Annotated in this window: 205 protein-coding genes, 1 pseudogene and 2 riboswitches (2 of these 208 running past the window's edge); of the genes and pseudogenes, 110 read left to right on the top strand and 96 right to left on the bottom strand. The window is 70.0% G+C overall.

Features of this window, described 5'->3' with window-relative positions; translation table 11 throughout:
* Positions 1-325: the 5' portion of a GNAT family N-acetyltransferase gene (locus ABWV53_RS06895; RefSeq protein WP_353364294.1), read on the bottom strand. 56 nt of this gene lie to the left of the window's left edge; 325 of the gene's 381 nt are visible here — the first part of the coding sequence; its start codon is at positions 323-325; its stop codon lies off the left edge, out of view.
* 279 nt (positions 326-604) lie between these two features.
* On the opposite strand from ABWV53_RS06895, the gene ABWV53_RS06890 reads away from it, so the two are divergent.
* The 15 genes from ABWV53_RS06890 to ABWV53_RS06820 all read left to right on the top strand — a co-directional run bounded on the left by ABWV53_RS06890 (position 605) and on the right by ABWV53_RS06820 (position 18,806).
* Positions 605-1,864 (top strand): SfnB family sulfur acquisition oxidoreductase, encoded by a 1,260-nt coding sequence (locus tag ABWV53_RS06890; RefSeq protein ID WP_353364292.1) that lies wholly within the window; start codon positions 605-607, stop codon positions 1,862-1,864.
* Positions 1,865-1,920: 56 nt separating this feature from the next.
* Complete coding sequence (locus tag ABWV53_RS06885; protein WP_353364290.1) at positions 1,921-3,204, top strand: SfnB family sulfur acquisition oxidoreductase; 1,284 nt, start codon at positions 1,921-1,923, stop codon at positions 3,202-3,204.
* Between the two features lie 42 nt (positions 3,205-3,246).
* Positions 3,247-4,062, top strand: a complete 816-nt coding sequence (locus ABWV53_RS06880; RefSeq protein ID WP_353364288.1) for a MetQ/NlpA family ABC transporter substrate-binding protein — start codon at positions 3,247-3,249, stop codon at positions 4,060-4,062.
* Between the two features lie 14 nt (positions 4,063-4,076).
* The gene (locus ABWV53_RS06875; protein ID WP_353364286.1) at positions 4,077-5,498 is read left to right on the top strand and encodes an LLM class flavin-dependent oxidoreductase; all 1,422 of its coding nucleotides are present in this window, start codon (positions 4,077-4,079) and stop codon (positions 5,496-5,498) included.
* Entirely contained in the window at positions 5,495-6,352 is an 858-nt protein-coding gene (locus ABWV53_RS06870) for a MetQ/NlpA family ABC transporter substrate-binding protein (protein WP_353364284.1), read from the top strand. The genes ABWV53_RS06875 and ABWV53_RS06870 overlap by 4 nt, the downstream gene beginning before the upstream one ends.
* 64 nt (positions 6,353-6,416) lie before the next feature.
* A complete protein-coding gene (locus ABWV53_RS06865) occupies positions 6,417-7,235 on the top strand; it encodes a MetQ/NlpA family ABC transporter substrate-binding protein (protein ID WP_353364282.1) in 819 nt (272 codons plus the stop codon).
* Complete coding sequence (locus ABWV53_RS06860) at positions 7,232-8,428, top strand: methionine ABC transporter ATP-binding protein (protein ID WP_353364280.1); 1,197 nt, start codon at positions 7,232-7,234, stop codon at positions 8,426-8,428. The genes ABWV53_RS06865 and ABWV53_RS06860 overlap by 4 nt, the downstream gene beginning before the upstream one ends.
* Positions 8,400-9,062, top strand: coding sequence for a methionine ABC transporter permease (locus ABWV53_RS06855; RefSeq protein WP_353364278.1), 663 nt, complete (start codon positions 8,400-8,402; stop codon positions 9,060-9,062). The genes ABWV53_RS06860 and ABWV53_RS06855 overlap by 29 nt, the downstream gene beginning before the upstream one ends.
* Positions 9,063-9,270: 208 nt before the next feature.
* A complete protein-coding gene (locus tag ABWV53_RS06850; protein WP_353364276.1) occupies positions 9,271-9,987 on the top strand; it encodes a TetR/AcrR family transcriptional regulator in 717 nt (238 codons plus the stop codon).
* Positions 9,988-10,019: 32 nt separating this feature from the next.
* A complete protein-coding gene (locus ABWV53_RS06845) occupies positions 10,020-11,423 on the top strand; it encodes an efflux transporter outer membrane subunit (RefSeq protein ID WP_353364274.1) in 1,404 nt (467 codons plus the stop codon).
* Between the two features lie 59 nt (positions 11,424-11,482).
* Entirely contained in the window at positions 11,483-12,685 is a 1,203-nt protein-coding gene (locus ABWV53_RS06840) for an efflux RND transporter periplasmic adaptor subunit (RefSeq protein WP_353364272.1), read from the top strand.
* Between the two features lie 51 nt (positions 12,686-12,736).
* Positions 12,737-15,814 (top strand): efflux RND transporter permease subunit, encoded by a 3,078-nt coding sequence (locus ABWV53_RS06835; RefSeq protein WP_353364270.1) that lies wholly within the window; start codon positions 12,737-12,739, stop codon positions 15,812-15,814.
* Between the two features lie 199 nt (positions 15,815-16,013).
* Positions 16,014-16,586: a Uma2 family endonuclease gene (locus ABWV53_RS06830; RefSeq protein WP_353364268.1), complete on the top strand. Its 573-nt coding sequence runs from the start codon at positions 16,014-16,016 to the stop codon at positions 16,584-16,586.
* 160 nt (positions 16,587-16,746) lie between these two features.
* Entirely contained in the window at positions 16,747-17,970 is a 1,224-nt protein-coding gene (locus tag ABWV53_RS06825; protein WP_353364266.1) for an HD-GYP domain-containing protein, read from the top strand.
* A gap of 194 nt (positions 17,971-18,164) precedes the next feature.
* Positions 18,165-18,806 (top strand): glutathione peroxidase, encoded by a 642-nt coding sequence (locus ABWV53_RS06820; protein ID WP_353364264.1) that lies wholly within the window; start codon positions 18,165-18,167, stop codon positions 18,804-18,806.
* 336 nt (positions 18,807-19,142) lie between these two features.
* Here ABWV53_RS06820 and ABWV53_RS06815 read toward each other — a convergent pair whose 3' ends face one another.
* A complete protein-coding gene (locus ABWV53_RS06815; protein ID WP_353364262.1) occupies positions 19,143-19,757 on the bottom strand; it encodes a glutathione S-transferase N-terminal domain-containing protein in 615 nt (204 codons plus the stop codon).
* A 152-nt stretch (positions 19,758-19,909) separates the two neighbouring features.
* Between ABWV53_RS06815 and purB the strand changes: the two genes are divergently transcribed.
* Complete coding sequence (gene purB / locus ABWV53_RS06810) at positions 19,910-21,289, top strand: adenylosuccinate lyase (protein WP_353364260.1); 1,380 nt, start codon at positions 19,910-19,912, stop codon at positions 21,287-21,289.
* Positions 21,290-21,405: 116 nt separating this feature from the next.
* Entirely contained in the window at positions 21,406-21,966 is a 561-nt protein-coding gene (locus ABWV53_RS06805) for a YaeQ family protein (protein WP_353364258.1), read from the top strand.
* Between the two features lie 105 nt (positions 21,967-22,071).
* On the opposite strand, the gene ABWV53_RS06800 is transcribed toward ABWV53_RS06805, so the two are convergent.
* Together ABWV53_RS06800 and ABWV53_RS06795 are read right to left on the bottom strand one after the other, a co-directional pair.
* A complete protein-coding gene (locus ABWV53_RS06800; RefSeq protein WP_353364256.1) occupies positions 22,072-22,374 on the bottom strand; it encodes a putative signal transducing protein in 303 nt (100 codons plus the stop codon).
* Between the two features lie 133 nt (positions 22,375-22,507).
* Positions 22,508-22,945, bottom strand: coding sequence for a DUF3717 domain-containing protein (locus ABWV53_RS06795; protein WP_353364318.1), 438 nt, complete (start codon positions 22,943-22,945; stop codon positions 22,508-22,510).
* 613 nt (positions 22,946-23,558) lie between these two features.
* Between ABWV53_RS06795 and ABWV53_RS06790 the strand changes: the two genes are divergently transcribed.
* The 3 genes from ABWV53_RS06790 to ABWV53_RS06780 all read left to right on the top strand — a co-directional run bounded on the left by ABWV53_RS06790 (position 23,559) and on the right by ABWV53_RS06780 (position 25,502).
* Entirely contained in the window at positions 23,559-24,317 is a 759-nt protein-coding gene (locus tag ABWV53_RS06790) for a TerC family protein (RefSeq protein ID WP_353364254.1), read from the top strand.
* Positions 24,318-24,524: 207 nt separating this feature from the next.
* Entirely contained in the window at positions 24,525-25,010 is a 486-nt protein-coding gene (locus tag ABWV53_RS06785) for a hypothetical protein (RefSeq protein WP_353364252.1), read from the top strand.
* Positions 25,011-25,145: 135 nt separating this feature from the next.
* Entirely contained in the window at positions 25,146-25,502 is a 357-nt protein-coding gene (locus tag ABWV53_RS06780) for a phage holin family protein (RefSeq protein WP_353364250.1), read from the top strand.
* Positions 25,503-25,643: 141 nt separating this feature from the next.
* Here the strand turns inward: ABWV53_RS06780 and ABWV53_RS06775 are convergent, their stop codons facing one another.
* Entirely contained in the window at positions 25,644-27,233 is a 1,590-nt protein-coding gene (locus ABWV53_RS06775) for a M48 family metalloprotease (protein WP_353364248.1), read from the bottom strand.
* A 176-nt stretch (positions 27,234-27,409) separates the two neighbouring features.
* Here ABWV53_RS06775 and moaC point away from each other — a divergent pair, with 176 nt between their 5' ends.
* Positions 27,410-27,922 carry a cyclic pyranopterin monophosphate synthase MoaC gene (gene moaC / locus ABWV53_RS06770; RefSeq protein ID WP_353364246.1) on the top strand — a complete coding sequence of 171 codons (513 nt, stop codon included), beginning with the start codon at positions 27,410-27,412 and terminating at the stop codon, positions 27,920-27,922.
* Here moaC and ABWV53_RS06765 read toward each other — a convergent pair.
* From ABWV53_RS06765 to sucC, 7 genes are all read right to left on the bottom strand, one after another.
* Positions 27,919-28,701, bottom strand: a complete 783-nt coding sequence (locus ABWV53_RS06765) for a hypothetical protein (protein ID WP_353364244.1) — start codon at positions 28,699-28,701, stop codon at positions 27,919-27,921. The two genes, moaC and ABWV53_RS06765, sit on opposite strands and share 4 nt — an antisense overlap.
* 60 nt (positions 28,702-28,761) lie before the next feature.
* On the bottom strand, positions 28,762-29,331 hold the full coding sequence (locus tag ABWV53_RS06760; RefSeq protein WP_353364242.1) for a pilin: 570 nt from the start codon (positions 29,329-29,331) through the stop codon (positions 28,762-28,764).
* A gap of 211 nt (positions 29,332-29,542) precedes the next feature.
* A complete protein-coding gene (locus ABWV53_RS06755; protein ID WP_353364240.1) occupies positions 29,543-30,217 on the bottom strand; it encodes an FHA domain-containing protein in 675 nt (224 codons plus the stop codon).
* 73 nt (positions 30,218-30,290) lie between these two features.
* Positions 30,291-31,130, bottom strand: a complete 840-nt coding sequence (locus ABWV53_RS06750; protein ID WP_353364238.1) for a Stp1/IreP family PP2C-type Ser/Thr phosphatase — start codon at positions 31,128-31,130, stop codon at positions 30,291-30,293.
* A 422-nt stretch (positions 31,131-31,552) separates the two neighbouring features.
* Entirely contained in the window at positions 31,553-32,245 is a 693-nt protein-coding gene (locus ABWV53_RS06745) for a TerC family protein (RefSeq protein WP_353364236.1), read from the bottom strand.
* A gap of 200 nt (positions 32,246-32,445) precedes the next feature.
* The gene (gene sucD / locus ABWV53_RS06740) at positions 32,446-33,342 is read right to left on the bottom strand and encodes a succinate--CoA ligase subunit alpha (protein WP_056669228.1); all 897 of its coding nucleotides are present in this window, start codon (positions 33,340-33,342) and stop codon (positions 32,446-32,448) included.
* Positions 33,343-33,396: 54 nt separating this feature from the next.
* Positions 33,397-34,557 carry an ADP-forming succinate--CoA ligase subunit beta gene (gene sucC / locus ABWV53_RS06735; protein WP_353364233.1) on the bottom strand — a complete coding sequence of 387 codons (1,161 nt, stop codon included), beginning with the start codon at positions 34,555-34,557 and terminating at the stop codon, positions 33,397-33,399.
* A 177-nt stretch (positions 34,558-34,734) separates the two neighbouring features.
* On the opposite strand from sucC, the gene argC reads away from it, so the two are divergent.
* The 3 genes from argC to ABWV53_RS06720 all read left to right on the top strand — a co-directional run bounded on the left by argC (position 34,735) and on the right by ABWV53_RS06720 (position 40,607).
* A complete protein-coding gene (argC, locus tag ABWV53_RS06730) occupies positions 34,735-35,667 on the top strand; it encodes an N-acetyl-gamma-glutamyl-phosphate reductase (protein ID WP_353364231.1) in 933 nt (310 codons plus the stop codon).
* 96 nt (positions 35,668-35,763) lie between these two features.
* Positions 35,764-37,938 (top strand): TonB-dependent receptor plug domain-containing protein, encoded by a 2,175-nt coding sequence (locus tag ABWV53_RS06725; RefSeq protein WP_353364229.1) that lies wholly within the window; start codon positions 35,764-35,766, stop codon positions 37,936-37,938.
* Between the two features lie 2 nt (positions 37,939-37,940).
* Positions 37,941-40,607 carry a CHAT domain-containing protein gene (locus tag ABWV53_RS06720; RefSeq protein WP_353364227.1) on the top strand — a complete coding sequence of 889 codons (2,667 nt, stop codon included), beginning with the start codon at positions 37,941-37,943 and terminating at the stop codon, positions 40,605-40,607.
* A gap of 228 nt (positions 40,608-40,835) precedes the next feature.
* Here the strand turns inward: ABWV53_RS06720 and ABWV53_RS06715 are convergent, their stop codons facing one another.
* Genes ABWV53_RS06715 through ABWV53_RS06705 form a run of 3 tightly spaced genes read right to left on the bottom strand, consistent with a single transcriptional unit; the run spans position 40,836 to position 43,732 of the window.
* On the bottom strand, positions 40,836-42,374 hold the full coding sequence (locus ABWV53_RS06715; protein ID WP_353364225.1) for a caspase family protein: 1,539 nt from the start codon (positions 42,372-42,374) through the stop codon (positions 40,836-40,838).
* A gap of 54 nt (positions 42,375-42,428) precedes the next feature.
* On the bottom strand, positions 42,429-43,130 hold the full coding sequence (locus ABWV53_RS06710; RefSeq protein WP_353364223.1) for an anti-sigma factor family protein: 702 nt from the start codon (positions 43,128-43,130) through the stop codon (positions 42,429-42,431).
* Complete coding sequence (locus ABWV53_RS06705) at positions 43,127-43,732, bottom strand: RNA polymerase sigma factor (RefSeq protein ID WP_353364221.1); 606 nt, start codon at positions 43,730-43,732, stop codon at positions 43,127-43,129. Before ABWV53_RS06705 ends, ABWV53_RS06710 begins: the two co-directional genes overlap by 4 nt.
* Positions 43,733-43,972: 240 nt before the next feature.
* On the opposite strand from ABWV53_RS06705, the gene ABWV53_RS06700 reads away from it, so the two are divergent.
* From ABWV53_RS06700 to ABWV53_RS06685, 4 genes are all read left to right on the top strand, one after another.
* A complete protein-coding gene (locus ABWV53_RS06700) occupies positions 43,973-44,734 on the top strand; it encodes a hypothetical protein (protein WP_353364219.1) in 762 nt (253 codons plus the stop codon).
* Positions 44,735-44,801: 67 nt separating this feature from the next.
* Positions 44,802-45,098, top strand: a complete 297-nt coding sequence (locus ABWV53_RS06695; protein WP_353364217.1) for a hypothetical protein — start codon at positions 44,802-44,804, stop codon at positions 45,096-45,098.
* Positions 45,095-46,420, top strand: a complete 1,326-nt coding sequence (locus tag ABWV53_RS06690) for an SEL1-like repeat protein (RefSeq protein WP_353364215.1) — start codon at positions 45,095-45,097, stop codon at positions 46,418-46,420. The genes ABWV53_RS06695 and ABWV53_RS06690 overlap by 4 nt, the downstream gene beginning before the upstream one ends.
* Positions 46,417-47,310 carry a hypothetical protein gene (locus ABWV53_RS06685; protein ID WP_353364213.1) on the top strand — a complete coding sequence of 298 codons (894 nt, stop codon included), beginning with the start codon at positions 46,417-46,419 and terminating at the stop codon, positions 47,308-47,310. Before ABWV53_RS06690 ends, ABWV53_RS06685 begins: the two co-directional genes overlap by 4 nt.
* A gap of 57 nt (positions 47,311-47,367) precedes the next feature.
* On the opposite strand, the gene dprA is transcribed toward ABWV53_RS06685, so the two are convergent.
* Both dprA and ABWV53_RS06675 read right to left on the bottom strand, forming a co-directional pair.
* The gene (gene dprA / locus ABWV53_RS06680; protein ID WP_353364211.1) at positions 47,368-48,591 is read right to left on the bottom strand and encodes a DNA-processing protein DprA; all 1,224 of its coding nucleotides are present in this window, start codon (positions 48,589-48,591) and stop codon (positions 47,368-47,370) included.
* A 102-nt stretch (positions 48,592-48,693) separates the two neighbouring features.
* Positions 48,694-49,908: a LysM peptidoglycan-binding domain-containing protein gene (locus ABWV53_RS06675; protein ID WP_353364209.1), complete on the bottom strand. Its 1,215-nt coding sequence runs from the start codon at positions 49,906-49,908 to the stop codon at positions 48,694-48,696.
* Between the two features lie 209 nt (positions 49,909-50,117).
* Between ABWV53_RS06675 and def the strand changes: the two genes are divergently transcribed.
* From def to ABWV53_RS06645, 6 genes are all read left to right on the top strand, one after another.
* On the top strand, positions 50,118-50,630 hold the full coding sequence (def, locus tag ABWV53_RS06670; RefSeq protein ID WP_353364207.1) for a peptide deformylase: 513 nt from the start codon (positions 50,118-50,120) through the stop codon (positions 50,628-50,630).
* Positions 50,627-51,178, top strand: a complete 552-nt coding sequence (locus ABWV53_RS06665) for a hypothetical protein (RefSeq protein ID WP_353364205.1) — start codon at positions 50,627-50,629, stop codon at positions 51,176-51,178. The genes def and ABWV53_RS06665 overlap by 4 nt, the downstream gene beginning before the upstream one ends.
* Positions 51,179-51,260: 82 nt before the next feature.
* A complete protein-coding gene (fmt, locus tag ABWV53_RS06660; protein ID WP_353364203.1) occupies positions 51,261-52,241 on the top strand; it encodes a methionyl-tRNA formyltransferase in 981 nt (326 codons plus the stop codon).
* Positions 52,238-53,071 (top strand): AzlC family ABC transporter permease, encoded by an 834-nt coding sequence (locus ABWV53_RS06655; protein ID WP_353364201.1) that lies wholly within the window; start codon positions 52,238-52,240, stop codon positions 53,069-53,071. Before fmt ends, ABWV53_RS06655 begins: the two co-directional genes overlap by 4 nt.
* On the top strand, positions 53,068-53,415 hold the full coding sequence (locus ABWV53_RS06650; RefSeq protein WP_353364199.1) for an AzlD domain-containing protein: 348 nt from the start codon (positions 53,068-53,070) through the stop codon (positions 53,413-53,415). The genes ABWV53_RS06655 and ABWV53_RS06650 overlap by 4 nt, the downstream gene beginning before the upstream one ends.
* Before the next feature lie 114 nt (positions 53,416-53,529).
* The gene (locus ABWV53_RS06645; RefSeq protein WP_353364197.1) at positions 53,530-54,723 is read left to right on the top strand and encodes a phosphoglycerate kinase; all 1,194 of its coding nucleotides are present in this window, start codon (positions 53,530-53,532) and stop codon (positions 54,721-54,723) included.
* Positions 54,724-54,851: 128 nt separating this feature from the next.
* Here the strand turns inward: ABWV53_RS06645 and ABWV53_RS06640 are convergent, their stop codons facing one another.
* Complete coding sequence (locus tag ABWV53_RS06640) at positions 54,852-55,454, bottom strand: exopolysaccharide biosynthesis protein (RefSeq protein WP_353364195.1); 603 nt, start codon at positions 55,452-55,454, stop codon at positions 54,852-54,854.
* 181 nt (positions 55,455-55,635) lie between these two features.
* Here ABWV53_RS06640 and pyrF point away from each other — a divergent pair, with 181 nt between their 5' ends.
* The 4 genes from pyrF (at position 55,636) to ABWV53_RS06620 (ending at position 59,701) form a co-directional block, all read left to right on the top strand.
* Positions 55,636-56,460, top strand: a complete 825-nt coding sequence (gene pyrF, locus ABWV53_RS06635) for an orotidine-5'-phosphate decarboxylase (protein ID WP_353364193.1) — start codon at positions 55,636-55,638, stop codon at positions 56,458-56,460.
* Positions 56,461-56,487: 27 nt separating this feature from the next.
* The gene (locus tag ABWV53_RS06630) at positions 56,488-57,402 is read left to right on the top strand and encodes a LysR family transcriptional regulator (RefSeq protein WP_353364191.1); all 915 of its coding nucleotides are present in this window, start codon (positions 56,488-56,490) and stop codon (positions 57,400-57,402) included.
* Positions 57,403-57,632: 230 nt separating this feature from the next.
* The gene (locus ABWV53_RS06625; RefSeq protein ID WP_353364189.1) at positions 57,633-58,664 is read left to right on the top strand and encodes a Bug family tripartite tricarboxylate transporter substrate binding protein; all 1,032 of its coding nucleotides are present in this window, start codon (positions 57,633-57,635) and stop codon (positions 58,662-58,664) included.
* Between the two features lie 5 nt (positions 58,665-58,669).
* Positions 58,670-59,701 (top strand): M14 family metallopeptidase, encoded by a 1,032-nt coding sequence (locus ABWV53_RS06620; protein WP_353364187.1) that lies wholly within the window; start codon positions 58,670-58,672, stop codon positions 59,699-59,701.
* An 86-nt stretch (positions 59,702-59,787) separates the two neighbouring features.
* On the opposite strand, the gene ABWV53_RS06615 is transcribed toward ABWV53_RS06620, so the two are convergent.
* Complete coding sequence (locus tag ABWV53_RS06615) at positions 59,788-60,732, bottom strand: EamA family transporter (RefSeq protein ID WP_353364185.1); 945 nt, start codon at positions 60,730-60,732, stop codon at positions 59,788-59,790.
* Between the two features lie 535 nt (positions 60,733-61,267).
* On the opposite strand from ABWV53_RS06615, the gene ABWV53_RS06610 reads away from it, so the two are divergent.
* Together ABWV53_RS06610 and ABWV53_RS06605 are read left to right on the top strand one after the other, a co-directional pair.
* Positions 61,268-63,289, top strand: a complete 2,022-nt coding sequence (locus ABWV53_RS06610; RefSeq protein ID WP_353364183.1) for a DUF1800 domain-containing protein — start codon at positions 61,268-61,270, stop codon at positions 63,287-63,289.
* Positions 63,290-63,311: 22 nt separating this feature from the next.
* Positions 63,312-64,757, top strand: coding sequence for a DUF1501 domain-containing protein (locus tag ABWV53_RS06605; RefSeq protein WP_353364181.1), 1,446 nt, complete (start codon positions 63,312-63,314; stop codon positions 64,755-64,757).
* Here the strand turns inward: ABWV53_RS06605 and ABWV53_RS06600 are convergent.
* Complete coding sequence (locus ABWV53_RS06600; RefSeq protein ID WP_353364179.1) at positions 64,727-66,187, bottom strand: ATP-binding protein; 1,461 nt, start codon at positions 66,185-66,187, stop codon at positions 64,727-64,729. The genes ABWV53_RS06605 and ABWV53_RS06600 overlap by 31 nt on opposite strands.
* A complete protein-coding gene (locus ABWV53_RS06595; RefSeq protein ID WP_353364177.1) occupies positions 66,184-66,954 on the bottom strand; it encodes a response regulator in 771 nt (256 codons plus the stop codon). Before ABWV53_RS06595 ends, ABWV53_RS06600 begins: the two co-directional genes overlap by 4 nt.
* Positions 66,955-67,108: 154 nt before the next feature.
* Here ABWV53_RS06595 and ABWV53_RS06590 point away from each other — a divergent pair, with 154 nt between their 5' ends.
* A complete protein-coding gene (locus ABWV53_RS06590; RefSeq protein WP_353364175.1) occupies positions 67,109-68,089 on the top strand; it encodes an alpha/beta hydrolase in 981 nt (326 codons plus the stop codon).
* A gap of 31 nt (positions 68,090-68,120) precedes the next feature.
* On the opposite strand, the gene ABWV53_RS06585 is transcribed toward ABWV53_RS06590, so the two are convergent.
* Complete coding sequence (locus tag ABWV53_RS06585) at positions 68,121-71,300, bottom strand: excinuclease ABC subunit UvrA (RefSeq protein WP_502903844.1); 3,180 nt, start codon at positions 71,298-71,300, stop codon at positions 68,121-68,123.
* 293 nt (positions 71,301-71,593) lie between these two features.
* Between ABWV53_RS06585 and ABWV53_RS06580 the strand changes: the two genes are divergently transcribed.
* Complete coding sequence (locus tag ABWV53_RS06580; protein WP_353364316.1) at positions 71,594-72,784, top strand: MFS transporter; 1,191 nt, start codon at positions 71,594-71,596, stop codon at positions 72,782-72,784.
* A 13-nt stretch (positions 72,785-72,797) separates the two neighbouring features.
* Here ABWV53_RS06580 and ABWV53_RS06575 read toward each other — a convergent pair whose 3' ends face one another.
* Entirely contained in the window at positions 72,798-74,207 is a 1,410-nt protein-coding gene (locus tag ABWV53_RS06575) for a chloride channel protein (RefSeq protein ID WP_353364171.1), read from the bottom strand.
* Positions 74,208-74,435: 228 nt separating this feature from the next.
* On the opposite strand from ABWV53_RS06575, the gene ssb reads away from it, so the two are divergent.
* Complete coding sequence (gene ssb / locus ABWV53_RS06570) at positions 74,436-75,005, top strand: single-stranded DNA-binding protein (RefSeq protein WP_353364169.1); 570 nt, start codon at positions 74,436-74,438, stop codon at positions 75,003-75,005.
* Positions 75,006-75,197: 192 nt separating this feature from the next.
* Here ssb and ABWV53_RS06565 read toward each other — a convergent pair whose 3' ends face one another.
* The 3 genes from ABWV53_RS06565 to ABWV53_RS06555 all read right to left on the bottom strand — a co-directional run bounded on the left by ABWV53_RS06565 (position 75,198) and on the right by ABWV53_RS06555 (position 78,979).
* Complete coding sequence (locus tag ABWV53_RS06565; RefSeq protein WP_353364167.1) at positions 75,198-76,280, bottom strand: Fic family protein; 1,083 nt, start codon at positions 76,278-76,280, stop codon at positions 75,198-75,200.
* A gap of 233 nt (positions 76,281-76,513) precedes the next feature.
* Complete coding sequence (locus ABWV53_RS06560; RefSeq protein ID WP_353364165.1) at positions 76,514-77,752, bottom strand: sensor domain-containing phosphodiesterase; 1,239 nt, start codon at positions 77,750-77,752, stop codon at positions 76,514-76,516.
* Between the two features lie 294 nt (positions 77,753-78,046).
* Positions 78,047-78,979: a LysR family transcriptional regulator gene (locus ABWV53_RS06555; RefSeq protein WP_353364163.1), complete on the bottom strand. Its 933-nt coding sequence runs from the start codon at positions 78,977-78,979 to the stop codon at positions 78,047-78,049.
* 395 nt (positions 78,980-79,374) lie between these two features.
* Here ABWV53_RS06555 and ABWV53_RS06550 point away from each other — a divergent pair, with 395 nt between their 5' ends.
* On the top strand, positions 79,375-79,716 hold the full coding sequence (locus ABWV53_RS06550) for a serine/threonine protein kinase (RefSeq protein ID WP_353364161.1): 342 nt from the start codon (positions 79,375-79,377) through the stop codon (positions 79,714-79,716).
* 55 nt (positions 79,717-79,771) lie between these two features.
* On the opposite strand, the gene ABWV53_RS06545 is transcribed toward ABWV53_RS06550, so the two are convergent.
* From ABWV53_RS06545 to ABWV53_RS06530, 4 genes are all read right to left on the bottom strand, one after another.
* Positions 79,772-80,599: an SDR family NAD(P)-dependent oxidoreductase gene (locus ABWV53_RS06545; protein ID WP_353364159.1), complete on the bottom strand. Its 828-nt coding sequence runs from the start codon at positions 80,597-80,599 to the stop codon at positions 79,772-79,774.
* On the bottom strand, positions 80,596-81,396 hold the full coding sequence (locus ABWV53_RS06540; protein WP_353364157.1) for a citryl-CoA lyase: 801 nt from the start codon (positions 81,394-81,396) through the stop codon (positions 80,596-80,598). The genes ABWV53_RS06545 and ABWV53_RS06540 overlap by 4 nt, the downstream gene beginning before the upstream one ends.
* A gap of 163 nt (positions 81,397-81,559) precedes the next feature.
* A complete protein-coding gene (locus tag ABWV53_RS06535; RefSeq protein WP_353364155.1) occupies positions 81,560-83,065 on the bottom strand; it encodes a class I adenylate-forming enzyme family protein in 1,506 nt (501 codons plus the stop codon).
* A 63-nt stretch (positions 83,066-83,128) separates the two neighbouring features.
* Complete coding sequence (locus ABWV53_RS06530) at positions 83,129-84,181, bottom strand: tripartite tricarboxylate transporter substrate binding protein (protein WP_353364152.1); 1,053 nt, start codon at positions 84,179-84,181, stop codon at positions 83,129-83,131.
* A gap of 98 nt (positions 84,182-84,279) precedes the next feature.
* Between ABWV53_RS06530 and ABWV53_RS06525 the strand changes: the two genes are divergently transcribed.
* A complete protein-coding gene (locus ABWV53_RS06525) occupies positions 84,280-85,122 on the top strand; it encodes an IclR family transcriptional regulator (protein ID WP_353364150.1) in 843 nt (280 codons plus the stop codon).
* 386 nt (positions 85,123-85,508) lie between these two features.
* Here ABWV53_RS06525 and ABWV53_RS06520 read toward each other — a convergent pair whose 3' ends face one another.
* Complete coding sequence (locus ABWV53_RS06520) at positions 85,509-87,170, bottom strand: L-lactate permease (protein WP_353364148.1); 1,662 nt, start codon at positions 87,168-87,170, stop codon at positions 85,509-85,511.
* Between the two features lie 330 nt (positions 87,171-87,500).
* Positions 87,501-88,625 (bottom strand): tRNA 2-thiouridine(34) synthase MnmA, encoded by a 1,125-nt coding sequence (mnmA, locus tag ABWV53_RS06515; RefSeq protein ID WP_353364146.1) that lies wholly within the window; start codon positions 88,623-88,625, stop codon positions 87,501-87,503.
* A 220-nt stretch (positions 88,626-88,845) separates the two neighbouring features.
* Here mnmA and ABWV53_RS06510 point away from each other — a divergent pair, with 220 nt between their 5' ends.
* The 3 genes from ABWV53_RS06510 (at position 88,846) to ABWV53_RS06500 (ending at position 91,112) form a co-directional block, all read left to right on the top strand.
* Complete coding sequence (locus ABWV53_RS06510; RefSeq protein WP_353364144.1) at positions 88,846-89,253, top strand: VOC family protein; 408 nt, start codon at positions 88,846-88,848, stop codon at positions 89,251-89,253.
* A gap of 183 nt (positions 89,254-89,436) precedes the next feature.
* A complete protein-coding gene (locus ABWV53_RS06505) occupies positions 89,437-90,495 on the top strand; it encodes a pirin family protein (RefSeq protein ID WP_353364142.1) in 1,059 nt (352 codons plus the stop codon).
* Between the two features lie 143 nt (positions 90,496-90,638).
* Complete coding sequence (locus ABWV53_RS06500; RefSeq protein ID WP_353364140.1) at positions 90,639-91,112, top strand: FKBP-type peptidyl-prolyl cis-trans isomerase; 474 nt, start codon at positions 90,639-90,641, stop codon at positions 91,110-91,112.
* A gap of 117 nt (positions 91,113-91,229) precedes the next feature.
* On the opposite strand, the gene ABWV53_RS06495 is transcribed toward ABWV53_RS06500, so the two are convergent.
* Positions 91,230-92,324 (bottom strand): serine hydrolase, encoded by a 1,095-nt coding sequence (locus tag ABWV53_RS06495; RefSeq protein ID WP_353364138.1) that lies wholly within the window; start codon positions 92,322-92,324, stop codon positions 91,230-91,232.
* Complete coding sequence (locus ABWV53_RS06490; protein WP_353364136.1) at positions 92,296-93,615, bottom strand: serine hydrolase; 1,320 nt, start codon at positions 93,613-93,615, stop codon at positions 92,296-92,298. The genes ABWV53_RS06495 and ABWV53_RS06490 overlap by 29 nt, the downstream gene beginning before the upstream one ends.
* 169 nt (positions 93,616-93,784) lie before the next feature.
* Between ABWV53_RS06490 and ABWV53_RS06485 the strand changes: the two genes are divergently transcribed.
* The 5 genes from ABWV53_RS06485 (at position 93,785) to ABWV53_RS06465 (ending at position 100,235) form a co-directional block, all read left to right on the top strand.
* Entirely contained in the window at positions 93,785-94,753 is a 969-nt protein-coding gene (locus ABWV53_RS06485; protein WP_353364134.1) for a hypothetical protein, read from the top strand.
* Positions 94,750-97,119: an ATP-dependent DNA helicase gene (locus tag ABWV53_RS06480; protein WP_353364132.1), complete on the top strand. Its 2,370-nt coding sequence runs from the start codon at positions 94,750-94,752 to the stop codon at positions 97,117-97,119. Before ABWV53_RS06485 ends, ABWV53_RS06480 begins: the two co-directional genes overlap by 4 nt.
* A 145-nt stretch (positions 97,120-97,264) precedes the next feature.
* Positions 97,265-97,981, top strand: a complete 717-nt coding sequence (locus ABWV53_RS06475) for a hypothetical protein (protein ID WP_353364130.1) — start codon at positions 97,265-97,267, stop codon at positions 97,979-97,981.
* On the top strand, positions 97,900-99,021 hold the full coding sequence (locus ABWV53_RS06470; protein WP_353364128.1) for a S8 family serine peptidase: 1,122 nt from the start codon (positions 97,900-97,902) through the stop codon (positions 99,019-99,021). Before ABWV53_RS06475 ends, ABWV53_RS06470 begins: the two co-directional genes overlap by 82 nt.
* A gap of 128 nt (positions 99,022-99,149) precedes the next feature.
* A complete protein-coding gene (locus ABWV53_RS06465; RefSeq protein WP_353364126.1) occupies positions 99,150-100,235 on the top strand; it encodes a hypothetical protein in 1,086 nt (361 codons plus the stop codon).
* Positions 100,236-100,432: 197 nt separating this feature from the next.
* Here ABWV53_RS06465 and ABWV53_RS06460 read toward each other — a convergent pair whose 3' ends face one another.
* The 4 genes from ABWV53_RS06460 to ABWV53_RS06445 all read right to left on the bottom strand — a co-directional run bounded on the left by ABWV53_RS06460 (position 100,433) and on the right by ABWV53_RS06445 (position 104,726).
* A complete protein-coding gene (locus ABWV53_RS06460; RefSeq protein ID WP_353364124.1) occupies positions 100,433-101,734 on the bottom strand; it encodes a Glu/Leu/Phe/Val family dehydrogenase in 1,302 nt (433 codons plus the stop codon).
* Positions 101,735-101,947: 213 nt separating this feature from the next.
* Positions 101,948-102,676: an RraA family protein gene (locus ABWV53_RS06455; RefSeq protein WP_353364122.1), complete on the bottom strand. Its 729-nt coding sequence runs from the start codon at positions 102,674-102,676 to the stop codon at positions 101,948-101,950.
* Positions 102,673-103,707 carry a hydroxyacid dehydrogenase gene (locus tag ABWV53_RS06450; RefSeq protein WP_353364120.1) on the bottom strand — a complete coding sequence of 345 codons (1,035 nt, stop codon included), beginning with the start codon at positions 103,705-103,707 and terminating at the stop codon, positions 102,673-102,675. The genes ABWV53_RS06455 and ABWV53_RS06450 overlap by 4 nt, the downstream gene beginning before the upstream one ends.
* Complete coding sequence (locus ABWV53_RS06445; protein WP_353364118.1) at positions 103,704-104,726, bottom strand: Bug family tripartite tricarboxylate transporter substrate binding protein; 1,023 nt, start codon at positions 104,724-104,726, stop codon at positions 103,704-103,706. The genes ABWV53_RS06450 and ABWV53_RS06445 overlap by 4 nt, the downstream gene beginning before the upstream one ends.
* 107 nt (positions 104,727-104,833) lie before the next feature.
* Here ABWV53_RS06445 and ABWV53_RS06440 point away from each other — a divergent pair, with 107 nt between their 5' ends.
* Positions 104,834-105,748 carry a LysR family transcriptional regulator gene (locus ABWV53_RS06440; protein ID WP_353364116.1) on the top strand — a complete coding sequence of 305 codons (915 nt, stop codon included), beginning with the start codon at positions 104,834-104,836 and terminating at the stop codon, positions 105,746-105,748.
* Positions 105,749-105,782: 34 nt separating this feature from the next.
* Here ABWV53_RS06440 and ABWV53_RS06435 read toward each other — a convergent pair whose 3' ends face one another.
* From ABWV53_RS06435 to ABWV53_RS06425, 3 genes are all read right to left on the bottom strand, one after another.
* Positions 105,783-106,433 carry a DUF4197 domain-containing protein gene (locus ABWV53_RS06435; protein WP_353364114.1) on the bottom strand — a complete coding sequence of 217 codons (651 nt, stop codon included), beginning with the start codon at positions 106,431-106,433 and terminating at the stop codon, positions 105,783-105,785.
* A 60-nt stretch (positions 106,434-106,493) separates the two neighbouring features.
* Entirely contained in the window at positions 106,494-107,393 is a 900-nt protein-coding gene (locus tag ABWV53_RS06430) for a PPK2 family polyphosphate kinase (RefSeq protein WP_353364112.1), read from the bottom strand.
* 208 nt (positions 107,394-107,601) lie between these two features.
* Positions 107,602-108,498 carry a LysR family transcriptional regulator gene (locus tag ABWV53_RS06425; RefSeq protein ID WP_353364110.1) on the bottom strand — a complete coding sequence of 299 codons (897 nt, stop codon included), beginning with the start codon at positions 108,496-108,498 and terminating at the stop codon, positions 107,602-107,604.
* 72 nt (positions 108,499-108,570) lie between these two features.
* Here ABWV53_RS06425 and ABWV53_RS06420 point away from each other — a divergent pair, with 72 nt between their 5' ends.
* Positions 108,571-109,077, top strand: coding sequence for a PACE efflux transporter (locus ABWV53_RS06420; protein WP_353364108.1), 507 nt, complete (start codon positions 108,571-108,573; stop codon positions 109,075-109,077).
* A gap of 47 nt (positions 109,078-109,124) precedes the next feature.
* Here the strand turns inward: ABWV53_RS06420 and ABWV53_RS06415 are convergent, their stop codons facing one another.
* Positions 109,125-109,970: a DODA-type extradiol aromatic ring-opening family dioxygenase gene (locus ABWV53_RS06415; RefSeq protein WP_353364106.1), complete on the bottom strand. Its 846-nt coding sequence runs from the start codon at positions 109,968-109,970 to the stop codon at positions 109,125-109,127.
* A gap of 135 nt (positions 109,971-110,105) precedes the next feature.
* Between ABWV53_RS06415 and ABWV53_RS06410 the strand changes: the two genes are divergently transcribed.
* Entirely contained in the window at positions 110,106-110,996 is an 891-nt protein-coding gene (locus ABWV53_RS06410; protein ID WP_353364104.1) for a LysR family transcriptional regulator, read from the top strand.
* 58 nt (positions 110,997-111,054) lie between these two features.
* Here the strand turns inward: ABWV53_RS06410 and ABWV53_RS06405 are convergent, their stop codons facing one another.
* The 3 genes from ABWV53_RS06405 to ABWV53_RS06395 form a co-directional block, all read right to left on the bottom strand.
* Positions 111,055-112,206, bottom strand: coding sequence for a GGDEF domain-containing protein (locus ABWV53_RS06405; protein ID WP_353364102.1), 1,152 nt, complete (start codon positions 112,204-112,206; stop codon positions 111,055-111,057).
* Between the two features lie 287 nt (positions 112,207-112,493).
* Positions 112,494-113,414: a response regulator gene (locus ABWV53_RS06400; protein WP_353364100.1), complete on the bottom strand. Its 921-nt coding sequence runs from the start codon at positions 113,412-113,414 to the stop codon at positions 112,494-112,496.
* Positions 113,401-116,874 carry a hybrid sensor histidine kinase/response regulator gene (locus tag ABWV53_RS06395; protein ID WP_353364098.1) on the bottom strand — a complete coding sequence of 1,158 codons (3,474 nt, stop codon included), beginning with the start codon at positions 116,872-116,874 and terminating at the stop codon, positions 113,401-113,403. Before ABWV53_RS06395 ends, ABWV53_RS06400 begins: the two co-directional genes overlap by 14 nt.
* A 206-nt stretch (positions 116,875-117,080) precedes the next feature.
* Between ABWV53_RS06395 and urtA the strand changes: the two genes are divergently transcribed.
* The 8 genes from urtA to ABWV53_RS06355 all read left to right on the top strand — a co-directional run bounded on the left by urtA (position 117,081) and on the right by ABWV53_RS06355 (position 125,070).
* Positions 117,081-118,352, top strand: a complete 1,272-nt coding sequence (gene urtA / locus ABWV53_RS06390) for an urea ABC transporter substrate-binding protein (protein WP_353364097.1) — start codon at positions 117,081-117,083, stop codon at positions 118,350-118,352.
* 111 nt (positions 118,353-118,463) lie between these two features.
* The gene (urtB, locus tag ABWV53_RS06385; RefSeq protein WP_056661921.1) at positions 118,464-119,378 is read left to right on the top strand and encodes an urea ABC transporter permease subunit UrtB; all 915 of its coding nucleotides are present in this window, start codon (positions 118,464-118,466) and stop codon (positions 119,376-119,378) included.
* 43 nt (positions 119,379-119,421) lie between these two features.
* Positions 119,422-120,639 carry an urea ABC transporter permease subunit UrtC gene (gene urtC, locus ABWV53_RS06380; RefSeq protein ID WP_353364094.1) on the top strand — a complete coding sequence of 406 codons (1,218 nt, stop codon included), beginning with the start codon at positions 119,422-119,424 and terminating at the stop codon, positions 120,637-120,639.
* A gap of 27 nt (positions 120,640-120,666) precedes the next feature.
* On the top strand, positions 120,667-121,410 hold the full coding sequence (urtD, locus tag ABWV53_RS06375; RefSeq protein WP_353364092.1) for an urea ABC transporter ATP-binding protein UrtD: 744 nt from the start codon (positions 120,667-120,669) through the stop codon (positions 121,408-121,410).
* Positions 121,411-121,671: 261 nt separating this feature from the next.
* On the top strand, positions 121,672-122,361 hold the full coding sequence (gene urtE, locus ABWV53_RS06370; protein WP_353364090.1) for an urea ABC transporter ATP-binding subunit UrtE: 690 nt from the start codon (positions 121,672-121,674) through the stop codon (positions 122,359-122,361).
* 22 nt (positions 122,362-122,383) lie between these two features.
* Positions 122,384-123,610 carry a formamidase gene (gene fmdA / locus ABWV53_RS06365; RefSeq protein ID WP_353364088.1) on the top strand — a complete coding sequence of 409 codons (1,227 nt, stop codon included), beginning with the start codon at positions 122,384-122,386 and terminating at the stop codon, positions 123,608-123,610.
* A gap of 13 nt (positions 123,611-123,623) precedes the next feature.
* Positions 123,624-123,986, top strand: coding sequence for an FmdB family zinc ribbon protein (locus ABWV53_RS06360; protein ID WP_353364086.1), 363 nt, complete (start codon positions 123,624-123,626; stop codon positions 123,984-123,986).
* 55 nt (positions 123,987-124,041) lie between these two features.
* On the top strand, positions 124,042-125,070 hold the full coding sequence (locus ABWV53_RS06355; RefSeq protein ID WP_353364084.1) for an aliphatic amidase: 1,029 nt from the start codon (positions 124,042-124,044) through the stop codon (positions 125,068-125,070).
* 20 nt (positions 125,071-125,090) lie between these two features.
* Here the strand turns inward: ABWV53_RS06355 and ABWV53_RS06350 are convergent, their stop codons facing one another.
* On the bottom strand, positions 125,091-125,609 hold the full coding sequence (locus ABWV53_RS06350; RefSeq protein WP_353364082.1) for a hypothetical protein: 519 nt from the start codon (positions 125,607-125,609) through the stop codon (positions 125,091-125,093).
* 40 nt (positions 125,610-125,649) lie between these two features.
* Positions 125,650-126,654, bottom strand: a complete 1,005-nt coding sequence (locus ABWV53_RS06345; protein WP_502903836.1) for a DMT family transporter — start codon at positions 126,652-126,654, stop codon at positions 125,650-125,652.
* A 272-nt stretch (positions 126,655-126,926) separates the two neighbouring features.
* Here ABWV53_RS06345 and chrA point away from each other — a divergent pair, with 272 nt between their 5' ends.
* Positions 126,927-128,339, top strand: coding sequence for a chromate efflux transporter (gene chrA, locus ABWV53_RS06340; protein WP_353364080.1), 1,413 nt, complete (start codon positions 126,927-126,929; stop codon positions 128,337-128,339).
* Here the strand turns inward: chrA and cynR are convergent.
* On the bottom strand, positions 128,221-129,237 hold the full coding sequence (cynR, locus tag ABWV53_RS06335) for a transcriptional regulator CynR (RefSeq protein ID WP_353364078.1): 1,017 nt from the start codon (positions 129,235-129,237) through the stop codon (positions 128,221-128,223). The two genes, chrA and cynR, sit on opposite strands and share 119 nt — an antisense overlap.
* Positions 129,238-129,359: 122 nt before the next feature.
* Here cynR and ABWV53_RS06330 point away from each other — a divergent pair, with 122 nt between their 5' ends.
* From ABWV53_RS06330 to ABWV53_RS06320, 3 genes are all read left to right on the top strand, one after another.
* Entirely contained in the window at positions 129,360-130,574 is a 1,215-nt protein-coding gene (locus tag ABWV53_RS06330) for a muconate/chloromuconate family cycloisomerase (protein ID WP_353364076.1), read from the top strand.
* A gap of 86 nt (positions 130,575-130,660) precedes the next feature.
* A complete protein-coding gene (locus ABWV53_RS06325) occupies positions 130,661-131,695 on the top strand; it encodes a tripartite tricarboxylate transporter substrate binding protein (RefSeq protein ID WP_353364074.1) in 1,035 nt (344 codons plus the stop codon).
* 136 nt (positions 131,696-131,831) lie between these two features.
* The gene (locus ABWV53_RS06320; RefSeq protein ID WP_353364072.1) at positions 131,832-132,617 is read left to right on the top strand and encodes a transglutaminase domain-containing protein; all 786 of its coding nucleotides are present in this window, start codon (positions 131,832-131,834) and stop codon (positions 132,615-132,617) included.
* Positions 132,618-132,885: 268 nt separating this feature from the next.
* On the opposite strand, the gene ABWV53_RS06315 is transcribed toward ABWV53_RS06320, so the two are convergent.
* Positions 132,886-133,467, bottom strand: coding sequence for a TetR/AcrR family transcriptional regulator (locus ABWV53_RS06315; protein WP_353364070.1), 582 nt, complete (start codon positions 133,465-133,467; stop codon positions 132,886-132,888).
* A 149-nt stretch (positions 133,468-133,616) separates the two neighbouring features.
* On the opposite strand from ABWV53_RS06315, the gene ABWV53_RS06310 reads away from it, so the two are divergent.
* Together ABWV53_RS06310 and ABWV53_RS06305 are read left to right on the top strand one after the other, a co-directional pair.
* Positions 133,617-134,576, top strand: a complete 960-nt coding sequence (locus ABWV53_RS06310; RefSeq protein ID WP_353364068.1) for an amidase — start codon at positions 133,617-133,619, stop codon at positions 134,574-134,576.
* Positions 134,540-135,025 (top strand): amidase family protein, encoded by a 486-nt coding sequence (locus tag ABWV53_RS06305; RefSeq protein WP_353364066.1) that lies wholly within the window; start codon positions 134,540-134,542, stop codon positions 135,023-135,025. Before ABWV53_RS06310 ends, ABWV53_RS06305 begins: the two co-directional genes overlap by 37 nt.
* A gap of 98 nt (positions 135,026-135,123) precedes the next feature.
* On the opposite strand, the gene ABWV53_RS06300 is transcribed toward ABWV53_RS06305, so the two are convergent.
* Positions 135,124-135,357 (bottom strand): BPTI domain-containing protein, encoded by a 234-nt coding sequence (locus ABWV53_RS06300; RefSeq protein WP_353364064.1) that lies wholly within the window; start codon positions 135,355-135,357, stop codon positions 135,124-135,126.
* A gap of 167 nt (positions 135,358-135,524) precedes the next feature.
* Here ABWV53_RS06300 and ABWV53_RS06295 point away from each other — a divergent pair, with 167 nt between their 5' ends.
* Entirely contained in the window at positions 135,525-136,916 is a 1,392-nt protein-coding gene (locus ABWV53_RS06295; protein WP_353364062.1) for an aminotransferase-like domain-containing protein, read from the top strand.
* On the opposite strand, the gene ABWV53_RS06290 is transcribed toward ABWV53_RS06295, so the two are convergent.
* On the bottom strand, positions 136,911-137,837 hold the full coding sequence (locus ABWV53_RS06290; RefSeq protein ID WP_353364312.1) for a LysR family transcriptional regulator: 927 nt from the start codon (positions 137,835-137,837) through the stop codon (positions 136,911-136,913). The two genes, ABWV53_RS06295 and ABWV53_RS06290, sit on opposite strands and share 6 nt — an antisense overlap.
* A gap of 195 nt (positions 137,838-138,032) precedes the next feature.
* Here ABWV53_RS06290 and ABWV53_RS06285 point away from each other — a divergent pair, with 195 nt between their 5' ends.
* Together ABWV53_RS06285 and ABWV53_RS06280 are read left to right on the top strand one after the other, a co-directional pair.
* Positions 138,033-138,944: an amino acid ABC transporter substrate-binding protein gene (locus ABWV53_RS06285; RefSeq protein ID WP_353364060.1), complete on the top strand. Its 912-nt coding sequence runs from the start codon at positions 138,033-138,035 to the stop codon at positions 138,942-138,944.
* A gap of 14 nt (positions 138,945-138,958) precedes the next feature.
* Positions 138,959-140,329: an aminotransferase class V-fold PLP-dependent enzyme gene (locus ABWV53_RS06280; protein WP_353364058.1), complete on the top strand. Its 1,371-nt coding sequence runs from the start codon at positions 138,959-138,961 to the stop codon at positions 140,327-140,329.
* Positions 140,330-140,550: 221 nt separating this feature from the next.
* On the opposite strand, the pseudogene ABWV53_RS06275 reads toward ABWV53_RS06280, so the two are convergent.
* Positions 140,551-141,213: pseudogene (locus tag ABWV53_RS06275) on the bottom strand (cysteine dioxygenase family protein).
* Positions 141,214-141,390: 177 nt separating this feature from the next.
* Here ABWV53_RS06275 and ABWV53_RS06270 point away from each other — a divergent pair.
* On the top strand, positions 141,391-142,161 hold the full coding sequence (locus ABWV53_RS06270; protein WP_353364054.1) for a hypothetical protein: 771 nt from the start codon (positions 141,391-141,393) through the stop codon (positions 142,159-142,161).
* A 24-nt stretch (positions 142,162-142,185) separates the two neighbouring features.
* On the opposite strand, the gene ABWV53_RS06265 is transcribed toward ABWV53_RS06270, so the two are convergent.
* On the bottom strand, positions 142,186-142,935 hold the full coding sequence (locus ABWV53_RS06265; protein WP_353364052.1) for a hypothetical protein: 750 nt from the start codon (positions 142,933-142,935) through the stop codon (positions 142,186-142,188).
* Positions 142,936-143,051: 116 nt separating this feature from the next.
* Here ABWV53_RS06265 and ABWV53_RS06260 point away from each other — a divergent pair, with 116 nt between their 5' ends.
* The 4 genes from ABWV53_RS06260 (at position 143,052) to ABWV53_RS06245 (ending at position 147,660) form a co-directional block, all read left to right on the top strand.
* Complete coding sequence (locus tag ABWV53_RS06260; RefSeq protein WP_353364050.1) at positions 143,052-143,291, top strand: helix-turn-helix domain-containing protein; 240 nt, start codon at positions 143,052-143,054, stop codon at positions 143,289-143,291.
* Between the two features lie 18 nt (positions 143,292-143,309).
* A riboswitch (S-adenosyl-L-homocysteine riboswitch) is annotated at positions 143,310-143,391 on the top strand.
* A gap of 36 nt (positions 143,392-143,427) precedes the next feature.
* Positions 143,428-146,166: a methionine synthase gene (metH, locus tag ABWV53_RS06255; protein ID WP_353364047.1), complete on the top strand. Its 2,739-nt coding sequence runs from the start codon at positions 143,428-143,430 to the stop codon at positions 146,164-146,166.
* Positions 146,167-146,327: 161 nt separating this feature from the next.
* Positions 146,328-147,017, top strand: a complete 690-nt coding sequence (locus ABWV53_RS06250) for an NYN domain-containing protein (RefSeq protein ID WP_353364045.1) — start codon at positions 146,328-146,330, stop codon at positions 147,015-147,017.
* A gap of 394 nt (positions 147,018-147,411) precedes the next feature.
* Entirely contained in the window at positions 147,412-147,660 is a 249-nt protein-coding gene (locus ABWV53_RS06245) for a DUF3297 family protein (protein WP_056661873.1), read from the top strand.
* Positions 147,661-147,795: 135 nt separating this feature from the next.
* Here ABWV53_RS06245 and ABWV53_RS06240 read toward each other — a convergent pair whose 3' ends face one another.
* From ABWV53_RS06240 to ABWV53_RS06205, 8 genes are all read right to left on the bottom strand, one after another.
* Complete coding sequence (locus ABWV53_RS06240; protein WP_353364042.1) at positions 147,796-148,986, bottom strand: acetyl-CoA C-acyltransferase family protein; 1,191 nt, start codon at positions 148,984-148,986, stop codon at positions 147,796-147,798.
* Positions 148,987-149,099: 113 nt separating this feature from the next.
* Positions 149,100-149,906 carry an enoyl-CoA hydratase/isomerase family protein gene (locus tag ABWV53_RS06235; RefSeq protein ID WP_353364040.1) on the bottom strand — a complete coding sequence of 269 codons (807 nt, stop codon included), beginning with the start codon at positions 149,904-149,906 and terminating at the stop codon, positions 149,100-149,102.
* A 126-nt stretch (positions 149,907-150,032) separates the two neighbouring features.
* A complete protein-coding gene (locus tag ABWV53_RS06230) occupies positions 150,033-151,832 on the bottom strand; it encodes an AMP-dependent synthetase/ligase (protein WP_353364038.1) in 1,800 nt (599 codons plus the stop codon).
* Positions 151,833-152,006: 174 nt separating this feature from the next.
* Positions 152,007-152,825, bottom strand: a complete 819-nt coding sequence (locus ABWV53_RS06225; RefSeq protein ID WP_353364036.1) for an ABC transporter ATP-binding protein — start codon at positions 152,823-152,825, stop codon at positions 152,007-152,009.
* A gap of 14 nt (positions 152,826-152,839) precedes the next feature.
* The gene (locus tag ABWV53_RS06220) at positions 152,840-154,039 is read right to left on the bottom strand and encodes an ABC transporter substrate-binding protein (protein WP_353364034.1); all 1,200 of its coding nucleotides are present in this window, start codon (positions 154,037-154,039) and stop codon (positions 152,840-152,842) included.
* Between the two features lie 24 nt (positions 154,040-154,063).
* On the bottom strand, positions 154,064-155,101 hold the full coding sequence (locus tag ABWV53_RS06215; RefSeq protein ID WP_353364032.1) for a branched-chain amino acid ABC transporter permease: 1,038 nt from the start codon (positions 155,099-155,101) through the stop codon (positions 154,064-154,066).
* A gap of 90 nt (positions 155,102-155,191) precedes the next feature.
* Positions 155,192-156,070 carry a branched-chain amino acid ABC transporter permease gene (locus ABWV53_RS06210; protein WP_353364310.1) on the bottom strand — a complete coding sequence of 293 codons (879 nt, stop codon included), beginning with the start codon at positions 156,068-156,070 and terminating at the stop codon, positions 155,192-155,194.
* On the bottom strand, positions 156,070-156,954 hold the full coding sequence (locus tag ABWV53_RS06205) for an ABC transporter ATP-binding protein (protein ID WP_353364030.1): 885 nt from the start codon (positions 156,952-156,954) through the stop codon (positions 156,070-156,072). The genes ABWV53_RS06210 and ABWV53_RS06205 overlap by 1 nt, the downstream gene beginning before the upstream one ends.
* Before the next feature lie 126 nt (positions 156,955-157,080).
* Between ABWV53_RS06205 and ABWV53_RS06200 the strand changes: the two genes are divergently transcribed.
* Entirely contained in the window at positions 157,081-157,755 is a 675-nt protein-coding gene (locus ABWV53_RS06200; RefSeq protein WP_353364028.1) for a TetR/AcrR family transcriptional regulator, read from the top strand.
* A gap of 110 nt (positions 157,756-157,865) precedes the next feature.
* Here the strand turns inward: ABWV53_RS06200 and cueR are convergent, their stop codons facing one another.
* Together cueR and ABWV53_RS06190 are read right to left on the bottom strand one after the other, a co-directional pair.
* Entirely contained in the window at positions 157,866-158,348 is a 483-nt protein-coding gene (gene cueR, locus ABWV53_RS06195) for a Cu(I)-responsive transcriptional regulator (RefSeq protein WP_353364026.1), read from the bottom strand.
* On the bottom strand, positions 158,345-158,542 hold the full coding sequence (locus tag ABWV53_RS06190) for a heavy-metal-associated domain-containing protein (protein WP_353364024.1): 198 nt from the start codon (positions 158,540-158,542) through the stop codon (positions 158,345-158,347). The genes cueR and ABWV53_RS06190 overlap by 4 nt, the downstream gene beginning before the upstream one ends.
* A 123-nt stretch (positions 158,543-158,665) precedes the next feature.
* On the opposite strand from ABWV53_RS06190, the gene ABWV53_RS06185 reads away from it, so the two are divergent.
* Positions 158,666-161,005, top strand: a complete 2,340-nt coding sequence (locus tag ABWV53_RS06185; RefSeq protein ID WP_353364022.1) for a heavy metal translocating P-type ATPase — start codon at positions 158,666-158,668, stop codon at positions 161,003-161,005.
* A 129-nt stretch (positions 161,006-161,134) separates the two neighbouring features.
* Complete coding sequence (locus ABWV53_RS06180) at positions 161,135-162,784, top strand: methyl-accepting chemotaxis protein (protein WP_353364020.1); 1,650 nt, start codon at positions 161,135-161,137, stop codon at positions 162,782-162,784.
* Positions 162,785-162,946: 162 nt separating this feature from the next.
* Here ABWV53_RS06180 and ABWV53_RS06175 read toward each other — a convergent pair whose 3' ends face one another.
* Positions 162,947-163,891 carry a dihydrodipicolinate synthase family protein gene (locus tag ABWV53_RS06175; protein WP_353364018.1) on the bottom strand — a complete coding sequence of 315 codons (945 nt, stop codon included), beginning with the start codon at positions 163,889-163,891 and terminating at the stop codon, positions 162,947-162,949.
* A 236-nt stretch (positions 163,892-164,127) separates the two neighbouring features.
* Here ABWV53_RS06175 and ABWV53_RS06170 point away from each other — a divergent pair, with 236 nt between their 5' ends.
* A complete protein-coding gene (locus ABWV53_RS06170; protein ID WP_353364016.1) occupies positions 164,128-164,802 on the top strand; it encodes a GntR family transcriptional regulator in 675 nt (224 codons plus the stop codon).
* A 102-nt stretch (positions 164,803-164,904) separates the two neighbouring features.
* On the opposite strand, the gene ABWV53_RS06165 is transcribed toward ABWV53_RS06170, so the two are convergent.
* From ABWV53_RS06165 to ABWV53_RS06140, 6 genes are all read right to left on the bottom strand, one after another.
* Entirely contained in the window at positions 164,905-165,897 is a 993-nt protein-coding gene (locus ABWV53_RS06165) for a TRAP transporter substrate-binding protein (RefSeq protein ID WP_353364014.1), read from the bottom strand.
* 77 nt (positions 165,898-165,974) lie between these two features.
* Positions 165,975-167,240, bottom strand: a complete 1,266-nt coding sequence (locus ABWV53_RS06160; RefSeq protein WP_353364012.1) for a TRAP transporter large permease — start codon at positions 167,238-167,240, stop codon at positions 165,975-165,977.
* A 1-nt stretch (position 167,241) separates the two neighbouring features.
* Positions 167,242-167,871: a TRAP transporter small permease gene (locus ABWV53_RS06155; protein WP_353364010.1), complete on the bottom strand. Its 630-nt coding sequence runs from the start codon at positions 167,869-167,871 to the stop codon at positions 167,242-167,244.
* Between the two features lie 444 nt (positions 167,872-168,315).
* A complete protein-coding gene (locus tag ABWV53_RS06150) occupies positions 168,316-171,417 on the bottom strand; it encodes an efflux RND transporter permease subunit (protein WP_353364008.1) in 3,102 nt (1,033 codons plus the stop codon).
* Positions 171,414-172,622, bottom strand: coding sequence for an efflux RND transporter periplasmic adaptor subunit (locus ABWV53_RS06145; RefSeq protein WP_353364006.1), 1,209 nt, complete (start codon positions 172,620-172,622; stop codon positions 171,414-171,416). Before ABWV53_RS06145 ends, ABWV53_RS06150 begins: the two co-directional genes overlap by 4 nt.
* Positions 172,623-172,692: 70 nt before the next feature.
* A complete protein-coding gene (locus ABWV53_RS06140; protein WP_353364004.1) occupies positions 172,693-174,075 on the bottom strand; it encodes a TolC family protein in 1,383 nt (460 codons plus the stop codon).
* Between the two features lie 154 nt (positions 174,076-174,229).
* Between ABWV53_RS06140 and ABWV53_RS06135 the strand changes: the two genes are divergently transcribed.
* Positions 174,230-174,955: a response regulator transcription factor gene (locus ABWV53_RS06135; protein ID WP_353364002.1), complete on the top strand. Its 726-nt coding sequence runs from the start codon at positions 174,230-174,232 to the stop codon at positions 174,953-174,955.
* On the top strand, positions 174,952-176,376 hold the full coding sequence (locus ABWV53_RS06130) for a sensor histidine kinase (protein WP_353364000.1): 1,425 nt from the start codon (positions 174,952-174,954) through the stop codon (positions 176,374-176,376). The genes ABWV53_RS06135 and ABWV53_RS06130 overlap by 4 nt, the downstream gene beginning before the upstream one ends.
* Before the next feature lie 74 nt (positions 176,377-176,450).
* Here ABWV53_RS06130 and ABWV53_RS06125 read toward each other — a convergent pair whose 3' ends face one another.
* From ABWV53_RS06125 to ABWV53_RS06115, 3 genes are all read right to left on the bottom strand, one after another.
* Entirely contained in the window at positions 176,451-177,566 is a 1,116-nt protein-coding gene (locus tag ABWV53_RS06125) for an alkene reductase (RefSeq protein WP_353363998.1), read from the bottom strand.
* Positions 177,567-177,821: 255 nt separating this feature from the next.
* A complete protein-coding gene (gene gstA, locus ABWV53_RS06120) occupies positions 177,822-178,430 on the bottom strand; it encodes a glutathione transferase GstA (RefSeq protein ID WP_353363996.1) in 609 nt (202 codons plus the stop codon).
* Between the two features lie 177 nt (positions 178,431-178,607).
* The gene (locus tag ABWV53_RS06115) at positions 178,608-179,198 is read right to left on the bottom strand and encodes an NADPH-dependent FMN reductase (RefSeq protein WP_353363994.1); all 591 of its coding nucleotides are present in this window, start codon (positions 179,196-179,198) and stop codon (positions 178,608-178,610) included.
* A 186-nt stretch (positions 179,199-179,384) separates the two neighbouring features.
* Between ABWV53_RS06115 and mnmG the strand changes: the two genes are divergently transcribed.
* The 6 genes from mnmG to ABWV53_RS06085 are packed head-to-tail and all read left to right on the top strand — an operon-like array spanning position 179,385 to position 185,169.
* On the top strand, positions 179,385-181,382 hold the full coding sequence (mnmG, locus tag ABWV53_RS06110) for a tRNA uridine-5-carboxymethylaminomethyl(34) synthesis enzyme MnmG (protein ID WP_353363992.1): 1,998 nt from the start codon (positions 179,385-179,387) through the stop codon (positions 181,380-181,382).
* Positions 181,379-182,062, top strand: coding sequence for a 16S rRNA (guanine(527)-N(7))-methyltransferase RsmG (gene rsmG / locus ABWV53_RS06105; RefSeq protein ID WP_353363990.1), 684 nt, complete (start codon positions 181,379-181,381; stop codon positions 182,060-182,062). The genes mnmG and rsmG overlap by 4 nt, the downstream gene beginning before the upstream one ends.
* Before the next feature lie 59 nt (positions 182,063-182,121).
* Positions 182,122-182,736 (top strand): LysE family translocator, encoded by a 615-nt coding sequence (locus ABWV53_RS06100; RefSeq protein ID WP_353363988.1) that lies wholly within the window; start codon positions 182,122-182,124, stop codon positions 182,734-182,736.
* 50 nt (positions 182,737-182,786) lie between these two features.
* Positions 182,787-183,584 (top strand): ParA family protein, encoded by a 798-nt coding sequence (locus ABWV53_RS06095; protein ID WP_353363986.1) that lies wholly within the window; start codon positions 182,787-182,789, stop codon positions 183,582-183,584.
* Between the two features lie 44 nt (positions 183,585-183,628).
* The gene (locus tag ABWV53_RS06090; protein WP_353363984.1) at positions 183,629-184,189 is read left to right on the top strand and encodes an RBBP9/YdeN family alpha/beta hydrolase; all 561 of its coding nucleotides are present in this window, start codon (positions 183,629-183,631) and stop codon (positions 184,187-184,189) included.
* 17 nt (positions 184,190-184,206) lie between these two features.
* Positions 184,207-185,169, top strand: coding sequence for a ParB/RepB/Spo0J family partition protein (locus ABWV53_RS06085; RefSeq protein ID WP_353363982.1), 963 nt, complete (start codon positions 184,207-184,209; stop codon positions 185,167-185,169).
* On the opposite strand, the gene ABWV53_RS06080 is transcribed toward ABWV53_RS06085, so the two are convergent.
* From ABWV53_RS06080 to ABWV53_RS06070, 3 genes are all read right to left on the bottom strand, one after another.
* On the bottom strand, positions 185,166-185,522 hold the full coding sequence (locus ABWV53_RS06080) for a chaperone modulator CbpM (protein WP_353363980.1): 357 nt from the start codon (positions 185,520-185,522) through the stop codon (positions 185,166-185,168). The genes ABWV53_RS06085 and ABWV53_RS06080 overlap by 4 nt on opposite strands.
* Positions 185,519-186,520, bottom strand: coding sequence for a DnaJ C-terminal domain-containing protein (locus ABWV53_RS06075; RefSeq protein WP_353363978.1), 1,002 nt, complete (start codon positions 186,518-186,520; stop codon positions 185,519-185,521). Before ABWV53_RS06075 ends, ABWV53_RS06080 begins: the two co-directional genes overlap by 4 nt.
* A gap of 102 nt (positions 186,521-186,622) precedes the next feature.
* The gene (locus ABWV53_RS06070) at positions 186,623-187,390 is read right to left on the bottom strand and encodes an extensin-like domain-containing protein (RefSeq protein ID WP_353363976.1); all 768 of its coding nucleotides are present in this window, start codon (positions 187,388-187,390) and stop codon (positions 186,623-186,625) included.
* Between the two features lie 566 nt (positions 187,391-187,956).
* On the opposite strand from ABWV53_RS06070, the gene ABWV53_RS06065 reads away from it, so the two are divergent.
* From ABWV53_RS06065 to ABWV53_RS06000, 14 genes are all read left to right on the top strand, one after another.
* On the top strand, positions 187,957-188,322 hold the full coding sequence (locus tag ABWV53_RS06065; protein ID WP_353363974.1) for a hypothetical protein: 366 nt from the start codon (positions 187,957-187,959) through the stop codon (positions 188,320-188,322).
* Between the two features lie 227 nt (positions 188,323-188,549).
* On the top strand, positions 188,550-189,290 hold the full coding sequence (locus tag ABWV53_RS06060) for a class I SAM-dependent methyltransferase (RefSeq protein ID WP_353363972.1): 741 nt from the start codon (positions 188,550-188,552) through the stop codon (positions 189,288-189,290).
* 130 nt (positions 189,291-189,420) lie between these two features.
* On the top strand, positions 189,421-190,470 hold the full coding sequence (locus tag ABWV53_RS06055; protein WP_353363970.1) for a peptidoglycan-binding protein: 1,050 nt from the start codon (positions 189,421-189,423) through the stop codon (positions 190,468-190,470).
* A 180-nt stretch (positions 190,471-190,650) separates the two neighbouring features.
* Positions 190,651-190,898: riboswitch (cobalamin riboswitch) on the top strand.
* Between the two features lie 163 nt (positions 190,899-191,061).
* On the top strand, positions 191,062-191,907 hold the full coding sequence (gene cobM, locus ABWV53_RS06050; protein WP_353363968.1) for a precorrin-4 C(11)-methyltransferase: 846 nt from the start codon (positions 191,062-191,064) through the stop codon (positions 191,905-191,907).
* A complete protein-coding gene (locus ABWV53_RS06045; RefSeq protein ID WP_353363966.1) occupies positions 191,904-192,917 on the top strand; it encodes a sirohydrochlorin chelatase in 1,014 nt (337 codons plus the stop codon). The genes cobM and ABWV53_RS06045 overlap by 4 nt, the downstream gene beginning before the upstream one ends.
* A complete protein-coding gene (locus tag ABWV53_RS06040) occupies positions 192,914-193,618 on the top strand; it encodes a precorrin-8X methylmutase (protein WP_353363964.1) in 705 nt (234 codons plus the stop codon). The genes ABWV53_RS06045 and ABWV53_RS06040 overlap by 4 nt, the downstream gene beginning before the upstream one ends.
* A 7-nt stretch (positions 193,619-193,625) precedes the next feature.
* Entirely contained in the window at positions 193,626-194,765 is a 1,140-nt protein-coding gene (locus ABWV53_RS06035; protein ID WP_353363962.1) for a cobalt-precorrin-5B (C(1))-methyltransferase, read from the top strand.
* A 10-nt stretch (positions 194,766-194,775) separates the two neighbouring features.
* Entirely contained in the window at positions 194,776-196,119 is a 1,344-nt protein-coding gene (cbiE, locus tag ABWV53_RS06030; RefSeq protein WP_353363960.1) for a precorrin-6y C5,15-methyltransferase (decarboxylating) subunit CbiE, read from the top strand.
* Positions 196,116-196,955, top strand: coding sequence for a precorrin-2 C(20)-methyltransferase (gene cobI, locus ABWV53_RS06025; RefSeq protein ID WP_353363958.1), 840 nt, complete (start codon positions 196,116-196,118; stop codon positions 196,953-196,955). Before cbiE ends, cobI begins: the two co-directional genes overlap by 4 nt.
* Positions 196,952-197,752, top strand: coding sequence for a cobalamin biosynthesis central domain-containing protein (locus tag ABWV53_RS06020; protein WP_353363956.1), 801 nt, complete (start codon positions 196,952-196,954; stop codon positions 197,750-197,752). Before cobI ends, ABWV53_RS06020 begins: the two co-directional genes overlap by 4 nt.
* 14 nt (positions 197,753-197,766) lie before the next feature.
* Positions 197,767-198,195, top strand: a complete 429-nt coding sequence (locus ABWV53_RS06015; RefSeq protein WP_353364308.1) for a cobalamin biosynthesis protein — start codon at positions 197,767-197,769, stop codon at positions 198,193-198,195.
* A 72-nt stretch (positions 198,196-198,267) separates the two neighbouring features.
* Entirely contained in the window at positions 198,268-198,924 is a 657-nt protein-coding gene (locus ABWV53_RS06010; RefSeq protein WP_353363954.1) for an energy-coupling factor ABC transporter permease, read from the top strand.
* A gap of 30 nt (positions 198,925-198,954) precedes the next feature.
* Positions 198,955-199,959 (top strand): precorrin-3B C(17)-methyltransferase, encoded by a 1,005-nt coding sequence (gene cobJ / locus ABWV53_RS06005; RefSeq protein ID WP_353363952.1) that lies wholly within the window; start codon positions 198,955-198,957, stop codon positions 199,957-199,959.
* Positions 199,956-200,342 carry a (2Fe-2S) ferredoxin domain-containing protein gene (locus ABWV53_RS06000; RefSeq protein ID WP_353363950.1) on the top strand — a complete coding sequence of 129 codons (387 nt, stop codon included), beginning with the start codon at positions 199,956-199,958 and terminating at the stop codon, positions 200,340-200,342. Before cobJ ends, ABWV53_RS06000 begins: the two co-directional genes overlap by 4 nt.
* 16 nt (positions 200,343-200,358) lie before the next feature.
* On the opposite strand, the gene ABWV53_RS05995 is transcribed toward ABWV53_RS06000, so the two are convergent.
* Complete coding sequence (locus ABWV53_RS05995) at positions 200,359-201,345, bottom strand: bifunctional helix-turn-helix transcriptional regulator/GNAT family N-acetyltransferase (RefSeq protein WP_353363948.1); 987 nt, start codon at positions 201,343-201,345, stop codon at positions 200,359-200,361.
* A gap of 66 nt (positions 201,346-201,411) precedes the next feature.
* The gene (locus ABWV53_RS05990) at positions 201,412-202,320 is read right to left on the bottom strand and encodes a LysR family transcriptional regulator (protein WP_353363946.1); all 909 of its coding nucleotides are present in this window, start codon (positions 202,318-202,320) and stop codon (positions 201,412-201,414) included.
* 93 nt (positions 202,321-202,413) lie between these two features.
* Between ABWV53_RS05990 and ABWV53_RS05985 the strand changes: the two genes are divergently transcribed.
* Positions 202,414-202,908 carry a carboxymuconolactone decarboxylase family protein gene (locus ABWV53_RS05985; RefSeq protein ID WP_353363944.1) on the top strand — a complete coding sequence of 165 codons (495 nt, stop codon included), beginning with the start codon at positions 202,414-202,416 and terminating at the stop codon, positions 202,906-202,908.
* Here the strand turns inward: ABWV53_RS05985 and ABWV53_RS05980 are convergent.
* The 3 genes from ABWV53_RS05980 to ABWV53_RS05970 form a co-directional block, all read right to left on the bottom strand.
* Positions 202,869-203,180, bottom strand: coding sequence for an antibiotic biosynthesis monooxygenase family protein (locus ABWV53_RS05980; RefSeq protein WP_353363942.1), 312 nt, complete (start codon positions 203,178-203,180; stop codon positions 202,869-202,871). The two genes, ABWV53_RS05985 and ABWV53_RS05980, sit on opposite strands and share 40 nt — an antisense overlap.
* Before the next feature lie 5 nt (positions 203,181-203,185).
* On the bottom strand, positions 203,186-203,404 hold the full coding sequence (locus ABWV53_RS05975; RefSeq protein WP_353363940.1) for a hypothetical protein: 219 nt from the start codon (positions 203,402-203,404) through the stop codon (positions 203,186-203,188).
* Between the two features lie 162 nt (positions 203,405-203,566).
* Entirely contained in the window at positions 203,567-204,475 is a 909-nt protein-coding gene (locus ABWV53_RS05970; protein WP_353363938.1) for a LysR family transcriptional regulator, read from the bottom strand.
* A gap of 159 nt (positions 204,476-204,634) precedes the next feature.
* On the opposite strand from ABWV53_RS05970, the gene ABWV53_RS05965 reads away from it, so the two are divergent.
* The gene (locus ABWV53_RS05965; RefSeq protein ID WP_353363936.1) at positions 204,635-205,870 is read left to right on the top strand and encodes an MFS transporter; all 1,236 of its coding nucleotides are present in this window, start codon (positions 204,635-204,637) and stop codon (positions 205,868-205,870) included.
* On the opposite strand, the gene ABWV53_RS05960 is transcribed toward ABWV53_RS05965, so the two are convergent.
* Together ABWV53_RS05960 and pobA are read right to left on the bottom strand one after the other, a co-directional pair.
* On the bottom strand, positions 205,848-206,501 hold the full coding sequence (locus tag ABWV53_RS05960; protein ID WP_353363934.1) for a flavin reductase family protein: 654 nt from the start codon (positions 206,499-206,501) through the stop codon (positions 205,848-205,850). The genes ABWV53_RS05965 and ABWV53_RS05960 overlap by 23 nt on opposite strands.
* Positions 206,502-206,622: 121 nt before the next feature.
* Positions 206,623-207,861 carry a 4-hydroxybenzoate 3-monooxygenase gene (pobA, locus tag ABWV53_RS05955; RefSeq protein WP_353363932.1) on the bottom strand — a complete coding sequence of 413 codons (1,239 nt, stop codon included), beginning with the start codon at positions 207,859-207,861 and terminating at the stop codon, positions 206,623-206,625.
* A 351-nt stretch (positions 207,862-208,212) separates the two neighbouring features.
* Here pobA and ABWV53_RS05950 point away from each other — a divergent pair, with 351 nt between their 5' ends.
* Positions 208,213-208,971 carry an IclR family transcriptional regulator domain-containing protein gene (locus ABWV53_RS05950; RefSeq protein ID WP_353364306.1) on the top strand — a complete coding sequence of 253 codons (759 nt, stop codon included), beginning with the start codon at positions 208,213-208,215 and terminating at the stop codon, positions 208,969-208,971.
* A gap of 114 nt (positions 208,972-209,085) precedes the next feature.
* Here the strand turns inward: ABWV53_RS05950 and ABWV53_RS05945 are convergent, their stop codons facing one another.
* The 10 genes from ABWV53_RS05945 to ABWV53_RS05900 all read right to left on the bottom strand — a co-directional run bounded on the left by ABWV53_RS05945 (position 209,086) and on the right by ABWV53_RS05900 (position 218,163).
* Complete coding sequence (locus ABWV53_RS05945) at positions 209,086-210,087, bottom strand: aldo/keto reductase (RefSeq protein WP_353363930.1); 1,002 nt, start codon at positions 210,085-210,087, stop codon at positions 209,086-209,088.
* A gap of 100 nt (positions 210,088-210,187) precedes the next feature.
* Entirely contained in the window at positions 210,188-211,159 is a 972-nt protein-coding gene (locus tag ABWV53_RS05940) for a Gfo/Idh/MocA family oxidoreductase (RefSeq protein WP_353363928.1), read from the bottom strand.
* A 51-nt stretch (positions 211,160-211,210) separates the two neighbouring features.
* A complete protein-coding gene (locus ABWV53_RS05935; protein ID WP_353363926.1) occupies positions 211,211-212,086 on the bottom strand; it encodes a class III extradiol dioxygenase subunit beta in 876 nt (291 codons plus the stop codon).
* A gap of 2 nt (positions 212,087-212,088) precedes the next feature.
* Positions 212,089-212,562 carry a protocatechuate 4,5-dioxygenase subunit alpha gene (gene ligA / locus ABWV53_RS05930; RefSeq protein ID WP_353363924.1) on the bottom strand — a complete coding sequence of 158 codons (474 nt, stop codon included), beginning with the start codon at positions 212,560-212,562 and terminating at the stop codon, positions 212,089-212,091.
* Position 212,563: 1 nt separating this feature from the next.
* Complete coding sequence (locus ABWV53_RS05925) at positions 212,564-213,496, bottom strand: amidohydrolase family protein (protein ID WP_353363922.1); 933 nt, start codon at positions 213,494-213,496, stop codon at positions 212,564-212,566.
* Between the two features lie 69 nt (positions 213,497-213,565).
* Positions 213,566-214,570 carry a tripartite tricarboxylate transporter substrate binding protein gene (locus tag ABWV53_RS05920; RefSeq protein WP_353363917.1) on the bottom strand — a complete coding sequence of 335 codons (1,005 nt, stop codon included), beginning with the start codon at positions 214,568-214,570 and terminating at the stop codon, positions 213,566-213,568.
* 14 nt (positions 214,571-214,584) lie between these two features.
* Positions 214,585-215,595 (bottom strand): Bug family tripartite tricarboxylate transporter substrate binding protein, encoded by a 1,011-nt coding sequence (locus ABWV53_RS05915; protein ID WP_353363915.1) that lies wholly within the window; start codon positions 215,593-215,595, stop codon positions 214,585-214,587.
* A 62-nt stretch (positions 215,596-215,657) separates the two neighbouring features.
* The gene (gene ligK / locus ABWV53_RS05910) at positions 215,658-216,341 is read right to left on the bottom strand and encodes a 4-carboxy-4-hydroxy-2-oxoadipate aldolase/oxaloacetate decarboxylase (protein WP_353363913.1); all 684 of its coding nucleotides are present in this window, start codon (positions 216,339-216,341) and stop codon (positions 215,658-215,660) included.
* Between the two features lie 35 nt (positions 216,342-216,376).
* Positions 216,377-217,405 carry an amidohydrolase family protein gene (locus ABWV53_RS05905; RefSeq protein WP_353363911.1) on the bottom strand — a complete coding sequence of 343 codons (1,029 nt, stop codon included), beginning with the start codon at positions 217,403-217,405 and terminating at the stop codon, positions 216,377-216,379.
* A 62-nt stretch (positions 217,406-217,467) separates the two neighbouring features.
* Positions 217,468-218,163, bottom strand: coding sequence for a substrate-binding domain-containing protein (locus ABWV53_RS05900; RefSeq protein WP_353363909.1), 696 nt, complete (start codon positions 218,161-218,163; stop codon positions 217,468-217,470).
* Positions 218,164-218,422: 259 nt separating this feature from the next.
* Here ABWV53_RS05900 and ABWV53_RS05895 point away from each other — a divergent pair, with 259 nt between their 5' ends.
* Complete coding sequence (locus tag ABWV53_RS05895; RefSeq protein ID WP_353363907.1) at positions 218,423-219,340, top strand: LysR family transcriptional regulator; 918 nt, start codon at positions 218,423-218,425, stop codon at positions 219,338-219,340.
* 160 nt (positions 219,341-219,500) lie between these two features.
* On the opposite strand, the gene ABWV53_RS05890 is transcribed toward ABWV53_RS05895, so the two are convergent.
* Positions 219,501-220,406, bottom strand: a complete 906-nt coding sequence (locus ABWV53_RS05890; RefSeq protein WP_353363905.1) for an AraC family transcriptional regulator — start codon at positions 220,404-220,406, stop codon at positions 219,501-219,503.
* Positions 220,407-220,471: 65 nt separating this feature from the next.
* On the opposite strand from ABWV53_RS05890, the gene ABWV53_RS05885 reads away from it, so the two are divergent.
* Both ABWV53_RS05885 and ABWV53_RS05880 read left to right on the top strand, forming a co-directional pair.
* The gene (locus tag ABWV53_RS05885; RefSeq protein ID WP_353363903.1) at positions 220,472-221,761 is read left to right on the top strand and encodes an MFS transporter; all 1,290 of its coding nucleotides are present in this window, start codon (positions 220,472-220,474) and stop codon (positions 221,759-221,761) included.
* 92 nt (positions 221,762-221,853) lie between these two features.
* Complete coding sequence (locus ABWV53_RS05880; protein WP_353363901.1) at positions 221,854-222,189, top strand: hypothetical protein; 336 nt, start codon at positions 221,854-221,856, stop codon at positions 222,187-222,189.
* A gap of 71 nt (positions 222,190-222,260) precedes the next feature.
* Here the strand turns inward: ABWV53_RS05880 and ABWV53_RS05875 are convergent, their stop codons facing one another.
* Positions 222,261-223,517, bottom strand: a complete 1,257-nt coding sequence (locus ABWV53_RS05875) for a spore maturation protein (protein WP_353363899.1) — start codon at positions 223,515-223,517, stop codon at positions 222,261-222,263.
* Positions 223,518-223,570: 53 nt separating this feature from the next.
* Positions 223,571-224,121, bottom strand: the 3' portion of a protein-coding gene (locus ABWV53_RS05870) for a recombination-associated protein RdgC (protein ID WP_353363897.1). The gene runs 430 nt beyond the window's last position; only the last 551 of its 981 coding nucleotides appear in the window; its start codon lies beyond the right edge, outside the window — the gene reads right to left on this strand; it ends in the stop codon at positions 223,571-223,573.

Raw genomic sequence — 224,121 nt, 5'->3', positions numbered from 1 at the left:
AACCGCGCGACTCGAATAATCGGTGGGCACCGGCTCGTTCCCTGGAGCTGAGGATCATGATTTTCGAGCACTGCCTCTGGCGACAGAACGCTTCTGCTTCTGTCAGGAGTGCAGCGCCGACCCCAGCCTTGCGGAACGCGAGGTCGACCACCAGGTTTTCCAGCACAGCGAATGGCTGCATGCCGTACATCACATCTGCGCAGAGCGATACCAAGACCGTTCCGCAAACCACTCCGTTTGCGTCTGCCACCAGCAACGCTCCATTCGCACCGCCCTGCAAATCCAGAATCCGTTCCGGCAGGACTTGGTGATGGGAACTGTCCAACAGCTGGGAGTAGAGGGAACCCAGGCGCCCCGCGTCAGTGGGCCGCGCAAGACGGACGTGAAGGTTGGGGACAAACATCGTGGCGCCATTCTGGGCCAGTCCAAGCACCAGCCTTGCCGTCAGCGGCAGTGGCACTGGCTCTTCAGTTCAGGCTGAAGTTGTCCCCAAAGGGCGCATCTGCGATGCCGTAGGCATCCACGGCGCTCCACGACGAATCCCGCATATCGATCTACCAATTCCTTCGCACCACGCCGCCGCGTCCCGGTCTCCAATCCATGCATGACCGCAAGACCCGCACTCCTGCAGCAACGCCTGCCCGACACCCCCACCCACGTGGCGCGCATCGCCACCGACGCCGACGCCATCGACGCCGCGCACCGGCTGGCGGCTGAATTCGCGCCCGGTGCCGCCGAGCGCGACCGCGAGCGGCGCCTGCCCTGGGACGAGCTGACGCGCTGGTCGGCCAGCGGCCTGGGCGGCATCACCGTGCCGCGCAGCCATGGCGGGGCACAGGTGGCCTACGCCACGCTGGCCGAGGTGTTCGTGATCCTCAATGCGGCGGATTCCTCGCTGGGGCAGATTCCGCAGAACCATTTCGGCGTGCTGGGCGTGCTGCACGAACTGGGCACGCCCGAGCAGAAGTCGCGCTTCTATGCCGAGGTGCTGGCCGGCCGGCGGCTGGGCAATGCGGGGCCGGAGCGCAAGGCCGATGGGGCCGCCACCGTGCTGCAGGGCGCCACGCGGCTGCGCACCACGCCGCAGGGGCAGCTGGTGCTGACGGGCAAGCGCTTCTATTCCACGGGCGCGCTCTTTGCCCACCGCATTCCCGTGCGCGCCACCGACGACGCCGGCCGCAGCGTGCAGGTGTGGGTGCCGCGCGAGGCGCCGGGCCTGGCCGTGGTGGACGACTGGGACGCCTTCGGCCAGCGCACCACCGCCAGCGGCACCGTCGTGTTCGACGAGGTGCCGGTCGATGCGGCCGACGTGCTGCCCCTGTGGCAGCTGGCCGACCGGCCGGGGCTCTACGGGCCGACTTCGCAGCTGATGCAGGCCGCCATCGACCAGGGCATTGCCGAGGCGGCGGTAGCCGATGCGCAGCGCTTCGTGCGCGAGCGCGCCCGGCCCTGGGTGGATTCGGGCGTGCAGCACGCGCACGACGACCCGTACCTGATCGCCGATGTCGGCCGCCTTCAGATCGACCTGCACGCCGCACGCGAGGTGCTGCGGGAAACGGGGGCGCTGTTCGACGCCCTGGCGGCGCGCGCCGCGGCCGCTGGCGGCTTCACCGCCGAAGACAGCGCACGGGCGTCGGTGGCCGTGGCCGAGGCCAAGGTGCTCACCACCCGCATCGCGCTGGAGGCCAGCGAAAAGCTGTTCGAGCTGGCGGGCTCATCCGCCACCCGCGCCGCCCACCACCTGGACCGCCACTGGCGCAACGCCCGCGTGCACACGCTGCACGACCCGGTGCGCTGGAAGCTGCACCTCATCGGCAACCACCTGCTGAACGGCGCGCTGCCCCGCCGGCATTCGTGGAACTGACTTCACGCACACCCCGGCCGATACCGAATTCCACACCGATGAGAGAACCGACAGCCATGTCCCTGCTGCTCCCCGAACCGCCCGCCAGCGCCCTGTTCACCCCGGCCCCGGTGCCGCCGCCGCAAGCCTCGCCCGCCCCTGCCCCGGCCGGCACGCCGCAGCGCATCGCCAGCGACGCCCAGGCGCTGGCCGCCGCGCAGCGCTTTGCCGACCGCGTGGCGCCCGGCGCGGCCCGGCGCGACCGCGAACGCCTGCTGCCCTGGGCCGAGCTGGACGAATTCGTCGCCAGCGGGCTCTGGTCCATCACCGTGCCGCCCGAGTACGGCGGCCCGGGCGTTTCGGCCGGCACGCTGGCCGAGGTGATCGCCCGCGTGAGCGCGGCCGACGGCTCGCTGGGGCAGATTCCGCAGAACCATTTCTATGCGCTGGAGGTGCTGCGCGTGGGCGGCAGCGATGCGCAAAAGCGCTTCTTCTATGGCCGCGTGCTGGCGGGCGAGCGCTTCGGCAACGCGCTGGCCGAGATCGGCCACAAGGACTTCCAGCGCCGCACGCGGCTGGTGCCCGATGGGGACGGCTTCCGTGTCATCGGCCGCAAGTTCTATTGCACCGGCGCGCTGTATGCGCACTGGATTCCCACACTGGTGGTCGCCCAGGAGGCCGACGGGCGCGAGGTGACCTGGCTGGCCTTCGTGCCCCGCACCGCGCCGGGCGTGCGCATCACCGACGACTGGGACGGCTTCGGCCAGCGGGTGACGGGCAGTGGCTCGGTGGAGTTCGACGACGTGCGCGTCGAGGCCGAGTGGGTCGTGCCCTTCCTGGCGTCATTCCAGCGGCCCACCACCATCGGCCCGCTGGCGCAGCTGCTGCACGCGGCCATCGACCTGGGCCTGGCGCGGGGCGCGCTGGCCGCCACGCTGCCCTTCGTGCGCGACCACGCCCGGCCCTGGATCGACGCCGGGGTGGACCGTGCCGCAGACGACCCGCTGCTCATCCAGCAGCTGGGCGACACCGCAGTGCGCGTGCGCGCCGCCGAGGCCCTGGTGCGCCGCGCCGCCCGCTTCGTGGCTGCGGCGCAGGCCGACCCCACCGAGCAGAGCGTGGCGCAGGCATCCGTCGCCGTGGCCGAGGCGCGTGCGCTCACCACCACCGCGTCGCTGGATGCGGGCACGCGGCTCTTCGAGCTGGGCGGCACCTCGGCCACCACCGGCCGGCAGGGGCTGGACCGCTTCTGGCGCAACGCCCGCACGCACACGCTGCACGACCCGGTGCGCTGGAAGTACCACGCCATCGGCAACTACCACCTCAACGGCCGCATTCCGCCGCGCCACGGGGCGCTCTGAAGCCCGCTCCTCCCCAGCCATCGCAACGACATCGCATAGACCATGAAGCCACTTAGCCTGTTCCGCACACTCGTTACCCTCGCTGGCGCCGCCGTGCTCGCCGGCAGCGCCCTGGCCGCGCCGCTCAAGATCGGCGTGGTGCCGGGCATCTTCGCCGACTCGGTCGAGCTGGCCGCCAAGGAGGCCAAGGCCCAGGGCCTCGATGTGCAGGTGGTCGAGTTCACCGACTGGACCACGCCCAACGTGGCGCTGGACGCGGGCGACATCGACCTGAACTACTACCAGAACAGCAACTACCTGGCCAACGCCGTGCGCAGCAAGGGCTTCGACTTCGTGAGCGTGCAGCCGGGCATCCTGTCGTACCTGGGCCTGTATTCCACCCGCCACAAGACGCTGGCGGACCTGCCCGACGGCGCCCGCGTGGCCATCGCCAGCGACCCGGTGAACATCGGCCGCGCCCTGCGCCTGCTGCAGCACGCCGGGCTGATCACGCTGCGGCCGGACACGGGCCTGCTGGGCACGCAGGCCGACATCGTGGCCAACCCCAGGCGGCTGCGCTTCATCGAGGTGGAAGGCCCGCAGCTGGTGCGCGCCACGCAGGACGTGGACCTGGCGCTGGGCTACCCCTACTTCATCATCCCGGCCAAGGCGTTCGATGCCAGCAAAGGCCTGGCCTACACCCGCTACGAAGACGATTCCTGGGCCATCCAGTTCGTCGCCCGCAAGGACCGCGCGGCCGACCCGCGCATCGCGCAGTTCCTGGCCGTCTACAAGACCTCACCCTCGGTGCGCCAGGCGATCCAGCGCTTCTACCTGAACGACGCCGGGCTCTACCGCCTGGCCTGGCTGCCGCGCTGAAGGAGGGCACCGCCATGACACAGCAGCGCCCCCACATCCTGCTCAACGCGTTCAACATGAACTGCGTGGGCCACATCAACCACGGCCTGTGGACGCACCCGCGCGACCGCAGCACGGACTACCGCACGCTCGCCTACTGGACCGACCTGGCGCGCACGCTGGAGCGGGGCCTGTTCGACGGCCTGTTCCTGGCCGACATCGTGGGCACCTACGACGTCTATCGCGGCAATGTCGAGGTGCCGCTGCGCGAGTCCATCCAGCTGCCGGTGAACGACCCGCTGCTGCTGGTGCCGGCCATGGCCGCCGCCACCCGGCACCTGGGCTTCGGCGTGACGGTGAACCTGTCTTACGAAGCACCCTACCTGCTGGCGCGGCGCTTTTCCACGCTGGACCACCTGACGAACGGCCGCATCGGCTGGAACATCGTCACCGGTTACCTGGACAGCGCCGCCCGCGCCATGGGCCAGCCCGCGCAGCTGCCGCACGACGAGCGCTACGAGCGCGCCGACGAGTACCTGGACGTGCTCTACCAGCTGTGGGAAGGCAGCTGGGAGGACGGCGCCGTGCGCCGCGACAAGGCCGCGCGCGTGTTCGCCGACCCGGCCCGCGTGCACAAGGTGGTGCACCACGGCCGCTACTTCGACGTGGAGGGCCACCACCTCAGCGAACCCTCGCCGCAGCGCACGCCGGTGCTGTTCCAGGCCGGCAGCTCGGGCCGGGGCCAGCGGTTCGCGGCGCGCCATGCCGAATGCGTGTTCATCTCGCCGCCGAACAAGGCGGCCGCGCGCCAGACCGTGCAGGCCCTGCGCGAGCAGCTGGTGCGCGCCGGCCGCCGGCCCGGCGACGTGAAGGTCTTCGTGGGCGCGGCGGTGGTGACGGGCCGCACCGAGACCCAGGCGCGCGAAAAGCACGCCGACTACCTGCGCCACGCGAGCCGCGAGGCGGGCCTGGCCCACTTCGCCGCCAGCACCGGCATCGACTTCGCGCAGTACGACCTGGACGCGCCGGTCGACTACTCGCCTGGCAACGCCATCGAATCGGCCAGCCGCACCGCGCAGCAGCAGGGCTGGACGCGGCGCAAGCTGCTGGAGCTGTTCGCGCTCGGCGGCCGCTACCCGGCCATCGTGGGCGACGCGCAGCAGGTGGCCGACGAACTGCAGTCCTGGGTGGCCGAGACCGGCGTGGACGGCTTCAACCTGAGCCGCACCGTGGTGCCCGAGAGCTACGAGGACTTCATCGACCTGGTGGTGCCCGAGCTGCAGAGCCGCGGCGTCTACAAGACCGCGTATGCGGACGGCACGCTGCGCAGCCGGCTCTTCGGCGAGGGCGACCGGCTGCCGGCGCGGCATGCGGCCGAGGCGTTCCGGCGCCGCGCCGCAGCCCCGGCCCACGCCGTGGCGGCCCCCGTCCAGCCCGCGCTGGAGGCCCAGCCATGAAGCCATCTCTCGTTGCGGCCCGCCGCTCCTTCCTCGCAACCGCCGTGGGCTGGCTGGCGACGGCGGCCCTGGCGCAGGCGCCCGCCGCGCCGCTGCGCATCGGCGTCACGCCCGGCTCGCTGGCCGACTCCGTGCAGGTCGCGGCGCAGGAGGCCCGCCGGCAGGGTCTGGACGTGAAAGTCATCGAATTCACCGACTGGACCGCCCCCAACACCGCGCTCGCGGCCGGCGACATCGACCTGAACTACTTCCAGCACCAGGCCTTCCTGGACAACGCCATCCGCGAGCGCGGCTACGCCTTTACCAGCGTGGCTGTCGGCCTGCTGCCCAACATCGGCCTCTATTCGCTCAAGGTGCAGCGCTTCGCCGACCTGAAGGAAGGCGCCCGGGTGGGCGTGGCCAACGACCCGGTCAACCAGGGGCGCGGCCTGCTGCTGCTGGAAAAGGCGGGGCTGATCCAGCTCAAGCCCGGTGTGGGCGCGCGCGGCAGCGTGAACGACATCGTGGCCAACCCCAGGAAGCTGCGCTTTTCCGAGATCGAAGGCCCGCAGCTGGTGCGCGCCATCGACGACCTGGACCTGGCCCAGGGCTACCCCGCGCACTACGTCAACGCCGGCAAGCCGCAGGTGGCCGGCAGCGCGCTGCTGTATTCGGGCATCGACGACCTGGCCTACGCCATCCGCTTCGTGGCGCGCAAAGACAACGCGCAAGACCCGCGCATCCAGCGCTTCGTGCAGATCTACCAGGACTCGCCCGCCGTGCGCACGCAGATCCGCCAGTCGTTCGCGGGCAACGAGCGGCTCTACAGCCTGCCGTGGCTGGCCCACGCAGTGCCACCACCCCGTTCGCCCTGAGCCTGCCGACCGGCCTGCACCGCTGTGCTCACCCCTCCCCCATTCCTCCACTTCTTTCCGCACCATGACCTTGCACCGCCTGCTTCTCACCCCCCTCATCGCCCTCGCCGCGTGGGCCGCCCTGCCCGCCCACGCCGCCGACAGGCTGCGCATCGGCGTGCTGCCGGGCGTCTATGCCGACGCCATTGCCGCCGCCATTCCCGACGCCAAGGCGCAGGGCATCGACGTCACCGCCGTCGAATTCACCGACTGGACCACGCCCAACGTGGCGGTGAACGCGGGCGACCTGGACCTGAACTTCTTCCAGCACCAGCCCTTCCTGGACAACGCCATCCAGAAGAACGGCTTCAAGCTGGCCAGCGCCGGCACGAGCTTTCTGGCCAACATCGGCCTCTATTCGCTCCGGCACAAGGCGGCCGCCGACGTACCCGTGGGCGGCAAGGTGGCGCTGGCCAACGACCCGGTGAACCAGGGGCGCGGCCTGCTGCTGCTGCAAAAAGCCGGGCTGATCACGCTGAAACCCGGCGTGGGCTTTCTCGGCACGGTGGACGACATCGCGCAGAACCCGAAGAAGCTGAAGTTCGTCGAGGTGGAGGGCCCGCAGCTGGTGCGCGTGACCGGCGACGTGGACATCGCCCAGGGCTACCCGCATTTCATCGTGGCCTCCAAGGCGTTCGACCCGTCCAGCGGGCTGGCGTATTCGGGCATCGAGGACGCGCGCTTCGCGATCCAGTTCGTGTCCAAGGCCGACCGCGCCAAGGACCCGGTGATCCAGAAGTTCGTGAAGGTGTTCCAGAACTCCGCCGCCGTGAAGGCCGCCATCGACCGCGCCTTCGCGGGCGACAAGCGGCTCTACGTGCTGACCTGGACGCAGCAGCCATGAGCGGCGGCGTCCACACCCTTTCGCCGGCCGCCCTGTGGCGCAGCGGCGCCGGCCAGGCGCCGCAACGGACGGTGGCGCAGGCCGGCCCCGCGGCACCGGTCGCCGTGCAGGGCCCGCCGGCACGCACCGGCTCGGTGGTGTTCGACGGGCTGGGCAAGGTGTATGCCTCGTCCGCCGGGCCGGTGGCGGCGCTGGAAGGCATCAGCCTGGAGATTCCCGCCGGCAGCGTCTTCGGCATCATCGGGCGCAGCGGCGCGGGCAAGTCGAGCCTGCTGCGCACCATCAACCGGCTGGAGTCGCCCACCGCGGGCCGGGTGCTGGTCGACGGGGCCGACATCGCCGCGCTGGACGACGATGGCCTGGTGGCGCTGCGCCGGCGCATCGGCATGATCTTCCAGCACTTCAACCTGCTGGCCGCCAAGACGGTATACGACAACGTGGCGCTGCCGCTGCGCGTGGCCGGCTGGCGGCCCGCCGCCGTGCACCAGCGGGTGGAGGAACTGCTGGCGCTGGTGGGCCTCGCGGACAAGCACCGCACCTACCCGGCGCGCCTCTCGGGCGGGCAGAAGCAGCGGGTGGGCATCGCCCGGGCGCTGGCGACGGGGCCGGAGATCCTGCTGTGCGACGAGGCGACATCGGCGCTGGACCCGGAGACCACGCATGCCATCCTGCAGCTGCTGCGGGACATCAACCAGCGCCTGGGCATCACCATCGTGCTCATCACGCACGAGATGAGCGTGATCCGCGAGATCGCCGACCAGGTGCTGGTGCTGGAGCAGGGCCGCATCGCCGAGCTGGGCGAGGTCTGGCAGGTGTTCGGCGCGCCCCGCCATGCCGCCACCCGCGCCCTGCTGGCGCCGCTGCAGCACGGCCTGCCGGGCGACCTGCAGGCGCGGCTGCGGCCGGAGCCGCCGGCGCACGGGAGCTTTCAGCGCATCCTGCGGCTGGACTACACCGGCGCGGGCGGGCTGGAACCCGACTTCGCCCGCATCGCGCAGGCCCTGCACAGCCCCGTGCGGCTGCTGCAGGGCGGCGTGGACCCCATCGCCGGCCACCCGCTGGGGCGCCTGATCGTCGCGCTGCCCGGTTCCGTGCCGCTGCCGGCGCTGTCTTCCCTGGTGCAAGGGCCTGGCGCCATTGCCCATTCCATCGAGGTGATCGGCCATGTCGCTGACGTTGAGCATTCCCTTTGAGCGCTACACCCAGGCCCTGGCCGACACGCTGGCGATGGTGGGCGCCTCCGCCGCCATCGCCTTCGTGGCGGGCATTCCGCTGGCGGTGCTGCTGATCGTGACCGCGCCGGGCGGCTTCCTGGCCTCGCCGCGCCTCCACCGGGTGGTGGGCAGCGTGGTCAACGGCTTCCGGGCCACGCCCTTCATCGTGCTGCTGGTGGCGCTGATTCCGTTCACCCGGCTGGTCGCCGGCACCACCATCGGGGTGTGGGCGGCCATCGTGCCGCTGGCCATCAGCGCCACGCCGTTCTTCGCGCGCATCGCCGAGGTGAGCCTGCGCGAGGTGGACCCGGGCCTGATCGAAGCCGCCCAGGCCATGGGCTGCCGCAAGTGGCACATCGTGCGCCACGTGTACCTGCCCGAGGCGCTGCCCGGCATCGTGGGCGGCTTCACCATCACGCTGGTGGCGCTCATCAGCTCGTCGGCCATGGCCGGCGCCGTGGGCGCGGGCGGCCTGGGCGACCTGGCCATCCGCTACGGCTACCAGCGCTTCGACACGCAGGTGATGCTGATCGTCATCGCCGTGCTGGTCGCGCTGGTGTCGCTGGTGCAGTTCGGCGGGGACCGGTGGGTGCGCTGGCTGCGCAGCCGGTGAGCCCGGGCGCCTGGGGGCGCAGGTCGGGATGCAAAGGAGAAGGGGCCGCCACTGCGGCCCTTTCGTCGTCAGGGTGGCAAATTGTGGGCCAAAACAGACGGCAGCGCCCATTCCACCTGCGCATGCAGCTATGTTTTTCATAGCAAAACACTGACCGGAGCGAGATGTCAAACAAACGTTTGATTTGTTGTGCTCTAATCACGCCGCCATGGCCCGAGCCCCCTCCCCCGACGACACCGCCCCCACCGACGCTACCGACGCCCTGCCGCCCGCCCGCGAGCGCCTGCTGCGGGCCGCGCTGCGGCTGTTCGCCGAGCACGGCTACGCCAAGACGTCCATCCGCGCCATCGCCCAGGCCGCGCAGGCCAACGTGGCGGCCGTCAGCTATTACTTCGGCGACAAGGCGGCGCTGTATGCGGCGCTGTTCTCCGAATCGTTCGGCCAGATGCAGCCGCTGATCGAGGCCTTCACCCGCGAGGGCCTCAGCCTGCGCGAGGCGCTGCAGGTGTACTTCGAGGGCGTGCTGGAGCCGCTGCAGCATGGCGAGATGGCCCGGCAGTACGTGCGCCTGCACATCCGCGAGGCGCTGGAGCCCACCAGCCAGTGGGAGGTGGAACTGGAGCGCGACGTGCGCCGCCCGCACGAGGCGCTGGCCCGGCTGCTGGCCGCCCACCTGGGCGCACCGGTGGACGACGACGACGTGCACCGGCTCGTTTTTTCCATCACCGGCCTGGCCTTCCAGGTCTGGTGCCAGCAGGAAGTGGTGGGCGCGCTGCGCCCGCAGCTGCTGACGGCCCCGGGCGCCGTGCCGGCCTGGACGGCGCGACTGACCGAATACGCCCTGGCCCTGGTGGCCGCCGAAGCGGCGCTGCGCCGCGCACCGGGCCCCCTTTCCGGCGCTGACGGCGCCGCCCCCGCACCATGAACGCACGCTGCTTCACCCGATCCACCCGATCCATGCGATCCACCACCCGCGCCCTGCTGGCGCTGGCCCTGCCGCTCTGGCTGGGCGCCTGCACGCTGCCCCGCCCCGCCGCCGAGGTGCCGGCCCCCGTGCCGGCCGGCTGGCAGGCGCCGCTGCCCCATCAGGGCCACGTGGCCGACCTGGCCCGCTGGTGGGAACGGGCCGGCGACCCGCTGCTGGTCGAGCTGATCGGCGCGGCGCAAGACGCGAGCCCCACCCTGGCCCAGGCCCGCTCGCGCATCGTGCAGGCCCGCGCCACGCAGACGGCCGCCCGCGCCGCGCTGCTGCCCACGCTGGACGGTCAGGCCAACGCCAGCCGGGGCGCCAATGAAAACGTGGGCGGCCTGGCCACCACCGCGCAGGCCAACCTGCAGGCGGGCTGGGAGATCGACCTCTTCGGCGGCAACGCCGCGGCCAGCGACGCGGCACGCGAGCGCCTGTCGGGCGCGGGTGCGCGCTGGCACGAGGCGCGTGTCTCCGTCGCGGCCGAGGTGGCGCAGCAGCTCAGCAGCTGGCGCCAGTGCACGCGCCAGCTGGCCGTGGCCGAATCGGACGCCCGCTCGCGCGGCGAGACGGCGCGCCTGTCGGCCGAGAGCCAGCGCGCCGGCTTCACCGCCCCGGCCACCGCCGCCCTGGCCGACGCGAGCTTTGCCGATGCCCGCGTGCGCGCCGCGCAGCAGCGCATGCAGTGCGAGATCGACGTGAAGACGCTGGTGGCGCTGACCGGCCGGCCCGAGCCCGAGCTGCGCGCCCGGCTGGCCGCCGCGCCCGCGCCGAGCACGCCCGATGCGCTGTTCGCCATTCCCGACCTGCCCGCGCAGACCATCGCCCAGCGGCCCGACGTGTACGTGGCCGAGCGCGAGGTGGCCGCCGCCAGCGCCGAGGTGGGCAATGCCCGCGCCCAGCGCTATCCGCGCCTGACGCTGGGCGGCTCGATCGGCCGCGGCATGGTGCGCACCGGCGGCGTCGAGGTGTCGAGCAACACCTGGTCGATCGGCCCGGTGGCGCTGTCGGTGCCACTCTTCGACGGCGGCCGGCGTGCCGCGCAGGTGGACGCCGCCAGCGCCCGCTACGACGAGGCCGTCGCCAATCACCGGGCCACCGTGCGCCAGGCGGTGAGTGAGGTGGAGCAGGCCCTGGTGCGGCTGGACAGCACCGCCGCCCGCAGCACCGACGCCCGCCGCGCCGCCGAGGGCTACCGCCGCTCGTTCGAGGGCACGCAGGCGCGCTGGCAGGCGGGCCTGGCCAGCCTGGTGGAGCTGGAGGACGCCCGCCGCACCGCCCTGGCCTCCGAAACCGCCCTGGTGGCGCTGGAGCAGGAGCGCATGGCCGCGTGGATCGCGCTCTACCGCGCCGCCGGCGGCGGCTGGGACGGCGTGCCGGACGCGCCGCGCTGAGCCGACGCGCATTTCTTTTCTGATTTTTTCGATCTGACCGCACGAACGGAGCCGCCTTCATGCCGCGCAAGACCTTCAAACCTTCCGTGATCGTTCTCGCCCTGGTGGGCATCGTGGGCGTGCTGGCCGTGGCCGGCGCCCTCTTGGCCAACCGCCCCGCCGACGCCGCCAAACCCGAAGCCGCCGCCGAGCACGCCCCGCGTCCGGCGCTCGCCGTCACCGTGACGCAGCCAGTGCGCTCGGCCATCGAGCTGCGGCTGCCGGCCAACGGCAACATCGCCGCCTGGCAGGAAGCCGTGGTGGGGGCCGAGAGCAACGGCCTGCGGCTGACCGAGGTGCGCGTGAACGTGGGCGACGCCGTCAAGAAGGGCCAGGTGCTGGCCACCTTCGCGGCCGAGACGGTGCAGGCCGACGTGGCCCAGGCCCGCGCCAGCCTGCTGGAAGCGCGTGCCAGCGCGGCCGAAGCGGCCGCCAACGCCGAGCGGGCGCGCACGCTCACGCAGTCGGGCGCCCTGAGCGGCCAGCAGATCCAGCAGTACGCCACCGCCAGCGAAACCGCGCAGGCGCGGGTGGAGGCGGCGCAGGCCGCGCTGAACGCGCAGCAGGTGCGGCTGCGCAATGCCCAGGTGCTGGCGCCCGACAGCGGCGTGATCTCGTCGCGCACGGCCACCGTGGGCGCGGTGGTGAACGGCGGCGCGGAGCTCTTTCGCATGGTCACGCGCGGGCGGCTGGAGTGGCGCGCCGAGGTCACCTCGTCCGACCTGCCGCGCATCCGCCCCGGGCAGAAGGCCACCGTCACGGCGGCCAGCGGCGCGCAGGTGCAGGGCACCGTGCGCATGGTGGCGCCCACGGTCGATCCGCAGACGCGCAACGGGCTGGTCTATGTGGACCTGCCCAGCCATCCGGACATCCGCGCCGGCACCTATGCGCGGGGCGACTTCCAGCTGGGCGCAAGGGACGCCCTCACCGTGCCCCAATCGGCCGTGGTGGTGCGCGACGGCTTCAGCAGCGTGTTCGAGGTGGCGCAGGACGGCCGCGTGGCCATGCGCCGCGTGCAGACCGGCCAGCGCGTGGGCGACCGGGTGGAGGTGGCCTCGGGCCTGGCCGAGGGCGTGCGCATCGTGGAGCGCGGCGGCGCCTTCCTGAACGACGGGGACCTGGTGCGCGTCGAGGCGGCGCCCGCCGTGCCGGCTTCGGCACCCGATTCAGCATCGAAACAGGCTCCAGCGCCCGTTCCACCAGCGCAACCAGCTATCAAATAAGGAGCAAACGATGCTTTCGTTCGCCCACCGCACCGCCCGGAGGCCGCAGCCATGAACCTCTCTGCCTGGTCGATCCGCAACCCCATTCCCGCGGCGATGCTGTTCGTGCTGCTCACGCTGGCCGGGCTGCTCGCCTTCCGGTCGATGAAGGTGCAGAACTTTCCCGACATGGACCTGCCGGTGGTGATGGTCACCGCCGCGCTGCCGGGCGCCGCGCCCGGCCAGCTCGAATCCGACGTGGCGCGCAAGATCGAGAACGCCATCGCCACCACGCAGGGCCTGAAGCACATCACCACCACGCTGGTCGATGGCACGGCCACCATCGCGGCCGAATTCCAGCTGGAAAAGCCCGTGCAGGAGGCGGTGGACGACGTGCGCTCGGCCGTCAGCCGCGTGCGCGCCGACCTGCCGGCCGACCTGCGCGACCCGATCGTCGCCAAGCTGGAGCTGTCGTCGCAGCCCATCCTCGCTTTCGCCATCGCGTCCGATCGCATGGATGCGGAGGCGCTGTCGTGGTTCGTGGACGACACGCTCACCCGCCAGCTGCTGGCCGTGCCGGGCGTGGGCGCGGTGGGCCGCGTGGGCGGGGTGACCCGCGAGGTGCGCGTGGCGCTGGACGCGCTCAAGCTGCAGGCGCTGGGCGCCACCGCGGCCGACGTGTCGCGCCAGCTGCGTGCGGTGCAGGTGGAAAGCGCGGGCGGCCGTGCCGACCTGGGGAGCTCCGAGCAGCCCCTGCGCACCATCGCCACGGTGCAGACGGCCGCGGAGATCGCCGCGCTGCAGATCCCGCTCTCGCGTGGCGGGCACGTGCGCCTGGACCAGGTGGCGACGGTGAGCGACACGGTGGCCGAGCAACGCTCCGCCGCGCTGCTGAACGGCCAGCCGGTGATCGGCTTCGAGGTCTCGCGCAGCCGGGGCGCGAGCGAGGTGGACGTGGGCGCGGGCGTGCAGCGAGCGCTCGACAAATTGCTGGCCGAGCACCCCGACCTGAAGCTCACCCGCACCTTCGACTTCGTGCGCATCGCGCAGGACGAGTACGACAGCTCCATGCGCCTCCTGTACGAGGGCGCCATCCTGGCAGTGGTGGTGGTGTGGCTGTTCCTGCGCAACTGGCGGGCCACCATCGTGTCGGCGGTGGCGCTGCCGCTGTCGGTCATTCCGGCCTTCATCGGCATGCAGATGCTGGGCTTTTCGATCAACATCATCACGCTGCTGGCGCTGTCGCTGGTGGTGGGCATCCTGGTGGACGACGCCATCGTGGAGGTGGAGAACATCGTGCGCCACCTGCGCATGGGCAAGAGCCCGTACCAGGCGGCGATGGAGGCGGCCGACGAGATCGGCCTGGCGGTGATCGCCACCACCTTCACGCTGATCGCCGTGTTCCTGCCGACCGCGTTCATGAGCGGCGTGGCCGGGCGCTTCTTCAAGCAGTTCGGCTGGACGGCGGCGCTGGCAGTGTTCGCCTCGCTGGTGGTGGCGCGGCTGCTCACGCCCATGATGGCCGCCTACCTCATGAAGCCGCTTGTGGGCCAGGAAAAGGAGCCGCGCTGGCTGGCCGCGTACATGCGAGCCTCGGCCTGGTGCCTCAAGCACCGCATCGTCACGCTGGCCGGCGCGCTGGTGTTCTTCGTCGCTTCGCTGGCTCTGATCCCGCTGCTGCCCTCGGGCTTCATCCCGGCGGACGACAACGAGCAGACGCAGGTCACGCTGGAACTGCCGCCCGGCACCAAGCTGCCCGAGACGCAGGCGGTGGTGGCGCAGGCGGCCGAGCGGCTGCGCGGCGTGGGCCACATCGAGAGCATCTACACGGCGATCGGCGGCGGCTCCTCGGGCGCCGACCCGTTCGCGGGCTCGGGTGCGAGCGACCCGCGCAAGGCCACCATGACGCTGCGGCTGGCGCCGCGCGGCGAGCGCCCGCGCAAGCAGGCCATCGAGCAGCAGCTGCGCACCGCGCTGGAGGGCCTGCCCGGCGTGCGCGTGAAGATCGGCCTGGGCGGATCGAACGACAAGTACGTGCTGGCGCTGGCCAGCGAAGACCCGCAGGCGCTGGCGACGGCCGCCCGTGCGGTGGAGCGCGACATCCGCACCATCCCCGGCATCGGCGGGGTGAGCTCCACCGCCAGCCTGGTGCGCCCCGAGATCGCCGTGCGCCCGGACTTCGCCCGCGCCGCCGACCTGGGCGTGACCAGCAACGCGATCGCCGAGACGCTGCGCGTGGCCACCGTGGGCGACTACGACCAGTACCTGCCCAAGCTCAACCTGGCGCAGCGGCAGGTACCCATCGTCGTGCGCCTGAACGACGCCGCCCGCCAGGACCTGTCGGTGCTGGAGCGCCTGACGGTGCCCGGCGCGCGCGGCCCGGTGCGGCTGGGCGAGGTCGCCACGCTGGAGGTGGCGGGCGGCCCGGCCGTCATCAGCCGCTACGACCGCTCGCGCAACGTCAATTTCGAGATCGAGCTGGGTGCGCGCGGCCTGGGCGAGGTGACCGACGCCGTCAAGCAGCTGCCCGCCGTGCGCGGCCTGCCGGCCAGCGTGCGCCTGATCGACGTGGGCGACGCGGAGATGATGGGCGAGCTGTTCGCCAGCTTCGGCCTGGCGATGCTGACCGGCGTGGTCTGCATCTACATCGTGCTGGTGCTGCTGTTCAAGGACTTTTTGCAGCCGGTCACCATCCTGATGGCGCTGCCGCTGTCGCTGGGCGGCGCCTTCGTGGGCCTCTTGATCGCGGGCAAGAGCTTCTCCATGCCCTCGCTGATCGGGCTGATCATGCTGATGGGCATCGCCACCAAGAACTCCATCCTGCTGGTGGAATACGCCATCGTCGCCCGCCGCGAAGGCATGAGCCGGCTGGACGCGCTGCTGGACGCCTGCCACAAGCGCGCCCGCCCCATCATCATGACCACGCTGGCCATGGGCGCCGGCATGATGCCCATCGCCCTGGCGCTGGGCGAGGCGGACATGAGCTTCCGCTCGCCCATGGCGGTGGCGGTGATCGGCGGGCTGATCACCTCCACCATCCTGAGCCTGCTGGTGGTGCCGGCCGTGTTCACCTACATCGACGACTTCGAGCAATGGTTGCTGCGCACCGTGCTGCGGCGCAAGGGGCATGGCGAGGGAAGCTCTGCATGAATCGAGCGGCAAGTGGGCGCTGCGGATCGGGAGGGGCTGCAAGGCGCCAACCGCAGCTTTTAGCGAAGCTTTGGCGAGGATTGGCAACGCCGCAGACTGCCCGAATCCGCAGATGCACACGGCGCGATGATTCGTGCAGAGGTTCCCCAGGGTGCGCGGGGATAATGCAGGTCTCTTCCCCCACCGCACGAGGCACGCCATGGCACGACCGCAGCACCAGCCGCACCTGACGGCGGACGACTACCTGGCTTGGGAAGCGACCCAGGAAGAACGCCATGAATACCTGGACGGCGAGGTGTTCGCCATGGCGGGGGCGGAAGACCGGCACGTGATGGTGGCCGGTAACCTCTACATGGCCTTGCGCAATCATCTGCGCGGCAGCCCCTGCAAGACCTACATGAGCGACATGCGGCTGCACGTGGCCGCCTCCAACGCCTACTTCTACCCCGACGTGCTGGTCACCTGCGACGCGGGCGACCATGCGAGCCGGCTGTCCAAGTCCCAGCCGACGCTGATCGCCGAGGTGCTCTCGGCCGGCACTGGCGGCTACGACCGGGGCGCCAAGTTCGCCCATTACCGCCGCATCGCCCGGCTGGCCGAATACGTGCTGGTCGACATCGACCGCCGCGCCACCGACGTCTACCGCAAGGGCGCGGACGGCCTCTGGATGCTGCACCCGTTCGCGGGCGAGGACACCGTGGAGCTGGCGAGCGTGGCGCTGCGGCTGCCGGCGGCCGAGCTGTTTGCCGACCTGGACCCCGAAGCGGCCTGACGTTCGGGATCAAAATCGGCCCACGCGCCCATCGATCAAGGGTTTTGCGCTATATATTGAATAGCATCTCCCGCACGCACCGAAAGTTCGAATTGACGGGGTTTGCCCGCAGTTTGCAGTCCATCGGGCGGCCCGCCGGCGCGGGATAATGCAGCGCTCCATGAACCTCGTTCCCCTGAACATCGACAGCATCCAGCTCGGCCAGCCGCTGCCCTTCGTGCTGCGTGACTCGGAGGGCTTGCTGCTGGCCCAGAAGGGCTATGTCGTCCGCACCCGCGCCGAGCTGGACGCGATGCTGGCCCGCGGCCTGCAGCTGTGCGTGGACACCACCGAATCCGGCGACAGCCACCGGGCCTACGTGGCGCAGCTGCACCGCATGCTCAACACCGACCAGGCGCTGGGGCAGATCGCGGCGGTGAAGCTCAGCGCCGGTGCCGCGCCGGCCAAGCCCGAACGCCCGCCCGAGCCGTCCGGCCGCATCGACTGGGGCGAAACCCAGCTGCGCGCCACGCAGCTGCTGCGCTCGCCCTCGGCGGCGCCGGACTTTCCCGCCCGCCTACAGGCGCTGCACGCCGACCTGGCCCGCCAGGTGGAGACCCTGCCCGACCCGACGCTGCTGGCGCTCATGCACCTGGCGGCCCGCGAGATCCGCATGTACAGCGCCACCCACGCCATGCTGGTGTCGTGCATCGTCATGCTGGTGGCGCGGGACACCCTGCGCTGGCCGCCCGAACGCGTGCAGACGCTGGGGCTGGCCGCGCTGTCGATGAACATTTCCATGACCGCCCTGCAGGACCAGCTGGCGCTGCAGACGCAACCCCTGACGACGGAGCAGATGAACGCCATCGACTCCCACGTCGACCGCTCGGTGGCCCAGCTGCGCGCCCTGGGCGTGACCGATGCCGTCTGGCTGGAAGCCGTGGCCGAGCACCACCGCCGCGCCCCGGGCCCGCTGGCCGGCCGCACCGAGGGCCAGCAGATGGCGCGGCTGATCCAGCGAGCGGACACGTTCAGCGCCCGCATGTCGCCCCGCTCCACCCGCAACCCCATGCCGGTGACCGCGGCCCTGCAGGCCAGCTACCACGACGAAAACCAGAAAGTGGACGAAGCCGGCGCCGCCATGGTGCGCACCCTGGGCATCTACCCGCCGGGCGCCTACGTGCGGCTGGCGTCGCAGGAGGTGGCCGTGGTGCTGCGGCGCGGCACCACCGCCACCACCCCCCGCGTGGCCGTGGTGCTGAACCAGAGCGGCATGCCGACCGGCGAGCTGATTCCCCGCGACACCCGGCAGCCCGCCTCGAAGGTGGTGGCGCCGGTGGCGCGGCACGACGTGCGGGTGCAGGTGCGGCTGGAACGGCTGCTGGCGCTGGCCGAGCGGGTCTGACCCCCGGCCGACCCGGCCCGCAGGCTGCGGCCCGGGCCACGCGGGCTCGTTCCTGCCTGCGGAACCGTTGCGGCCGCCGGGGCGCCATGCCACGATCGGCACCCGGGCCGGACGATCCAGCGCCCGGCTGGCAACGTAGAAGTTGCCAGGCTTTCCGGTCCTCCGCCGATCGTCGATCACCCAGGAACACCGCCATGCGCCGCAATCGCCCGACCGCCGCTCCGTCCTTCGCCCGCCGCCTGGCCCTGTCGGCCATCGCCGCCACCGCCCTGGCCTCGGGCACCGCGGCGCGGGCGGCCGATGCCGTCGCCCCGGCACGCGGCGCTGCCGTGCCGGCACCGGCCGCCGCTGCCTGCCCGGCGCTGCTCAACCACCGCTTCGACCGCCTGCAGGACGAGGTGCCGCAGTCGCTCTGCCAGTACGCCGGCAAGGTGGTGGTCGTCGTCAACACCGCCAGCTACTGCGGTTTCACCGGCCAGTACAAGGGGCTGGAGGCGCTCCACGCCAAGTACCGCGACCGGGGATTGGTGGTGCTGGGGTTTCCATCGAACGACTTCGCGCAGGAAGGCGGCAGCAACGCGCAGATCGCCGAGTTCTGCGAGAACACGTTCGGGGTCAAATTCCCGATGTTCGCCAAGAGCGCGGTGCGCGGCAGCGATGCGTCGCCCTTCTACCGGCAGCTGGCGGAGCAGGCGGGGCAGGCGCCCCGGTGGAACTTCCACAAGTACGTGGTGGGCCGTTCGGGCACGGTGGTGGGCAGCTTCGGCAGCTCGGTGGATCCGATGAGCAAATCGGTGGTGGATCTGGTAGAGCAGCAACTGTTGGTAAAGCCGTGAGTGAAGGCGGTGGTCCGGGCGGCTCGGCCGGTCATTTCGCCTTATCATTCCTACCTGACGCCAGGTTTACAAAGATTGTGAATTTCGCCCTGTTTTTGCGGAACTTCGCAATCCGAACCGGAGTCGATGGAGTAAGTAACGCGCACTTCATGGTCACCACATTGATTACTGTTGCGAAGCCTTTCCGGCCTGCGGCCTGACTGAAACCCCGGAGCGCTTCTCCTCCCTCCCTCTCTTTATTCGTTTCGGGACGCTTCGCAACTTTTTTATGCCGAAAAAAACGCCGCCTGGTTCGCGCCAGGCGGCGTTTTTGTTGGCGGGTGCCGCTGAAGGCGTTCAGCGTGGCGCGGTGTCGGCGAAGCTCGGGCGCAGTGCGAGCTTGTCGTACAGGCGGGCCAGGGCCGGATGGTCGCCGCGCCAGTCGATCTGCGGAAAGCGGAAGTCCAGCCAGCCGAGCGCACAGCCCACGGCGATGTCGGACAGGCTCAGGTGGATGCCGCTGCAAAACGGCTTGTCGCCCAGTCCCTGGGCCATGGCCTGCAGGCCGGAGCGCACCTTGCCCAGCTGGTAGTCGATCCAGGCGGTGCTGCGCTCGCCCTCGGCGCGGCCGTCCCAGATGGATTCGAGCCGCGCCAGGATGGCCGCGTCCATGACGCCGTCGGCCAGGGCCTCCCAGGTCTTGACCTCGGCACGCTCGCGGCCCTGGGTGGGGATCAGCCGGCCCACCGGCGAGAGGGTGTCGAGGTACTCGACGATCACGCGCGAATCGAACACGGCCTCGCCACCGTCCATGACCAGGCAGGGCACCTTGCCGAGCGGGTTGGACTGGCCGATGTTCGTGCCGGCGGCCCACACGTTCTCCTCGATGAAGCGGTAGTCGAGCTTCTTTTCGGCCATCACCACGCGCACCTTGCGCACGTAGGGACTGGAGTGGGATCCGATGAGTTTCATGGGGTGCGGGCGAGGGCCCGAGGTGATGGCCGGACAGGCGAAAAGAGGGGCGGCGAAGGCCGGCCGCTGATTCTAGGGGCTGCGGCCCGTGGAGTCTGTCGCTTGTCCGCAGCACCGCGCCGCTTGTCGGACGGCCCCTACAATTGCGCGCCATGAGCCTGTCCACCATCACCGCCCTTTCGCCGCTCGACGGCCGTTACGCCGCCAAACTCAGCCTGCTGCGCCCGATCATGAGCGAGCACGGCTACATGCACCGCCGGGTGCAGGTGGAGGTGGCCTGGTTCATCGCGCTGTCCGATGCCGGCTTCGAGCAGTTCAAGCCGCTGACCACCGGCGCCCGCGCCTATCTGCTGGGCCTGGTGAAGAACTTCTCCGAGGCCGATTCGCAGGCCATCAAGGACATCGAGAAGACCACCAACCACGACGTGAAGGCGGTCGAGTACTGGATCAAGTCGAAGTTCGAGGCCCGGCCCGAGCTGGAAAAAGCCGCCGAGTTCGTGCACTTCGCCTGCACCAGCGAGGACATCAACAACACCAGCCACGGCCTGCAGCTGCGCTCGGGCCGCGACCAGGTGATCCTGCCGGGGCTGGACCGCGTGGTGCTGAAGCTGCGCGAGATGGCGCATGCCCATGCCGACGTGCCCATGCTGAGCCGCACGCACGGCCAGACGGCCAGCCCCACCACGGTGGGCAAGGAGCTGGCCAACGTGGTGGTGCGCCTGCAGGCCGCCGTGGACCGCATCGCGGGCGTGAAGATCCTGGCCAAGATGAATGGCGCCGTGGGCAACTACAACGCCCACCTCTCGGCCTGGCCCGACTTCGACTGGGAAGCCTTCAGCAAGAAGGTCGTCGAGACGCCCGAGCCGCTGGGCCTGGGGCTCACCTTCCAGCCCTATTCCATCCAGATCGAGCCGCACGACTACATGGCCGAGCTGTTCGATGCCATCGCCCGCGCGAACACCATCCTGGTCGACCTGTCGCGCGACATCTGGGGTTACGTGAGCCTGGGCTACTTCAAGCAGCGCCTGAAGGCGGGCGAGATCGGCTCGTCGACCATGCCGCACAAGGTCAACCCGATCGACTTCGAGAACGCCGAAGGCAACCTGGGCCTGGCCAACGCGCTGCTGCGCCACCTGTCCGAGAAGCTGCCCGTGAGCCGCTGGCAGCGCGACCTGACGGACAGCACGGTGCTGCGCAACATCGGCGTGGCCATGGGCTACGCCGCGCTGGCCTACACGTCGCTGCTGACCGGCCTGAACAAGCTGGAGCTGAACCAGGAAGCGCTGGCCGCCGACCTGGACGCCAGCTGGGAAGTGCTGGCCGAGCCGATCCAGACCGTCATGCGCCGCTACGGCGTGCAGGGCGCCTACGAAAAGCTGAAGGAAGTCACGCGCGGCCAGGTGGTGACGGCCGAGGCGCTGCACGCGCTGATCGACGGCCTGGAGATTCCCCAGGCCGACAAGGACCGGCTGCTGGCCATGACGCCCGGCAGCTACACCGGCAAGGCGGCGGAGCTGGCGCGCCGGGTCTGACCCGCACTCCCTGCCGCCGCGCCTGGCGCTCGGCGCCGCTCTTTTGAAGTCAAATCGGCTGCCAGCGCTTGAACCGCAAGCGCTGGCAGCTATCATTTTGTGAGTGATTCGCCCCCATGGCCATCAAGTCCACCATCTTCAAGGCGAACCTCGCGATCGCCGACATCGACCACGGCTACTACGCCGACCACGCGCTGACGCTGGCGCGCCACCCCAGCGAGACCGACGAACGCATGATGGTGCGCCTGGCGGCCCTGGCGCTGAACGCCTGGCAGCTGCAGGCCGTGTGCCAGGGCGACGGCACGCTGGCCTTCGGCGCCGGCCTGTCGGACCCGGAAGACCCGGACGTGTCGATCACCGACTTCACCGGCCGCAAGCGGCTCTGGATCGAGGTCGGCCAGCCGGAGGACAAGCCGCTGGCCAAGGCGTCGTCCAAGGCCGACGCGGTGCTGGTGTACTGCTTCCACCACGCGGCCGAGGTCTGGTGGAAGGGCATACAGAACAAGCTGACGCGGCAGGACAAGCTGCAGGTCTGGCGCATTCCCGCCGAAGCCTCGCAGGAACTGGCCGCGCTGGCCGAGCGCAGCATGCAGCTGCAGGCGACGGTGCAGGAAGGCGCGCTCACGCTCAGCAGCACGCAGGGCAGCGTGCACGTGGAGCCGGTGCGCTGGAAGTGAGCGGCACCTGCCCGGCCGGCACTGAAATTTCATGCCAAATGAGCCTGTAGCGCTTGATTCATCAGCGCCGGCAGCTATTAATTCAATAGCAAATCGCCGGCCCCGTCAGTTCGGCATCGGCCTGCCGCATTGCCAGCACTGCTCGAACCCGCCTTCCACCTCTTCGCCGCAAACGCAGCGCCAGTGGCGCTGGGGCAGGTCTTGCAGGGCCTGCAGCAGCTGGCGGGCGCGTTCGGCATGCTCGGCATGTTCCAGCCAGATCTCGGGCAGGCATTCGCTGGGCGGCAGGTGCCCGGCCGCGGCGCCCAGGTACTGCCGCTGGACGGACGCGGGCATGCCGGCCTCGCGCAGCAGGTCGCTCCACAGCGTGGCGATGGCGATGTTCGGTGCCGTGGTCAGGCGCTGCATGGTGGGCGGTCTTCGGGGGTGGGCGGAGCGGTTCGCTTCACCATAGCCGCAGGCCGCTGCCGAGTAAAGGGAAAGCGGAGGAAAGCGGCGGGGCCGGCCTCGGCCGCCGGCCGCCCCGCTGGAGGGGTGGGGGTCAAGTCCCCGCCGTGGCGCCCGACCGGCCCTCCGCCGCCCGCTCGGCATAGCGGTTGAATCGCCAGGCCGCGCCTTCGAGGGTGATGCGTCGCCATACGACGCGCTTTTCCAGCGGCGTCATGCCCAGCCAGTGCTGCACCTCGGCGAAGCTGCGCCCGCAGCCCTTGCATTGCTCGTCGCCCTGGCTGGTTGAGCAGATGGCGATGCAGGGCGTATCGGGCGTGGTGTCGTACCAGGCCAGCCAGGCCTGCAGCGCGGCCGGGGGCAGTGCGGTGCCGTCCACCTCGTCCTCGTGCCGGTAGACCATGAGCGCGTAGACCTCGGCCAGCGCGAGCAGCTCCGGGCACAGCGCCGCGCCCTCGGCATGCGCGGGCGGCCGGCGGGCGCGCCAGTAGTTGATGGCGGCCTCGATGTCGGTGATGTGCAGGCGCGCCAAAGCAGCGGGCGGGGAAGAAGAAGAAAAAGCCATGGGTGCGCGAAGGGGGGCCGATCATACCGTCGGCCCGGCACGGCCGGCGCGTTGCGTGCCAAGCGCCCATGCAGGCGCGAATGCTTTCTTTTCGATAGCAGCCCGCTCAGGCGGGACAAGCGCCGGACGGCTTTTTCATCGCATCTCAGGGCAATCCCGGGCCCGTGCGTCTTGCCGCTGTGTAAAAGGCTGTGTTCCAATGCGGGCTTCGAAGGGGAGTAGCTCCCCACCATCCGGTTTCTGGCCTGCACGGGCCGCCACTGGCCTGGTGATCGGTCCTGTCGTCAGTACGAAGCGCTTCGCTTCCGGCAGTCCGGGTGGGGTGTGCCGCCGTCCTGGTTTTTTCCAGATGCGCGCATGCCTGGCCGAGCAAGACCTTTGATGGGCCCCATGGGGGCTGATCAAGGCCGACCTCCCTTTTCGACGCACCGCGCCACCGCGGGCGGCCTGCCTGATCGAAGTCCCCGTTGCCCACGGAGTGCCGCAAGGCGTTCCTGATCTTCGGCAGGGCTCGACGCCGCAGGGGCGGCGAGTCCTTCCTTTTCGTTTCGGTTTTCGTACACGACGTTTGAGGGAATTTATGGACTTCTTGACATCGCCCGAGTTCTGGGTGGCGCTCGGCCAGATCATCATCATCGACATCCTGCTGGGTGGCGACAACGCGGTGGTGATCGCACTGGCCTGCCGCAAGCTGCCGGCCGCGCAGCGCACCAAGGGCATCATCTGGGGCACCGCCGGTGCCATCATCCTGCGGGTGGTGCTGATCGCCTTCGCGATGACGCTGCTGAACCTGCCGTTCCTGAAGTTCGTCGGCGCCATCCTGCTGGTCTGGATCGGAGTGAAGCTCCTGGCGCCGGACGAGGAGGGCCACGGGGACGTGGCGGGCAGCGACAAGCTCTTCGCCGCCATCAAGACCATCATCGTCGCCGACTTGGTGATGAGCGTGGACAACGTGATCGCCATCGCCGGCGCGGCCCAGAACGCGGGCGAGCACTCGCTGCTGCTGGTGGTGCTGGGCCTCTTGATCTCCATCCCGATCATCGTCTGGGGCAGCCAGCTGGTCATCAAGCTGATGGAGAAGTTCCCGATGATCATCACCATCGGCGGCATGCTGCTGGGGTGGATCGCCGGGGGCATGCTGGTCACCGACCCGGCCTTCACCAACCCCGACCGCTGGACCTGGGCGCCCAAGTGGGGCACGCTGGATGCGCAAGGCATGGCCGTGATCTCCGACACGCTCTACTGGACGGCCCACATTGCCGGCGCCCTGCTGGTGCTGATCGTCGGCAAGCTGCTCGTCGCGCGCCGCCTGAAGGCCGGCGTGGCCGGCGGCCACTGATACGGCTTGGCCTTCCACCGGCTGACGTGACGGCGTTGGCCGGTGGGAGGCGAATCGGTATGAGAACGCGCCACCGTGCGGCCGGCCGGGAACCCTGGCGCCGCACCGCGCTCCCATAGGCTGGCTGGGGCGGTCCGGGTACCGCCCCTTTTTTCCCACATCGCCCCCGGCCCTGCCTTGCACGGCCCGCTGACGGAGGACCTTCCCATGAACAAGATCATCGTGTACGTGGACGACGCAGCGCATGCGCAGCAGATCCTCGGGCCCTTCACGGGCCGGCAGGCGGGCGGCGCCGGCACCCACTGGATCCTGGTGGCCTGCGCGCCGCGCATGACGCACCGCATCAGCAAGTGGGTGAGCCACAGCGCCCGCGAGAACTGGCGCGCCAAGTGGGCCGACAAGCTGTTCGCACAGGTCGTTCCGTGGCTGCGCTCCGGTGACGGCCAGCAGGTCGTCTCGACCGTGCTGGCCAAGGGCCCGCTGCCCGAGCTGCTGGCCCACCTGCAGGCCGAGCACGGCGCCGGCACCCAGGTGGTTGACGCACGCCGGCCCAAGCAGGAGGCCGTGGCACCGGTCGCGGCCCCCGCCGCCACGCCCGTATCCGTCCTCGTCACCAAGAAGCCTTCGCGCAACTGGTCGCTGCCCGGCTCGCTGGCCAGCCTGGCAGCCATGTTCTTCCTCGTGGCGGAGTGATTCGCAGGCATCCTGCCTGATTGCCGCACCGGCACCCCTCATCGGCCGCCCCACCCCTTCGCGGGTCTGGCGGCCTTTTTCTTGCCCGCCACGGGGCCCGCCTGCACGGCGCGGCCTGCTGCTATCCTTTGGCGCATGAAACTGCTTCTCAAATGGCTGCTGAGCGCAGTCGCCCTGCTGTGCGTTGCCTACGTCTACAGCGGCGTGGAAGTGCGCAGCTTCCCCGCCGCGCTGGGGGCGGCCTTCGTCATCGGCCTGTTCAACGTGGTGCTGCGGCCGATCCTGGTCGTGCTGACCCTGCCGGTCACCATCCTGACCGTGGGGCTCTTTCTCTTCGTCATCAATGCACTGATGTTCTGGGCCGCCGCCAGCGTGCTGGGCGACGGCTTCCAGGTGCGGGGTTTCACGGCGGCGCTGATCGGCTCGCTGATCTACTCGGCCCTGGGGCTGGTGATCGAAGCCGCGCTCGGCGGGCTGTTCGTCAGGAAGTGATGCTCGGCTGACGAGCCCATTGGCTCGTCGACCGGCCGGCGGGCGAACGCGGCGCCGGGCCCACTCTGGCAGATCGGCCGATCCACCAGGCGCCTTCCGCTTGCGCCGCGCTCGGAAGGCTCCGCAGGGTCGTCTGCTTCGTCAACGCTCCGCCGCCTGCTCCTTGAGCTTGGCCTGCATGTCCCGCAGACGGGTATCGATGATGGACGCCTCGATGTAGTCCGCCGCGGCGGCGCTCTTGCGCGACAGATCCTGGCCGGCCTTGAACCGGTCCACCGCCGCCGCATAGTCGTAGCGCGCCGCCTGGGCCTCTGCCTCGGCACGCACGGCGCGCAGCGGCTGGCCCTGCTGTTGCCACACACCGGCCAGCAATTGCCATACGCCCGCGTCGCGCGGGTGGGATGCCAGCCAGTTCTGCAGCGGCCCGGTCATGTCGGCGGAGGCGCCCCTTCGCAGCAGCGCCTGCGTGCGCAGCACCAGCTCCGGCCGGCTCGTGCCGCCTGGCGCCGTGGCCGCAGCCGATGGTTGGCGGGCACTGGCCGCGGGCGCATCGTCGCCCAGGCCCAGATCGGCCGCCGTCAGCGTGGTGCGTGACGCCGCCGCGGCCGATTGCACGGGCGCCAGCCGCGCCGCCGCCGCACGCGGGTCGCCCGCGGCCATGTCCACCTCGGCCGCCAGCAGCCGGGCCTGGCGCATGGCGGGCGCATCGCCCTGCACGGCCTCGTCCAGGCCCTTCAACCCTTCCCGGGCCTGGGCCACGTCCTGCAACTGCACGGCGCTGAGCACCGCCGCATACCAGCCGGCGGCCTGCTGCGCGGCGGGGCGGGCGGCGAAACCTGTGCTGCGCGGCTCCAGCTCCCACTGCCGCCAGGCGTCCACGCCAGGGCGCATGAGCACCCGGGCGCGGGCGGCCATCATCGCGTGCTCCAGCGTGGGCGGCGGCGCCGGCGCGGCGCCCTGCGGAATGCGGGAATGCATGTCGGCCATGCGCTGGCTCGTCAGCGGGTGGCTGCGCAAGTAGGGCCAGCTGCCGTTGTCGTTGATGCGGTTGGCCTGCTGGAGCTTGTCGAACATGCTGACGAACCCCTGCGGCGCAAAACCCGCCGGCGCCATCAGCCCGTAACCGACCCGGTCGGCCTCGCGCTCCATGTCGCGCGAAAAATTGAGCTGGTTCTGCACCGCCAGCGCCTGCCCGCCCACCATCATGGCCTGCGCCGCCTCGGGGTTCTTGCTGGCCGCCAGCGCACCCAGCACCAGGGCACCCAGCATCAAGGGCGTCTGCCGGTTCTGCTGCGCGATCAGGCGGGAAATGTGGCGCTGGGTGACGTGGCTGAGTTCGTGCGCCAGCACCGAGGCCAGCTCGTCCCGCGTGCTGACCACCCCCACCAAACCCAGGTGCACGCCGAAGTAGCCACCCGGCAAGGCGAACGCATTCACCGTGCGGTCCCGCCCGAGCAATACCTCCCAGGCAAAGCGCTCCTCCAGCTCCTGCGACAGCTCACCCCGCTCACGTGCGGCCTTCAGCAGCTGCTGGAACAGCGTCTGCACATACTCGTTCAGGATGGGGTCGTCGATGTAGTCCGGATCACGGTACAGCTCACGGATGATCCGGTCGCCAAGGCGCCGCTCCTCGCTGGTGGTCATGTCGGCACCATCGCCCATGGAGGGCAGGCCGCGTTGGGCATGGGAGATGGCGGGTGACAACAGCCACCCCGACGCTACCAATACCATAGCTACCAGCGACCGCCACACCACGGATGCAGGCCGTTTTCTATCCAGACTCACAGGGCATCTCCTTCCGACGGAACCCCACGCGAGCATGCCGGGGCGCCGGTACATCGCCGTATGATGCCCTGATCCCCGATTTGTTTCGTGCACGACCTTCACCCGCGTGCCGCACCCGACTTATGAGCGAAAACCCTGTTTCTTCCGCCTCCCCTTTGACCCATTTCGACGCCCAAGGTCAGGCACATATGGTGGATGTTGGTGGTAAGCCACACACACACCGCCTAGCCGTGGCAACTGGACGAATTGAATTGAAGGCGGAGACCTTGAAGCTTATTCAGGCAGGAACGAATAAAAAAGGAGATGTACTCGGGATCGCCAGGATTGCAGGAATTATGGCAGCCAAGAAAACTAGTGATTTGATTCCTTTGTGTCATCCTTTGTCCTTGACAAGAATTACGCTGGAATTTGACATTCACTCGGAAGGAATATGTGCAATTCAATGTCGTGCTCGCGTCGAAACCGTCGGCATGACAGGTGTAGAAATGGAAGCGCTGACCGCCGTACAAGTCGCATTACTAACCGTCTACGATATGTGCAAAGCTGTAGATAGAGATATGTCCATAACTTCAGTGTACATTTTAGAAAAATACGGCGGCAAGACAGACTTTATCCACAAAGGTTTGCAAGACTAAAATCCGTCCACCGGTGCATAATCAACAATCTCGCCGTCTGACCTAGTAATTGCTATCCAATCGAGATTTTTTTCCGAAACCAATGGGATATAAAAAAACTCTGATTTTACCGGTTGTTTCTTTACTATTTTACTGATTTCGCGTCGGTGCTGTTCATCCTTGACCCCTAACTTGTCCAGCGGCTTAAGTTTGGCAACAAGTTCACTTTTTGATCTCTCATCAAAGCTTTGCCACCACCCCGGTCGCAAGGATGTTGGCAATCCCTGGAGAGACAAATTAAGACTGTCCAAATATTCTTTTTGATTTGCAGGCTTACGAATGTCGAATACTGGAAGATCTGCTAGCCGAGCGATATTATCTGGCTTGAAATTGCTAGTCGAAAAATTAACCGGCAATTGATTAGCTGTAATTAGCACCAATCGATCTACCTCAAAAACCACAGCCACAGGCCGAGCGCTATAAATAACCCAAACGCCATAAACCAAACTCGCAAATTGAATCAGTCCGACAAGTGCAAGATCAATAATCAACGTCTTTTTTTGCTTTTTGGGACTGACTAGAACCAACGTTAGAAATGGTCCGCAAAGTAGATCCACAAATGCGAGCACCCACACTATTTTAGTAACGTTAAGCATCCTTGCCCACGGCATTGGATACCAATCAAGATAAATCAACGTCGCCACCAAGCCCACCAGCAAGCCACTTATTATTAAATGTGCGGCGCCCCATCTCCAACTGTAACGAATGCGAGCTGATATCGTTTTCCAGAAAAATAACATAACAGCAACTCACAAAGCAAAAAAAAGGCGCCTGAAGCGCCTTTTTTTAATTAACAAAGCTCAACGGCATTCGGCAGGTGCCAAACGAACAGGCAAGGTAGGAGCCGTTGTTGGCGTGATGCCGAAGGGCGACGTAGCGCCAGCTGCACGGCACTTCCACTTGATAGCGTCTTGGGGAGGAGTGAAAGCAGCGGTTCCGTCAGGCAGACGAACGGGGGTAGCGGCAGGCCCGGTGTAGGGCACCAACGTGAGAAGGTTGGTGGCCGCAGGTTGGACGCGCGCAGTGTAAGGAATGGTGATGTCCCCAGTCACAGGTGCGATCCGGATCGCAGTAGCCACAGTTGTGGTTGCGTTAGCAGTCTGGGTGTTTGGGCCAATGACGTTATCTGAAGCAGTAGGCGCGAAGAAACCGGCACCATAGCCAGCAGCATCGGCGACCGTCGCACCCTTCGCCATCACATCGGCAACATTGAGTTTGGCAGTAGTTGCACCGACCATCCCTTCAGAGACACGCGCACGAATCGTGTAATCCTGATAAGCAGGCAGTGCCACAGCAGCCAAAATACCAATGATCGCCACGACGATCATCAATTCGATCAGGGTAAAACCCTTTTGCAGATTGCGTTTCATAAGATTCTCCAAAGAGTCAATTTCAAAAGAAACCTGCCGAAGGATTCTTCAGGTTCGGCCTATGTTCAGCAGGTTGCGTGCCAGCTGCTCCGACGTCGGCCACCGGCTGCAAACGCTCGCAAATGTCAACAAACAGTTACATAGTAGTCGGGACAATGCGTGAGATGACAAATTTGTAAGACCAAGCTGTCACATCCGGCAGATCTAGCCTTCAACCTAACAAGAATTCCATCTCCGTCCCTGCCAACTCGATCCGGTCACCTGCCTTCAACGTGGTGGCTTCCGCCTGCGTACCCACTCCATTGACCCGCGCCTTGCTGTCGCCCTCGATATGGACCAGCACGAATTCGTGGTGGCGCTTGTTGATCGACGCCACTGCGACGCCCGGCTTGCCGATGGTGGTGACCACCTTGGTCAGCACGACTTCGCGGCCGGCGGCGGGGCCCGTCAGCACGCGGATGGAAGCGGTGGGTGCGGGTGTGGCACTGAGCGGCATGGCGCCGGAGAGAGGCGCGGTGCGGGAGAGCTCGGGCCGCGGCGGGGCCATGCCGGGCCGGAACACCATCGTGCGCTCGAAGTTGTCCGCGGGCTCTGCTTCATGGACGAAGCGGATCTTGTACTTGCCCAGGTCGACCACGTCGCCGTTGCGCAGGTGCAGGCGCTGGATGGGCTGGCCGTTGACGTAGGTACCGTTGGTGCTTTGCAGGTCTTCGATTTCGACCGCGCCGCCGGGCACGGGCATGTGCAGCACGGCATGCTCACCGCTGATCGCCAGGTTGTCGATCACCACGTCGTTGTAGGGCCGGCGGCCAACCGTGGTGCGGTCCTTGGTGAGCGGGACTTCCTTGATCACCACGCCGTCGATGGAGACGATCATTTTGGGCATGGGCCACTACTCCTGTTTGTTCTGTCGTTGTGAGGGGCGTTGTCGGAAGGTGGATCGCGTCGGGGTGCGCAGGTCATTCGCCGGGCCCGCCGGTGCCGAAAAGGCGGGCCATGAGTCCACGGCTCCTGGCCACTGCGCCAGGCGCGGCAAGGCTCTGCGCCAGCAGCACGGTGATGTTGTCCCGTCCACCCAGCTCGTTGGCCAGCTCGATCAATCGCGAGGCCTTGAGGGGTAAAGCAATCGGCATGCTCAGCACCTGGGCCACGGTGGCGTCGTCCACCATGTCGGTCAGGCCGTCCGAGCAGAAGAGGAACAGGTCCTGGGCCTCCACGGGGAATTCGTTGATCTCGACCTGCACGGTGGCGTCCACCCCCAGCGCCCGGGTGACGAGATTGCGATAGCCCGAGGCGGCCGCCTCTTCGGGCGACAGCAGGCCGGCATCGATCTGTTCCTGCAGCCAGGAATGGTCCCGGGTGATCTGCTGGAGGGTGCCGCCGCGCCACCGGTAGCAACGTGAGTCGCCGATGTGGCCCAGGATGAGCCGGTCGTTCTGGAACACGCCCACCACCAGCGTGGTGCCCATGCCGGTGTATTCGGAATGGGCCAGGGCCGCGCTCAGGATGGCGTAGTTGGCATTGGTGACGGCGGTTTCCAGCGCCCGGCGGATGTCCGCACCGGCCACGCCCGTGCCGGCTTCGCGCAACCAGCGCGACATGTCGGAGCCGATGGCCTCGATGGCCATGCTGCTGGCCACTTCGCCCGCGTTGTAGCCGCCCATGCCGTCCGCCAGCACAGCGATGCGCAGATCTTCCAGCACGGCCACGGCGTCTTCGTTGTTGCCGCGCACCCGGCCACGGTCCGACAGGGCGCAGAACGCATAGTCCAGGCGTACCGGGGCGGCGGAAGGCTTCATGCGCAACGCGGCCACGGGAGCACGCGGGTCAGGCAGGCTGCGATACCCGTCGACGGCGACCGGGAGATGGAAGAGGGAGCAAGGGGGGTGGACCGCTTCGGTGCCGCTGAAAAGTTGTGGAAATCCGCCATATCGTGCCTTGTTGGGTCGCGCACGCATCATAGACGAGGGGGGTATGCGCAAGCAGCCCCCCATGGCTAAAACCGACCTGCATCGCCCTTCGGCGCAGAGCCGGAAACTCGGCGACCGCCAAGCCCTGGCGGAGAAAAAAGCCGCGCCGCCAGTCAGAGGGACGGAGCGAAGCCTCCGCGCCAGGCAGGGCGCCAGGCACAGCCGTTGCCCAGGCCATGGCAGGCACCCGCACCGCAACAAGACTGAATTGCTGCGGCGCGAGCGGGCACGGCCGGCTCTTTCGCCCCCTGTCAGGCCGCAGCCGACGTGCGCCGGTGCGCCCGGGCCTGCATCCACTTGCCGCCACCGACCACCAGCAGCGCGCCCAGCGCGGCAGCGACGTAGTGCAGCCAGGGGTGGGCCATGGCGTAGCCATGCAGCGCGGCGTCGTTGGCGATGGTCTCGCCGCCCACCCAGCCGATCAGGCCCGCGCCCAGCAGGACGATGACGGGGAAGCGCTCCATCAGCTTGATCATCAGCGTGCTGCCGAAGATGACCAACGGGATGCTGATGGCCAGGCCCAGGATCAGCAGCACCATGTTGCCCTGCGCCGCAGCGGCCACCGCGATGACGTTGTCCAGGCTCATCACCAGGTCGGCGATGAGGATGGTGCGCACGGCGGCCATCAGTCCGCCGTTCGGCTTGGCTTCACCCTCGCCGTCGTCGTTGTCGGTCAGCAGCTGGAAGCCGATCCAGAGCAGCAGGCAGCCGCCGATGATCTGCAGGAAGGAGAGTTCGAGCAGCTTGGCCGCGACCACGGTCAGCACGATGCGCAGGAACACCGCGGCGCCCGAACCCCAGGCGATGGCTTTCTTTTGCTGGTGCGGCGGCAGCGAGCGGGCCGCCAGGGCGATGACGACGGCGTTGTCGCCCGAGAGGATGATGTTGATCCAGACGATCTTGACCAGGCCGATCCAGAAGTCGGCGGAATGAATGAATTCCATGGCGATTGCTCCACTGTTATGAATGCAAGAAGCGCCCGAAACATGCGTTTCGGGCGCTTCTCTTATGGGAGCGGACAGTGTAGCCAAGGCCGACGGGCCGGGTCGTGCGTAGTTTTGCGTAGCCAGCCACGCTCCACGCCACGGGCCCGTCCGGGGCCTCGTTCACACCGTGCACCGGCCGGCAGGCCGGCGCAGGCGCATTACTTCAGCTGGGCCTTGAGCAGCTTGCCCAGTTCCGACGGGTTGCGCGTGATGATGAAGCCGGACTCTTCCATGATGGCCAGCTTGGCATCGGCCGTGTCGGCGCCACCGGAGATCAGCGCGCCGGCGTGGCCCATGCGCTTGCCGGGAGGGGCCGTCACGCCAGCGATGAAGCCGACGATCGGCTTCTTCATGTTGGCCTTGCACCATTGGGCGGCTTCGGCTTCGTCCGGGCCACCGATTTCGCCGATCATGATGACGGCGTCGGTGTCCGGGTCGTCATTGAACGCCTTCATCACGTCGATGTGCTTCAGGCCGTTGATGGGGTCGCCACCGATGCCCACGGCGCTCGACTGGCCCAGGCCGACTTCGGTCAGCATGGCGACGGCTTCGTACGTCAGCGTGCCCGAACGGGACACGACGCCGATGCGGCCCTTGCGGTGGATGTGACCGGGCATGATGCCGATCTTGATTTCGTCGGGCGTGATCAGGCCGGGGCAGTTGGGGCCCAGCAGCAGGGTCTTCTTGCCGCCGGCGGCTTCCTTGGCCTTCATCTTGTTGCGCACTTCGAGCATGTCGCGAACAGGAATGCCTTCGGTGATGCAGATGGCCATGTCCAGGTCGGCCTCGACGGCTTCCCAGATGGCGGCGGCGGCGCCTGCGGGCGGCACGTAGATCACCGACACGGTGGCGCCGGTTTGCGATGCGGCTTCCTTGACGGAGGCGTAGATCGGGATGTTGAAGATCGACTCGCCGGCCTTCTTCGGGTTCACGCCGGCCACGAAGCAGTTCTTGCCGTTCGCGTATTCCTGGCACTTTTCAGTGTGGAACTGGCCCGTCTTGCCCGTGATGCCTTGGGTGATGACCTTGGTGTCTTTGTTGATGTAGATCGACATGATGCGTGTCCTAGTCAGTCGGGGACGGAGCTGAAGATCCGTCCCCAAAGGTCATTACTTAACGGCAGCAACGATCTTCGTCGCGGCTTCGGCCATGGTGTCTGCGGCGATGATGGGAAGGCCCGATTCGGCCAGCATCTTCTTGCCCAGCTCTTCGTTGGTGCCCTTCATGCGCACGACCAGCGGCACGTTCAGGTTCACGGCCTTGCAGGCGGTGATGACGCCGGTGGCGATGGTGTCGCACTTCATGATGCCGCCGAAGATGTTGACCAGGATGCCTTCGACCTTGGGGTTCTTCAGCATGATCTTGAAGGCTTCGGTGACCTTCTCGGGGGTGGCACCGCCGCCCACGTCCAGGAAGTTGGCCGGCTCGCCGCCGAACAGCTTGATGGTGTCCATGGTGGCCATGGCCAGGCCCGCGCCGTTCACCAGGCAGCCGATGTTGCCGTCCAGGCTGATGTAGGCCAGGTCGAACTTGGAAGCTTCCACTTCGGCCGGATCTTCTTCGTCCAGGTCGCGGTAGGCCACGATTTCAGGGTGGCGGAACAGCGCGTTGGCGTCGAAGTTGAACTTCGCGTCCAGGGCCATCAGGTTGCCCTTGGAGTCGCAGTTCAGCGGGTTGATTTCCACCAGCGACGCGTCGGTCTCCATGTAGCACTTGTAGATCTTCGCGAAGATGTCCACGGCCTGGTCGACGGAGGCACCCGTCAGGCCGATGGCGGCCGCGACCTTCTTGCTCTGCTCGGTGGTGATGCCGGCGATGGGGTCGATCATCTCGGTGATGATCTTCTCGGGCGTGGAGTGGGCCACTTCCTCGATGTCCATGCCGCCTTCGCTGGAGGCGATCAGGGCGACCTTCTGCGTGGCGCGGTCGGTGACCAGCGAGACGTAGAGTTCGTTCTTGATGTCGGCGCCGTCTTCGATGTAGAGGCGGCGGACCTTCTGGCCTTCGGGGCCGGTCTGGTGCGTCTTGAGCTGCATGCCCAGGATGTCGCCGGCGAGCTTCTTCACATCGTCGATGCTCTTGGCCACCTTCACGCCGCCGCCCTTGCCACGGCCACCGGCGTGGATCTGGGCCTTGACCACCCACACGGGGCCGCCGAGCTTCTGGGCTGCTTCCACGGCTTCCTGAACCGTGAAGGCGGGAATGCCGCGCGGAACGGGCACACCAAAATTGCGCAAGATTTCCTTGCCTTGGTATTCGTGAATCTTCATGAGGTCTCTCTCAGGAAAGTATGGTGGTTACCCGTTTGCCATGATCAGATGTGGATGTCTGGCGCGGGCTCGAGGACATGGCAACCGACGACTGTATCATGCTGCGACGCACCATCCATGTGGATATAACTTACGTGTCCGTGGCGGCCCGCCCGCTTTCTTTGCAGGAGCAGATTGATGTCTAAAGTGTTTATCGATGGCGAAGCCGGCACCACGGGACTGGAGATCCGCGAACGCCTGCAGGCCATGCCGCAGATTGAGCTGGTGAGCATCGCGCCCGAGCTGCGCAAGGATGCGGCCGCCAAGCGCGCGCTGATCGCCGGCGTCGACCTGGTCGTGCTGTGCCTGCACGACGATGCCGCGCGCGAGACCGTGGCCCTGGTCGATGCCATCACCGCCGAGACGGGCCGCACCATCCGCATCATCGACGCCTCCACCGCGCACCGCACGGCGCCCGGCTGGGTGTACGGCTTTCCCGAACTGTCGGCCGACCAGGCCGAGGCCGTGCGCGGCGCGCTGCGCGTGTCCAACCCCGGCTGCTATGCCACCGGCGCCATCGCGCTGGTGCGGCCGCTGGTCGATGCCGGCCTGCTGCCCAAGGATTACCCGGTGGCGCTGCCTTCGGTCAGCGGCTATTCGGGTGGCGGGCGCACCATGATCGAGGCCTATGAGAAGGGCGAAGCAGCGCCTTTCGAGCTGTATGCGCTGGGCCTTTCGCACAAGCACCTGCCCGAGATCATGAAGTACACGGGCCTTGCCCGCCGGCCCATCTTCACGCCCTCGGTCGGCAACTTCCGCCAGGGCATGCTGGTGCAGCTGCCGCTGCACCTGGACCTGCTGCCCGGCGCGCCCAAGGCTTCGGACCTGCACGATGCGCTGGCCGCCCATTACGCCCGCAGCAACACGCCCGACCAGTGGGTGCGCGTGCTGCCCCGCACGGACGACGGCAAGATCGAACCCACGGCCCTGAACGACACCAACCAGCTGGAGCTGCGCGTGTTCTCCAGCGACGAGCACCGCCACGCCGTGGTGGTGGCCCGGCTGGACAACCTGGGCAAGGGCGCCAGCGGCGCGGCGGTGCAGAACCTGAAGCTGATGCTGGGCCTGTAAGCCGACAGCCTCAGGTGGCCGCAGCGCGGCCTTTCATCCAGAGGACAAAAAAAGAAGCCCGCCGATGAGCGGGCGGCTCGGGGAGGGCCGTATCCAATGCCACGCCAAGAATTGCTTCGCCACGCCCGCCGGGTCTGGAGCGGCGCCAGCCTGTGCGCGGCCGCAGCCGCAGCCACCGCCGCCCTGCCCGCCGCGGCGCAGACCCTGCCCACCGTGGACGTGCAGGACGCCCCCTCCGCCGTCGACGCCCAGACCCGCTCGTATGGCCGCGAGGAGCTGGCCCGCTATGGCGATGCCACCCTGTCCGACATCCTCCGGCGCCTGCCCGGCATTACGCTGGATGCGGACGGGCGGCTGCTTCTGCGCGGCATGGGCGGCGGCTACACGCAGGTGCTGCTGAACGGGCGGCCCCTCTCGATGCAGGGCAACGGACCGGTGCTGGACGGCCTGGGCGCGGAGGTGATCGAGCGCATCGAGATCGTGCGCGGCGCCACCGCCACCGACAGCGGAGAAGGCGTGGCCGGCACGGTGCGCATCGTCACCCGCGAAGCGCACGGCGAACGCATCCGCCGCGCCCGGGTGGAGGGCGGCCGCACCCAGGGCGGCTCCACTGGCCTGGTGGCGCTGGAGCTGGGCGACCGGCTGGGCGACGTGGACTGGCTCGTGTCCGGCCGCTGGCGCAATGAGCGCACCGACATCCACCGGCGGACCGAATCGGTGGGCTCGGCGGCGGACGGCTCGACCTACTACGTGGACCGCACCCGCCTGCAGACCGCCGAGCGCCGGCGCGACTTCGTCACCCATGGCTCCCTGGCCTGGCGCGCCAGCGCGCAGGACCAGGTCACCCTGCAGTGGCTGGGCGAGCTGGGCGCGTCGCGCAAGCACACCCCGGGCGTGCTCGACCACGACGCGCCCTGGCCCGCGCCATACGCCACCTCGCTCACGCGCGACGACGAGCCCCGCTTCTGGCACCTGGAGCCGCAACTGCGCTGGCAGCACCGTCTGGCGAGCGGCGGGACCTGGACGGTGGATGCGAGCCAGTCCCGCTCCGGCTCGCGCAGCCAATGGGACACCGCCACGTTCGACGGCGAGGGCGAGCTGCTGGACCGGAGCGACTGGCGCGGCAGCTCGCAAGAGCGCAGCCAGCGCGTCGGCCTGAAGTGGGAGCAGCCCCTGGCCCCTGGCTGGCGCTGGGCGGCGGGCGCCGAACTGCTGCGGGAGCGCTACCGCGAAGACGCGCTCTCGGACGGCGAGCCCGAGAGCTCGCGGCTGCGCCGCCGCGCCGCGTCGTTCTTCGGGCAGGTGCAGTGGAGCCCGGCCGCCGACCGGCGCATCGAGACCGGCCTGCGCCGCGAGCGCCGCCGCATCGACAGCGGCGACGCGGAGAACGCTGGGCAAAGGCAGAGCGGCGACCACCTCTGGCTGCCGTCAATCAACGCCACGTGGGACGAGACCGCCGACCGCAGCTGGCATGCCGGCCTCGCCCGCACCTACCGCCAGCCGCGCCTGCGCGACCTGTCGCCCGGCGGGCGCAGCACCGGCGATGCCAACCAACCCTTCTTCCCCGACATGCGCGGCAACCCGGCGCTGCGGGCCGAGACCTCCACGGGCGCCGAGCTGGGCCTGCGGCAGGCCTGGGGCCCCGCCACGGCGCGGGAAGAGCGCCCCGGCGAGCTGCGGCTCGGCCTCTTCGCACGCGACATCCAGAACGCCATCACCCGGCGGCTGTTCCAGGACGACGATGGCCGCTGGGTGGTGGCACCGTTCAACATCGGCAACAACCGCGTGCTGGGCGCCGAGGCCGAGCTGCGCTGGGACATGGACCGGCTCGCGCCCGACCACCCCTGGCGCGCCCCGGTCGTGCTGCGCGCGGACCTCACGCTCACCCGCTCGCGCGTGGCGAGCAACAGCCCGGGCGTGCCTGCGCGGCTGGTCGGCCAGTCGCCCGTGGTGCTGGGGCTGGGCTTCGACGCCGGCAGCCGCCAATGGCCCGCGTTCACCTGGGGCGCCACGCTGCGGGCCGAGGCCGGCTACACCTCGCAGCCCAACACCGTCGGCCAGCTGCGCACGCGCCCGCTGGCCACGCTGGACGCCTACGCGCTCTGGAAGGTCGATGCCGCCACCCGGCTGCGGCTGCGCACCACGCAGTGGGGCTCCGACTGGCGCACCCGCCTCGCCACCCCGGTGCACGAAAGCGGCAGTCAGCAGACCGACACCGTGCGCCTGAGCCGCCCCTGGACCGTGGCGCTGTCGCTGGAACGCGACTTCTGACCATGGCCTGGGCCCGTGCGGCGCGGATCGTGCGGCACGCGCTGGCGGGCTGGGCGATCGCGGCCGCCACCCTGGCGGGTGCCGCCGCGCCCGCTGCCCCGGCCCCGGCCGAAACGACCGCCACCCGCGCCGAAACCCTGCTGCAACGGGCCGCCGCCACGCTGCAAGGCGCGGCCGACCCCGCCGGCTGGAACGACCTGCGGCAGGCCCGCCGCCTGTGGTCAGCCGGCCCCGGCCTGTCGCCCCGCGAGCGCGCTCTGGGCCTGGCCCGCGCCGGCCAGGTCGCCAGCTGGCTGCACGCGCAGCGCGGGCAGTGGGACCGCGCCGACGCCGAGGCACGCGCATCGCTGCGCATGGCCCGGCAATGGCTGCCGCCGGACGGCGCCGAGGTGCTGGGCGCGCGCCAGGTGCTCTTCTCGCACGCGGTGGCGCGCCAACAGTGGCAGCGGGCGCGGGACGAACTCGCGCAGCTGCGCCCCTGGCTGGCCGCCGACGACCAGTGCGACGACGCGCTGTGCGCCAACGTGCTGGCGACACGCTCGCGCATGCACGCGGCGCAGCAGGACCTGGACGCCGCCTACGCCACGGCCCGTACCGCGCACTGCTTCAGCCTGCGCACCGGCGAGCCGCAGGGGCTGGGCTGGACCGAGCTGTCGCTCGCCAACCTGGCCGGGCGCCTGGGCCGGCGCGACGAGGAGCGCGGCTGGCTCGAGGCCGTGCTGCAGCGTGCAGACCGCGGAGAGCTGCCCGCCGACCACCCCGCCGTGCCGCAGGCGCGCAGCGCCCACCACGCCTGGCTGGCGGAAAGCGGCGGCGCGGCGCAGCTGGCTGCAGCGCGCCAGCAGGCACAACAGGCCACCGACGCCCTGCAGGCCCGCGAAGGCCTGTTGTCGCGCGACCGCGCCGGGCTGCTGCTGGACCGCGCCGCCCTGAGCCGCCGCGCCGGCGACCTGGACGCCGCACGCCGCGAAGCGGCCGAAGCCTGGGCGATCGGCTGGGCGACGCAGCACGTGGATACGCAATGGCAGGCCGTGGAGCGGCTGGTGCTCCTGTCGCAAGGCCGCAAGACACCCTGGGCGGAAGCGGCCTACGGCAAGATGTTCGTCAACACCGTGCAGCGACAGCGTGCCGATCTGCGCAGCTTCGCTCCCCAGGAGCAGGACCGCTTCGTGCAGCCCCGCCTGCCGGGCTACGAGGAGCTGGCCGATGCCCTGCTGCGCATGCAGCGCTGGGCCGAGGCCGAGCAGGTGCTGTCCCTGGTGCGCAGCAACGCCTACCACGCGCTGGTGCGCAGCGCGCCGCCACCGCAGGCGCTGCCCTTCACGCCGGGCGAGCGGCCCGGCCAGCAGCGGCTGGCGCAGGCCGGGCAGTCGCTGCGGCAGTTGCACGACCAGCTGCGGCGCACCGAGCGGCCGGCCGACGAGGCCATGCAGGCCCGCGTGCGGGCGGAGCTGGACGGCGCGATGCAGGCGCTGCTCGACCTGGCCCGGCCGCCGGGGGGAGCGCCGGCGGCCGGCGCGCCCGCGGCCGCCCCTGGCGCGGTGCCCGAATCGCCCTCTGGCGGCGGCGCCACCCGCGTGGTCTACCTGCCCGGCCCCGACACGCTCCACATCGCCGTGCAGCCGCCCGGGGGCCAGGCCACGGTGCGGGAGGTGGCCATGGGCGACGCCGACCTGCTGGACCACGTGGCCGCGCTGCGCCGGGCCTTGCAGAACCCCGCGGCCGACCCGCTGCCCGCCGCCCAGGCACTGCATGCGCTGCTGTGGGCGCCGATCGCCGATCTGGTGCCCACCGGCGACCACGCTCCGCGGGTACGGCTGCGCGCCGAGGGCGTGCTGCGCTACCTGCCCTTCGCCGTGCTGCACGACGGGCAGCGCTGGCTGGTCGAGCAGGCCACGCTCAGCCTGGACGGCGGCGGCGCGCTGCCGCCCCCCGGCGCGCCCGCGACGCGCCGCGCCGCCGTGCCGCGCCGGGGCTGGGCCTTGCTGGGCGCCAGCCACGGCGGCGGACTGCCGGCGCTGCCCCAGGTGCCGAGCGAGCTGCGCGCCCTGCGGCAGCTGGCGCCCGGGCCGGCCGCGGCCACACCGCTCTCGTTGAACGAAGCCTTCACGCCCGAGCGCCTGCGCCAGGCGCTGGCCACGCGCCAGGTGGTGCACATCGCCAGCCACTTCGTGCTGACGCCCGGCCAGCCCGAGGGGGGATGGCTGCAGCTGGGCCGCCACCGGCGGCTGACGCTGCAGGCCTTGGCCGGCCCCGAATACCGCTTCGACGGTCTGGAGCTGCTGACGCTTTCCGCCTGCGAAACCGCGCTGCCCGCCGACCCCGGCGCTGGCGATACGCCGCTGGAGAGCCTGGCATGGCTGGCGCATGCGCGCGGCGCGCGCAACGTGCTGGCCAGCCTGTGGGCCGTGCCCGATGCGCCCACGGGCCAGCTGATGGAGCGCGTGTATGCGCAGATCGCGCAGGGGCAGCGCCCCGTCGCCGCCCTGCAGCGGGCGCAGCGCGGCCTGCTGCAGGAGCCGCCCCCGCCCGAGGACGCGTCCGCCGCGCGGGGTCTGCGCCCGCTCGCATCGGCGAGCGCCGTGGCCGCAGAGCCGGCCGCCCGGCCACCGTCGCTGCATCCGTACTACTGGGGCGCGTTCGTGGTGCTGTCGGCCGAACCGGACTGATTGCTACTATTTACTAGCTGTAGGCGCTTATGGGATAAGCGCCAGGGGCAGATTTCACCCTGGATTGACCTGCCCAGGCGCGTGGCCGCCGTGTGCAGGTACACGTTTAGGTCCGCCGGACCCGTCACACGGCCTGCGCCGCGCATCGTCTGCTCTTTTTTTCATAGCTGTTGGCGCTTGAAGCACAAGCGCCAGCGGCCCTTTTCACTGCCGAAGAATCGCCGCAGCTCATGCGGACGGGCGCGCCACGCTCCTGCCGTCCGCCAGTTGCCATTCCGCCCGGGCCTGCCAGGCGGGCGGCACGGCCTGAGACACCTCGCGCGGCAGGCCGTCCTTCGGCACCGGCGCCACCTGCAGCACCAGCGCCTCCGCGCCCGGCGACGGCCCCGGGGTGACGGCGAAGCGCCGGTGCAGCCGAGCCGGGGCACGCGGCGTGCCGGCGTCCAGGCGGGTGCTGTCGCCGGCCAGCGCCGGGTACAGCACGGTCTGGCCGCCGGCCGCGTCCCCGTACACCAGCAGCACGTCCACCGGCAGGCCGCTGGTGTTGTCCAGCTGCAGCTCCAGCACCGAGCCCTCGGGCAGCGTGCCGAGCGCGAGCCGGGGCCGCTGCGCCCAGTCCCACGACCGGGCGGGCGCGCCCGGCGCTGCACAGGCCAGCCGCGCGCGCACGCCGACGGGCAGCGCCACCGCCGCTGCGGACGGCGCGGGCTCGTCCAGCCGCAGCGGCGCCTGGGGGGCATGCGTCCAGAGCGGCGCGAGCAGGCTGCCCTCGAAGCGCGGCGAGGGCCAGGCTGAGGCCGGCAACCCCGCCGCCCGCGCCCCCCGGCGCGACCAGGCGGTGAGCGCACGGGCCAGCGCCGCATAGTCCGGCAGCGCCGCAGCGCCCGGCGCCAGGGCCGCGAGGGCTGCGCACAAAGCGGCGGTGAACAGCCCGCGCACCGCGCCGTCGGGCGCCCGCCATTCGGGCGTGCGCTGGGTGGTCTCGCAGGCCAGCAGGGCGACGTAGCCCGTCGGGCGCGGGCGGGCAGGCGGCAGACGGTCGGGCAGCAGCGATGAAGCGGGGGGGGTGGGCGGTGCCATGGGATGCGGGCCGCTCCCAGGCAAGGGCTCCAGCGCCTGCAGGTCGGCCACCCGCAGGCCCCGCCAGGCCAGCCCCGGCACGGTGGAACGGGTGGCCGACGCGGCATGGCAGGCGTCCACCGCCACCACCACGTGGGCACCGCGTGCCAGCCAATCGTCCACGCTCTGGCCGATCTCGGCGTCGCTCACCGCGCCCTGCAGCGGCCACGGGCTGCGGGCGGGCAGGCGGGCGGCGTCGGCGGTCAGCAGGCAGGTGCGCAGGCCGTCCGGCTCGTTCGCCAGCGGCGGCGGGGGCGCCACCCGCACGCCGTGCCCCGACCAGAACAGCAGGACGGTGTCGCCCGGCGCCAGCCGGCGGCCCTGGGCCTGCAGCGCCTTCAGCACCTCGGCCCGGTCGGGCGAGGCTGCCGCGCTACCGGCGACGCCGTCGGCCAGCACGGTGATGTGCTGCGGCAGAAAACCGTGCCCGGCGAGCGCCTGCCGCACCGCCGCCACGTCGTGCGCCGGACCCTTGAGCCACAGGGCGGCGGGCTGGCGCGCCAGGGCCGAGACGCCGATCAGCAGGGCGTGCCGCGTGGCGCCGGCGGCCGAGCCAGCCGCGGCGGCGGCCGGTCGCGGCCCCAGGCCGGCGAGGGGCGGCAGCGCGGCCCAGCCGGTGGTGGCGATGATGGCTTGGCGGCGTCGCACGGCAGCGGCCTGGTGGATGCGAGAGGGTGGGAAAGGATCCGCCGGCGCCGCGCGTCAGGGCGCGCCGGCCTGCAGTACGGCGGGGTGGGCCCGGGCCGCCTGCAGGGCGGCCGCAGCATCGGCTGCGTCAGGCACTTCCAGCACCCACTGGCCTGGCGACTGCAGCACCAGGCGGCGGCCCGGGTGGCCGGCCAGCAGCGTCGCCAGCGTGTCCGCCGTCGCGCCCGGGCGCAACCGCAACGCGATGCTGGCGACAGGGGCGACGGCGGCGGGCGGCGGCGCCTCGCGCAACGCCTCCACCCCGGCGCCGCGCCAAGCCAGCTCGGCCGGCGGGCTGGTTTCGCGCCAGGCGATCCAGCCGGCCTGCGCCACGATCACCAGCGTGGCCAGGGCGCCGGCCGGCTGGGCGAACCAGCGGGGCCGGCGCGGCGCCGCCCGAGGCGGTGCGGCCGGTGCAGCCGGTGCAGGGCGGGCCGGGCCTTCCGTGGCGGCCACACCGGGCGGGGCCTGCCGCATGCGCGCACGCAACTGCTCGAGGCCGGCCTGCAGGGGTTCCTGGGCGGCCTCCTCGCGCAGGTCGGCGCGCACCTGCCGCAGCCAGCGCACCTCCTGCGCGCTGGCGGGGTGGCGCGCGACATGCGCCACCACCCAGGCGGCGTCGGCCGGCGGCAGCACGCCGCTCAGGTAATCGGGCAGCAGGTCGGCGAAGCGCCTGGCTTCCTCGTCGCCCAGGGGGCCGGGCCGGGGGTCGGTCATGGGCGGCCCCCTTGCAGGCCCAGCCAGCGCTCCATGCACAGCCGCAGGTGGCTGCGGCCGTGGAAGAGGCGGGTCTTGACGGTGTTCTCGGGGCACTGCTGGATGCGCGCGATCTCGGCGAGCGGCAGGTCCTCCAGCGCCCAGAGCATCAGCGCCTCGCGCTGCAGGCCGTTGCGCAGGCGGCGCAGGCAGCTCAGCAGGCCGGTGCGGCGCTGCACGGCGTCCAGCTGCTCGGCCGGGCCGGGCGCTTCGTCGGCATGGCGCTCGGCCGCGTCGTCGAAGCCTTCGCCCGTGATTTCGCGGCGGTGCCGCGCACCCCACTGCCGCAGCCGGTCGATCGACTTGTTGCGGGCCAGGGTGAGCAGCCAGGTGCCGAAGGCCACCCGCCCGTCGAAGCGGGCCGGCTCGCGCCAGAGGTCGTGGAACACATCCACCGCCACCTCCTGCGACAGGGGCTCCGCCTCGGGGCCGCAGGGCGCGAGCTGCAGGCGCGCGAACAGCTGCACCTTGCCCGCCCAGGCGCGCCAGAGCATGGCCATGGCTTCTTCGTCGCCTGCCTGAATGGCTGCCAGCAGTTCCTGAGGGGAGGGGGAGACGGACATGGAGAAATGGACGGGGCCGGGCTGCCACCGGCGGATGCGAAGTGCCGCCCTGGCGGCGGCGTGCGAATGATAGCCAGCGGCCGGCGCACTCCCGGGCGCGGCACCCGAAGATTTTTTGAACCGCCGGGCGACGCCGCGCGAACAACACACAGGTCCGGCGGATTCCGCTGCCGGAAAGCGGCTCCCGCACCACCCGGTCATTCCACCGTCGACTCCCCCCAAGCTCCAAGGATTTCGCCCATGCAGTTCCCTCGTTCCCTGTGCGCCGCCGTCGTCGTGTCTGCCTTGCTGGCCGCCTGTGGCGGTGGTTCCGGCGGCAGCGACAGCCCCGGGCCCGGCCCAGGCACCGGTACCGGCTCCGGTGGCGGCGCCGCGAACCCCGCGCCCGCGCCCACCACCGCCAGCTTCAAGGCCTTTGGCCAGCTCGACCCGGCAAGCGCCATGGACGCGCCGACGCTGGTCGGCAACGTGCCGGTCAACGCCGGCGGCCTGGTGAACGGCGCGTTCTTCATCGGCACGCTCGCGGTCACCCTCACACCCACCAGCGACGGTGGCTACACGGTCAGCAACAGCGTCTACAACACCGTGCTGACGCGCGCGGGGCTGATCGAGCTGTGCAACGCCTCCGGCCTGGGCGACGGCACGAATGGCCTCAAGAGCCGCTACGTGCTGCTGCCGGGCACCGCCAACGCGGTGGCGGTCACCGCGCTCAAGGGGCGCTCGTTCAAGCTGTACGAAGACTGCGCGCAGACGCCCCGCTCCACGGCGCTCTTCCAGGCCGACGGCACCGTGCTGGAGCGCGAGGCCGGTGGCGCGAGCGAGACGATTTCCGCCGCCGAGGTGGCCGCCACCTTCGGCACCACCGGCTTCACCACCACCGAGGGCACCTCCATCGCCCGCGCCTTCCAGCTGGCGAGCGGCAAGTACGCCTTCGTCTCGCACGGGCTGCCGGGCGGGGCCGGCAATGCGCGGGGCTATGTCGAGTTCTTCGTCGAGGAATGAGCGGCCGCCGCGCCCCGCCGGGGCCGCGTGCCCCGATGGCATCCACCCACCACCACCACCACCGACCATGACACACCGCTGCCTTACCCACTTCGCCGCGCTCTGCGCCGGCACCCTGCTGCTCGCCGGTTGCGGCGGCGCGCCCGATGAAAGCCAGGTCAGGACGGCCATCGCGGCGCAGCTCGAGGCCTTCGCTGGCAAGGCGGGAGCGGCCTCCTTCAAGGACACGCTGCAGGAACTCAAGCTCATCGGCTGCAAGAGCTCGGAGCGCGGCGGCTACTTCTGCGATTGGACGTCGTCCATGGGCGCCGGCAGCGGCCGCTTTGTGAAGACGGACGGCGGCTGGACGATGGTGGCGCCATGACGAACGCACTCGAACAAGCCGGCCCCGGCGCCCAGGCGATCATCGAACAGCTGTCGTCGGAGATGCCGCAGCAGGCGGCGGCCGCCGAGGCCGCGCTGGTGCGGCTCGCAGACGCGGGCGACCTGGATGCCTGCGAGGCGCTGGCTTCGGCCTATTCCACAGGCCGGCCCGCACTGGCCCGAAACGCCATCAAGGAATACCGCTACACGGCGCGGGCGGCTGAGCTGGGTTCTTCCTTCCACCGCTACTGGCTTGCGCACCTGCAGTACCAGGCCAAGGATTACCCCAGCGCCTACGCTAACGCATCCCTGGCGCATCAAGAGAACATCGGGCCGGCCACCGACCTGCTGGCGCGCATGCTGCTGCAGGGCCAGGGGTGCCATGCGCAGCCGCTGGCGGCGCTGGACATGCTGACGCGCAGCGTCGAGTCTCACAGCAACACCGATGCCGCCCTCACGCTGGCCACGCTGTACCTGGGAGGCGAGCACGTCGGCACCCATCCGCAGGCCGCGTATGACACCCTGCACGGCCTGGCGTCCGACTTCGCGGTGATCGCCCACATCGACAAGCCGGCCTACGCCCGCTACTGCTACCTGAAGGCCTGGGCGCTGCGCGGGGGCGCCCAGGGCCAGGACGGCGAGACCTGGCTGCCGCTGTGCGAGAAGGCGGCGTCGCTGGGCCATGCCGATGCGAAGGCCAGCCTGTCGGCGCAGCACCGCCAGGACGCGGGCCGCCAGCGGGAAGCGCAGTGGGAGGGCCTGCAGCATTTCACCGCCTTCGGCGGCCGCTGGATGATGTTCTACCGTGTCGCCCGGCTGGCGGAGAAGCACGAGAAGTCCCACCAGCACGTGGGCAGCATCAACGGCAACGTCTACACCACCACCAGCCGCTGGAACGTGTTGGTGTTGGCCGAACGGGATGGTTCACGCTTCGAGGTCAAGGTGCCCCCGAAGGCCCGTGTGGTGCCGCAGCGCGACTATGCCGTGCTGTTCATCGGCCCGGCCACCGGGACCGTCGGCGTGCCCCGGCTGATTTACGACCTGGGCACGGGCGAATCGGTCGAGCCCACGGGCGATCTGGCATCGGGCTACAGCGACGAAAGCTCCAAGGCGCTCAAGGTGTTCTCGGTCCTGGCCTGGTTCGGCGTGGTGGCGGCCCTGGGCGTCAGCTTTGGCAAGTCCAGCGGCCTGGCGCTGCTGGCCGCCATCGGGCTGGGCGTGGCGGCGGTCAAGCTGCGCAGCGCCTATGGAGGGCAACACGACGAGGCGCTGGAGCGCGCCCGCGCCTTCTTCAAGGAACACGCCAAGGATCTGGCGCGATGACGCAAGGCACGGCGGGAGGCGGCCGGCCGCCGACCCAGGCGTACGTGGAAAAGGGCAAGTGGGTGACCGACCATCTGGCGCCCATCAATGCCACGCTGTTCATCGGCACCGGCGTGCTGCTGCCGGCGATGGACTTCCTGCGGCCTTACTTTCCGTACATCAGCCACGTCGCGGTGGTGCTGGTGCTGCTCTTTGTCTTGGTGCTGGCGCTGAAGCTGTCCGGGCGGCGCACCGGCCGCGAGATGCCCACGGGCTTCGTGGTCTGCGCGGGAGTGTGCGCCGCCGCCTTCGGCATCGGTGCGGTGGCCAGCGAACGGCATGCCGCGCAGGGCGGCGCCGTCGCGGCGGCCATGCCCTGGGTGGCGCAGCAGCAGCGCCTGCTGCTCGACATCCGGGACGGGCGCAGCGATGACCCGCGCGTGGAGCTCGACCGCATCGGCGTGCGGTGGGACCGGCAGCTGATGTTCGAGGCGGCACGCCAGGGCGACCTGCGCGTGCTGGAGTTGTTCCTGCGCGGCGGCATGCCGGTGGTGCTGGAAGCGGGCAGCCAGTCGCTGCCGCTGACGCTGGTGCAGACGAACTACCCGCGCCGGCGCGAGCAGTTGCAACTGCTGCAGCGTCACGGCGTGGACCTGCGCAGCAGCGATCTGCTGGAGCGCCGAGGCGGGGCCTCGCCCCCGACGCTCTATGCCCTGGCGGTGCGCGAAGACAATGCCGCCGGCGCGGCGCTGCTCGAATCCCTGGGTGCCGCGCACCCCGACGATCTGCGGTGGCTCAGGGAGCATCCCAAGCCGGCGCCGGTGGTCTTCCCTGGTCTGGTCGGCAACCACGGCGCCCAGGCGGCCGAAGCCATGGAGATGATCGACGCGCTTCGCGCTCGCGCGCGCTGAAGCGCGGGCAGGGATCGACCGGGCGACCCATGGACCGGCCTACGTGATCGGCCGCCCTCAGGCACTCCCGACCCGCTGGAACCACCCACCCGGCAGCCGCGCCACGCGGCCCTCCAGCTCCAGTTCCAGCAGCGCCACCTGCAGCCCGGCCGTGTCCCGGCCGGTGCGGGCCTGCAGTGTGTCCAAGCTGGCCGGGTCGAAGCCGAGCGCGGCCAGCAGGTCGGCATGGGGGCCGGCCCCGTCAGCGGCCGGGGGCTCGCCCACACCATCGCCATCGACCGTCGCCGTGCCCTCCGCCGGGTCGCGCGCCGATGGGCCCGGGCCGGCCGGCAGGCGCAGCTCTTCCAGCACGTCCTGCGCGCATTCGACCAGCTTGGCGCCCTGGCGGATCAGCGCGTGGCAGCCGCGGGACTGCGGGGCGTGGATGGAGCCGGGAATGGCGAACACCTCTCGGCCCTGTTCCGAGGCCATGCGGGCGGTGATGAGCGAGCCCGAGGCCAGCGCCGCCTCGACCACCAGCGTGCCTTGCGACAGGCCCGAAATGATGCGGTTGCGCTTGGGGAAGTTGGGGGGCAGCGGCGGCGTGCCCAGCGGGTATTCGCTGACCAGCAGCCCGTGCTGCGCGATGCGGCGGGCCAGGTCCAGGTTGCGGCGCGGATAGACGCGGTCCAGCCCGGTGCCGACGACGGCGATGGTGGCGGGCAGCGAGGGGTCGCCCGCATCCATCAGGGCGCCTTCGTGCGCGGCGGCATCCACGCCCAGCGCCAGGCCCGACACGATGCTGCAGCCGGCGGCGCGCAGTGCCCGGGCGAACTGGCGGGCGTTGTCGGCGCCCTGGGCCGTGGGGTTGCGGCTGCCGACGATGGCCAGGCAGCGCGTCGAGGGGAACGGGTCGCAGTCGCCCTGCACGAAGCGCGCCGCGCCGGTCACGTACAGCAGCAGGGGCGGGTCTTCGGTGGCCAGCAGGCTGCGTGGATAGGCGGCGTCGCCCAGCGTGAGCAGGCGGCGGGCCGGCGCGGGCTCCTGCGGCGGGGCGGTGCCGGCGGCTGCCGCGCCGTCCAGCCATTGGCGGGTGGCGCGCACCTGCGCCTCCAGCTCTTCGGGCACGCTGCACAGGGTGCGTGCCTGGGCGGGGGTGACGCAGGAGAGCAGGGCCTGCTCGGTCTGCTGGAAGATGGCCTGGGGCAGGCCGAAGGCGGCCAGCAGGCGCCGGGCGGCCGTGTTGCCCACGCCGGTGCTGAGCGTGAGCCGCAGCCAGGCGGTGAGTTCTTCGGTGTCCATGGCCTGCATTTCCCTCCCCGCATCCGGCAGCGTGGCCTGCCGCCGCTCTGGCCTGGTGCCTTGCACCGTGCCACCGTGGTGGCTCGGCGCTGCGCTCGATGACTACTGCGGGTTGACCAGCCGGTCGCCCACGCGCACGCCCTGCTCGACCTGCAGCAGCAGCACGTACGAGACGCGGTCGAAGGTGCGGAACACCATGGCCGTGCCGTTGGCTTCGCTGGGCAGGCGGATGGTGGGGCGCTGCTCGTCGGTCTTGTCCCGGATGCGCTGGCCCTGGGTGAGCACGGTCAGCACATGGCCGGCCTCGACCCCGTCGCGGGCGCCCTTGTTGATGGCGATGACCTGGTTCTGCGCGGCATAGGCCACCGCCGTGCTGCCGTAGAGCGAAACCACGCGCGCATCGACCGGCACCTGCGGCGCGCGGGGCGTATAGCTGGTGTAGCCGGGCGGCGGCACGGGCAGCAGGCGGTCGCCGGCGCGGATTTCTTCCTTGGCGGCGCGCAGGTCCACCGTGGCGGGGATGACGTCGAGCGTGGTGCCGCCCTTGCCGTCGGGCGTCGATTCGACCGCCTGGCCGCGCACCAGTTCGGCCCGGCCGACGTACTGCGCCTCGTAGCCCAGGATTTCGCCGCTCGCCGGATCCTTCATGGGCGTGGCGTTGCGGAACACGCGGTATTCACGCGGCACCTGCGGCGCCAGCACCAGGGGGTTGCCCTGCGGGCCCAGGGCATAGGCCCGGTCGCCGCTGGCCATCAGCACGCGCTCCTCGGTGGTGGCCACCAGGCGGGGCGCCTGCGACAGGGTGAGCTCGTCCACCACCAGCGGCTCGACCAGGAAGGGCTCGATCAGGTGCGGCTTGAGCGTGGGCAGCGCCGTGTTGGCCAGGCTGTCGTAGCGTGTGCGGGGCGACACGCGCACCGTCTCGCCCTCGCCGCTGCCGGCCCGGCTGGTGCGCAGGCGCGCGTAGCCGTCCACCTTTTCCAGGTAGAGCGTCTGGCCCGGGTAGATGAGGTGCGGGTTGGGGATGGCCTGCAGGTTCATGCCCCACAGCTCGGGCCAGCGCCAGGGCCGCTGCAGGTACATGCCCGAGATGCCCCAGAGCGTGTCGCCGCGCTGGACGACATAGGTGTCGGGCGCGCTGGGCGAGAGCTCGGCCAGCGGCACGCCGCGGGCGGCGACCTGCTGGGCCGTGGCGCGCTGCGCGCCGGTGACGGGGTACGAGGCAGTCTGTGCCCACGCGGGAAGGACGGACAGGCATCCGCTCAGGAAAGCCAGCGTGCCCAGCACGGTGCGGCGCGCGCGGAGGGATGCCCTCATGTTGTTCCTCTTGTGTTGCATTGGGATAGCCAGACCTCGTTCGGCGGGGCGGCTCGCGTGACGTTCCGTGACGCTTGCAACAGGCCCCGCGATATTCAAAACCGTTGGAGATTCTCTGCGCAAGCCCTTCATGGGGCAACGATTATTGGACCCGCGTCCCGCATGCCTGCCAGAAAGTGGCGAAAATAGCGACATATTTCCCTTGCGCCATGGCCATTCTTTCCATTCTCCGATACCCCGACCCCCGTCTGCACAAGGTGGCACAGCCCGTGCAGCAGGTGGATGACCGCGTGCGCGCCCTGCTGGACGACATGCTCGCCACCATGTACGACGCGCAGGGCATCGGGCTGGCGGCCACGCAGGTGGACGTGCACGAGCGCATCGTCGTCATCGACGTGTCCGAGAAGCACGACGAGCCCCTGGTGCTCATCAACCCAGAGATCGTCTGGTCCAGCCCCGAGCGGGTGACGGGCGACGAAGGCTGCCTGTCGGTGCCGGGCATCTACGACGGCGTGGAGCGCGCCGCCGCCGTGCACGTGCGGGCGCTGGACCGCGATGGCCAGGCGCGCGTGATCGAGGCCGACGGCCTGCTGGCCGTGTGCGTGCAGCACGAGATGGACCACCTGCTGGGCAAGGTCTTCGTCGAATATCTCTCGCCCTTGAAGCGCAACCGCATCAAGACCAAGCTGGTCAAGCAGCAGCGCGAGGAACAGCGCGCATGAGCACCGGCGCAGGCTGCCACCCACGGCCCGCGCCGATCACCGTGCGTGCGCCGCGGCCGCTGCTCGCGGCGCTGCTGGCAGTCGTGCTGCTCGCGATGCTGGCGGGCTGCGCCGCCGGCCCCTCGTCGCTCGCGGCCGGTACGCCCCGCGCGGCCGTGCTGGCCCAGCTGGGCAGCCCGTTCACCGCCACGGCGCTGCCGGGCGGCGGCGAGCGGCTGGTCTACAGCACCGGGCCCATGGGGTTCTATGTGTATCACGTCGATCTGGACGGAGCGGGCCGCGTGGCGCGCATCGAGCAGGTGATGACCTTCGAGCGCTTGGCCGGCATTCCGGTCGGCCAGTGGACCGCCGCCGACGTGCGCGCCAACTTCGGCCCGCCCATGACCATCGACCGGGTGCACAGCTTCGACGGCGACGTGTGGAACTACCGCTTCATCGCCGACATCAACCTGCGCCGCCTGGCGCACGTGCATATCGACCCCGCCGGCGTGGTGCGCCGCGTCATGTTCACTGACGAACCGTTGTCCGACGACGACCGTTCGTTCTGATTTTTTCCGCTCCCCGGCCGCTGCCGCCCCGACCGCCCAGGCGGTGCCGGGCGGCGCGTTCCGTTTCCGACCGACCCGTTCCATGAAGATCGTTTTCGCCGGTACGCCGGATTTCGCCCGTGTCGCCCTGCAACGGCTGCTGGATGCCGGCTTCACCGTGCCCCTGGTGCTGACCCAGCCTGACCGCCCCGCAGGCCGGGGCATGAAGCTGCAGGCCTCGCCCGTCAAGCAATGCGCGCTGGACCACGGCATCGCCGTCGCCCAGCCCCGCAGCCTGCGGCTGGACGGCAAGTTCCCCGAAGAAGCCGCCGCCGCCCGCGAGGCGCTGCACGCTGCCGGCGCGGACGTGATGGTGGTGGCCGCCTACGGCCTCATCCTGCCGCAGTGGGTGCTGGACCTGCCGCCCAAGGGATGCCTGAACATCCACGCCAGCCTGCTGCCGCGCTGGCGGGGCGCCGCGCCCATCCACCGCGCCATCGAGGCGGGCGATGCCGAGACCGGCGTGACCATCATGCAGATGGACGCCGGCCTGGACACCGGCGACATGCTGCTGATGGAGCGCATCCCCATCGCCCCGGCGGACACCACCGTCACGCTGCACGACCGCCTGGCCGACCTGGGCGGCCGCATGATCGTGGAGGCGCTGGAGCTGGCCGCCTGCGGGGGGCTGCGCCCGGAGCCCCAGCCGGCCGAGGGCGTGACCTACGCACACAAGATCGACAAGGCCGAGAGCGCCATCGACTGGACGCAGCCGGCCGAGGTGATCGGCCGGCGCATCCGCGCGTTCGACCCGTTCCCGGGCGCCAGCACCCTCGCGGGCGGCGAAGCCATCAAACTGTGGAGCTATGAAATCGATAGCATCCTGCGCTGCAGCGGCGGGCGCTGCGGTCAGATTCTGGCCGTGGATTCCTCGGGCATCGCCGTGGCCACGGGCGATGGCGTGCTGCGCCTGACCGTGCTGCAGCGCGCGGGTGGCAAGCGGCTGCCGGCGGCGGACTTCCTGCGCGGCTTCGCGCTCGCGCCCGGCCAGGTGCTGGGCGACCCGCAGGGCGCCGCCGCATGAGCGCCGCCGCCGCTGCCGCCGCCATGCGCACCACCGTGCGCGACCCGGCCTTCCGCCTGGGTGTGACGGACATGCTGGCCACCTCCCTGGGCATCGGCGCCTGGGGGCTGGTCACCGGCGTGGCCATGGTCAAGACGGGGCTGTCGGCGCCCATGGCGATCTTCATGTCCCTGGTCGTCTATGCCGGCAGCGCCCAGCTGGCCGTACTGCCGCTGATGGCGGTGGGCGCGCCGCTCTGGGTGGTGTGGCTCACGGCGTCGTGCGTGAACCTGCGCTTCATCATCTTCAGCAGCTTGTGGCGCAACTACTTCCACCGGCTGCCGCGCCGCCAGCGGCTGGCGGTGGGGTACTTCAGCGGCGACGTGATCTTCGTCGCGTTCATGAAACGCTTTCCCCAGCAGGAGCCCCGGCCCGAACAGGTGCCCTACTTCTGGGGCGCGGCCTCGCTCAACTGGCTGTGCTGGCAGGTGCCCACCATCACCGGCATCCTGCTGGCCAACACGGTGCCGCTCTCCTGGGGCCTGGGTTTCGCGGGCGTGCTGGCGCTGCTGGGCGTGCTGCTCTCGATGCTGTTCGACCGGGCCAGCTGGATCGCCGCGGCGGTGGCGGCCACGGCGGCCATCGCCGCCTTCGCGCTGCCGCTCAAGCTCAACATCCTGGTGGCCATCGCGGCGGCAGTGACGGCGGGCCTGCTGATCGAGGCGGCCGACAAGCACCTGCGCCGCAAGCCCCAGGTGCTGCTGGTGCCGGCGGACGGCGCCCTGCCGCCCGCCGAACGCGAGCGCGTCGAGCAGGGCGACGTGCCGCTGCGCGAGGAGCGCCACCCATGAGCTGGAGCTTCGACTGGTCGTGGGTGGAGCCCACCGTCGCCTTCCTGGGCCTGGGCGTCATCACGCTCATCTCGCGCTCGTTCTTCATGATTCCGGAGCGCGAACTGTCCATGCCCGACTGGCTCAAGCGCGGGCTCAAATACGCCCCGCTGGCCGCACTCACGGCCGTGATCGCGCCCGAGCTGTTCATGACCCAGGGCGAATTCATCCACACCCTGCGCGACGCCCGCCTGCCGGGCGCGCTCTGCGCCGCAGCCTATTACTTCTGGCGGCGCGACATCCTGGGCACGATCGTGATCGGCATGGCGGTGTATTTGCCGCTGCACATCGGCTGGGGCTGGTAGACCCGGGGGACAGCGCGGGCGACGGGGCGGTTACCAAGCGGTTACACGGCCCATCCGCCTCCGGGCGCACCGCCTAGAATGCGGCGCTTCCGCTTCCCCCAACCAGCCGACTCCATGCACATCCTTCGCTTTTCCGATCTCTGCGCCCAGGGCCAGGCCCGTGGCCAACGCGTGTTCATCCGCGCCGACCTGAACGTGCCGCAAGGCGATGACGGCCGCATCACCGAAGACACGCGCATCCGCGCATCGGTGCCCTGCATCCAGATGGCGCTGGAGGCCGGCGCCGCCGTGATGGTCACCAGCCACCTGGGCCGCCCGACCGAAGGCACTCTGACGCCGGCCGATTCGCTGGCGCCCGTGGCGGCCCGTCTGGCTGAGCTGCTGGGCCGCGAGGTGCCGCTGGTCGCCGACTGGGTGGACGGCGTGCAGGTGCAGCCCGGCCAGGTCGTGATGCTGGAGAACTGCCGCGTGAACCCCGGCGAGAAGAAGAACAAGCCTGAATTGGCGCAGAAGCTGGCGCAGCTCTGCGACATCTACGTGAACGACGCCTTCGGCACCGCACACCGCGCCGAGGGCACGACCTACGGCATCGCCGAATACGCGAAGGTGGCCTGCGCCGGCCCGCTGCTGTCGGCCGAGATCGACGCCATCACCCAGGCGCTGGCCGCGCCGAAGCGTCCGCTGGTCGCCATCGTGGCGGGCAGCAAGGTGAGCACCAAGCTGACCATCCTGCAGAGCCTGGCCAGGAACGTGGACGGCCTGATCGTGGGCGGCGGCATCGCCAACACCTTCATGCTGGCCGCGGGGTTGAAGATCGGCAAGAGCCTGGCCGAGCCCGACCTGGTGGGCGAGGCCACCGCCGTGATCGAGGCCATGAAGGCGCGCGGCGCCGAGGTGCCGATCCCCACCGACGTGGTGGTCGCCAAGACCTTCGCCGCCGACGCGCCCGCCACCGTCAAGGCCGCCACCGACGTGGCCGACGACGACCTGATCCTGGACATCGGCCCCGAGACCGCGAAGAAGCTGGCCGCCCAGCTCAAGGCCGCCGGCACCATCGTCTGGAACGGGCCGGTGGGCGTGTTCGAATTCGCCGCCTTCGAGAATGGCACCAAGGCCATCGCCCAGGCGATCGCCGAGTCGCCGGCCTTCAGCATCGCGGGCGGCGGCGACACGCTGGCCGCCATCGCCAAGTACGGCATCGAGAAGGACGTGGGCTACATCTCCACGGGCGGCGGCGCCTTCCTGGAAGTGCTGGAGGGCAAAACGCTGCCGGCCTTCGAGATCCTGCAAAAGCGCGCCAACGGCTGAGCCTGAAAATTCCAGCCAAATCGGCCTGCAGCGCTTGATAAATAAGCGCAGGCTGCTATCAAAAAAGAAGAAGCCCGCATGGCCTGCGCCTGCGGGCTTCCTGCATGGGGGGCTGCGAGAAGGCGCCTTCAGCCGAAGAGGTAGGTGCCGCCCGTCCAGGCCAGATAGCCCAGCACGCCAAAATACGCCACGCTCAAGACCAGGCCCAGGTAGCCCAGCAGCACGAACAGGCCGTCGCGCTGCAGCAGCCCCACGGCCAGCAGCAGGATGCCCACGGCCGGCGCGGTGTTGGAAAACGGAATGGGCCCGAGCGGCGCCATCAGCAGCAGGCCGCCGAACACGATGGCCGCGCAGTTCAGGCGGCGCAGCGCGCCGGCCGTCATGGCCGGCCAGCGGGGCCGCACCCAGTGGTCGATGCGGCCCACCAGCCGCGCGCCCTTGCGCAGCACCGGCACCAGCCGGGCCGTGTCGAGCGGGCGGTCGAGCACGCGGCGCGGCAGCCAGGGCAGGCGGTTCATGAACAGGGCGCCGGCCAGCAGCACGATGGCCGCGCCGAACACGGTGGACACGCCCGGGATCGACACCGGAATGAGGAACGGCAGCGTGGCCAGCGCGCAGACCAGCAGCATGCCCTCGCGCCCGCTGCGCTCGATCATCGTGCGCAGCGTGACGCTGTCGCCCGGCGTGCGCTCGATCTCGTCGATGAGCGAGGCCAGCAGCGCGCTCAGCATGGCGAAGGCCCGCCGTGCGGCCTGTGCGATGGGGGCGGAAAGTGGTGCGGGGCGAGGCAGGACATGGCGGCCATTCTGCCGACGCCCCGCGCCCCGGCCCGCCGCAAACCCCCGCATGCCGCAAGCCCACCGCCGGCCGGGCGCGGCGGGTGCCACGGCGGGCGGCCCCTACAATTTGCGCATGACCTTCACCGACAAGCTGCGCGCCGCGACCGCGCAGAACGACTCCCTGCTGTGCGTGGGGCTGGACCCGGAACCGCAGCGCTTTCCCGACCACCTGCGGGGCGACCCGAGCAAGATCTACGACTTCTGCGCCGCCATCGTCGATGCCACGGCGCACCTGGTCAACGCCTTCAAGCCGCAGATCGCGTACTTCGCCGCGCACGGCGCCGAAGACCAGCTCGAGCGGCTGATGCGCCACATCCGCGCCACGGCGCCCCAGGTGCCGGTGATCCTCGACGCCAAGCGCGGCGACATCGGCTCCACCGCCGAGCAGTACGCCCGCGAGGCCTTCGAGCGCTACGGCGCCGACGCGGTGACGCTCTCGCCCTTCATGGGCTTCGACTCCATCGCGCCCTATCTGGCCTACCACGGCAAGGGCGCCATCCTGCTGTGCCGCACCTCCAACCCCGGCGGCGACGACCTGCAGGCGCAGCGCCTGGCCAGCGTGGACGGCCAGCCGCTGCTGTACGAACACATCGCCCGCCTGGCGCAGGGCCCCTGGAACACCAATGGCCAGCTCGGCCTGGTGGTGGGCGCCACCTACCCGGCCGAGATCGAACGCGTGCGCGCCCTGGCGCCCACCCTGCCGCTGCTGATCCCGGGCGTTGGCGCCCAGGGCGGCGACGCGGCGGCCACCGTGCGCGCCGGGCTGCGCAGCGACGGGCCGATCATCGTCAGCTCGTCGCGCGCGGTGCTGTATGCCTCGGCGGGCGCCGACTTCGCCGCCGCCGCCCGTGCTGCGGCCGAAGCCACGCGCGACGCGCTCAACGCCGCCAGGCGCTGAGCCGCGCTGCCGGCCCGCCCGCCCGCCATGCAGCTGAAGTGGCTAGACGACTTCCTGGTGCTGGCGGCCGAGCGCAGCTTCACCCGCGCGGCCGAGCTGCGCCATGTCACCCACCCCGCCTTCGGCCGCCGCATCCGCGCGCTGGAAGCCTGGGCCGGCACGCCGCTGGTCGAGCGCGAGGGCGGCGGGCCGGTGCGGCTCACGCCCGCCGGCCAGGCCTTCGTCGAGACGGCCGGGCAGATGGCACGCAACCTCGCGCAGTCGCACGGCGAGCTGCAGGCCATTGCCGGACGCCAGGCCCGCACCGTCACGCTGGCCACGGGCCGCACGCTGTCGCGCACCGTGGTGGCCGACCTGCTGGTGCGCCTGCGCCCGCAGCTGGGCGACGGCGAGCTGCGCATCATCACGCGCTCGCTGGCGGCGGCCGTCGATGAGCTGCAGCGCGGCGAGGCCGACTTCTCGCTCATCTACCACCACCCCACGCTGGTGGTGCCGCTGGACGCGCGCCAGTTCGCGCACCTGACCGTGGCGACCGACCGGCTGGTGCCGCTGGCCCGCGCCGACGCCTCGGGCGCGCCGGTGTTCCGCTTCGGCGCGGCCGGCAGCGACGCAGCCGCCGCCGCCGTGCCCTACATCGCCTACAGCCGCAGCCTGGCACTGGGCCGGCTGGTGGAAGACCACCTGGCCAACCACCGGGCCGCCCCGCGCCTGAAGCAGCTGGTGGAATGCGATTCGCCCGACGCGCACCTGGAATATGCGCTGCGCGGGCTGGGCGTGACGTGGCTGCCGTGGTCCATGGCGCATGCCGAAACGCAGGCGGGCCGGCTGGCCCTGGCGGGTGACAAGCGCATGGAAATCCGCTTCGACGTGCGCATGTACCGCCCCAAGCGCCGGCTGGGGCCGCTGGCCGAGGCGCTCTGGACGCAGATGGCGCGGCGCTGAAGCGGCCGCTGCGCCACGCCACCCTGCTCGCCCCGGGCCGCCCGCTGGCCCGGCTAAGACGAACCCCGCCCGAACCGTGGGTGTCGCACTGCCCGGCGGGGGCCATGCCTGCCCGCAGCGTGCGCCACCACCCAACGCAATCCGCACCACTCGGTGCCGTTTCGGCACCATGTTGCAGCGCACGGCTTCGCACAATCGGCCGCATCGCCTTCCCCTCATCGGAGACACCCATGCGCCCCACCCTCGCCCCCTCTTCCCCGTCCCGCGTGGCCTTCGCCGCGCGCCGCCACGCGCTGGTCGCGGGTGCCGCCGCAGCGCTGCTGGCCGCCGCCGCGCCGGCCGCGCTGGCCCAGCAGCCGGCCGCGGGCGCCTATCCGGTCAAGCCGATCACCATCGTGGTGGGCTACCCGGCGGGCGGCAGCACCGACCTGATGGGCCGGCTGGTGGGCACCGAGCTTGCCAACCGCCTGGGCCAGCCGGTGGTGATCGAGAACCTGGGCGGCGCGGGCGGCGCCATCGGCGCGCAGAAGGTGGCCAGCGCCCCGGCCGACGGCTACACGCTGCTGGTCGGCGCCAGCAACGAGATCGCCATCAACAAGCTGGTGACCAAGAAGGTCAAGTACGACGTCAAGGACTTCACCGCCATCGGGCTGGTGGGCACGCAGCCGATGGTGCTGGTGGCCTCGCCCGGCGCCGGCGTGAAGAACGCGGCCGAGTTCGTGCAGAAGGTGTCGGCCAACCCGGGCAAGTTCAGCTACGGCAGCTCGGGCGTGGGCACGGCGCTGCACCTGACCGGCGAGATGGTCAAGGAACAGGGCAAGCTGTTCATGACGCACATCCCCTACCGCGGCGTGGCGCCGCTCACCAACGACCTGCTGGGCAACAACCTGGAGTTCGGCGTGTTCGTGCTCTCCAGCGGCCTGCCGCACATCAGGAGCGGCAAGGTGGTGGCCCTCGGCACGACCGAGGCCAAGCGCTCGGCCATCACGCCCGACATCCCGGCGCTGGCCGAGTCGCCCCAGTTCAAGAACGTGGACATCAACATCTGGTTCGCGCTGATGGCCCCGGCCAAGCTGCCCGCGCCGGTGTACGACAAGCTGAAGAAGGCGCTGAACGAGACGCTGCAGTCGCCCGAATTCCGCAAGAAGATGGAAGCCGCCGGCTCGGTGGTGTCGTCGCCCACGGTGGATGCCGACAAGTACATCGCCGCCGAGGTGGCCAAGTACCAGAAGATCGTGCAGTTCGCGAAGATCGAGGAGTAAGCCGCATGACCGCCGCAGCCGCTGCACCCACCCCGCTCCACTTCGCCCTGCCCGCGCCCGACATCGCCGCCTGGCGCGCCGGCAACACAGGCACCGAAGGCGTCTGGCAGTTCGAGAGCGGCCGGCCCGGCCGCCACGTGATGATCAGCGCCCTGGTGCACGGCAACGAGCTGTGCGGCGCCTGGGCGCTCAAGGGCCTGCTGGAATCCGGCGTGCGCCCGCAGGCCGGCACGCTGACGCTGGCGTTCTGCAACCTGGCCGCGTTCGACCGCTTCGATGCGGCGAACCACGACGCCTCGCGCTTCGTCGACCAGGACATGAACCGCCAGTGGAGCGACGACCGCATCGACGCGGGCGACACGCAGGAACGCCGCCGCGCCGCCGCGCTGCGCCCCTTCGTGCAGCAGGCCGACTGGCTGCTGGACCTGCATTCCATGCACGAGCCCTGCGCGCCGCTGTCGCTCACCGGCATGCCGCCGCGCAACCGGGCGCTGGCCCGCACCCTGGGCGCTCCGGCGCATGTGGTGATCGACGCCGGCCACAAGGACGGCACCCGCATGCGCGACTACGGCCGCTTCGGCCTGCCGGATGGTGCGGCGGGTGGCGAAGCCGGTGACGCCTGCTCGCTGCTGATCGAATGCGGCTTCCACGGCGACCCGGCCAGCCGCGGCGTGGCGCAGGACCAGTGCGCGCGCTTCCTGGTCGCGGCCGGAACGCTGGATGCCGCCGAGGCCGAGCGCCTGCTGCCCGGCTGGCGCCTGCCCGACGCGCCCGAGCAATGGGCGCTGGAAGTCACCGGCCCGGTGGTCGCGCAAAGCGAGCACTTCCGCTTCACCGAGCCCTTCACCGGGCTGGAGGTGATCGCCCGCGCCGGCACGGCGATCGGCTGGAACGCCGCCAGCGCCGCCGAGGCGCAGAGCGGCGGCGGCGAGCCGGTGACCACGCCGTACGACGACTGCGTGCTGGTCATGCCCTCCACCCGTCAGGCGCGTGCGGGCGTGACGGTGGTACGCTTCGCCCGGCGCTCGCCGCTCTGACCGCTGGTGCTGGGCGTTTTGCTATTTTTTTTAATAGCTGGCGGCGCTTGATCCATCGGCGCCAGCGGCCGAAAACACCTCGACAATCAGCCACGGCGCCCCCGCGCCGCCACCCAGCGCGGCCCCAGCACCACGCAGGCCAGCGCCAGCACCACGCAGGCCACGCCGGCCCATTGCCAGGGCGAGATCACCTCGCCCAGCACCAGGGTGCCGGCCGCCAGGCCCACCACCGGCACACCCAGGCTGAACGGGGCCACGCGGTTGGCGGGGTGGCGCGTCAGCAGCAGGGTCCACAGCCCGTAGCCGCCGATGGTGGCCACCCAGCCCAGGAACAGCGCCGCGCCCCAGCCCGCCAGGGGCAGCGCGGCCCAGGTGGCCGGCTGCAGCCAGCGGGCGGCGTCGGCATCGGCCCATGCCGACAGCGCGACGAACGGCAGGATGGGCACCAGGCAACTCCAGCCGACGAAGGCCAGCGGGTCGTAGCCCGGCGATTGCTGCTGCGCGCGCCGCACCACGATGTTGGACGCCGCCCACGACGACGCCCCGCACAGCGCCAGCCCCACGCCCAGCGCCGTCACGCCGCCCGCGCTGGCGCCCGGCGTGGTGAAGTGCAGCCCGAAGCACGCGAGCCCGATGGCCGCTAGCCCCATGCCGATCACCAGGGGCCGGCCGGGCCGCTCGTGCAGCAGCAGGTAAGCCCAGAGCGCGGTGAAGAACACCTGCGTCTGCACCAGCACGCTGGCCAGCGCGGCCGTCAGGCCCACGTGCAGGGCGAGGAACACCATGCCGAACTGCCCCACGCCCTGGAACAGGCCATAGAGCAGCACCCAGCGCCAGTGCACCGCCGGCGGCCGCACGAAGAACACCAGCGGCAGCGCAGCGCACAGGTAGCGCGCAGCGCCCAGCTGGAACGGCGTGAAATGGCGCAGCCCCCACTTCATCACCACGAAGTTGACGCCCCAGATGGCGACCACCGCCAGCGCGGCCACCAGGTCGCGCGTGGGCAGCGGCGCGGGCGCGGCGCGGTTCATCGCCGGCTCCGGCAGGCGGGTGCGGAGCGGGGCAGGAGGTGCGAAGAGAAGGCAGGCAGGCTGGGCATTGGGGGGCGGCACGGCGACGCGGGGCGCGGCGGCGTGAAGGAAGGAAGAAGAAGGAAGGAGGGAGGGACCCGGAGAAGGCGGTGGGCCGGCGGGGCGCGGCCGGCAGAGCTGGAATTATTCCGCAGAGCGCGCCTGGACGCGCAGCCCCTGCGTGCTTGACATGCCGGGCTGCCACAGGACAAGGCAGAAGCCTGCGGGGCACCCGGCCTGTCGTCACCGGAGAAGCCCGCCCCATTCATTCGAGCCGTTGATACTATTATTTCAATAGCACCGACCCCTTACCGGACGGGCGCTGGTGGCCAATATGCCGCCCACAACCGGTACTCGGCACCGCTGCGGGGTAACGTCTTGACACGCATTGGGGCTACAACCCGGGCACGCTCGTCCGAAAACCCGGCAGCGCCTTTGCCGGGCGCCGTGGGGCCGCGCCACTGCCGCGCCCCGGTTTCCTGCCCGAAAGCCCGCCATGCACTCCACCCCTCCGGCTGACGCCTCGACCGCGCAGCTGCCTCGCCGCGCCCCTGCGGATACCTCCGCGACCGGCGCGCAGCCGGCCTGCCACGCCGCCGACCACCGCGACGGCGCGCCCGTGGCGCCGGCCCTGGCCGCCGCGCTGGCCGCCGCCTTGCTGGTGGCCTGCGGCGGCGGGGGTGGCGGCGACACGGAGCCGGGTCCGGCTACCGGCGCGGGTGCCGGTACCGGGGGCGGTGGGGATACGGGTTCCGGCTCCGGCTCCGGCTCCGGCTCCGGCTCCGGCACTGGCACTGGCACTGGCACTGGCACTGGCACTGGCACTGGCACTGGCACTGGTTCGGGTTCGGGTTCAGGATCGGGATCGGGTCCCGCCACACCCACCGCCACGCCCGCCAGCGACGAGGAAGCCGTCCGCTTCCTGCTGCAGGCGCAGTTCTCCGCCACCGACGACGACATCGCCGCGCTGCGGGCCAAGGGCTACGGCCGGTGGCTGGCCGAGCAGTTCGACCAGCCCGTGGGCACCACCGGCACGGCCTGGCTGATGCAGCGCGGCTACGGCGTGGCGGCGGCCGACACGCGCTACGACAACGTCTCCTATCCCAGCGACTTCATGCTGTGGAACCAGCTCTTCACCGAGCGCGACGCGGTGCGCAAGCGCGTGGCGCTGGCGCTCTCGGAGATCATGGTCGTCTCCACCAGCGGGCTGGAGCAGCCCTGGCGCATCTTCCTCGCCTCGGGCTACTGGGATGTGCTCAACCAGCATGCCTTCGGCAACTTCCGCGCGCTGCTGGAGGCCGTCACGCTGAGCCCGGCCATGGGCGTCTACCTCAGCACGCGGGGCAACCAGAAGGAAGACGCCCGCACCGGCCGCCAGCCCGACGAGAACTATGCCCGCGAGGTGATGCAGCTCTTCACCCTGGGCCTCTATCGCCTGAACCCCGACGGCACCGAGCAGCGCGACGCGAGCGGCAACCGCATCGACACCTATTCCGCCGCCGACGTGAGCAACCTGGCCCGCGTCTTCACCGGCTACGACTACGACACGCGCCAGAACCAGCCCACCACCATCGGCGGCAGCACGGTGACGGGGCTGCAGCAGGCGCTGCTGCCCATGGCGTTCAACGCCGCCCGGCATTCCACGCTGGCCGCCAGCTTCCTGGGCACCACCGTGGGCGCGGGCACGGCGGGCGACGCGGCGCTGAAAGCGGCGCTGGACACCCTCTTCAACCACCCCAACGTGGGCCCGTTCATCGGCCGGCAGCTGATCCAGCGGCTGGTGACCAGCAACCCCAGCCCGGCGTATGTGGGCCGCGTGGCCGCCACTTTCGCCGACAACGGCGGCGGCACCCGGGGCGATTTGCGCGCCGTGGTCGCCGCCGTGCTGCTGGACCCGGAGGCGCGCGGCGCCGCGGGCCTGGCCAGCCCGCAGTTCGGCCGCCTGCGCGAGCCCATGGTGCGCTTCGTGCAGTGGGGCCGTACCTTCGGGCTGCAGTCCGCGCGCGGCAGCTGGAAGATCGGCGACCTGAGCGACCCGGCCGCGCGCCTGGGCCAGAGCCCGCTGCGCGCCGGCTCGGTGTTCAACTTCTTCCGGCCGGGCTACGTGCCGCCCTCCACCGCCCTGGCCACGGCGGGCCAGGTGGCGCCGGAATTCCAGATCGTTACCGAGACCAGCGTCAGCGGCTACCTGAACTTCATGCAGAACGCCATCCGCTCGGGCTACTACGTCAACGCGCCCGACCTGCCGCAAAGCGCCAGCAACGCGGCCAACGGCTTCGACATCACCTGCAGCTACGCCAACCTGCTGCCGCTGGTGGCCGACGCCGCCGCGCTGGTGCGCAAGGCGGCGCTGCTGCTGTCGGCAGGACAGGTCTCCGCCGCCACGCAGGCGCGCATGGTGGCCGCGCTCAACGCCACGCCGGTCACGGCCACCAGCACGGCCGCCGCGCAGCTCAACCGCGTGGCCGCCGCCGTGCTGCTGGTGATGGCCAGCCCCGAATACCTGGTGCAGAAGTGACCGCCCCGCGAAAGAGCCCGCCATGAACTTCATCGACCCCGCCTGCCACACGCGCCGCGCCTTCCTGCGCCGCAGCGCCCAGCTGGCCGCCACCGGCACCGCCCTGCCCTTCGCCCTCAACCTGGCCGCGCTGGGCGAGGCCGCCGCCTTCGAGGCCAGCGACTACAAGGCGCTGGTCTGCGTTTTTCTCTACGGCGGCTGCGACTATGCCAACACCGTGGTGCCCTACGACGGCGCCCGCTACGCGCAGTATTCGGCCATTCGCGGCGGCAACGGCGACGGCACGGCCGGCGGCATCGCCCTGGCGCGCGCCGCGCTGGGCGGCACGGTGCTGCAGCCGGCCACGGCCCTGGCGGGCGGCCTGCAGTACGCGCTGCACCCGGCCATGACCGGCATGGCCGGCCTCTTCAACGCCGGCCGGGCGGCGGTGCAGCTGAACGTGGGTCCGCTGGTGGCGCCGATCACACGGGCGCAGTACGCCAGCGGCGACCGGCGCAACTACCCCGCTCCGCCGAAGCTCTTCTCGCACAACGACCAGCAGTCGGTCTGGCAGTCCCAGGGGGCCGAGGGCTCGTCGGTGGGCTGGGGCGGCAACCTGGGCGACCTGGCGCTGTCTTCCAACGCGAATTCGCTCTTCACCTGTATTTCGGCCACCGGCAACACCGTGTTCCTGGCGGGCGACCAGGCGCTGCAGTACCAGATCAGCCCCGGCGGCGCGGTGCCCATCAACGCCGTGAAGGGCAACGTCTACGGCTCGACCGCCGTGCGCGGCCTGCTCGGCGAGCTGGTGCAGTCGGCCGGCACCCACGCGATGGAGGCGGAATACGCCCGCGTCACGCAGCGCTCCATCGGCTCGGAAGGGCAGATCACCGCCGCGCTGGCCGGCGCGCAGCTGTCCACGGCTTTTCCCGCCAACAATTCGCTGGCCGACCAGCTCAAGGTGGTGGCGCGGCTGATCGCATCGCGCGGCGCCTTGGGCACGCGGCGCCAGGTGTTCTTCGTCTCGCTGGGTGGGTTCGACCTGCACGACAACCTGATCGCCAACCAGCCGGTGCTGCTGGACCGGGTGAGCAGCGCGATGACGGCCTTCTACAACGCCACCGCCGAGCTGGGCGTGGCCGACAAGGTGACGGCCTTCACCGCGTCGGACTTCGGCCGCACGCTGACGTCCAACGGCGACGGCTCCGACCACGGCTGGGGCAACCACCACTTCGTCGTGGGCGGCGCGGTGCGCGGCGCGGCCTTCTACGGCACGCCGCCGCCCGTCAGTGTGGGCAACGGCAGCGGCAGCGAAGACCAGTGGCACGTGGGCCAGGGCCGCCTCTTGCCCAGCACCGCCGTGGACCAGTACGCCGCCACGCTGGCGCGCTGGTTCGGCGTGGCGAACGGCGAGCTGGCGGGCGTGCTGCCGCACATCGGCAACTTCGGGGGTTCGGGCTATCCGGTGGATCTGGGGTTCATGGGCTGACGTCGCCCGGCCGGGGCGGGGCACTCCATCGGCAACTCGATGCGCGCCCGCAGCCCCTGCCCCGGGGCGGCATGCAATTCCAGCCGCCCGCCATGCAGCCGGGCCACGCGGTCGGCGATGGCCAGGCCCAGGCCGGCGCCCGGGGGGCCGGCGCGGGAGGCGCCGCTGCCGCGCGCGAACGGGCGGCAGAGGCGCTCCCGGTCGGCGGGGTCGATGCCGGGGCCGCTGTCGGCCACTTCGATCCAGGCGCGGTGGCCGCCCGCGTCCTCGCCCGTGCGCAGCACCACCGGCGGCAGGCCGTGGCGCCAGGCGTTCTCGACGAGGTTCTCGACCGCACGGCGCAGGGCCTGGGGCCGCACGGCGACGGGCGTGGGCGCTTGGCATTGCAGCACCAGCGTGCGGCCGTGGTCGGCCTGTGCCTGCGCCAGGGCCTCGGCCAGCACGTCCAGGGGGGCGGCGTGCACGGCCTCGTGTCCGCCCGGGCCCGCGTCCAGCCGGGCGAAGTCCATGAACTGCACGACCACGGCGTCCATCTCGTCCACGCTGCGCGCCATGCTGGCGGCCAGGGCCGGCTCCATGTGCGGGCCGGCGATCTCCGCCGCCAGGCGCAGCTTGGTGAGCGGCGTGCGCAGGTCGTGCGAGATGCCGGCGAGCATCAGCGCGCGCTCGCGGTCGGCCGCCTGCAGCGCCTCGGCCATGTGGTTGATGCTGCGCGCCAGGGCGGCGATCTCGTGCGGGCCGTGCTCGGGCAGGGGCTGGTGGGGCTGCCCGCGCGCGATCGCCTGCGCCGCCGCCACCACGCGCCGCAGCGGCCGGTGCAGCTGCCGCTGCAGCCATGCGGCGCCGGCCAGCGCCAGCAGCCCGCCGGCCAGTGTGGCCGCGAGCCAGCCGCCCGTGAACGCGCGGCCCGTGCCGGCGACCGGCAGCGCGATCCAGCCCAGGGGTGGATCGGCGCCCTCCCGCGGCATGGGCGGCAGGCGCAGCCAGAGCACGCCCGGCCCCTGGCGGGACCAGGCGGGCGCGGTGCCGGCCGCCAGCCACCCGGTCGCGGCCAGCCGGTCCGACAGCGCGAGCCGAAAGCGCTGCTCCAGCGGCGACGCCGCGGCGGCGCCGCCCGGCGTGGCGGGCGCGCCCACCCCCTGCTCCTGCGCCGGAGCCGACGCGCCGGCGATCTGGCGGTTGAACGCCTCCACGAAAGCCTGCCGCTGCGGGGTCGGCAGGGCCTGCAGGCCGGCGCGCAGCGCGGCGAGCTGGCGCGCTGCGCCTTCAGCCGCCGTGGCGATGCGCGGCTCCACGATCAGCCGGCGTGCGAGCCAGGCCGCGCACAGCTGCCCCGCCACGACCAGGGCCACGATCAGCAGCAGATGGCGGCCGAACAGGCTGCGCGGCCAGCTCGGTCCGGCCGGCGCGCCGGGCGCCGCATCGCTCACGGCGGCGCCCCCGCCATGCCGGCGGCCTGTGGCGCGGTCGCCGGCCCGTCGGGCAGGAAGACATAGCCCACGCCCCACACGGTGCGCAGGTGGCGCGGGCGGGCGGGGTCGGGCTCGATGAGCTTGCGCAGGCGCATGACCTGCACATCGACGCTGCGGTCGGTGGCCACGTGGCCGGGCCCGTGGGCCAGGGCGATGAGCCGGTCGCGCCCCAGCGGCCGGCGCGGCTGGCGCGCAAAGGCCAGCAGCAGGGCGAATTCGGTGCTGGAGATGTCCACCTCCCGCCCCGCCCGCAGCAGGCGGCGCGCGCCGGGCCAGAGAGTGCAGTCGCCGAAATCGATGCGCTCGGGCGCGCCGGCAGCGGCCACGGGCCCGTGGTGCGCCCCCAGCAGGCGCTGGCGCCGCACCAGCGCCTGGATGCGGGCGAGCAGCTCGCGTGGCTGGAACGGCTTGGGCAGGTAGTCGTCGGCCCCCATCTCCAGGCCCACCACGCGGTCCACCGAGTCGCCGCGGGCGGTCAGCATGAGGATGGGAATGGTCTCGCCCTGCGCGCGCAGGCGCCGGCACAGCGCAAGGCCGTCTTCGCCGGGCATCATCACGTCCAGCACCAGCACGTCGAAGCGCTCGCGAGCGAGCAGCCGCTCCAGGGGCGCCGCGCCATCGACGGCGCGCACGGCGTAGCCCTGGTCGCCCAGGTAGCGCTGCAGCAGGGCGCGCAGATCGGGCTCGTCGTCGGCCACAAGGAGCTTGGCGAGCGGTTCGGTCATGGCGTGATGATGACAGGCGGTGACGGCTCCCGGACGGCCTGTCATGCCTTGTCATGAATGGCTGCACGCGCTTCATGGCGCGGGCCGGCGCAAGGGGCACGATCGGGCCATCCACAAGGCGCTGTCAGCGCCGCACGCCCCAGGAGCCTCCGCCATGATCCGCCCCAGCCGCTGTTCCCTGTCGTTCCGCGCCATGTTGCTGTGCGCCGCCGTGCTGTGCGCCGCCCGGGCCGCGCCAGCCGCCGCCGAGGGCAGCGGCGGCGGACCCCTGCGCGCCCGCTGGGCCGAGGGCATGCAGGCGGGCGTTGCCACCCCCTCGACGGCCCTGCCTGCCGGCGTGCGCCGGATCGCCGACCTGCCCTACGGCGCCGATCCGCGCCAGCGCATGGACGTCTACCTGCCGCCGGCCGGCGCGCGGCTGGCGGGCCAGCGCGCCCCGGTGATCTTCATGGTGCACGGCGGCGCCTGGCGCACCGGCGACAAGGCCATGCCCAAGGTGGTGGAGAACAAGGTCGCCCGCTGGGTGCCGCAGGGCTTCGTGCTGGTGTCGGTCAACTACCGCATGCTGCCCGACACGCCCGTGGCGCAGCAGGCGCAGGACGTGGCCCTGGCGCTGGCCACCGCCCAGCAGCGGGCGGGCGAATGGGGTGCGGACGCGGAGCGGTTCATCCTCATGGGGCATTCGGCCGGGGCGCACCTGGTGGCCCTGCTCAACGCCCGGCCGGCCGCCGCGCTGGGCTGGGGCGGTTGGCCCTGGCTCGGCACGGTGGTGCTCGACAGCGCGGTGCTGGACGTGCCGCGGTTCATGTCGGCGCCGCACCTGCCGCTCTACGACGCGGCCTTCGGCACCGACCCGGCCCTGTGGGCGCAGCTGTCGCCCTACGACCAGCTGGCGGCCGGCACGCCGCCCTGGCTACTCGTCTGCTCCACCGAGCGGCCCGACCAGCCCTGCCTGCAGGCCGAGGCCATGGCCCGCAAGGTGCAGGCCCGGGGCAGCCGCGCCGCGGTGCTGCCGCAGCCCCTGGGCCATGGGGAGATCAATGGCGAGCTGGGGCTGGACGGCGACTACACCGGGGCGGTGGAGGACTTCATGGCGTCATTGCACCCGCTGGTGGCGCGGCTGCTGCGGCGGTAGCCGCGTGCGCCTGCCCGCCCGCCGGGGCGCTTCATGCCAGATACCGCTGCAGATAGCGCCCGGTGTGGCTCGCGGGGTTCGCCGCCACCTCGTCGGGCGTGCCCTCGGCCACCACGGTGCCGCCGCCCGCGCCGCCTTCGGGCCCCATGTCGATGATCCAGTCGGCGGTCTTGATGACGTCCAGGTTGTGCTCGATCACGACGATGGTGTTGCCCGCGTCGCGCAGCTGGTGCAGCACTTTGAGCAGCAGGTCGATGTCGGCGAAGTGCAGGCCGGTGGTGGGCTCGTCCAGGATGTAGAGCGTGCGCCCGGTGTCGCGCTTCGATAGCTCCTGCGCCAGCTTCACGCGCTGGGCCTCGCCGCCCGACAGCGTGGTGGCGGCCTGGCCCAGCCGGATGTACGACAGGCCCACGTCGAGCAGCGTCTGCAGCTTGCGGGCGATCGTGGGCACGTCCTGGAAGAAGGCGTGGGCGTCTTCCACCGTCAGGTCCAGGATCTGGGCGATGTTCCGGCCCCTCCACAACACTTCCAGCGTCTCGCGGTTGTAGCGCTGGCCGTGGCAGACGTCGCAGGGCACGTAGACGTCGGGCAGAAAGTGCATCTCCACCTTGACCACGCCGTCGCCCTGGCAGGCCTCGCAGCGGCCGCCGGCCACGTTGAAGCTGAACCGGCCCGGGCCATAGCCGCGTTCGCGGGCGGTGTTCGTCTCCGCCATCAGTTCGCGGATGGGCGTGAACAGGCCCGTGTAGGTGGCCGGGTTGCTGCGCGGCGTGCGGCCGATGGGCGACTGGTCGACGTTGATGACCTTGTCGAAGTACTCGATGCCCTCGATGGCTTCGTGCGGCGCGGGCTCGTCGTGCGCGCGGTAGAGCTGCCGCGCCACGGCGGCATAGAGCGTGTCGTTGACCAGCGTGCTCTTGCCCGAGCCGGAGACGCCGGTCACGCAGGTGAAGAGGCCCACGGGGAATTCGACGCTCACGTTCTTCAGGCTGTGGCCGGTGGCGCCCACCACGCGCAGGGCCTGCAGCCGGCCCTGGGTGGCGCGGTGCTCGGCCAGCCGCTCGGCGCGGCGGCGGCTGGCGTCGGTTTCGGGAAAGCGCGGCTTGCCGGAAGGCTTCTTCGCCTCGGGCGCGGCGGCGGGTTGCTCCAGCACCGGCAGCCAGGGCGTGCGGCGCCTCGGCACGGGAATGGAGCGGGTGCCCGACAGGTACTGGCCGGTCAGCGATTCGGGATGGGCGCGCACCTCGTCGTAGGTGCCCTGCGCCATCACGCGGCCGCCGTGCACGCCGGCGCCCGGGCCCATGTCCACCACGTGGTCGGCGGCGCGCATCATGTCTTCGTCGTGCTCGACCACGATCACGCTGTTGCCGATGTCGCGCAGGTGCTGCAGGGTGGCGATGAGCCGGTCGTTGTCGCGCTGGTGCAGGCCGATGCTGGGCTCGTCGAGCACGTACATGACGCCCGTCAGGCCCGAGCCGATCTGGCTGGCCAGGCGGATGCGCTGGGCCTCGCCGCCGGAGAGCGTCTCGGCGCTGCGGTCCAGGCTCAGGTAGTTCAGGCCCACGTCGTTCAGGAAGGTCAGGCGCGTGGCGATCTCGCGCACCACCTTGCCGGCGATCTCGGCCTTGGCGCCGGAAAGGGTGAGCGCATGGAACCAGGCCAGCGCCTCGGACAGCGTGGCGCGGCTCACTTCATAGATGGCGCGGGACTGCTCGCCCTCGCCCACCCGCACGTGGCGCGCCTCGAGCCGCAGCCGCGTGCCGTGGCAGTCGGGGCAGGGCTGGGTGCTGCGCAGGCGCGCCAGGTCGTCGCGCACCACGACCGAGTCGGTCTCGCGGTAGCGGCGCGCCATGTTCGGCAGGATGCCCTCGAACGGGTGCTTCTTGATGACGGCCTTGCCCTTGTTGGCGCCGCTGTCCAGGATGTAGCTGAAGGCGATGTCTTCGTCGCCGGAGCCGTGCAGCACGGCGTGCCGCACCCGCTCGGGCAGCGATTCGAAGGGCGCCTCCACGTCGAAGCCGTAGTGCCGGGCCAGGCTCTCCAGCATGGCGAAGTAGTAGCCGTTGCGCCGGTCCCAGCCCTTGATGGCGCCGCTGGCGAGGCTCAATGAAGGGAAGGCCACCACCCGCGCCGGATCGAACACCTCCTGCTGGCCCAGGCCGTCGCAGGTGGGGCAGGCGCCCATGGGCGCGTTGAACGAAAAGAGGCGCGGCTCCAGCTCGGGCAGCGAAAAGCCGCAGACCGGGCAGGCGAATTTGCTGGAAAACAGATGTTCGGCGCCTGAATCCATCTCCAGCGCCAGCACGCGGCCGTTGCCGTCGGCGCCGCTGGCGCCGTGGCCCACGCGCAGCGCGGCCTCGAAGCTCTCGGCCAGGCGCTGTCTCAAGCCAGCCGCCGGGCCGCTCCCAAGGCTGGCTTGCGCCCCCTCGGGGGGCCGGGGCGAAGCACCTTGGGGGCTCTTTGCATCGGGGCGCACCTTGAGGCGGTCGATCACCACGTCGATGTCGTGCTTCTCGGTTTTCTTGAGCGGCGGCAGGTTCTCCACCTCGTGGATCTGGCCGTCCACCCGGAAGCGCACGTAGCCCAGCGCCTGCATCTGCGTGAAGAGGTCGGTGAACTCACCCTTCTTGCCGCGCGCCACCGGCGCCAGCACCATCAGCCGCGTGTCCTCGGGTAGCGCCAGCACGCTGTCCACCATCTGGCTCACGGTCTGGGCCGACAGCGGCAGGCCGTGCTCGGGGCAGTACGGGGTGCCGGCGCGGGCGTAGAGCAGGCGCAGGTAGTCGTGGATCTCGGTCACCGTGCCCACGGTGGAGCGTGGGTTGTGGCTGGTAGCCTTCTGCTCGATGGAGATGGCGGGCGAAAGGCCCTCGATCAGGTCGACGTCGGGCTTGTCGAGCCGGCCCAGGAACTGCCGCGCATAGGCCGACAGGCTCTCGACGTAGCGGCGCTGGCCTTCGGCATAGAGCGTGTCGAACGCCAGGCTGGACTTGCCCGAGCCCGACAGCCCGGTGATCACCACCAGCTGGTTGCGCGGCAGGTCCAGGTCGATGTTCTTCAGGTTGTGCGTGCGCGCGCCGCGGATGCTGATGCGCTGCTCGCGCAGGGCGCGGGCCAGGTAGGTGCCGCTCTCGGGCTGGGCCGAAGGGGCGGCGTCATCGTGGGCAGGAAAAGTCACGGCAGCAGGCGTCTCAAAAGGGCAACCGGCCATCATAGGGGAGCGCCCCGGCGCGTGCTGGCCGTGGCCATCGGCCCGGCGGCCACGCCTGCCGCATCACTATCAAAAACATAGCTACATGCGCAAGCGGAATAAGCGCCACAGGCTGTTTTGATGCCAAAAATCCGGCTCTGGCGCCGCCGCGCCCTTGGACGATGCGCGAGAATCCCGGCTTCTCCCGGCCCCACGACCTTCGCCACACCAGCGCGCGCACCGTGCAGCAGCAACCTTCCACGCCCTCTTCCCCGGCGGCTTCCACCTCCCCCGCTGGAACCTCGGCCACCACCATGACGCCGCTGGAGCGCCGCTCCAGCTTCAGCCTGGCGCTGATCTTCGCGCTGCGCATGCTGGGGCTGTTCCTGGTGCTGCCGGTGTTCGCGCTCGAGGCGCGCAAGTACCCGGGCGGCGACGACCCGGCCCTGGTCGGGCTGGCCATGGGCATCTACGGGCTGACCCAGGCCGTGCTGCAGCTGCCGTTGGGCCTGGCGTCGGACCGCTTCGGGCGCAAGCGGGTCATCGTGCTGGGACTGCTGGTGTTCGCGGGCGGCAGCCTGCTGGCGGCGCTGGCCGATTCGCTCACCGGGCTGCTCTGGGGCCGTGCGCTGCAAGGCGCGGGCGCCGTGTCGGCCGCCGTCACCGCCCTGCTGGCCGACCAGACCCGCGACGGCGTGCGCACCAAGGCCATGGCGCTGGTGGGCGGCAGCATCGGGCTGATGTTCGCCGTGGCGCTGGTGGCCGCGCCGCCGCTGGCCGCGCGCTTCGGCTTGGCCGGCATCTTCGGGCTGACCTGCGCGCTCGCGCTGGCCGGCATCGCCGTGGTGCTGTGGGTGGTGCCGCCCGAGCCCGCGCGCCATGCCGACCTGCCGCGCGGCCGCCTGGCCGACGTGTGGCGCCAGCCGGATCTGCTGCGGCTGAATTTCGGGGTGTTCGCCCTGCACACGGTGCAGCTGGCGATGTGGGTGGCCGTGCCGGCGCTGCTGGTGCAGGCGGGCCTGCCCAAGAGCGCGCACTGGCACCTTTACCTGCCCGCCGTGGTGCTGTCCTTCGCGGCCATGGGCGGCCTGTTCGCGCTGGAGCGCGGCGGGTGCCTGCGCGGCGCGCTGCTGGGCGCCATCGGGCTGGTGCTGCTCGTGCAAGCCGGCCTGGGCTGGGCGGCGGCCGCCGGCACCCCGCCCCACCTGTGGGCGCTGGGCGGGCTGCTGTTCCTCTTCTTTTGCGGATTCAATGCGCTGGAGGCCAGCCAGCCCAGCCTGGTGTCGCGCACCGCGCCACCGGCCGTGCGCGGCGCGGCATTGGGCACCTACAACACGCTGCAGTCGCTGGGCCTCTTTGCGGGCGGCGCGCTGGGGGGCGGGGTGCTGCGCTGGGGCGGGGCGCCGATGCTGTTCCTGGTGACGGGGCTGCTCTGCCTGGCCTGGCTGGCGGTGGCCTGGGGCATGCGCCCCGTGCCGCCGCAGGCCGGCCGGGGCCGCCGGTGATGCGCTCGCCCGCTCAGCGCGCTTGCGGCGGGCGGTCGGTGCCGGGCGCCCCAGCCGCCTCCTGCTGGGGGGCCGGCGCTGCGGGGTCGGGCGGATCCGGCAGGTGGGCGGCGCTCAGCATCGAGGCGGCCAGCGTTTCGTAGAGCGGCCGCGCCAGCATGCGCGACACCAGGCTGGCCAGCATGGCCGACGCCATGAGGCTCAGCACCAGGGCATGGCCGTCCACCATTTCCATCACGATGATGAAAGCCGTGAGCGGCGCCTGCGTGACCGCCGCCAGGAAGGCGGCCATGCCCATGGCGATGAGCGCCGGCGCGATGGACGGCGCGATGTCGCCGCCGGCCAGCAAGGCCACGTTGTGGCCCACGCCCGCCCCGATGGAGAGCGACGGCGCGAAGATGCCGCCGGGCACGCCCACCCAGGCCGACAGCCAGGTGGCGATGAATTTGAGCGTGACGTAGAAGGCGGGCACGTCGGCCTGGCCGGCCAGCATGTGCTTGACGGCCTCGGAGCCCGCGCCGAAGGTGGCGCCGCCCGTGACGAGGCCGATCACCGCGACCGCCAGCCCGCCGGCGGCGGCGAAGCGCACCGGCCAGCGCGCGCGCCAGCGGTTGAAGCGGTCGGGCGAACCGGTGAGCGACGCCGCCAGCAGCTTGGCGAACAGGCCGCCCAGCACGCCGCAGGCGAGCGACACCGCCAGGCCCGGCAGCAGCGCCTCCCAGCCCAGCCGCGGCACCTGGATGCGCCCGAAGTAGCTGAGGTTGCCAAACGCCGACACGCCCATCAGGCCGGCCAGCACGATGGCGGCGATGATCAGGCCGCTGCTGCGCGATTCGAGCTTGCGGGAGAGTTCCTCGATGGCGAACACCACGCCCGCCAGGGGGGCGTTGAACGCGGCGGCGATGCCGGCCGCGCCGCCCGCCACCAGCAGGGCATGGGCGGTGATGCCCGAGCGGGGCCCGAACCAGCGGCGCGCGTGGTGCATCACGCCCGCCGCCACCTGCACCGACGGGCCCTCGCGCCCGATCGACAGCCCCGCCATGAAGCCCGCGCTGGACAGCACGATCTTGGCGGCCGAAAGCCGCAGCGACACGAAGCGTCCGCGCTGCGGCTCGGTAAGGCCCGGCTCCAGCGCCGCGACCACCTGCGGAATGCCCGAGCCGGCAGCGCCCGGCACCCAGCGCCGAGTGGCCCACACCACGGCCGCCGTCACCGCAGGCGTCCACAGCAGCACGGCCCAGCCGTGGCCCGAGTGGTAGATGCGCTCGAAGACACCGAACGCCCATTCCGCCAGCATGGTGAAGGCCACCACGCTGAGGCCCGCCGCCACGGCGTAGGCGAGCACGATGGTGCGGTCGAGCCAGCGCCGGCCGTCGCGCAGTTCCGAGCGCAGGTTGTCCAGGAAGTCGGGTTCTCGTTGCATGGCGAAGAGGGAACCGGCGCGGAAAGATCCGGCCGAAGTGCGGGGTGCGCGGCAAGGCAGATGGCCATTGTGGCACCTCGATGCGACGCCCTGCGCCCCGCCCCGTGCGGGCGCGCAAGCCTTGGCTGCTTGGGGCACAATCCCCGATCCCTCTTCGCGGCGCCCCCGTGGACGCCGCGCAGGCCGTAGTGCCTTTCCTCCACCATTCTCTACAGGCCCCTTCACACCATGGCATCCGTCAACAAAGTCATCATCGTCGGCAACCTCGGGCGCGACCCCGAGATGCGCACCTTCCCGAGCGGCGACCAGGTCGCCAACGTCACCATCGCCACCACCGACCGCTGGCGCGACAAGAACACCGGCGAGAACAAGGAAGCCACCGAGTGGCACCGCATCGTCTTCAATGGCCGGCTGGCGGAGATCGTGGGCCAGTACCTGCGCAAGGGCTCGCAGGTGTACGTGGAAGGTTCGCTGCGCACCCGCAAATGGACCGACCAGGCCGGCGTGGAGAAATTCACCACCGAAATCCGCGCCGACACCATGCAGATGCTGGGGAGCCGCCAGGGCATGGGCGGCGGCCAGGGCGGTGGTGGCGGCGGCGGCGGTTATGACGACGGCGGCTATGGTAGCAGCGATGACGGTTATGGCGGCAACGGCGCGCCACCCGCCCGCCGCGCTGCGCCCCAGGGCGCCGCGCCCCGTCCCGCGCCCGCGCCCCGCCCCGCGCCGTCCCCTGCCGCGCAGCCGCCGCGCGCTGCGTCGGGCTTCGACGACATGGACGACGACATTCCGTTCTGATCCACCAGAACCACCGCGCCGGCACGGCCGGTTCGACACAGCCCCGCACGCCATTGGCCTGCGGGGCTTTTTTCCTGCTCGCCGGGATGAGCTGCCGTCCGATCAGCCGCAGTCGGGCCGGCACGCTTTCGCGCCGGGCTCAGCCGACTGCGATGAGCCAGCCCAGCGCTTCCTGTCCGAATCGGTATTCGGTCATGCCCCGCCCTCGTACTGTTCCTGCAAGATCCGGTTCAGCGCCAGATTGATGTAGTAATTGCTGCGCCCGATCTTCTGCTTCTGGAGAAAGCCGGTCTCCGCCAGCAGGTCGAGGTACTTGGTGGCCGTCAGGCGCGACACATCCAGATCCCGCTGCACGAACTCGATCTTCGTGTAGGGGTGCGTGAACAGGTTGTTGATCAAGTCCTGGCTGTAGAACCGGTGCTGCGCGCGAATGCGATGCTTGTAGTCCATCAGCGCTGACTTGATGGCCAGCACGGTGTGAATGGTTCGCTGCGCGGTGGCTTCTACCGCTTCCAGCATGTAGAGCACCCAATCCTCCCAGCGGTCTTCATCGCGCACGGTCTGCAGCAGCCGGTAGTAATCGGTCTTGGTCCGCACGATGTGCTGACTCAAATAGAGCACGGGGATGTCCAGCAGCCCCTCCTTGACGAGGTACAGCACATTCACGATGCGCCCCGTGCGGCCATTGCCGTCGTAGAAGGGGTGGATGCTCTCGAACTGGTGGTGGATCAACGCCATCTTGATGAGCGGGTCTGCCTCGAACAGCGCTGGGTCGTTCATGAACCGCTCCAGTTGGCGCATCAGCTCGATGATCTCTGCCGGGTCTTGGGGTGGGGTGTACACCCTGCGCCCTGCCCCATCTTTGAGCGCCGTACCGGGAAGTTTCCGAAAGCCTGCGTTGTTGCGCTCCAACTCGGCCTGGATGTTGATGATCTGGTTGGCGGTCAGCAGCCCCGTGTCCCGCACCTGCTCGAAGCCGACCCGCAAGGCCTGGCGGTATCGCAGCACTTCTTTGGCCGCAGGGTTGGCGAAGACGGCGGGGTCGGCATCGTCCTTGAACAGCTCGTCATGGGTGGTGACGATGTTTTCGATTTCGGAACTGTCCTTCGCCTCCTGCAGGCCCAGGGTGTTGATCAGGATGCCCTGGTTTGGAATGGCCGCCGCCACACCCTTGAGCTCCGCCAGACTGCGGCTGGCGCTGGCCATCTTCTTGAGGATGGAAGGGGTATCGAAGCGACTGGCGCTGAGCGATTCGAGCGGCGAAAGGGGCAACATGGCAGAGCAAGCCAGCCTGAGGTGTATAAAAATTTGAGATTTCCATACACATCAAAACCGATGTGTATAGGAAATGCAAGAAAAAATGGTTTTGGGCCATCGGTCCGGGATGTACCCCATGGAGATGAGGCAGGGCATCAGATGCTGACTGCGTGTTGGCAGGTAGGTTGCCAAAGCCGTCGACCTTAGATGGCAGGCAAGAGGCAGCTGGTAGAACCGAAGTCCGCTCCGACTCAGTCTTCCCGCGATCGGTACACCGCGTCATCCAGCGACAGCGGCCGGGCCAGGTAGTAGCCCTGCGCGTAGTCCACGCCCAGTTGGCGCAGCACGTCCAGTTCGGGCGCCTTCTCGACGCCTTCGGCCACGATGAGGCTGCCGATCTCGTGCGCGAAGCTGATGAGGCCCTTGGCGAGGGCGCGGCGGTGGTTGTCCCGGTCGATCGACTGGGTGATGCTCATGTCCAGCTTGATCACCTCGGGCTGCAGGTTGAGGATGTGCCGCATGCTCGAATAGCCCGCGCCGGCATCGTCCACCGCCAGCACGGCGCCCCGTGCGCGGAAGGGCTGCAGCGCCTCGGCCAGCGCGGCATAGTCGGTGACGATGGCGTGTTCGGTGACTTCCAGCACCACGCGGGACAGGTCGGTGCCGTCGTAGAGCAGCGGCTGGAGGGCGCCCGAGATGATGAGCGCAGGCGAGCAGTTCACGTTGAGCTGCATGCTGGCGGGAAAGGCCGGCAGGGCAAACAGCGCCTTGCGGATGGCCAGCAGTTCCAGCTCCATGCCCAGCCCCACGCCGTGGGCCGCGTTGAACCACTGGTCGGGCGAGCGGCGCGGCTCGATGTCGAAGCGCGAGAGGCACTCGAAGCCGTGGATGCGCCGCTGCGCGATGTCGTACACCGGCTGGAACACGATGCGCAGGCTGTCGGCGGCCATCGCCATGCGGATGTCGCGCGTCACGTTCTCCTGCTGCTGTTCGTGCTTGGCCTCGGCGTCGAAGTAAAAGCCCAGGAACTCCGCGAAGGCGTGCAGCACCTCCATGTCGCGCTCGGTCAGTGAATCGACCGGTTGGTAGCTGAAGCAGCAGAGCGTGCCGTACACGCGCCGGTTCTCGAGCAGGATGGGTGCGCTCAGGTGCGAGCCGATGGGGATACTCGCGGTCTCCGGAATGGCGGCGGCGCCAGGCACCAGGGCGGTGTGGGGGATGAAGCCTGGGAGCTCGCCATCGGAAACTTTCTGGCAGTAGCCCACCGAAAGGGGGACGGCCTGGCCCTGCTGCAGCACGCAGTCCGGTTCTGCATTCAGGTAGTCCAGCACCCGGTCGGTGTCGCGGAACCGGGAAATGAACGCCACGTCCATTGACAGATGGCGCCGTACCACCTGCAGCACCCGGTCCAGGCCGGCCGCGCCCACGGAGTGTTCGAAGAACGGGGCCAACGGGTCTTTGTAGTCGGGCTGGTTTCCATGTAACGGCATAGGAACCTTCAGATCGGACAACAGGTATGCGGATAGTCCCTAACAAACAATCCCGAAATGTGTAAGGAAATCAGCTATCTGTAGATACTCGCATACCGATAAGACATGCTGAAACAGATGTGTTGCGATTCCGTCAGGCAGGCCAGGAGACCCTGGTCCCCAGGGTCGGCAGAACTTGGCAGAACTCGGCAGAACTCGGCAGAACTCGGCAGACAGTATGCGAGACCCGAAGAGGGAGCAAGCCGTCGAGCGCCTCGCCATACCCGCAGACTGTGCGGCGCCGAGCCTGGTGCGTCAACTAGCGAAATCGCCCAGCATGTCCAGCACATGGGCCACCGCCACGTCCGGCGTGGGCAGTTCGCGGAAGGCCAGGGCCATCGGGCGCATCAGTGGCGGATCGAGATGGCGCACCTGGACGGCTGGCGCGGCGTCACCGGAGCGCTGCCCAAGTCCATCACCAGGCCCAGAAACCTGCGGCATGTCCAGCACCTCCTCCAGCGGCAGGATGGCCACGCTCTGGCTGGCCGCCGCCAGGCTTTTGAGCGCCCCCGGATAGCTGAGCGTGAGATAGGGCCGAGGGTGAAGCCCCGCACGGCCGAACCAGCCGGCGATCAGCCCATGCATCTGCGTCGCGGGCGCGAACGACGCCCAGCGGCAGCCGGCCAGCCACTGCGGCGTGACCGTCTCGGGCGCGTCCCATTGACCGGGTAGCAGCGCCACCATCGGGTCGTTGCGCCAGGGCCGCACCCGCACCTGGGGCGCTGCAGTCTGCGGGCTGGCGACGATGGCGACATCGAGGGTGCCGGCTTGCAGCCTTGCTATGGCGTCAGCCGATCCAACGGCTTCCAGGCGGACCTCCACCCCCGGCGCGCGGCGATGCAGCGCCTGCAGCATCAGCGGCAGCAGGCGGGTGCTGACGCCGGCTGAGACGCCCACCCGGACCACCCCTTCACGCCCGGCAGCCCTGCGCTGCACCCGGTCGACCAGCTCGTCGCTGGCGGCCAGCAGCCGGCGGCCGCCTTCGACCAGCGCCTGGCCCGCCGGCGTCAGTTCGGCATGTCGGCGCCCCCGCACTACCAGCAGGGCGTCGAGACGCGATTCGAGCTCCTTGATGTGCAGGCTCACGGTGGGCGGCGCCAGGTGCAGCGCCTGCGCGGCGGCAGCGAAGGTGCCCAGGTCGGCAATGGCCACCAGCGTCTGCAGTTGATCGAGGTTCAGGTTACGCATCAGATATTGTGAATCTGATGGTCATTGAATTCAACTTTACAGAAGATCAAGCGGTGGTGTGCATGCCTGGATGCCCAGTCCTTCCAAGCCCAGTCACACCATCACGCATGACTCCCACCCCATGGCCTTTCCTCCACTGCATCGCTGCAAGAGGTTGAGGGTCTGGTTGCAACGTTGGCTGGAGGCCTGCGGGCGGGCGGAGCAGCGCATCACCGAAGGGTTCAGGGTTCCACCCGGCGGCGGTTGAGCCCACAGAAGAACTTCTCGTCTGCCGGCCCCTTCCTACCCGGCCACACGCCCCGCGCCCACCGGTACCGGCCGCCAGCACGGCCAAGCTTCAAGTCATCGATCGACTGCATTTTTTCCACCATCGATCACACTCCAGGAGAGAACCCATGCGCACCCCGCCCGAAGACGTTACCGATCCCGTGATCGACCCCTCTGACGACCCGAATCCCGAGCTGCCGGAAGGCCAGGACATCAACGACCGCCTGAGTGCGGAAGAAGACGTGGCGGATTCGCTGAACGACGTATCGGCCCACGCCTTCGACGACATGCCGCAGGATGGCCCGCTGAATTTCGACGATGGCACGGATATGGGCCACCCGCGCGGCAACACGGCCCGCGAGGGCGGCACCTGGGAAGCCGAAGGCGCCGATGCCGGCGATCTGAAGCCACCGTCGGAGATCCTGTCCGATACCAACGGCCCCAGCGACAAGGTCAACGGCCGCGCCTGACCGCCTCGCGCCACCTGCGCATGTCTTCCGCCGGTGGCGCGCAACGTGCCGCCGGCTAAGCGTACTTGCCCGTCAACCCCCCATCCACCACCAGTTCGGTGCCGGTGATGTAGGCCGCCGCGTCCGATGCGAGGAAGGCGCAGGCATGCGCCACGTCCCAGGCGTCGCCCATGCGGCCCATGGGCACCTGCCGGGCGCGGGCGGCACGGGCCTCGTCCAGGCTGGTGCCGGAGAACATCTTGGCCACGGTGCCCGCAATGCGCGGCGTGTCGATGAGGCCGGGCACCACCGTGTTGGCCCGGATGCCCTGCGCCGCGTACTGCTGCGCGACCATGCGGGTGAACTGGGCCACGGCCGCCTTGGTGACGCTGTAGGCCAGGTGCGGATAGCCGACATAGCGCATGCCGGCGACCGACGAGATGGCGATGATCGAGCCGCGCCCGCGCTCGGCCATGGCGGGCAGCACCTGCTGGGCGCACAGCAGCAGGCTGCGCACGTTCACGGCGTGGATGCGGTCCAGGTCCTCGGCGCTGGTCTCCATCGGGCCGCCCGTCTTGCCGATGCCGACGTTGTGGTGCAGCACGTCGATGGCGCCGAACCGGGCAGTGGCCTCGGCAAAGAGGCGTTGCACGTCGTCCTGCAGCGCCACGTCGCCGATGAAGGTGGCCGCCTCGCCGCCCTCGGCCTGGATGAGCGCGGTGGTTTCATCGGCCGAGGCCGCATCGCGGTCGGCCACGCAGACGCGCGCGCCCAGCCGGGCATAGGTCACGCAGGCGGCACGGCCGATGCTCCAGCCGGGCCCGGCGGAGCCGCCGCCCGCGACGAAGACGACCCGGCCGGACAGGTCCAGCGGCAGCGCGGGCGGGCGGGTGGCGGCGGTCATGCCGCCCCCCCGGTGCCCGCGGGCTTGCCGCCCCCCTCGCCCACGTAGGGAATGGCGTGCTCGACCGTATCCCAGATGAAGCGGCCCGACGGGCTTTGCTGCTCTTCCACGATGTGCGCCACCAGCCCCGCCGCCCGTGAGATGACGGCGAAGCCGCGCATCACGCCGGTGGGCACGCCGATCTCGCCCAGCAGCGCGGCCACGGCGCCGGTGGCGTTGATGGTGATGAGCCGGCCGGCGACCGCGTCCACCGCCTTGGAGAGCGTCTCCAGCGCCTGGATGTGCCGGCCAGGCAGATCGGGCTCGGCGCGGGCCAGCTCCAGCAGCTTGTAGGCGCGCGGGTCCACCGGCTTGTGCAGGTGGTGGCCGAAGCCCGGCACGGCGGCCTTGCGCGCCTTGCAGTCCCGCGCAATGGCAAGGGCCTCGGCATCCGGGTCCGCCGCGGCCATGATGCGGTCGAGCAGTTGCGCGCAGTTTTCCATGGTGCCCACGAAGGAGCTGCCCACCGCCAGCAGGCCGGCGCTGACGGCGCCCTGCAGGTTCTCCGGCGCGCTCATGTAGATCAGCCGCGTGGCGATGGCGCTGGGCGTGAGGCCGTGCTCCATGAGCACGATCAGCACCACGTCGGCGATGCGCAGGTCCACCGGGCGCGGCGTGCGGCCCAGGATCTGCATCAGCATCACCTCGGTGAAGGTCTTTTGGCCCATCAGGTCTTCGACCAGATCGGCGTCGCGGTAGTGCAGGCTGGTGAGGGTGTGCGTGCACAGGCGGGTGACGGGGGGTGTAGGTGAGGTCATCGATAGGTCTCCTGTGGTGGATAGCAGTGATTCATGGAGCCATGCACGGTGAGGCATGGCCTTGCCCGTCCGGTGGCCGCGGAGCAGGCCGTGCCAGCGGACGCCGTGGAACCGGCTTCGCCGGGCCACCGGCGGCGTTCCCTGGGGGAAGACGCGCAGCGGCTCAGGGGGAGAACTGGTCCCGCACGGCGTTTTTCAGCACCTTGCCGACGGGCGAGCGCGGCAGGCTGTCGAGGAAGCGGATGCGCTTGGGGGTCTGCACCGGGCCCAGGCGCTCGCGCACGAAGGCCTGCAGCTCGGCCTCGGTGGCGGCCTGGCCCGCGCGCAGCTGCACGGCGGCCTGCACGGCCTCGCCCCATTTGTCGTCGGGAATGCCGAAGACGGCGCATTCGTGCACCGCCGGGTGCTGGCCCAGCGCGTTTTCCACGTCCACCGGGTAGACGTTGAACCCGCCGGTGATGACCATGTCCTTGAGCCGGTCCTTCAGGTAGAGGTAGCCGCGCTCGTCGATGAGGCCCCGGTCGCCGGTGTGCAGCCAGCCGCCGACCAGCGTCTCGGCGGTCTTCTCGGGCAGGCGCCAGTAGCCGGTCATCAGCAGGTCGCCGCGCGCCACCACCTCGCCGACCTCGCCGGTGGGCAGCAGCCGGCCGTCGGGCGCCATGATGGCCACGTCGCTGAACCAGGTGGTGCGGCCCACGGCGGCCCAATTGCGCTCGTCCTCGAAGTCTTCCGGCCGCATGACGGTAAGGATCTGCGGCGCCTCGGTCTGGCCGTAGGTGGTGCCCAGCACCGGGCCGAAGAAGGCGCGCACCTCGCGGATCTTCTCGGGCGGCATGGGCGCGCCGCCATAGATCAGCCGGCGCAGGCGCGGGAAGTCCGCGCGGCTGGCGCCGGGCAGCGCCATCAGCATGTAGACCAGCGTGGGCGGCATGAAGCACACGGTGCCGCCGCGCTCGCGGAACGCGGCCCGCACGGCCTCGGCGCCCGCGCCGGCCAGCACCACGTGGCAGCCGCCCTGCGCCAGGATGGGCAGGATGTACGTGGACGTGCCATGCGTGATGGGCGCGGCGACGATGTAGCGCTCGTCTTCGTCGAAGCCCCAGGCGTGGATCTGGTTGGCGATGTTGGCCATCCATGCGCGGTAGGGCTGCATCACGCCCTTGGGCGCGCCGGTGGTGCCGCCGGTGAACTTGATGGCCTGCGTGGCGCTGTCCGGCAGGTCGAACACCGGGCGCGGCGCGCCGGCATGCCGCTGCACCAGCTCGGCGATGGTCGTCACGGCAGCGCCGTCCTGCGGCCTGTGGGCCTGGATGCGGGCGCCCGCCACGCCCTCCAGCAGCGGGGCGCAGTCGGCGTCCAGCACCAGGATGCTGGGCGTGGTGGCGTCGGTGATGCGGCGGATCTCGCTGGGCGTGCTCTTGGGGTTGAGCGGCACCCACACCTTGCCGCAGGCCAGCACGGCCAGCAGCGCGGCGATGTGGTCGGCACTGTTGTGCGCGCAGATGCCCACGCGGCTCTGCGGCGCCGGGTCGCGCTCCAGCAGCGCCGCCGCCAGGGCGGCCACGCGGGCGGCCAGCGCGTCGTAGCGCAGGGCGCCCTCGGGCGCGTCGATGGCGATGCGGTCGGGCCAGCGCGTGGCGGCGCGCCAGAAGAAATCGATGGGGAACATGGGCTCGGAAGCTCCTTCGGAAGATCGGGTGAAAAAAGGCAAAGACCGCAGGCGCGGCCGCGCTCACTCGGCCTTGGCGCCCGAGGCCTTGACCACCTCGCGCCAGCGCTGCACCTCGCCGGCCGAGAAGCTGCGCATCTGCTCGGGCGTGCCGGGCACCGGCGTGGCCGCCATCTCCTGCAGGCGCTGGCGCATGTCGGGGGCGGCCAGCACCTGGTTCAGCGCGGTGTTCAGCCGGCCGATGACGGGCCGGGGCGTGCCGGCGGGCGCAGCCAGGCCGAACCACGACTGCACGTCGAAGCCCGGAAAGCCGGACTCGGCCACCGTGGGCACGTCGGGCAGCAGCGGCGAGCGCTGCGCGCTGGTGATGGCGATGGCGCGCAGCCGGCCGGCCTGCACGTGCGGCAGCGCCGAGGGCGTGTTGTCGAACATCGACTGCACCTGTCCGCCCAGCAGGTCAGTGACCGCCGGGGCGCTGCCCTTGTAGGGCACGTGCAGCATGTTGAGCTGGGTCTGCATCTTGAACATCTCGCCCGACAGGTGGATGGACGAGCCGCTGCCCGACGACGCGAAGGTGATGCCGTCCTTCGACTCCTTGGCGAAGCGCACGTAGTCGGCCACGCTCCTGACGGGCAGGTTGTTGTTCACCACCAGGATGTTCGGGATCTTGGCGATCAGGCCGATCGGCTCGAAGTCCTTCTGCGGGTCGTAGCCCAGCTTGCCGTAGAGCGACGCATTGATGGTGTTGGCGATGGTGAAGACATAGAGCGTGTAGCCGTCGGGCGGCGACTTGGCCACCACCTCGGCGCCCACGTTGCTGTTGGCGCCGGCGCGGTTGTCTACCACCACGGGCTGGCCCAGCCGCTCGCCCATCTTCACGGCCACCAGGCGCGCGATGACGTCGGTGGCGCCGCCCGCCGCGTAGCCCACGACGAGCTTGACCGGCCTGGCCGGCCAGCCGTCCGCCTGCGGGCCCTGGGCCTGGGCGGGCAGGGCGACGGCGAGGCCGAGGCCCAGGCCGGCGGCGAGTGCCAGCCAATGCCTGCGAGGCGCGGGCGCATCGACGCCGGCGGCGGCGGTGGGGATGAGGGGTTCGGTGGTGCGGGCGTAGGCCATGGTGTTGTCTCCGGTAGTGCGAAAGTGCGGTCACGGCCCCCGTCGCGTGCGCTGCGGCACACTGCGCGGAGACTTCGTTGACGCCCAAATTCTTTGCCATGGCTGCGCGCCCGACCAATCCAAACGTTCACCCAGCGGACGAATCCACCCCGACCGCGGCCGACCGCCCGCAGGGCGCGGACCAGCGCGGCGGGGAGGGCGGCACCCGCACCCTGCGCCGGGGCCTGCAGCTGCTGGAAGCCGTGCTGGCCGGCGGCCGCGAGGGCGTGCGCGTGGTGGACCTGTGCCGGTCCGCCGGCCTGGAGCGCGCCACCGTGCACCGCCTGCTGGACACGCTGGTGGACACGGGCTACGTGGTGCAGCGCGAGCGCTTCCGCTTCGTGCCGGGGCCGCGCCTGGCGGCGGTGGCGCCGGCCGACGCCACGCCCAACCGGGCCGTGCGGCTGCAGCCGGTGCTGGCGCGCATCAGCGCGGCCTGCGGCGACGCGGCCTTCGCCATCGTGCGCGAGGGCGGGCAGTCGCACTGCATCGCCCGGCAGGTGGGCACGCACCCGGTGCAGGTGCTGGTGATCCAGGTGGGCACGCGCCAGCCGCTGGGCGTGGGCGCGGCGGGCCTGGCGCTGCTGGCGGCGCTGCCCGACGCGCAGGTGCAGGCCATCATCGACATGAACGCGCCGCAGCTGGGCGCCTACGGCGGCATGACGCCCGAGCGCATGCACCTGCTGGTGCGGGCCACGCGGGAACGGGGCTGGTCGGTCATCGGCAACCACGCCACGCGCGGCGTGCTGGCGGCCGGCGTGGCGGTGCGCGGCGCCGACGGCGAGCCGGTGGCCGCCATCAGCGTGGCATCGACCCTGGCGCGCATGCCGCGCGAGCGCCAGCAGCTGGTGGCGCGCACGATCCGCGAGGCGCTGCGGGAGATGCTGCCGCGCGGGTTGTAAGAACGTGTTGACGATCTCGCAGGGGATCGCGTTGGAGCGCAATCGGGATGAGTGGATGCTGCGGATGCGCCGCATGGGCTCGTGCCCATGCAAGCAGCCGGAGCCTCCAATCGCCCGATTTCGCTCCAACCCGAAGGGCAGCGGTGTGGGCGGCGGTCTGCGGCGTTGCGGCGCTTGTGGATAGCCGTGCTATCCACTGCGCACCGCGCCTTGCACCCCATCCGCCCACACCGCTGCGCGACCCCTGGGAGATCGTAAACACGTTCTAAGGCCCACAACGCCACGGGCGCCCGAAGGCGCCCGTTTTGCTTCTATTTTGATAGCTGCATGCGCTTCATTCACAAGCGCTGCGGCCCGATACGGCACTCAAACCAGTGCCGCATCCGTCAATGCACCACCATCAGCGTGAAGGGCCAGACATACGCCTGCAGCGTCACGTACAGCCCCACCAGGCAGGCCAGCGCGATGGAATGGAAGAACACGTAGCGCAGGATGTCGCCTTCGTGGTTGAACCAGCGCGTGGCGGTGGAGGCCACCACGATGGACTGCGCGTCGATCATCTTGCCCATCACGCCGCCCGAGCTGTTGGCCGCGCCCATCAGGTTGGGCGACAGGCCCAGCTGGTCGGCCGCCACCTTCTGCATGCCGCCGAAGAGCACGTTGGAGGCCGTGTCGGAGCCGGTGAGCGCCACGCCCAGCCAGCCCATCAGCGTGCCGAAGAAGGGGTAGAACACGCCGGTGTTGGCGAAGGCCAGGCCCAGCGTGGTGTCGGTGCCCGAATAGCGGGTGAGGGTGCCCAGCGCCAGCATCAGCACGATGGTCAGCAGCGAGAAACGCACCAGCCACACGGTGCGAAAGAAGGTGCGCACGATCGCCACCGGGTTGTACTTCATGAAGATGGCGCTCACCACCGCCGACACCAGGATGGCGGTGCCGGTGGCCGACAGCAGGTTCAGCGTGTAGACCGCGCCTTCCTTGGTGGGCACAGGCACCACGGGCGGCACCTTCTCGATCAGGTTGTGCAGGCCGGCCATGGGGAAGGCGGGCGCGAACAGGCTGTTGAGCCAGGCCTTGACCGGCGGCAGGCCCCAGATGAAGACGAACACCGAGAGGATGACCCAGGGCGTCCAGGCGGCGATCAGCTCGGCACGGGTGTGCTGGGCGACGGCCTGCGCGGGCTTGGCTTCCGATGCGCTCACGTCGCGGCCGCGCAGCGAGGGCGAGGTCCACACGGTCTTGGGCTTCCAGACACGCAGGAAGGCCACCAGCGACGCCATCGACACGATGGCCGCGATGATGTCCACCAGCTCGGGGCCGATGTAGTTGGCCACCAGGAACTGCGGAATGGCGAACGACAGGCCGGTCACCAGGATGGCGGGCCAGATCTCCTTCATGCCCTTCCAGCCGGCGAAGGCCCAGATCAGCCAGAACGGCACCAGCAGCGAGAAGAATGGCAGCTGGCGGCCGATCATGGCCGTCACTTCCATCAGGTCGTAGCCGTGCACCTTGGCCAGCGTGATGACCGGCGTGCCCAGCGCGCCGAAGGCCACCGGCGCCGTATTGGCGATCAGCGACAGGCCCGATGCGGCCAGCGGCGAAAAGCCCAGCCCGATCAGGATGGCCGCCGTCACCGCCACCGGCGTGCCGAAGCCGGCCGCACCCTCGAAGAACGCGCCGAAGCTGAAGGCGATCAGCAGCAGCTGGATGCGCCGGTCCTCGGTGATGCCCGAGAGCGAATCCTGCAGCACCTTGAAGCTGCCGTTCTGCTCGGTGAGCTGGTGCAAAAAGATGATGTTCAGCACGATCCAGCCGATGGGCAGGAGGCCCGTGAAGCCGCCGAAGAGCGCGGCGCGGCCCGCCATCTCGGCCGGCATGCCGTAGGCGAAGATGGCCACCAGCAGCGCGGCGACCAGCCCCATGCCGGCGGCGATGTGCGCCTTGATGTGGAAGAAGCCGAGCGCGGCCAGCATGACCACCACCGGGATCGCGGCCAGCGCGGTCGAGATGATCATGTTGCCGAACGGGTCGTAGATTTGCTGCCAGGTCATGGTGTTGTCTCCGGTGCTTTTGGTGTGCCTAGTGCGTCGATCGGTGAACGGCAGAGACCCGTCTTTCGGAGGCGCCCACGGGCCGCCGCCACGGTTTGGCTGTCGCGAAGCGCACGACTGTAGGAACAAAGTTCCGCAGCGTGCGTGAAATCCAGTCTAGGCGCGATTGAGACGATTTCAAACCCGTCAGCGCGGCGTAAGGAGCGCGCCCCGAGGAGGTGCCGGAGGCCGGAATTCCGGCCCCATGAAAGCACCCCTGCGGCGCGCAGGCAGGGGTGCCAAGAAGGTGGAACGGGCGGCCGGCGCCGCGCCGTCATCGGCGCGAAAGGCTCAGCCGCAAGCGGCGATCACACCGCCGCCCAGGCACACTTCTCCGTCGTACAGCACGGCGCTCTGGCCCGGCGTGACGGCCCATTGCGGGTCGGCGAAATGCAGGGCAAAGCCGCGCTCGTCGCCCCCGGCGGCATCGGCGAACGTGCAGGCCGCGTCCTGCTGCCGGTAGCGCGTCTTGGCGGCCAGCGGGCCGGCGGCGGGCGGGTGGCCGGCCACCCAGCTGGCGTCGGCCGCCTGTAACGTGGGCGACAGCAGCCAGGGGTGGTCATGCCCCTGCACCACGCGCAGGGTGTTGGTGTCCAACTCCTTGCGGGCCACGAACCAGGGGGCGTGCTCGCCCGCGCCGCGCTGCGCGCCTTTTTCCTTCACCCCGCCGATACCCAGGCCCTGGCGCTGGCCCAGCGTGTAGAACGACAGCCCCTGGTGGCGGCCCAGCACGCGGCCGCGCTCGTCCTTGATGGGGCCGGGCTCCTTCTGGATGTAGCGGTTGAGGAATTCGCGGAACGGCCGCTCGCCGATGAAGCAGATGCCGGTCGAATCCTTCTTCTTCGCGTTGGGCAGGCCGATCTCCTCGGCGATGCGGCGCACCTCGGTCTTGTGCAGCTCGCCCACCGGGAACAGCGTCTTCGCCAGCTGCGCCTGGTTCAGCCGGTGCAGGAAGTAGCTCTGGTCCTTGGACGGGTCCAGGCCCTTGAGCAACTCGAAGAGGCCGCTCGCCGCGTTCTGCCGCACCCGCGCGTAATGCCCGGTGGCGATCTTTTCGGCGCCCAGGCGCATGGCGTGGTCGAGGAAGGCCTTGAACTTGATCTCTGCATTGCACAGCACGTCGGGGTTGGGCGTGCGGCCGGCCTGGTATTCGCGCAGGAACTCGGCGAACACGCGGTCACGGTAGTCGGCGGCGAAGTTGACGTGCTCGATCTCGATGCCGATCACGTCGGCCACGGCGGCGGCATCGACGAAGTCGATGTTGGATGAGCAGTATTCGCTGTCGTCGTCGTCTTCCCAGTTCTTCATGAAGATGCCGACCACCTCGTGCCCCATTGTTTTGAGCAGGTGCGCCGTGACCGCGGAATCGACCCCGCCCGACAACCCGACCACGACCCGTTGCTTGCTGCTGTTCATGGGGCGGGATTATCCCCATGGGTGGGCGCGGCCGCCGGCGTGGGGATTCGGCGGACACCCTCTTTTTGCTATCGAACACATAGCTATTAGCCTTTGATTATCGAGCGCTGGAGGCACTTTCGACCTCGAAGAAAGGCGCTACCCGGCTTGCTTGGCAACGCGGGCGGCGGCGCTCACAATGGCCCGAGCCCCCACAACCATTCGCAGGAGACACCTTTCCATGGCCACCCAGATCTTCATCAACCTGCCCGTTCAACACCTCGAGCGTGCGAAGGACTTCTACGCGGAACTGGGCTTCACGTGCAATCCGCAGTTCACCGACGAGAAAGCCGCCTGCATGGTGGTGAGCGACACCATCCACGTGATGCTGCTGGCCGTGCCGTTCTTCCAGACCTTCACGCCGCTGCCAGTGGCCGATGCGCGCCAGACCACGCAGGTGCTGCTGTGCCTGTCGCAGGACAGCCGCGCGCAGGTGGAAGCCCTGGTCGCCAAGGCGGTGGCCGCCGGCGGCACCACGCCCAACCCGCCCAAGGACTACGGATTCATGTACCAGCACGGCTTTCAGGATCCGGACGGCCACCTCTGGGAGCTGGCGTACATGGACATGAGCGCCTTTCCCCAGGCCTGAGCCCCCGACCCAGGCCTGACCCCCCGGGCGCCCGGCGCGCGGCACCGGTCGTTCCATGCGTGCACCAGTGCGTTGCACGTGCCTGCCCTGTACAGACGCGGATGCGTCCCCATCTGCGCAGGGCACGGCCATTCGACGCACCTTTGCGCAGCCCGGCCGCATGGCAACGAAGGAGAACGCCCCATGCCCACCCCCACCATCCTGAACCGGCAGCCCCTGAACGGCGGGCTCTGGCCCACGCTCGACCCGTTTCTCTTCTGCGCCCACCACGACGACGCCTACCCCGCCGGCACGCCCGCGCTCGGCCCGGCCGCGTCGTCGCTGGCCGGGCGGGACATCGGCCAGGACTTCTCGGGCAAGGACGGCTGGAGCATGTACCACGGCGACGTGGTGCCCGGCTTTCCGCCGCACCCGCACCGGGGCTTCGAGACGGTGACCATCGTGCGCGAGGGGCTCATCGACCACAGCGACTCGCTGGGCGCGTCGGCCCGCTTCGGCCAGGGCGACGTGCAGTGGCTCACGGCCGGCCGGGGCGTGGTGCATGCCGAGATGTTCCCGCTGCTGGACGCCGCCGGCCCCAACCCGCTGGAGCTCTTCCAGATCTGGCTGAACCTGCCCGCCCGCCAGAAGATGGTGGACCCGTACTTCACCATGTTCTGGTCCGAGCGCATCCCGCGCCTGGCGCTGCGCGCAGGCAGCGCTTCGGAAGGCCCGGCCACGCACGTCGCCGTCATCGCCGGCGAGCTGGCAGGCGCCGCGCCGCTGGCGCCGCCGCCCGGCTCCTGGGCCGCGCAGGACGCAGCGGACGTCGCCATCTGGACGATCCGCATGGAGCCCGGCGCCCGCTGGACGCTGCCCGCCGCCGCTGGCGAAGGCACGCGCCGCATGCTCTACCACTTCGCGGGCAGCGGCGTGACGGTCGCGGGCGAGGCCACCGGCCATGCGGCGCTCGAGTTGCGCGCCGATGCCGCCGTGGAACTGGTCAATGCAGGCGCCGAAGACGCCGAATTCCTGCTGCTGCAGGGCCGCCCGCTGAACGAACCCGTGGCGAAGTACGGCCCCTTCGTGATGAACACGGAGCAGGAGATCATGCAGGCGCTGCAGGACTACCGCCGCACCGAATTCGGCGGCTGGCCCTGGGGCGAAGCGGCCCCGGTGCACGGGCCCGAGCCCCGGCGCTTCGCACGCCGACCGGGCGCGGCGGCGGACGAGCTGCCCGCGCAGGCCGCCGCGGCCGGCTGATCCGCGCGAGGGGCGCGAGGGGCGCGAGGGGCGGATGCTCCGCCCCGCCCTCCGGGCCGCAGAAGGCCCCATGCCCGCCACCGGCTGCCCCATGGCCGACAATGGCGGGCTTCTTTTCTCCCTTTTTTCCAGGACCGCCGCCCATGCAGATCGCCAAGGACACCGCCGTCACGCTCAGCTACAAGATCACCGACCCCGCTACGGCTAAGCCGCTGGATTCGGGCAACGTGGCCTATCTGCACGGCGGCTACGACAACCTGTTCGCCAAGGTCGAAGCCGCGCTGGAAGGCCAGTCGGTCGGCCACACCGCCACGGTGGACCTGGCCGTGGCCGACGCCTTCGGCGAGCGTGACGAGAGCCTGGTGCGCACCATCCCCAAGAGCGAGTTCCCGCCCGGCGTGAAGGTCGGCGGCCAGCTGCGCGGCGTGGGCGACGACGGCCAGCCGGCGGTCTTCAACGTGGTCAAGATCAAGGGCCCCGAAGTGCACCTGGACGGCAACCACCCCCTGGCCGGCCGCGCGCTGCGCTTTACCGCCAAGGTGACCGAGGTGCGCGCCGCCACGCAGGAAGAGATCGCCCACCGCCATGTGCATGGCGGGCATGGCCATCACCATTGAGGCGGCATGGAACCGGCGGGCGGCTCTCACGCTTCACGCTATTCATTTCATAGCTACTCGCGCTTGAACATCGGGCGCAAGAGCATCAAAACACCTTGAATTCAATGGGACGGGTGCTCACCCCCGCGCCTTGATCGCCGTCTGCGTGATCGCGCGCCCCAGCGCCTCGAAGGCGCGGCCGGCCTGCTTCTGTTCGTCCAGGCCCTCGGCGCAGGTGGCCACGACGATGGCGCGCTGGCCGCCGTCCTGCGGGTCGATCACGCCCATGTGGCAGGCGCGCTGGTGCTGCGTGCCGGTCTTGTGGATGAAGCGCACCGTGCGCGGCAGACCGGCCTCGAGCCGGTAGGCGTCGTAGGTGTCGAACTTCAGGTCCTTGTAGAGCAGCTGCTGGTGTTCGGCGTTCACCAGCTTGCCGCGCACCAGGTTCTCCAGCAGGCCGCCGTAGGCCACCAGCGTGGCGGTGTTGTCGCCGCTGCGGTAGAAGCGGGCATATGCCTCGTCCATGGTCTTGACCTGCAGCTGCCCTTGCGGCACGTCGAGCGCCCGGGCCAGGGCCTGCACGCGGCGCGGGCCCATGGGTGCGCCAGCGATGCGCACCAGGTCGGTGTGCGACAGCTGCCGCGCCTGGGGGCTGAACTCGCTGTAGACGCCGTAGCGCACCTCCGAGAAATCGGTGATGCGGCCGGCGCCCGCGCCGAGCAGGGTGCGGGCGCGCTGGGCGATGGCGTCCGGCCCGGCCGAGCGCATGAGCATGTTGGCGGCGGTGTTGTCGCTCTCCATGAGCATGCGGCGCAGCAGGTCCTTCACGTCGTGCCGGGTGCCGTTGTCTTGCCACACCACGCCGCCCGAGCCATCGACCTTGTCGCTTTCCTGCAGGGCCAGCTCCTGGTCCATGCGCAGGCGGCCCTGCTCCACGCTCTGCAGCACGGCGATGGCGATGGGCAGCTTGGCGGACGAGGCCAGGTACCAGGGCCGGTCGGCCTGGTGGGCGAACACTTCGCCCGTGTCCAGCCGCTTGATGTAGACGCCCAGCTGGCCGGGCGTGTCGCGTTCGATGCGCTGCACCTGCTGGCCCAGCGCGGCCACCCAGGCGCCGGGCGCGCCCATGTCACCGGCGGGGGCCGCGTTCTGCGCCGCGGGCTGCGGCTTGCTGGCCTGAGCCTGAGCCTGGGCCTGCGCCGCGTCAGGGCTCGTCGCCGCGCAGATCGTCATCCACAGCAGCAGGCCCAGCGGCAGGGCGCCCGGTGACGGCGGGCATGGGCAGGGCGTCCGGCGCGCGCTGGTGGGCGTTGGCTGGATAGGCAGGCACGGCTTGGCAGGGCGTTTCATGGGGTTTTCCGTGGGACAGCAGGCCGGACTGGCAAAGCGCGATGCCCACCTGCCGCAGCGTGCGGTCGGACCGGGCGGTGGAGAGTTCGCCCCGGGTACAGGCGACCACGATGACGCGGGCGTCGCGCGGCTGCTGGGCGGTGGGGGTGACGGTGACGAGGCCGGAATCGCAGGTACGGGCGCGCTGGGTGCCGGTCTTGTGGGCGAAGCGCGTGCCGCTGGGCAGCCCGGCCTTGATGCGCTGCGGGCCGGTCTTCACGCGCTCCATCACGCCCAGCAGGTAGCGGGTGTGGGCGGGGTTCAGCAAGCGGCCTTCGACCAACTGCGCCAGCAGCTCGCCATAGGCGTCGAGCCGGCCGGAATTGAGGCCGGTGGCGTAGTAGGCCTCGAACGCGTCGCCCACGCCGATGGGCGCCAGGCTGGCGGGCGGCACGCGCACCAGCCGCGCCAGCGTCTCCTTGACCTCGCGGTCGCTGCGCTGGGCCTTGAGCGTCAGGAAGTCGGTGCCCGACAGGTGCATGGCCTCGGGCGTGAGCTGGCTGTAGGCATGCCGGCGCACGTCGGCCAGCGTGGTGATGCGCTCCAGCCCGCCGGGCACGGCCTCCTGCGCCACGGCGTTCACGGCGGGCTGGCCGACCAGGCCGATCAGCATGTCGCTGGCGGTGTTGTCGCTGTAGATGATCATCTGCTCGAGCAGCCAGCGCACCGTGAGCGCCGTGCCCACCGGCTGACGCTTGGCGGGGCCGGCGCCGTCCACGTAGTCGGCCTCGCGCAGGGTCAGGGGCGTGTCGAGCGTGAAGGCGCCGCGCTCCACGCCGCGCAGCACCGCGATGGCGACCGGCACCTTCACCGACGAGGCGAGATACCAGCGCTCGTCTGCATGGAAGGACATCGCCTCGCCGGTGTTCAGGTCGCGCACGTAGACGCCGAACGGCGTGGCGCCACCGGCTTCGGCCCGTTCCAGCTCGCGCTGCAGCGCGCGTGCCCACGCCGCCGGGCGTGGCTGCGTCGCCCCCGCCGCCACGGGCGACGGCGATGCCAAAGGGGCCTGCGGCTGTGCCACCGCGGCAGGGGGCAGGCCCTGCAGCGCGGCCCAGGCCAGGACGGCGAGGGCGGGGCGCAGGGCGCGCGAAGAAAGGGTGGGCGAAGGGCGCGTGGTCGGGTGCAGGAGCATGGGCAGCGTGTCGTGGCTTCGGGCAGGAACCCGAAGAAGCAAAACGGCCACCTACCGTAGCCTGGTCTGCCAGGCGGCGGCGTAGCGCCGGGCGCGGCGTTTTTGTCGGACAGGGGCGCATGGCCTTGGGCCAGCACGTTCCATCCACTGTTTTTATACTCAGTGGTTCATGCCGGACTTCCAACCCACCCGCACCCACCGCACCCGTTTGATGCAGATCTGGCGCTCCGCCGGCTGGCCCTGCAAGGACGCGCTGGAGATCGACCTGCTGGCCGCCCGCCTGGTGGCGCAGCACACCACCCGCGAGGGCCACGAGGTGCTGCGCCTGACCGACGCGGGCATCACCCTGCTGGCCGAGGCGCGCCAGCGCGGACTGCGTGCGCTGTCCGCGCACGACCGGCTGGCCGAGCGCTTCGCCGGCCATCTGCTGGCGGCCGGGCGCATCGTCTGGCGCGAGCTGCCCCTGCGCGCCGCGCTGGAGGCGCCTGCCGCACCGGCCGATGCCGTGCCCCGCCCCACGCCCGCCGGCGCGCCCCGCCTCTGGGCCGACGACGACGCGGACGGCGCCCCTGCGCCCCCGCGCGCGGCCCAGGTCTGGCGCATGGCGCGGCCCGACCTCTTTTCGGTGCGCAACACCAGCGTGCCCGCCTACCTGCAGCCCATGGTGCACGAGGTGAAGGCCAGCCGGGCCGATCTGCTGTCGGACCTGCGGCACGCCGACAAGCGCCAGGCCTACCAGTGGCTGTGCGAGGAGTGCTATTACGTGTTCCCGGCCGGGATCGCCACGCCCGAGGAAATTCCCGAGCAGTTCGGCGTATGGGTGCTGCACGGCAAGGTGCAGGACCTGGGCCAGCCCGGCGACAGCAGCCGCTTCGAGCTGCTGCGGCCTGCGCGGCATGCCCGTTGCACGCTGCCGTTTGCCGTGTGGATGACGCTGTGCAAGGCGACCCCCGTGCGCGGCCAGGGCGAGCCGGCGCAGGCCCAGCTGGGCGAGGGCCTGCCCGCGCCCGAGGCGGCGGGCGATGCCGACGCCGGGGAAGACCTGGTGGCGCTGGCCGACGCCGCGACGCCCTGCGGACCACCGCCGGCGGCCGAGGCCGAGCCCGCGCCCGCGCCGCCACCGGAAAGCGCCGTGTGACCTACACCGTCGCGGTGCGGGAGCTGTGCGAGTTCACCGCCAAGGCGGGCGACCTGGACCTGCGCTTCACCCCCGCGCCCACCGCGCTCGAAGGCGTGGCCGGCCACACCGTGGTGGCCGGGCGGCGCGGTGCCGGCTACGAGCGCGAGGTGACGCTGGCCGGCGACTGGCGCGAAGGCGCGCGCCACCTGCGGGTGCGGGGCCGGGCCGACGGTTTCGATGCCGCCGCCGGCCGGCTGGAAGAGGTCAAGACCTTCAAGGGCCGGCTCGACCGGCAGCCCGCTTCGCACCGCGCCCTGCACTGGGCGCAGGCCAAGGTCTATGGCTGGCTGCTGTGCGAGGCGCGGCAGCTGGCCGCCATCGATGTGGCGCTGGTGTACTTCGACATCGGCAGCCAGCAGGAGACGGTGCTGACGGAACACTGCACCGCCGAGGCGCTGCGCGCCCACTTCGACACGCAGTGCCGCCGCTTCGTGGCCTGGGCCGAGCAGGAGGTGGCGCACCGCGCCGCGCGCAACGCCGCCCTGGCCGCGCTCGCGTTCCCGTTCGGCGCCTTCCGCACCGGCCAGCGGCCGCTGGCGGAGGCCGTCTACCGCGCCGCCACCGCCGGCCGCTGCCTGCTGGCCCAGGCGCCCACCGGCATCGGCAAGACGGCGGGCACGCTGTTCCCGCTGCTGAAGGCGGCCCCGGGCGAACAGCTGGACAAGATCTTCTTCCTGGCCGCCAAGACCTCGGGCCGGCAGGTGGCGCTGGATGCGCTGGCGCGCATGGCCGGCCCCCCGGGCCCGGGCGGCGCCCTGCCGCTGCGCGTGCTGGAACTGGTGGCGCGCGAGAAGGCCTGCGAGCACCCGGGCCAGGCCTGCCACGGCGACGCCTGCCCGCTGGCGCGCGGCTTCTACGACCGGCTGCTCGCCGCGCGCGCGGCGGCGCTCGCTACGCCTGCCACCGCCACCGCGACCACCACCGGCCCGCTGGCGCTGGACCAGGCCCGCGTGCGCGAGGCCGCGCTGGCCCACGGCGTGTGCCCCTACTACCTGTCGCAGGAACTGGCGCGCTGGGCCGACGTGGTGGTGGGCGACTACCACTACTACTTCGACCTGGGCGCGATGCTGCATGGCCTGGCCCAGGCCAACCAGTGGCGGGTGGCCGTGCTGGTGGACGAGGCGCACAACCTCGTCGAGCGCGGCCGGCGCATGTACACGGCCGAGCTGCTGCCCGGCACGCTGCACGATGCGCGCCGCTCGCCCACCGCCGCCGCGGTGCCGGCCGTGAAGAAAGCGCTGGACCGCATCCGCCGCGCCTGGGCGGCGCTGGACAAGGCCGTGGAGGCGGAAAGCCTGGCGCCGCCCGCAGGGGCAGACGGCTATGTGGTGCGGGAAGACGGCTTTCCGCCGAAACTGCTGACGGCGCTGCAGCAGGGCAGCGGCAGCTTGAGCGAACACTTCGCCGAACACCCGGAACAGGCCGACAGCGCCCTTCAGGCCTTCTATCTCGAGGCCCTGCAGACGCTGCGAATGGCCGAACTGCTCGGCCCGCATTCGATGGTCGACGTGCAGCGGCCCAGGGGCGCGGCGCCGGGCGGCTCCACCGTCTGCGTGCGCAACATCGTGCCCGCGCCCTTCCTCGCGCCGCGCCTTGCCGCCGCCCGCACCGCCACGCTGTTCTCGGCCACGCTGGCGCCCACGCACTACTACGCCGACCTGCTGGGCCTGCCCGCAGGGCATGCGGCCACCGAAGTCGCCTCGCCCTTCGCCGCCACGCAGTTGCAGGTGCGGGTGGCGCGCCACATCTCCACCCGCTGGGCGCACCGCGCCGCGTCGGCTGTGCCCATCGCCGACCTGATGGCGCGGCAGTTCACCGAGCGGCCCGGCAACTACCTGGCGTTCTTCAGCAGCTACGACTACCTGGCCCAGGTGGCCGAGGCCTTCGCCCGGCGCCACCCCGCGCTGCCGCACTGGTGCCAGTCCCGGCGCATGCAGGAGGCCGAGCAGCGCGCCTTCCTGGCCCGCTTCACCGAAGACAGCGAGGGCATCGGCTTCGCCGTGCTGGGCGGCGCGTTCGCCGAAGGCATCGACCTGCCCGGGCGGCGGCTGATCGGCGCGTTTCTCTCCACCCTGGGACTGCCGCAGATCAACCCGGTGAACGAGCAGATCCGCGCGCGCATGGAACGGCTCTTCGGGGCGGGTTACGACTACACGTACCTCTACCCCGGCCTGCAGAAGGTGGTGCAGGCGGCGGGGCGGGTGATACGCACGCCGGAGGACGAGGGGGTGGTGCATCTCATCGATGACCGGTTTGCGCGTGCCGAGGTGCGCGGGCTGCTGCCGAAGTGGTGGGTAATTCAGCAAAGCCTGAACCGGCTTTAAAAGAAATGCTCAGCATTTCGCTGAAATGACCAGAATAGAGGATGCTGGACAGTTGTTTACGTTTATTGCGCCTTCTGTCAGCGCGACGTAAGCACCGTTGAGCCGAATCTCCCCCCTGGATCTGTTTTATTCCAGGAGGGTTTTCATGAAAACGTCATTTTTTGCCGCAATGCTGGTGGCAACTTCTACCGCAGCACTTTCCCAGGATAACCTCAGACCAATTCATTTGGTTTATATGAACCCATTTCTGGTACAGAAGTATCAGCAGCAGGCGATCGATGAGGGCTATGTGCCTCCACAGATCCCGGCAGCCGTCAAGGAAGAAGCCAAATTCTTTTACATCGCCAAGCATTTCGATGAATTCAAGTATTCGCCGGGTGTTGAGCGGTTGAAACAGGAAATTTCACAGAAATATGCGCTGCAAAAAGTCCAAGAAACAGCGGGAACAGCGCCAGCCTTTTACGCCACGCTGAGTGAGAGCGAATTGCGAGCGTTGACGAAGTCACCTGAGGTTGTGACCATTTACACCGTTGACCCCGAGGAAGACAGTTTCGTTTTTTCCCTTTCTAACGATTACAGCTCAGAAGGGGAGATTGTCCCATGGGCAAAGCAGCAGGTATTGGCTGACGATAATATCTCGTCTGTCAATTTCTACATTATTGACGGATATTTTAACAATTCCAACTCCGGCAACGAAATCAACTTAACTTACACGAACGGAGGCGGCGACCCGGGCAATCCCAACACAACCCCGGTGGAGCTCCTCATGCATCCAGCGTTTTGTCTATTGCTGCAGCACAACGCAACTGGTCTAAAATCAGAGGCCTCAATCCGGGTCAACCTGTCGTCCACTACGGCATAGTTCTGAGTCAGCCACAAATCCATGATAGCCTAGCCACCATCTCTTCAATGGCTGAATGGGCAAACCAGTTTTCCACATTAAACTTTTCAATTAACGAACCGGACGGGGCTCCTACCAACAGATTTCGCCATGTTCAAGATTTGGGACGCGTCATGAGACGGGCATCAGGGCGGCTTATGATTGCCCAGTCCGCCGGGAATTTCAACATGAATGCCTGTAATGTGGCGTTCGGTTATGATACATCGGCCGGAACGAATGACGGAATTCTGGTCGTCGGGTGTACGGATAAATATGACTACAGGTACCCAGTCACCGCAAATCCAGAGTCTTACTACTTCACTGAAAAGCAATCCAATTACGGCCCTTGCATTGAAGTTTGGGCGCCGGGACAGTCAATGACGACGACTGTTGGCAATGGATCAGTCGTTACTGCCACTGGGACTTCCTTTGCTGCTCCGGTGGTTGCTGCTCTGGCTGGCCGGTATGGCGACGCGACGACCCGACCCATCGAGCGGGAAGCGTATATCAAAGAAGCAGCGGATTGGACAGGCCATTACGACGGCTCTTCGTTCAATCTTCCCATCTACCGGGCAAAATACTCACCTCCGTATTGGCACAATATTCCCAAGCGGCTGCCGGTCACAGGAGTCTATTCAATAAGCAGCACGACCAACCTCAACAAGCTCGTGGATGAAAAGTTTTACGATGGAATCGACTGGAATGCAGGAGGAGGCTGGGGCAGCATAGTCATTGACTTGGGCTCGGCCAAGAACCTGACGGGTGTGCGGGTGATGATTCGCTCGTCAGCCAATGGCGGCACGCTCAACTTCGCGGTGCATGGCGGCAACACCATCAATGTGACAGCGCCAGGCGTCGCCACCATTCCCAACAACCCCATTGCTTACCAAGGTTCTAACGACCAGTTCGACTTGGTTCCCTACTACATACCCATCTCAGGCAACTATCGATATGTCATGCTTGAAGCATCCAACGCTGCTTCGTGGCTTTCTTACTCGGAGGTAGAAGTTTATGGCCGCTAAAACGACTCCCTGGCTCCCCGTGCTGCTGTGGGCCTCCCTGGCAGCAGGCTGTGGGTGGTGAGCCACCTGCACCTGCACCTGCACCTGCACCTGCACCTGCACCTGCACCTGCACCGCTCAAGCTCGAATTGCTTACCGGCAAAGCGTCCATCGATTTCGACCTATGCGCGCAATCCGATGGCACGCTAGCAACCACGCAGTACTCGCATTTATCCCGGATTCACGTCTCGGCACAGAGTATTCACCTGGCAGAAACCGGTGAAAACTGCAAGAACATCAGATACAATACCTACGACTTTACGCCGAAAAATCTTCGTCCATCGATCCGGAAGATTGCTGGCAACTCGGTGAAAACGTTGGTTTATATGCATGACTATTTCACCATGATGTCTTATCCGGTGATGGTCCGATATCCCAGCGGCATTCAGTTTCGCAATGGTCTACCATTCGTTTTGAGTTTTGCGGCAGCCTCCAGCGATCAGGATTTCCAGCTTGATAGCAGCTTGGTGGAGCAGTACACAAAACAAGGTGCATGGAATTTCTTCGTACCAGGGCTATTCACATACAGATTCCCATATGAAGGGGTTTTTGCAGCTGAATATGGGAGTCCGGAGGCAGGCACCCCTGGCAAACCACCCGCCTTGGTCGATGGTAAAGGCCAACAAGCGGGCTTCGTCGCGCCCCACGATCTGGAAGATTCTGGCGGTTTGTTCTATTTGATAGACGATGGCCGAATCCGGACTATCGATGCCGAAAACAATGTGAAGACCCTGGACTTGCCGTCGGCGGGCATCACGAACAGAGTCAAAGCACTTGACGCCGATCATGGCGGCCGCATACATGCACTGACGAATCGTGGCTTTTATTCATACACATGGCACAGGCTGGCCGATGGCAAAAAAGTAGATTTTGGGCTCGTGGACTATACGTTTCCTGTAGTCCCCAAGACCATCGAAACCTTCACGGTCGTCGGCGACGATATCGTCCTAGCCATGCGTGATTGGATGGCAACCGAAAGCATCCTCTATCGGGTGACTAGCAGCGGCGTAGTAACACGTCTCACGGGTACCGCCACCGCCGCCACGCCAGGGGACTTTCTGAACGAGCCTTCGAAGTATCGATTGCCTACAGTGCAACATCTCAAATACGGTGTGGATGGTCACCTCTACATCGTGCTGCCGCAGGGCGTGCTGATCGCGCGCGACTTCAAGTAGCGGCGTAGCACCCGCCCAGCAAAAAGCCGCCAGGCACGGGTGGGTGCTGGCGGCTTTTTGCGTGGTGGCTGGTCAGCCTCGTGGGCTGGCCTGCCAGGGATGGGGGACAGGGGTTCGGATTCGCCGGAGGCGCTTTTGTCACCTCGGGCGCCTGCCGTAGCGCGGGCTCCCGCGCTACGGCTCCCTGCCGACTCGTATCAGGGATACAGACCGCGCATCTCCCGCGCATGCAGGATGCGCTGGCAGGCCACGATGAAGGTGGCGGTGCGCAGCGTCACCTTGTGTTCCTGCGCCACATGCCAGATGCCGGCGAAGGCCTCCTGCATGATGCGCACCAGGCGGGCATTGATCTCGTCCTCGCTCCAGAAGAAGCTGGAGAAGTCCTGCACCCATTCGAAGTAGCTCACCGTCACGCCGCCGGCGTTGGCGATCACGTCGGGCAGCACCAGCACGCCCTTGTCGGCCAGGATGTCGTCGGCCTCGGTGGTGGTGGGGCCGTTGGCGCCCTCGATCACCAGCTTGGCCTTGATCTGGCCGGCGTTGTCCTTGGTGATCTGGTTTTCCAGTGCGGCGGGGATGAGGATCTCACATTGAACGCCCCAGAAGTCTGCCTTGGCCATGGCCTCGGCACCGGCGAAGCCGCCCACGCCGCCGGTCTTCTTCACATGCTCCAGCAGCGCCGGCACGTCCATGCCGCTCTGGTTGAGGATGGTGCCGGTATGGTCCTGCACGGCCACGACCTTGGCGCCCGCCTCGGCAAACAGCTTGCCGGCGATGCCGCCCACGTTGCCGAAGCCCTGCACGGCGACGCGCGCGCCGTCGATGGGCAGGCCGGTGAGCTTGGCCGCTTCGACGCCCACGGTGAAGACGCCGCGGCCGGTGGCTTCCACGCGGCCGAGCGAGCCGCCCAGGTCCACCGGCTTGCCGGTGACCACGCCGGTGGCGGTGGCGCCCACGTTCATGGAGTACGTGTCCATCATCCAGGCCATGACCTGGCCGTTGGTGTTCACGTCGGGTGCGGGAATGTCCTTGGAGGGGCCGATCAGCAGGCCGATCTCGCTGGTGTAGCGGCGCGTCAGGCGCTCCAGCTCACCACGCGAGAGCTTCTTGGGGTCGACGCGGATGCCGCCCTTGGCGCCGCCGTAGGGCACGTTCACGGCGGCGTTCTTCACCGACATCCAGGCCGACAGGGCCATCACTTCGGACAGGGTCACGTCCTGGTGGAAGCGCACGCCGCCCTTGCCGGGGCCGCGGCTCAGGTTGTGCTGCACGCGGTAGCCTTCGTAGTGGGCGATGGTGCCGTTGTCCAGCTCGATGGGCACGTCCACGATCAGGATGCGCTTGGGGCGCTTGAGCGTTTCCACCCAGCGCGCCAGGCTGCCGAGGTACGGCGTGACGCGGTCCACCTGCTGCAGGTAGTTGCCCCAGGGGCCGAGGTGGTCGGCCTGGAGGTAGGAGGGCACGGGGTGTTGGTCCAGGGTGTCGGGGGTGTTCGACATGGGTTCCTTGCGGATCGGAGGTTGTGGTGGAGCGCACTGTAGGCCCGCCCCTCGCCCCTGTCCAAGGCCGGAGTGTTACGGGGTTATGCATCGGATGCATAACCCCGGAAACCGTCTGCGGATGCCGTGGACGACTCCCGCTTGCAGGTCGATGCGGCCCCGTGCGCGCCACATCGGCGCTGGCGGCTTGCCAGGCTGGCGCCCCCTTCCCCGTCAGACCGGCAGCCCCTTGGCACGCAGCAGGGCGTCGAAGCGTTCCGGGTCGGACGTGCCGGCCAGGTTGGTGGCGCGGATGCGGGCTTCCTTGTCCAGGTGCAGGCGGGCGCGCTCCAGCACCAGTTCGGCCTCGGCGGCGGGGATGGCGATGACACCATCGGCGTCGCCCAGCACCAGGTCGCCCGGCAGCACGGACAGGCCCGCGCAGGCGATGGGCACGTTGATCTCGCCGGGGCCTTCCTTGGCCGGCCCCCGGTGCGTGTGGCCGCGCGCGAACACGGGCAGGCCGCCCTCGGCCCATTCCAGCCGGTCGCGCACGGCGCCGTCGATCACCAGCCCACCCAGTTGCCTGACGAGGCAGGTGGTGCGCATCAGCCCGCCCATCAGGGCCTGCGTCAGGTCGCCCGCGCCGTCGATCACGAGCACGTCGCCCGGCTGCACCAGCATCAGCGCCTTGTGGATCATCAGGTTGTCGCCCGGCCGCACGCGCACGGTCACGGCCGGCCCGCACAGCACGGCGGCCAGGTCTTCGTGGTAGCCGTGCAGGCCGATGGCGCCCACGCTGCGGCCCATACAGTCGCCCGCCACGGCGACGGGAATGGCGCGGAAGGCCTCGATCAGCGCGGCCGGCAGGCGCGGCGCCGCCGGGCCGATGCGGTAGCCGGGCGGCCAGGCGCCGGCCGGGGCGGACGGGCAAGCAGGGGAGGAAGCGGGTGGTGTCGTCATGGCGTGATGCGGCAGGCGGGGAGGGAGAGCACCTGCGCGTTGACGCAGCAGGCGGGGTCGATGCGGCGCTGGGCCAGCGCGGCCAGTACGGTGCGCGCCGCGCCGCTGGCCATCGCGTCCAGCGCGGCGGGCGTGGAGCCGCCCACGTGGGGCGACAGCACCACCTGCGGCAGCGACAGCAGCGGGCTGTCCGCCGGCAGCGGCTCGGCGGCCATGGTGTCCAGCCCGGCCGCGAACAGGTGGCCGCTGCGCAGCGCATCGACGAGGGCGGCCTCGTCCACCACCTCGCCGCGCGCGGTGTTGATGAGCACGGCCCCACGCGGCATGCGGGCGATGCGCCCGGCGTCCATCAGCCCCCGCGTGGCGGCGTTCAGGGGCACGTGCAGGCTCAGCACGTCGGCGGCGCGCACCACGTCGTCCACCGCCGGCACCAGGCGCACGGCCTGCAGCCCGGCGGGCGCGGCGTGCAGGCCGGGGTCGAACGCGACGACGGGCATGCCCAGCGCCAGCGCCACGCGCGCCACGCGCTGGCCCACGTCGCCTAGGCCGACGAGGCCCAGGGTGCGGCCCTGCAGCTGCAGGCCGTCCTGCGCACGCGACCAGCGGCCGGCGCGCAGCTCGCCGTCCATCCAGGCGATGCGGCGGGCCGCGGCGAAGATCAGGCCCCAGGTCATCTCGGCCACCGACTGCGCATTGGCGCCGGGCGTCACGCAGACCGGGATGCCCAGCGCGCTGGCGGCCGCCACGTCGATGTTGCTCACGCCCACGCCGTGCTTGCAGACGATGCGCAGCGTGGGGCAGGACGCCAGCTGCGCGGCGGTGAGCGGCACGGTGCGCGAGATGACCGCATCCACCGGCGCGGTGGCCAGCAGGCGGGTGAGTGCGGCGTCGCCCGCGGACGCATCCGCCGGCAGGTGGAGCACGCGGCAGCCGGCATCGGCCAGCAGCGCGGCACCGGCGGGCGCCAGCGAGGGCGCCGTGACCAGCACAGTGAAGGCGCCGGCGCCAGGCAGGGTGGCGGCGCCCGTCATTCGATCTGGATCTTGGCTTGCCGCACCAGGTCCCCCCAGGTGCGGTGCTGCTCGCGGACCAGGGCGGCGAACTGCTGCATGCTCTCGCCGGCGGCGGGTGTGCTGCCCTCGGCGGCGAACTTCGCCAGCACCTCGGGCTGGGCGATGACGCGGTTCACCTCGGCGTGCACGCGCTCCAGGATGGCCGGCGGCACGCCCACGGGGGCCACCACGCCCGACCAGGTCTGCGCGTCGAAGCCGGGAAAGCCGGACTCGGCCATGGTGGGCACCTCGGCCAGCGCCTTGAGCCGCGCCGGGGAGGTGACGGCCAGCGCGCGCAGGCTGCCGCCCTGGATCGGGCCCAGCACCGCGACGGTGTTGCCGATGAAGAAGTCCACATGCCCGGCGCGCAGGTCGTTCACCGCCGGGCCGGCGCCCTTGTAGGGCACGTTCACCAGGCGCACGCCGGCGCGGCGCTCGATCAGCTCGATGGTCAGGTGCGCCACCGTGCCGTTGCCGGCGAAGGCCACGCGGGGCGGCTCGCTGGCCGACTTCGCGGCGGCCAGCAACGCGGCCAGCGTGCGGTGGGGCGAGTCGGCCTTCACGGTTACCACCATGGGCTGCGATGCGACCAGGGCCACCGGCACCAGGTCCTTCAGCGGGTCGAAGGGCATCTTGGCGTAGAGCGACGGGTTGATGGCCAGGTTGGCCGTCTGGCCGATGCCCAGCGTGTAGCCGTCGGGGGCCGAACGGGCGACCGCGTCCAGCCCGATGTTGCCGGCCGCGCCGGCGCGGTTGTCCACCACCACCGTCCAGCCGGTGGAGAGGTTGAGGCGGTCGGCCACCAGCCGGCCCAGGAAGTCGGCGCTGCCCCCGGGAGGAAAGGGCACGATCAGGCGGATGGGGCGCTGCGGCCAGGCGGCGCCGGCGGCAGCGGCAGGAGCCGCGGGCTGTTGCGCCCAGGCGGCGAGCGGCGCGGCGGCGCTGCCGCCCAGCAAGGCGGCGGATGCGCCGAGAAAGGCGCGGCGTTGAAGGGCCATGGCGGTTGTCTCCGTTGGTTGTGGGTTATGTGGCGCATTCTGGAAGGGCGATTCATTCCCGTCCATTGGATAAGATTCATACACCCATTCTTTTTGGTGATGAATCCATGGGCGTGAACCTGCGCGACCTGAGCTACTTCGAGGCCGTGGCCGAACTCGGCCACCTGGGCCAGGCCGCCGAGCGCCTGGGGCGCACGCAACCGGCCCTCACCAAGTCGATCCAGCGGCTGGAGGCGGCCTTCGGCGCGCCGCTCTTCGAGCGCGCCGGGCGGGGCATTCGCCTCACGGCCGTGGGCGAGGTGCTGCAGGCGCGGGCCCGCGTGCTGCGCAGCGCCAGCGACGAGGCCCTGCGCGAGGTGGCCGACTTCGCCCAGGGCAACGCGGGCCACGTGCGCATCGGCAGCGGCCCCATCGCCGCCGACCGGGTGCTGCCCGCGCTCTGCCAGCTGCTGCTGCAGGAGGCGCCGCGTACCACCATCGACATCGCCGTGGGCCCGAGCATGGAGCTGCGCCAGCGCCTGGCCGAAGGCGGCATCGACCTGCTGATCGGGCTGGTGCCCATGCCCGATGCGGCCTTCGAGACGCACGCCATCTTCGAGGACGCGGTGGTGGTGGCCACCCACCCCGGCCACCCGGTGTTCACCCTGCCGCAGGTCACCCTGGCCGCGCTGCTGGACTACCCGTGGGCGCTGCCCGCGGCCAGCATTCCCAGCCGGCAGTGGCTGGAGGCCGTGTTCCAGTCGCACGGCCTGGCCGCGCCGCGCGTGCAGATCAGCGCCAATTCGATCCCGCTGCTGCCGGCACTCATCGCCCGCACGGGGCTGCTGAGCTTCGTGTCGCGCCGCACGCTGGTGGAGGGCAGCCACGGCGCGCTGCGCGAGGTGCCGCTGCCCGCCACCACGCTGATCCGCACGCTGGGGGTGACGCACCGCCGGGGCGGCTACCTCTCGCCCGCCGCGCGGCGGCTGGTGGACTTGCTGCGCACCCGGGGTGAGGCGCTGATCGCGGAGGCCTACCCCTGAAGCCGCCGGCCGGCCCCCGGTCGGGACCGCGGTCTTAGAACTTGAGCCCCTTGAGCAGTTGCGTGCCCGTGCCGATGGGGTCTTGCCGCAGCCGCGTTTCCTCGCGCCCCACATAGGTGAAGATGCCATCGGCCGTCTTGCCCGCCACGTAGTCGGTGAGCCGCGCCTCGTCGAAGCCCAGGGCCGAGAGCTGCGCGGTCTTTTGCAGCACGCCGCTGCCCTGCAGCGCGCCGCGCACCAGCGGCTGCAGCTGCGCGGCGATCTGCGCGCCGGTGCTCCTGCGCAGGTAGTCGGTGGTGCCGGTGGGGCCGCCCCGGGCGATGTCGATGGCGTCGGTCAGCGTGGCGCGGTCGATGGCGGCGCGGAAGATGGGCTTGGCCTGCGCGGCGGCCTGCTCGGCGGCGCGGTTCAGGGCGGCGTCGAGATTGGCCGACAGGCCCGACTGCTGGGCCAGCTCCAGCAGCTTGCCGACGTTGCTGTGGCCGGCGGCGGGCAGGGCGATGCGGATGGCCGCGTCGGACGAGAAGGCGCCGGGCTGGGCCAGTTTGTCGAGCGCCGCGTCGGACGCCTGCCCCAGCAGCGGCTTGATGCCGAAGCTGGGCAGTTGCGCCGCAGCCGGCCCGGCCAGGGCGGCGCAGACGATGGCAACGGCGGGCAGCGCCAGGGCGCGCAGGGATGAAGGCATGGCGGAGGTTCCTCGGGGCATGGACACCTATGCCATTTTGCGCCGTGGGCTGCAGCCGCCTCATTCAACCTTGAAGTTCGCCAGCGCCGGATCGCCCTCGGGATAGCGCAGGCCCAGGTTGTCCAGCACGCCCCGCAGCACGGTGGCGATCATCAGGTTGCGGTGCGTCTTGGAGTCGGCCGGCACGATGGTCCAGGGCGCCCAGGGCGTGTGCGTGGCGGCCAGAAGCGTCTGATAGGCGCGCTGGTAGTCGTCCCACTGCTGGCGCGCGGCGATGTCGCCCATCTCGAACTTCCAGTGCTTGGCGGGGTCGTCCAGCCGCGCCTGCAGGCGCTCGCGCTGCTCGTCCTTGCCGATGTGCAGCATGAATTTCAGGATGACGGTACCGGTCTCGGCCAGCATGCGCTCGAAGTCGTTGATGTGGGCGAGGCGCTGGGCGTGCTGCTCCGGCGTGATCCATTGCTGCACCACGGGCACCAGCACGTCTTCGTAGTGGCTGCGGTTGAAGACCACCATCTCGCCGGCCGCCGGCATTTGCGCGTGGATGCGCCAGAGGTAGTCGTGCGCGCGCTCGACCTCGGTGGGCGCCTTCCAGCCGACCACGCGCACGCCCAGCGGGCTGGTGCGGCCGAACACCCCGCGCACGGTGCCGTCCTTGCCCGAGGTGTCGGTGCCCTGCAGCAGCACCAGCAGCTTGAAGCGGCGGTCGGCGTAGAAGAGGTTCTGCAGGCCGTCGAGCGCCTCCGCCAGTTCCAGCACAGCCGCCTTGTCGGCGGCCTTGGCACCTTGCGAGAACGGTTTGGCGGCGGGGTCGAAGGCGGACAGGGCGAAATCGCCCTCCACCGCGCCCGGGCGGCCCGGCTGCCAATCGCGCCAGCGGCGGGCCAGGGCGTCATCCGGCAGCGTGAAGGCGGGGAAGGGGTCTGGAGAGGGCGAACGGGGGGCAGCGGATTTTTTCATGCCGGCCATTGTGGCGCGGGCCCGGGCCGGCGTGCTGTCGGCGCGGGCCGCCAGCGGTGGGTGCCGAGCGGCCCTGCCGCCCTGCGGGGCCTGCCCGGGCCTTTCGCGCCCGCCGCCGCATTTGCTATTTTTTCAATAGCACCTGGCGCTTCTGGAATGGGCGCTGCGGGCCGTTTTGACCTGAAATTTCGCCCCCCCCCGGCAGGCATCACCCCTTGCTCCGTGCCCGCCCCATCAGCTCGACGAAGCGCCTGGCTCCCAGGCCCTGCGGGCGTTCGCGGGACCACACCACGTCCACCCACAGGGCGACGCCGTTGCTGAGGTTGCTGAACGGCATCTCCACCAGCGTGCCGGCCTGGATGCGCGGCTCCACCAGCGCGCGCGGCTGCCAGCCCCAGCCCAGGCCGGCCTCGATGAGCCCGAGCGCGGCCAGGTGGTTGTCGGTGCGCCAGTGGTGGCGCGCGAAGACGAAGCGCGGGTCGGTCTGGGCCAGGTCGCGGCCGGCCACCACGATCTGGCGGGTGGTCGTCAGGTGCACCTCGTTCAGCGCCGCGCCGCCCGCCGCCCGCATCACCGGGTGCTGCGGGGCGATGACGGCGACCAGCGTCTCGCTGCCCACTTCCTGAAAGCCTTCGCGGCCGTCGATGCTGGGGCGCTCGAACACCAGCGCCAGCTGCGCCCGGCCGGCATGCAGCAGGGCCACGGCGTCGGCCTGGGGCGCGGCCAGCACCTCGACCTGCAGCAGCGGATGGTCGGCGGCCAGCGCGGCGAGCGGGCCCGTCCAGTGCGCGGCCAGCAGCTCGGGCGCGATGGCGATGGTCAGGCGCTCTTCCAGTCCTTGCGTGAGGGCCAGCGCCTGCGCGTTGAGCTGCAGCAGCTGCCCGGCCAGCAAGCGCGCCTGGGGCTCCAGCGCCCGGGCAGCGGCAGTGGGCCGGGGTTCTCGGCCGCCACGATCGAAGAGCTGGACGGCGAGTTCGGCTTCCAGGTGGGCGATGGTCATGCTCACGGCCGAGGGCACCCGCGACAGCGCCCGGGCGGCGGCGGAAAACGAGCCGTGGTCGAGCACCGCCAGGAAGACGTGGACGTTGTCGGACGAAAAAGCCATGGCCACTCTCTATCAGAGAAACTGAAACAAGCTGACTTTATATGTCAGCGGCAGACACATACAGTGCCCCCCATGGCTTCCCCTTCTGCATCTCCTTCGACGGTTCCCCCCCACACCGCGCCCGGCCTGCAGGGCGTTCGCCGCCGCGTGGTGTACGTGGCGCTCTATGAAGCCATCGCCATCGCCGTGGCCACCGTGGGGCTGGCGGTGTTCACCGGCCAGGGCGCCGGGCATGCCGGGGTGGTGTCGGTCATGGCGTCAGCCATCGCCATCGTCTGGAACGTGGCCTTCAACTGGGCATTCGAGCGCTGGGAGTCGCGCCAGGCGTCGCGCCGGCGCACCGTGGGCCGACGGGTGGTGCATGCCATCGGCTTCGAGGGCGGGCTGGCCTGCATCCTGGTGCCGGTGCTGGCCTGGTGGTTCGGCGTGAGCCTGTGGCAGGCCCTGCTGATGGACCTGGGGCTGCTGCTCTTCTTCCTGGTCTACACCTTCGTCTTCAACTGGGGCTTCGACCGGGTGTTCGGCCTGCCCGCGTCGGCCCTGGCCGCGCCGGGCGGCACGGCACCGGCGGCGGCCTGACGCTTCAGAACGCGTTGACGATCCCGCAGGGGATCGTCAACGCGTTCTCAGGCGGCCGCGCCGCCGCCGAAGCGGAAGCTGGAGGCGGTGACGCCGCCGTACACGCCCACCTCGTGGTACACGCAGTCGGCGCGCTCGCCCTCGACGGCGCCGGCGGCCACCATCAGCGGAACCAGGTGGTCTTCCCGCGGGTGGGCGATGCGTGCGGCGGGCGCGCTGGCCCAGTCGATCAGCCGGGCGGGCCGCTCGGCGGGCGCCGCGTGCACCAGCGCGTCCTGCAGCCACTGGTCGAACGCGGCCGAGGGCGCGCGCCCCGCCTCGCCGAAGCGGCGCAGGTTGTGGTAGCTGAGCCCGCTGCCCAGGATCAGTACGCCCTCGCTGCGCAGCGGCGCCAGCGCGCGGCCCAGCGCAAGGTGCAGGGCCGGGTCCAGCCCGCGCTGCAGCGACACCTGCAGCACCGGCACGTCCGCCTCGGGGTACATCACCTCCAGCGGCGAGAAGGTGCCGTGGTCGAAGCCGCGTTCACCGTCCAGCCGCGTGGGCAGGCCGGCGGCGCCGATCAGCGCGGCCACCCGCTCGGCCAGCGCGGGCGCGCCCGGCGCGGCGTAGCGCACCTCGTAGGTGTGGGGCGGAAAGCCGGAGTAGTCGTACACCATGGGCGGGCGGGGGTGCGCCATGACCGCGAAGACGTCGTCTTCCCAATGGCCGGAGAGGACCAGGATGGCGCGCGGGCGCTGGCCGAGCTGGCGGGGGATGTCCTGCAGCGACAGCTCCAGCGCGCGTAGGCCGCGGCGCATTTCCGGCACGTAGGGCCAGGGGCCGCCGCCGTGCGAGATGAAGTAGGTGGGCAGCAGCGGGGCGCCGGCTGCGGGCGAGGGGGATGGTGCATTCATGGAGGCTCCAGCAGGTGCCGCGGGGCGCGGCGGGTGTCGGACGGGTTGGCTCCACTTTAAGATTTCCCTTGCGGGAAATCGATGGCGTTAGAGTGATGCCAATCTTTCCCGATCAGGCAATCAAGCAAGCACAGCATGGACTCACCGGAGCTCGACCTGACCGCCCTGCGCGTCTTCCACGCCATCGTGGAAGCGGGCAGCTTCAGCGCCGCCGCCGACCGGCTGGGCATGGCCCCGCCCATGGTCAGCAAGCACATGGCCCGGCTGGAACGGGTGCTGGGTGCGCGGCTGCTCAACCGCACCAGCCGCAGCATGAGCCTGACCGAGGCAGGCGCCGCCTTCCATGCGCAGGGCCGGCAGGCGCTGGAGCTGCTGGACGCGGCCGCCGCGGCGGTCGGCCAGGGCCAGCAGCAGCCGCAGGGCGAGCTGCGCATCAGCGCGCCGGTGTGGTGCGCCACGCCGCGTTTCGCCGCGCTGCTGGCGGACTACCGCCGGGCCTGCCCCGCCGTGCGGCTGGACCTGCACCTGGACAACCACATGGTGGACCTGGTGTCCGGCGGCTTCGACGTGGCGCTGCGCATGACGGCCGAGCCGGCGCCGCAACTGATCGCCCGGCCGCTGTGCGCCATGGCGTTCCACTGGGTCGCGGTGCCGGGGCTGCTGGCCGACCTGGCGAGCGCGGGCGGCGGCGGGCAAGATGCGGCGCCGATGCCGGTCATCCTGCCCAACTACGTGCCGGCGGAGCGCCTGACCGCCGGGCTGCAGCAGGCGCTGGGCCGGCGCATCGACCCGGTGATGCGCTCGAGCGACACCACGCTCAGCCACCACGCGGCGCAGGCCGGCATCGGCGCGGCCTTCATGCCCGCCTGGCTGGTGGAACACGACCTGGCCCACGGCCGGCTGGTGCGGCTGCCGGTGGACACGGGCGCCGCCCGCACGCTGCACGCGGTGTACGCCAGCCGGCGGCAGATGCCGCTCAAGCTGCGCAGCTTCATCGACTTCCTGGCGCAGCGGCTGGGCGGGTGACCGGCACCCGCCACCGGTCACTCCACTTCACGCCCCATCACGCTCCGATCACTCCGCTTCACGCCCACGGGGCGACGACCTCGATCCGGTCCCGCCCCTTGCGCTTCGAGGCATAGAGCGCGTCGTCGGCGCGCTTGAGCCAGTGGGACAGCTCCAGCCCGGGCTGGTCGAACACGATCGCGCCGATGCTCAAGGACACGGGCTCGGGCGTTTCGAACATCGCGCGCGCCTGCTGCGCGAAGGCCTCGCGCAGGCCCTGGCCCAGCGCCTGCGCGGCCGCGCCGGAGGCAGGGGGCAGCAGGATCACGAACTCGTCCCCACCCAGCCGGGCGGCGAGCGCGCCGGCCGGCAGCGCGGCGCGGATGAGGTCGCTCAGCACCAGCAGCAGGCGGTCGCCGGCGTCGTGGCCGTGCAGGTCGTTGACCTGCTTGAAGTGGTCGATGTCGATCAGCAGCAGCGCGCCGGGGCGGGTGGCCGAGGCCTGCCCCAGCAGCTCCGGTGCGCGCAGGTGGAGTGCGCGGCGGTTGTCCAGCGAGGTCAGCGGGTCGCGGGCGGCGATCTGCGCGATGCGTTGCTCGCGGCGATGGCGTTCCGTCCCGATCATGGACATCGCCAGCAGCATGACCGCGACGGCGCCCTCCACCAGCGAGACCAGGATGACCGTGCCGCGAAAGCTGGCCAGGTGCACGAACGCGCCCAGCATCACGGCCGAGGCGGCCTTGGCCAGGTAGAAGAGCCCGTGCGCCAGCAGCACGGCGCGCAGCTGCGCCGCGCCCACGTTCAGCGCGCCGCCGTGCGGCCGCAGCAGCAGGCCGGCACCCAGGGTGGCGATGGCGATCAGCAACGACTGGATGCCCAGCATGGCCCTGGACCACCAGGGCCCCTCGGGCAGCAACAGCACGCCCAGCCAGACGACGGCCAGCAGCCACCAGGCCCGCGGCAGCCGGGCGCGCGTGAAACGGGCGACGCCGGCCAGGAACAGCCAGTGGGCCGCGATGAGCAGGCCGTTGGAGAACCAGATCCCGATCAGCAGGTGGCCGCTGGAGCGCAGCAGCGCCAACACGCAGCCCACCGCGATGATGGAGAACCCCGCGCTCCAGAAAAGCAGCGAGCGTTCGCGCACGTGGCTCCACTCCACGGCCAGGTACAGCGCGGAGGCGGTGGCAAGCGCCGCGGTGAGGACGAGCAGGGTGAAGGGGTCGAGAACCATGGTCGAGGCAGGCAGCGGCGCGGGCCGCATCCGTGCGGCATCGGCCAGGCCTGGGGGCCTCGCCGCTGGTGCGGCGCGTCGCCGGATCGGGAGGGGGCTGCCGTTGCGGCCGGGCATTTTCGGCGATCGGCGAATCCGCCCGGGCACCCAGGGCTTCTGCGATGCGGCATGCCAGATCGTCAGCTATCTAAATGATAGCTAGAGGCGCTTGCTGGATGGGCGCCGGAGGCCCAAAAGACCTTGAAACAACGGGGTGGGGACGGCCGCCACCGCCCCGGCGCGGCCCGTCACTCCTGCAGCAGCTGCCCGGCCAGCGCCGCCGCCGCGGTGCGCGTTTCCACGCCCAGCTTCTCGAAGATGTGTTCCAGGTGCTTGTTCACGGTGCGCGGGCTCATGCCCAGGATCTCCGCGATGTCGCGGTTGGTCTTGCCCTTGGCGATCCAGGACAGCACCTCGGTCTCGCGCGGCGTGAGCGGGGTGGGGGGCGTGCGCGCGGCGGGCGGGGCGCCGGCGGCGTCCACCGACAGCAGCAGCATGGTCTCGCCCAGGCCGCTGGCGCCCAGCGGCCGGGCGGACAGCCGGTGCCCGCCCGGCAGGGGCACGGCGCCGTCGCCCTGCCGCTGCACCTGCGCCAGCCAGCGGGCCGTGGCGGCGGCCGGCGCCGCGTCGGCGGCGAAGGCGGCCTCCAGCCAGCGCGTGGCCTGGGGCGAGCGCCAGGCGATGCGGTCCTGCCCGTCCAGCACCACCACGCCCATGCCGGCCACGTCCACCGCGTCGCGCGCCAGGCGGGCGGCGCGGGCGTTGGCGATGTGCGTGGCCAGCCGGGCCAGCACCTCGGGCAGGCGCAGCGGCTTGACCACGTAGTCCACCCCGCCGGCGGCAAAGCCGCGCACGATCTGCTCGGTCTCCGACAGCCCCGTCATGAAGACGACCGGAATGTGCGACCAGGGCGGCGTGGCCTTGATGCGCTCGCACAGCGCGAAGCCGTCGATGCCCGGCATGACGGCGTCGAGCAGCAGGCCGTCGGGCACCGACAGGTCGAGCCGGCGCAGCGCCTCGTCGGCGTCGCGCGCGGCCAGCACCGCGTAGCCCTCGGCGGTGAGGGCGTCGCCCAGCATGCGCAGCGTCGCGAGGTCGTCGTCCACCACCAGGATGACGCGCTGCGCCGTGGGTGGCGTGGGAACGGGGGAAGGGTCAGGCGGGTTCATCGAGTTCGGCATCCGGTTCGGGTTCACGCAGCAGCCGGGTCAGCGCGTCGAAGTCGAGCGCGTCCGCCAGGGCCTGCAGGCGGGCGATCATGGCGCCATGCGCGGGCGATGCGGCACGCGCCTGCCGCAGGCGCTCGCGCAGGCTGGCGGCCTGGCCCGAGCGCGCCAGCGCGTGCAGCTCGCCGCGCAGTGCTTCCGGCAGGGGGACTTCGCCCGTGGAGGGCGGCGCGGCGGGTGCGGCCGGCGGCGCCGCGTCGCCCGCGCCGGCCGCGCCGGCCGAGCCGGCCGAGCCGGGCACAGCGTGGTGCACCCACTGCAGGCCCAGCGCGGACTGCAGCGCCTGCAGCAGTTCGGACTCGACGACCGGCTTGCCCACGAAGCCCTGGCAGCCGTGGGCGGCGACGCGGGCTGGGTCGGCGTCGAACTGGTTGGCCGACACGAACACGATGGGCAGCTCGGCGGCGGGCAGGCGGGCGCGCAGCAGGGTGGCGGTCTGCCAGCCGTCGATGTCGTCCATGCTGATGTCGAGCAGCACCAGGTCGGGCGGCGCCTGGCGCACGATCTCCAGGCATTCGCGGCCGCTGGCGGCCTCCTGCACGGTGAAGCCCAGCGGCACCAGCAGGCCGGCCAGCAACTGGCGCTGCAGGGGCTGGTCGTCCACCACCAGCAGCGTGCGGTGCGGCGGCAGGAAGCCCACCACCGGCCGCAACGCCACGGCCTGCGTGGGCCGCCAAGCCGGGTCGGGCGCGATGCCGGGCAGATAGAGGCGCACGGTGAAGGTGCTGCCCTGCCCGGCGGTGCTGCGCACGCTCAGCTGGCCGCCCATCAGCTCGGTCAGCAGATGGGTGATGGTCAGGCCCAGGCCGGTGCCGATCTCGCTCGCGCGGCGGCCGGCGCTGCCGCGCTCGAAGGGCAGGAAGATGCGTTCCAGATCCTGCGGCTCGATGCCGATGCCGGTGTCCTGCACCTCGATGCGGGCCACGTGGGCGCGGAAGTCCAGCCGCAGCCGCACCTCGCCCCGCTGGGTGAAGCGCACGGCGTTGGAGAGCAGGTTGATGAGGATCTGCCGCAGGCGCTTGGCGTCGGTGCGGATCCACGCGGGCATGGAGCCCAGCACCTCGACCGCGAAGGCCAGCCCCTTGGCCTCGGCCTGCGGCCGGAGCATGCCTTCCACGTCGCGCACCAGCTCGGCCAGTGGCAGGGGCGCCAGGTCCTGCCGCAGCCGGCCGGCCTCGATGCGGGCCAGCTCCAGCGAGTCGTCGATCAGCGCGTGCATGTGGCGGCCGCTGTGCTCCATGGTGGAGAGCGCGTCGCGCAGCGCGGCGGCATCGGGCGGGTTCTTCAGCAGGATCTGCGTGTAGCCCAGGATGCTGTTGAGCGGCGAGCGCAGCTCGTGCGTCATGCCGGCGACGTAGCGGGTCTTGGCCATGTTGGCGGACTCGGCCCGGTCGCGGGCGGCCTGCAGCTCGGCGTCGGTGCGCTTGTGGGCCTCGATTTCCTGCAGCAGCAGCTGGGTCTGGCGCTCCGACTCGTCCTGCGCGATGCGCCGGCTGTCGGTGCTGAGCACCACCCACCAGGCGCACACGGCGGCCAGCAGCGCCAGCAGGGCGCAGATCTTCAGGAACGGTATGCGCAGGAACTGGGCGGGCGTGTCCAGCGCCTCCTGCGCGTAGACCACGCCCACCAGGAAGGCGATCACCGCGCAGAGCGACACCCAGACCATCAGGTAATGGCCCAGCCGCACGTTCACGCGCAGCGCCCACGCCCGCGGCAGGAGCGCCGCGGCCAGGGCGCGCAGCTGCTCGCCCGCGCGCGAGCCGCTCTTGCAGCGGTCGTGGCAGCGCGACTCGAGCGAGCAGCACAGGGAGCAGATGGCGGCGCCGTAGGCCGGGCAGCGGGCCATGTCCTCCGATTCGAAGGCGTTCTCGCACACGGCGCAGCGCACCACCTCGCCCGGCCGCCATTGCGCATCGGGCGGGCGCGCCAGGTAGTAGCGGCCGCCCGTGGCCCAGGCCAGCAGCGGTGACAGGGCCATCGACATGGCCAGCGCGATGAAGGGCGAGAACGCGGCCGCCGCGTCGCCCAGCAGCCCCGCGTGCGCGCAGCTGGCCACGCCGGCGGCCAGCAGCATGGCGCCGAGGCCCACGGGGTTGAAGTCGTAGAGGTGCGCGCGCCGGAATTCGATGCCCTTCGGCGACAGGCCCAGGGGCTTGTTGATGACCAGGTCGGCCACCAGCGCGCCCACCCAGGCGATGGCCACGCTGCTGTAGATGGCCAGCACCTGCTCGAGCGCGCCGAACACGCCCAGGGTCATCAACAGCGTGGCGATGCCGACGTTGAACACCAGCCACACCACCCGCCCCGGGTGGCTGCGGGTGACGCGGGCGAAGAAGTTGGACCAGGCCAGCGAGCCGGCATAGGCGTTGGTGACGTTGATCTTGACCTGCGAGACGACCACGAACACCACCGTGACGGCCACCGCCAGGCCCGGCAGCCCGATGGCCTGCATGACCTGCTGGAAGCCCGCCAGGAACATCTGCGTGGGCTCGGCCGCGCGGTGCGTGCCGACCTCGAACTGCAGCGCCGCGAAGGCGAGGAAGGCACCACCCGCCATCTTCAGCATGCCCATCACGATCCAGCCCGGCCCGGCGACCAGCACCGCGCCCCACCAGCGCCAGCGGTTGGCGGCGGTGCGCTCGGGCAGGAAACGCAGGAAGTCCACCTGCTCGCCGATCTGCACCACCAGCGAGAAGATGACCGCGCAGGCCGCGCCGAACATGAGGCCGTCGAAGGCGCTGCTGCCGCTGCGCAGGCCCGAGAGGCTGGCGAAGTCGCGGTAGAGCTGCGGCTGCGCGAGGGCGATCCAGACGAAGGGCAGCAGCAGCAGGAAGAGCCAGAGCGGCTGCGTCCAGGCTTGCAGGCGCGAGATGAGCGTGATGCCGCGCATGGCGAGCGGCAGGATGACGATGGACGAGAGCACATAGCACCACTGCAGCGGCCAGTCCACCACCAGCTGCAGGGCCAGCGCCATGATGGCGGCCTCCAGCGCGAAGAAGATGAACGTGAACACCGCGTAGATCAGCGACGTGATGGTGGAGCCCAAATAGCCGAAGCCCGCGCCGCGCGTGAGCAGGTCCATGTCGAGCCCGTACCGCGCCGCGTAATAGGCGATGGGCAGGCCCGTGAGGAAGATCACCACGCCCACCGCCAGGATCGCCCACAGGGCGTTGGCGAAGCCGTAGTTGAGCGCGATGGCGCCGCCGATGGCTTCGAGCGCCAGGAACGACAGCGCGCCGAACGCCGTGTTGGCCACCCGCCATTCGCTCCAGCGCCGGAACGCCTTGGGCGTGTAGCGCAGGGCGTAGTCCTCCATGGTCTCGTCGGCCACCCAGGTGTTGTATTCGCGGCGGAAGCGAAAGATCGTCTGCGGGGCGGCGGGTGCTTCGGAGGACGGCGGCATGGCCCGCAGCGCATGCAAGAAACGTTCTTGCCCCGGGGCGGTGCCGCCGCCACGGTGCGTCGGCGGCAGGGGCGAAGGCACTACGTTAATTGACGTATGGGCAGTGCCCAGGGTTCTCCCTAATCTTCATTCCAGCGCGGCCATCCCGCTGCCCGGACGACAGATCCGTCGCCGTTCATCCCCCGCCAGACGCAAGGAGCGCCTTCATGAAGCACCCTCTCGACCCCCGCAACACTTCTGCCGCCCCCGTCACCGCCGACGCGGGCCGGCGCCGCCTGCTGCAAGCCATGGGCGCGGCGTCCGTCGCCGGCCTGCCGGCCTGGGGCTTCGCGCAGCCGACGGCGCAGGTCAACACCACCAAGCTGGCGGTGACCGACACCGAAGTGACCGTCGGCCAGCTGCATTCGGCCACCGGCACGATGGCGATCTCGGAGACCGGCTCCATCCAGGCCGAGCAGCTCGCCATCGACCAGATCAACGCCATGGGCGGCGTGCTGGGCCGCAAGATCAAGGTCATCAAGGAAGACGGCGCCTCCGACTGGCCCACCTTCGCCGAGAAGGCCAAGAAGCTGCTCATCAACGACCACTGCGCCGCCGTTTTCGGCTGCTGGACCAGCGCCTCGCGCAAGGCGGTGCTGCCGGTGTTCGAGAAGGAAAACGGCCTGCTCTACTACCCCACCTTCTACGAAGGCCTGGAGCAGTCCAAGAACGTGATCTACACCGGCCAGGAGGCCACGCAGCAGATCCTCTACAGCCTGGACTGGGCGCAGAAGGAGAAGAAGGCCAAGACCTTCTTCCTGATCGGCTCGGACTACATCTGGCCGCGCACCTCGATGAAGATCGCGCGCAAGCACATCGAAAACTTCCAGAAAGGCAAGGTCGTCGGCGAGGAGTACTACCCGCTGGGCAGCACCAACTTCGGCTCGCTGATGAACAAGATCAAGGTGCAAAAGCCCGACTGCATCTTTGTGGCCGTGGTGGGCGGCTCCAACGTGGCCTTCTACAAGGCGCTCAAGGCCGCCGGCATCACCGGCGACAAGCAGCTGCTGGTGACGCTGTCGGTGACCGAGGACGAGATGACCGGCGTGGGCGGCGAGAACTTCGCGGGCTTCTACTCGTCGATGAAGTACTTCCAGTCGCTGGACAACGAGAACAACAAGAAGTTCGTGGCCGCCTTCAAGGCCAAGTACGGCCCCAACGCCGTCATCGGCGACGTGACGCAGGCGGGCTACCTGGGCCCCTGGCTCTGGAAGGCCGCGGTGGAAAAGGCCAAGAGCTTCGACGTGGACAAGGTGGTGGCCGCGTCGCCCGGCATCGAGCTCAAGACCGCGCCCGAAGGCTACGTGAAGGTGGACGCCAACCACCACCTCTGGAGCAAGTCGCGCATCGCGGTCGGCCAGCCGGACGGCACGTTCAAGGTGGTTTCCGAATCGCCCGAACTCATCAAACCCGATCCGTTCCCCAAGGGTTACCAGTAAGTCCTGCCCCGATCAGGCAGGTGATGCGCAGCGGCCTGCCGCCCCGGTGGGCGGGCCGCTGCATGCACCGTTTTCGCTCTTCCCGATGGGCTTGCACGCAGGAGCTGCACCATGACTTTCTCCGAAATGATGAACATCGGCCTGATGCAGGGCTTCGCGGGCCTGAGCCTGTTCGCGGTGCTGCTGCTCATGGGCCTGGGCCTGGCGATCATCTTCGGCCAGATGGGCGTGATCAACATGGCGCATGGCGAGTTCATGACCATCGGCGCCTACACCATCTACCTGGGCTCGACGCTGACGGCGCAGTACGCGCCCGACTTCATGCCGTTCTACTTTCCGCTGGCCATCGTGGCCGCGTTCGGCTTCGCCTTCGTGGCGGGCTGGCTGGTGGAGTGGAGCCTGATCCGCCATCTCTACAAGCGCCCGCTAGATACGCTGCTGGCCACCTGGGGCGTGAGCCTGGCGCTGCAGCAGTGCTTTCGCACCTTCATCGGCCCCAAGGAAGTGAGCCCCACGCTGCCCGACTGGCTGATGGGCTCCTGGGCGCCGGCCGAGGGGCTGGACATTCCCATCAACGGCCTGTTCGTGCTGGCGCTCACCGTGGTGGTGACGGCCGGCGTGCTGATCGCGCTGCACAGGAGCCGCTGGGGCCTGCGGGTGCGCGCCACGGTGAGCAACCGCGTGATGGCCAACGCCATCGGCATCGACACGAAGAAGACCGACCGCCTCACCTTCGCCATCGGCTGCGGCATCGCCGGCGTGGCGGGCGCGGCCTTCACCACCATCGGCTCCACGGGGCCGACCTCGGGCTCGCTCTACATCGTCGATGCCTTCCTCGTCGTGACCTTCGGCGGCGCGGCCAGCCTGCTGGGCACGGTGGTGTCGGCCTTCGGCATCGCGCAGACGCAGTCGATCACCGAGTTCTTCCTGGCCGGCTCCATGGCCAAGGTCATCACGCTCTCGCTGATCGTGCTGATCCTCATGGTGCGGCCGCAGGGCCTGTTCGCCTCCAAGGTCCGCCGCTGAACCGCGGCGCTTCCTATCCCTTCGCCCCTACCGGAGTCTTTCCATGAACGCCCTCAAAGCCTGGGTCCAGCGCTACCAGCTCGCCAGCCTGGTGCTGCTCACCGTGCTGCTGGCCGTGGTGCTGCCGCTGGCCCTCGACGTCTTCCGCCTGAACCTGGTGGGCAAGTACCTGACCTACGCCTTCGTCGCCATCGGCCTGGTGATGGTGTGGGGCTACGGCGGCGTGCTGAGCCTGGGCCAGGGCGTGTTCTTCGGCCTGGGCGGCTACGCCATGGCCATGTTCCTGAAGCTCGAAGCCTCCGACCCCATCAGCACCAAGATCCAGTCCACGCCCGGCATCCCGGACTTCATGGACTGGAACCAGATCACGGCGCTGCCCGCGTTCTGGGTGCCGTTCAAGAGCCTGCCGTTCGCGCTGGCGGCGGTGGTGGTGGTGCCCACGCTGCTGGCCTGGATCGTGAGCTTCGCCATGTTCAAGCGCCGCGTGGGCGGTGTCTATTTCGCCATCATCACGCAGGCGGTGGCGCTGATCTGCACGGTGCTCATCATCGGCCAGCAGGGCTACACGGGCGGCGTCAACGGCATGACCGACCTGAAGACGCTCTGGGGCTGGGACACGCGCACCGACAGCGCCAAGGTCATCCTCTACTACGTGTGCGTGGCGCTGCTGGTGGCGTCCATCGTGCTGTGCCGCTACATCCAGACGAGCAAGCTGGGCACGCTGCTGCTGGCCATGCGCGACAAGGAAGACCGCGTGCGCTTCTCGGGCTACGACGTGGCCAACTTCAAGGTCTTCACCTTCTGCATGGCGGCGGCGCTCTCGGGCATCGGCGGCGCGCTGTTCACGCTGCAGGTGGGCTTCATGTCGCCGAGCTTCGTGGGCATCGTGCCCTCGATCGAGATGGTGATCTACGCCGCCGTGGGCGGGCGCATGAGCCTGGTGGGCGCGGTCTATGGCGCGCTGCTGGTGAATGCGGGCAAGACGTACTTTTCCGAGAGCTTCCCGGACCTGTGGCTGTTCCTCATGGCGGCGCTCTTCATCGGCGTGACCATGGCCTTCCCGATGGGGCTGGCGGGCCTCTGGGAAGAGCGCATCGTGCCCTGGTGGAAGGGCCGCCGCGAGGCCCTGCGCCGCGCCGCCGTGCCGCCACCCGCGCCCTGGCCCAACGCCGCCGCCGATGCGCAGCCGCCAGCGGCCGCCACCGCCCCGTCGACCCCCGCCGCGCCGCTGCCGCAAGGCACGCGCCAGCAGGGCGTCTGAACACGCACACCGCGCAGGAGCCCCTTCATGAGCAACACCGACTTCGCCCTGGCCGTGGAAGACCTCACCGTCTCCTTCGACGGCTTCAAGGCCATCGACAACCTGACGCTGTACGTGGACAAAAACGAGCTGCGCGTGATCATCGGCCCCAACGGCGCCGGCAAGACCACGCTGCTGGACCTCATCTGCGGCAAGACCCGCGCCACGGGCGGCAGCATCAAGTTCAAGAACGAGGAGCTGACCCGCATGGCCGAGCACAAGCGCGTGCGCCTGGGCATCGGCCGCAAGTTCCAGACGCCCTCCATCTACGAGAACCTGTCGGTCTTCCAGAACCTGGAGGTGTCCTACCCCACGGGCCGCACGGTGTTCGGCGCGCTGGCCTTTCGCTGCACCGACGCGGTGAAGGAGCGCGTGCAGGCCGTGGCCGAGGACATCGGCCTGGCCGACCGCCTGGAGACCGAGGCCGGGCTGCTGTCGCACGGCCAGAAGCAGTGGCTGGAGATCGGCATGCTGCTGATGCAGGAGCCCGAGCTGCTGATGCTGGACGAGCCCATCGCCGGCATGAGCGCCCGCGAACGCGAGCTGACGGCCGAGCTGCTGGAGCGCATCTGCCGCAACCGCGCCGTGATCGTGATCGAGCACGACATGGAGTTCGTCAAGCGCATCGCGCACAAGGTGACGGTGATGCACCAGGGAAAGATCCTGGCCGAAGGGCCGATGGACAAGGTGCAGGCCGACCCCAAGGTCATCGACGTCTACCTGGGACATTGACATGCAGCGCCAACGTGAGCCGCAGCAGCGGCAGGCACCCTGCCAGTCCCAGGCCCGGCATGGCAGAGCGCTGAACCGGCCGGGAATGCCGGGCCGCCCCTGCAGCGAAGTCAAGGAGGAGGCGAAGCCGGGGGACATTCGCGGAAGGGGCCGCCCGGCGGTCCCGGCCCGTGCGCAGACCTCGCGCCTGTCTGCCCCCTCAGCCTTCGCACCCGCCACCACGAACGCCATGAAGCCAACGGACGTCCCAGGAGCCATCCCATGCTGAAAGTCACCGACCTGCACGTCGCCTACGGCCAGAGCGAGGCGCTGCACGGCATCTCGTTCGAAGGCCATGCCAACGAGACCGTCGCCATCATGGGCCGCAACGGCATGGGCAAGACCACGCTGTTCAAGAGCCTGATGGGCGTGCTGCCCACCAAGAGCGGCAGCATCCGCGTGGCGGACCAGGACGTCACGCGCGACGAGAGCTTCCGCCGCGTGGCCAAGGGCATCGCCTACGTGCCGCAGGGCCGCATGATCTTCCCCACCCTCACGGTGGAGGAGAACATCCAGACCGGCCTGGAGAACGCGAAGGAAAAGCGCATTCCCGACGAGATCTACGCGCTCTTCCCCGTGCTCTGGGACATGCGCCGGCGCAAGGGCGGCAACCTCTCGGGCGGCCAGCAGCAGCAGCTGGCCATCGCCCGCGCCCTGGTCACCGACCCCAAGGTGCTGCTGCTCGACGAGCCCACCGAAGGCATCCAGCCTTCCATCATCAAGGACATCGCGAAGGCGCTCAACGAGATCCGCAAGATGCGCCAGCTCACCATCGTGGTGTCCGAGCAGGTGCTGAGCTTCGCGATGGACGTGGCCGACCGGCTCTTCGTCATCGAAGGCGGGCGCCTGGTGCACGAGACCACCCGCGCCGACACCGACCAGCAGCGCATCAAGTCCTACCTCTCCGTCTGACCACCACCCCAAGGAGCCTGCCATGACCGACACCCTCATCAAAGTCGACCTCACGAAGTCGCCCACCGAGAACGAGAACATCCATAACCGCTGGCACCCCGACATCCCCATGGCCTGCTGGGTCAACCCGGGCGACGACTTCATCCTGGAGACCTTCGACTGGACCGGCGGCTTCATCAAGAACAACGACAGCGCCGACGACGTGCGCGACATCGACCTGACCACCGTGCACTACCTCTCCGGCCCGGTGGGCGTGAAGGGCGCGGAGCCGGGCGACCTGCTGGTCGTGGACCTGCTGGACATCGGCGCCAAGCAAGACAGCCTCTGGGGCTTCAACGGCTTCTTCTCGAAGAAGAACGGCGGCGGCTTCCTGACCGAGCACTTCCCCGAGGCGCAGAAGTCGATCTGGGACTTCAAGGGTATGTTCACCAGCTCGCGGCACATTCCGGGCGTGAACTTCGCGGGCCTCATCCACCCCGGCCTCATCGGCTGCCTGCCCGACAAGGCCATGCTCGACCAGTGGAACGCCCGCGAGCAGGCGCTGATCGACAGCGACCCGACCGCAGGCCTGGCCAACCCGCCGTCGCCCGGCACGGCCCACATGGGCAAGATGACCGGCGAGGCGCGCAACCAGGCCGCCGCCGAGGCCGCCCGCACCGTGCCCCCGCGCGAGCACGGCGGCAACTGCGACATCAAGGACCTGTCGCGCGGCTCGAAGGTGTACTTCCCCGTTTATGTGGACGGCGCGGGCCTGAGCGTGGGCGACCTGCACTTCAGCCAGGGCGACGGCGAGATCACCTTCTGCGGCGCCATCGAGATGGCCGGCTGGGTGCACATGAAGGTCACGCTCATCAAGGGCGGCATGGCCAAGTACGGCATCAAGAACCCGATCTTCAAGCCCAGCCCCATCGTGCCCACCTACAACGACTACCTCATCTTCGAGGGCATCTCTGTGGACGAGACCGGCAAGCAGTACTACCTGGACGTGAACGTGGCCTACCGCCAGGCCTGCCTGAACGCCATCGAGTACCTGAAGAAGTTCGGCTACAGCGGCGCGCAGGCCTATTCCATTTTGGGCACGGCGCCGGTGCAGGGCCACATCAGCGGCGTGGTGGACGTGCCCAACGCCTGCGCCACGCTCTGGCTGCCCACGCAGATCTTCGATTTCGACATCAACCCCACGGCCGCCGGCCCGCAGAAGATGCTGGACGGCAGCATCGACATGCCGCTGTCGCCCGACCTCGCCTGAAAGGGCCGCGCCCATGCCGACCTACGACTACCAGTGCCCGGCCTGCGGCGGTTTCGACGCGCTGCGCAGCCTGGCGCAGCGCAACGAGCCCGCCGCCTGCCCGGTGTGCAGCACCGCGTCGCCCCGCGTCTTCGCGAGCGCGCCGCACCTGGCCTGCGTGAGCCCGGAGCAGCGCCGCGCCCACGACACCAACGAGCGCGCGCGCCACGCGCCGCGCTCCTCGCGCGACACTGAGGCGGGCAGCTACGGCCGCATGCGCCACCCCGCGGGCTGCGGCTGCTGCAGCGCAAGCAGTGGCAAGCGCGGCGCCACGGTGACCGCGCCCAACGGCGCGAAAGCCTTTCCGTCCAAGCGCCCCTGGATGATCAGCCACTGAGCGCCGGCCCTGCGGGGCCTCTCCTTCACCCACCCCACCCCCAGGAGCTCCCGCCATGATCCACGGCGACATCTCGAGCAGCGACGACACCGTCGGCGTCGCGGTCGTGAACTACAAGATGCCTCGGCTGCACACCAAGGCCGAGGTGCTGGACAACGCCCGCCGGATCGCCGACATGCTGGTCGGCATGAAGTCCGGCCTGCCGGGGATGGATCTGGTCATCTTCCCCGAGTACAGCACCCACGGCATCATGTACGACCGCCAGGAGATGTTGGACACGGCCGCCACCATCCCGGGCGAGGAAACGGAGATCTTCGCCGCCGCCTGCCGCAAGGCCAGGGTGTGGGGCGTGTTCTCGCTCACCGGCGAGCTGCATGAAGAGCACCCGCGCAAGGCGCCCTACAACACGCTCATCCTCATGAACGACCAGGGCGAGATCGTGCAGAAGTACCGCAAGATCATGCCGTGGACGCCCATCGAGGGCTGGTACCCCGGCGACCGCACCTACGTCAGCGACGGCCCCAAGGGCCTGAAGATCAGCCTCATCATCTGCGACGACGGCAACTACCCCGAGATCTGGCGCGACTGCGCCATGCAGGGGGCCGAGCTGATCGTGCGCTGCCAGGGCTACATGTACCCGGCCAAGGAGCAGCAGATCCTGATGAGCAAGGCCATGGCCTTCGCCAACAACAGCTACGTGGCGGTGGCCAACGCGGCCGGCTTCGACGGCGTCTACAGCTACTTCGGCCACAGCGCGCTGATCGGCTTCGACGGCCGCACGCTGGGCGAATGCGGCGAAGAAGAGATGGGCGTGCAGTACGCCGCGCTCTCCAAGCACCTGATCCGCGACTTCCGCCGCCACGGCCAGAGCGAGAACCATTTGTTCAAGCTGCTGCACCGGGGCTACACGGGCCTGCTGAATTCGGGCGAGGGCGACCAGGGCGTGGCGGACTGCCCCTACGGCTTTTACCGCCAGTGGGTGACCGACCCGGCCGCCGCGCGCCGCACGGCCGAAGCCGTCACGCGCTCCGCCGTGGGCACGCCGCAGTGCCCGGTGGGCGGCATTCCCCACGGAGAGGAATAAACCGGGCGCATCCGCCGCGCCTACCGCCCCCGGGGCGAGAAATCGCTCTCGACCCAGGCCAGCGCGCTGGCCTGGCCGAGCTTGTAGTTCGCATCGACCCGCGCCTCGCCCAGCAGCTGGCCGCCGGCGTCGTGGGCCGTGAGCACGGCGTACGGATATTCCTCGTCGGGCACGATGCGCAGGGCCACGCGCACGAGCTCGTCGCCCGCGCCCACCGTCACCGCCTTGTGCAATTGCGCATGTAACTGCTGCTCGTGGCGGCGCAGCACTTCCGACGCGGTCTTGACCAGCGTGTGGAAGGCCGCCACGTCCAGCGGCTTGGGGTTCTTCTTGTCGCGGCCCATGGTCCAGGGGCCGACCAGCGCCGGCTCGGATTCGCCGCGCAGCGTCATGGACACGGCCCAGCCGTCGTCGTCTTCGTTCTTGATCACTTCGGCCGTCCAGAGGCCGTCGCTCCAGAGGCGCGCCTCCTGAATGGGCGCGTCGCCAGGGGTGTCGTGTGCCGCCTCGTCGGCGGATGGCAGGGGAGAATCGTTCATCGCCCAATTGTCCGGCACGCAGCCGGCCGCCCCGCCGGCCTCAGCCCCGGCGTTGCCGGCCCGCCGCAGGCGCCTGCGTCACCAGCCAGATGCCCCAGCACACCAGCACCAGCGCGAGGGCATTGCGCCATTCCAGGATGCTTTCGCCCAGAAAGAGCGCCGACAGCAGCGCGCCGAACACCGGAATCATGAAGTTGAACGCGGTGATGAGGCTCACGCGGTTGTGCTTGAGCAGCAGGCTCCAGATCGAGATCGCCAGCGCCGACAGCACCGCCATGTAGCCCAGCAGCGCCGACGAGGCCGGCGTGACGTGCCCGAGCGAGCCGCCCAGCGCGTAGCCCGCCGCCAGCAGCACGCCGCCGCCCACCACCAGTTGCCAGCCGGTCATGGCGACCGGGTCCATGTGCTGCGAGATGCCCTTGCCGTAGACGCCGCCCACGGCCAGCACCAGCGCGGCGATGACCACGAAGCCTTCGCCCAGCAGCGTGAACTCCACGCCTGCCAGCCCGTCGCCCCATGCGCCGCCCAGGTTGACCACCATCACCCCGACGAAACCGGCGGCACAGCCCAGCGACTTGCGCCAGGTGAGCCGGTCGTTGTGATGGAGCCAGTGCGCCAGCAGCACGCTGAAAAACGTGCTGGTGGCGTTCATGATCGAGGCCTTGACGCCCGTGGTGTGCGCGAGGCCAATGTAGAAGAACACGTACTGCACGCTGGTCTGCAGCAGGCCCAGCACGACGAGCTGGCGCCACACCGAAGGCGGCCAGCCGCCCAGCCGCCGCCCGGTGGCCGCGCCCCAGGCCAGCAGCATCAGCCCCGCGGCCAGGAAGCGCCAGCCGGCGAACACCAGCTTGGACGGGATGTCGTCCCCCGCGATGCCCAGCAGGGCATAGCCCGACTTGATGGCCGGGAACGAACTGCCCCAGAGCAGGCAGCAGAAAAGGGCCAGCAGAAAGACCGTGCCGCGCCGCGTGAAGGCGCTGGAGGCAGCGGGGGTGGCAGGCGTGGGGGGCTGGACGGGGGCGGCGGAAGAAGAAGAAGACAAGGACGAGCGCTTTCAGCCGGGCGCACGGGCCCGGGGTGGGGGCATTCTAGGCAGTCGTACGACGACCTCGCAGGCCCGTTCACGGCCGGCCTGCTGCGCGGAATCCCCATGGAATGCATCCTGGCAGAATGCTCTTGTTTTGATAGCTGTATGCGCAATGGATATGAGCGCTGGAGCCATATTTCATATCCAGACCGGCCCTGTCACCCGCTGCCCGCCCTGTGGCACCATGCGTGCGCCGCCCCCACCCACCCCGACAGAACCCGGCCGCCATGCACAGCCCTCCGCCCCCCGCACGCGCAGCAGGTGCCGATGCGTCCACCGCCGCGCCCTTGCCGCCCACGCTCTCGCAGGCCTGGCGCTTCTGGCTCAAGCTCGGCTGCATCAGCTTCGGCGGGCCGGCCGGGCAGATCGCGCTGATGCACGAGGAACTGGTGGAGCGGCGCCGCTGGATCTCCGAGCGGCGCTTTCTGCACGCGCTCAACTACTGCATGGTGCTGCCCGGCCCCGAGGCGCAGCAGCTGGCGACCTACATCGGCTGGCTGCTGCACCGCACCTGGGGCGGCATCGTGGCCGGAGCGCTGTTCGTGCTGCCATCGCTGGCGCTGCTCATCGGCCTGTCGTGGCTCTACATGGCGCACGGCGACGTGCCGGTGGTCGCGGGCGTGTTCTACGGCATCAAGCCCGCCGTCACCGCGCTGGTGGTGCAGGCCGCCTGGCGGGTGGGCGGGCGCACGCTGAAGAACGGCTGGCTCTGGGGCATCGCCGTGGCGGCCTTCGTGGCCCTCTTCGCGCTGGAGCTGCCCTTTCCGCTGATCGTGCTGGGGGCCGCGCTGATCGGCCACCTGGGCGGGCGCTTCGCGCCGCAGTCGTTCATGGCGGGCAGCGGTGGCGGCGCGCATGGCGGCGGCGGCAGCAGCGGGCAGGGCGCCGCCCAGGCGCCGCCCGCGCTCATCGACGACGACACGCCCACGCCGCCCCACGCGCGTTTCAGCTGGCCGCGCTTTCGCGCCGTGCTGCTGGTGGGCGGCGGCCTGTGGCTGGCGGCCATGGCGGGCCTGGTGACGCTGCAGGGCTGGCAGGGCACGCTGACGCAAATGGGCTGGTTCTTCACCAAGGCCGCGCTGCTGACCTTCGGCGGCGCCTACGCCGTGCTGCCCTACGTCCATCAGGGGGCGGTGGAGCATTTCCACTGGCTCACCGCCGCGCAGATGATGGACGGGCTGGCGCTGGGCGAGAGCACGCCCGGCCCGCTCATCATGGTGGTGGCGTTCGTGGCCTATGTGGGCGGCTGGACGAGTGCCGTGTTCGGCCCGGGCGCGCTGCCGCTGGCCGGCGCCGTGGCCGCCGTCGTGGTGACCTTCTTCACCTTTTTGCCCTCGTTCGTGTTCATCCTGCTGGGCGGGCCGTTCATCGAATCCACCCACGGCCAGCTGCGCTTCGCCGCGCCGCTCACGGCCATCACCGCCGCCGTGGTGGGCGTGATCGTCAACCTGGCCGTGTTCTTCGCCGTGCACGTGCTGTGGCCGCAGGGCCTGGGCGGGCGCTTCGACACGGCCAGCGCCGTCATCGGCGTGCTGGCCGGCGTGGCGCTGATGCGGCTGAAGTGGGGCGTGCTGCCGGTGCTGGCGCTGGCGGGCCTCGCCGGCGTGGGCTGGCGGATGCTGCCGCTGGCGGGGGGCTGACGGCGCCGGCGCCGGCGCCCGCACCCACGGCGGGCCGCAGCCGCGCCACGAATTCCCGCGCCGCCGCGCTGCGCGATGCGCCCCGGCGCCAGAGCACGCCCGCGCGGCGCACGGTGGCGGGGTCGGTCAGCGCGATGGCGCGCAGGCCGGGCCCGGCCTGGCCGGCGGCGCGCTCGGCCGCGATGGTGGCCAGCGGCCCGCTGCGGCAGGCGTGCAGCAGCGCGTCCACCGATTCCATCTCCACCCGCACCAGCGGAGCGATGCCGGCTTGCGCGAAGGCCGCGTCGATCATGCGGCGCGTGGCGAAGCTCTGCGGCAGCAGGGCCAGCGGCACGCCGGCCAGCTCGCGCAGGCGCAGGCTGCGACGGCGTGCCAGCGGATGGCCGTCATGCACCACCAGCTGCAGGCGCTCGTCGAAGAGCGGCTCGGCCTCGATCTCGTCGCGGTGCGCGGGATGGAAGGAGATGCCCACGTCCAGCCGCCCGGCGATCAGCTGCTCTTCGATGGGGCCGCCGCGCAGGTCGCGCACCACCACCTGCACGCCGGGGTAGGCCGCGCTGAAGGCGGCCACCGCATCGGGCACCAGGTGCGTGAGGAAGGTGGGGATGACGCCCACGGTGAGCGTGCCGGCCTGCAGCCCCGCCATGTCGGCCAGCGCCATGCGGCCGGCCTCCAGCTCCTGCAGCGCGCGCGCCGCGTGGCTGCGAAAGGCCATGCCCGCCTGCGAGAGCTTCAGCCCCCGGCCCAGCCGGTCGAAGAGCGGCAGGCCGAGTTCGGCCTCCAGCTGCCTGAGGCCGTGCGACAGGGTGGACTGGGTGACGAAGAGCGCGTCGGCCGATTGCGTGAGGTGCTCGGTCTCGGCCACGCTCAGGAAATAGCGCAGCTGGCGCAGTTCCATGGAAGCTCCCTGAAGTCGGGGTTGAGGGTTGGGGTCGATCACCCACCATTCGATGCGGTCGAACGATGCATGCCATATATATCATTGGAACGCAGGGGAGCGTGGCGATAAGGTCGCCCTCCATGACCACCCCGCTTCCCGCCGGCCTGCGCATCGAGCGCATCGAGGCCCGCATCCTCGACATTCCCACCATCCGGCCGCACAAGTTCTCGTTCGGCGCCATCCACCGCCAGAGCCCGGTGGTGGTGCAGCTGTGGCTGGCGGGCGGCGCCTGCGGCTTCGGCGAGGCGGCGACCATCGGCGGCCCGTCGTGGAACGAGGAATCGCCAGAGTCCATCCTGCATGCGATCACGCAGTACCTGGCCCCGGCCGTGTCGGGGCAGGATGCCGGCCGCTTCGAGCACCTGCTGCAGCGCATGGACACCGTCTGCAAGGGCAACCGCTTCGCCAAGAGCGCGGTGGAGATGGCGGCCATCGACGCCGTGGCGCGGGCACTGCATCTACCCGCCTGGCAGCTCCTGGGCGGCAAGCAGCGCGAGAGCCTGCCGCTGGCCTGGACGCTCGCCAGCGGCGATTCGGCCCGCGACGTGGAAGAGGCCGAGCGCATGCTGGAGGCCCGCCGCCACCGCATCTTCAAGCTCAAGATCGGCGCGCGCACCCCGCAGGACGACGTGGCCCACGTCACCCGCATCGCACGCGGCCTGGACGGCCGCGCCGACATGACGGTGGACATCAACCAGGCCTGGGACGGCAACACCGCCCGCCGCTACGTGCCGCAGCTGATCGATGCGGGCGTGAGCCTGATCGAGCAGCCCGTTGCGCAGTGGAACGTGGAGGCGCTGCGCCAGCTCACCGCCGGTCTGCCCGCCGGCGCGCTGGTGATGGCCGACGAAACCGTCTGCACGCCGCAGGACGCCATGCTGCTGGCCCGGCAGGGTGCCTGCCACGTGTTCTCGCTGAAGGTGGCCAAGCACGGCGGCCTGCTGCGCACCCGCGCCGTGGCGGCCGTGGCCGAGGCGGCCGACATCGGCTGGTACGGCGGCACCATGCTGGAGACGTCGCTCGGCAGCGCCGCGTCGGCGCACGTGTTCGCCACGCTGGCGGGCACGCACCACAACTGCGAGCTGTTCGGCCCGCAGCTGCTGGTGAACGACATCGTCGCCACGCCCATGCAAGTGCGCGACTTCGCGCTGCAGCTGCCGGATGGGCCCGGCTTCGGCGTGCAGGTGCTGCCCGAAGCGCTGCACCGTTTCGACCGCGCCCGCGAAGGCCTGGCTGCGGTGCACGTGGACATGGGCCGCAACGCCGCTGGCGCCACGGCCGCCCCCGCGAATTGACCGCGGGCGGCCAGCCAGCCAGCCAGCCGCCGCCCTGGAAGAAGAAGAGCACCAACGATTCATTCCATCACCTGGAGACAAGCACCATGGCACCGTCCATCACCCCCCCTTCCCGGCCCAGCCGCCGCCGCGCCCTGGCCCTCGCGGCCGGCGCCGTGGCCACCGTGGCGGCCGCGGCCTTCTTCCTGCCCGCCCCGGCGCATGCACAGCCGGCCGACGCCGCCGCCTGGCCCGCCAAGCCCATCCGCTGGGTCGTGCCCTTCCCGCCCGGCGGCGCGATGGACGTGATCGCCCGCACGCTGGGCGAGCGCGCCGGCCGCGCGCTGGGCCAGCCCTTCGTGATCGAGAACCGCCCCGGCGCGGGCGGCAACATCGGAGCGGACGCGGTGGCCAAGTCGCCCGCCGACGGCTACACGATCATGATCACCTCCATCGGCATGGCGACCAACAAGGCGCTCTATGCCAAGCTGAGCTACGACCCGGCGAAGGATTTCGCGCCCATCAGCCTGCTGGCCGTGGTGCCCAACGTGCTGGTGGTGAACGCCAACAGCCCCGACAAGACGGTGGCCGACGTGATCGCGCACGCGAAACGCGAGCCCGGCAAGCTCACCTATGCCTCGGCCGGCAACGGCACCTCCATCCACCTGGCGGGCGAGGTGTTCGCGTCCATGGCCGGGCTGAACCTGCTGCACGTTCCCTACAAGGGCAGCGGCCCGGCCGTCACCGACATGCTGGGCGGGCAGGTCGACCTGATGTTCGACAGCATCACCTCGGCCGCGCCGCACATCCAGTCCGGCAAGCTGCGCGCGCTGGGGGTGACCAGCGCCAGGCGCTCGGCCACGCTGCCGAACGTGCCGACCATCGCCGAGGCCGGCGTGCCGGGCTACGAGGTCTCGCCCTGGTTCGCGGTGTTCGCGCCGGCCGGCACGCCCGCGCCCATCGTGCAGAAGATCAACGCCGCTCTGCTGGACGCGATGAAGCAGCCCGACACCCAGGCCCGCTTCGACGCCATCGGCGCGCAGCCCATAGGCAGCACGCCGGCCGAGCTGGCCGCGCATGTGGACAAGGAAATGGCGCGCTGGGGCAAGCTGATCAAGGAACGCAATATCCGCATGGATTGAGCGGCGGCGGGGCCACCAGGGGCGCGGCGCGTTCAGCCCAACCGTGGCCGGCTGCACGGCCACGGTTCGCTGTCCCACAAGCGGGGTAGCCGCCATCCGATGCCCGCGCGGGGCGCCGGGGCGGACACTCCTGCGCATGAAACTCCGAGCCTCCTGCACCTTCACGATGCGCGTGTCGCATCCCACGCCCGTGGTGGCGATCCTCCGGCCGCGCAGCGGCACCGCCCAGTGGCTCGAGCACGAGAAATACAGCCTGGAGCCCTGGGTGCCCTGTACCGAGTTCGTGGATGCTTTCGGCAACCTGTGCCAGCGTTTCATCGTGGCGCCCGAGGGCATCCAGGTCGGCGTGGAGATGACCGTCAGGGTCGAAGACACGCTGGCGGTGGATGAGAACGCCGCGTGGGTGCCCGTCTCCGAGCTGCCCGACGAGGCCCTGGCCTACCTGTTGCCGAGCCGCTACTGCCCCAGCGACAAGATGGAGGACAAGGCCTGGGAGATCGTGGGCGACCAGCCGAGCGGCTACCGCCAAGTGGAGGCCATCCGCGCCTGGATCCACGAGAACATCCGGTACGCGTACGGCACGAGCACCTCCACCACCGACGCCTGCGACACCCTGGCCGACCGCACGGGCGTCTGCCGCGACTTCTCGCACCTGGGCATCTCGCTGTGCCGGGCGTTGAAAATTCCGGCGCGCATGGTGGTGGGCTACCTGCACGAGTTGGACCCGATGGACATGCACGCCTGGTTCGAAGCCTACGTGGGCGACCGCTGGTACACCTTCGACGCCACCCAGCCGGCACCGAAGGCGGGCCGCATCGTGCTGGCCTACGGACGGGACGCGGCCGATGTGGCGTTTCTTTCCGACTATGGCAAGCGGCCGCTGGAGATCACGGCGATGAAAGTGGAAGTGAGCAAGCTGTAGGCACGCGTTCCGTCATTCGGCCTTCGTCCTCGCCTGACGGAGACGCGGCAAGCATTCCTTGAATGCGCTGCGCCTCTTTCTTTCCATCGCCCGGCAACCTTCGCCACGCTTCGATCGCTGCACTGAGCGCCACTCTGGAAGCACGCCCGGTCGCTGGCTGACCCAGCCCTCGATGGCTGGCGTGACCCACTGCGGGTGACTCTGCACTGGATTCTTTGACATCGAAGTACGGATTCTCGAAGCGTATCGGGAGGTCGGCCCGCGTCGCCTATTCCGCAGATGCCGGACCTTCCCCGAACAGCCCTGCCGCACGATAGCTGTCGATCATCGCGTCAAACAGCGTGATGTCGGCTCGGCTGCGCGCGACCAGCTGCGCACCGGCAACCGCCGCGAAGACCGCTCGGGCTCGCGCCTCGCCTTCATGCTCCGCGACCGCCCCGGCATCCACCAGCGTTCGTTGGAGCCACCCAATGTTGATGTCGGCAAACGCCTGAACTTCCGTCTTGACCACGTCAGGCAGGTCGTCGTATTCCGCGGCCATGAAGCTGCACAGACAAAGGCGATTTCCGTTGGCCAGAGATCTGCGGAATTCGTTGGGGTACTCGTACAGGCTGCGTTGCGGATTGCCTGAAGTGGTGCGCAAATCCTCCAGCGACAGTGCACTGTCCTCCCAGTACCGGCGTGCCACAGCCGCGCCGAGGTCCGCTTTGGTCGGAAAGTGGTAGTGGATGCTCGCACTCTTGATACCCACAGCCGTGGCCAGGTCGCGGAAGTTCAAGCCTGCATAGCCATGGAGCTGTGCGGTCTGCTTCGCCGCAGCGAGGATGGATTCCCGCGAGTTGGTCGCCAAAACATTTCTCCTTCTTCAATGCCGGGGGCCTCAGTTGGAGAGACCCGGTTCGACTATTGTAATTTTTCTACCACCTGATAGATAGATGTTGACGCGTCAGCCGGCCGCACATACGATAAGTTTTCTACCAACTGATAGATAGTCTTCTTATGAACTCCGAACTGACCCGTTACGACGCCACCCGGCTGGCCGAACTCATCCGCACCCGCGAGGTGTCTTCCGTCGAGGTCGTGCAAGCGCATCTTGACCGCATAGGCGCCGTCGACTCCCAAGTCAATGCCATCGTGACGATTGACGAGAGTGCGCTTGCGGCCGCAAAGGAAGCGGATAAAGCCATTGGTGCGGGCCGGGAGGTGGGGCCGCTCCATGGCGTTCCGTTCACCGTGAAGGATTCGATCGACACCGCTGGCGTCGCCACGCAGCGAGGCTCACCGATCTTCAAGGGCCGCACGCCCGACACCGACGCGGTCAGCGTCGCCCGCATGAAGAAGGCCGGAGGCGTGCTGCTCGCCAAGACGAACCTTCCTGAGTTCTCGTACTGGATCGAAAGCGACAACCTCCTCTGCGGCCGCACCAACAATCCCTGGGATCTCACCCGGACGCCAGGCGGCTCCAGCGGGGGCGAATCTGCCGCCATCGCTGCCGGTATGTCACCTATCGGGCTTGGCACTGACCTCGCGATCTCTGTCCGGGGCCCCGCGGCGCAAACGGGTATCTCGTCGCTGAAGGCGACGCATGGCCGCGTGCCCATGACCGGCATCTGGCCGCGCGCTCCCCGCCGCTTCTGGCACGTAGGCCCCATGGCGCGCAGCATCCGTGACCTGACGCTCGCGTTCTCCCAACTGAGCGGTCCGGACGGCCAGGACGCCTTTGCGACCAGCACCGCCGCCTTCGACGCGGGCATGGGCCGTCAGCCGGGTCGCCCATTGCGGGTGGGCTGGATGACCGGCCCCGGCTTCGGGCCGGTGGATGCCGAAGTGCGCGCGACCGTGGCATCCGCAGCGGACGCCTTGAGAGGCCTGGGCATGCACGTGGAAGAAGTGGGTATCCGGCACTCGAAAGGGACTTCGCTTTGGACATCTTCAACCGCCTGCATGTCATGGAGATGAAGCCCGCCTTTGAAGAAGCGACCCGGGGTCGTGGGTCCGAAGATCTCTACCTCATGGCCAAAACCATGCTGGGCTTGCCTGACACGTCGATGGAGGATTACATCGATGCGGAGCAGGGGGCCGAGCGGCTGCGCGATGGCTATGCGGACTACTTCACGAAGTTCGATGTCCTGTTGACCCATGTGCTGCCGACACCAGCCCACCCACACGGTGTGGCGGAATTCGTGATCGATGGCCAGAGGGTGGATGCAACCTACCTTCAAGGCGCCACCGTTCCGCTGAACGTGACGGGTTTGCCGGGCATCTCGATGCGGTTCGGCACCAGCAAGGACAACATGCCGATCAACGTGCAATTGGTCGGGAGCTGGATGGCGGAGTCAACGATCTTGCACGTCGCATCGCTCCTGGAAACCGTGAGCCAGGTGCGTGACCTGCATCCGACGCTCTGAGCGAGCAGGTGGTGCGGTACAGGCTGGCGGCAGGCCATGGCCTTCTCGCACCTACCATCCGAGCCACGGAGCATCCGAGCCGTGTGCTTCTGTGGCCTTCAAGGCAGCGTCAAATCCATACCCAGATGCTTGGCCAGCGCGAACGTCAGCCACAACAGCAGCGCGAGCGCGACGAGGAACACGACTCCCAGCTTTGCCGCCGTGACGAGCAGGGCGCGCTTGTCCGTGTGCTTCTTGTCCTGGTCGTAATGCCATTTGACGGCGAAGAACATGCAGGTGCCGAAGACGAGCACCTTGAACGTCACAAAGACTACCGGGATCCAGTCGATCATGGGGTGGGACACCTTGTTGTGCGCGGCAATGAACGCTGCGGCGAAGCGGACGCCCAGGCCAGGAATGCGAAGCGGGAGGGCGCCGCTGCGGTTTCGTGACATGGTACGGAGAGGCAAGATCCATACATTGCCAGACAACGACGCCAGCCACCTGTCCGCCCACCCCCATGCAAGACGACCGCCCGCCCTTCTGGCTGCCGACACTGGCCGCGCACCGCGGCCCCCGCTTCCTGCAGATCGCCGATGCATTGCAGGCGGCCGTGGAGAGCGGGGCGCTGCGGCCGGGCGACCGGCTGCCGCCGCAGCGCCAGCTGGCGCTGCAGCTGGGCGTGGACCTGACGACCATCACCCGCGCCTACGACGAGGCCCGGCGTCGCCAGTTGCTGGAGGGGCGGGGCGCCCACGGCAGCTACGTTGCCGCGCCCCGGTTCGAGCGGGGCTTGCTGCTGGACCTGAGCATGAACATTCCGCCGCCGCCGGAGGGCGTGGACTTCGACGCGCTGGTGCGGGAAGGTCTGTCGCAAGTGCTGCGGGGGGCGGACAGCGCCCAGCTGATGACCTACCAGCTGGGCGGCGGCAGCAAGGCCGACCGCCGCGCCGGGGCGCAGTGGCTGCGCCCCATGCTGGGCACGGTGGATGAGGGACAGGTGGTCGTCTGCCCCGGTGCGCAGGCGGCCATTGCCGCGCTGATGCTGGCGCTGACGGAGCCGGGCGACGTGATCCTGGCGGAGCCCTTCGGCTACCCCGGCCTGATGGCCGCAGCAGCCCAGCTGGGACGCCATGTCGAGCCGGTGCCCGCAGACGCGCACGGCATGCTGCCCGACCGGCTGGAGCAGGCCTGCCGCCAGCACCGGCCTGGGCTGGTGTACCTGAACCCGACGCTGCAGAACCCGACCGCCGTCACCATGCCGCAGGCCCGGCGCCTGGCCCTGGCCAGCGTCGCCCGGCGCTGCCAGGTGCGCATCGTTGAGGACGACCCGTACTGGCTGCTGGCCCATGACCCGCCGCCGCCCATCGCCACCTTCGCACCCGAACAGGTGGTGTATCTCTCGACCCTGTCGAAGTGCCTGACGCCAGGCCTGCGCGTGGCCTTCGTGCTGCTGAGCGACCCGCAAGAGCGCGACCGCTTTCTGACCGCCCTCAGGTCCTTCGCGCCAATGGCCCCGCCGTTGACCGCCGCCCTGGCGACGCAGTGGATTCTCGATGGTTCAGCCGCCCGGCTTGCGGCGAGTGTGCGCCGGGAGGCGCGCCTGCGCCACCGGATGGCGGGCGACGTGCTGGCGGGGCGCTACGGCGGTGCCGGCGACGGCCTGCATGCCTGGCTGGAACTGCCGGGCTACTGGAATTCTTTCCAACTGGCCGAGGCCTGCCGCTGCCAGGGCATCGCGGTCATGCCGGCGGAAGCGTTCACTGCCGGTAGCGGGGTGGGGGAGTCGAATGCCATCCGTATCTCTCTGGGCAGCGTGCAGGACCGTGGGCGGCTGCAAGCCGCGCTGCGCACGCTGTCCGATCTGGTGGCCCGAAGGCCCGGACTGCTTCAGGCCCCCTTACCGTCATGACGCCGCCCCCTCCACCCCCACCTGAAACACCCGCGTGAAGTCGCAGCACGACTGCGCCAGCATGATGACCGACCCCACCAGCGCGCTGCGCTGGTCGCCCCGCACCATCGCCACGTAGGGCACGGGCGGCAGGGGTGGCTGCACGTCGATTTCGGCCAGCATGCCGGCGGCAACGAGGGGCGCCAGGCAGTGGCGAGGCAGGTAGCTCACCCCCAGGCCGGACACGGTGAGCCCGGCCAGAGCGATCAGGTTGCTGACCACCAGGGTGTCCGCCGGCTCCACGCCGCGCTCGCGCAGCCAGGCGTCGTAGAGGCGCCCGGTGCCCGAGGCATTGCCCTGCACCAGCAGGCGGTGGGCCGCCAGGTCGTGCAGGCGCACCGGGCGGCCCCGGGGCGGCGCGGGCACCAGGCCGGGCCGGCACATCCAGGCGCTTTCGACCTGGCCCACGGGCCGGGTGGGCAGGCGGCTGTCGGCAAAGGCGTCGGGCACGATGATGACATCCAGCGCGTCGGCCAGCAGCTTGTCGCGCAGCGGCAGGCTGCCGTCCACGTCGGGCTCCAGCGTGACCTTGGGGTAGTGCTCGCGCACCAGCCCCACCAGGCGCGGCAGCCAGGTCATGGCGGTGAGCTCGGTCACGCCGATGCGCAGGCGCCGCTCGATCACCTCGGGCTTGCCGAACTGCTCCACCGCCGCGTCGCGCTCGCGCAGCAGCTTGCGCGCCAGCATGAACATCTCCTCGCCTTTTTCGGTCAGCCGGGCGGTGCGCTGGCTGCGGTCGAAGAGGGCGGTGTCGAAGGCCTGTTCCAGCTCGTGCACCCGCTTGGAGATGGCCGACTGGGTGGTGTGCAGCTTGCGGGCGGCGGGCGCGAAGCCGCCCAGCTGGGCGATCCAGTAGAGGGCTTCGAGCTGCTTGTAGGTCATCATGGCGGTGTTGAACAGATCGCTTTTGCTCATGCGATTCGAGCACAAAAAATCGCTTTTTGAAACGTTGGCCGACTTCCACAATGGACTGCATCCACCCCGTGCGCTCCCCTCGCGGCGCACGGACTTCACTTCACGCCACCGGCCCCCCTGTCGCATCGTTGCCATCGCTGGCCTCCACCGGAGTTTCGTGCCATGACCTCCCGCCGTCTTGCTTCCACCACCCTCGCCGCCCTGCTGGGCGCCTGCCTGCTGGGCACCGCCACCGCGCAGCCGCAGGAGATCGACACCCTGGCGCGCATCAAGCAGACCGGCGTCATCACCATCGGCAGCCGCGACAGCTCGATTCCGTTTTCGTACACACCCAAGGGCGGCAGCGAGCCGGTGGGCTTTTCCAACGACATCTGCCTGAAGGTCGTCGATGCGATCAAGGCCAAGCTGGGCCTGCCGGCGCTGCGGGTGCAGTACACGCTGCTCAATTCGCTCAACCGCATTCCGCTGATGCAGAACGGCACGGTGGACCTGGACTGCGCCACCACCACCAATTCGGTCGTGCGCCAGCAGCAGGTGGCGTTCGCGCCCAGCCATTTCGTGGCGGGCATCACCGTGGCGGTGAAGAAGGACTCGGGCATCAATTCGCTGGCCGACCTGGCCGGCAAGACGGTGGCCACCGTGTCGGGCAGCACTTCGGTGCAGCTGCTGCGCACCTTCAAGCGGGCCGAGGCGATGGAAGTGCGCGAGATCAGCGGCAAGGACACGGCCGACGCCTTCCTGCTGCTGGCCAACGGCCGCGCCGACGCCTATGTGCTGGACGACGTGCAGCTGGCCGGCCTGATCGCCACGTCGCCCAACCCCGGCGACTACCGCATGCTGCGCGACGTGGTGCTGCGCCAGGAGCCCTACGGGATCATGATGCGCAAGAACGACCCGCAGTTCGAGGCGGTGGTGGACGAGGCCGTCACGCAGCTGATGAAGAGCGGCGAGATGGAGCGGCTCTACGCGCGCTGGTTCACCCAGCCGATTCCGCCGGCCAACGTGAACCTGAACTTCCCCATGACGGATGCCGTGCGCGAGGCCTTCCGCAACCCCAGCAAGAAGGGCGTGTGATGGCGGCGACCGGCATGTTGGCGGCCCGCTACCCGCAGGGCCTGCTGTTCCGCGAGGCGGTGATGCGCCAGGTGCAAGAACGCTTCCTGCAGGTGGACCACGACCACGCGGGGCGCCCGCGCATCTACTTCGACAACGCGGGCGGCTCGTTCCGCCTGAAGGCGGCGGTGGAACGCTTCGCGCAGATCGACGCGGTGCCCGACAACACCGAGCGCATCCACCCCGTGGCGCGCGAGCTGCAGGCCATCCAGGCCGCCGGCACCGACGACCTGCGCATGATGCTCAACGCCCAGGGCGGCAGCGTGCACGCGGCGCTCACCGCATCGGGCGCCATGTTCGAGATGGTGCGCGCCATCGCGCTGAACGTGCCGGGCACCAACCTGGTCACCACGGTGCTGGAGCACCCGTCTTCGTATGACGCGATGGAGCGCTACGCTGCCGAGACAGGGCGCGAGCTGCGCGTGGCGCCCAGCAACCCGGCCACCGGCGGGGTGGACGTGGACGCCGTCGTGCGGCTGGTGGATGAAGGCACGACGCTGCTGAACGTGATCTACGCCTCCAACATCTCCGGCGCCAAGCTGGACCTGGAGCGCATCGTGGCCGCGGCCCGCGCCATCAAGCCCGACCTCTACATCGTGGTGGATGCCGTGCAGCACGCGCCGCACGGGCTGATCGACCTGCAAAAGACGCCGGTGGACGGCATCAACATCGCGCCCTACAAGTTCTTTGGCTGCCGGGGCTCGGGCCTGGCGTGGCTGTCTCAGCGTGCGGCCGCGCTGCCGCACCACAAGCTGTCGGCCAAGCCGGAAGGCTTCTGGGACCTGGGCAGCTCGTCGCCCTGGCAGTTCGCCGTGGTGACCGAGATCGCCGACTACGTCTGCTGGCTGGGCAGACAGGCGCTGCAGGAACTGCCGGAGCCGGCAACCGCCGGCGATGCCGCCGAGCCCTCGCGCCGGGCCCTGTTCGCGGCCGGCATCGAACGCATCATGCTGCACGAGCGGGCCCTGCTCGCGCGCCTGCTGGACGGCGACGGCGCGGCCCGCCCCGGCCTGCGCCGCATGCCCGGCGTGCAGGTGTTCCTGGACCACCCGGACCTGACGCTGCGCGATCTGATCATCGCCATCGGCATCGACGGTGTGGACTGCACGCAGGCCGTGCACGAATACGGCCTGCGCGGCGTGACGGTGTACGAGCGCAGCGTGGCGAGCCTCTATTCGCGGCGCATGCTCGAATCGTTCGGCCTCTCGGGCGCGGTGCGCGTGTCGCCGCTGCACTGCCATACGGCCAGCGATGTGGACGCCTTCCTGCGCGTGACCGAGGAGATCGTGCGGGCGCGGCATGAAGCGCCTCGCTTTGGATCAAATCAGGCTGCAGCGCTTTTGTAATAAGCGCATCATGCTATGAATTAAATAGCAACTTGCCTGCGCGCCCGCTGGCCACCGTCTCAGACGATGTGAATGAATCCGGCGCGCCCGAGCGGGCCGCACCAACGCGTCCCGTCAAGGCGCAAAGCGCAGCCATGGCTCGGGCTATGGCGAGCATTTGCAACGCCGAGGGGGCGTGTTTTTGCGGTGCGAGCGGGCATGGCGGGTTCTTTCGCACCTTCTTAGCCCGCCGGCTGGCTGGCGCGGAAGTAGGCCGCGTTGTAGTTCTTCACTTCCCCCGTGTCCGCATCGAAGGCCAGCCGTTAGGTCAGCGTCTCCAGCGGCTGGCCGTACAGGTGGAAGTGCAGCGTGGGCTCGGTGCCCACCACCGCGATGCTGTGGATGTCGTCGCCCAGGAAGGCGATGGGCGTGCCGGGCTGCACGGTCACTTCGCTGGCCAGCTGGATCCGTGCGCGGGCCGGGTCGCTGCGGTCGTCGGTGCGCTCATAGAGGCGGTTCACTTCCTGGCCCCGCACCGCCACGATCACGGCCCAGGTGGTGTGGTTGTGCGGCGCGGTGGTCTTGCCGGGGTTGATGGCGTTGAGATAGAGCGCCAGGCCCGCATCGCCGTCCTCGGGGTTGAGCCGGTAGCGGGTGGAGGCGCCCACGCCTTCGGTCACGGCGGGCGGGGGAAAGTCGGCATGGGTGAACAGCTCGTCGTGGGCGGCCAGCTGCTCCAGCCGCGCCGCGATGGCGCCGAGCGTGTCGCGGCCTGGCGGGGTGTCCGCCGCCAGCAGGCGCCGCACGTCGGCCAGTGCGGCAGCGACGGCCTGGCGGCGCTGCCCGGCCCGCGTCGCCGCGGGGAGCGAAGCGGTGGCGGCGCTGGTGAAGGGAATACCGGTCATGCAGGAGCCTCCGAACGAATGGTGAACCGGACAAGGCGGCAATGCGGGCGGTCGCACGCCGGGCCGGGAGCGGTGGTCGCCCGCAACGCATCACCGCGCCGGGCCATTATTCAACGATTCTTAGCCGCCCGGCCCCTGGGCACGGCCCGCCGGGCACCTGCCGATAATGCGGCGCTCATGCCGTCCACGCCACCCCTGCTGTCCCGCCGACACTGCCTGCTGTGGCAGGGCTGCGCGCTGGCCGGCCCGCTGCTGGCCGGCTGCGGCACGCCCGCGACCACCACGCGCGGCGAGGTGCAGGCGGCCGCCGTCTCGCCCACCGAGCTGGCCCAGTCCGACGTGAACCGCATGGCGACCATCGCCATGCGCGCCAACCTGGACAGCCTCTACCTGCTGATGGACAAGCTCTACCGCCGCAACCCGGCCGAGTGGCGCAAGGGGCTGGAGCCGGGCCAATTGCCCGGGCGCATCCTGGCGGGGCAGCGCGTGCGCGACGCCGTCGAGCAGCGCACGCCCTGGCCGGCGCTGCAGGGCCGGCGCGACATCGCCGCCCTGGCGCTGGCGCTCGGCTCCGAATTCACGGGCGACCGGGTGGCGGCGGTCATCTGCGCCACGGCCGACATGATCATCACCGCGCACGGCGGCAAGACCGAATTCTTCCTGATCGACAGCCTGGACGCGCAGCACCTCTACAACGCCGCGCGCAACGTGGAAAGCGCCGTGTGGCTCATCGCCCAGCGCCGGGGCGCCGATGGCCGCCCGCTGCTGCTGGCCGACGAGATCGGCCCCGATGGCCGCAACCTGAGCTTCGAGCGCGAGTTCGGCAAGATCATCGCCCGGCTCGACCTGCTGGCCGGCGTGGTGGCCGAGAAGCTGCGCCGCGCGGCCATCAGCTACGTGCAGGGGCTGGTGGGCGGCACCTTCCTGCAGTTCCTGCCGGTGCGCTGACGGCGCTGCCCCCCCCGCAGCGCCTTACTTCTTGCCGGTGAAGATGAAGCCCGCGGTCTGCGAGGGCAACAGACCCAGCGCGAGAAGGTTGCCGCTGTCTGCATAGGCCACTCCCGACACACTGGCCCCATCGCCCAGCGCGCAGGACGCTCCGGAGAACGTGACCCGCAGGTCGAAGACATTCTTTCCGCTGGCGCGTGGCACCACGGAGCCGCTTGCCGTACACCCCAGTGAGGGCGGCGAGGACACGGCGCCCATGGCGGAAATGGTGACCGACAGCGCCTGTACCGGCGCGCCGGTCGCCACACCGGAACCGGTGTATGTACCGGCCAGGGTGGCCAGTGATGCTGGCTGATCGTAGGCAGCGCTGTAAGCCCCTTGCACACTGACGCCCGTAGGCAGCCGGAACTGGATGGCGCTGCGTGCCGCATAGGTGCCGGTGTAGCTGGACGCCGCCACCGTTCGGGAGACCAGATTGAACTCGTGACCCGTACCCGTCAGCGCACCGTTCGAAGAAGCGGTGCTGCCATGCAGGGCGCCGTACAACGAGCCGTTCTGTCCAAAGACGCCCCAAGTTTCCCCGTTCTCCAGCACGGCCACGCTGACGTCGTAGCCGGTAGATGACTTGCCGCTCCAAAAACCCTCGGCGCTGGTGGCCGGCGTGACCGGAGCCGGCGAGGGGGATGCATCGCTGCCACCACCACCACCGCCGCCGCCGCCGCAAGCAGTCAGAACCGATGCGGCCGCCAGAACATATCCTGCACATAGACGCATATCAACCCTCTCAGTTTGTCAGTGCGGGTGGTGGGAGACCACCCTGTCGATCCCGCGCGCATGGTAACGCAAATAGTCGGAAACGGACTATCCACAATCGGCGTAAAGCATCCAGCGTGCCGACCACGATCTACCACCCCCGCTACCAGACTCTTCGAGCGGGATTGAGCGCGATGCGCAAGCAGGCCGGGCTCTCGCAGGTCCAGTTAGCCGAGCGGCTCGGGGTGGGGCAGTCGTTCGTCTCCAAGGTCGAGCGCGGGGAGAGCTACGTGGACGTGATGCTCTTCGTCGACTGGTGCCAGGCCTGCGACATCGCCAGCGCGGGGCAGGCACTGGACCGCCTGACGGGCAGGTGAGTCGGTAGAATCCGCGCTCCTCCCAAGGAGCGTTGCAGCGGTCCCACCCCCGACCGTCAGGCTTGGGAAATTCGACGACCTGCAACGACGCTCACCTGTTGTTCCCGCCCCCGAACCGATTGCACAGGTGAGCCTGATGTCCGCTGTTTCCGTCCCTCCCATGAAGCTGTCCGGCCTGGAGCCTGTCTCCATCGGCGAAGGCACGCTGTTCGTCAACATCGGCGAGCGCACCAACGTCACCGGCTCTAAGGCCTTCGCCCGCATGATCCTCAACGGCCAGTACGAAGAGGCCCTGGCCGTGGCGCGCCAGCAGGTGGAGAACGGCGCCCAGGTGATCGACATCAACATGGACGAGGCCATGCTCGACAGCCGCGCGGCCATGGTGCGCTTCCTGCAGCTGATCGCCTCCGAGCCGGACATCGCCCGCGTGCCGATCATGGTGGACAGCTCCAAGTGGGACGTGATCGAGGCCGGGCTGCGCTGCATCCAGGGCAAGGGCATCGTCAACTCCATCTCCATGAAGGAGGGCGTGGAGAAGTTCAAGCACGAGGCGCGCCTCGTGAAGCGCTACGGCGCCGCTGCCGTGGTGATGGCCTTCGACGAGGTGGGCCAGGCCGACACCTTCGCGCGCAAGATCGAGATCTGCGAGCGCGCCTACCGCGTGCTGGTCGATGAAGTGGGCTTTCCGCCCGAGGACATCATCTTCGACCCCAACATCTTCGCGGTGGCGACGGGCATTGAGGAGCACAACAACTACGCCGTCGATTTCATCGAGGCCACGCGCTGGATCAAGCAGAACCTGCCGGGCGCCAAGGTGTCGGGCGGCGTGTCGAACGTATCGTTCAGCTTCCGCGGCAACGACCCGGTGCGGGAAGCCATCCACACCGTGTTCCTCTACCACGCCATCGCCGCCGGCATGGACATGGGCATCGTCAACGCCGGCATGGTGGGCGTGTACGACGACCTGGAGCCCACCCTGCGCGAGCGCGTGGAGGACGTGGTGCTGAACCGCCGCCCCGATGCCGGCGAGCGGCTGGTGGAGATCGCCGAGACGGCCAGGAGCGGCGCCAAGGACGAGAGCAAGAAGCTCGAATGGCGCGGCATGCCCGAGCAGCCCAAGACCGTGGGCGAGCGCCTGTCGCACGCGCTGGTGCACGGCATCACCGACTTCATCGTGGAAGACACGGAAGAGGCCTATCGGGAGATCCTCGCCAAGGGCGGCCGCCCGCTGCACGTGATCGAAGGCCCGCTGATGGACGGCATGAACGTGGTGGGCGATTTGTTCGGCGCGGGCAAGATGTTCCTGCCCCAGGTGGTGAAGAGCGCGCGCGTGATGAAGTCCGCCGTGGCGCACCTGATCCCCTACATCGAGGAAGAAAAGCGCCAGGACGAACTGGCCGGCCGCGACGTGCGCAGCAAAGGCAAGATCGTCATCGCCACCGTGAAGGGCGACGTGCACGACATCGGCAAGAACATCGTCACCGTGGTCCTGCAGTGCAACAACTTCGAGGTGGTGAACATGGGCGTGATGGTGCCCTGCCACGAGATCCTCGCGCGCGCCAAGGTCGAGGGTGCGGACATCGTGGGCCTGTCGGGCCTGATCACGCCCAGCCTGGAAGAGATGCAGTACGTGGCCGGCGAGATGCAGAAGGACGACCATTTCCGCATCAAGAAGATTCCGCTCCTGATCGGCGGCGCGACCTGCTCGCGCGTGCACACCGCCGTCAAGATCGCGCCGCACTACGAAGGCCCCGTCGTCTACGTGCCCGATGCCTCGCGCAGCGTGAGCGTGGCGCAGAGCCTGCTGGGCGACGGCGTGGACAGCTACGTGCAGGAGCTGAACGCCGACTACGACAAGGTGCGCACCCAGCACGCCAACAAGAAGCAGACCCCGCTCTGGCCGCTGGCCAAGGTGCGAGCCAACAAGACGCCCGTCGACTGGGCGGCGTTCAAGCCCACCGTGCCGCGTGCGCTGGGCCGCCGCGTGTTCAAAAATTTCGACCTGGCCGAACTGGCCCGCTACATCGACTGGGGCCCGTTCTTCCAGACCTGGGACCTGGCGGGGCCGTACCCCGCCATCCTGACCGACGAGGTGGTGGGCGTGGAGGCCATGCGCGTGTTCGCCGACGGCCAGGCCATGCTGAAGAAGATCATCGAGGGCCGCTGGCTCAGCGCCAGCGGCGTGATGGCGCTGCTGCCCGCCAACACCGTGAACGACGACGACATCGAGTTCTACACCGACGAGACGCGCACCGAAGTCGCCATGACCTGGTATGGCCTGCGCCAGCAGGCCGAGAAGCACACCATCGACGGCGTGACGCGCCCGAGCCGGTGCCTGGCCGACTTCGTCGCCCCCAGGGAGAGCGGCATCGCCGACTACGCGGGCCTCTTCGCCGTGACCGCCGGGCTGGGCGTGGAGAAGAAGGAAAAAGCCTTCATCGACGCGCTGGACGACTATTCGGCCATCCTGTTCAAGAGCCTGGCCGACCGCCTGGCCGAAGCCTTCGCCGAATGCCTGCACCAGCGCGTGCGCACCGACCTCTGGGGGTATGCGGCGGGCGAGGCGCTCACCAACGACGAGATGATCGCCGAGCGCTACAGCGGCATCCGCCCCGCGCCCGGCTACCCGGCCTGCCCCGACCACAGCGCCAAGACAGACCTCTTCCGCGTGCTGCAGTGCGACGAGATCGGCATGACGCTGACGGAAAGCCTGGCCATGATGCCGGCCGCCAGCGTGAGCGGCTTCTACCTGGGCCACCCGGAGAGCGCCTACTTCAACGTCGGCAAGATCGGCGAAGACCAGCTGCACGACATGGCCCGGCGGCGCGGCATGGAAGAAGCCGCGCTGGCGCGGCTGCTGGCGCCGAATCTCTGAACCACGTCCTTCGCAGAATGCGGACTGCCCTATCTGGATGAAAATCCGCGTTACCCGCCTTGCTATAATCAGCCCACAATCCCTTCGCCGTGTCATTCAGTTGGCTTGGCTTAGGGCGAAAAGGCCACCGCAAGGTGGCTTTTTCATTGGTGAGTACCGCCTTGACCAGAACGTCCATCTACATCGACGGCTACAACCTCTACTACTCCCGGCTCAAGGGAACACCGTACAAGTGGCTGGATGTCACGGCATTGTTTCGTGATCGCATCCTGCTGCCGCAAGACCCCGGCGCCACGGTGGTATCCATCAAATACTTCACGGCGCCAGTCAAGGCGAACTATGCCCGGCACGGAGAAGCGTCCGCTCAGGCACAGACGCAATATCTACGCGCCATCCAGGCCCGGGCGCCGGAGCTGGTGCAAGTCATCAACGGGTTTCACATCTTCGGGCCGACATCGTTGCCGAGCTATCGGGAAGGCACCGACCCGTCCAAGGATCACGTCTCACCTGTCTGGATGATCGAAGAGAAACAGACCGATGTGAATATCGCCCTGCACGCCTATCGCGATGCGGTCCGCGGCGCATGCGATCAGTTGGTGATCTGTTCCAACGACAGCGACCTGGAGCCTGCCTTGAAAATGATTTGCGAGGATGCGCCTGCTGCCAAGCTGGGGCTGGTCATGCCTTTGCGCGAGAAGGACACGGCAGAAGGCAAGGTACCCAACAAGCGACTGACGGCTCTTGCGCACTGGGTGCGCCGTCACATCCGGGACGACGAATTGGCCCAGTCGCAGCTGCCGCAGCATGTTCCAACGAAGAAGAAGCCTGCGAGCAAGCCTCTGCATTGGTAGGGCATGGCGTCCGGTCGCATTCGACGAAATTCCGCAAAGGACGAAGGCCGCGCATGTTAGGGCCTTCCGCTTGGTGCATCTCTCAGCTTGTTAGCGTCCAGAGCGGATATCCAGTGAACTGAGTGCTTGGGAATCTACCCGCCTGCGCACAGCGATGGCCGCAACCCCAAGCACGGCTCGTCGCTAGCCGTCACTCGCCGAGCTGCACGTGCCATGCGAAGGCGGCGCGATCGGCTCCTCAAGCGCAAGGTCCGTATGCTGACGCCGCTGGAGCGGCATGGGGTTCAATGGAATATGAGCACTGGCAGGAACTTGTCGTGCGGGAGGCCCTGGGCGAAACGCCTACTGACTAGATAATCGCCGGCTCTCTCGATAATTCGTTGAAAAGCAATTCATGACCGACGCCACGCAACGCCCCGAACTGCCCGACCACCTCTCTGTCGATCCGCGCAGCAAGTTCCATGTTCCTGCCGTGTTCGAGCACGACATCGGCATTCGCTTCAACGGCAAGGAGCGCTTCGACGTCGAGGAATACTGCGTGAGCGAAGGCTTCATCAAGGTGCCGGCCGGCAAGACGCTGGACCGCAAGGGCCGGCCGCTGATGATCACGCTCAAAGGGACGGTGGAAGCGTTCTACAAGTGAATACCTGTTCGCGCTGGTGGATCGACACGAACCGTCCGTTCGGGCTGAGCCTGTCGAAGCCAGGGCGCGAACGCGAGTAACCCTGGCCTCCGCAGGCCAGACGATCGCACCGCCGCGCTGCGCGCGGCTCCACCCTCACACACGCTCGAACACCGCCGCGATCCCCTGCCCGCCGCCGATGCACATCGTCACCAGCGCGTAGCGCCCGCCCGTGCGGTGCAGCTCCGCCACGGCCTTGGCGGTGATGATGGCGCCGGTGGCGCCCACCGGGTGGCCGAGCGAGATGCCCGAGCCGTTCGGGTTCACTTTCGCCGGGTCCATGCCCAGTTCCTGGATCACGGCGCAGGCCTGGGCGGCGAAGGCCTCGTTGGCCTCGATCACGTCCATGTCCTGGATGCTGAGGCCCGTGCGCTGCAGCACCGCGCGCGTGGCGGGCACCGGGCCGATGCCCATGTAGGCCGGGTCCACGCCCGCGTGGGCGTAGCCCACCAGGCGCGCCAGCGGTTTCGCGCCCAGCGCGGCGACGCGGTCGCCCGCCACCAGCACCACGGCGGCGGCGCCGTCGTTGATGCCCGAGGCGTTGCCGGCGGTGACCGTGCCGCCGTCCTTCCTGAACGCGGGCTTCATGCCGGCGAGCGCCTCGGCCGTGGTGGCGGCGCGCACGTGCTCGTCGGTGTCGAACGGCGTCACGGCGCCCTTGCGGCCGGGAATCTCGACCGGGACGATCTGCTCCTTGAAGTAGCCCGCCGCGATGGCGGCAGCGGCGCGGCGCTGGCTTTCGGCGGCCAGCTGGTCCTGCCGCTCGCGGCTGATGCGGTAGCGCTCGGCCACATTCTCAGCGGTGATGCCCATGTGCATCTTCTGCCACGGGTCGTGCAGGATGCCGAGCATGTAGTCGATGCTCCTGGCATCGCCCATGCGCGCGCCCCAGCGGGCGGCGGTGTCGAAGTAGGGACCCCGGCTCATCGATTCGCTGCCACCGCCGATGGCCACGTCGCAGTCGCCCAGGGCGATGGCCTGCGCGGCCGACACGATGGCCTGCAGGCCCGAGCCGCAGAGGCGGTTGACGTTGAAGGCGGGCGTCTCGACCGGGCAGCCCGCGTCGATGGCGGCCACGCGCGAGAGGTATGCGTCCTTCGTGTCGGTGGGGATGACGTTGCCCATCACTACATGGCCCACGGCGTCGGCCGCGATGCCGCTGCGCTCGATGGCGGCGCGCACGGCGGTGGTGGCCAGCTGGGTGTTGGGAATGTCCTTGAGCGAGCCGCCGAAGGTGCCGATGGCGGTGCGGGCGATGCTGGCGATGAAGACGTCGCGGGTGGTCATGGCTGCAGGTCTTTCGAGAATGCGTGAAGGAAGAAAAAAGAGGACACGGCGTGCGGACGGCGCCAGGCCATCCATCGTAGGCCCGCCGGCGCCATGGGGCTGGCGCGTGGGTGTCAGCGGCCCTGGAAAACGGGTTTTCGTTTGGCGAAGAAGGCCTCGATGCCGGCGGGCAGGTCGGCCGTCTGCGCGCAGGCGTTGAAGGCCTGCGCCTCGGCGTCCAGCTGCGCGGGCAGGTCGCGGTCGAAGCTGGCGCGCATCAGGCGCCGCATGTGGCCCAGCGCCACGGTGGGGCCGGCGGCCAGGCGCTGGGCGAGTTCGCGCACGGCGCTGTCCAGCTCGTCCGCCGGAAGCACGCGGTTGACGAGGCCCAGGCGCAGGGCGTCGGCCGCGGTGAGTGTGTCGCCCAGCAGCGCGATCTCCAGCGCCCGGCGCAGGCCCACCTGGCGCGGCAGCGCCCACGACGCGCCCACGTCGCAACTGGTGCCCAGGTTGATGTAGGCCAGGTTGAGCCGCGTGCCCTCGGCCAGCAGGATGAAGTCGGCCAGCAGCATCAGGCTCATGCCCGCCCCCGCCGCCACGCCGTGCACCTGCGCGATCACCGGCGCGTCGATGGACGAGAGCAGCACCACCGCTTCGTTCAGCGGACCGAGCAGGTCGGCCGCGCCCTGCGCGGGGCTCGCCCGCAGCGTGGCCAGGTCGCCCCCCGCCATGAAGCCCTTGCCGGCGCCGCGCAGCACCACGGCGCGCACGCTGCGATCGGCGGCGATCTGGCGGGCCGCGTCGCGCAGGGCGATGGCCATGGGCACGTCGACGGCGTTGAGCGCGTCGGGGCGGTGGAACTGCAGGGTGACGATGGCGCCGTCGCGCTGCACGATGAGCGGGGCGTCGGTGGCGGTGTGGGGGGTGGGGCTGGATGTCATGGGCGCTCTGAATTCAGGAGCGGCTTGCGCTGGCAGCTAATGGCTTTGCGGCAGTAATAGCCCGCAAACCTTGGCAACACCTGCGCATGCAGCTATGGTTTCATAGTGAATGGGCTCATGTAGCGTTCAGGCGTACAGCGCCTCGATCTCCGCCGCGTAGGCCTTGTAGATGGACGAACGCCGCACCTTCATGGTGGCCGTCACCTCGCCGTCGTCGTGGTCCAGCTCCTTGGTGAGCAGGTGGAACCGGCGGATCTGCGACACCTGCGCCAGGCGTGCGTTTCCCTGCGCGATCTCGGCGTCGATGAGGCCGCGCACCTCGGGGTGTTCGGCGAGCGAGCGGAAATGGGTGAACGCGATGCGCCGCACCTCCGCCCACTGGCCCACGGTTTCGGCGTCGATCTGCACCAGTGCGCCGACGAACCTGCGGCCTTCGGCGACGACGATGCATTCCTTAATGTAGGGGCTGCCCTTCATCGTGTTCTCGATCTCGGACGGCGTGAGGTTCTTGCCGCCGGCGGTGATCATGATGTCCTTCAGGCGGTCGACGATCTTCAGCTGGCCGCGCTCTTCGCGCACCACGTCGCCCGTGTGCAGCCAGCCCTCCTGGATGGTCTGGGCCGTGGCCTCGGGGTTCTTGTAGTAGCCGGCGAACACCATGTCGCCGCGCAGCTGCAGCTCGCCGCTCTCGCCGACGCGGTGCGCCACCCCGAGCGTGGGCACGCCCACGGTGCCCACGGCCACGTCGTCCAGCCGGTGGCCGGTGACCATGCCGGTGGATTCGGTCAGGCCATAGACCTCGATCAGCGGCACGCCCAGCACGCGGAAGAAGCGCACCACGTCGGGCGGAATGGGCGCTGCCCCCGTGAGCGCCACGCGTGCATTGCGCAGGCCGATGAAGTTCTGCAGGGCGCGGAACATCGTCCAGTAGCTGGCGGCGAAGGCCAGGCGCTCGCCCACGCTCCACTGGCTGCGCGGCTTTTCGGCCAGCGGCAGGCAGGCCTGGAAGGCACGCTGGAACAGCGCGCGGCGCAGGCCGCCCGTTTCCTGCACCTTGATGCTGATGGCGGCGTGCAGCTTCTCCCAGATGCGCGGCACGCCCAGGAACATGCTGGGCGCGACCTCCCGCAGGTCTTCCTGCACGGTGCGGATCGATTCGCCGAAGTTCACCTGCGAGCCCAGGTACACCGGCACGAAGCTGGTCAGCATCTGCTCGGCCACGTGGCAGAGGGGCAGGTACGACAGGTGGGTGGTGGCGCGGCCCAGCTGCAGCCGGTCCACGATGCCCGGCACGACGCCGCGGATGTTGCGGTAGCTGATCATCGCCCCCTTGGGCTTGCCGGTGGAGCCGGAGGTGTAGATCGTCAGCGCCACGTCGTCCAGCGTCTGGCGGGCCAGGGCTTCGTCGATCCATACCTGCCGGCCGGATGCGGCGCCCAGCTGCTCCACCTCGTCGAAGGTGGCGATGAGTGGGCGCACCTCGGGCGCGAAGCTGCGCAGGCCCTTGGTTTCCATCACGACGATCTTCCTGATGCGCGGCAGCTGGGGCAGCGCGGCGAGCAATTTGTCGGTCTGCTCCTGGTCTTCGCAGACCATGATCTCGATGTCCGCATGGCCCACCACGTAGGCCACCTCGGGGGTCGGGCTGGTGGGGTACACCCCCACGGTGACGGCACCCACCAGGCCCGCGCCCATCTGGGCGACGACCCATTCGATGCGGTTCTCCGCGATCACGCCCACATGTCCGCCGGCCGGCAGGCCCAGCGCGCGCAGGCCCAGGCCGAAGCGGCAGGCGCGCTCGTGGTAGCGCGCCCAGGTGACGGGCTTCCAGATGCCGAAGTCCTTTTGCCGGATGGCGATGCGCTCGCCATCGGTGCGGGCGCGCTCGCGCAGCATCTGGGGCAAGGTGAGGTCAGTGAGGGTCATGTGCGTCGTCCGTTGCGCTGTGCCATCCATCGGCGCGGCCCGGAGTGCAGGCACTGCCCGGGCCTGGGCAGCCGTGCAAGGGCCGCCGCCCCGCAGCGCCGGCTGCGTCCCCCTTCCCGCACCGCGCAGCGGGGCGCGAGCAGGGAGAGACACGCTGCTTCAGGGGGATGCTCTTCATGACAACCAGCGTTTCCTGCGCTTGTAGTGCTTGATGTCCTTGAAGCTCTTCGCTTCGCCGCTGCCGCCCATGCCCAGGTAGAACTCGCGCACGTCGGGGTCGCTGGCCAGGCGCTCGGCGCTGCCGTCGATCACGATCTTGCCGTTCTCCATGATGTAGCCGCGGTGCGCCACGGCGAGCGCCACGGTGGCGTTCTGCTCCACCAGCAGCATGCTGGTGCCGCGCTCTGCATTGATGCGGGCGATGATGGTGAAGATGTCTTCCACCAGCTTGGGGCTGAGGCCCAGCGAGGGCTCGTCCAGCAGGATCAGCTGGGGCTGGGCGATGAGCGCGCGGCCGATGGCCAGCATCTGCTGCTCGCCACCCGACAGGTAGCCGGCCAGGCCCTTGCGGCGCTCGTGCAGGCGCGGGAAGTAGCCGTAGACGAGGTCGAAGTCGGGCGACAGCCGGCCCCGGCCGGTGAGGGCGTAGGTGGAGGCGATGAGGTTCTCCTCCACCGTCAGGTCCTCGAACACGCGGCGGCCCTCCATGACGTGGCTGAGGCCACTGCGCACCAGGCTCTGCGGGGCCAGGGCCGCCGTGTCCTCGCCGTTGAAGCGGATGCTGCCGGACTCCAGCGCGCCGTCCTCCAGCGCCAGCAGGCCCGACACGGCCTTGAGCGTGGTGCTCTTGCCCGCGCCGTTGCTGCCCAGCAAGGCCACGATCTGCCCGCGCGGCACGGCCAGCGACAGGCCGCGCAGCGCCTGCACCACCTTGTTGTAGATGACCTCGATGTTGTTGACTTCGAGGACGTTGGCCGGGGTTGGCTGGGTCATGGCGCAGGCAGGGGTCAGAGCTTGATCCAGTCGGAAGCCGCGACCATCTTTTGCGCCTTCATGTCGGCGCGATAGACCCGCCCCACCGGGATGGAGTTGCCGGCGATGGTGATCGGCACGCCGATCAGGCCGCCGGTGTCGAAGTCCTTGATGCTGTTGAGCGCGGCCTTGAGGTTCTTGCCGTCGAGCGGCTTGCCCGCATCCAGGCAGCGCCTGGCGGATTCGACGAACAGCATCGCGGCGAGGAAGCCCTGCGTGTAGGCCGTGCTCTGGTACTCAGGGCGCATCTGGCGGATCTTCTCCAGCATGGGCGCCTTCTCGGTGTCGTAGTAGTAGCGGTAGGGCATCACGCCCATGAAGCCGTCGGCGGCCTCGCCCATCTTCATGACGGTGGAGCTGTCCATCGTCCAGAAGGTGCCCATCCACTTGCTGGCCATGCCCTGCTGCCGGCCCTGGGTGATGAATTCCGGAATGGGCGCGAGGATGTAGCCGTGGAAGATGGTGTAGTCGGGCGCGGCGCGGCGCAGTTTGATGACCTCGCCCGAGACGTCCACGCTGCCCGCGGGCGTCATGATCTTGATCGGCACTGTGAGGCCGAGCGCCTTGGCGGCGGCCTCGCTGCGCTCGATGGGGTCGCGGCCGAACTCGGAGTCGGAATAGACGAAGGCGACCTTGGCGCCGGGCTTTTCCTTGGCGATGTGCTTGAGCAGGATGCCGAACATCTCGGTGTAGTCGGGCCCGACGAGGAACTGGTTCGGGTACTTCTTCGGGTCGTTCAGCTCGGAGGCGAACGAGGCGCCCGCCATCAGGATGGCGCCGTTGCGGTCCAGCTCGGGGTTGATGGTCTTGGCGAAGCCGGTGGAGTCGCCGTAGTACAGGTTGACCTTGTTCTGGCTGGTGATCTTCTTGAACGCAGCCACCGACACATCGACCTTGTAGCCCGTGTCCTCGGGCACGTAGCGGAGCTTGCGGCCCTTGACGCCGCCCGCGTCGTTGACGATCTTCACGTAGTCCTGCATGCCCGCGTTGATGCCCACGCCGGCGAAGGCGAACACGCCCGTCATGGGGATGGAGCCGCCGATCACGATGTCTTCGCCGGCCTGGGCCAGCACCGACAGCGGGTGCGCCAGCGCGGCGGCGGCCGCGGCACCGAGCACGAGGCTGCGGCGCTGCGGGGAGGTGGGGGGCTGCGGGAAGGTGGCTTGCGGTTCCATGGTTGTCTGTCTCCTGGGGTGAGTTCAGTTGCGGAAGGGCCAGAGATGGAAGAAACGGCGGATGCGCCGCCACACTTCGGCCAGGCCGTGGGGCTCGAAGACGAGGAATCCGATGATCAGCAGGCCGAAGACGACGGTGCGCACCGGCGAGAGGAAGACGGTCAGTTCGTTGCCGCCGGGCAGCAGGTCGACCACCAGCTTGAGCAGCTCGGGCACCATGGTCATGAACGCCGCGCCGAGGATGCCGCCCAGGATGGAGCCCATGCCGCCGACGATGATGGCCGCGAGGAAGAAGATCGACATCAGCAGCGGGAAGCTCTCGGGCGTGACGACACGGAAGAAGTACGCCCACAGCCCGCCCGCCACGCCGGCATAGAACGACGACAGGCCGAACGACAGCAGCTTGTAGCGCAAGAGCGGAATGCCCAGCACCTCGGCCGAGATGTCGCGGTCGCGGATGGCGATGAAGGCCCGGCCCACGCGGGTGCGGAACAGGTTGGCCGCGCCCAGCAGCATCAGCACAGTGACCGGCACGATCACCCAATAGAGGCGGAACGAGGTGTCGAGCGGCAGGCCGAAGAGCCGGGCGGGCGGGACGCTCAGCCCGGCCGTGCCGCCGGTGAACTTCCAGTTGGCGAAGATGAAATGCGCGATGAACGACGCGGCGATGGTGGCGATGGCCAGGTACAGCCCCTTCACGCGCAGCGAGGGAATGCCCACCACGATGCCGCCCAGCATGGCGACGATGCCGCCCGCCAGCAGGTTGAGCAAAAAGGGCGTGCCCAGGCGCGTTTCGAGCACGGCCACGGTGTAGGCGCCCAGGCCCATGAACGCGGCCTGCCCCAGGCTCACCAGGCCGGTGTAGCCGGTCAGGATGTTGAGCCCGGTGGCGCTGGCCACGTTGATGCTGACCAGGCACGCCAGGTACAGCCAGTAGTCGCTGGCCATGAAGGGAAACAGCAGCAGCAGGGCGGCCGCCACGGCCAACCAGACCTTCTGCGTGCGCGAGTCGAACAGCGCCGCGTCGGCGACGTAGGATTCCTTGAGGGTGCCGATGCGCATCAGGCCTCCTGCCTTGCCGGGCCGGGGACGGCCTGCGCCTGCCCGGAAATCAGGGAATGGACGATGTGACGACCGTGGGCGCGCATGGCTTCAGAGCCTTTCGATCTCGTGGGTGCCGAAGAGGCCGTAGGGCCGCACCAGCAGCACGGCGACCAGCACGATGAAGGTGGCCAGCAGCTTGTATTCGCCGCCCAGGTAGGCGCCGGCGAGCGCTTCGATCAGGCCGATGAGCAGGCCGCCGACGAGGGCGCCCAGCACGCTGTCGAGCCCGCCCACGATCACCACCACCAGCACCGACAGGCCGAACACGCCCATGCTGGACGAGATGCCGCCGATGGAGCCGACGATGATCCCGGAGACGGCCGCGATCATGGCGGACACCACCCAGGCGAGCGAGAACACGCGCGGCACGTTGATGCCCACCGAGTAGGCCGCGGCCTGGTCGCTGGCGGTGGCGCGCAGGGCCACGCCGCCGCGCCAGAAGCGGAACACCAGCAGCACGGCGGCGATGAACACCACGGCCACCACCGCGCCCCAGGCCACCTTGGGCGCGAGGAAGGCGTCGCCGATGACGATGGGCCGGGTGGGCATGAAGTCGATCAGGCGGCGCTGGTCGGCCGTCCAGATCATCTCCACCAGCCCCACCAGCACGGAGGCCAGCCCCACGGTGACCATGAAGACGGAGATGGGCGGCTCGCCGAGCAGCGGCCGGATCATGGTGCGCTCGATCACCGCGCCCAGCAGCCCGGTGCCGATCACCGCCGCGGGAATGGCGATCCAGAGCGGTAGCGCGAACATCGAGGCGAAGGTGAAGAACAGGTAGGCGCCCACCATCAGCAGCTCGCCGATGGCGATGTTCACCACGCGGGTGGCCTTGTAGACCATGACGAAGGCCAGCGCCGCCAGCGCATAGAGCCCGCCGCCGGCGATGCCGGTGAGGCTGATCTCGAAGAGGTAGGCCCAGTCCATCACGCCGCCACTGCCTGCAGCGTGGGTGTGGCGGCGTGGCCGCCGTGCAGCCGGGCGCGCAGGTCACCCACGTCGCCCGAGCCCAGGTAGGCGCGGATCACGTCGGGGTCGGCCTGCACGGCGGCCGGCGTGCCCTGGGCGATGACCTGGCCGAAGTTGAGCACCACCACGTGGTCCGACAGGTCCATCACCATGCCCATGTCGTGCTCCACCATCAGCACCGTGACGCCCCATTCCTCGCGCACGTCGAGGATGAACCGCGCCATGTCCTCGGTCTCCTCGCGGTTCATGCCGGCGACGGGTTCGTCGAGCATGAGGATCTTCGGCTGCATGGCCAGCGCGCGGGCCATTTCCACCCGCTTTTGCAGGCCGTAGGGCAGGGCGGCCACCGGCGCGTGGCGGATGTGGTCGATCTCGAGGAAGTCGATGATGCGTTCCTCGATGTCGGCGCGCAGCGCGGCCTCCTCGCGGCGGGCGCGGCCGAGGTAGAAGAGCGCGTCGAGCACGTTGCTCCTGAGGTGGGCGTGGCGGCCGAGCTTGATGTTGTCCAGCACCGTCATGCCGCGAAAGAGCGCGATGTTCTGGAAGCTGCGGCCCAGGCCGCGCCTGGCGCGCTGCGGCGCGGGCAAGCCGGTGATGTCCTCGCCTTCGAAACTGATCTGCCCGGCCGTGGGGCGGTAGAAGCCCGAGATGGTGTTGAAGAGCGAGGTCTTTCCCGCGCCGTTCGGGCCGATCACGGCGGTGATCGAGCCGGGCTGTACGCCGAAGCTGACCCCGGTGAGCGCCTTCACCCCGCCGAAGGCGAGCGTGACGCCGTCCACCTGCAGCAAGGGGGCGGGCGATGCGTCGCTCGGGGCGCCTCCAGCCTGTTGTCTCGTCTCCATCGGTGTCCTCTACGGGTTTGTGCGAACCGGACGGTGGTCTACTGGTACGTAGACTTCTTACTCATGAGTAGATTCTGGAGCGCACCCCACCATGGGACATTGGGACTTTCCCGCTGACACTGGCGCATGACCGACACGACCACCAGGAAGAAGCAACAGGCGCGCGCCCCCGTGGCGTCGCCGTGGGCCGATGCGCCGGCGCGCGCGGAGCAGCGCGAGGCCAAGCGCGATGCGGTGCTGTCCACCGCCGCGCAGCTCTTCAACGAGCGCGGCTTTCACGCCACGTCGCTCGACGACATCGCGGCGCGGCTGCATGTCAGCAAACCCACGCTCTACTACTACGTGAAGAACAAGGACGAGATCCTGCTGCAGTGCGTGCGGCGCGGGCTCACCATGACGCTGGAGGGCATCGAGGCCTCGCGGCAGGCCGGCGGCAAGGCCATCGACCAGCTGCAGGCGTGCATGCGTGTCTACGCCCGCATCGTCACCATGGACTTCGGCATGTGCCTCATCCGCGTGGGCGACGAGCAGGTGCCGGCCGACAGCCGCAAGGAGCTGCGCCGGCTGAAGTCGTCCATCGACCAGGAATTCCGGCGCCTGGTGGCCGAAGGCGTGAAGGAAGGCTCGGTGGCGGAGTGCGACCCGAAGATGACGGCCTTCGTCATCGCCGGGGCGCTGAGCTGGATCGGCCGCTGGTACCAGCCCGGCGGCGAATACAGCGCCGACGAGGTGGCGGAGAAATGCATCGCGACGCTGCTGGCCGGCGTTCTCCGGCACCCGGCGCCGATGCTGGTGCCATAGCGCCGCCGCCGGCACCGGGGCGATGGCATGGCGCCGCGCCCGAGATTCCATGCTCTTTTCGGCCCCCCGCGCCCATTGCACCTGCGCGAGCAGCTATCAAAATAAGAGCGTCAGGCTGTTTCCGGCCCCGCCAGGTCGTCCAGGATCGGGCAATCCGGCCGCCCATCGCCCTGGCAGCAGCCCACCAGCGCCTGCAGCGACCGCTGCATGCCCTGCATGGCGGCGATACGCTGGCCCAGGTCGTCGATGTGGGCCTGGGCGATCTGCTTGACCTGGGCGCTGGCGCGGTGCTGGTCCTGCCAGAGGCCGAGCAGGGTGGCGATCTCCTGGATGGAAAAGCCCAGGTCGCGCGCGCGGCGGATGAAGCGCAGGGTGTGGACGTCGGACTCGGTGTATTGCCGGTAGCCGCTGTCGGTGCGGGCCACGCCGGCCAGGAGGCCCAGCGACTCGTAGTGGCGCAGCATGCGCGGCGATACGCCGGCGCGCTCGGCGGCGGTGCCGATGGGCACGGGCCAGCCGAAGGTGGGCAAGGCCGTGGCCTCGGCACGGACCTTTGCGCCGGCGGAGCCCCGGGGACGCGGCACGGCGCTCATGCCGCGACGGTGTAGCCCTCTTCGGTGATGGCGGCGGCCAGCGCGTCGCGGGGGTGGTCGCTCTCCACGGCGACGCGGCCGGTGGTCAGGTCGACCTGCACGGTGGCATCGGTGTCGACCTGTCGCACGGCGTGTACTACGGCGCGTTCGCAGTGGCCGCAGGTCATGCCCTGGACTTGGAAGGTGTGCTGCATGGCGGGCTCCTGAAAAGTGGGTGATGGGCGAGTGTCAACCTTGCCATCATGTCAAAGTCAAGCCGCGCGGCCTGCCGGACGCGGCCTTGACCTTGCCATTGCGTCAAGGTTCAAGATGCCGGCATGACTGCTTCTTCGTCTTCCGACACGACCGTACCCGCCACGCTGGACCTGGGCATCGCCGGCATGACCTGCGCCAGCTGCGTGGGCCGCGTCGAGCGGGCCTTGCGCAAGGTGCCCGGCGTGCAGGACGCCACCGTGAACCTGGCGACCGAGCGGGCGCACATCGCTTACGTCCCGCCTTCCGGCGACGAAGGCGCTCGCGCGGACATGGGCGCCGTACTGCACCGCGCCGTGCGCGACGCGGGCTACGAGCCGCGCTCGCTGCAGGACCAGGCGGCCGATGCGGCCGAGGGCGAGGCGTCGCCCTGGGCCGGTTTCGGCCCGGTGGCGGCGGGCCTGCTGCTGTCGGCGCCGCTGGTGCTGCCCATGGTGCTGGACCTGCTGCCCGCCAGCGTGACGGGCCTGACCGGCAGCGCGCACGCCGTGCTGCCGCCCTGGCTGCAGTTCGCGCTGGCGGCGCCGGTGCAGTTCATTCTGGGCGCGCGCTTTTACCGCGCGGGCTGGCATGCGGCGCGGGCCCTGTCGGGCAACATGGACCTGCTGGTGGCGCTGGGCACCAGCGCGGGGTTCGGGCTGTCGCTGTGGCTGTGGCTCACCGCCGCGCCGGGGCATGCTCCGCACCTCTATTTCGAGGCGTCGGCCGTGGTCATCACGCTGGTGCTGCTGGGCAAGTGGCTGGAGGCCCGCGCCAAGCGGCAGACGACCGCCGCCATCCGCGCATTGCACGCCCTGCGGCCCGACGTGGCGCACCTGGTGGGGCGGGACGGCGAGGTGGACGTGCCCGTGGCCGAAGTGATGGCCGGCGACCGCATCGTGGTGCGCCCCGGCGAGCGCGTGCCGGTGGACGGCGTGGTGCAGGAAGGCGCCACGCAGGTGGACGAATCGATGCTGACCGGCGAGCCCCTGCCGGTGGCGCGTGCGGTGGGCGATGCGCTCACCGGCGGCTCGGTGAATGGCGACGGGCGCGTGCTGCTGCGGGTGACGGCCGTGGGCGCCGAGACGGTGCTGGCCCGCATCATCCGGCTGGTGGAAGACGCCCAGGCCGCCAAGGCGCCGATCCAGCGCCTGGTGGACAAGGTGGCGGCCGTCTTCGTGCCGGTGGTGCTGGCGATCGCCCTGCTGACGCTGCTGGGCTGGCTGGCGGCCGGCGCGGGGGCCGAAGCGGCGCTGGTGCACGCCGTGGCGGTGCTGGTGATCGCCTGCCCCTGCGCGCTGGGCCTGGCCACGCCGGCGGCCATCATGGCCGGCACGGGCGCGGCGGCCCGCGAGGGCATTCTCATCAAGGACGCCGAGGCGCTGGAGCGTGCCCACCGGGTCGATACAGTGGCCTTCGACAAGACCGGCACACTGACCGCGGGCCGGCCGCGGCTGACGGCCCTGGCCGTGGCCGGCGGGCAGGACGAAGCCGCCGTGCTGGCCGCCGTGGCTGGCGTGCAGGCGGGCAGCGAGCACCCGCTGGCGCGTGCCGTGGTCGAAGCGGCGCTTGCCCGGGGCGTACCCCTGCCGCCGCCAGGCGCCGTGACCGCCGTGGCGGCCGTGCCCGGCCGGGGCACCGAGGGCCGGGTCCATGGCGAGCGCTGGGTGGTCGGCAGCCTGCGGTGGATGCAGGAGCTGGGCGCCCCCCTGGGCCCGCTGCCGGACCGCGCCGCAGCGCTGCAGGGCGAGGGCGCGACGGTGTCGGCCGTGGCCCGGCAGGGCGCGGCGGGCGGGGCAAGCTGGTCCGTCAGTGCGCTGCTGGCCTTCGGCGACGAGCCCAAGCCGGGCGCGCGCGAGGCCCTGGCCGCGCTGCGCGCGCGCGGGCTGCGCACGGTGATGGTGTCGGGCGACAACCGGGGCGCGGCCGAGACGATGGCCCGCCGCCTGGGGCTGGACCCGGCGGCGGGCGAGGTGCTGGCCGAGGTGCTGCCCGAAGGCAAGGCCGCCGCCGTGGCCCGGCTGCAGCACGGGCAGGCCGGACTGCCCGGTGGCGGCGGTGGCAGCGGCGCGAGCGCCCCGCGCCGCGTCGTCGCCATGGTGGGCGACGGCGTGAACGATGCACCGGCCCTGGCGGCCGCCGACGTGGGACTGGCCATGGGCAACGGCACCGACGTGGCGATGCACGCGGCCGGCATCACGCTGATGCGCGGCGACCCGCGCCTGGTGGCGGCGGCGCTGGACATCTCGGCGCGCACGGTGGCGAAGATCCGCCAGAACCTGTTCTGGGCCTTCGTCTACAACGTGGCCGGCATCCCCCTGGCGGCGCTGGGTTACCTGAGCCCGGTGATGGCCGGCGCGGCCATGGCGCTCAGCTCGCTGAGTGTGATGGCGAACGCATTGCTATTGAAGCGCTGGCGTCTTTGATAGTTACATTGCCCCATGGGCCGTCTTGTCTGGCAAACTGCAACTAATTGTCAATAGCACTTTTTGGTGCTTGACACGCATCGGCACGTCCGCAGTGCCGGCCACACATCACCCTACAGGACGACAGTCATGAATTTCTTGAGCCTCATGAGGCGTTTCACCATCCGTTTCCGCATGATCGGTGCCATTGCGGTCGTACTGGTGTTGCTGGGGCTGCTGGGAGGCGCGGGCATGCTGGGCATGTTCCGCATCCACGACATGAGCGAGGAATTCATCGCGAGCGAATACACGGCCATCGGCCATCTGGCGCAGTTGCGCGGCGAGATGGGCGCCATTCGCCAGAACGAGAAGGACATGATCATCCAGTACGAGAAGCCCGAGGGCGTGAAGGCGGCCCACGCGCAATGGATGGGCGCGCTGGAGCGGGCCAAGCAGATCACGGCCGGGCTGCAGCAGACCTCGGCAGGGGCGAGGGACGGTGCGGCCGCCGGCATCGCCAAGCGGCTGGACAGCTACCGCGACCAGTTCGCCCACGTGGCGCGCCAGCTGGAAGCGGGCGGCTACGACACGGCCACCATCGCCTACCGCATGAGCGGCAAGGCCATCGCCGAATTCGCCGAGGCCGACAAGCAGCTCGCCGCGCTGGATGCCAGCCTGCGGGCCGACGTGCAGGGGGTCATCGACCAGCAGAACCGCGTTTCCGCCCAGACCAAGTGGCTCTTCCTGCTGGCGGTGCTGGTCACCGTGCTGGTGGTGGTGCCGCTCACGCTGCTCAACATGGTGTCCATCGTGCGGCCCATGGTGACCGCGCGCAGCCTGGCGCAGTCGATCGCGGGCGGCGACCTGTCGCAGCGCCTGCAGGTCGAGGGCCAGGACGAAGTGGCCGACCTGCAGCGCTCGCTGGTGGACATGCAGAACCGCCTGGCGGCCCTGGTGGGGCAGGTGCGCGACGCGAGCGGCAACATCGCCACCGCCAGCGCCGAGATCGCCACCGGCAACCAGGACCTGTCCTCCCGCACCGAGCAGACGGCCAGCAACGCGCAGGAGGCCGTGGGCTCGCTCTCGCAGCTCACCGCCACCGTGCAGCAGACGGCGTCTTCGTCGCAGGTAGCCAACCAGCTGGTCAGCTCGGCCTCGGGCATCGCCACGCGCAGCGGCTCGGTGGTGCAGCAGGCCATCTCCAGCATGCACGAGATCTCGACCTCCAGCCGCAAGATCGGCGACATCATCGGCGTGATCGACGGCATCGCTTTCCAGACCAACATCCTGGCGCTGAACGCGGCCGTGGAAGCGGCCCGCGCCGGCGAGCAGGGCCGGGGCTTCGCCGTGGTGGCGGGCGAGGTGCGCAGCCTGGCGCAGCGCAGCGCCGAGGCGGCCAAGGAGATCAAGGGGCTGATCGGCTCCAGCGTGACGGCGGTCAACGGCGGCGTGCGCCACGTGGAGGACGCGGGCCGCGCCATGACGGAGATCGTGGACAGCGTGCAGCGCGTCTCCGACATCATCGGCGAGATCAACGCGGCCGCCACCGAGCAGGCCGGCGGCATCGGCCAGGTCAACGGCTCGGTGGGCGAGATCGACCGCATGACGCAGCAGAACGCCGCGCTGGTGGAGGAGTCCGCTGCCGCCGCGGAGTCGCTGCGCGAGCAGGCGGCGCGGCTCTCGCAGATCGTGCAGCAGTTCCATCTGGGCGACAGCGGCAGTGCGGCCCAGGCGGTGGCGCAGCCCGCCGGCCGTGCGCTGGCCGGCGCGGTGCGCGAGCCGGCGCTGCTGCCGGCCTGAAGGCGCGAGCGGCCCCAGTGGCCGTTGCGCCCCCGGCAAAGCACAACGCCCGGACCGATGTGATCGGTCCGGGCGTTTTTTCTTGGGCAGGCGCCAGGCGTTCTCTTCACCGATCCGGCGCCGCGCAGGCATCGCCCAGGGGCGATGCGCGATGGCGGCTCGTCAGCCGGCCAGTTCCTGCGACCAGCCCGCATACCAGTCGCGGAACAGCTGGTACTGGTTCTGCGCGTAGTTGCGCTGTGCGTCGGTCAGCACGTCGGTCTCGTTGAAATGCAGCGTGTATTCCTGCTGGCCGTTGAGCACCAGCAGGTACTTGTAATAGAGCACCAGGTCGGTGCCCTCGTCGAAGGACGAGAGCACGGCCAGGGCGGCCTCCAGCTCGCGGGCGCGGCGGCGTGCGACCACGTCGCCCTTCGCGGCCTTCTTGCACAGGTCCACCAGTTGCAGCACCTCGCGGGGCAGGGCGTTGCCGATGCCGGTGATCGCGCCGGTGGCGCCGCAGTTGACGAAGCCGTGGAACACCTGCGTGTCCACGCCCACCATCAGCGTCACGTCCTCGTCCTGCGAGGTGATGTTTTCCGCCGCGTAGCGCAGGTCTGCGGCACCGCCGAATTCCTTGAAGCCGATCAGGTTCGGATGGGCGGCGCGCAATTCGAAGAACAGGTCGGCGCGCGTGGCGAAGCCGTAGTAGGGGCTGTTGTAGATGACGGCCGGCAGCTGCGGCGCGGCGGCGAGGATGGCCGAGAAGTGCGCCTTCTGCGCGGTGGCGGAGCTGCCGCGCGAGAGCACCCGCGGAATCACCATCAGGCCGTGCGCGCCGACCTTCGCCGCATGCGCGGCGTGGGACACCGCTTCACGCAAATTGACGGCGCCGGTGCCCACGATGGTGGGAATGCCGGCGGCCACCAGGCGCGCCACGCCCTCCTGCCGCTGGGCTTCGCTCAGCAGGGGCCAGTCGCCCATGGAGCCGCAGTAGACGACGGCGCTCATGCCGGCATCGATCAGTGCGCGGCCCTGCGCCACCAGGGCGTCGAAGTCGGGCTGGCGGTCGGGCGTGCACGGCGTCATGAGGGCGGGAATCGTGCCGGTGAAGATGTTGTCGCTCATAAGGTTCTGCCTGTTGAAAAGAAAGGGACCGGCACGGCGGCCGCAGCGGTCGGCAGCCTTTTAATAGGCTGTAAATATATTAGCGATATGCTGAAACGGAGCATAGGTGATGGACGGCGTTTGCACAAGTGCGTGACGAAAAAACAGTGCAGGTCCGTCTGGAATAGATTCGCGATATATTTCCTTGGTACCTCCCGGCCCGATTCCACCGACCCCCTACCCCCCACCTGCCCGCCATGCTCTCCCCCGGTAAGAAGTCTTCCGCCAAGCCTGCGCCCAAGCGCCGGGCCGCCGACATCGCCTACGACAAGATCGAGTCGCTCATCGCGCGGCTGGAGATCGCCCCGGGCACCCCGGTCGTGGAGGCCGAGATCGCCGAGATGACCGGCATGGGCCGCACCCCGGTGCGCGAGGCGCTGATGCGCATGGTGTCGATCGGGCTGGTCGCGCAGCAGCCGCGGCGCGGCCTGGTGGTCTCCAGCATCGACGTGTCCGACCACCTCGACGTGGTCGAGACCCGCCGCGTGCTGGAGCGCCTGATCGCATCGGCCTCCGCCCGCCGCGCCACCCCCGAGCAGCGCAAGGCGCTGGTGGCGGCGGCGCAGAAGATGATGAAGGCGGCCGAGAAGGACAACCTCGACGCCTACATGCAGGCCGACCAGGAGCTCGACCACGTCAACCATGCCGCCTGCGGCAACGTGTCGGCGGTCAATGCGGTGCTGCCGCTGGTGGTGCAGTGCCGGCGCTTCTGGTATGCCTACCAGCACGAGGGGGAGATCGGCGAAGGCGCGCAGGCCCACCTGGCGATGGCGGAGGCGATTGCGTCCAGCAACGTCGCCGCCGCCGAGGAAGGCGCCGAGCAACTGATGCGCTACCTGGCCCACTTCACGCACCGCATCATCAATTCCTGAGCGGCAAGCGCAGGGGCGGCGCCCCGGACCCGGATGCATGTCGCGTGCCGCCGTGCTCGGGTCCTGGGGCCTGGCGCAGCCTCGGCGGGTACGCGGCCGCCGTCAGAGCTTCGCGCCGACCGCGCGCAATTCGGCGATCTGCGGCGCCTTGGGCAGCCAGAGCTTGTCGAAAGCCTCGATCGCGGGCTGGGGGTCGAAATTGCTCAGCTCGCGGATCGCGATCGGCTCCTTGCGCAGCTTTTCCAGCAGGCCGGCCTCGGTCATGACGATGTCGCTGATCTGCGCGTCCAGCACCTGGGCCGTGAGCTGGCGGATCAGGTCGCGGTCCTTGGTGTCGAGCGTCTGCCAGACGCGGCCGGAAAACAGCGGCGCGAAGGGCATGAACAGCGCGTTCATGGGCATCATGACCTTGGAGACCTTGTCGAAACGCTGATTCCACGAGAACTCGACGTCGGCTTCCAGGCCGTCGACCTGGCCGTTGGTCATCGCGTCGAACACCGCCGGGGTCGGGATCGGCGTGGGTGCCGCGCCGAAGTACTGGTAGAAGTCACGGTAGACCGGCGTGGGGTTGATGCGCAGCTTCATGCCCTTCAAGTCGTTGGGCGTCTTGATGTCCTTGGTGGAGAACACCACCCGCATGCCGGTGATGCCCCAGCCGAGGCCGACGCAGCCGGTCTCGCGCGGCAGCACTTCCAGCAGCTTGAGCGCCGCGGGCGTCTTGACCAGCTTGCCGGCGGCGGGCGTGGAGCGCACCAGGTAGGGCGCGTTGATGGAGGCCACGCTGGGCACCCGGGTGCCGAGCTCGGCGGCCTGGATCCAGCCCATGTCGAGGGCGCCGGACTGCATCTGCTGCATCATCACCGACTCGTTGCCGAGCTGGCCCGAGTGGAAGACGGTGACCGTCAGCCGGCCGTCGGTGGCCTTCTTGAGTTCGTTGCCGAACTGCAGCGCGGCACGGTTCCAGGAGTGGCCTGCGGGCGTGATCACGCCCAGGCGGAATTCCTTGGGCGCGGCGGCGCGCGAGGGGGTCACGAACGCCAGGGGCGCGGCGGTGGCGGCCGAGGCCTGGAGGAAATGGCGGCGGGTCAGGGACATGGCGTGCTCCGAGGATGACGAGGGGTGGCGAAAGCGAAAACGGGAACGGACGGGGTGCGAGGGTGGGGCGCTCGGCCCTACTTCAGCAGGCCGAGCGACAGGCTCGGGAACAGCGAGAGCATCACCAGCGCGACGCAGCTGATGATGAAGAAGGGCAGGGTGACGATGAACATCTTCCCGGGCTTGGCCCCGGTCACCGCGGAGGCGACGAAGAAGCTCAGACCCACCGGCGGCGTCATCAGCCCCAGCACCAGGTTGATCACGATCACCACGCCGAAGTGGCGCGGGTCGATGTGGTAGACCTCGGTCGCGATCGGCAGCAGGATCGGCGCGGTCATGATGAGGCCCGGGATGCCGTCGATCACGGTGCCGATCACCAGCAGGATCACATTGACCAGCAGCAGGAAGGTGATCGGGTCCTTGGCGACGGTCTGGATCCATTCGGCGACCATCTGCGGCACCTTGCCGTAGATCAGCAGCCACGAGAACACCGACGCGGCGGCCACCAGGAACAGCACGATGGCCGAATAGATGCCCGAGCGCAGCATGATCGCGCCCAGGTCGCCGAGCTTGAACTCGCGGGTCACGTAGCGGCCCACCAGCACCGCGCTCACCGCGCCCACGGCGGCGGCCTCGGTGGGGTTGGCCAGGCCGGTGAGGATGGAGCCCACGATCACCAGCGGGATCAGCAGCGTCGGGCTCGACACCAGCACGGTGTGGGCGCGCTGGCGCAGCGTGCGCTTGGGGCTGCGCGGGTAGTTGTAGATGAAGCCCATGCAGGCGATCACCACGAAGAACAGCACCGTCAGCAAAATGCCGGGCAGGATGCCCGCGATCAGCATGTCGCCCACCGCCACCTGCGCCAGCACGCTGTAGACCACGAACATCACCGAGGGCGGGATGATCGGCCCCAGCATGCCGCCGTAGACCGTCAGGCCCGCGGCGAAGGTCTTGTCGTAGCCCTGCTTCTCCATCTCGGGCACCATCACCTGCGCCATGATCGCCACCTGCGCGGTGGCCGAGCCGATGATCGACGACACCAGCATGTTGGCCAGGATGTTGACGTAGGCGAGGCCGCCCTTGACCGAGCCGACGAAGGCCATAGACAGGTCGACCAGCCGGCGCGTGATGCCGCCGCTGTTCATCACCTCGCCGATCAGGATGAAGAGGGGGATCGCGATCAGGCCGTAGCTGTCGACCCCCGCGAACATCTGCGTCGCGTAGGACTGCAGCAGCACCGGGTTCTCGATGCTGTAGATGTAGAAGATGCCCGAGAGGCACAGGCACAGGCCGATCGGCACGCCGACCAGCATGATCGCGGTGAAGAAGAGCGAGGTCATCATGTCAGTTCACCGCTTCCGGGTTGGCGGCGTCGAAGGCCGGGTGTTTGCGTTGCGGCGCCAGGCGCAGGTCTTCCAACAGATTGGCCAGGGCGTGCAGGCTCATGCAGAGCGCGAAGATCGGCATGATCAGCTGCAGCACCCACATCGGCCATTCCAGCGTCTGCGTGTGCTCGGTGTAGAGGAAGTTGAAGGACTCGGCCGCGTACTCCTTGGCGTCGAAGCCCTTGCGCGCGATGCCGATCGGGTCCATCCAGATCCAGCACATGGCCAGCAGCGCCAGCGCGAAGACCAGCACGCCGGCGGTCGCCATCACCTTGGCGACGCGGGCGCTGCGCGGGCCCAGCTTGTCGGTGAGCATGGTGACGGCGAAGTCCATGCGCAGCCGCGTCATCGCCGACGCGCCCACGAAGGTGAGCCAGACCACGGCGTAGACCGAGGCCTCGTCCACCCAGTAGAGCGGCATGCCGGAATAGCGCGTGACCACGTTGAGCAGCACCAGCACGGTCAGCAGCGTCATCAGGCCGGCGATGAGCCAGCGCTCCAGGCCGAGCAGCGCGCCGGAGGCATCGAGGACCCAGCGCACCACGGGATGCGGCGGGGAGAGGGGGGTGGGGCTGTCGAGGGATTCCATGGGCAGTGCGCGATGGTGCGTTGGGTTCGGTCGCTCGAAGATACGGTGGATATATTGGCGGTATCGCCGCAAGCAAGTTGAGTGCCAGAGCCAGCGGCGCCATGGTGCTGGCGTCGGTTGCTAATATATTTACAGTATCCTCCAGGGACATCAGCGTAAACATGCCTGGCGGCCGGCACGGTTCTGTGCCAGGCGGGTGAAATGGCATGCACCGCGGACGTGCGAAACGGCCCCACGGATGTGCAGGCATGCCCCGAAAGTGGCGTGGCGCTGCCGCCAGGCCCCGCCGCACGCAGCGTGTCTGGCACTGGATACCGACCGAGCGGCCCCGTGGGCAGGACAGTCCTCGGCCGCGCAGGCCCGTACCACCTGCAAGTGAAAACGCCCGGACCGATGCGATCGGTCCGGGCGTCTCTCAGGGGAACGCGGGGGGGGAGGGTCGACTCAGGCCGTGCCGACCGCCGGCGCGGCCGGCTCGGGTTCGTGGCCCTTCCTCGGCCCGAACCAGGCCACGTAGAGCGCGGGCAGCACCACCAGCGTGAGCATCGTGGCCGTCACCAGCCCGCCGATCACCACGATGGCGAGAGGCCGCTGCGTCTCCGACCCGATCTCGTGCGAGAGCGCCATGGGCAAGAGGCCCAGCATGGCCAGCATCGCCGTCATCAGCACCGTGCGCAGGCGCTGCATGGAGCCCTGGCGCACGGCCTCGACCACGCTGGCGCCGCCGGCCTGCAGCTGCTGGAACACCGACAGCATCACCACGCCGTTGAGCACGGCCTGCCCCGAGAGCGCGATGAAGCCGATGGCAGCGGACACCGACAGCGGGATGCCGAACACCCAGAGCGCCACGAAGCCGCCGATGAGCGCCAGGGGCACGTTCAGCAGGATCAGCGAGGCCATCTTCACCGACTTGAATGCGTCGAACAGCAGCACGAAGATCAACAGCAGCGAGATGGGCACGACCACCGAGAGGCGCTTCATGGCGCGTTCCTGGTTCTCGAACTCGCCGGACCAGTTGACCTGGTAGTTGTCCGGGATCTTCACGTTCTTCTCGACGCGGGCCTTCATGTCGGCCACGACGGAGCCCATGTCGCGCCCGGCGATGAAGATGCCGATGGCCGTGGTGCGGCGGCCGGCCTCGCGGGCGATGTTCATGGCGCCCGCGCTTTCGCGGATCTTCGCGACGTCGCCCAACTGCACGTAGCCGCCATCCGGCGTGGCGATGGGCGTGCGCGGCAGGTTGGCGATGGTGCGCTCGTCGGAGGGCAGGCGCACGGCCACGGCGAACTTGCGCTCGCCTTCCCACAGGTTGGTCGCGGCCTTGCCGGCCAGCGCCGCCTCGATCACGTCCTGGATGTCGCTCACGTTCAGGCCATAGCGCGCGGCGCGGTCGCGGTCGATGTCGATCAGCAGCTGCGGCACCTGGCCCTCGCGGTCGATCTCGGCGCGGGCCACGCCCTGTACCTGCTTGACCTCGCGGGCGATCTCTTCCGTGATGCGCTTCATCTCCACCAGGTCGTCGCCCGCGAGCTTGATCACGATCTGGCCCTTGATCTGCGAGATCGATTCGAGCACGTTGTCGCGGATGGGCTGCGAGAACGCCGGGTCGATGCCAGGGATGGCCGACAGGGCGCGGCCCATCTCCTCGGTGATCTTGGCGCGGGTCATGCCGGCGCGCCACTGGTCCTCGGGTTTCAGGTCCACGAAGATCTCGGCCATGGAGATGGTCTTGGGGTCGGTGCCGTCTTCCGGCTGGCCGGCCTTGGAGACGGTGGTGCGCACCTCGGGCACCGACAGCAGCGCCTTGCGCGCCATGCGCAGGATGCGCGAGGCCTCGGCGGTGGAGACGTTGGGCGAGAGGCTGAAGTTCACCCAGGTCGTGCCTTCGTCGAGTTCCGGCAGGAATTCCGAGCCCAGGCGCGAGGCCGCCACCATGGCCACGCCGAACACCGCCAGCGCGATGATGACCACCGTGCGGCGGCGCTCCAGCGCCCAGTCGAGCACCGGGGCGTAGAGGCGCTTGGCGCGCGTCACCACGCGGTTGTCGCCGTGCGGCAGCTTGCGGCGCAGCAGCCAGTAGGCGAGCAGGGGCACCAGCGTGAGCGAGAAGATTAGCGAGCCGATGAGCGCGGTGGTGACCGACAGCGCCATGGGCTGGAAGATGCGGCCTTCATGCCGCTGCAGCGCGAAGATCGGGATGTGCGCCGCGATGATGATGAGCATCGAGAAGAGCGTGGGCCGGCCCACTTCGCCCGCGGCCTCGATGATGGTGTCGCGCCGGTCGCGGTCGTCCATGTCCTCGCCGCGCTCGGCCAGGCGGTGCATGATGTTCTCGATCACGATCACCGCGCCGTCCACGATGATGCCGAAGTCCATCGCGCCCAGGCTCAGCAGGTTGGCCGGCACGCCCATGATCTTCAGGCCCATGAAGGTGGAGAGCAGGGCGAGCGGGATGATGACCACCACGGCCAGGCTGGCGCGCAGGTTCGACAAAAAGATGTAGAGCACCAGCGACACCAGCAGCGCGCCTTCCACCAGGTTGTGGAACACGGTGGTGAGGGTCTTGTCCATCAGCCAGGTGCGGTCGTAGAAGGGCACGATCTGCACGCCGGGCGGCAGGCCGCGCTCGTTGAGTTGCGCGATCTTATCCTTCACGCCCTTGAGCACCACGCTCGGGTTCTCGCCTTTGCGCATCACCACGATGCCGGTGACGATGTCGTCGTCCTGGTCCTGGCCCACCACGCCCAGCTGCGGCACGGCGCCGATGCGCACCTGGGCAATGTCGCGGATCAGCACCGGCGTGCCGTTGCGCGATGCCACGACGATGCGGCCGATGTCCTCGGCCGAGCGCAGCAGCCCCAGCCCGCGGATGGTGTATTGCTGCGCGCCCTGGGCCACGTAGCTGCCGCCGGCGTTGGCGTTGCTGCGGCCCAGCACGTCCAGCAGGTTCTGGAAGCTCACCTTGTATGCGCGCAGCTTGTCCATGTCGGGCTGCACTTCGTACTGCTTGATCGCGCCGCCCATGGCCACCACGTCGGCCACGCCGGGCACCTGGCGCAGCGCGCGCTCCACCGTCCAGTCCTCGAGGGTGCGGATGTCGGTGGTGGTGAGCCCGTCGCCCTTGAGGCGGTAGCGCATGATCTCGCCCACCGGCGTGGCGTTGGGCGCGATCTCGGCCTGCACGCCCGGGGGCAGGTCGAGAGTGGAGAGCCGCTCGGCCACCTGCTGGCGCACGATGTTCACGTTGGCCGCGTCGTCGTAGGTGACCACAGTGAACGAGAGCCCGAACTGCGTGTGCGAGAACACGCGGATGGAGTTGGGCAGGCCAGCCAGCGCGGTCTCGATGGGCAGCGTGACCTGTTTCTCGACCTCTTCCGGCGCGCGGCCGGGAAAGAGCGCGATCACCGTGACCTGGGTGTCGGTCACGTCCGGAAAGGCCTCCACCGACAGGTTCTTGAAGGCGATGACGCCGGCCAGTGCAAACAGCAGCGTGCCCAGCACGATGAAGAGCGGCTGGTGCAGCGCGTAATGGATCAGGCGCTTCATGGGGCGGCCTTCTTCGCGGCGGCGGCGTCTTCGGTCATGGACTGGAACTGGCGGGCCAGCAGCAGCGCGTTCTGGTTCACCACGGCGTCACCGGGCTGCAGGCCGCTCGCCACGATGACCTCGGCCGGGCCCTCCTGGGCCAGCTCGACCTTGCGCGGCTCGAACACGCCCGCCTCGCGGCGCACGTAGACCACGTGCTGCGTGCCGTCGAGCACGATGGCGCTGGCGGGCACCATCACGCCGCCGGCCCGGCTTTCCTGCACGCGGGCGGTGGCCAGCATCTCGGCCTTCAGGCGCCGGTCGGCATTGGGCACCACGCCGCGCACCTTGATCGTGCGCGTGCCGGGGTCGATGGCATCGGCCGTGGCCGTGACCTTGCCGGTGAACGTGGCGCCGGGGTACGCCGGCACCTGCAGCGTGATCGGGTCGCCGGGGCGCAGCGAGGAGAGATCGCTCTCGCGCGCGTCGATCTGCACCCAGAGCGAGGTCGGGTCCGTCACCACGAAGAGCGCGGGGCCGGACTGGTCCGGGCGCACTTCCTGGCCCGGGTTGAGGTTGCGCTCCACGACCACGCCGCCCATGCCGGCCGTGAGGGCCAGCTGCTGGTTCACGCCGGCGGCGCTGCCGTAGAGGCGCGTGCGGGCCGCGGCGCGGGCCACTTCGGCCTGGGCGCCGGCGGCGTCGGCCTCGGCCTGCTCCAGGTCCTTGCGGGCGATGATGCCGGCCTCGAACAGCTCGCGCTGGCGCTTGAGCGACTGCTGCGCGAGCGACTGGCCGGCATGCGCCTTGGCGGTGTCGGCCTGGGCCTGGCCGAAGTCGGGCGAGGCCAGCAGGGCCAGGGGCGCGCCGGCCTTCACCGGCTGGCCCAGGTCGGCCTGGATGCTGGTGATGCGGCCAGCGAAGGCCGGGTAGATGCGCTGGGTGCGCTCCTCGTTCCAGACCAGGCGGGCGGGCAGGTCCACCGCCACGTCCTTGGCGGCGCGGGCTTCCACCGTGCCCAGCAGGGCCAGTTGCGGGTGGCCGGAGGGAAAGCGCAGCTGCCCCGACTGGATGACCGGCGGTGCCGGTTCAGGGGGCGCGGCGGCATCGGCGCCGGATTTGCCGCAGCCGGGCAGCAGGGCGCAGGCGGCGCCCAGGGCAGCGACGGCCACCAGGCTGCGCACGGCGCGGCGCCGCGCGGAAAGGGAGGGGTGTTGCACCATCATGGTCGGGAAGGTCCGGGAAGGCATGGGGATCGGATAAGGCGGGAACGAAGGGGACTGCGGCGGCGTGCGCTCACGGCATGCCGGTGAGCACCTGCGGCTGCGTGCGCAGCAGCCAGGCGCCCCGCGCCTTGGCGTAGTCGGCGCGGGCGGCCAGGGCGTCGAGCACGGTGGCGCGCAGGGTGCGCTGCGCGTCCAGCAGGTCGGTGAGGGCGATGGCGCCCTTGCGGTAGGCCAGCTCGGCGCTGCCCGCCACCTGGCGCGCCCGGGGCAGCACGCCCTGGTCGTAGTCGGTGGCGCGGCGGGCGGCGTTGTCCATGGTCTGGCGCAGCCGCTGCAGGTCCAGCAGGGCCAGGCGACGGGTGTTCTCCAGTGCGTCCTGGGCGCGGGTGTAGTCGGCCTGGGCGCGGCCGATCTCGCCCTGATACTGGTAGCCCCACTGCAGCGGGATCTGCACGCGCAGCTCGACCTGGCGGGTCGAGGTGCCGGGGTAGTGGTCGACGGACGCGCCCACCGTCCAGTCGGATTTGCGCAGTGCGTTGGCGCCGTCCAGCGCCGCCTGGGCCGCCTGGGCGCGGGCCAGGGCGGCGCGCACGTCGGCGCGGTTCTCGGCCCAGTCCGCCAGGTTCGCGTCGGTGGCGGGGCGGTCGCCGGCCAGGGCGGGCCAGGGCGTGTCCACGGCCTCCAGGCGGCTGCCGCTGCTGCCCGTGACTTGCGCCAGGGCGAGGGCGGCATCGTCCCGCGCCTGCTCGGCCGCGCGCGTGTCGGCGCGGGCGCGCTCGGCCTCGATGCGGGTGCGCGAGGCGTCCTGCAGCGACAGATCGCCCGCCTTCACCCGGCGGTCGGCCATGCCGGCCACCTGCTCCAGGCTGCGCCCTATGGCGGCCACCTCGCCGACCCGTTCCTGCGCGGCCAGCAGGTCGTAGTAGGCCGCCAGCGCCGCCTGCAGCTGCTGCACCTGGGTGTCCGCCACGTCGGCCTCGGCGGCGTTGGCCGCGCCCTCCGCCGCCTTCTTGCGCAGCGCGCGCTTGTCGCCGCGCTCCCAGGTCCAGTCGATGCCGACGGACTTGTCGATGCGCTTGCGCGTGAACACGTTGCCCGGGCCGGGGCCGTGCTGCAGGTCGATGGAGCTGGCCTTGGTGGTCAGCGACGGCAGGGGCGCATGGTCGGCGGCCAGCACGTCGGCGCGCGCGCCGGCCAGTTCCTGGCGGGCCTGGTTGACCTCGCTGTTGTCGCGCGCGGCGGCCAGGGCCTGCGCGAGCGTCCAGGCGGCGCCGCGCTGCGCGGGCAGGGGCGACGGCTGGGGCGCGGCGGCGGGCGCTGCCGGCTGGGCATGGGCGGGCGGGCAGGCGGCGAACGCACCGCCGCAGGCCAGCAGGGCGGCCGCGATGCGGAGGGCGGCCGGCGCCTGCACGGCACCGGCACGCCGGGGAGAAAAGAGGGGATGGGAGCGCATGACCTGTTTATCCGCCGCCCAGCCTGACCACGGCCTGACCGGAGCGCCCGTGGCCGTGCCGCCCGGGACACAATGCGGGTTCCGCGCAACGCCGCGTGCCTCGCCGCACGCCGTTGTCCCCTCCGCCTTTTGCCTTGCCTTCCGCTTTCTGCCCATGCGCATCCTCGTAGTCGAAGACGATGCCGTGCTGCGCGGCGTCATGCAGCGCAGCCTGGCCGATGCCGGCCACCGCGTGGACGCGGCCGCCACGGTGGCCGAGGCCGACCATTTCTGGAGCGTGCAGCCGTTCGACGCGGTGCTGCTGGACCTGAACCTGCCGCAGGACGCCGCCCCGGCGAGCCCGCTGGGCAGCGGCCTCGCGGTGCTGCGCGCCGCCCGCGCGCGGGGCGACCGTACGCCGGTGCTGGTGCTCACCGCCCGCGACCGCACCGAGGAGCGCATCGCCGGCCTGGACGCGGGCGCGGACGACTACCTGGGCAAGCCGTTCGACCTGGCCGAGGTGGAGGCCCGGCTGCGCGCCCTGGTGCGCCGCACGCAGGGCACGGACGACCGCACCCGCGCAGGCACGCTGGTGCTGGACCGGCGCGCGCGCCGCTTCACGATCCAGGACGTGCCGTTCGAGCTGCCCGCGCGCGAATTCGAGGTGCTGTGGGAGCTGATGACGCCGCCGGGCCGCGTGGTGAGCAAGCGCACGCTCTCGGACAAGCTCTCGGGCTTCGACGACACGCTGGGCGACAACGCGCTGGAAGCCTTCATCTCGCGCCTGCGCAAGAAGCTGCAGGGCAGCGGCGCGGGCATCCGCACGTTGCGCGGCCTGGGCTACATGCTGGAGGCCGGCGCGGAGCCGGCGGCAGGCGGCGCCCCGTCGGAGCCGGCATGACGGGCGCCACCATGCCGCCGCGCCCCTCGGAAGCGCCGCCGTCGCTGCGCGCGCGCCTGCTGCGCCACGTGCTGGTGCCGCTTGCGCTCACCTGGTTCGCGGGCACCGCCATCTCGGTGCTGGTGGCCAACGCCTTCACCCAGCGCGCCTTCGACCGCGCACTGCTGGACGACGCCTACGCCATCGCGGCCAATGTGCGGGAGAGAGGGGACGCGCTCGATCTGGCGCTGACCTCCCGCGAGCTGAAGTCGGTGCTGTTCGATCAGGTGGAGACGGTGTATTTCGCCGTGGTGCTGCCCGACGGGTCGGTGCTGTCGGGCAACGCCAGCCTGCCCGCGCCGCAGCCGCGGGAGGGCGAGGCGTACCGGTTCTCCGACATCAACTACCGGGGCCGGGCGCTGCGCGCCGTGCGCGTGCAGGTGAGCGAGCCGCAGCGCTTCGAGGTCATCACCGCGCAGACGGTGCATGCGCGCAGCGCCATGCTGCGCAGCGTGCTGCTCTATTCGGTGGTGTCGCAGCTGGTGCTGCTGGGCGCGCTGGCCTGGTGGCTGCGGCGCGCCATAGAGGCCGACCTGCAGCCGCTGGCGGCCTTCCAGGCCGAGCTGGCGGCCCGCGACGCGCGCGGCCTGGAGCCGGTGGCGCTGCAGGCCTCCACCCGCGATCTGCAGCGCCTGGAAGGCGCCGTCAACGGCCTGCTGGCCCGCGTGGCCGAGAGCGTGCGAGCGCAGCGCGAATTCGCTGGCAACGTGGCGCACGAGCTGCGCACGCCGCTGGCGGGCATACGGGCCTTGGCGGCCTACGGTCTGTCGCACAAGGATCCGGCCGTGTGGCGCGAGCAGCTGGCCAGCGTGGCCGCCAGCGAGGCGCGGGCCAGCCACCTGGTGGACCAGCTGCTGGCGCTGGCGCTGGCCGACGAGATGCGCGGCGCCATGCCGCGCGAGCCGGTGGCGCTGGACGAGCTGGCACGCGAGGCCGTGCTGCGCTTTCTGCCACGCGCCGATGCCGCCGGCGTGGACCTGGGCGCGCGCGGGCTGGAGCAGCCGGTGGTGGTGCAGGGCCAGGCGCTATTGATCGAGGGCGTGCTGGGCAACCTGATCGACAACGCCCTGCGCTATGGCCGGCCGGCGGTGCAGGACGCCGCGCCCCGCATCACCGTGCAGATCGTGCGGGAGGGCGAGTCCGTGATGCTGGAGGTGCTGGACAACGGCCCGGGCATCGACGACCGGCAGCGTGCCGACCTGCTGCAGCGCTGGGCCCAGGGCCGCGAAGGGGAGCGGCTGGGCGCGGGGGCCGGGCTGGGCCTGGCCATCGTGACGCGGTATGCGGACCTGCTGGGCGCACGCCTTTCGATGGGCGCCGCGCCCGGGGGCGGCCTGCGGGTGACGCTGGCGTGGCCGCAAGCCGCCGCCCCGCAGGGCTGACGCTCCGGCTGCCCAAGGTATTTGCTGTATTTTTTATAGCTACAACCCCAGGCGGGACGGGCGCAGGAGGCCGATCAGGCCAGGGTGGGATAGTCGGTGTAGCCCTTTTCGCCACCGCCGTAGAAGGTGGACTGGTCCCAGGCGTTCAGCGGAGCGTCCTGGCGCAGGCGCTCCACCAGGTCGGGGTTGGAGATGTAGGCCTTGCCGAAGGCGACGATGTCGGCCTGGCCGCTGGCCACCGCCTCCAGCGCCAGCGCCCGGTCGTAGGCGTTATTGACCATCCATGCGCCCTGGCCGCCCGCTGCGCGGTAGGCGCGCTTCAAGGCTTCGTAGTCGAACGGGCGGCCTTCCACCTCGCGCGGGCCGCCCGTGGCGCCCTCGATGACGTGCACGTACGCCAGGCCCAGCGGCGCCAGCTGGCGGATCACGTAGTCGAAGAGGGGCTGCGGATCGGCATCGGCGATGTCGTTGGCCGGCGTGACGGGCGAGAGGCGGATGCCCACCTTGCCGCCGCCGATGGCATCCACCACGGCGCGGGTCGCTTCGAGCAGCAGGCGGGCGCGGTTCTCGATGCTGCCGCCGTAGTCGTCGGTGCGCTGGTTGGCGCCAGTCTTGAGGAACTGGTCCAGCAGGTAGCCGTTGGCGCCGTGGATCTCCACGCCATCGAAGCCGGCGGTTTCCACCGCGTTGCGCGCCGCTGCGGCGTAGGTGTGCACGATGCCGGGCAGCTCGGACGCATCCAGCGCCCGGGGCTCGGAGGTGGCCACGAACTGGCCCTTGCCGCTTTCGCGATCCACCAGATAGGTCTTGGCCTTGGCGGTGATGGCAGACGGGGCCACGGGCTGGCCGCCGTCCGGCTGCAGGTCGACGTGCGAGATACGGCCCACGTGCCAGAGCTGGGTGACGATCTTGCCGCCGCGCTGGTGCACGGCCGCCGTCACCTTCTTCCAGCCGTCGAGCTGGTCGCTGCCGTAGAGGCCCGGCACGTCGGCATAGCCCTGGCCCTGGTGGCTGATGGCGGTGGCCTCGGTGATGAGCAGGCCGGCGCTGGCGCGCTGGGCGTAATAGGTCGCCGTGATGTCACGCGGGACGGCATTGGGCGAACGGTTGCGCGTCAGCGGCGCCATGGCGATGCGGTTGGCCAGTTGCAGGTCACCGGCCTGGATGGGGTCGAACAAGGTCTGGGACATCGAAAGAATTCCTGGGAAGGGTTGATGAGTCAGTGGTGCGGTTCAGGCAAAAAGCCGGACGGCACCGGACTGCTGGGAAGTTACCCTGATTCCGCGGCGGCTGCAGTGGGTGAGCGCCGCGACGGGACATCGATTCCGTGCTAGGCCACTGGGTAGCACGGTGGTTTCACGTGAAACACGCCACCCAGCGACAAGGCGAGCGCCCGCTCGCCTGCGTGATGGAGTGCTCCGTGAGACCGGCCTTGGAAAGCGGCCTTACTTCACCAGGCCTTCTGCCTTGAGCGCCGCCTGCACAGCCGGGCGCGCACCCACGCGGGACAGGTAGGCCTGCAGGTTCTGCATCGCCGAGAGGTCCAGGCCCACGGTCTTGCTCCAGTTGCAGACGGTGAACAGGTAGCCGTCGGCCACCGAGAAGTGCTCGCCCGTCAGCCACTCGCGGCCCTCGAGCTGGCCATCCACCCACTTCAGGCGCGACAGCAGCTTTTCGCGCAGGGTGGCCTTGTAATCGTCGGGCGTGGCCGGGCTGAACAGCGGCCCGAAGCCCTTGTGCAGCTCGGTGCCGATGAAGTTCAGCCACTCCTGCAGACGGTAGCGCGCCAGCGTGCCGTTGGCCGGCGCCAGGTTCTTGTGCGGCGCCTGGTCGGCGATGTACTGCACGATGGCCGGGCCTTCACGCAGGCGGGTGCCATCGTCCAGCTCCAGCAGGGGCACGTAGCCCAGAGGGTTGATCTGGTAGTAGTCGGTGCCGTCCGGCAGCTGGTGGGTCTTGGTGGGCGCCAGCACGGGCGTGAAGGCCAGGCCCGCTTCCAGCAGGGCGATGTGGGGGGACAGGGAGCAGGCGCCAGGGCTGTAGTAGAGCTTCATGGAGTGGGGCCGCCCATGGGCGGCGGAGTGAATGAGGGAAGGGGGAAAAGGGGGGTCGGCCACGGAGGCAAGAAACCACCCTGCATGCTAGCGCCAACCCAGCCGCCCTGCAGCCGCAGGCCGCAGGCCGAACCGCCGTCTGGACGCCAGACGGCGCCGCATCATGCGGTTCGCCCTTCAGGCCTCGGGAGCGTGCAGCCGCTCTGCCGCCCACAGCACCTGCCGCACCACCTCGGCCACCCGCGACTGGTGCGCGGCCTGCGCCAGTGCGCCCGCCTCGTCGAAAGCCGTGGCCGCCTGCGACAGCGCGAAGCCCCGGGGCGCCACCCAGCATTCCAGGTTCATCAGCAGCGGGGCCAGGTGCCCCTGCGACCGCAGCCCGCCCAGGCTGCCGTTCGATGCACTCAGCAGGCCCACCACCTTGCCGCGGAACGGCAGGGTGCCGTCCCCCCAGGTGGCATGCCCGGCCACGGGGCTGGAGGCCCAGTCCAGCGTGTTCTTCAGCAGCGCGGTGTAGCTGCCGTTGTATTCGGGCGAGCAGATGAGCCAGGCCGGGTGGGCATGCAAAGCCTCTTTCAACCGCACCACGTCGGGTGGCGTGCCCCGTGCTTCCAGGTCGGCGTTGTACATGGGAATGTCGTAGTCCGACAGCTCCAGCACCGTGGCGTCGGCCCCCAGGCCCCGGGCGATGCCGGCCGCCGCGTGCGCCAGGCGCCGGTTGAAGGATTGGGCGCGGGTGCTGCCCGCGAAGACAAGGATTTTTTGCATGGTGCGGAACATTGGAGCACACGGCGCCGGCAGGAATCCTGCAATCCGCCGAAGGCTGTTTCACGTGAAACACCGGCGCAGCCCCTGGCGGCGACAGAAATGGCCCGACGTGGGAAAATTGCCGGTTCCGCGTTGGATTCGACCGTTAGAAGAGGGCTGCCCCAGGCACGCCCGGAGTGAAGCACCATGTTGTACCCCCAGGAATTTGATGTCATCGTCGTCGGTGGCGGCCATGCCGGCACCGAGGCAGCGCTGGCCGCGGCCCGCATGGGCAGCAAGACCTTGCTGCTCACGCACAACATCGAAACGCTGGGGCAGATGAGCTGCAACCCCAGCATCGGCGGCATCGGCAAGGGTCACCTGGTGAAAGAGGTGGACGCACTCGGCGGCGCCATGGCCCTGGCCACGGATGAAGGCGGCATCCAGTTCCGCATCCTCAACGGCTCCAAGGGCCCGGCCGTGCGGGCCACCCGCGCCCAGGCAGACCGCGTGCTCTACAAGGCCGCCATCCGCCGCATGCTGGAGAACCAGCCCAACCTGTGGCTCTTTCAGCAGGCCGTCGACGACCTGATGGTGGAAGGCGACCGGGTCGTGGGCGCCGTCACGCAGGTGGGCATCGCCTTCCGCTCCCGCACCGTGGTGCTGACGGCCGGCACCTTCCTGGACGGCAAGATCCACGTCGGCCTGAACAACTACGCCGCCGGCCGCGCGGGCGACCCGCCCGCCGTGAGCCTGTCGGCGCGCCTGAAGGAACTGCAGCTGCCGCAAGGGCGCCTGAAGACCGGCACGCCGCCGCGCATCGATGGCCGCAGCATCGACTTCAGCCAGCTGGACGAGCAGCCCGGCGACGGCATGCCCGGCGGCGTGAACGAAGGCACTGTGCCCGTGTTCAGCTTCATGGCCCATGCATATGGCGGGGCGGCCATGCACCCGCGCCAGGTCCCGTGCTGGGTCACCCACACCAACGAGCGCACGCACGAGATCATCCGCTCCGGCTTCGACCGCAGCCCCATGTTCACCGGCAAGATCGAGGGCGTGGGCCCGCGCTACTGCCCCAGCGTGGAAGACAAGATCAACCGCTTCGCCGACAAGGACAGCCACCAGATCTTTTTGGAGCCCGAGGGCCTGACCACCCACGAGTTCTACCCCAACGGCATCAGCACGAGCCTGCCGTTCGACGTGCAGTACGAGCTGGTGCGCTCCATGCGCGGCCTGGAGAACGCACACATCCTGCGCCCCGGCTACGCCATCGAATACGACTATTTCGACCCGCGCTCGCTCAAGAGCAGCTTCGAGACACGGCAGATTCACGGCCTCTTCTTCGCGGGCCAGATCAACGGCACCACGGGCTATGAAGAAGCCGCCGCCCAGGGCCTGTTCGCCGGCATCAACGCCGCCCTGCAATGCCGGGGCGAAGACGCCTGGCTGCCGCGCCGCGATGAAGCCTACCTGGGCGTGCTGGTGGACGACCTCATCACCAAGGGCGTGACCGAGCCCTACCGCATGTTCACCAGCCGGGCCGAGTTCCGCCTGCAGCTGCGCGAAGACAACGCCGACATGCGCCTGACCGAAGCAGGGCGCCGCATGGGCCTGGTGGATGACGCCCGCTGGGAGGCGTTCAGCCGCAAGCGCGACGCTGTTTCACGTGAAACAGAGCGCCTCAAGAGCACCTGGGTCAACCCGCGCAACCTGCCGGCTGCCGAATCGGAGCGGGTGCTGGGCAAGGCCATCGAGCATGAGTACAACCTGTTCGACCTGCTGCGCCGCCCGGACGTGGCCTATGACAGCCTGATGAGTCTGGACGGCGGCAAGTACCGCTCGCAGGAAGTTTCACGTGAAACACTGGGCGACCTGAGCGGGCCGGTGCTGGAACAGGTGGAGATCGCCGCCAAGTACGCCGGCTACATCGACCGGCAAAAGGACGAAGTGCAGCGCGCCGCCTATTACGAAACGCTGCGGCTGCCCGCTGCCCTCGACTACCTGCAGGTGCCTGCCCTGTCCATCGAAGTGCGCCAGAAGCTGCAGAAGCACCGCCCGGAGACGCTGGGCCAGGCATCGCGCATCTCGGGCGTCACCCCAGCCGCCGTGTCGCTGCTGCTGGTGTACCTGAAGAAAAGCGGCTTCAAGGGCTTTGCCGCGCAGTCCGCAGACGCCGCCGCCGAACCCACCGAGGCAGCGGCATGAGCACGGCCGCCGCCGCGCTGAGCGGGCCGCTGGAAGAGGGCATCCGCACGCTGGGCCTTTCGCTTTCGGATGCGCAGCAGGGTCAGCTGCTCGACTTCCTGGCCCTGCTGCAGAAGTGGAACAAGGTCTACAACCTCACTTCGGTGCGCGACCCGCAGGAGATGCTCACCCATCACCTGCTCGACAGCCTGGCCGCCGTGGCACCCCTGCAGCGCCACCTGGCGCAGCGGCCGGCCGGGCAGGGCGGGGCGCGCCTGCTGGACGTGGGCTCCGGCGGCGGCTTGCCCGGCGTGGTGTTCGCCATCTGCTGCCCCGAGCTCGACGTGAGCTGCGTCGACACTGTTGCCAAGAAAGCCGCCTTCATCCAGCAAAGCGCCGCCACCCTGCGCCTGCCCCATCTGCATGGCGTGCATGCGCGGGTGGAGCACCTGAGCGGGCCGTTCGACGTGGTCAGCTGCCGCGCCTTCGCGTCGCTGGTGGACTTCGCCACCTGGTCCGCCGCCGCCCTGGCCCCGCAGGGCGTATGGCTGGCGATGAAGGGCAAGCACCCGGCCGACGAGCTGGCGGCGATGCCCCCCGGCGTGTCGGTGTTTCACGTGGAACCCCTCTCGGTACCAGGCCTGGAAGCGGAGCGCTGCATCGTCTGGATGCGGCCCGCGACCGTCGCCGCACCCCGCTGAGCGGGTGGCACGGAACGCTCGCGTAAACTCGGCATCCTTTTGCGCTCCGGGGGTGTTCGATGTTCGGTATTGCTGATTACGGCGCTTTCGTCGCGGCCATCGTGCTGTTCCTCGCCATCCCCGGCCCCGGCAACCTGGCGCTCATCACGTCCACCGGCAAGGGCGGCGTGCGTGCCGGGCTGGCCGCCGGGTTCGGCGTCATCGCCGGCGACCAGGTGCTGATGTGGCTGGCGGTGGCCGGCGTGGCCGCGCTGCTGGCTGCCTACCCCGCCGCCTTCCACGCGGTGCAGTGGCTGGGCGCCGGCTATCTCGCCTGGCTGGGCTTCAAGCTACTCACTGCCCGGCCCGGCGACGCGCCGGCCATCACCATCCAGCCGCGGCACTACTTCCGCCAGGGCGCCATCATCACGCTGCTCAACCCCAAGGCCATCGTCTTCTACATGGCCTTCTTTCCGCTCTTCGTGGACCCGGTCCGGCATCAGGGCCTGCTGACCTTCGGGGTGATGGCCGCCACCATCGCGACGCTCACCTTCCTCTACAGCCTGATCGTGGTGCTGCTCACCCACCACCTGGCGGCCCGCATGCGCGCCCACCCGGCCGTGGCCCGCGCCCTGGAGAAAACGGCAGGCGTCTTCCTGATCGGCTTCGGCCTGAAGCTGGCACTGTCTAAGTAGTTTCCGCGCTCCCTCGTCATTGCATCCTCTCTGAAAAGCACCCGCACGCCATGGCCCAGATCTTCTGCATCGCGAACCAAAAAGGGGGCGTCGGCAAGACGACGACCTCCGTCAACCTGGCCGCCGGCCTGGCCAAGGTGGGCCAGCGCGTGCTGCTGGTCGACCTGGATCCGCAGGGCAACGCCACCATGGGCTCGGGCGTGGACAAGCGCGCGCTGGAGCTGACGGTGTACGACGTGCTGCTGGAGTCGGCCTCCATCCAGGAAGCCGCCGTCAAAGCCGAACAGTGCGGCTACCACGTGCTGGGCGCCAACCGCGAGCTGGCCGGCGCCGAGGTCGAGCTGGTCACCCTGGAGCACCGCGAGCGCCGCCTGAAGGCCGCCCTGGCCGAGGTGGACGGCGACTACGACTTCGTGCTCATCGACTGCCCGCCCAGCCTGTCGATGCTGACGCTCAACGGCCTCTGCAGCGCCCACGGCGTGGTCGTGCCCATGCAGTGCGAATACTTCGCGCTCGAAGGGCTCACGGACCTGGTCAACACCATCAAGCAGGTGCATGCCAACCTCAACCGCGACCTGCAGATCATCGGCCTCCTGCGCGTCATGTTCGACCCGCGCATCACCCTGCAGGCGCAAGTCAGCGCCCAGCTCAAGGACCATTTCGGCGACAAGGTGTTCGACACCGTCATCCCGCGCAACGTGCGCCTGGCCGAGGCGCCCAGCTACGGCCTGCCCGGCGTGGTGTTCGACCCCAATGCCCGCGGCAGCCAGGCCTTCCTGGAGTTCGCCCGCGAAATGGTGCGGCGCGTGCAGGTCGGTTTGCATGCCAAACCAGCCCCCAGCGCTTGATGGATAAGCGCCTGCAGCTATCAATAAGTGAGCAAGTGAACCCCATGGAAGCGTCTCGCGTCTTGATCCTGCCCGGCTGGCAGAACTCCGGCGAAGGCCATTGGCAGACCCGCTGGGAAGCCCTGTACGGCTTTCACCGCGTGGAGCAGCACGACTGGATGCACCCCCTGCGCGGCGACTGGTCGGCGCGGCTGGAAGAGACCGTGGTCGACGCCGGCGGCCCCGTGGTGCTGGTCGCGCACAGCCTGGGCTGCATCCTTGCCGCCTGGTGGGCCGCGCACTCGCGCAACGCCCACCGCGTGCGGGGCGCGCTGCTGGTCGCGCCCGGCGACGTCGAAAGCCCCGACATCGCCCCTCTGCTGCCCGGCTGGAGCCCCATCGCCCGCCAGCCCCTGCCATTCCCGGCCGTGCTGGTGGCCAGCCAGGACGACCCGTACTGCAGCTTCGCCCGCGCCCAGGGCCTGGCCGTCAGCTGGGGCGCCCGCCTGCACGACGCGGGCGCGCGCGGCCACCTGAATGCCGAATCGGGCCTGGGCGACTGGGACGAAGGGCTGGAGCTGCTCAGAGCGCTGCACGCCCCCTTGAAGAACAACCCTCCGCATTGAAGACGACGACAACCACCATGGTCACCAAGAAACCCAAGGGCCTCGGCCGCGGACTCGAAGCCCTGCTCGGCCCCAAGGTCGCGGATGCCCTGCCGACGGCGCCGCCCGCCGCAGGCGGCAGCGCGCCGGGCGCCCCCGCCCCCGACAGCGGCACTCCCACCACGCTGCCCCTGAGCGCGCTGGTGCCGGGCATGTACCAGCCCCGCACCCGCATGGACGAAGGCGCGCTCTACGAGCTGGCCGAGTCCATCAAGGCGCAGGGCATCATGCAGCCCATCCTGGTGCGGCGGCTGGCCACGGGCGAGAACGCCGGCCAGTACGAGATCATCGCCGGCGAGCGCCGCTTCCGCGCCTCGCGCCTGGCGGGCCTGGCCGAAGTGCCGGTGCTGGTGCGCGACGTACCGGACGAGTCCGCCGCCGCCATGGCGCTCATCGAGAACATCCAGCGCGAAGACCTGAACCCGCTCGAAGAAGCCCAGGGCCTGGCGCGCCTGACCCGCGAATTCGGCCTGACCCACGAGCAGGCCGCGCAGGCCGTGGGCCGCTCGCGCAGCGCCGCCAGCAACCTGCTGCGCCTCTTGAACCTGGCCGAGCCGGTGCAGTCCATGCTCATGGCGGGCGACCTGGACATGGGCCACGCCCGCGCCCTGCTGGCGCTGGACCGCGCCGCGCAGATCACCGCCGGCAACCAGATCGCCGCGCGCAAGCTGTCGGTGCGCGAATCCGAAGCGCTGGTGAAGAAGCTGAGCGCCGAATTCAGCCTGACGCCCTCCAGCGCCGGCGGCAAGAAGGGCGCGGATAAGTCCGGCGACGTGAAGCGCGTGGAAGAAGAGCTGTCCGACCTGCTGATGGCCGAGGTGGAAGTGCGCATCAAGAAGCGCGTCAAGCGCGGCGGCCAGACCGAGGAGATGGGCGAGCTGGCGATCCAGTTCGGCTCGCTGGAGGCGCTGAACGGGTTGATCGACCGGCTGCGCGGCTAGCCGCCAGCCGGCCCCTGCGGCTGCGCCGCACCCACCAGCGCCCGCAGCCGCCGCACCTCGCGCTGCAGATCGATGATGAGCGCGGCCGCATCCAGGCCGACGTCGAAGTCCCGCTGCAGCCGCCGCGCCTGCAGCGCGCAGCGCAGCGCCTCTCCGTCGAACACCCACTGCGCCTGCGGCGCGCCGGGCACGGCGGGCGCGATCAGGCCGGCTTCGACCAGCGCGACGACCCATTCCTCGCGGTCGCCCGCCGCGCGGGCCAGTTCGGTCATGCCCAGCGGGTGGGCAGCGTCCACAGGGTGGGCTTGCGTGATGGTGACGCTGGTGTGGCGAACGTAGGTCGTGGTGGTCATGCGGAGGCTCCCAGGGCGCTGCGGGGGTTGAAGGCTGCGCTGGCCCGGGCCAGCGCCTCGTAGGCCGCGCGGGCGGCTTCGGAATCGGCGGGCGGCAGCGCCAGCTCCAGTTCCAGGTACAGATGGCCGGGCGTCGCGCCCGGAAAGCCGCGGTCCTTCAGCCGCAGCCGGCGCCCGGGCCGGGAGCCGGGCGGCACGGTGACCTCCACCTCGTCGCCATTGGGCAGCGGCACCCGCACCTGCGCGCCCAGCGCGGCCTCGCTGGGCGTCACCGGCAGCTTCATGGTCACGTCGTGGCCCTCGACCCGCCAGCGCGCATCGGGCGTGAGGCGCAGCTCCAGGAACAGGTCGCCCGCCGGCTCGCCGCCGTGCCCGGGCAGGCCCTGGCCGGCCAGCCGGATCAGCTGGCCCGGCCGCACGCCGGGCGGAATCTTCACCTGCAGCGTGCGCTGCACCAGGTGGGGCTGGCCGTCATCGTCCAGCTCCATCGCCTGCAGCTGCAAGGTGTGTTCGCCGCCGCGCAGGCTGGTGGGCAGGTCCACCTCGATGGCCGCATGCTGGTCGTCGCCCCGCATGCGTGGCTGGCGCTGCTGGGCCTGGCGGCGCTGGGCCGCGCCGAACAGGGACGAAAAGAAGTCGCTGAAATCCGCATCGTCGGCCGGGCCGGCGGTGCCGCCATGGCGGGCACGGCTGAAGTCGAAGCCCTCGTCCCAGCCGGGCGGCGGTGTGAAGCCCTGCGTGCCCGCCGAGCGGCCCGCCGAACCGTGCGCCGCTCCGCTCGCCACCCGGTCGGCCAGGGCGTCGTAGGCGGCGCGCTTTTCGGCGTCGTGCAGCACCTCGTAGGCCTCGTTGACGTCCTTCATCCTGGCCTCGGCGTCGGCCTCCTGGCTGACGTCGGGATGGTACTTGCGGGCCAGCTTGCGATAGGCCTTGCGCACTTCGTCGGCCGTCGCCTTGCGGTCCACGCCCAGAGCGCTGTAGTAGTCCTTGAAGTCCATGGTGTTCCGATGCGGGAGATGGCGGGAAGGAGATACGAACGGATCTCCTGCATGGTGCAGCAGGGCGCCCCGCCGCCCAAGTCGGCCGACGCCGCAATCGCATCAGCGGCAGATCGGCCAGCCGCCCGTTTCCAGGTGGAAATGGTCGCGGTGCACCCGGTTGTAGCCCGGGCCCAGCGTGCCGTCGAAGCGGCGGCAGGCGCCCGCTTGCGCGGCGTGCAGAAACCGGGCGACCGGGTCGCGCTGCAGCGCCTGGGCGTCGTCCCACGGCTGGGGGGCATCACGCAGCAGCTGGATGCGCCGGCCATTGGCCAGCGTGAACCCGCTCACGTCCAGCGCATCGGCCGTGGCATGGCGGCTGCGGCGGCCGGTGCCGCGCCCGTCGCCGGTGTTCACGTTGCGGCAGGCGTAGCTGCCCAGGTGTTCGATGCGGCGCACCTCCTGGCCCAGCTCGGCGCGGGCGGCGGCCTGCAGGTCGTGCCGCTCCCAGAGCGCGAACGACAGCGCCGTACGGCAGCTGAGCACCGTGGCACTGCTCAACTGCACGCGGTGGCCCGACTCCAGCCGCACGGCGTTCGTAAAGCCGCAGCCCTGCACCGGCGCGCGGTCGGACACGGGGGAAAAGCGCAGGCCGGCACTTTTCAGCGCCGCCAGGCACTGGTCCGGATCGGCGCGTGCGCGGCGCATCTTGAACGGCGTCAGCAGGTTCGGCGTCTCGGCCACGTCCAGCGCGGCCAGCGGGTCCCAGCGCGGCGGCACCGGCACCCAGCCGCCCAGGTAGCCGACGAGCAGGCCGCAGGCGAGGCTGAAGAGCGCCGCGCCGATCAGGCGACCGGCGCCTCTCGCGGATGGAACGGCGGGGTCAGTCATGCACGGAGCACGACGCCGCGGACGACTGGGATGCCCGCATGCGGAGTGTGCGATGCGAGCGAGTCATCGGCAAGGCGGGGCGAAGGAGGGGGAATGTCACAGGGGCGGTCCGGTGGCTGTGCAGTCGATTGTGGGCGGAGTGGCGCGTACGCCGGGGCGGACAGCCGCGCCGCAGCCTGTCAGCAAGAAGCCGACCTTGGGAATGTGCCGCGCCAAGGGCGTCTCGGGCCATTCTTCTGACGTGATTCGCCGGATCGGGGCGTACCGCGCTCGTCCGAACTGCTGTACCCAGTGCCTTGAGCCGCTTTGAAGAAGCGAATCAGCCTGTGGCATGAACGATCGTTCGAGGATATTTCCCTCCCGACCGTTTCCTGCGGCTTCTGCTTCGCTCACCCGGGCGCCCTGGGGGTGATGCGCCATCACCTACAAATGTAGTGATTTGTCATGGCATCAATAATCCGGAGCTTTTCTGGCGTGACGACTGTACGACACCGTTAAAGTTGCCAGCAAATTGCATAACGCAAGGTGAATACATGACAAAAAACCAGTACCGAGTAATCGTTGCCATGTCCTTCATCCTTTTCAATCTTTCGGCTCGGTTGGATGCGATTTTCGATCTGCTTCCAGATTCTTACAAAGGAAGACTACCGACTCCGCTCGATGGCGAAACGATCCTTTTTCTGGCCCTCACGATCTTGGGCGCGATCGCAGGGCTCTATGGGTCCATGAGATTTTTGTCGTGGGCGCCGATGCTCAACCTCATTACCGCTGGTTGTTTTCTGGTTCTCATACTAAGCAGTCACATGGTATTTATTAGTTCGTCCTGGGCTCAGGCTTTAACGCTTGTTGCCACCGCGAGTTGGGGGGTTGCTCTCGCACTGCCCTATATCAGTGACAACGTTGGGAGGATGTTCAAGTCGAAGCCAGATTAAGGGATGCGGCGCATTTTCTATCGCCCGTCCTGAGAAAAAAAGGCAGGCCCTTGATGCAAGCGGACAACCGCACCAGAGCCTCCCGGCGAAATGCCAGAGTTCCCCTCACTAGAATGCAGCGCACCGAAGCACCTGCCGAGCCCATCGCCTGACCGGTCACTGGGAATGCACCTTCACCGCGACCGCCTCCTGCCCATGCCTTTCCGCCTGCCCGGGCACTCCCGGCCATGAACCGCTGGCTGCCCTGGCCGCTGCCCGCCCTGCTGGCCTGGGGCGCCGCCTGGCTGGCCTACGCGGGGCTGCAGCGCTGGCTGCCCGCCGCCGTCGCGCTGGCGCTGGCCTGCGCCCTGGGCACGGCGGCCAGCCTGCTGGGGCAGGGTTGGTGGCGGCGCGGGCTGATCGCGGCGGGGTTTCCGCTGTCGCTCGTGCTCACCGGCACGGCCGCCGGCGTGCCGGCCTGGGCCTGGCTGGTGCCGCTGGCCCTGCTGCTGCTGGTCTATCCGCTCAATGCCTGGCGCGACGCGCCGCTCTTTCCCACCCCGCGCGGCGCGCTGCAGGGCCTGGCCGCGCTGGCCCCTTTGCCGCCCGATGCGCCCGTGCTGGACGCCGGCTGCGGCCTGGGCGACGGGTTGATCGCATTGCGCCAGGCCTACCCGCAGACGCGCCTGCACGGGCTGGAGTGGAGCTGGCCGCTGCGGGCCCTGTGCGCGCTGCGCTGCCCCTGGGCGCGGGTGCGGCGTGGCGACATCTGGGCGGCCGACTGGGGCGGCTATGCGCTTGTCTACCTCTTCCAGCGGCCGGAAAGCATGGAACGCGCCGCCGCCAAGGCCGGGGTGGACATGGCGCCGGGCAGCTGGCTCGCGAGTCTGGAATTCGAGGTGCCCGGCCGGGCGGCGGACGCCTGCCTGCGGGGCGAGGCCGGCGCCAAGCCGGTGTGGCTCTACCGCATCGGCGCGCCCGAAGCCTGAACGCGCGGGCCTTGGGGCCGGTCAGGCCCGGCGCTATGATGCCGCCGCGCTTCGCCCGCTTGCAGGGCATGGCGGCTGCCCGGCACCGCCTTTCACACCGACACTCCAACGACACCGAGAGGAATCGAACATGACCCGGAAGATGCACACCCTCCCTCTGCTGGCCACGGCCTGCGCCGCCGCCCTGCTGCTGGCCGGCTGCGAGACCACCAACATGCGCATGGGCAGCCCCGACGCCAAGACCGTCGCCACCGGCGCTGCCGGCGGCGCCAGCGCCTCCGGCGAGAGCAGCGAGCTGCAAAAGTGCGCCGCGCCTCTCGGCACCGTCTCCCTCGTGGAGAACCAGGACGCGGGCTGGTACACCATCCTGCGCAACGAATACAAGCTGCCGCCCACCGCCAACCTGCTGCGCCTGCTGATCCAGCAGTCCAACTGCTTCGTCGTCGTCGAGCGCAGCGCCTCCGGCATGCGCGCCATGGACCGCGAGCGCCAGCTGATGGGCTCCGGCGAGATGCGCGGGGGCAGCAACTTCGGCCAGGGCCAGATGGTCGCCTCCGACTATGGCCTCTCGCCCGAGATCATCTTCTCCAATTCCGACGCGGGCGGCATCGGCGGCGCCCTGGGGGGCCTGCTGGGCGGCGGGCGCGGCGCCGCCATCGCCGCCATCGGCGGCAGCATGAAGACGCGCGAGGCGAGCGCCATGCTGACCCTGGTGGACAACCGCTCGGGCGTGCAGGTCTCCGCCTCCGAGGGCAGTGCGTCCAAGAGCGACTTCGCGGGCTTCGGCAGCCTCTTTGGCGGATCGGCCGGCGGCTCGCTGGGCGGCTACCAGAACACCGCGCAGGGCAAGGTGCTGACGGCCGCCTTCATGGACGCATACAACCAGATGGTCGTGGCGCTGCGCAACTACAAGGCGCAGAGCGTGCAGGGCCAGGGCCTGGGCGGCGGCGGGCGCCTGGGCGTGGACGGGGGAGCTGCGCCCTCGCAGACCAAGGCGGGCGCCTCGATGTCCATGCGGCAGGCACAGGAGCGCCTCTCCGCGCTGGGCTACAACGTGGGCACGCCGGACGGCGCGGCCGGCCCGCGCACGACCAAGGCCTTGCGCGAATTCCAGAAGGACAAGGGCATCGCGGTGACGGGCCGCCTGGACGCGGCCACGCAGGACGCGCTCTCGCGCTGAACGCCGCCCCCGGCGCGCAGCCATTGCTGGCGCGCCGGCTGCACCGAACGGACCCGGCCCTGGCCGGGTCTTTTCGTTGGCGCCGGGCATGGTGCTACTGTTTTGATAGCTGCATGCGCTGATGGATCAAGCGCTGGAGCCCTCAACGGCTCGTCACTTTCAGCCACGGGCACCCACCGGCCTATACTCACCCCCGTTGGTGCTCGCAAGGCCATTGCGGCCGAGCAGTTAAACGGGAACCAGGGAGGGAGCGTCCGCCAAGGAACGTTCCCCAACCTGGGCTGCCCCCGCAACGGTACAGCGACGAAGACGGCACCGCCGGCTTCACCCTGCATGGAACACACGCCCACTGAAAGGCCCAGCGCCTTTTGGGAAGGGCCCATCGCAGCGTCGCCAGCCCGGATACCGGCCGACAGGGGGCGTCGCAGCCACCGGCTTTTTTGTCCGTCACAGGATGGAGGAGAGCCGGGGCGGCGGCGCCCATTTCACGGAACCTGCGGGGAGGCAGGAGTCCGGGCACACGCATTCCTGTCGGTTCTTTCCCATGCCAGTTTTCCTTGCGCGCGCGCCGCTTTTCGCGCCCTGCCGCCCATGACCGCCCCGGGCACCGTCTGGTTCGTCGGCGCCGGGCCGGGCGACCCCGAGCTCGTCACCGTGAAAGGCCGCGCCCTCATCGAGCGCGCCGGGGCCATCCTGTTCGCGGGCTCGCTGGTCAACGAGGCCGCCACCCGCTGGGCGCCGCCCGGCTGCGTCATCGCCGACAGCAAGGACATGACGCTGGAGCAGATGGCCGCCTGGCTCATCCTGCAGGCGCACAAGCACGAGACCGTGATCCGCCTGCAGACCGGCGACCCGGCGCTCTACGGCGCGCTGATCGAGGTGGTGCAGCCGCTGGACGCCGCCGGCGTGCCGGTGCGCGTGGTGCCGGGCGTGTCGTCGGCCATGGCCTCGGCCGCCGCCGCCGTGGAGAGCTTCACCCTGCCCGAGGTCACCCAGAGCGTGATCTTCACCCGCGTGGAAGGCCGCACGCCCATGCCGCCCGGCGAATCGCTGGCCGAGCTGGGCCGCCACCACTGCACGCTCTGCATCTTTCTGTCGATCACGCTGCTGCACAAGGTGCAGGCCGGCCTGCGCGAGGCGGGCTGGGCGGACGACGCGCCCATGCTGGTCGTGCACAAGGCCAGCTGGCCGGGCGAGGAGGTCATCGTGCGCGGCACGCTGGCCGACATCCGCGAGCGCTGCCGCGCCGCCGGCATCGTCAGCCAGGCCATGGTGATCGCCAGCCCCACGCTGGGCGCGCGCCAATGGCAGGAGCTTGCCAAGTCCAAGCTCTACGACGCAAGCTTCACCCACCGCTTCCGCCGCGCCAGCCAGCCGGCCGCAGCCAACGCTGCGCCCGAGGCCCCCGAAGAACCCCACGCACCGACCGCCCCATGACCACCACCATCCTCCTGATCGGCCACGGCTCGCGCGAGCCAGAAGGCAACGACGAGATCCACGCCTTCGTGCGCCAGTGGCGCGAGCGCCAGCCGGGCTGGCGCATCGAGGTCTGCTTCATCGAATTCGCGCCACCCGGCCTGCACGATGGCCTGCTGATGGCCGCCAAGGGCAGCAGCCGCGTGCTGGTGCTGCCGCTCATCCTGAACGCGGCCGGCCACGTGAAGATGGAAATCCCCGAAGCCATCGAGCATGCGCGAGAACACTGCCCGGGCGTCGAATTCCTCTACGGCCCGCACCTGACGGCCTGCGAGCCCATCCTCACCATCCTGCAGCGCCAGCTGCGCCGCTGCATGCAGAAGCTGGACATGCCCGACCCCACAACCACCGGCATCGTGCTGCTGGGCCGGGGCTCGTCCGACCGGCAGGCCAATGGCGACGTCGCCAAGATGGCGCGCTGGCTGCAGGAGGACAGCCACCACGAGTTGGTGGAGATCGCCTTCACCGGCATCACCTGGCCGCGCCTGGAGCGCGTGGTGCAGCGCCAGGCGCTGCTGGGCATGAAGCAGATCGTGGTGCTGCCCTACTACCTCTACACCGGCACGCTGATGCAGCGCATAGCCCGGCAGGTGGAGCACCTGCGCGTGCAGTATCCGCAGCTGCGCTTCGCGCAGTCGGGCCACTTCGGCATGGAGCGCGAGATCTTCGAGCTGCTGGAGCAGCGCGTGGCCGACCTGCAGGCGGGTCTGCCCGACAGCCGCCTGCCGTGCGACGGCTGCAAGTACCGCGAGATCGCGCACGACCTGGGGCATGGGCACAGCCATGAGCACACGCATGCGCATGCGCCTGTGGCCATCGCGGCGGCAGGTGCAGATCACGCGCACGACCACGGGCACAGCCATGGACACGATCACGCGCATGGACACGACCACGGGCATTCGCATGACCATGGCCACGATCACGCCCATCCCGGCCACGCCGCCCCCCAACCGGCCGGAGCCGCCGCATGAGCACGGTCAACACCGTCACCGAACAGCTCACGCGCGCCGGCCAGGCCATCGAGCACGACAGCTTCGCCATCATCGACGCCGAGGCCGGCCCGCATGCCTACACGGCGCAGCAGTGGCCCATCGTGCGCCGCATGATCCACGCCAACGCCGATTTCGAATTCAACGGCCTGACCGATTTCCACCCCGATGCGGCGGAGGCCGGCATCGCCGCCATGCTGCGCGGCGGCGCGCCCGTGGTGGCCGACGTGGAGATGATCTGCTCGGGCCTGTCGCAGCCGCGGCTGGCGCACTTCGGCATGCGCACGCACCAGTTCATCAGCGACGCCGACGTGATCGCCCAGGCCCAGGCCGAGGACACGACCCGCGCCGTGCAGGCCATGCGCAAGGCGCACCGGCAGGGGCTGCTGCAGGGCGCCGTCGTCGGCATCGGCAACGCACCCACGGCGCTCATCGAACTGGTGCGCCTGATCCGCGAGGAGGGCGTGCGGCCGGCCCTCGTGGTCGGCATGCCGGTGGGCTTCGTCTCCGCCGCCGAATCCAAGGATTTGATGGCGGAAGTCGCCGAGGTGCCCTGGATCGTGATCCGCGGCCGCAAGGGCGGCTCCACCCTGGTGGTGGCCGCGCTGCATGCGCTGCTGGCGCTGGCCGAGGCGCGGCAGAAGCACGCAGCGCCGCCACCGCAAGGCGCCGCCGGAGGCTGACCCCGCCATGATGGAAAAGACCGTCCGCCGCGGCACGCGCACCGGCTTCACCACCGGGGCCTGCTCCGCCGCCGCCGCGCGCGCCGCCGTGCTGGGCCTGGTGGGTGGCGCCGTGCCCGAGGCGGTGGACTGCCTGCTGCCCAACGGCGACGTGGTGCGCTTCGCCGTGAACGACGGCCACTGCGAAGGTTCCGGCGAGGGCGGCCAGGCCGCGCACGCCATGGTCATCAAGGACGCGGGCGACGACCCCGACTGCACCGACAAGGCCCACCTCACCGCCGACGTGCGCGTGCTGCCCGGCCGCCCGGGCGAAGTGGTGGTGTGCGGCGGCTTCGGCGTGGGCACGGTCACCATGGCCGGCCTGGGCCTGGAAGTGGGCGGCCCGGCCATCAACCCCGTGCCCCGCCGCAACATCGAAGACAACGTGCGCGCCGCGGGCGACCCGCTGCTTGCGCATGCCGGGCTGGAAGTGACCATCTCCGTGCCCCAGGGCGTGGAGATGGCCAAGAAGACGCTGAATGCGCGCTTAGGGATTTTGGGCGGCATCTCCATCCTGGGCACCACCGGCATCGTCAAGCCGTATTCCACCTCCGCCTACCGCGCCAGCGTAGTGCAGGGCGTGCAGGTGGCCGCCACGCTGGGCCATGGCGTGGTGGTGCTCACCACCGGCGGTCGCACCGAACAGTTCGCCATGAAGGAGCGGCCCGATCTGCCGGCTGCCTGCTTCGTGCAGATGGGCGACTTCCTGCGCTATGCGCTGGATGAAGCCGTGGCGCAGGGACTGCGCGAAGTGGTCATCGGCGGCATGGTGGGCAAGCTCACGAAGATCGCCCAGGGCGAGACCATCACCCACGCCAACCGCGCCGAGGTCGATACGCAATTGCTGGCCGAGCTCGCCGCCCGCATGGGCGCGCCGCCCGACGTGTGCGCCGAGATCGCCGCCGCCGAGACCGCCCGCTTCGGCGCCGAGCGCATGCAGGCGCTGGGCCTGGGCGAGCCCTTCCACCATGCGCTCGCGCAGGCCGTGGTGCAGACGCTCACGGCGCCCGACCGCTACGGCGACCGCTTCCACCTCACCGTGCTGGTCTGCGATTTCGACGGCAGCAAGATCACCGAGGCCGCCTCCGGGCCGGCCGCATCCGCATGACGCCACGACGATGACGACCACCAACCTGCTCGAAAAAGACCCCCAGCCCTGCCGCGTGATCGGCGTGCTGGACGACGGCGCCGCCAGCCTCAGCGCCACCGCGCTCGCGCTGCTGCGCCGGGCCGACCTGGTGATCGGCGGCACGCGCACGCTGGCGCTGCTGGAAGACGACATCGCCCCCCAGGCCGTGCGGCGCGACCTGACCGGCTGCCTCTCGTCCGTGCCCGGCTGGATCGCCGAGGCCCGCGCCGCCCACCAGGCCTGCGTGGTGCTGGCCACGGGCGACCCGCTATGCCACGGCATCGCCAGCTACCTGGCCTCGCGCCTCTGCATCCAGGCGCTGGAGGTGATGCCCAACGTCTCCACCCTGCAGCTCGCCTGCGCCCGCCTGGGCCTGGCCTGGCAGGATGCACGCATCGTTTCCGTCCACGCCAAGGATGCCGGCGAATGGACCGTGGGCGCCGCGCCCGCGCATGGCCTCTACGCCCTGGCCCAGGCCGTGCGCCAGCACGACCGGCTGGCCGTGCTCACCAGCCCCGACAACACGCCCGCGCGCATCGCCCGCCTGCTGGTGGCCGAAGGCCTGGGCGACGACTTCCAGATCAGCGTGGCCGAGCGCCTCTGCACGCCCGACGAGCGCGTCTGGGCCGACATGGCGCCGGCCCATGCCGCCGCGCAGCAGTTTGCCGACCCCAACGTGGTGCTGCTGGTGCGCACCCGCCAGCGGCCCGATGCGGTGCGCTTCGGCCTGCGCGATGCGGCCTACCACCAGCGCCAGCCCGACAAGGGCTTGATCACCAAGCAGGAAGTGCGCGCCGTGTCGCTGGCCCGCATGCAGCTGCGCTCCGCCAGCCGCGTGTGGGACATCGGCGCGGGCAGCGGCTCGGTGGGGCTGGAGGCCGCGCGCCTGTGCCCGCAGGGCCATGTCTGGGCCATGGAGAAGAACGAGGGCGACGTGGAGATCGCGCGCCGCAACGTGCACGACTTCGGCGTCTCCAACCACACGCTGGTACACGGCAAGGCGCCCGAGGGGCTGGATGCCTGGCCCGATCCGGACGCCGTCTTCATCGGCGGCTCGGGCGGCGAACTGGCCGAGCTGATCGCGCTGTGCCTGCAACGCTTGCGCCCGGGCGGCTGGCTGGTGATGAACTTCGTCACGCTGGAGAACCTCGCCGCCGCCACCCAGGCCCTGCAGGCGGCCGGCGCCGCGTGGGACGTGCTGCAGCTGCAGGCCGCGCGCAGCAAGCCCATCCTGCACATGCACCGCATGGCGGCCGAGAACCCGGTGTGGATCGTCTGCGCGCAGGCGGGTGGTGCCGATGCCGTGACACCTGCGGTGGAGGAGGGCGCATGACCACGGCGCAGCCATCCCTGGGCCGGCTGATCGGCGTCTCGCTGGGCCCGGGCGACCCCGGCCTCATCACCCGCGCTGCCTGGGCGCAGCTGCAGCGCACCGACGCCGTCTGGACCTACCCCGCACGCAGCACCAAGACGCCCAGCTACGCCTTCGACATCGTGCAGCGCGCCGGCCTCACGCCGCCCGCCCAGCACCAGACCCTGCTCTTCCCGATGACGCACGACGGCGACAAGCTCGCCCGTGCCTGGATGCGCGCCGCCGATACCGTGCTGCCCTGGCTGCTGGCCGGGCAGGACGTGCTGTTCCTGGTCGAAGGCGACGCCAGCACCTACGCCACCTTCGGCCACCTGTCGCGCACCGTGCGGGCGCTGGACCCGCGCATCGAAGTGCCCGTGATCGCCGGCGTGAACGCCTTCACGGCGGCCTGCGCCACACGCGGCATGCCGCTGGCCGAGCAGGACGACACCATCGCCATCGTGCCCGCCGCCTACGGCGTGAGCGCGGTGGACCGCCTGCTGCCCGACTTCGACACCCTGGTGCTCATGAAGGTCAAGCCGCTCATGGACGATCTCATCGACTGGCTGGAGCGGCGCGAGCTGCTGCCCTGCACCCAGTTCATCGAGCGCGTGGGCGCGCCCGACGAACGCTGCGTGGCCGGCCCCGACCTGCCCGCGCTGCGCGGCACCAAGGTCAGCTACCTCTCGCTCATGGTGGTGAAGAACCCGCACCGCATCCGGGGCGAGCGCATCAAGGGCTGCCTGAAGAAATCCTCGCCCGCAGCAGCCTCCGCTGCCGGCCAACCCCTATCCGACGAACCGGAGCTTGCCGAATGACGACCGCCACCACCCCTGCCACCCCCGACGTGGTGCTCTCCGCCCCCGCGCAGCCCGCCGCCGAGGTGCGCGTCTGCCTCGTGGCCATCACCCGCCACGGCGCCGCCCAGGCCGCGCAGCTGGCGCGCGACGTGCCGCAGGCGCATGTCTGCACGGCCGCCAAATTCGCCGCCGCTTTCGAGGGCCTGCCCAACACCGTGCGCGCCTACGAAGGCGCGCTGCGCGACGAGATCGCGCCGCTCTTCGCGCAGTACGACCAGCTGGTCTTCTTCGTCTCGCTGGGCGCCGTGGTGCGCCTGATCGCGCCGGTGCTCAAGTCCAAGGACGAGGACCCGGGCGTCACGGTGGTGGACGACGCCGGCCAGTTCGTCATCCCCGTGCTCTCGGGCCACGTGGGCGGCGCCAACGAATGGAGCGAGCGCATCGCCGCGCTGATCGGCGCCACGCCGGTGCTCACCACCGCGTCCGACGTAGGCAAGACCATTCCCGTCGATATCCTCGGCCGCCACCTGGGCTGGCGCGTGGAGGCGCCCAAGATCAACATCACGCGCGTCTCGGCCCATGTCGTCAACGGTGAGCCCATCGCCGTGGTGCAGGAAGCCGGCAGCCGCCAGTGGTGGAACCGGCCCACGCCGCTGCCCGCCAACATCACCTGCCTGGATGGCTGGAGCGGCGTGGAGCCGGGCCGCTTCCAGGCCGTGCTGTGGATCACGCACGACGAGGTCACGCCCGAGCGCTGGGCCGCTTGGCACGAACGGCTGGTGGTCTATCGCCCGCCCGTGGATGCCGCCGCGTGAGCACTGAACCCGTGATGCGCCTGGCCATCGGCCTGGGCTGCGACTGCGGCACGCCCGAGGCCACGGTCGAAGCCTGCCTGCGCGAAGCGCTCGCCCAGGCCGGCGCGCAGATCGCCCAGGTGGCCGTGGCCGCCAGCATCGAGGCCAAGCGGGACGAAGCCGCCTTCCTCTCGCTGGCCGCCCGCCACGGCTGGCCGCTGCGCTGGTACGCCGCCGCGCAGCTCGCGGCCGTGCCGGTGCCCAACCCATCCGACACCGTGCTGCGCTACATGGGCACGCCCTCGGTCAGCGAGGCCGCCGCGCTGCTGGCCGCAGGCGCGGCCGATGCGTCGGCCCTGCTGGTCGAAAAGCACCGCCTGCGCGGGCCCGACGGGCGCAATGCCACCGTGTCCATCGCGCGCATTCCGCCTGTCGCGCAGGGCACCTCCGATTCCGGCGGCTGAGGCAGCGCATCGCATCCCGCCACCGCGCGCGCGCCGGCCATTTCCTCACTCCCAACCCCTGAAAGGCTCACCATGCACATCGAAATCGGCATCCTCTCGCAGGACAAGATCGCCTATGCCTCCGTCGCCGCCACGGCGCTGCTGGGCGGGCATGCGCTGCCCCTGCTCAAGAGCCCCACGGCCTGGCTGCGCACGCTGCTGGCCGCGTTCTTCTTCAGCGTGCTGATGCAGGTCTGGCACCTGCCCATCGGCCCGTCGGAGCTGCACTTCGTCGGCGCCATGCCCATCTACCTGCTGTTCGGCTTCATCCCCACGCTGTTCGGCTTCGGGCTGGGGCTGCTGGCGCAGGCCCTCGTCTTCGAGCCGCAGGATCTGGCGCACCTCGCCATCAACTTCCTGAGCCTGGCCGTGCCGCTGGTGGCCGTGCACCACGGCTTGGGCCAGCGCATGCAGCGCATCAGCATCGCCAACGTGCTCAAGCTCGATGCGGCCTACTACGCGGGCGTCACGCTCATGGTCGGCTTCTGGCTCTCCATCAGCAGCGACCCGGCCCCCGTGGCCGACTGGGCGCTGTTCGCTGCCTCGTACCTGGGCCTCGTCGCCGTCGAGCCGCTGCTCACCATCGCCATCACCCTGGGCGCCGTTCGCCTGCGCGGCCGCCGCTGGCTCGCCGCCTGCATCGACGAACGCACGCTGACCCGCACCGCCGCGCCCCGCGCCGCCGCCTGACCGCCCACCCCCACGAAAGAAAACACGCACATGTCCGCAGGAAAGATCATGCTCGTGGGCATTGGCCCCGGCAGCACCGACCACATGACCGCGCGCGCCCGCGCCGCCATCGCCGAGGCCGACACCATCATCGGCTACGTCACCTACATCAAGCTCGTGGCCGATCTCATCGAGGGCAAGGAGATCATCCGCAAGTCCATGACCGAGGAACTCGACCGCGCCATCGAATCGCTGGCCCGCGCCCGCGAGGGCAAGAAGGTCGCGCTCATCTCCTCGGGCGATGCGGGCGTCTACGGCATGGCCGGCCCCACGTTCGAGGTGCTGTTCCAGGCCGGCTGGACGCCGCCCGCCTTCGACGAGAACGGCGTGGTCGAGCCCGGCGGCATCGAGGTCGAGATCGTGCCCGGCGCCTCCGCCCTCAACAGCTGCGCGGCCCGCGTGGGCGCGCCGCTCACGCACGATTTCTGCGCCATTTCCCTGTCGGACCTGCTCACGCCCTGGCCCACCATCGCGCGCCGGCTCGACGCCGCCGCCATGGCCGACTTCGTGGTCGCGCTCTACAACCCCAAGAGCGGCCGCCGCACGCGCCAGATCGAGGAAGCGCAGCGGCTCTTCCTGCGCCACCGCAGCCCCGACACGCCCGTGGCCATCGTCAAGAGCGCCTACCGCCGCCGCGAACGCATCGAATTCGCCACCCTGGCCACCATGTGCGATGCCGACATCGGCATGCTGAGCACCGTGCTGATCGGCAACAGCAACACCATCGTGCGCCATGGCCTCATGGTCACCCCGCGCGGCTACGCCAACAAGTACGACGTGGAAGGCGGCGGCGCCACGCGCGAGGGCGAACGGCCCGGCCGCTCGCTCTCCACGGGCCTCAATGGCTGGCTGGAGAACCTGCAGCTTGACCACGCGGCGGGTGAGAGCCTCGAAGACCTGGCCCGGCGCCACCGCCTGCCGGCCGACTACATCCGCGACACCCTGGCCCAGCCACTGGTCATCGCCGAGACCGCGACCACCGAGGAAGAAGCATGAGCACCGACACCCCTGCAACGATGGCCCCAGCACCCGAGGGAGTGCGCGTGGTCGTCAAGCCCAAGATCGGCAGCTACCGCCGCCACATCCTCATCTGCACCGGCCCGCGCTGCGCGCAGGAAGGCCAGGCCCAGGCCCTCTTCGACAGCCTGGGCGAGAAGTTCAAGGCCGCGGGCCTGAACGACGGCGACCTGCGCGTCAAGCGCAGCCGCGTGAGCTGCTTCGCCGCCTGCAAGGGCGGCCCGGTGATGTGCGTGCAGCCCGACGGCACCTGGTACTACGACGTCACTCCGGCCAACATGGACCGCATCATCGCGCAGCACCTGGTGGGCGGCGAGCCGGTGGAAGAGCTGGTGTTCCACCAGGGGCCATCGGGGGACTGAAAGGGGCCGCACGCCTTCAGGGCCGTTGCCTCGTGAAGCGCTGCTCCAGCACCCGCCGGCCCCACTGGTCGCCGGGGCGCTCTTCCACGCAGGCGAAGCCGTGGGCTTCGTACAGGCGGCGCGCGGCATGCAGGCCGCTGAAGGTCCACAGCTGCGTCTCACGGAAGGCATCGCGCCGGTCCACGAAATCCAGCGCCGCCTGCAGCAGCCGGCGCCCCACGCCGGCTCCGCGCACGCCGTCGTCCACGATGAACCAGCGCAGGTGGGCGATGCCCGGCCCCAGGTCTTCCCCGTCGATGGCGACCGAACCCACGATGCGCCCCTGCGCCTCGGCCCACCAGAGGCCGTGCAAGGCATGTGGCGCGTCGCCCCGCGCGTGCAGCCGGCCGCAGAAATCCGCCAGCCCGCCAGCCACCACCGCTTCGAAGCGCAGGCCGAAATCCGCCTCGCGTGCGTAGTAGAGCGCATGCATCTCGGCGATGCGGCCGATCAGCCCGGGCCGGTAGCCGGAATGCAGCGTGACCGGCGCAGCAGCCAGCGATGCCGCAGGCCCGGCACCCGCATCGCAGGCGCGCTCCAATGCGTCGGCATAGAGGCGCACGCCCTCCAGCACCGTGCGGTACTGCTGCGGCGGCAGCTGCGCCATCGCGCCGGTCACCTGCGCGCGTGCGAATGCGTGGATGGACGCCACGCAGCGCTGCCCCAGGTCGGTGAGCGCCAGCCATTTCACCCGCGCATCGCCCTCTGCGGCGCCTTCCAGCACGTGGCCCGCACCGACCAGTTTGCGCAGCATCCGGCTTACGCTGGATTTTTCCAGCCGCAACCGCTCGCCCAGCTCGCGTGCGGAGAGCCGGCCGCAGCCCTGCTCGATCTCGATCAGCGCATGCACGGCGGAAGGCGACAGATCGGTGCCGGCGAAATCGCCGCCCATGAAGCCCAGCGCCCGCACCATGGAGCGCGAGGCCGAGCGAACGTCTTCGATGAAATCTGGCTGGGGCTGCATGTCGCGGTCCTTCCTTTTGGTTGTATCGTACAACCATCTGTCAAGCCGCGATGCATCGCCGCGAACTCAACGCTGCCCCGAGGCCCGCTGCCGCGGCGGCACGCCGCGGGCCTGGACCCACAGCGCCTGCAGAGCCGGCCGGCCCGGCGGCACGGCCAGCCCGATGCCCAGCGCCAGGGCATCGCCCTCGGCCAGCCGGCGGTAGGCCACGCCCGCGCGCCGCAGTCCGGCGAAGGAGGCCGCCAGCAGCGCCATGCCGCGCCCGGCCGCCACCTCGGCCAGCAGCACATGGTGGTCCGCCGGCTCGCGCAGCCGGTGCGGCGCAAAGCGGTGCCGCGCGAAGACCTGTTCGCAGTGGTCGTAGAACGCGGGTTGCCGGGCGCGCTCGAACCAGAAGATGTGCTCATCCGCCAGGTCGGCCAGCCGCAGCAGCCGGCGGCGGGCCAGCGGGTGCGCGGAGGGCAGCGCCACCACCATCGGCAGGCGGTCGATCTCCAGCACGTCGAGCCCGCGCACATCGGTGGGCAGCGCGATGAAGGCGGCATGGAGCTGGCCCTTGTGCAGTTGCCGCACCAGCCTTGGCGAGGTGTCCGAAGCCACCTCCACCCGCGTTCCAGGCTGCAGCGCCTGCGCACGATCCGCGAGCCCGCGGAACCAGGTCGGCTCGGCCGCGCTGGTCAACCCCAGCCGCAGCGTGGGCGGCACGGCCGTGCCCTGGAAGGCGGCCTCGGCCTGCCGCAGCAGAGCGGCCACCCCGCGCGCGTAGGGCAGCAGCCGTTGCCCGGCTTCGGTGAGGCGCACGCCACCGGCGTGGCGGTCGAAGAGCGCCGTGCCCAGCCGATCCTCCAGCGCGCGGATCGCGCGGCTCAGGGGTGGCTGCGACAGGTGCAGTGCCTCGGCCGCCTGCCGGAAGCTCAAGGCATCGGCCACGGCGAGGAAAAGGGTGAGGGATCGGGAATCGAGCCTGGAAGACATACCGAAAAGGTATCACCGAAACGGTCATTCCCAGGGCATCGCAGGCTTCCTACATTCGCGGCTCACTCACCCGAAAGCCTCAAGGAGCGCCGCATGCCACACACCACCCCATCGACACCCACCCAGGCGCTACCTGCCGGCACCGGCGGCGCGCGCTACGAGCTCGGCGCCCGCATGCTGTCCCAGGTGGACGGCCCCGCCGGCCTCGCCGTGGTGGAGCAGCTCGCGCAGTCCTTCCCCGACTTCGCCCGCCTGCTGGTGGAATTCCCGTTCGGCGACATCTACGCCCGGCCTGCGCTCGGCCTGCGCGAACGCGAGCTGGCCACCGTGGCGGCCCTCTGCGCCATGGGCCATGCATTGCCACAGCTGCGCGTGCATGTGCATGCCGCGCTGCACGTGGGCTGCGCGCCGGCCGAGATCGTCGAGGTAGTGATGCAGATGGCCGTGTACGCGGGCTTTCCGACCGCGCTCAACGGGCTGGGCGTGGTGCGCGAGGTGTTCGCGGCATCGGGCATCCAGCTGCCGTTGCACGGCAACGGCCCAAACGTTCAGGACGCGGAAGACGAGGCGCCGTCCACCGCCGCGTAGTGCGACACGACGGGGAACGGATCGTAGAAGTGGTGCAGCAGGCGCTTCCATTCCTGGTAGCCGGCCGATCCGCGAAACCCCTGTTCGTGCGCCTCCAGCGTGTCCCACTCCACCAGCAGCAGGTATTCGCCCGGCCGCTCGATGCAGCGCTCCAGCCGGTGGGAGCGATAGCCCGGCATGGACGCGATGATGCGCTGGGCCTGGAGGAACGCAGCCTCGAACGCCGCGCCCTGGCCGGGGCGCACGTGCAGCGGGGCGGCTTCGAGAATCATGCCGCTCACTTGCGCCCACCGACCACCAGCAGCAGCCCGCCGATCACGATGGCGCCGATGCCGGCCCAGAGCGGGATGTTCACGGTTTGCTTTTCCTCGGCCTGCAGCTCCAACGGGCCGATCTTCACCACCGTGGTGTCCTTGGTGTAGCTGAAGCTGCGGTAGACCAGGCCCAGGGCACCGGCGGCGATGAGGACGATGGCGATGATGCGGGTGGCGTTCATGGGATCGAGTGGCGGTGCTAAGCCCATCAGAAGGGCGGGAAGGCGCTGCAGGACAGCCTGCGGCCGACCTGCGCAAGCATAGCGGCAGCGACATCGGCACGCCGCGTCTTCCGATCCGGGTTGCCTGCAAGGCCGTCGGGGAGGCCGAGCACGGTGGCGGACTCACCGGATCTGCAGGTGTCTTGCCAGATGCTTCACCAGGCCGTCCACCTTGGGCAGCAACTGCTTGCTGCGGGGCCAGACCAGATGCAGCGGCAGGCCGTCGATGTCCTCGCCGGGCAGCAGAGGCACCAGCTGGCCCGTGCGCAATGCATCGCCCACCAGCCAGGTCGCCATCTGCGCTACGCCGAGCCCGGCGACGACGGCGTCCAGCTGCGCCTCTCCGTGGCCGACGACGGCCCGGCTTTCCACGGCCCGCCGCTCGGTCGGCCCGCCGCCGGCCGCGATCAGCCAGGGGCTGCTGGTGCCGTCCGCACGGCCGTAGGTCACGGCGTCATGGTGCGCCAGGTCGGCCAACGTTGCGGGCGTACCCCGGCGCGCCAGATAGGCCGGCGCGGCGCAGAAGATCAGCCGCTCACGGCCCAGAAACCGGTGCCCCAGTGCCTCGGGCCAGGTGTCCGGCCCACCGATGCGCACGGCCACGTCGATGCCCTCGTCGATCACATCGACGAAGCGGTCGGTGAACGAAATATTCGGCTGCACCGCCGGGTGCTCCGCCGCGAAGGCCATCAGCAGACCCATCACCTGGCGGCGGCCGAAGGTGGCGGGCAGATCGATGCGCAGGCGCCCGGACGGCTCCGTCGCGTCTTCCGCCAGCACACGCTCGGCCGATTCGATGTCGTCCAGCACACGCATGCAGACGCGGTGGAAGGCGACGCCGGCATCGGTCAGCCGGAGCCGGCGCGTGGTGCGCTCGAACAGCCGCGTATTCAGCCGCGCCTCCAGCCGCGCGATGGACTTGCCGACCGCCGACGCGGTGAGGTTCAGCCGGTCGGCCGCCGCCGTGAAACTGCCTGATGCGACGGCGGCGACGAACACGTCGATGCCCTTGAGCCGTTCTGAGCTGTGCATGACAAAAAAGGGGGCGGGCTTGCGACGGGCGGGTGGCCGCCGCAAGTGGTTATTCGGGAAACAGGCTCCATTGAATCAGGAAAAAGCATCGCACTGCGGATGCCCGTTCTTGAATAACCTCATGTTCCGCTCCCATCGCTTTCTTTGACTGCCGCCGTCATGTCCACCCGTTCCTCCGCCGCCTTCACCACCCGCCCGTCCGCCACGGCGCCACACGCCGGTGGTGGCACCGCCTCCATCGCCGTGCTGGCGGTCGCCGCCTTCGTCATCGTCACCACCGAATTCCTGATGGTCGGCCTGCTCCCCGCGCTGGCGCGCGACCTCGGCGTCTCGGTTTCCGAAGCAGGCCAGCTGGTCACGCTGTTCGCGGTGGTGGTGATGCTGTGCGGCCCGGTGCTGACGGCTTCGCTCGCGCACATCGAACGCAAGCGGCTGTTTTTCGCGGTGCTGGTGCTGTTCGCCGTATCCAACGCGCTGGCGGCCCTGGCGCCCCACCTATGGACGCTGGCGATCGCCCGGGTGATTCCGGCACTGGCGCTGCCGGTGTTCTGGGGCACTGCCAGCGACACGGCCGCGCAACTGGCCGGCCCGCAGCGCGCGGGGCGGGCGGTGGCGACGGTCTACCTGGGCATCTCCGGAGCCATGCTGTTCGGCATTCCGCTCGGCACGCTGGCGGGCGATGCCATCGGCTGGCGCGCGGCGTTCTGGATGCTGGCAGCGCTGTCGTTGCTGGTGGCGGCGGTGCTGGCCCTGGTCATGCCCACCCTGCCGGCGGCGGCGCGCGTGGGGTTCGCAGAACAGGCCCGCAGCCTTCGCAGCCGCGTGTTCCTGGCACAGGTGGCGCTGTCGGTGGTGGTGTTCACCGCCATGTTCACGGGCTACACCTACCTGGCCGAGTTGCTGGAGCGGGTGGCGCTCATTCCGCCCGCGCACGTCGGCTGGTGGCTGATGGGCTTCGGTGCGGTGGGCTTGCTGGGCAACTGGCTGGGCGGCCGCTGGGTGGACCGCAGGCCGCTGGCGGCCACGGCGGGGTTCAGCGCACTGCTGGCGGCCGGCATGGTGGCGTCGGTCCTGCTGGCGCCTTGGACGCTCGGCCTCGCTGCGGCGCTGGCGGTCTGGGGCGTGGCCAACACGGCGCTCTATCCCGTCTGCCAGATCCGCGTGATGCAATCGGCGCCACAAGCGCAGGCGCTGGCGGGGACCATCAACGTGTCGGCAGCCAACGGCGGGATTGCGCTGGGCGCCGTGCTGGGTGGCGCCAGCATTCCGCTCTGGGGCGCGGGCAGCGTGGCGTTCGTGGGCGCCGCCATCGCCTTGCTGGCCGCCGTGGCGGCAGCGTGGGCGATGCGGCCGGTGCGGTTGGCGCGCCGCGTCAACGCGGCCGGAACATCTTGAACAGCTGCTCCGGCCCCACCGTGAAATAGTCCGCCGGCCCGCCCGCGCGCAGGATGTGCCCGGCGCTCGCCGTGTCGTACACGCCGTCCTTCAGCAGCACCCGGTCGATGTGGATGGCCACCACCTCGCCCAGCACCAGCCAGGTCGGCACCTGCACGCCGTCGGCGCCCTGCAGCTGCACGATCTGGGTGCTGCGGCATTCGAAGCTCACCGGGCTCTCCGCCACGCGGGGCGGGGCCACCTGCGACGAGGCCAGCGGCGTCAGGCCCGCCAGGGTGAACTCGTCCACCTCGGGCGGCACGGCGGCGCAGGTCTGGTTCATGGCCTCGGCCAGGTCGCGGGTGGCCAGGTTCCAGACGAATTCGCCAGTGGCCTGCACGTTGGCCAGCGTGTCCTTGGCGCCGATGCTGGCGAAGCCCACGATGGGCGGCACGTAGTTGAAGGCGTTGAAGAAGCTGTAGGGCGCCAGGTTGCGCCCGCCCGCCGCGCTCTGCGTGCTGATCCAGCCGATGGGGCGCGGCCCCACGATGGCGTTGAAGGGGTCGTGCGGCAGGCCGTGGCCGCGCCGCGGCTGGTAGCTGTGGAAGCGCGCGTCGTCGCCGCTGGCGGAAGGGGAGGTGGGTGCGTTCATGCCGGGAACCATAGCGGCATTGGCGCGGCGCTGCAATTGCTACCAAATAAATAGCATCAAACCCTTATGTGATCGGCGCGGGCGGCCAGATTCGCTGGAATTTCTCGGCCCCCGCCGGCGCTCACCGCCCGAAGTCCAGCGGCAGGCCCACGTAGTTCTCGGCGATGGTGCGCGAGCCCGCCTCGGAATGCAGCAGGTAGTCGATCTCCGCCGCCTGGAACCTGGCGGCGATGGCCGCGTCGTCGCCAGGGAAGTTGTGCATCAGCTGCGTGAACCACCACGAGAAGCGCTCCGCGCGCCAGATGCGTTTCAGGCACCGGGCCGAATAGCCGTCGATGCCGGCCTCGCTGCCCTCCGCGTAGAACTCGATCAGCGCGGCCGAGAGGAACTTCACGTCCGTCGCCGCCAGGTTCAGCCCCTTGGCGCCCGTGGGCGGCACGATGTGGCCCGCGTCGCCCGCCAGGAACATGCGGCCGAAGCGCAGCGGCTCGGTGACGAAGCTGCGCAGCGGGGCGATGCTCTTTTCCAGGCTGGGGCCGGTCACCAGGTGCTCGCGCGCCTCGGGGTCCAGCCGCAGGCGCAGCTCGGTCCAGAAGGCCTCGTCGCTCCACTGCTCCACCTTGTCGGTCAGCGGCACCTGCAGGTAGTAGCGGCTGCGCGTGGCGCTGCGCTGCGAACAGAGCGCGAAGCCGCGCGGCGTGTTGGCGTAGATCAGCTCGTGGTGCACGGGCGGCGTGTCCGACAGCAGGCCCAGCCAGCCGAACGGATAGACCTTCTCGTAGTTGCGCAGCGCGCCCTGCGGCACGCTGGCGCGGCACACGCCGTGGAAGCCGTCGCAGCCGGCGATGAAGTCGCACCGCAGCGTGTGCGTGGCGCCGTCCTTCTCGGAGGTGACGCTGGGGCGAGCGGTATCGAAGCCGTGCACCTGCACGTGGGCCGCGCTGTACACCGTGGGCAGGCCGGCGGCGGCGCGCGCCTCCATCAGGTCGCGCGTCACCTCGGTCTGCCCATAGACCATCACATGCTTGCCGCCGGCCAGCGCCTCCAGGTCGATGCGGTGGCGCTGGCCGTCCAGCAGCAGGTCGAACCCGCCGTGCACCAGGCCTTCCTGGTGCATGCGCGCGCCCACGCCGGCTTCATCCAGCAGGTCGATGGTCACCTGCTCCAGCACGCCGGCGCGGATGCGGCCCAGAACGTAGTCGGGCGACTGGCGCTCGATGATGACCGCGTCGATGCCCGCCTTGTGCAGCAGCTGGCCCAGCAGCAGGCCCGAAGGCCCCGCGCCGATGATGGCGACCTGGGTGGAGGTGGGAATGGGCGTTGCGGATGCAGCGGCAGTGGTCGTGGTGCTGGCGGTCATCGTCGTTGTCTCCTGCCGCCGGCATGCGGCGGTCTGCGTTGGTGAGTCCACGGTGGTTGATGCACATCAGCACCCCACCGATGCCCGCAGCGTAGAAGCGCCGCCCCCGGCCCGCCAGGGCCTTCCGCCAAGCCTTGCGCGATCACCGCGCAAACGATGCGATGATCGCGCAAGAAGACGCCCACGTGCCTCAGGAGCGCGAACGTGCCCCGCGAAGCACTCTCCCCGTCCATCCACCCACCACCGCAGGCCAGCACCCCCATGGCATCACGCACCCCGCCGTCCACCGGCACCCGCAGGGCGCCGGCAGCCGCACCGGCCGGCATCGCCCACGCCGACTTCATCGCCGGCATGGCCAAGGGCCTGGCCGTGCTGGAGAGCTTCGACACCGAACGCCAGCGGCTCAACGCCACGCTGGCGGCCGAGCGTGCGGGCCTGACGCGCGCGGCGGCGCGGCGCCACCTGCTCACGCTGGCCCACCTGGGCTATCTGGAAAGCGATGGCCAATACTTCTGGCTGGCGCCCAAGGTGCTGCGGCTGGCGGGCAGCTACCTGGCATCGGCACGGCTGCCGCGCGTGGTGCAGCCCACGCTCAACCGCCTGGCCGCGCAGACGCAGCTGCCGTTTTCCGCCGTGGTGCTGGAAGGTCGCGAGGTGGTCATCGTGGCGCGCAGCACCGCCCAGTCCGGCCACGCGGGCGGCGGCCCCACCAGCGACCGCGTGCTCGCCTACGGCCTGCACCTGGGCAGCCGCCTGCCCGCGCACGCCACCTCCACCGGCCGCATGCTGCTGGCATGCCGCCCCAAGAGCGCCGTGCGCGACTGGCTGCGCGGCCACCCGCTGCCGCGCCTGACGGCCTACACGCAGACCGACGCCCCCGCGCTGCGCGCCGCCATCGACCAGGCCCGCACCGAGGACTGCTGCATCGCCAGCGAAGAGCACGAGCTGGGCGTGCTGGCCCTGGCCGTGCCGCTGCGCGACCTGCAGGGCCACGCCGTGGCCGCGCTCAACGTGGTGACCGCGCCGCAGCGCCTCTCGCCCGAGCGCCTGAAGCGCGATGTGCTGCCCCTGCTGCAAGAGGCCGCGCGGGAGCTGCGGGCGTTGCTGTGAGCATGGCACCTCGACAAGCCCGGTGCGAGCGGGGTCGGGGCGGCACTCCGGCCCTCTCCACCGACCGTTCGGGCCGAGCCCGCCCAAGCCTGCCGATTCGCCCCGTCCGGCCGATCAGAACACTTCGGTATCGACTTCGCTGGTGCCCTGCGGGTTGTAGCGCGGGCCGGTCACCGTCTGCTGGTTGATCAGCGCCTCCACCCGCGCCACCACGTCGGCCGAAAGATGCACCTTGGCCGCGCCCAGGTCTTCCAGCAGGTGGTCGACACTCGTCGTGCCGGGGATGGGAATGATGTGCTCGCCGCGCTGCAGCAGCCAGGCGATGGCCAGCTGCGCGGGGGTGCAGCCGGCCTCGGCCGCCAGCGCCTGGTAGGCGGGCAGCAGGCGCGCATTGGCCGCGTAGTGGTCGGGCGCAAAGCGCGGCATGGCGCGGCGGATGTCTTTGGCGTCCAGCGCGTCCACATCCATCGGCCCGCAGAGGAAGCCCCGCGCCAGCGGGCTGAAGGCCACGAAGGCCGCGCCCAGCTCGCGGCAGGCGTCCAGCACGGCGATCTCCGGGTTGCGCGTCCACAGCGAATACTCGGTCTGCACCGCCGCGATGGGGTGCACGACAGCCGCACGGCGCAGCGTGGCGGCCGAGACTTCCGACAGCCCGATGCTGCGGATCTTGCCCGCCCGCACCAGGTCGGCCAGCGCGCCCACGCTGTCCTCGATGGGCACGCGCTTGTCCCAGCGGTGCAGGTAGTAGAGGTCGATCACATCGGTCTGCAGCCGGCGCAGGCTGTCCTCGCAGGCCTGCCGCAGCGTCTCGGGCCGCCCGTCGATCACGCGCACCGGCTTGCCGTCGCCGTTCACGTCCGCGCCGTGCATGCCGCACTTGCTGGCCAGGGTGAAGCGTTGGCGGTGCGGCTTCATCACGCGGCCCACCAGCGTCTCGTTGGCGCCGAAGCCGTAGAGCGTGGCGGTGTCGAACAGCGTCACGCCGGCATCCAGCGCGGTGAGCAGCACGCGCTCGCCCTGCTCAGGGGAGACCGGCGCGCCGTAGGCGTGGGAGAGGTTCATGCAGCCCAGGCCGATGGCGGAAACAGTGAAGGGGCCGATCTTTCTTTCTTGCATGGCGGTTCAGTCCTGTGCCAGGGGTGGTCGAAGCAAAAAAAGCGAAGAGCCCGCACGCGCCAGCGGGCACGTGCGGGCCGGGGGCGCGGCGCGCGCGGCGTCAGCCCGCGTTCAATTGCTGCTCCAGCTGGTGCAGCACTTCATAGCAAGGCAGCACCTGCGCGATGCTGCTGTTGGGCTCCCGCCCCTCGCGGATGGCGGCGAAGAATTCGCGGTCCTGCAATTCGATGCCGTTCATCGACACGTCCACGCGGCTCACGTCCACCGGTTCTTCCGCGCCCTTGCTGTGCGACTGCACCAGGTCGTCGTAGCGCGCGATGTAGGTGGCGGTGTCGCCGATGTAGCGGAAGAAGGTGCCCAGCGGTCCGTCGTTGTTGAAGCTCAAGGACAGGGTGCAGATCGCGCCATTGGCGGCCTGCAGCTGGATGCTCATGTCCATGGCGATGCCCAGATCCTTGTGGATGGGGCCCTGGATGGCGTTGGCTTTCACGATGGGGCTGCCGGCCTGGTAGGCGAACAGATCGACCGTATGGGCGGCGTGGTGCCACAGCAGGTGGTCGGTCCAGCTGCGCGGCTGGCCCAGGGCGTTCATGTTGGTGCGGCGGAAGAAGTAGGTCTGCACGTCCATCTGCTGGATGTTGAATTCGCCGGCCTGGATCTTCTTGTGGACGTACTGGTGGCTGGGGTTGAAGCGGCGGGTGTGGCCCACCATGGCGACCTTGCCGGTCTGCTGCTGCAGCGCCAGCACTTCCTGGCCCTCTTTCAGCACGTCGCACAGGGGGATCTCGACCTGCACGTGCTTGCCGGCTTCCAGGCAGGCCTTGGTCTGGGCGGCGTGCATCTGCGTGGGGGTGCAGAGGATGACGGCGTCCACCTCCTTGATGGCCAGGCTGTCAGCCAGGTCGGTGGTGACGTGCGCGATGCCGTACTTCTCGGCCACTTCGCGGGTCTTGTCCAGGTCGCGGCTGATGAGGGAGACGACTTCGACCCCGTCGATGTTCTGGATGCCGTCCAGGTGCTTGATGCCGAAGGCGCCGGCGCCGGCGAGTGCGACTTTGATGGTGTTGCCCATTGAGTGAATGCTCCTGATTTGATAGCTGCTTGCGCAGATGGTACGGGCGCTTCAGGCCCTGTTTTCTTCAAGAATGAGGTGGCCCACGGCGGTGTTGGAGGCCGGCACGTGGAAGAAGCGGTGCGCCACGCGCGGCGCGGGGCCCGCGTCGTTCACGTCGGCCATGGCGCCACGGGCGATCAGCCACATCACCAGCTCGATGCCTTCGGAGCCGGCCTCGCGCACGTATTCGATGTGCGGCACCTTGGCCAGTTCGGCGGGCTCGGCGATCAGGCGGTCCATGAAGCGGTTGTCCCACTCGGCGTTGATGAGCCCGGCGCGCGCGCCCTGCAGCTGGTGGCTCATGCCGCCCGTGCCCCAGATGTGCACGTTCAGGTCTTCGTCGAACGATTCGACGGCGCGGCGGATGGCGCGGCCCAGGTTGAAGCAGCGCTGGCCGCTCGGCACCGGGTACTGCACCACGTTCACGGCGAAGGGAATGACCGGGCAGGGCCAGGCGCCGCTCTTCGGGTCCTGCTCGCCGCACATCAGCGACAGCGGCACCGTGAGGCCATGGTCCACGTCCATCTTGTTGACGATGGTGAGGTCGAAGTCCTGCTGGATCACGCTCTGCGCGATGTGGCTGGCGAGGGCCGGGTGGCCCACCACCTTCGGCACCGGGCGCGGGCCCCAGCCTTCGTCGGCGGGCACGTACTCGGCCGCGGTGCCGATGGCGAAGGTCGGGATCATGTCCAGGCTGAAGGCCGTGGCATGGTCGTTGAAGACCAGGAACACCACGTCGGGCTTGTTGTCCTTCATCCACTGCTTGGAGAAGTCGTACCCCGCGAAGAGCGGCTGCCAATAGGGCTCCTGCTTTTTTCCCAGGTCCAGGGCGGCGCCGATGGCCGGTACGTGCGATGTGAAGACGGATGCGGTGATGCGGGCCATGGTCAGGCTCCCTTGCTGGTGGCGGGTGGCTGCTGCGGTGCGGCGGCAGGGTGCGATGCGCCCTGCGGCTGGCGGTGCGGCTGCGCGGTGCCGTCCTCGCCCAGGTAGCGGTTGCCTTCCACGCTGCGGCCGCCGCCGACCATCATGTCGCGGTATTCCTGCTCGGTCATGCCGGTCATGCTGCCGGCCATCTGCTGGAAGCTGCGCCCGTCGGTCGCGCCGATCTTGGCAAGGAAGTAGATGTTGCCGCCCGTGCGCATGCACCAGTTCAGGTCGCGCGCCAGCACGGCCTGCTTCTGCTCCTCGGTCATCGGCCATTCGTCCAGGTAGGCGCGCTCGTCCGCCTTGAAGCGTTCGCGGTTCTCGGCCTTCATCAGGCTCATGCAGAACTGGTTGAGCCAGTAGCCTTTGCGGCTCTGCTCGGCGTCGAAGATGATCGTGCCGGGCACGTCCATGTAAGGTTTGTCGAGGGCCATGTCAGACCTCCTCCGGCCAATAGAGCTTCATGGGGTTGTCGACCAGCAGCTTCTTCTGCAGCTCGGCCGTGGGCGCGATGTGCGGGATGAAGTCCACCAGCAGGCCGTCGTCGGGCATGTCGCCCTTCAGGTTGGGGTGGGGCCAGTCGGTGCCCCACAGCACGCGGTCGGGGAATTCCTCCACCACCCGGCGGGCGAACGGCACCACGTCGCGGTAGGCGTTCTGCTCGCCGTGCAGCGCCTCGGGGCCGGTGGTGGACAGGCGCTCGGGGCAGCTCACCTTGCTCCACACGTTCGGGTGCTCGCGCATAAACTTCAGGAACAGTTCGAACTCGGGGCCGTCAATGGGTTTCGTCACGTCGGGGCGGCCCATGTGGTCCACCACCACGGTGGTCGGCAGCTGGGTGAAGAAGTCCCACAGCTCGGGGAGGTCCACCGCCTCGAAGTAGATCACCACGTGCCAGCCGAGCTGGGCGATGCGGCCGGCGATCTCCATCAGCTCGTCCTTGGGGGTGAAATCCACCAGGCGCTTGACGAAGTTGAAGCGCACGCCGCGCACGCCGGCGTCGTGCAGCGCCTGCAGCTCGGCATCGCTGATGCTGCGGCGTACGGTGGCCACGCCGCGCGCCTTGCCGCCCGCCGCCTGGCAGGCATCGACCATGGCGCGGTTGTCGGCGCCGTGGCAGGTGGCCTGCACGATCACGTTGCGCGCAAAGCCCAGGTGGTCGCGCAGGGCGAAGAGCTGCGCCTTGCTCGCGTCGCAGGGCGTGTACTTGCGCTCGGGCGCATAAGGGAATTCGGCGCCCGGGCCGAACACGTGGCAGTGCGCGTCCACGCTGCCCTCGGGCACCTGGAAGCGGGGCTGGGACGGGCCGGTGTACCAGTCCAGCCAGCCGGGGGTTTTCTCGAAGGGGCCGGAAGTCGGTTTGCTCATGGTGGTGCGGATCGGTGAGACGAACGAAAAGGGATTGAAAGGGGTCGGGCGGGGGCGCGGCGGCGTCGGTCAGTCGGGCTTGATCTGCGCTTCTTTCACCAGCTTGTCGTAGCGCGCGCGTTCGGAGCGGATCAGCTGCACGAACGCGTCGCGCGGGCCGGGCAGCACCTCGCCGCCCACCTGGGCCATGCGCTCGCGCACGGCCGGCGTCTGCAGCGCCTTCTGCACTTCGGCGTGCAGGCGCTCGACCAGCGGCATGGGGGTGGCGGCGGGCGCCACCACGCCGTACCAGACCGAGGCCTCGAAGCCGGGAAAGCCCGATTCGGCGATGGTGGGCACGTCGGGAAACACGGCGCTGCGCTGCGGGCTCAGCACCGCCAGCACCTTGAGCTTGCCGCTCTTCACGTGCGGCTGCACTTCCAGCGCGTTCACGGCGATCAGCGGCAGCTGCCCGCCGATCACCTCGGTGAGCGCCTGCGCGCCGCCGCGGTAGGGCACGTGCTGCAGCTCGATGCCGGCGGCCCGCTCGAAGAATTCCACCGCCATGTGCGGCGTGGAGCCGTTGCCCGGCGAGGCGAAGGCGATGCCGCGCGGCTGCGCCTTGGCGGCGGCGATGAGATCGCGGATGCCCGCATAGGGCGTGCCCACGTTCGCCGCGATCACCACCGGCACGCGGCCGATCAGCGACACGGCCACCAGGTCGCGCTCGGCGTCGAACGGCGCGGGCTGGTAGAGCGCCATGTTGGCGGCCAGCGCGTTGGCCGTCACCATCAGGGTGTAGCCGTCGGCCGGCGCGTCGATGGTGGCCTTCACGGCGATGTTGGTGCCCGCGCCCGGCTTGTTCTCCACCACGAAGGGCTGGCCCAGGCTGGCCGACAGGGCCTGGCCCACGCTGCGCGCCACGGCATCGACCGCGCCGCCGGCCGAATATCCGACGATGAGCCGCACCGGCCGGACCGGGTAGCCGGACTGCGCGCGGGCGGGCCGGGGCAGGGCCGCCAGCGCGCCAGCGGCGCCCAGGGCCGACAGCGCGGCCACCACCTGGCGGCGCGTGCGGAAGGAAGCGACGGGCATGGTCATGGCGGCCTTCAGTCGAGCGACACGTTGGCCTTGCGGATCACGTCGCCGAAGCGCTGGCTCTCCGTCTGGATGAACTGCGTGAACTGCGGCCGCGTGGTCGGGAAGGGCTCGTAGGCGAAGCTCCTGAACTTCTCCTGCACCTCGGGCGCCTTCAGCGCCTCCTCCACGTCGCGGCGGATCTTGTCGGTGACGGCGGCGGGCAGGCCCTGCGGCACGGCCAGCGCGTTCCAGCCGGTCACCTCGAAGCCCTTGGGCCCGCCCGACTCGGCCACCGTGGGCACGTCCGGGTACGAGGCCGAGCGCTGCGGCGCGGCGATGGCCAGAAAGCGCAGCTTGCCGGCGCGCTGCAGCGGCCCGGCGGTGGCGGCGGTGCCCAGCGCGAAGGCCAGGTCGCCCGTGGACACCGCGCTGTAGAGCTGCGTGGTTTCCTTGTAGACCACGTGCTCCATCTGCGTGCCGGTGATCGACTCGAACAGCTCCGAGCCCAGGTGCACCGGGTTGCCCACCGACCAGGAGCCGTAGTTCAGCTTGCCCGGCTGGGCCTTCGCGTCGGCGATCAGGTCCGCCACCGACTGGTAGCGGCTGGTGGTGCCCACGGTGAAGAAGAAATACGCCTTGAAGAGCGGCAGCAGCGGGTCGAAGTCCTTCGCCGGGTCGTAGGGCAGCTTCTTGAACAGGCTGGGGTAGGCAGCCAGGTGCACGTTGTCCACCACGATCATGTCGCTGCCGTCTTTGGCGCCGCGCTTGAAGGCGTCGATGGCGATGAAGCCGTTGCCGCCCGGGCGGTTGTCCACCGTCACCGGCTGGCCCCAGGTGCGCGAGAGGCGGTCGGCCACCAGCCGCGCCACGCCGTCTGGCCCGCCCCCCACCGGGAAGGGCGTGATGATGCGCACCGGCTTGGTGGGCCAGGCGGCGGCCGGCGCCTGCGCCTGGCTGGCCAGGGGCAGCGCGCAGGCGGTGGTGGCGGCAGCCAAGGCCAGCAGCGCGCGGCGGGCGAGGGAGGTCGGGCGGTTCTTCATGGCTTTTTGTCTCTCTTTATGGGAATGTGGGGGAAAGGCCAGGGGAAGGTGCGGCAGCGGCGTCAGTCGATGTACTTCAGGCCCGCGGCCGCCAGCGGCTCGCGCATCTTGTACATGTCGAGGCCCAGCACGCCCGAGGCCAGCTTGGCGCGCTTTTCGCCCTCGAACGATTCGCGCTTCTGCGCGGCGGCCAGCGTCTCCACGGCCCGGGCGGCGGGCACGCAGACCACGCCGTCGTCGTCGGCCACGATCACGTCGCCGGGCGCCACCAGCATGCCGGCGCAGACCACCGGGATGTTCACCGAGCCGATGGTGGCCTTGATGCAGCCCTTGCTGCTGACGCACTTGCTCCAGACGGGGAAGTCCATCTCCTTGAGCGTCTTCACGTCGCGCACGCCGGCGTCGATGACGAGTGCCCGCGCGCCGCGCGCCTGGAAGCTGGTCGCCAGCAGGTCGCCGAAGTAGCCGTCGGTGCATTCGGCGGTGATGGCGGCCACCACGATGTCACCGGGCTGGATCTGTTCGGCCGCCACGTGCAGCATCCAGTTGTCGCCCGGGTGCAGCAGCACCGTCACGGCCGTGCCGGACACTTGCGCGCCGGGGTAGATGGGGCGCATGTAGGGCTTGAGCAGGCCCACGCGGCCCATGGCCTCGTGCACCGTGGCCGAGCCCAGCGCGGCCAGGCCGTCGGCGGCGGCGCGGTCGGCGCGCTGGATGTTGCGGTAGACGACTCCGAGTTCGTACATGGCTTCAGTTCTCCGGTGGTTCGATCGATGCCGGGTTACAGGCCCTTGGCCTTGAGTTGCGCGTCCAGGCGCGGGAACACGCGGCGCGCATTGCCTTCGAAGACCTGGTAGCGCTCCTCTTCGCTCAGGTTGGCGGTGGCGTTCACGTAGCGCTTGGTGTCGTCGTAGTAGTGGCCGGTCTGCGGGTCGATGCCGCGCACCGCGCCGATCATTTCGGAAGCGAAGAGGATGTTCTTGACCGGGATGACCTTGGTCAGCAGGTCGATGCCGGGCTGGTGATAGACGCAGGTGTCGAAGAAGATGTTGTTGAGCAGGTGCTCTTCCAGCAGCGGCTTCTTCATCTCCTGCGCCAGGCCCCGGAAGCGCCCCCAGTGGTAGGGCACCGCGCCGCCGCCGTGCGGAATGACGAACTTCAGCGTGGGGAAGTCCTTGAACAGGTCGCCCTGGATGCACTGCATCACGGCCGTGGTGTCGGCGTTCAGGTAGTGCGCGCCGGTGGTGTGGAAGCACGCGTTGCAGCTGGTGCTGACGTGGATCATGGCCGGGATGTCGTACTCCACCATCTTTTCGTAGATGGGGTACCAGTGGCGGTCCGTCAGGGGCGGGCTGGTCCAGTGGCCGCCGCTCGGGTCGGGGTTCAGGTTGATGCCCACGTTGCCGTACTGCTCCACGCACTTGACCAGCTCGGGGATGCAGGTCTTGGGGTCCACGCCGGGCGACTGCGGCAGCATGGCGGCGGGCACGAAGTGGTCGGGAAAGAGCTGCGCCACGCGATGGCAGAGCTCGTTGCAGATCGCCGCCCAGGTGCTCGACACCTCGAAGTCGCCGATGTGGTGGGCCATGAAGCTCGCGCGCGGGCTGAAGATGGTCAGGTCGCTGCCGCGTTCCTTCATCAGGCGCAGCTGGTTGCTTTCGATGGACTCGCGCAGCTCGTCGTCGCTGATCTTCAGGTCGGACGGGCGGGGCTTGGCCGACGGGTCCTTGATGCCCGCGATCTGGGCGTTGCGCCAGTTCTCCAGCGCCTTGGGCGCGGTGGTGTAGTGGCCGTGGCAGTCGATGATCATGGTGCGGGGCGCTCCGTGGGAATGGAAAGAAAGACAAGGAATAAAAAAGGGGTGGCCGGGGTTCAGGCCGGGTCCATGCCCTGGCGGCGCTTGGCATCGGCCGTGGCGGGTGAGGCGAGGAAGGCCAGCAGGTCGCGCGCGGCCTCGTCCTGCGCGGCGCCGGCCACCACGGCGGCGCTGAAGATGGTGGTGATCTGCACCGCATCGGGCAGCGGGCCGACCACGGAGATGCCTTCGACATGCAGCATTTCGCTCAGTTGCTGGAAGCCCAGCGCCACCTCGCCGCGCGCCACCAGCGCGCCCACGGGCGTGCCGGCCGGCGCCTGCACGGTGCGGTCCTTCACCGCGTCCGCGATGCCCCAGCGCTCGAACAGCTGCTGCAGCGCCACGCCGCTCGGGCCCGTGGAATAGCCGATAGTGGGCGCGGCCAGCACCGCGTCGCGCAGCTGCGCCTCGGTGCCTATGGCGGGGCGGGGCCCGCCGGCCTGCACCGCCACGGCCACGCCGGAGCGCACCAGCGGCGTCACGCTGCCGGGCACGGTGCGGCCGGCGGCCTCCAGCTTGGCGATGGCGTCGGAAGCCAGCACCACCACGTCGAACGGCTCGGCGCCTTCGCGCACCCGGCGTGCGGCATCGACGCCGCCCACCGATTCGATGACGGCCTCACGGCCCGACTGCTGCCGCCATGCCGCCACCAGCTCGGCCAGCAGGGCGCGGGTGGCCATCGACGAAATACCGCGAACCTGGGGCGTGGACATGGGGATGCGTGTCTCCGAACGGAAATTGTGGTGATGGGACCCGGGGCCGCACCGGGCGCCTGGGCCATGGCCTTCGCCTGTGGACAACCACGATAGGCAAGGCAGGCGAGACGGATTCTTGCGCGCCCGACCGCCCCTGCCCATCGGGCCGGCCCGCTATCAGCTAGAACGAATCGGCATAACATGATGGGTGTTATGTCGCCGCGCAGGGTTTACCCGGGGCGCCGGCAGGTCGGCATTCCCCTTCACCGCTCCAGCCATGGATCTCAAGCAAATCGAATACTTCGTGCGCGTGGCCGAACTCGGCAGCTTCACCCGCGCCGCGCTGGCGCTGTCGGTGGCGCAACCCGCCTTGAGCCGGCAGATCCGCCTGCTGGAAGTGGAGCTGCGCCAGAACCTGCTCTTGCGCAACGGCCGGGGCGTGACGCTGACCGACGCCGGCCAGCTGATGCTGGAGCACGGCCGGGGCATCCTGCACCAGGTGGAGCGCGCCCGCGAAGACCTGGGCCGGGCGCGCGGCGCGCTCACCGGCCGCGTCAGCATCGGCCTGCCGCCCAGCCTGGCGCGGCGGCTGACCGTGCCGCTCTCGCGCGCCTTCCGCCAGCGCCTGCCCGATGCGGCCCTGTCGATCAGCGAGGGCCTGTCGGTGCAGATGCAGGAATGGCTGCAGACCGGCCGGCTGGACGTGGCGCTGCTTTACAACCCGCCCACGTCGCCCGAACTGGCGGCCGAGCACCTGATGGACGAAGAGCTCTTCGCCGTCGCCCCGCGCCCCGACACGCGCCCCGGCACCGGCGGCGGCGGCACCGAGGCGCCGATGCCGCTGGCTGTGCTGGCCACCCACCCGCTGGTCGTGCCCAGCCGGCCCAACGCGCTGCGCATGCTGCTGGAGCGGCGCATGGCCGACATCGGCTGCACGCCGCGCATCGCCATGGAGATCGACGGCGTACCCGCCATCCTCGACCTGGTGTCCGAGGGCGTGGGCCATGCCGTGCTGCCCGGGCATGCGGTGCGCGCATCGGCCCACCCGCAGCGCTACCTGCTGCACCCCATCGAATCGCCCCGCGTGGTGGGGCAGGTGCACCTGGTCACCTCGGCCCGGCGCGCCGCCACGCTGGCGCAGCAGGCCACCATCGCCTTGATCCGGGAAGTGACGGCGGAGCAGGGCAGCCGCTGACGATGCCGCTGACGATGCCGGTGGCGGTGGCGGTGGCGGTGGCGGTGCCGGTCCGCACGGCGTTTGCTACTATTTTCATAGCTGCTCGCGCTCATTCCATGGGCGCCAGAGGCCAAAAACACTGAAAAAACCGTGCGGTTTGCAGGGCAGGGGTGCCCGTTCAGCCCTGCTGCAAGCCCAGAAACCGCGCCGGCGCCATGCCCACCGCGCGCCGCACCATGGCGCTGAAGGCGCTGGGGCTGTTGTAGCCCAGCTCCGCCGCGATCTGGTTGATGGGCCGGCGCCCCGCCGCCAGCGCCACGGCCTGGGCCAGCAGCACCTGCTGGCGCCACTGCGTGAAGGTGGTGGACAGCTCCTGCTGGAAGAGCCGCGCCACCGTGCGCGGGCTGGCCCCGGTGTCGCGTGCCCAGTCGGCCAGCGTCTCGTGGCGGGTGGGGTCGGCCAGCACCGCCTCGCACAGGTGGCGCAGGCGCTTGTCACGGGGCAGCGGCACGCCCAGGCGCACGGCGCTGGCGCGGCGCAGCTCCTCCAGGATCAGCGCGCTCAGGTGGCGCTCGCGGTGCAGCGCCTCGGGCGGCAGGGGCGGGTCGTCGTCGCTGCCCGACGGCATCTCGCAGACCAGCGCCCGCAGCAGGTCGGACATCTCCAGCACCCGGCACTGGCGCCAGGGCGCCTCGTCGGCCCGCGCCACGCCGGGGCCGCAGCGGCCGCGCGGCTGGTGGAAGTAGAGCGTGCGCAGGTCGGCGTCCTCCACCATGGTCACCGCATGCTCCACGCCAGGCGGTATCCACACCGCGCGCGACGGCGGCACGATGTAGGTGCCCTCGGCGACGGTGAGGCGCACCACGCCCCGCGTCGATATCGCCACCTGCGCCCAGGGGTGGCTGTGCGGCATCACCTGCGTGTCGGCGCTCAGCTGGCGCACCTTGGCGCGCACCGGCCGCGCCGCGCCGGGCACGAAGAGGTGCGGCGTCAGCGAATCGACATAGGACAGCGCCCGCGCGCGGGGCCGGGCCGCCGCCGCCGGGGCAGGGGGCGGGCGCAGGAGGGCGGTGGTGTTTGGCATGTTCTCGACAGAGATTGGCCGACTATCGTAGTTCGGACGCGGGGCCCCTGCCTAAGATTGCCGCCATGACCTCGATCGACGCCACCGCCCCCGCGGCCACCGCCACGCTGCGCGAAGACGCCCGCACCATCGGCCTGATCGGCCTGGCCCACGGCTCCTCGCACTTCTTCCACCTGCTGCTGCCGCCGCTCTTTCCCTTCCTCATCCACGACTTCGGCTTCAGCTATTCCGAGCTGGGCCTGCTGGTGTCGGTGTTCTTCGTCATCTCCGGCGTCGGCCAGGCGCTGTCGGGCTTCATCGTGGACCGGGTCGGCGCGCGGCCGGTGATGTTCTTCGCCCTGTCGTGCTTCGCCGCGGCCGGCGTGGTGGCCAGCCTGGCCGGCGGCTATGCCGGGCTGATGGCCGCCGCCGCGCTCGCGGGCCTGGGCAACGCGCCCTTCCACCCGGTGGACTTCACCATCCTCAACAAGCGCGTTTCGCCGCAGCGGCTGGGCCACGGCTTCTCGGTGCACGGCATCTCGGGCAACCTGGGCTGGGCGACGGCGCCCGTCTTCATGGCCGGCATCACCGCCGCCACGGGCTCGTGGCGCACGGCGTGCCTATGCGGCGGCGTGCTGGCCGCCGTGGTGCTGGCCATCATGGTCTGGAACCGCGATGCGCTGGACGACCGCCGCGGCGCCGTCGCCGCCGCGCAGGCCAAGGCCGCGGCCGCGGCCGCGGCCGGCACGGTGGCCGAGCACCCCATGGCGTTCCTGAAGCTGCCCTCGGTGTGGCTGTGCTTCTCGTTCTTCTTCTGGACGACGTGTTCGCTGAGCGTCATCCAGAGCTTCGCCAGCCCGACGCTGCAGAAGATGTACGGCCTGCCGCTGTCGGTCACCTCGCTGGTCGTCACCGGCTACATGCTGTGCGGCGCCGCCGGCATGGTGGTGGGCGGCTTCCTGGCCGGCCGCGTGGTGCGGCTGGAGCGCACCATCACCGTCTGCATGCTGACCACCGCCGCCATGCTGGTGGTGGCCGGCACCGGCTGGCTGCCGGGCATGGGCGCCATGGTGCTGGTGGCCCTGGCCGGCGTGGGCACGGGCCTGGCCGGCCCCTCGCGCGACATGCTCATCAAGCGCGCCGCCCCGCCCGGCGCCACCGGCCGCGTCTACGGCACGGTGTATTCGGGGCTGGACCTGGGCTTTTGCACCGCCGCCCCGGTGTTCGGCGCCATGCTCGACGCGGGCATGACCTCGGGCATCTTCTACGGCTCGGCCGCCGCCCTGGTGCTGGGGGTGGCGTCGGCTGGTGTGGTGGGTGTGGGCGTGGCGGCGCGGGCCGCACAGCAACGCGCCGCGTCAGCAGCAACTGCTTGAACTTTCATCGGCCATCCAGCTATCACTGGCGCATCGCCGTCTCCACATGAAGATTGCGTCGCTCAACTGGGCCAAAAACGCATGGATTCCACATGTTCCCGAACCATCGTTCGTTAAGACAATCATGGAAACTGCTTTTGTCTCTGGCGGTACTCGCTCTCGTAGCGCTCGCCGGATATTTTGTCTGGCAACCGCCATTGAAGGTTCGCATCACGCCCACTTCGTATCACGCGGGCGAAGTGACATCAGCAATCGCTACCCCTGCGGTGGACGAGGTGGTACGCATCCGACCCAAGAAAGTGTTGATCGTTGCTTGTCGTGCAACCAAGCCGCCAAAAATCATCCAGTTCGAACGCGAACTGAGAGCTCGCCTAGAGGTCGAGCTCAAGCTCATGTTGAACGACGAGGGCTGCCCGGCTGCGGAGTGATAGCTGGCAAATCTTGCTGGCAAGAATGAGGCAAGGCTGAAAGGGTGGCTGCCTGTCAGAGGCACTTCACCTCACCGCAGCAGCGCATACCCCACGCCGATGGCCGCCACCAGCCCCACGGCGTCGGCGAACAACGCGCAGGCCAGCGCGTGGCGGGTGTGCTTCACGCCCACGCTGCCGAAGTACACGGCCAGCACGTAGAACGTGGTTTCGGTCGAGCCCTGCACGATGGCGGCCAGCCGCCCGGCGAACGAATCGACGCCGTGCACGTTCATCACGTCGATCATCAGGCCCCGTGCCCCGGCGCCCGACAGCACCTTCATCAGCCCCACCGGCAGGGCCGGCAGGAAGTCGGTGTTCCAGCCCACCGCCGATACGCCCGCGCCGATGGCCGAGAGCAGGAAGTCCATGCAGCCCGCCGCGCGGAACACGCCCACCGCGATCAGGATGGCGATGAGATAGGGCACGATCTGCACCGCCACGCCGAAGCCTTCCTTGGCGCCGTCGATGAAGGCCTCGTAGGCGTTCACCCGGCGCCAGGCGGCGGCCAGAACGAAAAGCATCACCACGCCCAGGATCACCGCCGCCCCGGCGGCGCCGGCGATGCGCGCCGCCTGATCGGCCGGCAGGCGCGAGAGGGCCGTGACGGCCGCCGCCAGCAGCCCGCCCACGGCCAGCACCGGCAGCAGCAGGCGCGGGCGCCAGAGCGGCAGCCGCTGCGCCACGGCCACCGCCAGCACGCCGGCCAGCAGCGAGATGAAGGTGACGATCAGCGTGGGCAGGAAGATGTCGGCCGCGTTGAAGCCCGCGCCCAGGCCCTGCTGCAGCGCCACGCTCTGGCGGATGGCGATGACCGAGGTGGGGATCAGCGTCAGCCCGGCCGTGTTCATCACCACGAACATGATCTGCGCGTCGCTGGCCGCATCATCCGGCGCGCGCGGGTTGATGGACTGCAGCTCGCGCATGGCGGCCAGGCCCAGCGGCGTGGCCGCGTTGTCCAGCCCCAGCAGGTTGGCCGAGACGTTCATGGTCATAGCGCCCTGCGCCGGGTGGCCGTCGGGCACGCCGGGGAAGAGCCGCCGCAGCAGCGGCCCGGCCGCCCGCGCCAGCAGGGCGATCACGCCGGCGCGCTCGCCCACGCGCATGAGGCCCAGCCACAGCGCCATCACGCCGGCCAGGCCCAGCGAGATCTCGAAGCCCGAGCGCGCCCCGTCGAACAGGGCGGTCATCAGCGCCTGGAAGATGGCGTGCTCGCCCAGCAGCCAGCGCACGGCGGCCGTGGCGAACGCCACCGTGAAGAACCCGATCCAGAGCCAGTTGAGGACCATGGGGTGCGTAGCGAACGGCCCGTGCTTGCGTCGTAGCCGTCAGGCCGGCGTCGTCAGAACGGCGCGTCGTCGTCGCCGGCCGCGGGCGCCGCGGTGGCCGAAGCCGGTGCGGCGGCGGCCGGCGCGCCATCGCCCAGGCCGGTGCGGCCTTCGCCGCCCAGCGCCTCGATCAGGTCGGGGATCAGCTGCGACAGCTCGCCCGTGGCGATGGCCACGTCGGTGTCGAAGCCGCCGTCGTCCTTGCCCGCGCCCTGGCCTTCGAACACCGTGTCGAGGAACGACACCTTCTTGAGCTGCAGCCCCTCCGTCAGCAAGAAGGACACGCGGTCGTTCCAGGTCAGCGCCAGCTTGGTGGGCAGCTTGCCGGCGTCGATGTGCGCCTGTACTTCCTCGATGTCGAGCGGGTGGCGCGAGTAGCGCACCACGGCCTTGGTCTCGTCGGCGCTTTTCAACTCGCACTCGCGGTCCACGCTGAAGCCGGCGGGCGGCTCCTGCTCCTTGAGCCAGTGCGACATGGCGGCCTGCGGGCTGGTCTGCGTGTCCAGCAGCGACACCGACAGGCCCGGCAGCGCCTCGACCAGCAGGCTGGTCACCTCGTCGGCGC

This window comes from Acidovorax sp. FG27 (assembly GCF_040365715.1).
GTDB lineage: Bacteria > Pseudomonadota > Gammaproteobacteria > Burkholderiales > Burkholderiaceae_C > Paracidovorax.
Note: the sequence above shows the minus strand (reverse complement) of the source record. Positions and strands in the feature narration are given on the sequence as shown.

Coding starts and splice junctions, on each gene's coding strand:
- ABWV53_RS06100 (WP_353363988.1), top strand. CDS start 182,122: ATGTTCGGTATTGCTGATTACGGCGCTTTCGTCGCGGCCATCGTGCTG.
- ABWV53_RS06585 (WP_502903844.1), bottom strand. CDS start 71,300: ATGGCCGGTTGCCCTTTTGAGACGCCTGCTGCCGTGACTTTTCCTGCC.
- ABWV53_RS06310 (WP_353364068.1), top strand. CDS start 133,617: ATGAACTCCGAACTGACCCGTTACGACGCCACCCGGCTGGCCGAACTC.
- ABWV53_RS06545 (WP_353364159.1), bottom strand. CDS start 80,599: ATGACCGCCGCCACCCGCCCGCCCGCGCTGCCGCTGGACCTGTCCGGC.
- ABWV53_RS05900 (WP_353363909.1), bottom strand. CDS start 218,163: ATGTCCACGCCCCAGGTTCGCGGTATTTCGTCGATGGCCACCCGCGCC.
- ABWV53_RS06850 (WP_353364276.1), top strand. CDS start 9,271: ATGGCCCGAGCCCCCTCCCCCGACGACACCGCCCCCACCGACGCTACC.
- ABWV53_RS05975 (WP_353363940.1), bottom strand. CDS start 203,404: ATGAACGCCACCCGCATCATCGCCATCGTCCTCATCGCCGCCGGTGCC.
- ABWV53_RS06885 (WP_353364290.1), top strand. CDS start 1,921: ATGTCCCTGCTGCTCCCCGAACCGCCCGCCAGCGCCCTGTTCACCCCG.
- ABWV53_RS06075 (WP_353363978.1), bottom strand. CDS start 186,520: ATGGACTTCAAGGACTACTACAGCGCTCTGGGCGTGGACCGCAAGGCG.
- ligA (WP_353363924.1), bottom strand. CDS start 212,562: ATGGCCCTCGACAAACCTTACATGGACGTGCCCGGCACGATCATCTTC.
- ABWV53_RS06820 (WP_353364264.1), top strand. CDS start 18,165: ATGCGCCGCAATCGCCCGACCGCCGCTCCGTCCTTCGCCCGCCGCCTG.
- ABWV53_RS06455 (WP_353364122.1), bottom strand. CDS start 102,676: ATGACGACACCACCCGCTTCCTCCCCTGCTTGCCCGTCCGCCCCGGCC.
- rsmG (WP_353363990.1), top strand. CDS start 181,379: ATGAGCACGGCCGCCGCCGCGCTGAGCGGGCCGCTGGAAGAGGGCATC.
- ABWV53_RS06655 (WP_353364201.1), top strand. CDS start 52,238: ATGAGCGCCGCCGCCGCTGCCGCCGCCATGCGCACCACCGTGCGCGAC.
- ABWV53_RS06595 (WP_353364177.1), bottom strand. CDS start 66,954: ATGACCGAACCGCTCGCCAAGCTCCTTGTGGCCGACGACGAGCCCGAT.
- ABWV53_RS06160 (WP_353364012.1), bottom strand. CDS start 167,240: ATGATGACCTCGCTCTTCTTCACCGCGATCATGCTGGTCGGCGTGCCG.
- ABWV53_RS06755 (WP_353364240.1), bottom strand. CDS start 30,217: ATGCCCAAAATGATCGTCTCCATCGACGGCGTGGTGATCAAGGAAGTC.
- ABWV53_RS06765 (WP_353364244.1), bottom strand. CDS start 28,701: ATGTTATTTTTCTGGAAAACGATATCAGCTCGCATTCGTTACAGTTGG.
- ABWV53_RS06295 (WP_353364062.1), top strand. CDS start 135,525: ATGCAAGACGACCGCCCGCCCTTCTGGCTGCCGACACTGGCCGCGCAC.
- ssb (WP_353364169.1), top strand. CDS start 74,436: ATGGCATCCGTCAACAAAGTCATCATCGTCGGCAACCTCGGGCGCGAC.
- ABWV53_RS05980 (WP_353363942.1), bottom strand. CDS start 203,180: ATGATTCTCGAAGCCGCCCCGCTGCACGTGCGCCCCGGCCAGGGCGCG.
- ABWV53_RS06220 (WP_353364034.1), bottom strand. CDS start 154,039: ATGGAACCGCAAGCCACCTTCCCGCAGCCCCCCACCTCCCCGCAGCGC.
- ABWV53_RS06825 (WP_353364266.1), top strand. CDS start 16,747: ATGAACCTCGTTCCCCTGAACATCGACAGCATCCAGCTCGGCCAGCCG.
- ABWV53_RS06080 (WP_353363980.1), bottom strand. CDS start 185,522: ATGACCACCACGACCTACGTTCGCCACACCAGCGTCACCATCACGCAA.
- ABWV53_RS06400 (WP_353364100.1), bottom strand. CDS start 113,414: ATGAACCCGCCTGACCCTTCCCCCGTTCCCACGCCACCCACGGCGCAG.
- ABWV53_RS06520 (WP_353364148.1), bottom strand. CDS start 87,170: ATGACCTGGCAGCAAATCTACGACCCGTTCGGCAACATGATCATCTCG.
- def (WP_353364207.1), top strand. CDS start 50,118: ATGGCCATTCTTTCCATTCTCCGATACCCCGACCCCCGTCTGCACAAG.
- urtD (WP_353364092.1), top strand. CDS start 120,667: ATGAGCAACACCGACTTCGCCCTGGCCGTGGAAGACCTCACCGTCTCC.
- ABWV53_RS05990 (WP_353363946.1), bottom strand. CDS start 202,320: ATGTCTTCCAGGCTCGATTCCCGATCCCTCACCCTTTTCCTCGCCGTG.
- ABWV53_RS06055 (WP_353363970.1), top strand. CDS start 189,421: ATGACCCGGAAGATGCACACCCTCCCTCTGCTGGCCACGGCCTGCGCC.
- ABWV53_RS06785 (WP_353364252.1), top strand. CDS start 24,525: ATGAACAAGATCATCGTGTACGTGGACGACGCAGCGCATGCGCAGCAG.
- ABWV53_RS06490 (WP_353364136.1), bottom strand. CDS start 93,615: ATGCTCCTGCACCCGACCACGCGCCCTTCGCCCACCCTTTCTTCGCGC.
- ABWV53_RS06420 (WP_353364108.1), top strand. CDS start 108,571: ATGGCTTCCCCTTCTGCATCTCCTTCGACGGTTCCCCCCCACACCGCG.
- ABWV53_RS06085 (WP_353363982.1), top strand. CDS start 184,207: ATGGTCACCAAGAAACCCAAGGGCCTCGGCCGCGGACTCGAAGCCCTG.
- ABWV53_RS06410 (WP_353364104.1), top strand. CDS start 110,106: ATGGACTCACCGGAGCTCGACCTGACCGCCCTGCGCGTCTTCCACGCC.
- ABWV53_RS06405 (WP_353364102.1), bottom strand. CDS start 112,206: ATGGTTCTCGACCCCTTCACCCTGCTCGTCCTCACCGCGGCGCTTGCC.
- mnmG (WP_353363992.1), top strand. CDS start 179,385: ATGTTGTACCCCCAGGAATTTGATGTCATCGTCGTCGGTGGCGGCCAT.
- ABWV53_RS05960 (WP_353363934.1), bottom strand. CDS start 206,501: ATGAACGCACCCACCTCCCCTTCCGCCAGCGGCGACGACGCGCGCTTC.
- ABWV53_RS05925 (WP_353363922.1), bottom strand. CDS start 213,496: ATGAGCAAACCGACTTCCGGCCCCTTCGAGAAAACCCCCGGCTGGCTG.
- ABWV53_RS06780 (WP_353364250.1), top strand. CDS start 25,146: ATGAAACTGCTTCTCAAATGGCTGCTGAGCGCAGTCGCCCTGCTGTGC.
- ABWV53_RS06865 (WP_353364282.1), top strand. CDS start 6,417: ATGACCTTGCACCGCCTGCTTCTCACCCCCCTCATCGCCCTCGCCGCG.
- ABWV53_RS06720 (WP_353364227.1), top strand. CDS start 37,941: ATGGCCTGGGCCCGTGCGGCGCGGATCGTGCGGCACGCGCTGGCGGGC.
- ABWV53_RS06200 (WP_353364028.1), top strand. CDS start 157,081: ATGACCGACACGACCACCAGGAAGAAGCAACAGGCGCGCGCCCCCGTG.
- ABWV53_RS06610 (WP_353364183.1), top strand. CDS start 61,268: ATGCACTCCACCCCTCCGGCTGACGCCTCGACCGCGCAGCTGCCTCGC.
- ABWV53_RS06605 (WP_353364181.1), top strand. CDS start 63,312: ATGAACTTCATCGACCCCGCCTGCCACACGCGCCGCGCCTTCCTGCGC.
- ABWV53_RS06130 (WP_353364000.1), top strand. CDS start 174,952: ATGACGGGCGCCACCATGCCGCCGCGCCCCTCGGAAGCGCCGCCGTCG.
- ABWV53_RS06750 (WP_353364238.1), bottom strand. CDS start 31,130: ATGAAGCCTTCCGCCGCCCCGGTACGCCTGGACTATGCGTTCTGCGCC.
- ABWV53_RS06775 (WP_353364248.1), bottom strand. CDS start 27,233: ATGGTATTGGTAGCGTCGGGGTGGCTGTTGTCACCCGCCATCTCCCAT.
- ABWV53_RS06290 (WP_353364312.1), bottom strand. CDS start 137,837: ATGACCTACAAGCAGCTCGAAGCCCTCTACTGGATCGCCCAGCTGGGC.
- ABWV53_RS05935 (WP_353363926.1), bottom strand. CDS start 212,086: ATGGCCCGCATCACCGCATCCGTCTTCACATCGCACGTACCGGCCATC.
- ABWV53_RS06485 (WP_353364134.1), top strand. CDS start 93,785: ATGCCGGACTTCCAACCCACCCGCACCCACCGCACCCGTTTGATGCAG.
- ABWV53_RS06190 (WP_353364024.1), bottom strand. CDS start 158,542: ATGCAGCACACCTTCCAAGTCCAGGGCATGACCTGCGGCCACTGCGAA.
- ABWV53_RS06320 (WP_353364072.1), top strand. CDS start 131,832: ATGAAACTCCGAGCCTCCTGCACCTTCACGATGCGCGTGTCGCATCCC.
- ABWV53_RS06125 (WP_353363998.1), bottom strand. CDS start 177,566: ATGTCCCAGACCTTGTTCGACCCCATCCAGGCCGGTGACCTGCAACTG.
- ABWV53_RS06235 (WP_353364040.1), bottom strand. CDS start 149,906: ATGACATCCAGCCCCACCCCCCACACCGCCACCGACGCCCCGCTCATC.
- ABWV53_RS06300 (WP_353364064.1), bottom strand. CDS start 135,357: ATGATCGACTGGATCCCGGTAGTCTTTGTGACGTTCAAGGTGCTCGTC.
- ABWV53_RS06815 (WP_353364262.1), bottom strand. CDS start 19,757: ATGAAACTCATCGGATCCCACTCCAGTCCCTACGTGCGCAAGGTGCGC.
- ABWV53_RS06065 (WP_353363974.1), top strand. CDS start 187,957: ATGTCCTTCATCCTTTTCAATCTTTCGGCTCGGTTGGATGCGATTTTC.
- ABWV53_RS06840 (WP_353364272.1), top strand. CDS start 11,483: ATGCCGCGCAAGACCTTCAAACCTTCCGTGATCGTTCTCGCCCTGGTG.
- ABWV53_RS05895 (WP_353363907.1), top strand. CDS start 218,423: ATGGATCTCAAGCAAATCGAATACTTCGTGCGCGTGGCCGAACTCGGC.
- ABWV53_RS05885 (WP_353363903.1), top strand. CDS start 220,472: ATGACCTCGATCGACGCCACCGCCCCCGCGGCCACCGCCACGCTGCGC.
- ABWV53_RS06020 (WP_353363956.1), top strand. CDS start 196,952: ATGACGACCGCCACCACCCCTGCCACCCCCGACGTGGTGCTCTCCGCC.
- ABWV53_RS05985 (WP_353363944.1), top strand. CDS start 202,414: ATGCCACACACCACCCCATCGACACCCACCCAGGCGCTACCTGCCGGC.
- ABWV53_RS06550 (WP_353364161.1), top strand. CDS start 79,375: ATGCGCACCCCGCCCGAAGACGTTACCGATCCCGTGATCGACCCCTCT.
- urtB (WP_056661921.1), top strand. CDS start 118,464: ATGACTTTCTCCGAAATGATGAACATCGGCCTGATGCAGGGCTTCGCG.
- metH (WP_353364047.1), top strand. CDS start 143,428: ATGTCCGCTGTTTCCGTCCCTCCCATGAAGCTGTCCGGCCTGGAGCCT.
- sucD (WP_056669228.1), bottom strand. CDS start 33,342: ATGTCGATCTACATCAACAAAGACACCAAGGTCATCACCCAAGGCATC.
- urtA (WP_353364097.1), top strand. CDS start 117,081: ATGAAGCACCCTCTCGACCCCCGCAACACTTCTGCCGCCCCCGTCACC.
- ABWV53_RS06430 (WP_353364112.1), bottom strand. CDS start 107,393: ATGAAAAAATCCGCTGCCCCCCGTTCGCCCTCTCCAGACCCCTTCCCC.
- ABWV53_RS06095 (WP_353363986.1), top strand. CDS start 182,787: ATGGCCCAGATCTTCTGCATCGCGAACCAAAAAGGGGGCGTCGGCAAG.
- ABWV53_RS05890 (WP_353363905.1), bottom strand. CDS start 220,406: ATGCCAAACACCACCGCCCTCCTGCGCCCGCCCCCTGCCCCGGCGGCG.
- ABWV53_RS06725 (WP_353364229.1), top strand. CDS start 35,764: ATGCCACGCCAAGAATTGCTTCGCCACGCCCGCCGGGTCTGGAGCGGC.
- ABWV53_RS06500 (WP_353364140.1), top strand. CDS start 90,639: ATGCAGATCGCCAAGGACACCGCCGTCACGCTCAGCTACAAGATCACC.
- ABWV53_RS06070 (WP_353363976.1), bottom strand. CDS start 187,390: ATGACTGACCCCGCCGTTCCATCCGCGAGAGGCGCCGGTCGCCTGATC.
- ABWV53_RS05915 (WP_353363915.1), bottom strand. CDS start 215,595: ATGAAGAACCGCCCGACCTCCCTCGCCCGCCGCGCGCTGCTGGCCTTG.
- ABWV53_RS06395 (WP_353364098.1), bottom strand. CDS start 116,874: ATGCCGCCGTCCTCCGAAGCACCCGCCGCCCCGCAGACGATCTTTCGC.
- ABWV53_RS06015 (WP_353364308.1), top strand. CDS start 197,767: ATGCGCCTGGCCATCGGCCTGGGCTGCGACTGCGGCACGCCCGAGGCC.
- moaC (WP_353364246.1), top strand. CDS start 27,410: ATGAGCGAAAACCCTGTTTCTTCCGCCTCCCCTTTGACCCATTTCGAC.
- ABWV53_RS06150 (WP_353364008.1), bottom strand. CDS start 171,417: ATGAAGCGCCTGATCCATTACGCGCTGCACCAGCCGCTCTTCATCGTG.
- ABWV53_RS06505 (WP_353364142.1), top strand. CDS start 89,437: ATGCCCACCCCCACCATCCTGAACCGGCAGCCCCTGAACGGCGGGCTC.
- ABWV53_RS06040 (WP_353363964.1), top strand. CDS start 192,914: ATGAGCACGGTCAACACCGTCACCGAACAGCTCACGCGCGCCGGCCAG.
- ABWV53_RS06745 (WP_353364236.1), bottom strand. CDS start 32,245: ATGGAATTCATTCATTCCGCCGACTTCTGGATCGGCCTGGTCAAGATC.
- ABWV53_RS06280 (WP_353364058.1), top strand. CDS start 138,959: ATGTTGGCGGCCCGCTACCCGCAGGGCCTGCTGTTCCGCGAGGCGGTG.
- pyrF (WP_353364193.1), top strand. CDS start 55,636: ATGACCTTCACCGACAAGCTGCGCGCCGCGACCGCGCAGAACGACTCC.
- ABWV53_RS05940 (WP_353363928.1), bottom strand. CDS start 211,159: ATGGGCAACACCATCAAAGTCGCACTCGCCGGCGCCGGCGCCTTCGGC.
- ABWV53_RS06225 (WP_353364036.1), bottom strand. CDS start 152,825: ATGACCCAGCCAACCCCGGCCAACGTCCTCGAAGTCAACAACATCGAG.
- argC (WP_353364231.1), top strand. CDS start 34,735: ATGTCTAAAGTGTTTATCGATGGCGAAGCCGGCACCACGGGACTGGAG.
- ABWV53_RS06690 (WP_353364215.1), top strand. CDS start 45,095: ATGACGAACGCACTCGAACAAGCCGGCCCCGGCGCCCAGGCGATCATC.
- cbiE (WP_353363960.1), top strand. CDS start 194,776: ATGACGACCACCAACCTGCTCGAAAAAGACCCCCAGCCCTGCCGCGTG.
- ABWV53_RS06210 (WP_353364310.1), bottom strand. CDS start 156,070: ATGGACTGGGCCTACCTCTTCGAGATCAGCCTCACCGGCATCGCCGGC.
- ABWV53_RS06205 (WP_353364030.1), bottom strand. CDS start 156,954: ATGGAGACGAGACAACAGGCTGGAGGCGCCCCGAGCGACGCATCGCCC.
- ABWV53_RS06435 (WP_353364114.1), bottom strand. CDS start 106,433: ATGCCTTCATCCCTGCGCGCCCTGGCGCTGCCCGCCGTTGCCATCGTC.
- dprA (WP_353364211.1), bottom strand. CDS start 48,591: ATGGACACCGAAGAACTCACCGCCTGGCTGCGGCTCACGCTCAGCACC.
- sucC (WP_353364233.1), bottom strand. CDS start 34,557: ATGAAGATTCACGAATACCAAGGCAAGGAAATCTTGCGCAATTTTGGT.
- chrA (WP_353364080.1), top strand. CDS start 126,927: ATGCACAGCCCTCCGCCCCCCGCACGCGCAGCAGGTGCCGATGCGTCC.
- ABWV53_RS06035 (WP_353363962.1), top strand. CDS start 193,626: ATGATGGAAAAGACCGTCCGCCGCGGCACGCGCACCGGCTTCACCACC.
- cobM (WP_353363968.1), top strand. CDS start 191,062: ATGACCGCCCCGGGCACCGTCTGGTTCGTCGGCGCCGGGCCGGGCGAC.
- ABWV53_RS06530 (WP_353364152.1), bottom strand. CDS start 84,181: ATGGCCTACGCCCGCACCACCGAACCCCTCATCCCCACCGCCGCCGCC.
- ABWV53_RS06355 (WP_353364084.1), top strand. CDS start 124,042: ATGATCCACGGCGACATCTCGAGCAGCGACGACACCGTCGGCGTCGCG.
- ABWV53_RS06705 (WP_353364221.1), bottom strand. CDS start 43,732: ATGTCCGTCTCCCCCTCCCCTCAGGAACTGCTGGCAGCCATTCAGGCA.
- ABWV53_RS06665 (WP_353364205.1), top strand. CDS start 50,627: ATGAGCACCGGCGCAGGCTGCCACCCACGGCCCGCGCCGATCACCGTG.
- ABWV53_RS06630 (WP_353364191.1), top strand. CDS start 56,488: ATGCAGCTGAAGTGGCTAGACGACTTCCTGGTGCTGGCGGCCGAGCGC.
- ABWV53_RS06790 (WP_353364254.1), top strand. CDS start 23,559: ATGGACTTCTTGACATCGCCCGAGTTCTGGGTGGCGCTCGGCCAGATC.
- ABWV53_RS06535 (WP_353364155.1), bottom strand. CDS start 83,065: ATGTTCCCCATCGATTTCTTCTGGCGCGCCGCCACGCGCTGGCCCGAC.
- ABWV53_RS06115 (WP_353363994.1), bottom strand. CDS start 179,198: ATGCAAAAAATCCTTGTCTTCGCGGGCAGCACCCGCGCCCAATCCTTC.
- ABWV53_RS06440 (WP_353364116.1), top strand. CDS start 104,834: ATGGGCGTGAACCTGCGCGACCTGAGCTACTTCGAGGCCGTGGCCGAA.
- ABWV53_RS06000 (WP_353363950.1), top strand. CDS start 199,956: ATGAGCACCGACACCCCTGCAACGATGGCCCCAGCACCCGAGGGAGTG.
- ligK (WP_353363913.1), bottom strand. CDS start 216,341: ATGTACGAACTCGGAGTCGTCTACCGCAACATCCAGCGCGCCGACCGC.
- ABWV53_RS06800 (WP_353364256.1), bottom strand. CDS start 22,374: ATGCAGCGCCTGACCACGGCACCGAACATCGCCATCGCCACGCTGTGG.
- ABWV53_RS05905 (WP_353363911.1), bottom strand. CDS start 217,405: ATGATCATCGACTGCCACGGCCACTACACCACCGCGCCCAAGGCGCTG.
- ABWV53_RS06675 (WP_353364209.1), bottom strand. CDS start 49,908: ATGAGGGCATCCCTCCGCGCGCGCCGCACCGTGCTGGGCACGCTGGCT.
- ABWV53_RS06650 (WP_353364199.1), top strand. CDS start 53,068: ATGAGCTGGAGCTTCGACTGGTCGTGGGTGGAGCCCACCGTCGCCTTC.
- ABWV53_RS06590 (WP_353364175.1), top strand. CDS start 67,109: ATGATCCGCCCCAGCCGCTGTTCCCTGTCGTTCCGCGCCATGTTGCTG.
- ABWV53_RS06890 (WP_353364292.1), top strand. CDS start 605: ATGACCGCAAGACCCGCACTCCTGCAGCAACGCCTGCCCGACACCCCC.
- ABWV53_RS06625 (WP_353364189.1), top strand. CDS start 57,633: ATGCGCCCCACCCTCGCCCCCTCTTCCCCGTCCCGCGTGGCCTTCGCC.
- ABWV53_RS05920 (WP_353363917.1), bottom strand. CDS start 214,570: ATGCCCGTCGCTTCCTTCCGCACGCGCCGCCAGGTGGTGGCCGCGCTG.
- ABWV53_RS06185 (WP_353364022.1), top strand. CDS start 158,666: ATGACTGCTTCTTCGTCTTCCGACACGACCGTACCCGCCACGCTGGAC.
- ABWV53_RS06155 (WP_353364010.1), bottom strand. CDS start 167,871: ATGGAATCCCTCGACAGCCCCACCCCCCTCTCCCCGCCGCATCCCGTG.
- ABWV53_RS06525 (WP_353364150.1), top strand. CDS start 84,280: ATGGCTGCGCGCCCGACCAATCCAAACGTTCACCCAGCGGACGAATCC.
- ABWV53_RS06265 (WP_353364052.1), bottom strand. CDS start 142,935: ATGCGTCTATGTGCAGGATATGTTCTGGCGGCCGCATCGGTTCTGACT.
- ABWV53_RS06615 (WP_353364185.1), bottom strand. CDS start 60,732: ATGAACCGCGCCGCGCCCGCGCCGCTGCCCACGCGCGACCTGGTGGCC.
- ABWV53_RS06270 (WP_353364054.1), top strand. CDS start 141,391: ATGCCGTCCACGCCACCCCTGCTGTCCCGCCGACACTGCCTGCTGTGG.
- ABWV53_RS06350 (WP_353364082.1), bottom strand. CDS start 125,609: ATGAACGATTCTCCCCTGCCATCCGCCGACGAGGCGGCACACGACACC.
- ABWV53_RS06700 (WP_353364219.1), top strand. CDS start 43,973: ATGCAGTTCCCTCGTTCCCTGTGCGCCGCCGTCGTCGTGTCTGCCTTG.
- ABWV53_RS06870 (WP_353364284.1), top strand. CDS start 5,495: ATGAAGCCATCTCTCGTTGCGGCCCGCCGCTCCTTCCTCGCAACCGCC.
- ABWV53_RS06540 (WP_353364157.1), bottom strand. CDS start 81,396: ATGACCTCACCTACACCCCCCGTCACCCGCCTGTGCACGCACACCCTC.
- mnmA (WP_353364146.1), bottom strand. CDS start 88,625: ATGAACAGCAGCAAGCAACGGGTCGTGGTCGGGTTGTCGGGCGGGGTC.
- ABWV53_RS05880 (WP_353363901.1), top strand. CDS start 221,854: ATGTTCCCGAACCATCGTTCGTTAAGACAATCATGGAAACTGCTTTTG.
- ABWV53_RS05945 (WP_353363930.1), bottom strand. CDS start 210,087: ATGCAAGAAAGAAAGATCGGCCCCTTCACTGTTTCCGCCATCGGCCTG.
- pobA (WP_353363932.1), bottom strand. CDS start 207,861: ATGACCGCCAGCACCACGACCACTGCCGCTGCATCCGCAACGCCCATT.
- ABWV53_RS06175 (WP_353364018.1), bottom strand. CDS start 163,891: ATGAGCGACAACATCTTCACCGGCACGATTCCCGCCCTCATGACGCCG.
- ABWV53_RS06090 (WP_353363984.1), top strand. CDS start 183,629: ATGGAAGCGTCTCGCGTCTTGATCCTGCCCGGCTGGCAGAACTCCGGC.
- ABWV53_RS06555 (WP_353364163.1), bottom strand. CDS start 78,979: ATGCGTAACCTGAACCTCGATCAACTGCAGACGCTGGTGGCCATTGCC.
- fmt (WP_353364203.1), top strand. CDS start 51,261: ATGAAGATCGTTTTCGCCGGTACGCCGGATTTCGCCCGTGTCGCCCTG.
- ABWV53_RS05875 (WP_353363899.1), bottom strand. CDS start 223,517: ATGGTCCTCAACTGGCTCTGGATCGGGTTCTTCACGGTGGCGTTCGCC.
- urtE (WP_353364090.1), top strand. CDS start 121,672: ATGCTGAAAGTCACCGACCTGCACGTCGCCTACGGCCAGAGCGAGGCG.
- ABWV53_RS06240 (WP_353364042.1), bottom strand. CDS start 148,986: ATGACCACCCGCGACGTCTTCATCGCCAGCATCGCCCGCACCGCCATC.
- ABWV53_RS06620 (WP_353364187.1), top strand. CDS start 58,670: ATGACCGCCGCAGCCGCTGCACCCACCCCGCTCCACTTCGCCCTGCCC.
- ABWV53_RS06575 (WP_353364171.1), bottom strand. CDS start 74,207: ATGCAACGAGAACCCGACTTCCTGGACAACCTGCGCTCGGAACTGCGC.
- ABWV53_RS06860 (WP_353364280.1), top strand. CDS start 7,232: ATGAGCGGCGGCGTCCACACCCTTTCGCCGGCCGCCCTGTGGCGCAGC.
- ABWV53_RS05970 (WP_353363938.1), bottom strand. CDS start 204,475: ATGCACAGCTCAGAACGGCTCAAGGGCATCGACGTGTTCGTCGCCGCC.
- purB (WP_353364260.1), top strand. CDS start 19,910: ATGAGCCTGTCCACCATCACCGCCCTTTCGCCGCTCGACGGCCGTTAC.
- ABWV53_RS06685 (WP_353364213.1), top strand. CDS start 46,417: ATGACGCAAGGCACGGCGGGAGGCGGCCGGCCGCCGACCCAGGCGTAC.
- fmdA (WP_353364088.1), top strand. CDS start 122,384: ATGACCGACACCCTCATCAAAGTCGACCTCACGAAGTCGCCCACCGAG.
- ABWV53_RS06830 (WP_353364268.1), top strand. CDS start 16,014: ATGGCACGACCGCAGCACCAGCCGCACCTGACGGCGGACGACTACCTG.
- ABWV53_RS06180 (WP_353364020.1), top strand. CDS start 161,135: ATGAATTTCTTGAGCCTCATGAGGCGTTTCACCATCCGTTTCCGCATG.
- ABWV53_RS06360 (WP_353364086.1), top strand. CDS start 123,624: ATGCCGACCTACGACTACCAGTGCCCGGCCTGCGGCGGTTTCGACGCG.
- ABWV53_RS06450 (WP_353364120.1), bottom strand. CDS start 103,707: ATGACGGGCGCCGCCACCCTGCCTGGCGCCGGCGCCTTCACTGTGCTG.
- ABWV53_RS06805 (WP_353364258.1), top strand. CDS start 21,406: ATGGCCATCAAGTCCACCATCTTCAAGGCGAACCTCGCGATCGCCGAC.
- ABWV53_RS06460 (WP_353364124.1), bottom strand. CDS start 101,734: ATGTCGAACACCCCCGACACCCTGGACCAACACCCCGTGCCCTCCTAC.
- ABWV53_RS06880 (WP_353364288.1), top strand. CDS start 3,247: ATGAAGCCACTTAGCCTGTTCCGCACACTCGTTACCCTCGCTGGCGCC.
- ABWV53_RS06230 (WP_353364038.1), bottom strand. CDS start 151,832: ATGACCCTCACTGACCTCACCTTGCCCCAGATGCTGCGCGAGCGCGCC.
- ABWV53_RS06060 (WP_353363972.1), top strand. CDS start 188,550: ATGAACCGCTGGCTGCCCTGGCCGCTGCCCGCCCTGCTGGCCTGGGGC.
- cynR (WP_353364078.1), bottom strand. CDS start 129,237: ATGGAACTGCGCCAGCTGCGCTATTTCCTGAGCGTGGCCGAGACCGAG.
- ABWV53_RS06875 (WP_353364286.1), top strand. CDS start 4,077: ATGACACAGCAGCGCCCCCACATCCTGCTCAACGCGTTCAACATGAAC.
- ABWV53_RS06165 (WP_353364014.1), bottom strand. CDS start 165,897: ATGTCCCTGACCCGCCGCCATTTCCTCCAGGCCTCGGCCGCCACCGCC.
- urtC (WP_353364094.1), top strand. CDS start 119,422: ATGAACGCCCTCAAAGCCTGGGTCCAGCGCTACCAGCTCGCCAGCCTG.
- ABWV53_RS06045 (WP_353363966.1), top strand. CDS start 191,904: ATGACCACCACCATCCTCCTGATCGGCCACGGCTCGCGCGAGCCAGAA.
- ABWV53_RS06760 (WP_353364242.1), bottom strand. CDS start 29,331: ATGAAACGCAATCTGCAAAAGGGTTTTACCCTGATCGAATTGATGATC.
- ABWV53_RS06325 (WP_353364074.1), top strand. CDS start 130,661: ATGGCACCGTCCATCACCCCCCCTTCCCGGCCCAGCCGCCGCCGCGCC.
- gstA (WP_353363996.1), bottom strand. CDS start 178,430: ATGAAGCTCTACTACAGCCCTGGCGCCTGCTCCCTGTCCCCCCACATC.
- ABWV53_RS06640 (WP_353364195.1), bottom strand. CDS start 55,454: ATGCTGAGCGCGCTGCTGGCCTCGCTCATCGACGAGATCGAGCGCACG.
- ABWV53_RS06215 (WP_353364032.1), bottom strand. CDS start 155,101: ATGCGCATCGGCACCCTCAAGGAATCCTACGTCGCCGACGCGGCGCTG.
- ABWV53_RS05950 (WP_353364306.1), top strand. CDS start 208,213: ATGGCCAAGGGCCTGGCCGTGCTGGAGAGCTTCGACACCGAACGCCAG.
- ABWV53_RS06245 (WP_056661873.1), top strand. CDS start 147,412: ATGACCGACGCCACGCAACGCCCCGAACTGCCCGACCACCTCTCTGTC.
- ABWV53_RS06140 (WP_353364004.1), bottom strand. CDS start 174,075: ATGCGCTCCCATCCCCTCTTTTCTCCCCGGCGTGCCGGTGCCGTGCAG.
- ABWV53_RS06695 (WP_353364217.1), top strand. CDS start 44,802: ATGACACACCGCTGCCTTACCCACTTCGCCGCGCTCTGCGCCGGCACC.
- cobJ (WP_353363952.1), top strand. CDS start 198,955: ATGTCCGCAGGAAAGATCATGCTCGTGGGCATTGGCCCCGGCAGCACC.
- ABWV53_RS06135 (WP_353364002.1), top strand. CDS start 174,230: ATGCGCATCCTCGTAGTCGAAGACGATGCCGTGCTGCGCGGCGTCATG.
- ABWV53_RS06560 (WP_353364165.1), bottom strand. CDS start 77,752: ATGCCGTTACATGGAAACCAGCCCGACTACAAAGACCCGTTGGCCCCG.
- ABWV53_RS06285 (WP_353364060.1), top strand. CDS start 138,033: ATGACCTCCCGCCGTCTTGCTTCCACCACCCTCGCCGCCCTGCTGGGC.
- ABWV53_RS06845 (WP_353364274.1), top strand. CDS start 10,020: ATGCGATCCACCACCCGCGCCCTGCTGGCGCTGGCCCTGCCGCTCTGG.
- cobI (WP_353363958.1), top strand. CDS start 196,116: ATGACCACGGCGCAGCCATCCCTGGGCCGGCTGATCGGCGTCTCGCTG.
- ABWV53_RS06170 (WP_353364016.1), top strand. CDS start 164,128: ATGCTCTCCCCCGGTAAGAAGTCTTCCGCCAAGCCTGCGCCCAAGCGC.
- ABWV53_RS06495 (WP_353364138.1), bottom strand. CDS start 92,324: ATGACGATCTGCGCGGCGACGAGCCCTGACGCGGCGCAGGCCCAGGCT.
- ABWV53_RS06565 (WP_353364167.1), bottom strand. CDS start 76,280: ATGTTGCCCCTTTCGCCGCTCGAATCGCTCAGCGCCAGTCGCTTCGAT.
- ABWV53_RS06445 (WP_353364118.1), bottom strand. CDS start 104,726: ATGGCCCTTCAACGCCGCGCCTTTCTCGGCGCATCCGCCGCCTTGCTG.
- ABWV53_RS05995 (WP_353363948.1), bottom strand. CDS start 201,345: ATGCAGCCCCAGCCAGATTTCATCGAAGACGTTCGCTCGGCCTCGCGC.
- ABWV53_RS06010 (WP_353363954.1), top strand. CDS start 198,268: ATGCACATCGAAATCGGCATCCTCTCGCAGGACAAGATCGCCTATGCC.
- ABWV53_RS06580 (WP_353364316.1), top strand. CDS start 71,594: ATGACGCCGCTGGAGCGCCGCTCCAGCTTCAGCCTGGCGCTGATCTTC.
- ABWV53_RS06425 (WP_353364110.1), bottom strand. CDS start 108,498: ATGGCTTTTTCGTCCGACAACGTCCACGTCTTCCTGGCGGTGCTCGAC.
- ABWV53_RS06510 (WP_353364144.1), top strand. CDS start 88,846: ATGGCCACCCAGATCTTCATCAACCTGCCCGTTCAACACCTCGAGCGT.
- ABWV53_RS06145 (WP_353364006.1), bottom strand. CDS start 172,622: ATGATGGTGCAACACCCCTCCCTTTCCGCGCGGCGCCGCGCCGTGCGC.
- ABWV53_RS06330 (WP_353364076.1), top strand. CDS start 129,360: ATGACCACCCCGCTTCCCGCCGGCCTGCGCATCGAGCGCATCGAGGCC.
- ABWV53_RS06645 (WP_353364197.1), top strand. CDS start 53,530: ATGCACATCCTTCGCTTTTCCGATCTCTGCGCCCAGGGCCAGGCCCGT.
- ABWV53_RS06475 (WP_353364130.1), top strand. CDS start 97,265: ATGAAAACGTCATTTTTTGCCGCAATGCTGGTGGCAACTTCTACCGCA.
- ABWV53_RS06710 (WP_353364223.1), bottom strand. CDS start 43,130: ATGACCGACCCCCGGCCCGGCCCCCTGGGCGACGAGGAAGCCAGGCGC.
- ABWV53_RS06835 (WP_353364270.1), top strand. CDS start 12,737: ATGAACCTCTCTGCCTGGTCGATCCGCAACCCCATTCCCGCGGCGATG.
- ABWV53_RS06415 (WP_353364106.1), bottom strand. CDS start 109,970: ATGAATGCACCATCCCCCTCGCCCGCAGCCGGCGCCCCGCTGCTGCCC.
- ABWV53_RS05965 (WP_353363936.1), top strand. CDS start 204,635: ATGTCCACCCGTTCCTCCGCCGCCTTCACCACCCGCCCGTCCGCCACG.
- ABWV53_RS06855 (WP_353364278.1), top strand. CDS start 8,400: ATGTCGCTGACGTTGAGCATTCCCTTTGAGCGCTACACCCAGGCCCTG.
- cueR (WP_353364026.1), bottom strand. CDS start 158,348: ATGAGCGCCGTGCCGCGTCCCCGGGGCTCCGCCGGCGCAAAGGTCCGT.